The following is a 227193-nucleotide window of genomic DNA, read 5'->3' as shown; positions in this document are numbered from 1 at the left end:
GCCCGTCGAGAGCACGGTCCTGACGCCCTGGAGCGCCTGGCGGTCCCCTGCGTCGAGCGCATCGGCGGTCGCGACCACGTTCAGGATGGCGGCCGGCGAGAGGAAGACGATGTCGGCGTCCGTCTCGGCCACGGCGGCAGCTACCGCTCGAGCGGTGAGTGTCCGGGGCGCCGAGATGTCCATCTCCGGCGTCGAGGAACGGGCTCCGAGCGCCGGGCCGAGCAGCGCGAACGGCGCGAACCCGGTGACGAGCCCCGAGTCGGCGGTGATCGAGAAGTGCTCCGAGAGGACGTCGCGCAACGACGACAGCTGAGCGTGGGTGTACCTCACGCCCTTCGCCGGGCCGGTCGACCCCGAGGTGTAGAGGATCGCCGCGAGGTCGGTCGGGCCGGGTTCGCCGGGCAGCTCAGGTGTTGCACGGGCGTCGAGCAGATCCTTGAGGCTGTGCGAGACGCCGAGGGCCGTCGCGGTCGCGCCGGGGAGGCGTGCCGCGGAGATCTTCACACCCGGCCAGCCGAGCGCGCGCGCAGCGGCGAGGCCCTTGGTCTCGCCGATGACGTAGGCGGGCCACGCGCCTCGGACCGCACGGTGGAGGCCCTTGACGCCGAGACCGGCGTCGGCGACGACCACGACCGCGCCGATGCGCAGGCAGGCGTAGATCACGGCGGTGAGCGTCGCGCCGGGCGTGACGAGCAGGGACACGCGGTCGCCGCGCCGGACGCCGATGCGGTGCAAGCCGGCGGCCAATCGCGTCACGCGGTCGTCGAGCTGCTTCCAGCTGACGCGGCGGGCCGCACCCGAACCGCGCTGTTCGACGATCGCATCGCTGTCGTCGGTGCGGCGCTCGTCCAACCGCCGCCAGAGCGGTTCGAAGTCGGGCTGCTCGGTCGCAGCGGCAGCGGACTCCACAGGCGTCGCTTCGACCGGCGCGCCCTGCGGCAGCCGGTCGTCGAGCCAGGTGAGCAACGACTCGGCGACCGGGGCGTCCTCGATGACGAGGTGACCCGCGCCGGCGAAGCGGTGGACCTCGGCGTGCGGGAGGCGGTCGGCGAGGTCGTCGAGGTAGCGGTCGCTGAAGATCGGGTCTCGCGGACCCCACAGCATGAGCGCAGGGACGCGGAGCTGGGCGACGTCCTCGGCGAGGCGCTCGAGGCGCGGGAAGCTGACATGCTCCGGGGTCGCCGGGATGTCGGCGACGAACGCGCCGATGCCGCGGCGTCGCGCCGGAGCGGAGTAGGGGCTGCGGTACGCGTCGCGGACGTCGCGATCGAGCGGCGGGGACGCGAGCGACAGCGTCGTGTCGAGGAAGGCGGTCGTCTGCACCGAACCTGCGCCGAGCATGCCGCGAGCGCCGGCGAGCCGCAGTGGCGCGGGGATCGGGGTGCCCTCCGGGTGGTGCACGGCCGTGTTGAGCAGCATCGACCCGACGAGGAGCTCAGGATGCTCGGTGGCCCAGCCGAGGGAGATGACGCCGCCCCAGTCGTGACCGAGGGTGACGACGGGACCGGTGAGGCCGAGCGCGTCGGAGAAGGCTGCGAGGTCGGCGATCCGCTGTTCGAGGGTGCGGGTGACCTCGGTCCGCTCGGACCAGCCCATCTCGAGCTGGTCGACGGCGACGACGCGCCAGGCGGTACCGCCGGCCTGTGCCTGCTCGACGGACCGGGTGATGAGCGAGCGCCAGAGGTAGGACCAGGTCGGGTTGCCGTGGACGGCGAGGACGGTGCCGACCGGCTCGACACCGGCTTCGCTGAGCGCCTCGGCGGTGTCGAGGTAATGCCAGTTCCTCGTCACGCCGTCGTCCGCCAGCCGACCGGGGACGTCGATGCGACGCGAGTACCGCGCGGGGAGGCCAGGCAGACCGGCGGCGCGCACACCCATGGTCCGCAGGCCGACGTTCGCGGCGACCGTACCCGCTACCACGCGAGTTCCATGAGGCCGGTGTTCAACCCCGAGCCGACGCCCATGAGGAGGACGCGGTCGCCCTTGTTCAGGGTCGACTGCTGGTCGGCGAGGGTGATCGGGATGGAGGCCGGTCCGACGTTGCCGAGGTAGGGATAGGTGACCGGTACGCGACTGCGGTCGAGCGAGGCGGCCTTCACCATGGAGTCCGTGTGGATGGACGACACCTGGTGGGTGATGTAGCGGTCCATCTTCGACCACCGCCACGAGTCGCCTGCGGCTTCCTTCCACGCGGAGACGACGAGGTCGAGCCCGCCCTTGAGGAGTGCTCGGGCATCGGTGAACATGCCGTCGACGCTGCCGACGCAGAGGTGGTTGAACTCCGTCGCCGCGCGGGTGACGCCGCCGAGGATGCGGTGCCCCTCGGGGTGGCGGTCGGCCGGCCCGATGACGGCGGCGGCGGCCCCGGAGCCGAGGGTGAGGGACGCGAACTCGCTCATGAAGTCGTCGCGGTCGATGGTGCTGCCGCTGAGGCGCTCGATCGTGTTGGCGTGCACCTCGCTCGCGTCCTCGCCGTTGACGATGAGCGCGTACTCGATCTGCCCGGACTCGATCATCGCGGCCGCCATCGTCATGCCGGTCACGAAGCCGAGACAGGCGTTGGCGATGTCGAAGTTGATGGCCGAGCTCGGCAGGCCGAGGCCGTCGTGGATGCGGACGGCGACGGAGGGCTCGAGGTGCTGCCTCGTCACCGAGGTGTTGATCATGAGCCCGATCTGGGAGGGCGAGATGCCGGCCTCGGCGAGCGCTCGGCGACCGGCCGACACCGTGGCGTCGTCCGAGTTCTCGCCGGGTCCCCAGTGGCGTCGCTCGACGACACCGGCGACGCGTCGCAGGATGCCCTTCGGGAGGCGGGCGCGTTTCATCGCACCCGCGAGACCTTCTTCGATCTCGACCGAGGTCACCACTGCGGACGGCAGCGTGCTCGCCACCGACAACATGGCCACATTGTCGAATCGGGTAGTTGCGTTTCCGGTCACGATTCCTCCGTGCCTCTGACCAGGCAGTCTTGACCGCCAGCGTCTGACGGTACTCCTCTACCCTGAACGTGGACGAATCGTGTCCCCGTTGTTGACAGCGGGTGCCCAGCCCGACAGCGAGACTCGGGCCCGCCGGAGCACCGGTGCAGGCGGGAGCCGCGATCCTGCAATCGGCACTGCCACGCGCGCAGGTCGCCGCAGTAGCCTGTGGGGATGACCACCCGCCGCACCCTCGACCAGTCCTCCAAGCTGAAAAGCGTCCTCTATGAGATCCGGGGGAAGGCCCTCGTCGAGGCCGTGCGTCTCGAGGCCGACGGGCACCGCATCCTCAAGCTCAACACCGGCAACCCCGCCATCTTCGACTTCGAGGCACCGCACCAGATCGTCCGCGACATGATCGCCGCGCTCCCGCACTCGCACGGGTACAGCGACAGCCGCGGCATCCTCTCCGCACGCCAGGCCGTCTCCTACCGCTACGAGGAGATGGAGGGGTTCCCCCGCGTCGACCCGGAGTGGGTGTTCCTCGGCAACGGCGTCTCCGAGCTCATCACGATGACGATGCAGGCCCTGCTCGACGACGGCGACGAGGTCCTCATCCCCGCGCCCGACTACCCGCTGTGGACCGCGATGACGAGCCTCGCGGGTGGCACCCCGGTGCACTACCGCTGCGACGAGGAGGCGGACTGGGCGCCGGACATCGAGGACATCCGCTCCAAGATCACGCCGAACACCAAGGCGATCGTCGTCATCAACCCGAACAACCCCACGGGTGCGGTGTACTCCCGCGAGGTGCTGGAGCAGATCGCCGGAGTCGCACGCGAGCACGGGCTGCTGTTGCTCGCCGACGAGATCTACGATCGCATCCTGTACGACGACGCCGTCCACATCCCGATGGCGACCGTCGCCCCCGACCTCCTCTGCCTCACGTTCAACGGCCTGTCGAAGACCTATCGGGTCGCCGGCTACCGGTCCGGCTGGCTCGTCATCACGGGGCCGCGTGACCATGCGCGCGGCTTCCTCGAGGGCATCACCCTCCTGGCGTCCACGCGTCTGTGCCCCAACGTGCCGGCGCAGCACGCCGTGCAGGCGGCACTCTCCGGTGTGCAGTCGATCGACGCCCTCATCGCACCGAGCGGTCGCCTGCTCGAGCAGCGCGACGCCACCTGGGCCGGCCTCAACTCGATCCCGGGCGTCTCCTGCACCAAGCCCATGGGTGCGCTCTACGCCTTCCCGCGCCTCGACCCGGAGGTCCACGAGATCCACGACGACGAGTTGCTCGTCCACGATCTGCTCGTGGCGGAGCACATCCTGCTCGTCCAGGGCACGGGCTTCAACTGGCCGGACCCCGACCACCTGCGGGTCGTCACCCTGCCGGAGGAGCGCGTCCTCACCGACGCGATCGAGCGGCTCGGCAACTTCCTGTCGTCCTACAAGCAGTAGGCGCAGCGGGCACGCACTCGGCGTCCGGCCTGCTACACCCCGAGGTAGCGACCCGGGCGGTGGTTCAGCGCGAGGATGAGGTTCAGCAGGACCGCGCCGAGCGCCGACACGAGCACGTTGAGCGGCGGCACGGCCACGAGTGACACGAGCACCACCACGGTGTCGACGGCCATGAGGACGTAGCCCGCGCGGACACCGAACCGATCCTGGAGGATCAGCGCGACGATGTTGAACCCACCGAGACTGGCTCGGTGTCGGAACAGGATGAGGATGCCGACGCCGCAGAGCACGTTGCCGACCACGGCCGCGTAGAACGGGTCGATGTGCCCGACCGGCAGGAACAGCGGGTGCACCCCGGACAGGACGGACACGAGCACGATCGCACCGCCGCTCCGCAGCGTGAACACCCAGCCCTTGCCGCGGATCGCGAGCAGGAAGAACGGCAGGTTGATCGCGATGAACAGCACCGGGAACGGCACGGGTGCGAGGTAGCTGACGAGGAGTGACAGGCCGGCCGTCCCGCCGGTCACGGCCGAACCGGCCTTCAGGATGAAGAGGCCGAACGACACGACCGTGACGCCGACGAGCAGCCCGAGGATGTCCTCGACCACCCCGTGTCGGACCGGAGACGGTGCCGGGGCAGGTGTGGAGGGAGCCTGCTGCGCGCTCGACGTCGCGGCGCTCGGCTGCTGGGTGCTCATTCCGCCAACGATGCGTCAGCTCATCGTGTTGCGCAACACGAGTAGAGTGCAATGGTCATCGTGCTCGATTCACAGCCCGAGAGTGAGCAACATGCCTCATCCCGCGACCATCGACCACCTCGACGCGCGCATCCTGACCGCGCTCGACGACGACCCGTCCATGACGGCGCTCGCCCTCTCACGCACCCTCGGCGTCGCGAGGAACACCGTCCACGCTCGCCTGCGCCGACTCGAGACGAGCGGCGCACTTGGCGCTCCGAGTCGCCGGGTGCGACTGTCGGCGCTGGGCTACCCGCTCACCGCGTTCATCGAGATCTCCATCCGGCAGGACCTCGCGAACGAGGCCTACGCGGCCCTCGAGTCGATCCCGGAGATCGTCGAAGTGCACGCGACCACCGGCGATGCCGACCTCTTCGCGAAGGTCGTCGCGCACGACACGGAGGACCTGCACCGCATCGCCGGCGTGCTGCTCGCGGCTCCGGGCGTGGTCCGGACGAACACGAAGGTCTCGCTCATCGAGGTCATCCCCTACCGAGCGTCGACCCTCCTCGATCGCCTCGCCGAGGGGCCGTCAGCGCACTGAAGCCGTCAGCGGGCTGAACGGGCACGCGCCACGGCGGCCGTGCCCGCGGCGATCGCGACGACCGTGCCGTAGCCGAGGACCGTGGTGTGGAGCCCGATCGCCGAGGCGAGGAGACCCGCGATGACGGCCGGGACCCCGAAGGACAGGTAGGCGACGATGTACAGCGCGGCGAACAGCTCAGCGCGTTCGTCCGCCGGCGCAAGCGGGACGAGCGAGGCGATCGTGCCCATGAACGCCGTGCCGAACCCGGTTCCGGCGATCACGACGGCGACCACCGCGATCGGGAGCGACCCGAGGATCAGGGCGACGAGCAGGAGCACGGTCCCGGCGGACAGTGCGGAGGCGCCGTAGACGGCCGCGACGACGGGTCGGCGACGGTGCAGCACCGCGGCGGCGACGGCCCCCGCGGCCGGCAGCAGCCCGATGAGCAGTGCCCCGCCGAGCTGGCCGTCCACGCCGAGCTCCGTGTGCATGATGCTCGGCCCGAGGGAGAGGAACAGGCCGCCGGTCGCCCACCCGCCGAGGACGATCGGGATGCTCACGACGAACAGTCGTCGGGCGTCGACGGGGACGGCTGCGCGTGGTCGGATGGCACGGGCCCATCCGGGAGCGCGGGCGGAGGTCTCCGGCACGATCCAGATGGACGCCGCGATGAGCAGGTAGGCGACCGCCAGCGGCAGGAACGTCCAGCTCGACGGATCGGCGACCGTCTGCAGCAGGACACCCGCGAGGATCGTGCCGGAGGCGAGACCGATCATCGGTGCGATGGCGTTCAGGAGGGTCGCCGCCCGTGGCCGCTCGGGCGGGGCCAGGTCGATGATGGTCGCCGACAGCGTGGAGAGCAGCGCCCCGCTGGCAAGACCTTGGAGCACGCGCGCGAGGTACAGCAGCGCGCCGGAGTCGACGTGCCAGAGGAGCAGCATGCTCGCGGCGAGCACGACGAACCCGGCGGCGATCACCGGGCGGCGTCCGAGGTGGTCCGAGATCGAGCCGATCGTGAGGAGCGCGACGAGCAGGGCGAGCGCGTAGGCCGAGAAGGCGATGGTGACGCCGATCGGTCCGATGCCGAGTCGCTCCTGGAGCTCCGGGTAGAACGGTGAAGGAGCGCTGGCGCCGGCGAGCATGAGCGTGCTGCCGAGTCCCGCGAGGACGAAGCCGAAGCGGCGACGCGGAGTCGCCGGCACGGCGGCGGCCGCGGTGGGCATGGGTCGGGTCGAGGGTGACGGGGTCGTCGTCTGCACGGGGCGGGCATCCTTTGGTTCCAAAAATATCGAACGATTGGACGATACGCGCTTTCCACCGATTGTTCAACTATTATCGAACCGTGCCTGCACCCGCCGATCTCACGCACCCCGACCGCGAGGCGATCGAGCTGCCGGCCGTGCTCTTCGCGCTCAGCGATCCCGACCGGCTCGAGATGGTGCGGCAGCTGCGGGACGGCCCGATGGACGCCGCGAACTGCACGGCCCTCGACCCCGCGATCCCGAAGTCGACGAAGTCCCACCTCATGAAGGTGCTCCGCGAGGCCGGCGTCATCAGGAACGAGCCGAACGGTCGCCACCGCACACTCACCCTGCGGCGCGACGACCTCGACACCCGGTTCCCGGGCCTCCTCGACGCCGTCCTCGACGCCGACTGACCGGCACTCCCACCCCTCGGGTTCGCAGCCCGTGGACGGGAACTGCCAGAATTGTCGGCGCGGTGATCCACCGCACACAGGGACAGGGGGCTGGGGAACATGGGAACGCTGCGATACGGGAACGAAGCACTCGAACTCGAGGACCGGACCCTCGCCCACGTGCAGATGGTCGTCGTCTCCAAGCTCCGCAAGGGTGAGGCGTTCCTCCTCTCGTGGACCATCGACCCCGCACACGGCTCGGGCCGCTACGCGATCTGGATCGAGACCGGCGTCCCCATCGTCTTCCGGTTCACCGGTTCCCGCCCGGTCTCGCTCAACCGCGCCTGGTTGCAGGCCATGCTCGACCGCACCTACACGCCGGCGGGGCTCGAACTCATGCCGGAGACCGACTACCCGGAGCTTTCCGCCGACAACTGAGGCACAGCCACCGGTGCGGTCCCGAGTAGCACAAGCGATCCGACCGTTCAAGCATCGGCCGTCCGACACGTGCTCGATTACCATCGGATCATCGAAGGTCGGGGACTTCTGAGAGTCGGCTCGAGCGGTGCCTGGAGGGCCCGCAGCGCGCGGTCGAAATCGTCGAAGACATTCGGAGGCGGGTCACACGGATCAGACCGTGCGGCCCGCCTCGCTGTTTCACATGAGGCCAGGTGGAGCCGGCCGAGTGGCCCGCCGGCTCATCGACGGCTCGGCGCCACCGTTCAGTGCTGCGGCTGCCCCTCGGGCTCGGTGCGGTCGATCGAGTCGACGGCCTCGCGCATGCGGTCGAGGAAGTCGACGATGCCGGCCGCCATCTCGGGGTCGATCCCGGTGGTGGCCTCCATCATGCGGTGGTGCATGTGACTGAGCGTCTTGCGGACCTCGGCGTCGGCGTAGTCGGTGGTCGAGACCGTGACGCGACGGCGATCGGTCTCACTCGGCTGCCGGACGACGTGACCGGCCGCTTCCAGGCGGTCGAGCATGACCGTGACCGACGAGGTCTTGATGCCGAGGTAGGCACCCAGATCGGTCGGACTGACCGACCGGTGCTCCTGCTTGGCCCGCAACATGAAGCGCAGGGCCAACAGGTCGTTCTCACCCATGTGCATCTCGTCGCGCGTGCGACGACGCATGGCGGCCTCCGCCGCGCGGTACAGCCGCATGGCTTCGAGAATGTGGCGGCCGCGCTCGTGCTCGTCCTGCTCGTACCAGTAATGCTGCGCTTCAACGGCTTGGGCGGTCATGAAGTTCAACAGTAGTGGTTCTCGTAACGAGTTTGTCTAGCGGAGTCCGAATCGCAATGTCAAGTGGGGTTCATGCAGACGCATGAATCGCTAGATTCTCTAACAACACGACAGTTGAGCAAGGAGAAATCATGAGCACGGTGTTGGAGCGAGGCACGACGACCACGGTCGCCTGGGCTGAGCCGGACGCGACCCTCTGGGTCGCCTCGATCGACGGCGAGTACGCCGGCATGGTCGAGTTCCGGGACGGCCGCTTCGTCGCCGCCTCGAGCACCGGTAAGGACCTCGGGGTCTTCGTCTCCCTGCTCCGTGCCAAGGAGGCGGTGGAGAACGGCCCGGCGAAGACGCTCCAGTTTCCGTACGTCGCCACGGTCGCCGCGTCCGCGATCGTGTCCGCGACCGCCGTCGCCTTCACCGCGTTCGCCGTCCTCTAGCCACACCGTGAAGCGCTCGCTCGAGGTCCTCTCGGACGGCATCCTCGCCGAGCGCGCGGCCGACGGAGACGTCACCGCCTTCGAAGTCCTCGTCTTCCGGCACGGTTCCCTCATGCGTGCCTACGCCGTCCGCGTGCTGGGCAACCAGTCGGAGGCGGAGGACGTCGTACAGGACGTCCTCATCCAGGCGTGGGGTCAGCTGGACCGACTGAACGACCCGAACGCGGTGAAGTCCTGGCTGATGCGCATGGTCTCGAACCGGGCGATCGACCGCATCCGGCGCCGCCGCGAGCACAGCGAGATCGAGGATTGGAATGCACCCGCCCCGTCCCATCAATCCCCGGAACGGGTCGTCGAGGTGCGCATGCAGATGAGCGCACTCGCTTCGGTCCTGGACCGACTCCCCGCCATGCAGCGTGAGTGCTGGATGCTGAAGGAGACGGGCGGGCTGTCGTACGTCGAGATCGCCGAGTCGCTCGGGGTCCCGGCGTCGACGGTGCGCGGGCAGCTCGCGCGGGCCAGACAGACCGTCCTGCGGGAGATGGAGGTGTGGCGATGAACGACGACGACCACGAGTCCATGCTCGACGGCCTGGCAGGTGCCGACCTCGACGGGCACACCATCGACGAGCTCTCCGACTACCTCGACAGCGGCCGCGAGCCCCTCGACCCCGACATCGAAGCCTCCCCCGGCTGCCAACTCGCCCTCGACGCCCTCCTCCGGCTGCGCACCCAGACCTGGGCGCTGCTCAAGTCGGAGGCGGCGACGCACTCCGAACAGGACCGCTCCTGGATGCACGCGGTGCTCCAGAACATCTCGCTCGAGGCGCACGCCGGTCGGGACATCCCGCTCAGGCACCCGGACCCGGAGGTGCACCTGCGCATCACGGAAGGCTCCGTCCGCACCCTGATCCGTGGGGTGGGCGACAGCGTCGGCGGGGTCATCGTCGGTCGGGTCCGCCTCGACGGCGATGTGACGACCCTGGACGCGCCCATCACGGTGTCGATCACCGCCTCGGCCGCGTTCGGCAACAACCTCGGACGACTGTCGCAGCTCATCCGGGATCGCGTCGTCGCGGAACTCTCCACGCACACCGAACTCAACGTGGTCGCCGTCGACGTCACGATCATCGACATCCACACGCAGCGCGTCGCCCGGCCGGAGGACTCCTGATGGACACCGATGCCGCACTCTCGCAGCAGCTCACCGCCGTCGTCGCATCGACACCGGGGGTCACGACGGTCTACGCGACCGGGTCGCCGATCCGTGTGGTCCTGCGGACCGTCGCCGATGCGGTCGGTCCTGACGACGAGACGTCCGCGAAGGTGGCCGTCGGTCGCGAAGCAGACGGTGCGCTGACGATCGGCGTGACCATCGGCGTGACCGACGGCGCTCCGGTCCCGGCGACCCTCCGTCTCGTCGGCGATGCGATCCGCGGGGTGCTCGCGACGTCGAGGGAGGGGACGCCGATCCATGAGATCGACGTCCGCGTCTGCCGGATCGAGGACGCAGCACCGCTGGGAACGCCGCTCACCGGCTCGGCGACCACGCTGTAGACGCCGTCAGACGGGCGCCGGCTCCTGCTGCGCCGTGGGTGCCGTGCCGGTCGTCCGCGCACGGTGGCGACGTTCGATCGCCTGGCCGACATAGCTCGCCACGATGATCAACGCCGCACCGAGCACACCGAGCGGGCCGATCACCTCCCCCGCGATGAGCACGCCGACGAGGAGCGCCCAGACGGGTTCCGTCCCCATGAGGATGCTCGCGCGCGAGGCCGAGGTCCGCCGCACCGCCCACAGCTGGACGACGAAGGCGAACACGGAGCACAGGAGACCGAGGAACAGCACGTCCAGCCATCCGCGCAGGTCGAGCCGGGTGACGGCCGCGGCGAGCCCGTCACCGGCGATGAGGCTGAACGCGCCGGCGCACACGAGCATCTGGACGAAGACCACACCGAGCGTGCTGTCGGTGCGGCCTCGGGTCAGATGCGCGCTCGACGTCACGTGCACCGCGCGGACGACGGCGGCGGCGATCACGAGCGCGTCCCCCGCGGTGGGTGCGCGGAGGCCGCCGTCCGACACGAGCAGCGCGACACCGACCACGGCTGCGACCGCGGCGACGAAGTAGGACCTCGGGAGCCAGGACCGCGAGGCGACACCGTCGAGCACCGGCGTCATGACGAGCGCGAGGCTGATGAGCAGCCCGGCGTTCGTCGCCGAGGTCAGGTGCACGCCCCACGTCTCGAGGCCGATGATCGCGGCCTGCGAGCAGCCGAGTGCCGCCGCGATCAGCAGACCCCGTCCGCGCGGGAGGCGCTCCCGCCGCACGAGGCAGATGAGCCCGATGGCGATCACCGCCACCAGGAAGCGCAGGGCGACCGCGGCCGGCACACCGGTGACGGCCGCGAGGTCCTTCGCCGCGAGGAAGCTGGCGCCCCAGACCGCTGCGACCCCGACGAGCAACACGTCGACGACGAGTTCGGAGGGTGCGCGGCGGGCCATGCCGCTACTCTCAAGGAGACGGACACGATAGAACAACGGCCAGTGTCTGGATCGACGATGAAGGAATCACTTATGGATCCTGCCCGCCTCCGGCTCCTCCGCGAACTCGGCGACCGCGGGAGCGTCGCTGCGGTCGCCGCGGCCATGCACGTCAGCGCCTCGGCCGTGTCGCAACAGCTCGCTGCGCTGCAGGCCACCATGCCGGTGCCCCTCACCGAGAAGCACGGGCGTCGCCTCGTCCTCACCGAGGCCGGCGAAGCCCTCGCCATCGCCGCCGCGCGCGTGGAGGAGGCACTCGCCGAGGCCAGGGACGCCGTGGACTCCTTCCTCCAGCACGAGCAGCGCCCCGTGAGCGTCTCCGCGTTCCACAGCGCTGGGCTGGCGTTCTTCGGACCACTGCTCGCGGGCGGCCCCGTCCCCGGAGTCGATGCGACCGGTCCGGTTCCGCGGCTCCTCCTCGCCGACGCCGACGTCGCGCAGGACCGCTTCGCGGGTCTCACCGCCGACTACGACCTCGTCGTCGCCCACCGCCTCCCGCACGAGCCGGCGTGGCCGCTCGACCGCCTCGTCGTGACGCCGCTGCTCGTCGAGCCCCTGGACATCGCGATGCACGAGACGCATCCGCTGGCCGCACAATCGGAGGTACGGCCGGAGGATCTGCGGGACGAACGCTGGATCTCGACGCACGAAGGGTTCCCGCTCGCCGGCGTCCTTCACCATCTGGGCGCTCTGAGCGGACGGGCGCCGCGGATCGACCACCGCATCAACGAGTTCTCGGTCGCCGCCCAGGTCGTCCGCACCGGAGCTGCGATCGCCGTCATGCCGCGCACCACGGCGGCGCCGTTGGCCGTCGACGGCATGATCCTCCGACCGGTCGCCGGCGCGGTCCTCGTCCGGCACGTCGACGTCCTGGCCAGACCGGAGGCGATGGCGCGGTCCGCGGTCCGGTCGGTGCTCGCCAGTCTCCAGCGCGTGGCCGCCGACGCGGCACGCTGAGCTCGTATCAGCCCTCCGACGAGACGTCCACCCCCAGTCGCCCGACGTCCGGGAGGCGCAGGGTGGACGGACAACGACGAAGGAGCATCCATGCGCGCACTCACGTACCAGGGTCGCCGGTCGGTGTCGGTCGAGACCGTCCCGGACCCCGCGATCACCGCCCCCACCGATGCGATCATCCGTGTCACCTCGGCAGCCATCTGCGGCTCCGACCTCCACCTCTACGAACTGTTCGGCCCGTTCCTCGACCGCGGTGACGTCCTCGGCCACGAGACGATGGGTGTCGTCGAGGCCGTCGGCTCCGAGGTCACCCGCGTCGCGGTCGGCGACCGGGTCGTCATCCCCTTCACCATCGCGTGCGGCGAGTGCTTCATGTGTCGCAACGGGCTGCAGTCGCAGTGCGAGACGACCCAGGTGAAGGAGCACGGCAGCGGCGCCTCCCTGTACGGCTACACGAAGCTCTACGGCCAGGTGCCGGGCGGACAGGCCGAGTTCCTGCAGGTCCGGCTCGCCGACGCGAACTGCATCGTCGTCGGTCGCGACCTGCCCGACGAGTCCTACCTCTACCTGAGTGACATCCTCCCGACCGCCTGGCAGGGCGTCGACTACGCCGGGGTGCCGGACGGCGGCTCGATCACCGTGCTCGGCCTTGGCCCGGTCGGCCAGCTCGCGGCTCGCATCGCCAAGCACCGCGGTCTCGAGGTCTTCGCCGTGGACCCGGTGCCGGAGCGCCGTGCCCTCGCCGAGCGCCACGGCATCCGTGCCCTCGACCTCTCGGACGACCTGGTCGCGGAGCTCCGCGACGCCACCGGTGGACGCGGCCCGGACGGGGTCGTCGACGCCGTCGGCATGGAGGCCCACGGGTCGCCGATCGCGGCTGCGGCACAGACGGCCGTCGGCGTGCTGCCCGACGCGCTCGCGCGACCGGCCATGGAGCACGCCGGCATCGACCGGCTCGCCGCCCTGCACACCGCGCTCGAGCTCGTCCGCCGTGGCGGCGTCGTGTCCCTGAGCGGCGTCTACGCCGGTGAGGCGGACATCATGCCGATGAAGTCGATGTTCGACAAGCAGGTGTCGCTCCGGATGGGTCAGTGCAACGTCGCCCGCTGGATCCCGACGCTGCTCCCCCTCGTCGAGGACAGCACCGACCCGCTCGGCGTGCTCGACCTCGCGACCCACCGCGTGCCGCTCGCCGAGGCTCCGGCGATGTACGAGACCTTCCAGAAGAAGGAGGATGGCTGCATCAAGGTCGTCCTGAAGCCGTCGGCGTAACCGCCCACTGTACGAAACGACCCGCGCCGATCATTCGGCGCGGGTCGTTTCGTGTCAGGCGGTCAGCAGTGCGTCAGAGCCCGGTCACCAGTCCGTCGGACCGGCGCTCCCCGCCTCGTACTCCTCGAGCGGCGTCTCGCCGGCGGCCCAGGCGGTGACGACCGGGGTGACGATGCGCCAGCACTGCTCGGCGATGTCGCCGCGCACCGACAGCAGCGTGTTCTCCTGCAGGAGGCCGGCGAGCACCTGCGCGTAGGCGCTCAGGGTCGCGGCACCAGGGTCCGCCTCGAGCTCGACCCGGCGCAGGCCGTCGACGTCATCGGCCCCGGTCACGATGAGGTCGAGGTGCACCGCACCGCCCTTGAGTGACATCCGGAGGACGGTGTCGGCGTGTCCGTCGGGAGCGTCGAGCCCCGTCGGCGCGGCCGAGCGGCGGAAGTGGACGGCGACCTCGCGGCGCGGGTCGCCGATCCCCTTGCCGGAGCGCAGGACGAACGGCACCCCCTGCCAGCGCGGGGTGTCGACCTGGAGCAGGAGCTGTGCAAGCGTCTCCGTCTCACGGGAGGCGTCGACGTCGGGCTCGTCCACATAGGAGGGGAAGAGCCGGTCGCCGACCCGACCCTCGGTGTACCGGGCGCGACGGGCGGTCGACGGATCGTCCTTCCACAACCGGACGGCGCCGAGGACCTCGGCGATGCGGTCGTGGACGTCGGTCGGCGTCACCGCGTCCGGCCGCTCCATCGCGGTGAGCGCGAGGACCATCAGCAGGTGGCTCTGCAGCATGTCGCGGAGCGCGCCGGTCTGGTCGTAGAACGCCGCACGACCCTCGAGCCCCAGCTCCTCGTCGTAGAGGATCTCCACCTTCTCGATCTGTTCCGCGTTCCAGCCCGCCTCGAGGAGTCGGTTGCCGAAGCGGAGGCCGAGCATCCCGAGGACGGTCGCGTTGCCGAGGAAGTGGTCGATGCGCCACAGACGCTCCTCCGGCACGACGTCGGCGAGCGCCGCGTTGAGCGCCTGGGCGTCGGCGAGGTCGTCGCCGAAGGGCTTCTCGATGGCGATGAGGAGGTCGTCGGGCAGGTCGATCTGCGCGAGCGCCTCGGCGACCTTGCGCCCGGCGGACGGCGGGAGCGCGATGTAGAGGATCGGTGAGCCGGTGCAGGCGTCGAGCAGTGCACGCAGTTCGTCGGGGTCGGAGGCGTCGGTCGGGATGAACTCCGTCGTCGACACCAGTGCGTCGACGGTCCGGGCCCCGATCCCGGCGTCCTCGAGGCTGGCACGGACGGTCGCGCGCCACTCCTCGTTCGGCTGCGGCGTGCGGGCGGCACCGATGATCTGTAGCGAGATGTCGCGTGCGGCGTCGACGACCTCGCCGAGGCCGGGGATCAGGAGCCGCTTGGCCAGGTCGCCGTTGGCACCGAGGATCGCGATGGTGCGCTTCGTCGGTTCCAGCGACTCCGCGTCCGGGATGCCGGGTACGGTGTCGGGATCGGGCTGGGTGGTGGTGTCGGACTGGTCGCTCATGGTTCCATCCTGACCGAGCGCCGGATGATCGTCGTGGGGTTGCGCACGCCCGCACCCCGGTCACCGACCCCCACTCGGTCACCGAGCCCCACTCGGTCACCGAGCCCCACTCGGTCACCGAGCCCCACTCGGTCACCGAGCCCCACTCGGTCACCGAGCCCCACTCGGTCACTGAGCTTGTCGAAGTGCAGGGACCGGAACGCCGCCCGCGCTACGCCGAGTCGCGGACCACGAGTTCCGTCGGGAGCGTGATCGCCGCGGGCCGCTCGCCCTCGATGACCTGGAGGAGCAGTCGCACCATCTCGGCGCTGATCCGCTCGAACGGCTGACGCATCGTCGTGAGGGCGGGATCGGTGCCGACCGCGATGCTCGAGTCGTCGAAGCCGCCGACGGCGACGTCCTCCGGCACGCGTCGGCCGGCGGTACGCAGAGCGTCGATGGCGCCGGCGGCCATGCGGTCGTTGGCCACGAAGACGGCGTCGATCGTCGGATCGGCCTCGAGCAGCGCGCTCATCGCCGCTTCACCGCTCGCACGGCCGTAGTCGCCGTGCCGGACGAGCCGGTCGTCGAACGCCTCGCCGAGTTCGAGCCGGTAGCCCTCGAGTCGTGTGACGCCGCCCGGGGTGTCCTCGGGTCCGGCGATCGTCGCGATCCGCGTCCGGCCGAGCCCACGCAGGTGCGCCACCATCTCGCGGGCGCCCTCGAGGTCGTCCGCGGCCACGTACCCGAGGCGCTTCTGGAACCCGAGCGGGATGCCGCACGCGATGGCCGGGACCTTCGAGTCCACGATGTCGCTGATGAGCCGCTGTCCGCTGTGCGCCGAGACGAGCAGCACGCCGTCGACGTGACCCGCCTCGATGTAGGCGAGCGCGCGCTCCTGCTCGGCAGCGCTGCCCGCCATGATGAGCACGAGCGACAGCTGCCGTTCGGCGAGCGCCTGCGCGGCCCCCGTCAGCAGCATCGAGAAGTTCGGGTCCTCGAAGAGCAGCTGGTGGTCCTCGGTGAGGAGGAACGCGACCGATCCGGTGCGGTTCGTCGCGAGGCTCCGCGCGTGCGGGTTCACGCGGTAGCCGGTCTTCCGGATCGCCGCGTCCACCGCCGCCTTCGCGTCCTGGCTGACCCAACGCCCGCCGTTCAGCACCCGCGACACCGTGCCGCGGGAGACACCGGCGGCCTCCGCGACGTCGTCGATCGTCGGGCGCCGACGGGACGGGACGGTGGTCATCCCGTCAGCCTAGTGCTGAGGCTTCGCGCACGACGGCGGCACCTTCTGCTGCCACCGTGCGGGCCACGGCGGCTCATGCCTTCACGGCACCGGCCGCGAGGTCCACCCGCCAGAAGCGCTGCAGGATGAGGAAGATCAGGATGAGTGGCACGATGGCGAGCAGGGCACCCGTGATCACGAGGGTGTACAGCGCGGGGGCGGAGGCCCCCTGGTTGAGCAGCCCGTTGAGGCCGACGGTGATCGGGAACAGCGAGTCGTCGCCGAGCATGATGTACGGCAGCATGAAGTTGTTCCAGATGGCGACGAACTGGAACAGGAAGATCGTGACGAGTCCGGGCAGCATCATCGGCATCGCGATGCGTCCGAAGATGCGGAACTCGCCCGCGCCCTCCGTCCTGGCCGCCTCGATGACGTCGGTCGGCACCGCTGCGGCCGCGTAGATGCGGGCGAGGTAGATGCCGTACGGGCTGATGATCTGCGGCAGGAGCACACCCCAGAAGGTGTTCGTCAGCCCGACGTTCGCCAGCAGGAAGTACTGCGGGATCGCGAGGATGACCCCCGGCACGAGCACGCCCATGAGCAGGATGCTGAAGACGGTGCGCTTGCCCGGGAAGTCGAACTTGGCGAGCACGTAGCCCGAGATCGCGGAGACCCACGTGGAGGCGATCGCACCGATGCCCGCGTAGAGCGCGGTGTTCACCATCCAGCGCCAGAAGAGTCCGTCGCGGTACTGGGTCAGCTCGACGATGTTGTCGAACAGATGGGTGCTCGGCACGAGCGTGAAGGTGGAGAACAGTTCGCCGCTGCTCTTCGTGGATGCCATGAGCACCCAGAAGACGGGGAAGAGGCAGTAGATCGCGCCGAGGATGAGGATGCCCGTCGAGATGCCGCTGGGCCGGTCGGAGCGCATGGTCGTGCTGCCGGCGCGTTCGCGGCGTCGCGCACCGGCGGGTCGGTCGATTCGAAGCGTGGTCATGGTGTCAGTCCTCCTGACCGAAGGCTCGCTTCTGCACGACCCGGAGGAAGAGGAAGGAGACGATGAAGGTGGCGACGGCGATGATGATCGAGGTCGCGGCGGCCGAGTAGATGTCGTCACGGGTGAACGCGTCGCGGTAGACGAGCATGAGCGGCGACCAGCTCGTGGAGAGGCTGTTCGTGAGCGGCCGCAACGTCGTCGGCTCGGCGAACACCTGCAGGGTGGCGACCATCGAGAACAGGGCCGTCATGACGAGCGCTGGGGCGACGATCGGGATCTTGATCCGCAGTGCGATCTGGATCTCGCTCGCGCCGTCGATGCGGGCGGCCTCGTAGATCTCACTCGGCACGGCCTTCAGCGAGGTGTAGATGACGATCATGTTGAAGCCGACGCCACCCCAGAGGGCGATGTTCGCGATGCCGAAGATGATGGTCCCCGAGGACAGGATCTCCGGGGCGTCCCAGCCGAGGCTGTCGAAGATCGCGTAGAAGGGGCTCACAGCCGGGAGGTAGAGGAAGCCCCAGAGCAGCGAGCTGATCACCGCGGGCACCGCGTACGGCAGGAAGATCGAGATGCGCGAGAACGAGACCGCCCGGGTGCGACGGGAGTCGAGCAGCAGGGCGAAGAGCAGGGCGAGTCCGAGCATGCACGGGATGAGGATGAGGCCGTACAGCAGCACGCGTCCGACACTCGCCGCGAACTCCGGGTCGTTGAATGCACCGAGGTAGTTCTCGAAGCCCGCGAAGGCCGTCGTGCGAGCACCGGAGCCGAGGCCGAGCCCCGTGACCTGCTTCTTCTGGAAGCTCAGGAACAGCGTGTAGACGATGGGCGCGGCCATGAACACCAGGAACAGGATGATGCCGGGGGCGAGCATCGCGTACGGGATGAGCACCCGACTCTTCAGGTTCTTGCGCGATCGGGCCGGCGGGCGCGAGCCTGTCGGTGGATCCTGGGTGGGCCGGATCGTGTCCAGCGCGGATGGTGCAGCCATGCCGATTCCTTGGGTCGAGGGCGGGAGCGGGGCCGGCTCGATGAGCCGGCCCCGTGGGACTACTTGACCGAGAAGCCGCTCTTCTTCAGGTCGTCGATGGTGATGGACTGCATCGCGGCGACGGCGTCGGAGAACGCCTGTGCGGTCTTCGCCTCGGCCGCCTTCGCGAACTCGTCGTTGTAGGCGCTGAAGGCGACGTTGACGTTCGGGCCGTAGGTGAACGGCGCGACGGTCTCGGAGGCCTTCGACGCGATGTCGTAGAAGTCGCTCTGCTGGCTGAAGAACTCGGGCGACGTCTTGAGGGCGTCGGCGGCGACCTTCGTCGCGGCCGGGTAGACCCCGGACACGTCGGCGAGCGCGGCGACGGCCTTCGGGTCGGTGTTCAACCAGGTGGCGAATTCGACCGCGGCTTCGGCGTGCTTCGACTGAGTCGTCACCGCGGTGGACGACCCACCCCAGTTGCCGTTGGAGGGCTTCGAGGCGTCCCACTGCGGCAGCTCGGCCGCGGTCCACTTGCCGGCCGTGTCGGGGGCGTTGCCGCCGAGGACGCCGGGTGCCCAGACGGAGGAGATCCAACCGACCTGCGAACCGTCGTTCAGCCCGGCGTTCCACTCGGGCGTGTACATCGGCTTGTTGTCGATCGCGCCCTCCTCGACGAGTCCGCCCCAGTACGAGGCGACCTGCTCGGTCGGGCCGGCGTCGATGTCGACTCCCCAGCTGTCGCCGTCGATCGACCACCACGAAGCACCCGCCTGCTGCGCGAGTCCGGCGAACCAGCCGGCGTCGTTCGCGGAGAAGGTGCCGAGGTACTTCGTCGGGTCGGCCTGGTGGACGGCCCGGGCGACCTGTGCGTACTCGTCCCACGTCGTCGGCACGCTGAGGCCGAGGCTGTCGAGGATGTCGGTGCGGTAGTAGGCCATCATGGGGCCGGAGTCCTGCGGGACGGCGTAGACCGCATCGCCACCGAGCGTGACCGAGTTCCACACGCCGTCGGAGAAGTCGTCCTTGAGATCGGCTGCGCCCTGCTTCGAGATGTCGGCGAGCGCGTCGGACGCCACGAGCGTCGGGATCTTCTGGTACTCGGCCTGGATGAGGTCGGGAGCGCCACTGCCGGCCTTGATGGCCGTGAGCAGCTTGGTGATGGCGGGGTCGCCACCGTCCTGCTTCTGCACGACCACCTGGATGTCGGGGTGGTCCTCGTTCCACAGCTCCACGACCTGCTCGAGGTTGGGCGCCCAGGCCCAGTAGGTGAGTTTGACGGGGCCGGACTCCGTGCCGCCCGAGGATGCCGAGCATCCGGAGAGCAGTAGGGCCGTCGTGGCGACCGTGGCGATGCCGATGTGGCGAAGCGTGCTGCGCATTCGTCCTCCTTGTCGAAAGCTGGGGCGCTCTGGTGCGGGGCAGCGACGCTTCGATGGAGAACGTCGTTGTACCTGTGAGCGGTTACAGTTATTCACAACCGTTTCACGTTGTCAACATCGAAAATCCTGCGAGACCTGTCGCCTGAGTCTGTGATAGAACTGGGAGCGCACACAGCCAGGCGATCGAACGGATCCGCTCTCGGCCCACTGAGTCACAGGAGACGCAGCATGACCATCGAGCTCGACCCGCTCACCGCACGGGCCACCTGGATCCCCGGCACCACCGGCCTCCGCTACGGCGGCGACTACAACCCCGAACAATGGCCGCGGGAGACCTGGCTCGAGGACATCGCCCTCATGCAGGCGGCCGGTGTCGACCTCGTGAGCGTCGGGATCTTCTCCTGGGCGGTCCTCGAACCGCGCGAGGGCGAATACGACTTCAGCTTCCTCGACGACATCATCGGTCTGCTGCACGAGGCCGGCATCTCGGTCGACCTCGCGACGCCGACGACGGTGCCACCGGCCTGGTTCTGGAAGCGCCACCCCGAGGCCCATCCGGTCACCCGCGAGGGACTGCGGCTCGGCCACGGCTCACGCGGCATCGCGAGCCCCAGCTCCCCCGCCTACCGTCGCGCCGCAGCCGCGATCACCGAGCAGCTCGCCGCCCGCTACGGATCACACCCGGCCGTCGTCCTCTGGCACGTGCACAACGAGTACGGCGCACCGATCAGCGAGGACTACTCCGACGGCTCGGTGCTCGCCTTCCGGGCGTGGTTGCAGCGGCGCTACGGCTCGATCGAAGCACTCAACGCCGCCTGGGGCACCCGCTTCTGGGGGCAGGACTACGGCGATTGGGACGAGATCGACGCACCGCGCGTCTCGGCCTCCGTCGTCAACCAGACGCAGCGACTCGACTTCGCCCGCTACACCTCGGACATCCTGCTCGAGTGCTACGTCGCCGAGCGCGACATCATCAAGCGGTACGCACCGGAGACCCCGGTGACGACGAACTTCATGGCCACGAACTGTCGCTCGATCGACTACTGGGCTTGGAGCCGCGAGGTCGACATCGTCGCCAACGATTACTACCTCGTCGCGGAGCGGGAGGACAACCACATCCTGCTCGCGCTCGACTCGGACCTCACCCGCTCACTCGCCGGCGGCGACCCGTGGATCCTCATGGAGCACTCCACCTCGGCGGTGAACTGGCAGCCGCGCAACATCGCGAAGCGCGCAGGCGAACTCGCCCGCAACAGCGCCAGCCACCTGGCCCGCGGGGCCGACGCGATCCTCTACTTCCAGTTCCGCGCCTCGCGGTACGGCGCGGAGAAGTTCCACTCGGCGATGCTCCCCCATGCCGGCACGGAGAGTCGCATCTGGCGTGAGGTCATGGCGCTCGGTCACGACCTCGGCAAACTGGACGAGCTGGTGGGCTCCCGGGTGCGCAGCGAGGTCGCGATCCTCTGGGACGTGCAGTCGTTCTGGGCCCAGGACCTCGAGTGGCGCCCGTCGGTCGAGCTCGACCATCGCGAGCGCGTCGAGGCCTATTACGCCGCCCTCTGGCGGGCTGGCGTCACCGTCGACTTCGTGCACCCGCACGACGACCTGAGCGGCTACCGCCTCGTCCTCGCCCCGTCGTTGTACCTGGCGGACCGCGAGACCTCCGAGAACCTCACCGCGTATGTCGAGGGCGGCGGCGCCTTCGTCGTGTCGTACTTCTCGGGCGTCGTCGACGAGCACGACGCCGTCTGGGAGGGTGGCGCACCGGGAGCGTTCCGTCGGGTGCTGGGCCTTTCGGTCCCGGAGTTCCTGCCGTTGCACGAGGGAGAGACCGTCCAGCTGGACGACGGACGGACCGGCTCGAGCTGGAGCGACGACATCGTGCTCGAGGGAGCCGAGGCCGTGTCGGGCTACGTCACCGGCCCCGCCGCCGGTCAGCCCGCGGTGACCCGCAACCGGTTCGGCGCCGGCACCGCCTGGTACGTCTCCACGAAGCTCGACGAGGCCGGACTGTCGGAGCTGCTGTCCGAAGCCTTGGAGCAGGCAGCCGTCGACGCGCCGCCGGTACCGCCGCTCGGGCTGGAGATCGTGACCCGCTGGGGCGAGGAGGCGTCGTTCACGATCGCGATCAACCATGGCGACGAGGATGCGCAGCTCACGACGACCGGTGCGGTCGAGCTCCTGACGGGCGAGCCGGTGGTCTCGGGTGCGGTGGTCATCCCGGCGGGTGCGTTCCGCGTGATCCGGACCCCGCTCGGCGGCTGAGCGAGGAGCGGGCTCAGGCGCCCGTCGACAGGCTCGGGGACCGGATTCCCGTTCACCAATCACACCCGTCGACAAGCTCAGGGAACGGGGTCCCGGTCACTGAGCCACACACCCGGTCACTGAGCCTGTCGAAGTGCGACCCCGCTCCACATCCCGACCGCTCGTCGAATCCGTCAGAGCCTCGTCAACTGACCATCTTGAATGTCAGTGGTCCGTGGTGGACTGGAGTCATGACCGAGACCTCCACCACCTTCCCGGTGCGCGCGGTGGACGTCTTCGAAGAGCGCCTCGCGCAATTGTCCGACGAGTTCGCCGGCATCGCGCGCGAGCGTGCAGCACTCGACGCCCGGGAGGCTCGTCTCCTCGCGAGGTCGGCAGCCCTGGCCGACGCCATGGCGGACAGCCTCGTGTCGCACGACGAGACGCCCGCACAGCGGAAGGCGCTCATCCGTCGTTCCACCTGTGCGACGCTCGCCATGGCGACGCGTGCCTCCGAGCAGACCCTGCATCGAGCCACCGGCGATGCCGAACGGCTCGTCGCCGATGCCCCGGATGTCCTTCGCGCGCTGGAGGACGGTCGCATCTCGAGCCGGCACGCGCGGACCATCACCGATCAGCTCCAAGACATCCCGGTGCACGGGCGAGCCGCGTTCCTCGAAACGGTCCTCGCCATCGCGGAGCAGTCCACTGTCGCACGACTGCAGCACCAGGCCCGCACCCTCCGCGAGCGACTGCACCCGGAGTCCATCACCGTGCGGGCGGCCAGGTCGGAGGCCGACCGTCGGGTGGAGATCGAGCCTGCAGCAGACGGCATGGCGTGGGTTCATCTGTTCACCACGGCGCCCGTCGCCGTCGCGATCGGAGAACGCCTCGACGCGCTCGTCGGTGCCGCCCACCTGACGGACGACGACCGCGCCTGTCAGCAGCTGCGCGCCGACGCGCTCGGCTCGCTCTGCATCAGCGGTACCACCTCGGCCGACCAGACCGACCCCGAGGGCCGGCGCTCACCGATCGCCCGGCCGGTGGAGGTGCTCGACGACATCCAGCCCACGGTGAACCTCACCGTGCCCGTGCTCAGCCTCCTGGGGCTGAGCGAGGCCCCGGCGACCCTCGACGGCTACGGCCCGATCGACCCCGAGACCGCGTCGCGGCTCGCGGTCAACGCGCCCTCGATGACGAGGGTGCTCACGCACCCGGAGACGAGTGCGGTCGTCTCGGTCGGGCGGCAGCAGTACCGCGTGCCGGCAGATCTGCAGCGAGCGGTCCGCCTCCGCGACGTCACCTGTCGCGCGCCGGGTTGCGGGAGACGGGCTCGGGCCTGCGATCTCGACCACTCCGTCGCCTGGGCAGAGGGAGGCACCACGAGTGTCGGCAATCTGGCGTGCGTCTGCCGACATCACCACCGACTGAAGCATCTGCCCGGGTGGTCGCTCGACCATCGCCCCGATGGCGTCCTCGAGTGGACCACACCCGACGGCAGGCGACACCGCACGGAACCAGACGCGGTCCCGCCGTTCTGAGTGCCGGCCGCCGAACCGACCCCGGTCACCGAGCCGACCCCGGTCACTGAGCTTGTCGAAGTGCCCCGAACACACGTCCACGGCCAGAACACGCATCCCCGCGGGCCCTTCGACAGGCTCAGGGAACGGGTGTCTCGGTCACTGAGCTTGTCGAAGTGCCCCCGAACACACCTATACGCCCAGAACACGCATCCCCGCGGGCCCTTCGACACCTCGACAGACTCAGTGCGGCGCAGCTCAGGGAACGGGTCCCCCTGTCACCGAGCCTGTCGAGGTGCTGCGCGCCTACTTGTCGTTCTCGGCGAGCCAGGCGTAGGACTCGGCGACGCCGCCGAAGATCTCCTTGCTGTAGCCGTCGAACTCCACGACACGCGTCGCGTGCGGTGCGGCGGCGAGGATCGCCGGGATGTCGACCTGGCCCTGACCTGCGGGCTGCTGGTTCGCGAACGCCTGGGCGAGCGCGTCGGGCACGACGAGCGCGCTCTCGCTGCTCGGCAGCGCGGTGGCGATGTCACCGGAGATGATGCCGTCCTTGATGTGCAGGAACTGCACGCGGTCCCCGAGCGAACGGAGGAACGCCGGGGTGTCCGCTCCGCCGACCGTCGACCAGAAGGTGTCGATCTCGAGGACGACCTCGGGCGACAGCTGCTCGACGAAGAGCTCGAAGATCGGGCGCCCGTCGACGTGGGTCGAGAACTCCCAGTTGTGGTTGTGGTAGCCGAACTTCAGGCCGGACGCCGCCGCCTGGACGGCGAGCTCGTTGACGCGCTCGGCGAGACGTGCGGCGTCGTCGGCGGTCTGCCAGCGGTCGGTGGGGATGAACGGGTCGATGACCGTTCCGATCCCGAGCCGCGACGCCGCGTCGAACGCGACCGCCGGGTCGGCGGCGTCGATGACGGGCGCGTGGCCGGACGGGGCCGTGACGCCGGCGGCGGCGAAGGCGGTCTCGAACTCGGCCGCGCGCTCGACGAACGCGTAGGGCTCGACCTTCGTGAAGCCGATCTCGGCGATGCGGGCGACGGCGCCCTGCAGGTCCTCGGCGATGGCGTCGCGGACGGTGTACAGCTGCACGGACGGTGCGCTCATGGGTACTCCTTCGTAGCTTCGGGCGGGCACCGACGGACGCTTCCCCGCCTGTCTCACACGGCACGGAACCGCTTCTGTCGACTCGTCGACAAAAGTACCCGATGTGAGTCTACCGACTGAGACTGGACGCGCGAGTGGCCGGGCACTCATAGTCTGGAGATTCGACCGACCATCAGCGAGGGGGCACCATGGCAGACCTGGACCGGACGAGGCGGAGATCACCACGCCGTGCGATCGTCATCATCGGTGTCCTGGTCCTGGTCGCCGTCGTCGTCTATGCGCTGACCCTGAACCCGAACGTGTTCACCCTGCTCGTCGTCTGCATCGTCATCGTGGTCGCGATCGAGGCGCTGACGAGCAGACCCGACCGGCCGTAGTCCGACCCGAGGCGGGACCGCTACTTCTCGGAGCGCTTGAGCGACTTCTTGACCGCACGCTCGGCGAGGACGGTCACGTAATCCTGGACCGGACGCTCAGCGAGCGCGCTGACCTCTTCGCGCACGAGCTCACCGATCCGAGCGGAATCGACCCCCGAGTACTTCTCGCTCAACTTCGCGGTGAGCTGACGGATGATCTCTTCGTGGTCGATCTCAGTTGCCATGGACCCAGTATCGACCCACAGTTGTTGCCTGGGCTGTGAACTTCGACGTCCGTCCGCCGCTGTTCTCCGGCCGGACACCTGATCGCCGCGCTCCGTTCACCCTCCCCGTCGGGCACCCGCCGAGGATATTCTGACCGTGATGTCGATCTCCGCGTTCGCCGTTCGACGTCCGAGTGAGGCGGGCGATCGGCGCCCCTGACGACTGGAGCAGACGATGTCGAGATACATGCTCATCATGCGCAACAGCGGGTCCGTCGAGAAGCTCGAGGACATGGACTTCGAAGCGGTCATCAACGCGATGGGCGCCTACAACGAGTCGATGATCGACGCCGGCGTGATGGTCGGCGGTGACGGCCTCACCGATGCCGCGCAGGGTGCCGTCGTCGAGTTCACGACCGAGGCGCCGATCGTCACCGACGGCCCCTACGGCGAACTCCAGGAGCTCTTCAACGGGTTCTGGACCATCGAGGTCGCCACGCGCGAGGAGGCCATCGAATGGGCGAGCCGCGCTCCGCTCGGCCCCGGTAACAAGATCGAGGTGCGCCGCGTGACCGACGAGACGGACTTCGCCGACCACGCAGACAACGAGTACCTCCGGAAGGAGAAGGAGTGGCGGGCGCAGGAAGGTGTGGCGAAGCCGTCGGCCGACCCTGCCTGAGCACGACCGACGCGAGACGGACATGACCGGCGCCGGCAGGACCGGCATCGGCACGGCGGACGACGACGAGGAGGCGCGCTCGGACCTCCTGACCGCCGCGCACCTCACAGCGAACGACCGCGAGCGTGAGGTCCTGCTGCGGAAGGTCGCCGCACTACCGCAGTGAGGCTCGTCTGCTGCGGCGTCAGCGCGCGGACGGCGTCAGCGCGCGGACGGCACCTGCGCCGGACGATCGAAGCGCTGCCCCTCGGGCTTCGACGGCAGCAGCATGAGGACGAGGACGATGATGCTCCCGACCGACGGCACGAGGGTGAGGAAGTAGTACGGGCCGGGGAAACCTGCATCGTGCAGGCGCCGCCAGGCGATCGCCAGACTCGGCACGATGAGCGCCACCCAGGCGACGAGCAGCAGCACGACGCCGGCGATGAGCAGGACGCGGACGCCGAACCCCATGGGCCCAGGGTCCGCGAAGTCGTATCCGCTCCCCGACAGGTCTCGCTCCTCTGCAGCGGCCGCTGCCGCGGAGACAGCGGTCATGATCGCGCCGACGGTGATCAGCAGCGTCGGGACGAGGATCAGGAGCGTCGTCAGCAGCGAACTCCACCAGTACTCACTGAGCGATGCACGACCCGAGAAGTTCGCGTACTGCTTGAAGAACCGCTTGGTCGCCTGACGGAACGTCGCCCCATAGAGCGGCAGCGTCAGGTCGTCCGGCGAGCTGGCGCCCCGGGGCGGGGGCGCGACCCACTGCGGCTGGCCGTACGGAGCCTGGCCGTAGGGTGCCTGGCCATACGGCGGCTGGCCATACGGCGGCTGGCCAGAAGGGACCTGAGGGTTCGGAGGATACGTCATGGCTGCTTCCGGATCGCTGGTCGACGAGACACCAGTATGACGCGCTCCGCCCTCACGCCCGGGCGATCGGGATCCAGACACGCATCGTGGACGGCCCGCGCTCGGCCCAGGAATGGTACGGCGCGATGCTCGCGGTGAACGTCTCGTCAGCTCCCGTCGCGACGAAGGCGTCGCCGTACGGCCAGGCGGTGTCGGCGAGACTCCGGGTGCGCAGCTCGATCGACAACCGACCGTCCGCGTCCTCGACGGGGACGACACCCTCCCCCACCTCGATGCGGGCGATCGTCTCGTCACCGCCCGGGAGGTCCACCGACTCGACGCAGTAGACCTCGGGTCCGCGCTCGATCGCGACGCTGCCACGGATGGCGTCCACGCGAGGATCCGGCAGGGTGACCCGCGGACGGACGCTGAACGTCAGCTCCACGACGTCACCGGGGACGAAGGACCGCTCGACGTCGGCGTAACCAGGGGTGACGGCACGATCCACGGAGGCACCGTCGACGGGTCGGACGGTCACCACCGCGTCATCAGCCCACGACGGCACGCGCAGCGAGACGGTCACGGGTCCGTTCGGCGCCTCCACGATGCGCACGGTGACGACGCCTGATCGCGGATAGTCCGTCGCGAGTTCCGCACGGAAGCGCCCGCCGTGCTCGCCGTCGATGACCGTGTCGATCGTCGCCGACGCGAACTGGTGGATCTGCACGCCGTGGTCGTCGCTCGTGGCGACGAACGCCGCCAGGCTCGCGAGCGTCCGGGCCACATTCGGTGGACAGCACGACACGTCGAACCACGGCGCACGCTCGGAGGACGACGCCCGCGGCGACACCTCGTCGTCCGGACTCGACTCCCCCGGCGTGCGCTGGTGCAGGGTGTTGGCGTAGAAGAACGCGGTGCCGGCGGCCGACGGCGAGGTCGCGACGACGTTGTACAGGACGCGCTCGATGTGGTCGGCGTAGCGGACGTCGCGGTCTTCGAGCAGCAGCCGCCAACTGAACATGATCGATGCGATGCCCGCACAGGTCTCGGAGTACGCGCGGTCGGACGGCAGCTCGAAGTCCTCGCCGAACGCCTCGTCCTGGTGGTGCGATCCTTGACCGCCGGTCAGGTAGGTGCGGCGTGCGATCGTCCGGTCCCACTGGCCGCGGAGCGCGTCGAGCAGGCCGTCGTCGCCGTGCTCGACCGCGACGTCGGTGGCACCGGCCGCGAGGTAGTTCGCGCGGACCGCATGGCCACGCAACGCCTCCGCCTCGCGGATCGGCACGTCGTCCTGGAAGTACGCGCGGCCCCACTCGATGTCCTGGAGCACGCCGGTGCCGCGACGCTCGACGAACAGCGACGCGAGTTCGAGGTAGCGCGGCTCGCCCGTCACCCGTGACAGCTCTGCGAGCCCCACCTCGACCTCGGCGTGCCCGCACACGGACTGGATGCCGTCGGTGCCGAAGACCTCGCAGATGAGGTCCGCAGCCCGCGTCGCGATCCCGAGGAGCCCGTCGTCGGAGCCCGGGCTCGTCCGCTCCCGGGCGACGGCCGCCTGGAAGAGGTGGCCGAGGCAGTACAGCTCGTGCCCCCACTCGAGATCCGACCAACGCTCACCCTGACCCGGGCGACCGAAGCGGGTGTTCAAGTAGCCGTCGGCCTCCTGTGCGGCGGCGACCCGGTCGACGATCGCGCGGAACCGCGACTCGAGCGCTTCGTCACCGCCGAGCCGTCCGAGCTCCCACGCGACGGCCTCGAGGTACTTGTAGACCTCGGAGTCGGCGAACTCGCGTCCGCGGCGCCCCTTCGGAAGGGTCCCGGCGGCGGCGAGGTCGAAGTTGCGGAGCCACCCCTCCCGCTCGAGCCAGTGCTCGACGTGGGGCAGCGTCGCCGTGCCGTTGACCTGCTGGCGGTCGGCCCAGAAGCCGTCGGTGATGCGCACCTCGTCGAGGCCGAGCGGCGTGAGCGCGCCGGTGGTGGGGACGACCGGGGCTGCGACAATCACCGACGTCGTTGGCGTAGTGGGCGTGGTGCTGGTGGTGGTGCTCATGGTTACCCCTTGAAGGCGCCGGACATGAAGCCGCGCACGTAGTGACGTTGGAGGATGAGGAAGAGCAGGATGCACGGCAGCGCGAGGACGACGACGCCCGCCTCGGTCGCGCCGTAGTCGACGACGCCCTGCACCTGGCCGCGGAGGTTCGACACCGCGAGCGGCAGCGTCATCTTCGCCGAGTCGTTGATGAGGATGAGCGGCGCCATGAAGTCGTTCCACGCCGCGAGGAACGCGAACAGGCCGACGGTGATCAGGCCCGGCTTCACCGCGGGGACGAGCACCTTCCACAGCACGGTCCAGGCGTTGCAGCCGTCGACCATGGCGGCCTCGTCGAGCTCCTTCGGGATCGATTCGAACGCGATGCGCATCATGAACGTCGAGAACGGCAGTTGGAACATGGTGAGCACCAGCGCGACACCGACGAGCGAGTTCGACAGGCCGACGAGGTTCAGCAGCACGTACAGCGGGATCAGCAGCGTCGCGTACGGGACCATCAGGATCGCGATGGTGGCGAGGAACAGGGCGTTCTTGCCGCGGAACTGGAACCTTGCGAACGCGTACCCGCCGAACAGCGAGATGACGAGCGTGAGGATCACGGTCAGCAACGAGACGAACACCGAGTTGCCGATGTACTGCAGGATCCCGTCCTGGTACCCGGCGAGGGTGATGTAGTTGCCGAGCCCCCACCCCTCGGTCTGGTTCGTACCGGCGAGCGGCGACACCGAGCGGACGGCGGTCCAGACGAGCGGGTAGAGGAAGATCACGGCGAGCGCCGCGGTGAAGATCCAGAACGGCATCCGGATGGCGATACCGAAGAAGTTCGTCGGCTTCCCGTCGTGGCCGCGGCCGCGCGTGCGCCCGTGACCACGGACGTCGGGCATCGTCGAGGTGACGGTGGCCGGTTCCTTTCGGGTGATGGTCATGCTCAGTCCTCGACCTTCTTGCTGAACGCGCGGATCTGCACGATGTTGATGACGATGAGCGCGGCGAGCACGATGACCGACAGCGCGCCGGCGACGCCGAGGTTGTTCGGGCCCTGGAACGCCACGTTGTAGATGAGCTGCACGATGGTGATCGTGCTGTTGTCGGGACCGCCCTTGGTGAGGATGTAGAACTGCTCGAACGCGAGGAGTGAGCCGGTGACGCACATCACCGTCGTGAGGGCGAGGGTCGGCTTCAGCAGCGGGACGGTGATGTCGCGGAAGGTCTGCCAGCGCGACGCGCCGTCGATCCGTGCCGCCTCGTAGACCTCCTCCGGGATGCCCTGCAGGCCCACGAGCATGAGCAGCATGTAGAACCCGGCGAAGCGCCAGACGATGAGGAACACCGTCGACCAGAGCGCCGCGTCCGGGGTCCCGAGGAAGGTGAAGCCCATGGCCTTCGTGAGGTCGGCGAACGGGCCCGCGATCGGCGAGTACAGCACGTAGAAGAGGAGTGACGCCGAGGCGAGGCCGAGGGCGCTCGGGATGAGGAACGCGGTGCGGAGGAAGCCCTTCCACCGGCTGGACTCCTGCACGAGGAGCGCGAGGCCGAGGCCGAGGCCGATGAGCAGGACCGTCGCGATGGCCGTGTACTTGAGTGTGAAGACCACCGAGTCGAGGAAGAACCGGTTGTCGATCGCCTTGGGGAAGTTCTCGGGGAGGTTCCACCCCTGGTTGCCACCGAGGAGCGGCCAGTCGGAGGCCGCCATCTGGAACACGAGACCGAGCGGGACGAGGAACAGGAGGATGACGAACACGGCGGTGGGGAGCGCGAACAACCAGCCGGTGCGGGCGTGCACGGCGCGACGCTTCCTGGCACCGACCGAGTCCGTCGGGCCTCGTCTGGCGAGGGTGGTACTCATGGGTGGACCTTTCAAGACGAGTGGGTGCCGGTGCGCCGTCGCGGTGATGGATGCGGCGGCGCACCGGCGGATCGGACTACTGCGAGAGCACGTCCGTGATCGCGTCGTTGTCGGCGTCGACCGTGTCGGAGCCCTCGAGGACCGCGTTCCGCACGAGCGTCAGCCACGGGCTGGTCGGCGAGTTGAAGGCCTCCTGGAAGTTCAGCGAGTACGGGGTGTCGCCCTTCGAGGCGACCTCGTTGATCGTGACGAGGCGCGGGTCCTTGCTCGAGTACTCGTTCTCGGCGAGGTCGGAGCGGGAGACGACGTCGTTGTCCTTCGCGAGGACTCCGACCTGCGCGTCCTCGGACATCAGCCAGCTGAGGAAGTTCCACGACTGTGCGGCCTTCTTACTGTCCTTCGAGACGCCGATCCCGTCGCCACCGACGAAGGTCGAGTCGCCGCCCTTCGGTCCGGGGATGCCGGACACGCCCACATCGAACGGGGTGGAGGAGAGCAGCGTCGCCGGGTACGGCATGACGCCGACCTTGCCCTCGGTGAAGCCGGCGGTCCAGGTGGGTCCGGCCTCGTCCTTCGAGGACGGGAGCACGGCGCCCGACTTCCAGAGGTCGGCCCACGTGCTGTAGACCTCCTTGGCGCCGTCCTCGGCGAGGAGGGACTCGGTGCCCTCCTCGTTCATGACCTGCTCGCCGTCGGCCCACACACTGGGGAACCAGGTGAAGACGAGACAACCGCCGCAGTTGAGGCCGGTCGCGGTGCCGTAGGTGTCGGGCTTGTTGAGGGCCTGAACGGCCTTCGCGTCCTCGGCGAACTCGGCCAGTGTGGTCGGGCCCTGCTCGGGGTCGAGCCCGGCTTCCTTGTAGAGCTCCTTGTTCCAGAACAGCATCGAGAGGTCGAGGACGAACGGCAGGACGTGCTCCTTGCCGTCCGCGGTGCCGGCGGCGAGGTGGCCCTGGTTGATCTCGTCCTTGAAGTCGAGCCCGTCGATGTTCGCGGTGAGGTCCTGGAAGAGGCCCTGTTCGACCCAGTTCGGGACGTACACGATGTCGGCGGCGAACAGGTCGGGGAGGCTGTCGGAGCCGGCCGCCGCGCCGACCTTCGCGACGTAGTCGTCGTTCGGGACCACGGTGAGCTTCACCTGGTTCTCGTGCGAGGCGTTGTAGGCCTCGACGAGGAGCTTCGCCTGCTTCTCGAGTGGGGCGCGGGTCCAGAGCGTGAGCTCGGATCCATCGTCGACGCCCTCGGGCCCGGCGCTGGCGAGTGGGGAACTGCCACCGCCCCCGGAGGAACAGGCGGCGAGGCCGACGAGGAGGGCGCTGGCGGCCAACACCCCTCCGACCCGCTGCATCCGTCTGGTGTGCGTGCTGCGCATGGTGACTCCTCTGACTCATCGTTGAGCGGACCGGTCGGGCCCGGCGGTGCATGGGAGGTTTTCGAAACTCTCGAAACGCCTTTCGGTAAAGCTAGCCTGGGATCGGTGTAGCGTCAAGAGCGAAGTCCGGTAACGTTTCGGAAACGAAGAGGGGGAGCAATGCCAGACAGTGATGTCGGTGCTTCGGCAACCGGTACCCCCGGCCGAGCGGCGACCTTGGGCGACGTCGCCCGGATCGCAGGCGTCTCGATGGCCACCGCCTCGAAGGCCATCAACGGACGGAGCGAGGTCGCCCCGAAGACCCGACAGCGGGTGCTCGACGCCGCGAAGGAGGTCGCCTTCACCCCCAACGAACTCGCCCGGAGCCTGATCAACGGGCGCACCGGCACCGTCGGCCTCCTGACGAGCGACCTCGAGGGCCGCTTCGTCATCCCCATCCTCATGGGCGCCGAGGACGCGTTCGGCGCCGGGCAGGTGAACGTGTTCCTGTGCGACGCCCGCGGGGACGCCATCCGCGAACAGCACCACCTGAACGCGCTCCTCACCCGCCGCGTCGACGGCATCATCGTCGTGGGCCGCACGACGGACCCACGCCCCTCGCTCGGTCACAAACTACCCGTCCCGGTCGTCTACGCCTACGCGCCGTCCGACGACCCGACCGACGTGTCGATCACCCCGGACAACCGCGACGGCGGGCGCCTGGCCGTCGAGCACCTGATCGCGTGCGGCCGTTCCCGTATCGCGATGATCACGGGTGAACCGCAGTACGCGGCGGCCAGGGACCGCGTGACGGGCGTGCAGAACGCCCTCGCCGCGGCGGGCCTGGACCTCGTCGGCACGCCGATGTTCTCGGAGTGGACCGAGCACTGGGGTCGCGATGCGGCGGCGATGCTGCTGGCACAGCACCCGGAGATCGACGGCATCGTCGCCGGTTCCGATCAGATCGCCCGCGGCGTCCTCGACACCGTCCGCGACCTCGGGCGCGACGTCCCGAGCGACGTCGCCGTCGTCAGCTTCGACAACTGGGAGATCCTGGCCACCAACTCGCGGCCGGAGCTATCGTCGATCGACGCGAACCTCCAACAGCTCGGCCGACTCGCCGCCACCCGCATCTTCGAGGCGATCGAGGGCACGGACGTCGCCCAGGGTGTCGAGTACCTGCCGGGCCGCCTCGTCCTCCGCGGTTCCACGATCCCGAGGCGCTGAGGTCCGGCCTGACCCCGATACTCGCCGCGCGGGTGATGCGACAGCCGTCGGACATCGCTACGGTCGAGCCATGGACACCTCAACCGTCGTCATGATCGCGGTCCTCGCCGTCGTCGCGGTCATCGTCGTCACGATCACCGTGCAGGCCGGACGACGTGCCGGCGGGTCGAAGCATCGCGGTGGTACGACGTCGGACTCCGGCATGCCGTTCATCGTCGGCGGCGACGGTCACCACGGCGGTGGCCACCACGGCGGCTCCGACTCCGGCGGTTGGGACGGCGGCGGTGGTGGCGACTCCGGCGGCGGTGGAGACGGGGGCGGTGGGGGCGGCGGCGACTGAGGACCCGTTCACCCGCGGCAGCCTCTCTGCTCGGGTCGCTGCGATCGCGGTCTGCAGCGCGGTGGCGTTCATCCCGCGGCAGGTCGGGCTCCCGGAGAAGCAGACGCGGAGCCGGGACCGGCCCTAGCTACCCGCGAGGTCGCCGAGTCGGGCGCGCATCGCGCGGAGCACGTCGACGAGGAGCACGTCGTCCGGTCCGGCGAGCCACTGCTCGAGGGAGGCGTCGAAGAGCGCCGAACCGAGGGAGGCGGCGAGCGCCGCGTCGGCTGACGTGACACCGCTCTCCGCGAGGGCATCGCGCATCGCATCGGTGAGGACCGCCGACTTCAGCCGTTCCCGCTCACGCAGCTGCGGCTCCGACCGGATGATGGCGCGGCGGGCGGCGATGTCGTCCCGCCAACGCTGCAGCTCGCCGCCTGCCACGGTCTCGAGGCCGGACATCACGAGCGCGAGCGCGTCGAGTCCTGGTGGCGCCGCAGCGACCAGCCGTCCGACCACGGTCGGGAGCTCTCGCTCGCGGAGGAAGAGCACGTCGCGCTTGTCGGCGAAGTGGCGGAAGAACGTGCGGGTGGTGAGCCCGGCGGCTTCGGCGATCTCCGGGACGGTCGTCGCCGTGAAGCCCCGCTCGGCGAACAGCGCCATCGCAGCACTCTCGAGTCGGAGAGCCGCGTCGGGTGCCCAGCGTGCCATGCGATCAGGATAGCCGATGACACGTCGTGTCGTCAGGTGTAGTGTGATGGCACATCATGTCGTCATCACGACATCCACCCGCATGCTTCCTGGAGACCCCATGCCGACGAACACCGCAGCCTGGCTGCCAGCACCTCGCGCCGACCTCGTCGTCGGCACCGCCGCGATGCACGACCCCGGCCCGGGCGAACTCCTCATCCGGAACCGTGCGGTCGCGGTGAACCCGCTCGACGACGTCAAGCAGCAGACCGGGAATCTCATGTACCGGTGGCTGCCGGTTCCCGCCGTGCTCGGTGAGGACGTCGCGGGCGAGGTCGTCGCCGTCGGGTCGAACGTCCGTCGCTTCGCCGTGGGCGACCGCGTCGTGGCGTACGCGGTCGGCATGGAGCGCGGTCGACGCCATGACGCCGAGGGCGGGTTCCAGCAGTTCACCGTCGTGCGGGCGGATCTCGCCGCCCCGATCCCGGACGGTCTCCGAGACGAGGACGCCGTCGTCCTGCCGCTCGGGATCTCCACGGCCGCGACCGCCCTCTTCCAACGAGACCACCTCGCGCTCCCCCACCCCTCGGAGCACCCCACCCCCACCGGGACCACCGTCGTCGTCTGGGGCGGCGCGACGAGCGTGGGGAGCAACGCCATCCAGCTCGCGGTCGCCTCCGGCCACCGGGTCGCGACCACGGCCTCGCCGCACAACCACGACCGGATGCGCGAGCTCGGTGCCGACCTCGTGTTCGACTACCGCAGCCCGACCGTCGTGGCGGATCTCGTCAACGCCCTCCATGGCTCCTCGGTCGTCGGGGTCCTCGCCGTCGGGACCGGCTCCGCAGAACCAGCCGTCGCCGTCGCCGCCGCCACCGGGGCACGCCGGGTCGCGCTCGCGAGCCCGTCGGTGTCGTTCGGGTCGCTCCCCCGTCGGGCCGGCCCGAGTCTGACGTTCGTCCGCACCATGACCCGGCTCGTGGCGGCCAACGTCGCACTCCAGGTGCGTGCCCGACGGGCGGGGATCTCGGCGCGGTACGTGTGGGGTAGCTCGCTCATGACCAACGAGGTCGGGCCGATGCTGTGGGAGGACTACCTGCCTGGTGCGCTCGCCGCCGGACGACACCTCTGCGCGCCCGCTCCCGAGGTGGTCGGCGAAGGCCTCGAGGCGATCCAGCCGGCCCTCGACCGCCTCCACGGCGGCGTCTCAGCCCGCAAGCTCGTCGTGCGGTTGTGAGACGCGGGACCGTGCCGCTCGGCCCTCACACATCCCAGACCGAGCGGTAGCTCCGCTCGGCGAGGAGCCCCGACAGCTCCGCGTGCACGGTCATCGTCTTGGCGAGCCGCTCGGCACGATCCGTTGTCAGCACGCCGGCCGCCTCCCAGTCCCGCTCCGACAGGTAGGCCGTGTAGGGGTTGATGACGCACTTGAAGTCCAGCATGAGCGACTGCCCGAGCGTGGCTGTCGCCATGTAGCTGTGCGGCAGGCCGGCGGCGCAGACGAAGGTCACGACCTTGTCGAACCAGGCGGCGACCCTGCCGTCCTCGCCGGTCGCGCCGGTCGCCTCGATGAGCGATTTCACCGTCGCGGCCGGTGCCCAGTTGTAGACCGGGAAGGCGAGGACGACGCCGTCGGCAGCCGTGATCAACGCATGCAGCCGACGGAACGCAGGGCTCTCGAAGACCCGATCGTTGTCGAACGGCGGCAGTTCCATCTCGGCCAGATCGATGACGGACGAGTCATGACCTTGCTCGCGCAGCAGCTCGCTGCTCGCCGAGGCGAGGGTCCGGCTCCGACTCGCCGGATCGAGGCTGCAGGAGATCACAGGCAGGTTCAAGGAGGCCATCCCTCTACGCTAGCCCGGCAGCCCACACGTGAGCGCGGCGGGTGTGCGAGGGTGGAACATGCCCTCGCCGCAGTCACTCAGTGAAGCCGACCGCCGTCTCGTCGCCTCGTGGGCCGCCGATTGCGCCGAGCGGGTCCTGCCGCTGTTCGAAGCGGAGGCGCCGGACGACGATCGTCCACGTGACGCGATCGCCCGCGCCCGCGCGTTCGCAGCCGGCGACCTCGACACCGCCGGGGAGATCCGCCGACGCTTCGTCGCCAACCGGGCCTCGCAGGCGGTGTCCTCACCCGCCGCCAAGGCCGCCGCGTGGTCGGCCGGGCAGGCCGCGGGTGTCGCGCACATGGGAGCCCACGCGCTCGGCGCCGCCGCCTACGCGGTGAAGGCCGCCGAGCTGCATCAGGCCGGAGCCGGCGCGGCCGAGATCGCCTGGCAGCTCGACCACGTGAGTGCCCCGGTCCGGTCGGCGCTCCGCCTCCTGCCGGCACTCGGCACGGACTCCTCGGGTCCGCTCGGCACCGGGCTGCTGGTCTCGGGGGTGCTCGGCGACAACATCCGTGCCATCCAGAGCGGCTTGCGCCGACGCCCCCGCCGCCCGGATATCACGACGCTCGAGCTGGTCGGAGGCCCCGAGCCGGTCCGGGTCGAGCTGCACGACGCCGACCCGGCGTGGCCCGAACGGTACCGTGAGCACCGGCAGCGGATCATCGAGGCCCTTGGAACGAGCGCGGGCGGGACCGGTGCCGTCGTGATCGAGCACATCGGCTCGACCTCGGTGCCCGGACTCGCGGCGAAGCCGATCGTGGACATCGTGGTCGCCGTGGAGGACATCGCGGCGGAGGAGGACTACCTCGACCCCTTGCTGGCAGCCGGCTACGTGCTGCGCGTCCGTGAGCCCCGCCATCGAATGGTGCGGACGCCGGAGCGCGACGTCCACGTGCACCTCTACGAGCAGGGCGCGCCGGAGATCGACGAGTACCTCCTCCTCCGCGACCATCTGCGGTCCGACGCCGACGACCGCGCGCTGTACGAGCGCACCAAGCGGGAGCTGCTCGGGAGGCCCTGGGACGACATGAACGACTACGCCGATGCGAAGACCGAGGTCATCGTCGCGATCAAGGCGCGAGCGCGGGCAGCGCGGAGCCGCTGACTCGCCCGAATCTGTACGAATTCGGCACCGTTTCGGACCATTCCGGGCGACTCAGGGACGGGCGGTCGCACGCACCGGCGGGATGACGACCCCCGTCAGGACCGCCGCCGTCTTGACGCCGACGCAGAGACTGATGAAGACCGTCAGCGCCGCCGTGACCGCTGAGCCCTCGAGCGTCGCGAGCGACACGAGTCCCACAGTGCCCGGCACGAGCATGAGGAGGGCCGGCTGGAACGTGACGTTGGACGGCACCGCCGCCGAGTACCGCTCGACGATGCGAGCGACGACGAACACGAGCCCGGCGGTGAGCCCCGTCGCGACCGCGTTCCCCACGAGCGGGGCGAACAGGACGATGCCCGCGTAGGTCAACGCCATCACGCAGATGGTCAGCAGCGTCAGGGAGCGTCCCGAGCCGAACGCGATCCCGATCCCGGCCGCGAGCATCACGACGCCGATCCACGTGAACCACAGCGGCGGGACCGACTCCCACCCGACGAGGTCCGAGCTCCCGCGGACCACCTGACCGACGAGCGCCGTCGATTCGGGGTCGATCGACAGGCCGGTGAGCAGCGCCCCGGCCGAGATCCCGGCCGCCATGAAGGCGAGCACGATGAGCCCGTACATCAGGCGCGCCGAGCCCGTCACGATGTCGGTCGCCGTCAGTTCCAGCAGGGCGTTGGTGATGAGTGCGCCGGGGACGAGGATCGCGATCGGCGCGCAGACGGCGAACAGCGGTACGGGGCCGAGATCCATGGCCGATGCGAGCGTCCCGACGAGCGTCGTCGACACGAACGCCGTCACGAACGGGGCGATCGCGACCGCTCCCCGCCACCGCGCCAGCAGGGTGATGACGAGGCCGACGAAGGCGCCGACGAGCATCGATGCGACGATCGCCCACCATGGGCAGCGGAACAGCAGCGCGAGCCCTCCCGCGAGCAGCAGGTTCCCGACCACCCAGTGCATCGACGCATGCGGGCGCGGCGTCTCCCGGATCGACTGGATGCGGGCCGGCAGGTCACCGACCGGCCAGTGTCCGAGCTCGAGTTCGCGCATGAGCCGGTTCGCCCGCGCCGCGCCGCGGAACGACAGCTCGCCGTGGGTGTTGCCGGCCGCGAGCACCGCACCGGTGCGCACGTCGTTCACGATGATGAGCTGCGGCAGCACCGAGAAGGCCAGACCCTCGTCGCCCGATGCGACCGTGGCGCGCTCCAGGGAGTCCCGGACGTCGGTGACGGAGGTGCCGGCGTCGAGGAGGAGGCAGCCGAGCGCGCTGTAGGCGTGCGCAGCCGTCCTGCGGTGCTCATCGGTCGCGGCGTCGTCACTCATCCCGCCAACGGTACGCGAGATCCCAGGGACGCCTTGGGCCGCCGCGGACCTCAGCGGCGGTTGCGGAGCGCGACGGCTCCGGCCACACCGAAGTACAGGCCGGCGAGGATCGGGACGATGACGATCCACCAGAAATGGAAGCCGTACTCGCCGTGGGCGTTCGCGACGGCGACCGGGATGAGCGCCACCCCGAGCACGACAGCCACGATGCCGATACCGAACGCGAGTCGGGGTCTTCCCGGGGTGAACGAGGCCATGGGGACACGCTATGCCCGCGGAGCCCCTGGGCCTCGGGGGATATCCCCTGCGCTCGCGCGGCGCAAGCGCTTGTGCGGCCGCCGACACGCTGGCATCCTCGCTCACACGTCGCTCGCTCGCGGCGTGTGAGCGCCGAGGAGGCAGCATGGCAGACGTACGAGTGGGCGACCGCGTGTCGTGGGGCACCTCGCAGGGGCGGACGCAGGGGAAGGTCGTCGAGCGGAAGACCGCGGACTTCCAGTTCGACGGCCAGCACTTCACGGCGTCGAAGGACGAGCCCGCGTTCATCGTGGAGTCGGAGAAGACCGGCGCGAAGGCCGCCCACAAGGGCTCCGCGCTGCGCGTCCTGAAATCCTGAGGCCCTGACCGCGGTCGTCCGGATGTCCGGGCGTACGCGGCGCACCCCGGCTGGGCGTAGCGTTGGCGCATGACCGTCGTGATCGCCTTCCTGGCCAACGTCATCGTCGCCATCGCCAAGTCCATCGTCGCCGCGCTCACCGGGTCGGCGTCGATGCTGGCCGAGGCCGCGCACTCGTGGGCCGACGCGGGGAACGAGATCTTCCTCCTCATCGCCGACAAACGGGCCGACAAGCGACGCGACGCCGCACATCCGCTCGGCTATGGCCGTGACGCGTACATTTTCTCGCTGTTCGCCGCCTTCGGGATCTTCACCGTCGGTGCGGTCGTCTCGATCCAGCACGGCATCCAGAGCATCACCGCACCGGAGGCGATGGAGGACTACGCCCTCAGCTACCTCGTGCTGGGCGTCGCCTTCCTCCTGGAGGGTTTCTCCTTCACCCAGTCGATCCTCGAGGGCCGGCGCACGGCGAGGAAGTACGGCCGCGGCTTCTTCGACTACATCGTGAACGGCTCCAACACGACGCTCCGCTCGGTGTTCTTCGAGGACTCCGCAGCACTGCTCGGCCTCATCATCGCCGGGGCCGGCATCGGCCTCCACCAGGTGACCGGCGACCCGGTGTGGGATGCGATCGGCTCGATCGCGATCGGTGTCCTGCTCGGCGGGGTCGCGCTGCTGCTCATCAACCGCAACCGGCGCTATCTCCTCGGAGCCTCACCGAGCCCCGCGTACCGCGCACAGACCGTCACCGCGCTCCTGTCACACCCGGAGATCGAACGGGTCACGGCGCTGTACCTCGAGTTCAGCGGGCCGGAACGCCTCTTCCTCGTCGCGTCGGTCGACCTCGTCGGCGACGACCGCGAGAACGACGTCGCGCGCCAGCTCCGCCGACTCGAGGGTGACCTCGAGCAGGACGACCTCATCGGCAAGGCCGTGCTCACGCTCTCGGTGAGCGACGAGCCGTCGATCACCGTCTGAGCGCGACGCCGAGCCGAGGACTCAGGCGCCGAACAGCCGCTTCGACGCGATCGCAGCGCCCTCGACGAGCGCACCGAGCTTCGCCCACGCGACATCGGTCGCGACGAACTCGTAACTCGCGAAGGTGGAGAGCCCGCAGTCGGTGCCCGCGATGACGCGCGTCGGGTCACCGACGGCTTCGGCGACCTCCACGATGCGGTTCGCGATGACCTGCGGGTGCTCCAGGTAGTTGGTGGTCACGTCGACGACCCCCGGGATGAGGAGCGCGCCCTCGGGGAGCGGATGCTCGCGGAACGCCGGCGCCTCGTGCTGGTGCCGCGGGTTGCCGAGCGGGATGCTGAACGCACCGACCCGTGCCCGGTAGAGGTGCGGGAGGAGCACGTCGACCGGGACGTCGTCCTGGTGTGGGCCCTGCCAGTTGCCCCAGCAGACGTGGAGCCGGACCTGCTCGCGGGGGATGTTCCGGATGGCGTGGTTGAGCGCGTCGACGTGCAGATCCACGGCCACGAGGAACTCCTCGAGCGTCGCGTCACCGAACTGGATGACCCGCTCCATGGCGAGGTCCGGGGCGTCGAGCTGCAGGACGTGACCTCGGGCGACGATCGCCTCGTACTCGATCCGCAGTTGCTCGGCGAGCGCGAACACGTAGGCGCGGTCGTCGCCGTAGAAGGGGTTCGCGGCATCGAGCAGCAGCGTCGTCGACACGATACCCGGCGTGGCCGCCGAGAAGAAGGTGCCGGCAGGTGTGCGTCCCTGGTCCGCCTGCACGGCGAGCTCCCGCTCGAAGCCGTCCAGATCGGCGGTGATGCCGGCGAGCGTGGGGTCGTACACGAGCTGCCCCTGAGCCATCGGCGGATCCCACACCCGTGCGACGTCCGCACCCTCGACGATCTGCTTCGCCTGGAACGCCGCGTAATCCGGGAATCGCACGGAGTCGAGCGTCGGCTTGCGGTGTCCTGCACCGCCGAACCCCTCGATGCGTTCGAGGACGTAGGTCGAGAACCCGACGCGCGGGACCTCGCCGTCGTTGATGAGATCGAGACCGGTGGCGAGCTGTGCGGCGACCGTCGAGGCCACCGCATCCGCCGTGACCTCCTCCAGCTCGGCCACGTCGAACGGCCGCCGCTGGTCGCGCGCCACGAGCAACCGGGTCAACTCGGGCGTGCGCGGCAGGCTCCCGGCGTGCGTGGTCAGGATGCGGTCGGTCATGCGTGAGCTCCTCGGTGCGTGGCAGAGGTGGAAGTGGACGCGGCTGTCGAGAGCAGGTCCGGCCTCCCACGATGCCGTATCGATCCCGACGCCGCCAGCCTGCCCCCGCTACGCCGTCAGTGCGATGTACTGCTCCTCCAGGAATTCGAGGATGCCCTCGCTCGACCCCTCGCGTCCCAGTCCGCTCTGCTTGACGCCGCCGAACGGGGCCGCCGGGTCGCTCACGACGCCGCGGTTGATCGCCACCATGCCCGCCTCGAGGCGGCGCGCGACCGCGACCGCCTCCCGCTCCTCGCCGAACACGTAGGCCATGAGCCCGAACACGGTGTCGTTCGCCATGCGGACCGCCTCGTCGATGTCGTCGTACCGCACCACGGCGGTGACCGGTCCGAAGATCTCGGTGGTCGTGATCTCCGATCCGTGGCGGACACCGGTCACGAGCGTCGCGTCGTAGAACGCCCCGTCCTCCGAGCTGCGGCCGCCCTGGATCACGGTGGCACCATCGCGCACCGCCCCATCGACGAGCCCGGCCACCTTGTCCCGTTCGTGGACCGAGACGAGCGCGCCGAGGTCGTTGTCGTGGTCGAGTCCAGGTCCGACCCGGACCTCCGCCAGCGCCTCGGCCATCCGAGCGACGAAGGCGTCATGGACACTCGTGTGGACGTAGAACCGGTTCGCCGCCGTGCAGGCGGACCCACCGTTCCGCATCTTGGCGAGCAGCGACTCGCGGACGGTGAGCTCCAGGTCCGCCCCCGGCAGGATGACGACCGGCGCGTTGCCGCCGAGCTCCATCGATGCGCTCACGACGGTGTCGGCGCAGGCGTGCAGGAGCTCCCGCCCCACCTCCGTCGATCCCGTGAAGGACAGCTTCCGCACGGCCGGGTGCGCGAGCATCTCCGCGACGATCGGGCCGGTCGGCACGGGCGTGACGAGACTCACGACGCCGGACGGGAAGCCGACCCGGCGAAGGACGTCGACGACGAACGCGGCGGCCAGCGGCGTCTCCCGCGCAGGTTTGAGGATGACCGTGCACCCGGCGGCGAGCGCGGGCGCGAGCTTGCGCGTCGCCATGGCGGCGGGGAAGTTCCACGGGGTGATGAGGAGGGAGACGCCGATCGGCTGCCGGTCGACGACGATCCGCTTGTCGCCACTCGGGGAGAGTCGGTAGTCGCCGGGGATGCGCACGGCCTCCTCGGCGAACCACCGGAAGAACTCCTTGGCGTAGTTCGCCTCACCGATGGCGTCGCGGTAGGACTTCCCGTTCTCCCGGATCATGATCTCGGCGAGCGTCTCGACCTCCTCGGTGAGGAGCTCGTAGGCCGCTCTGAGCAGTTCACTACGCTCCCGCGGAGACGTCGCTGCCCAGGAGGTCTGTGCGCGCGCGGCGGATTCGACGGCGGCGAGGCAGTCCTCGCGGGTCGCGATGGCGAAGTCGGCGATCGTGCTGCCGTCGGCGGGGTCGACGACGGGGAAGGTCCCTCCGTCGGAACCGGGCCGCCAGGCGCCGTCGATGAAGAGTTGCGCGATCGGTTTCGTCCGCGTGGTGCTGAGGGTCGTGGCTGGTGTGGTGGTGGTCATCGTGCGTCCGTGTCTGCTCGGAGGGCTGATCGGTCGCCGGCGTGGGCGGCCTGGAGGATGGTGTCGATGAGCTCCGGGTCGGAGCCGATCGGTGAGATGTCGACAAGTCGCTTCGACTGCAGCGTCAGCTCCGCGATGCGCGGCAGCTGGTCGGCCCGAACTCCGATCTCGGCGAGGCTCGTCGGGATACCGATGCTGCGGCAGAGCTCGGCGACCCGGTCCACGGCGTCCTGCGCGGCTGCCCGCACGTCCGACTCGGTCCCACCGAGGGCGGCGCCGATGGCTGCGAGCCGCTCAGGCATGAGGGGCACGCACGCTTGGAGGACGTAGGGGATCATGAGCCCGGTACCGAGCCCGTGTGGCGTCTTGGTGATCGCACCGACCGGGTACTGCACCGCGTGCGAGAGGTGCGTGCCGGTCGGACCGAAGCACATGCCGGCGAGCAGGCTGCCGTAAGCGACCTCCGCTCGGGCCTCACGGTCCGTCCCGTCGGCGACGGCCCGGGGCAGGCTCGGCGCGATCCGTCGGATCGCCTCGAGCGCCAGGTGCCGGACGAAGAGGTTCTGCCCGGTGAAGACGGGCAGCTGAGACGCCCAGTCGAGCGGCAGGTGCGCTGCCGTGAACGATTCCAGGGCGTGCACGAGCGCGTCGATGCCGGCGTACGCGGTGACCGAGGGCGGCGCCCCGATCGTCAGCTCCGGGTCGACCACCGCCGCGACCGGGATGAGGTGATGGCTGGAGACACCGATCTTCATCTCCCGGTCCGGGTCGGAGATCACCGCGACCGGCGTCACCTCGGACCCCGTCCCGGCGGTCGTCGGTACGGCCACGATGGGGAGGATGGGTCCGGGCACGTTGTTCTCGCCGTAGTAGTCGGCGAGCACCCCGCCGTGTGCGACGAGCACGGCGACGAGTTTCGCTGCGTCGAGCGCGCTGCCCCCGCCGTAGGCCAGGACGACGTCGGGAGCGAAGGCCGCGGCGACGACACCGGCCTCGGTGAGCGAGTCGACCGGGAGTTCCGGAAGGACGTCGGTGTACACGACGACCTCGGACCCGCCGGCTCGTAGCGCGTCGACGATCGCGACGAATTCGGGTGAACCGGCGAGGAACGGGTCCACGACGGCGAACACCCGCCTCCCGTGCTCCCCGATGATGACCGGGAGCTGGTGGCGGACGCCGAAGCCGACGTGGATGCGGGGCGGCAGCCGGAGGGTTCCGGTCTCGGTCATGCGGGGGATCCTGTCTGGTCGATGGGTGCGGGTCGGGCGGGCGGGCGGTGATCGGTGTCAGGCACTGAAGCCGCCGTCGACGGGGAGGACGACGCCGCTCGTGTGACTCGCGAGGTCGCTGAGGAGCCAGGCGGCAGCTTCGCCGACCTCGGCGCCCGTCCCGGCCTTGCGGAGTGGCGTCGCGGCGATCCGCGCCTCCACCCCGCCGGGGATGGCGGCGCGGGTCTGGTCGAGCATCGTTGTCTCGGTCGGTCCGGGCGCAAGGGCGTTCACGCGGATACCGAGCGGCCCGTTGTCGTGTGCGGCCGTGCGGGTGAGGCCGATCACGGCGTGCTTCGTGGCCTGGTAGGCGCCCATGCCGGAGCTGCCGCGGAGTCCGCCGATGCTGCTGACGTTGACGATCGAGCCGACTCCGGCCTCCCGCATGACGCGGAGCTCCTCGCGCATGCACAGCCACACGCCCTTCACGTTGACGGCGAGGATGCGGTCGAAGTCCTCCTCGATCACCTCGTCCAGGCGACCAGCCTGGGTGAGCGCCGCGTTGTTGAACGCGCCGTCGAGCCTGCCGAACCGTTCCATGGTGGCGTCGACGATCCGCGCGACGTCGGCACCGACGCTGATGTCACCGGTGGTCGACGCGGCGTCGAACCCGGCGGTGATGAGGTCCTCGGTCACCGCTGCGAGCGGTCCTGCGGTCCGCGCCACGAGCATGACGGAGGCACCGTGCCGCGCGAAGACACGCGCGGCGTCGGCACCGATCCCGGCGCTCGCACCGATGACGAGGACGACCTTGCCGTCGAGGAGCGGCTGCTGCGGGGTCGTGACGGGTGCTGCGGTCATGAAGGGTCCTTCCAACGGGTGGCTTGGGAGCGGTGCACGGTGGGTGTGTCGCGGCGGGCGGCGGTCATCAGGCGTACCGCACCGTTCGGCCCGCCTGCACCGCCGCGGACGCCGCGCCTCCGAGCAGACTGGCATCGTTGCTCATCACCGTGAAGCGGTAGCCGGCGTCGACGGAGGCCCGGACGGCTGCCGCCGACGCACCGCCCGCGTTGCCGATGGGCTTCCCTGCCGCGACGGTGTCGCGGACGGCGTCGGCGATGAGCGCGGCGACGACCGGGTCCGTCTCGCTGCGGCCCTCGCTCGTGGAGAGGTCGGCGGCGCCGATGAGGAGGGCGTCGACACCGGCGACGGCTGCGATCGTGCCGGCGGCCCGTGCGGCGGCGGCGCTCTCGATCTGGGCGATCAGGACGACCTCCTCCTGCCCGAACCGCAGGTACTCCTCCCGTGAGGTCGCACCCCAGGCACCGGCCCGACTCGTACTGCCGACCCCCCTCGTGCCGAGGGGTGGAAAGCGGACGGCGGCTGCGGCGGCCTCTGCTTGCTCGACCGAGTCCACGTGCGGGAGCATGATCCCCTCCGCACCGGCGTCGAGCACCCGCTGGACGATCCCGCCGTCGAGCGACGGGATACGGACGATGGGTGAGACCCCGGCCAGCAAAGCCACCGCGATGTGCTGTGAGGCCGTCTCGATGCTCAACGGCGAATGTTCGAGGTCGATGACGGCGAAGTCGAAGCCGGCGAGCGCCACGAGCTCCATGCTCTCCATCGCAGGGAGCTTCACCCAGGTGCCGAGGGCGGGTCCGGAGGGGTCGGCGAGCGCGGCGCGGAACCGGCTCGAGCGCTTGCTCGTCATGGTCACGCGGCCGGGTAGTCGTCGGCGTTCAACACCCAGCCGGAGGCCGAGAAGTCGACCCTCGGTGGAGCGAAGATGTCGAGCAGCTGCTGGTGCTCACCGACGCCCTGCGTGGTGTGGACGGTGGGCGGCGGGATGATGCAGATCGACGGCGTACCGATCTCGGCGTGCTCGTCCTCGCGCCAGGTGGCCGAGTCGGGTCCCCAGGGGTAGCGGATGTGGTGCCGGAAGCGGCCCTTCACCCCGAAGGAGATCTGCTCGAAGTCGTCGTGGAAGTGCGGCGAGAGCTTGTGGGCGTCGCGCGGCGCGGGCTCCTCCGCGAGGAAGTTGACCATCAGGTTCGTCGTCCGGAAGATGCGGCCGAACCGTCCCTCGGCGATCGGGGTGTCGGCGAGGCGGTACACCCGCAGCGCGAAGCCGCCGACCGGGTCGGGCCACGGCACGAGTGGCGCGGCCCGTTCGTCGGGTTCGGCGTACGCGTCGGCGTTCGAGGCCTGCTGCAGGAGGTCCTCGGCGCGGGTGGAGAACAAGCGGATGACCGGGCCGTCGGCCAGGACCTCGATCTCGCTGTCGCCGGGTGGGACGACGACGAACGCCTCCTCGTCGACCGTGACGTCCGTCGCTCCCGCCGTGATCCGGAGCGCGGCGCTGTCCGAGTACAGGAGGACGGCGTACTCGTCGGGCTGCCCGGTGCGGGCGAGCCGGTCCCCGGCGCGGGCGTCGGAGTAGGCGATCACGAGGTTGGCCGCTCTGGCGATCCAGGTGCGACCGCCGGCCGGACTGGTCTCCGTGGATTCGACGTCATGGAACGCGATCCACTGCGACGGTTTCACCGGAGTGCCCGGATCGACCGCCGACGCGGACGGGGGTGTCGTCGTGGCCAGTCGTGAGCGGATGTCGTCGTTGGCATACATCGTCATGGGGGTTCCTTGCGTGAGAGGGAGGACGTCGTGAGTGTGAGGACCGGGTCAGCGGGTGACGCGGTCGAGCCCTTTGAGGTGGAGCATGCGGCGGGCGTCGGCGGGCGTCGCGATCGTCTTGCCCAGGTCTTCGACGACGGCGCGGATCTTCCGCACCTGTTGGGCGTTGCTCGTCGCGAGCTCGCCCTTGCCGATCCAGAGGCTGTCCTCGAGACCGACACGGACGTGTCCGCCGAGCCACGCGCTGTGCGTTCCGAACTGCATCTGCCCCCGCCCGGCCGCGAAGGCGGAGAAGGAGTAGTCGGCTCCGAAGAGCTTGTCCGCGATTGCGACCATGTGCGTGAGGTTCTCGTGGTCGGCCCCGATCCCGCCGAGGATGCCGAAGACGCCCTGGATGAGGAAGGGCGCCTTCGCGAGCCCCCGATCAACGAAGTGGGCGAGTGAGTACAGGTGACCGATGTCGTAGCACTCGTATTCGAAGCGGGTGCCGAGACCGTCGCCCAACTCCCGCAGGGTGTGCTCGATGCGGTCGAAGGAGTTGATGAAGGGCTGCGAGTAGGTGTTCAGCACGTACTCGCGCTCCCAGTCGTGCTTCCAATCGGTGACCTTGTCGGCGATCCCCGAGTAGACGAAGTTCATCGACCCCATGTTGAGCGAGGCGAGTTCCGGGGCGAACCGCATCGCCCCGGCCAGTCGCTGTTCCATGGTCATGGCCGACGAACCACCGGTCGTGATGTTGATGACGACGTCGGTCTCGTCGAGGATGCGTGGGACGATCTCCTCGTAGATCTCGGCCTCCCACGCGGGGCGGCCGTCGGGGTGACGGGCGTGCAGGTGGATGATCGCCGAGCCGGCCGCCACCGCCTCGAGTGCCGACGCGACGACCTGGTCGGCGCTGAGCGGCAGGTGGTCGCTCTGCGAGGGGACGTTGACCGATCCTGTGACCGCTGTACTGATGATGACCTGCTCGGCGGCGCGCATCAGTTGCTCTCCTCGAGCCCCAGCAGGAAGGCCGTGTTCCGGCAGATCATCTGGCGGATGTCGCGCTCGGCGACCCCGTGGTCGAGCAACTGCTGGATGACGTAGATGTACCCGTCCACCGGAAGAGGGTTCGTGAGCTGCCCGAGATCGGAGTCGATCACCGTCCGCTCTGGACCGACCTTCTCGATCCAATCGACCAGCCGGCTGATCGGGAAACCGGGCGCGGGGACGTCCGGGTGGTACATCGACATCTCGTGCTCGACGAAGGCGCCGTAGCCCAGCATCTCCTCCACGTCAGTGTCGGAGGCGTTCACGATGAAGTCCGGGTGGTGCAGGAGGAGCCGAGTGACGCCGTTGTCCTTCGCCGTCGCGAACAGCGCCTTCATCGACTCGGCGTCGAGGTGGCCGCCGGAGAGCATGATGCCGGCCTCGCCGACGAGCTGGGTGACGCGGACCGTCTCGGCCGAGACGTTGCCGTCCGCAGCCCAGATCGACTCCTCCCGCTCCTCGAGGTTCGAGCCCGCGGTGGGGAAGCCGTCGTCGTGACTGTGCGCTCGGATGTGCTGGCCGGCGGAGACCGTCGGCCCCCACACGGCGCGACCGCCCATCTGGATCGCGACGGCGACGGCGGAGGGGTTGACCCCGCCGACCTCCGAGTTCAGGGCGACACCGCCGTAGGCCGGCGTGGGTGCGTCCTTCAAGAGGTCCTGCATGGCGAGCAGGTCCATGACGGTGTTGTGGTGGTGCGACTTGATGAGGATCGCCCGCAGGTTGATGCGGGCCGCGTCGTAGGACGCCTCCACATGGTTGAGCCGACGAGGGAACGGGCTGGGGCCGGAGTGCACGTGCAGATCGACGGCTCCGTCCAGGACCTTCAACAGGGCGGGCGACGGGATCGGTGCGTCTTCGGTGGCGAGCATCCGAGAACCTCCTTGTGTTCGGATTGCGTACTTTCAGTTCAGATTACGCACACTGCAATCGCGGTGTCTAGTGAAAGTTGCGGAAACAGAGGGTGATCGAGCGACACGCACTGTTCATGATGCGAAAATGATGATTGCATTATGAACAGACACCTGCTGTACTGATCGACACCAGCAGCTTCGACCCTCGACGAGGAGGTGAGTGACATGAGTGACGCGATCGCGGGGATCACCCAGCCGGTCCCATTGCCCGACGCCGACCGCGGGTCCATCCAGTCGATCGAACGTGCGGCGATGGTCCTCGCGCTGTTCGACCAGCACACTCGCACCCTCTCGCCCACGCTCGTCTCCGAGCGACTCGGCTTGAACCGCACGACGGCGCACCGATACCTGCTCTCCATGCAGGCGTCGGGGTTCCTCAACGCCTCCTACGGCCCGGGCCCGCTCATCGACCAACTCTCCGGACTCGTCTCGACGCGCCAGCAGATCATGACCCTCGCCCCCTCGCTCCTCCGCCAGCTCTCCGATCGGACGGGCCTCACCGCGGTCGTGAGCTTCCTCGGCCGCTCCGGCGCCGTCGTCGGCCACGTCGAGGAGGCGAACGAGGGCACCATCGTGCTGACCGTGCGGGTCGGGACGGTGCTCGAGATCAAAGCCGCGCAGTCGCGCGTGCTCCTCGCCTTCCAGTCCGACCCTGCGGTCGTGTCCCGCCTGCACGCCGGTCTGCCGCCGGCGGAAGCACAGCGCGAGCACGCCGAGCTCGCCCTCGCGCGACGCGATCGCATCGCCTGGGCGGACCTCGGCCGGGTCGGGCTGGCCTCGGTGGCCGCGCCCGTGTTCGGCGCCGACGACGTCCAGGCGGCCATGGCCGTCCTGGGCACCACGACCATGCTCCCGTCCTCCACAGAATCCGAGGAGCGCGTGACCATGCTCCGCGAGGCTGCCGAGCAGCTGAGCGCCATGCTGAACGGATGACCACATGACGACCACCTCCCCTCCCTCCACCAGGCGACTCCCGCGCCCGGCCTGGCTCATGCTGGTGCCCGCGCTCGGCCTGCTCGCTGCGGTGCTACTGGTGCCGCTCGGGCAGAGCCTCGTGCGCAGTCTGGGCGCCCCCGACCTCACCCTCGACCACTACGCCTCCCTCTTCACCGACGGGGTGACGCTCACGGTTCTCGGCCGGACCGCGTCGACCGCGGTCATCGTCACCGTCGTCGCGTTCCTGCTCGGCTACCCCTACGCGTACTTGATGACGCGGGTCGGTCCGCGGCTGCGCGGGATCCTGCTCGTGATCGTGCTCATCCCGTTCTGGACCTCGGTCATGGCGCGCAACTACGCCTGGATCGTGCTGCTGCAGCGTGGTGGGCCGGTGCAGAGCGCCTTCGAGTTCTTCGGCCTGGGGGACGTCACCTTCCAGGGCAGCGTCGTCGGCGTCACGATCGCGATGAGCCAGGTGCTCCTCCCGTTCATGGTCCTCCCGCTGTACAGCTCACTCGGCGGCATCGACCGCAAGCTGCTCCTCGCGGCCCGAGGCCTCGGATCCTCGCCGCTCGTCGCGTTCTGGAAGATCTACTGGCCGCTCTCGCGCGGCGGCGTCGTGTCCGGCCTCATCCTCGTCTTCACCTTGAGCCTCGGCTTCTACGTCACGCCGGCCTTGCTCGGCTCCCCACAGCAGTCGCTCATCGCCCAGTTGCTCGCCCAGCGGACCACGCAGTTGCTCGATTTCGCCGGCGCCGGGGCGCTCGGCGTCCTCGTCCTCGTCGTCACCCTGACCCTCGTCGCCTGGGCCAACCGCTTCGGCGGGACCATCTCGGCCATCGGCGTCACCAGTACCGCCCGAAGCAAGGAGCAGTCATGACCGCGCTGAGCGACGTCGACGACCTCGACACCCGCAGCGTCCTCACCGCACGCGGACCGTCCGCTTCATCGGAAGCACGCCGGGCACGGCGCAAGGACCGTGGCATCGACCCGGTGCCGTGGTGGCTCATCGTCATCGGGACCCTCGTGGCGTTGTACTTCATCCTGCCGACGCTCATCGTGATCCCGTTGAGCTTCAGTGCCGCGTCGGCGTTCCAGTTCCCGCCCACGGAGTTCTCCCTCCGCTGGTACGAGAACTTCTTCACCGACCCGAAATGGCTCTCCTCGCTCGGCAACTCCCTCCTCGTGGCGATCCTGGCGGCCGCCATCGCGACGCTCGTCGGCACGGCCGCGGCGGTCGGCCTGAACCGACTGACCGGTCGGCTCGCCGGCTTCCTCCGCACGCTGCTGATGATCTCGATGGTCACGCCCGCCATCGTCGTGGCCGTCGCGGTGTACGTGTCGTTCCTCCAATGGCACCTGACGGGCAGCCTGCTCGGCTACGTCCTGGCCCACGCGGCGCTCGGCGTGCCGTTCGTCCTCGTCTCCGTCACCACGGCGCTCGGCGGGTTCGACCCGAAGTTGCTCCGGGCCTCCGCATCACTCGGCGCCTCACCCCTACGTTCGTTCACCACCGTGACGATGCCGCTCATCAGCCGCGGCGTCCTCACCGGGGCGATCTTCGCCTTCGTCACCTCCTTCGACGAGGTCGTCATCGCGCTGTTCCTCCGCTCACCCACCTTCCAAACGCTGCCTGTGCAGATGTACAACAGCGTCACCTTCGAGCTGGACCCCACCATCTCCGCGTCGTCGAGCCTCGTCGTCGTCGCGGTCACCGTCATCTTCCTGGTGCCCATGCTCATCGGCAGCCGCACCAAGAACCGTTAGGAGCCGTCGTGACCATCTCGCGATCAGACACCACCGCGCCCGCCCAGGAGACCGCCTCCCGGCAGGGCACCCAGATCCGCCTCTCGGGCGTCACCAAGGACTACGGTCTCGCCATCCCGGCGGTGGACGACATCTCGCTCACGATCCAGCCGGGTGAGTTCATGACCCTGCTCGGCCCGAGCGGATCGGGGAAGACCACGACGCTCAACCTCATCGCGGGGTTCGAGACGCTGACCGCCGGGACCATCGACCTGGACGGGACCGACGTCGGCTCCCTGCCGCCGCACAAGCGCAACCTCGGCATGCTCTTCCAGAACTACGCGCTCTTCCCGCACATGACGGTCGCCCAGAACGTCGGCTACCCGCTGCGCGAGCGCAAGCTGCCGAAGGCGGAGATCACCCGCCGTGTCGCCGAGGTGCTCGAACTCGTCCAGCTCCCAGGGCGGGACGGCAACTACCCGTCCCAGCTCTCCGGCGGACAGCAGCAACGTGTCGCCCTCGCGCGAGCGATCGTCTTCAACCCGGCGGCGCTCCTGCTCGACGAACCCCTCGGCGCCCTCGACCGCAACCTCCGGGGCGCGCTGCAGATGGAGATCCGGCGCATCCACCGCGAGGTGGGTTCCACCTTCGTCTTCGTCACGCACGACCAGGAGGAGGCGATGAACCTCTCCGACCGCATCGCCCTGTTCAACAGCGGTCGAATCGAGCAGGTCGGCTCTCCGGAGCAGCTCTACCGTGAGCCGGACACCCTCTTCACCGCGACCTTCCTGGGCGACTCGAACGTCTTCGACCTCGGCGGATCGGCGTTCGGCCCACAGGCGGGCTGGGAGGGCAACACCTGGTCCATCGATCCGACGACGGTCGCCGACCACCCCGGCGTCGGCGTCCACGGCGCGGTCGTCGTGAGGCCGGAGGACGTGCGCATCACCCAGGACGCAGCCGCCGTCCCCGTGGGGAGCAACACCGTGCAAGCGGTCGTCCGTGACCTCGAGTACATGGGTTCCTACCGTACGGCGATGCTCGATCTCGGACGATCAGGTCAGCTCGGCCGCGCCCGGATCGATGCGCTCGACTCCGCCCACGCGATCGGCGACACCGTCACCGCCTGGTGGAAGCCGGAGCGGCAGCGCATCGTCGCCGCCTGAGCCGCAACCCACGCCCCACACCAGCTGCACACCCGAACACCCACCCTGCGCCCGACTTCCGTCGGAGCGCCCATCAAGAGGAGACGACAATGGCGCCCAGCTCCACCTCCAGATCCACCAGGAACACCAAGCCCCGCACCCGCTTCGTCATCGGCGTGAGCGCCGTCGCGATCACCGCACTGCTGTCGGGCTGCGCGAGCGGCGGCGACGCCGCCCCGAGCGGCTCATCGTCAGCGGGCGACGACGCGGCCGCCACGATCACCTTCGTCGGTTACGGCGGCGGCGGACAGGACGCGCAGATCGAGGCCTGGCAGGAGCCGTACACGAAGGCGCACCCGAACGTCACCTTCGTCAACACCTCCCCGCCCGACGTCGCCCAGGTGAAGGCGCAGGTCGAGAGCGGCTCCGTCCAGTGGGACGTCATGGCGACGGCACCCTACGCGGCCCAGCAGAACTGCGGCACGCTCTTCGAGAAGCTCGATCTCAGCGATGTCGATCAGACCGACCTCGTCGAAGGCACCGTCGGCGAGTGCTACCTCGGCAACTGGATCAACGCCACCCCGATCGCCTACCGCACCGACGCCTTCCCCAAGGGCAAGGGCCCGAAGACGGTCGCGGACTTCTTCGACGCCGAGCAGTTCCCCGGCCAGCGGGGCATCGTCACGAACCTGCAGAACGGCATCCTCGAGTACCCGCTCCTCGCCGACGGGGTGAAGCCCGACGACCTCTACCCGCTCGACGTGGACCGCGCCCTCGACAAGCTCGACGAGATCCGTGACGTCACCACCTTCGCGCCGAACGTGGGTGCCCTGCAGCAGGCGGTCGAGGCGAACCAGGTGGACATGTTCCTCCTGCCCGACTCGAGGCTCGTCCCGCTGCTCCAAAGCGGGTTCGACATGACGATCGTGTGGGACGTGACCGTCGCCTCGCTGAACGCCTTCGCCATCCCGAAGGGTGCGCCGAACAAGCAGGCCGCCGTCGACTTCATCTCGAGCGTCGTCGAGCCCGAGCAGGTCGCGAAGATCTCGGAGCTGCTCGGGGTCGCCCCCGTCAACACGGCAGCGAAGCCGAAGCTGGACGAGTTCACCGAGCAGGTCGAGGTGTACGGTCCGACCAACACCGGCGAGACCGTGCTCCAGGACATCGACTGGTACACGGACAACTTCAACGACACGACGACGAAGCTGACCACCTGGCTCGCGGGGTGATCCCGTGACCCGCGCCGAGGCTCCGCCCACCCGGGGATGTTCTCCAGCTGAACTACGATTCAGTCATGGCGAACATCGAGGGAACGGGCGAGGCATCCGGATCGGACATCCAGGCGGTGGACCGGGTCGGACAGATCTGCTCCCTGTTCGGCCCTCACACCACCGAGCTGACGGCGGCGGAGGTGGCCGAGCGGTTGGGACTCAACCGCACCACCGCGTACCGCTACTGCGCATCGATGGTGTCCGCCGGAATCCTCGACCGCGGCCCGCGGCGCAGCACCTTCGTCCTCGGCGGGCTCATGCTCCAGCTCGGTATCCACGCCCTGAGCCGCCGCCGGGTCACCGAGGTCGCACCACCACACCTCGCCGAGCTGAGTGCCGCCGTCCGGATGACGGCGGTGCTCAGCCTCTGGGGAGCACGCGGGCCGGTCGTCACACTCGTCGAGGAGGACCGCACCCGCTCCGCCGTCGTGACGGTCCGGGCGGGCACCCTGCTCGATGCGACCGCCGCCCAGACCAGGGTGTTCCTGGCGCACCTGACGGACGAGCGCGCGTTCGGCTGGATGACCGAGGGGTCGACCTCGGCGCAGCGAGCCGAGCTGGAGGCGGCGGTCTACACCGCGCGTCGCTCCGGCTACTGCATCGCCTCCCAGTCCGGCGGCGTCTTCACCGCCGCAGCACCGGTGTTCGACGACTACGGCATCGCCGCGACCGTCGGACTGCTCGGTGCCGACCCCGACGCCGACCTCAGTGCCGGCTCCCCCATCATCACCGCGCTCCTGCGCACGACGACCGCGTTGAGCGACGACCTCCGCGGCAGACCGGACGGATCCACCGATGACAACTCCGAACTATGACGAGCTCACCAGAGCGACCCCGCCCGGATCCAGCTGGTCCGTCTTCGGACCGGACGACGAGCTGGGAACCGTCAACTTCCTGACGCCGGAACGCGTCGCGGCGGCCGCCGGCCTCGTCCGGACCGGTCGACGGTTCGGGCTCGACCATCCGGTCACCGCGTTCGAGCCCTACCCGACGGGTACCCGACGCCCGCTCGAGCACCACGTGTTCTCGAACAACGAGTGGCACCGAGACGACTACCTGGACTCCTTCTACCTCCAGTCGTCGTCGCAGATCGACGCACTCCGGCACATCGGCCACCCGCAGCACGGCTTCTACAACGGCCTGAGTCCGGAGGCGAACGATGCGACGTCGACCCGTCTCGGCGTGCACAACTGGGCCGACGCCGGCATCGCCGGTCGCGGGGTGCTGCTGGACATCCCGCGATACTTCGAGGCCACCGGCCGGGCCTACGACCCGTCGTCGACGATCGCGATCGACGCGCCGCTCCTCGATGCCATCGCCGAGCATCAGGGCGTGGTCTGGCGCGGCGGGGAGCTGCTCCTCCTCCGGACCGCGTGGGCCGAGCAGTACCTCGCGAAGACGCCGGTGGAGCGCCTTGCCACCCCGTGGCGACGGTCGCCGGGGCTGGCGCAGCGGACATCCGTGCTGCGCTGGCTGTGGGATCACGAGATCGCCCTGGTGGCCGCGGACAACCTCGCCGTCGAGGCGGATCCGGTCGTGGAGAGCGACTTCCGGTCGCCGGACGATCTGCCGCCCGAGCGCGGAGTCGACCACAGCGGCATGCTCCACCGACCACTCATCGCCCTGCTGGGCATGGCGCTCGGCGAGCTCTGGCGGCTGGACGAACTCGCGGCCGACTGCGCGGCCGACGGCGTCTACGAGTGCTTCGTCACCTGTAAGCCGCTCTACATCCCGGGCGGGGTGGGTTCACCGCCGAACGCGATCGCGATGAAGTGAACGGACGCGTGACGCCCGTGCACAAGCACTCAGGCGCGGGCCCTCACGCCATGCAGGGAGCCCACTCCTGGTTGGAGAGTTCCCGCTGCTCGTTCTCGGTCTGCAAGAGCCAACCGGTCTTCGTCGCGCCTCGGTACTGTCCGCTCACGAGGTCGGCGCACCAGGAGCGACCGTCGAAGGCCCACCGGACGAAACTCGCCTCACTCCCCTTGCGCAGGAGCGGGCGTTCGCGTTCTACCTGACTCATGTGTTCCATCTCGACGGTGGCTGACATATCTTCCAACCGTATCGAGGAATGCAGTCGGTGAACAGACTGCGCACGCTCCTTGCGTTTCACGGCCACTTGCCCGAAAATACCCGGTCGCGCCCGGAAGCGGCGTCCTTCGAGATGCTCGGAGAGCGAGCGCAACGATCGGTCAGCCCACGAACACGCGGAGCGCCTCGTCGCTGAGCGCCCGGTCGGCGAACACGAGGCGCACGGCATCGGGATCCGGGTTGCCCGCGTCGGGGCCACGCCAGACGACCTCCAACCCCGCGCGTTCAGCAGCCCGTCGTGATCCCTCGTTGTGCTCCAGGAGGAACGCCACCACGGGCAGATCCGGTGCCGACGCCGATGCCGCGGCTCGCGCGGCCGCGATGAGCTCCTGTGCGTATCCGCGCCCCCAGGCCGCGGGCGCCAGACGGTAGTAGAGGTTCCAGGCGAGCCCTCCCCGCAGGCTCGGGCCACCGATGCCGACCAGGGCACCCGTCGTGGTGTCGCGCGCGACCCACACGTCGAGACCGTTCGCCTCCCAGCCGGCCTGGTACCGCTCGATCAGGTCGCGGGTCTCGGCGAGCGCCGTGTGTCGGGCGGACGGCAGGTGCGTCCAGACCGCGGGGTCGGCATGGAGCTCGTGGAGCTCCGGCAGGTCGCGCTCGGTGGGGCGGGCGAGCGTCAGTCGTTCCGTCAGGGTCGGCGGCGTCGCGTCGGTCATGCCTTCCATTCTGCTCTCTGGAGCGACACGCTTCGCAGCGCGGCGTCGCCGCGTAGAGTCGTCCCCAGCGCCGACGGAGGAGGGCCATGCGACTGCACGTCGAGGAACGCGGGCACGGACCGGTCCGGATCGCCCTCATCCACGGGTTCCTGGCCGACGGGGCCGCCTGGACCGACGTCGTCGCAGCGTCCGACCCGGAGCGGTACACGTTCCTACTCGTCGACCTGCGCGGTCACGGCTCCAGCCCACGTGCCGATCGCACCCGGGGTGAGCGGTACGACATCGCCTCGCTCGCGGCCGACCTCGTCGAGACGTTGCCGACCGGCCTCGACGCGATCGTCGGCCATTCCCTCGGCGGGCGGCTCCTCATCGACATCGTCGGCCCCCTCCGCCCGGCGCACGCGATCTACCTCGATCCCGGGTTCGGCCTGAAACTGCCGGGCCGAGGCCTCGGCGCACGACTGTTCTGGAGCATCCCCGGGCTGCCGCGGCTCTTGGCCTGGCTGTACGACCGCACGGATCCCGCGACGGGTCCCGCGAACGTCGCGCTCGCCGAGGCCGCCCATGCCGCGTGGGACCGCTCGATGGTCGCGGAGGTGCTGCAGGACGTCGCAGCGAATCCGGCGACCCCGGCGGCGCCGACCGTCCCCTCGACGCTGGTGCTGTCGGACGACGCGAAGCTCGTCCTTCCGAGCAGCCACGTCCCTCGCTACGAACAGCTGGGCTGGACCGTCACGCGGTTCCCGGGGATCCGCCACGACATGGCGGCGCTCGACGGGGCACGGACCTTCGAGGTGATCCAGGCCTCGCTCTGAGCCGGCTCAGAGACCGAAACCGACCCAGCCAGCCGTCTCGGTCACTGAGCCTGTCGAAGTGCACACGGTGGACCCCGCCCTTCGACAGGCTCAGGGACCAGGTGAGTCACTCAGCGACCCGTTCAGACGGGGCTCCTGTGCAGAGTGCTGATATCTCGCACACATTCCTGCATCATGCACATTCTGCTGCGGACGGGCCGTCAGTAACGTTGCCGCCACCCGCACCGCTCCCTCCCCCACTTCTGGAGACCAGCATGGCTCGCATGGCACACGCAGACGACTTCGCCCTGTCCCGCGTCCGTCCCGACGCACAGAAGCCCTGGTTCGGCATCGCCGTCCAGCGCTTCGGACAGGTGTCGGCCCTGTCCCAGTTCCTCCTCGGCGCCACCCTCGGCTACAGCATGACCTTCGGTGAGGCGTTCCTCGCCCTGCTCCTCGGCTCGATCATCCTCGAGGTGATCATGTGCATCGTCGGCATCATCGGCCAGAAGGAGGGCCTCAACACCGCCCTCCTCGCCCGCTGGACCGGCTTCGGAGAGGTCGGCGCCTCCCTCGTCGGACTCGCGATCGGCATCAGCCTCATCGGCTGGTTCGGCATCCAGAGCGCGATCTCCGCCGAATCGCTCGACGCCCTCCTGCCCGGCTTCATGCCGGTCTGGGCCTGGAGCCTCATCTTCGGCCTCGCCGTCACCGCCATCGTCGCCTACGGGTTCAAGGGCATGCAGTGGCTCGCGAACATCACCGTCCCGCTGTTCCTCATCCTCGTCGGCTGGTCGATCATCAGCGAACTCACCCAGCACGACTTCATGGAACTCGTCACCGGCCCGGCACCCGGCCCCACCATGAGCGTCTGGGCCGGCACCGGCATCGTCGCGGGCGGCCTCATCGTCGGCGCCATCATCACCGCCGACATGACCCGCTTCAACCGGTCCCGCGCCGACGTCATCAAGCAGACCGTCGTCGGCGTCTCGCTCGGTGAGTTCGTCATCGGCCTCTCGGGCGTCCTTCTCGCCCACGCCGCCGCCTCCGGCAACGTCGTCGCGATCGTGACGTCCTCGGTCGGCCTCATCGGCCTCATCATCGTCATCACCGGGACGCTCAAGATCAACGACTGGAACCTGTACTCGTCGACGCTCGGCCTGGTCAACTTCATCTCGACCGCGTTCGGCAAGAACCTCAACCGCGTGACCACCACCATCGTGCTCGGTGTGGTCGGCTCCATCCTCGCGGCGGTCGGCATCCTCGGGCAGTTCTCCGGCTTCCTCATCATCCTCGGCGTCGCCTTCCCGCCCATCGCCGGCATCATGGTCGCCGAGTACTTCATCGTGAAGCGCTGGCGCGGCGAGCTCGACGAGACGCGCGCCTCGGGCCGCCTCCCCACGACCGCCCCGCGCATCGTCCCGGCGACCATCATCATCTGGGCCGTGTCCGCGATCACCGGCTACTTCGTCACCTGGGGCATCCCCGCCGTCCTGTCGCTCATCCTCTCGATGGTGCTGTACATCGCCGCCGGCAAGCTCGGCCTGGTCCGGGGTGTCGGCGTCGCCCACACCTCGCAGATCGAGGCGGATGTGACGACGGACAGCCCCGCCACCGCCTCGAGCTGACCCGGGGGACGTCCGTTCCACCCCGTCAGACCGTTCCACCGCACACCGCTCCACCGCACCAACAGAAAGCGAACCCCTCATATGCACATCGGTATCGATGTCGGCGGCACCAACACCGACGCCGTGCTCATGGACGGCACCACCACCCTGGCGGCCGTCAAGCACGCGACCACCCCGGACGTGACCGACGGGATCGTCCAGGCGATCGGCGAACTGCGGAGCGGCCACCACTTCGACGGTGATCAGATCACCGCGGTGATGATCGGCACGACGCACTTCATCAACGCCCTCGTGCAGGCCAAGCGGCTCGCACCCACCGCGGCCCTGCGGCTCGGGCTCCCGGCCACCCGCGCGTTGCCGCCCCTCGTGGACTGGCCGGCCGAGCTCGTCGAGGCGATCAGTGCACGCAGCTACCTCGCGCACGGCGGCTACGAGTTCGACGGACGCCCCATCTCGCCGATCGACCCCGACGAGCTGCGGGCACACGCCGAGGACATGCGTGCGAACGGCATCCGCTCCGTCGCGATCTCCTCCGTCTTCAGCCCCGTCAACCACGACCTCGAGGTCGAGGCGGCGCGGATCGTCGGCGAGGTCCTCGGCCCGGACGTCGCCATCTCGCTCTCGCACGAGATCGGGCGCATCGGTCTCCTGGAACGCGAGAACGCGACGATCATCAACGCAGCCCTGCGCGAGCTCGCCTCGGAGATCGTCGATGGGCTCACCGCCGCCGTCCGGAAGCAGGGCATCGAGGCGCCCATCTTCCTCAGCCAGAACGACGGCACGCTCATGGACGAGGACTACGTGCGCCTCTACCCGGTCGCGACCTTCGCCTCAGGCCCCACCAACTCGATGCGCGGGGCGGCACTGACGAGCGGACTCGCGACCTGCGCGGTCGTCGACATCGGCGGCACCACGGCGGACATCGGGCTGCTCATCAACGGCTTCCCTCGCGAGACGGCGAACGAGGTCAAGGTCGCCGGCATCCGCACCAACTTCCGCATGCCCGACGTCCTGTCCATCGGGATCGGCGGCGGCAGCATCGTCGACGAGGAGACCGCCGAGGTCGGGCCGGCGTCCGTCGGGTACAAGCTCATGACCGAGGCCCTCGTCTTCGGCGGCAGCACCCTCACGGCGACGGACATCGCCGTGGCCGCCGGTCGCGCGTCGATCGGCGACGCGTCGAAGGTCGCGCACCTCGACCCGGCCTTCGTGGAGCGAGTGCTCGAGCGGATCGGCGAACGCATCGCCGAGGCCGTCGACCGCATGCGCACGTCCCCAGAGCCGATCCCCGTGGTGGCGGTCGGCGGTGGGTCGATCCTGCTCTCCGACGAACTCCCCGTCTTCGGCGCCGTCCACCGGCCCGACAACTACGCCGTGGCGAATGCCATCGGTGCTTCCATCGCGCAGGTCGGGGGCGAGATCGACAAGGTCTACGCCATCGAACCCGGTCGGCGTGAGGAGGCGATCGCCGAGGTCCGTGCCGAGGCGATCGACAAGGCGATCGCGGCCGGCGCCTCCCCCGCGTCGGTCGCGATCGTCGACTTCGACGAGGTCCCGATCCCCTATCTCCCGGGGAACGCCACGCGCATCCGGGTGAAGGCCGTCGGCGACCTCGACATGGGAGGCCTCCGATGAGCTGGACCATCTCGGCCGAGCTCATCCCCGGCCTCGCCCGTGGCGCGGCCGTCCTCGGGACCGGCGGCGGCGGCGACCCGTACATCGGCGCGCTCCTCGCCGCGCAGGCGCTCCGCGAGCACGGCGACGTCACCGTCGTCACCCTCGACGAGGTCCCCGACGACGCGCTCGTCCTCACCGTCGCGATGATGGGCGCCCCGACCGTCATGGTCGAGAAGCTGCCGAGCCTCACCGAGGTCGTCGCACCGGTCCACGCCCTCAGCGCGTCCCTCGGTCGCCCGGTCACGCACATCGCGTGCGCCGAGGTCGGCGGCGTGAACTCGACCATCCCGATCGCCGCGTCCGCAGCGCTCGGACTCCCCCTCATCGACGCCGACGGGATGGGGCGGGCCTTCCCCGAGCTGCAGATGGTGCTCCCGACCCTGTACGGGATCGACGCCTCCCCGCTCGCGTTCAGCGACGAGAAGGGGAACACGGGCGTCCTCACGACCGTCGACAACAGCTGGACGGAACGCATCGCCCGCGTCGCCTGTGTCGAGATGGGCTGCTCGGTCATGATCTCCGGCTTCCCGATGTCCGGTGCGCAAGCGCGCGAGGCGCTCGTAGCCGATTCGCTGTCGCTGTGCCGCGAGATCGGCGACGGCATCGAAGCGGCCCGCGCCGAGAAGGCCGACCCCGTGGAGCGGACCGTGCGGCTGCTCGGCGGTCGCGAGCTGTTCTCCGGCAAGGTCGTCGACGTCGAGCGCGCGACCACCACCGGGTTCGCCCGCGGTCGAGCCCGCATCGACGGTGTCGACGCGAGCCTGGAACTGTCGTTCCAGAACGAGCACCTCATGGCGGCACTCGACGGCGTCACCCTCGTGACGACGCCCGACCTCATCATGGTGCTCGAGCACGATTCCGGCGAGCCCATCACCACCGAGGGACTCCGGTACGGGCAGCGCGTCCGCGTGATCTCGGCACCGAGTGACGACCGCTGGCACAGCCCCGAGGCGCTCGCGATGGTCGGGCCGGGGTACTTCGGGTACGAGGTGCCGTCGCACCGCTTCGACGGCACAGCCGAGACGCCTGCGCCTGACGCGCCGGAGGTCGCCGCATGAGCTGGACGCTGACCGCGGACGACCTGCCCGACCTCGCCCGAGGCGCCACCCTCCTCGGGACCGGCGGCGGCGGCGACCCGTACATCGGCATGATGCTCGTGAAACAGGTGCTCGGCGACCGCTCCATCACGATCCTCGACCCCGACGAGCTCGCCGACGACCTCTTCGTCATCCCCACCGCGCAGATGGGCGCTCCGACGGTCATGGTCGAGAAGATCCCGGCCGGCTTCGAACCGACCCTCGCCCTACGGACGCTCGAGGAGCACCTCGGGCGCACCGCCGACGCGACCATGCCGATCGAGTGCGGTGGCATCAACTCGATGATCCCGCTCATCGTGGCCGCCGAGACCGGGCTGCCGGTCGTCGACGCCGACGGCATGGGCCGGGCCTTCCCGGAGCTCTCCATGGAGACCTTCGCGGTCTACGGCGTGCACGGTTCGCCGCTCGCCATCGCCGGGGAACGCGGCGAACGCGTGATCATCGACACCGGCGACGACGACCGGCAGATGGAGTGGTTGGCGCGCGGCATCGCGATCCGCCTCGGCGGCGTCGCCCACATCGCCGAGTACGCGATGAGCGGGGCGGACGTGCGTCGCACCGCGGTACCGCGGACGATCTCGATGGCGCTGGCCCTCGGCCGGGCGATCCGGATCGCCCGCGAGGAGCACCGTTCGCCGTTCGCCGCCATCGCCGACACCCTGTCCACGACGCTCTACTCCCACGTCCGGGAGTTGTTCGTCGGGAAAGTGGCCGACGTCGAGCGCCGCACCACCGAGGGCTTCGCCAAGGGCACGGCCGTCATCTGGTCGGCCGACCCGTCGAGCTCCGAACGTCTCGAGATCTCGTTCCAGAACGAGAACCTCATCGCCCGATGGAACGGTGAGGTCGTCGCGATCGTGCCGGACCTCATCTGCATCGTCGACCACGAGACCGCCGAGCCGATCACCACGGAGGGCCTCCGCTACGGCCAACGCGTGCGGGTCCTCGGGATCTCGACGCCGGCACTCATGCGCACGCCGGACGCACTGCGCGCGTTCGGGCCGAGCGCGTTCGGGCTCACGGAGCCGTTCGCCCCGGTCGAGGGCGAGGCGGCGGCTGCGGAAGCCGCGGATGGGTTCGCCGCGGGTCAGGCGGTCCGAGCCTAGGCTGAGGGCATGCCGACCCTCCTCGAGCGCGATCGCCTCCCCGCCCTGGCGACGGGGTTCGCGATCCTGGGCTCGGGAGGTGGCGGCGCGACGACGATGCTCGAGCTGGCGCTCCGCGACGAGCGCGCCTGGCCGTTCGACCTCCACAGCGTCGACGACCTCGACCCGGAGACCCCGTGTCTCGCCGTCGGCTTCGTCGGTTCCACGATGCTGCTCAGCGAGCGCCTCCCCGGCACGGATCCGTTCGGGCGGCTGATCGGAGCTGCGGAACGCTGGCTCGGACACCGCATCCCGGCCATCTGTTCGTTGGAGGGTGGCGGGGTCAACGGGCTCACCCCCTTCGCGTTCGCCGCAGGGCGGACCATCGTCGACGCTGATCTGACCGGACGCGCCGTCCCCTCGCTCGACCAGATGTCGATCCTCGTGGACGAGGTCCCGGGCATCGTCGTCACCTGCGACACCGGTGCCGGCGGGGTCGCCCTCGTCGAGACCGAGCGGGCCCTCGACATCGAACGCGTCGTCCGCGCGGCGATCGTGCAGGCCGGTGGGAGCGGCGGCATGGTGTTCGCGGGCTTCACGGTCGGCGACCTCCGAGCGCACGCCATCGTCGGGAACGCCGCCCGGGCACTCGAGCTGGGCGGAGCGTTCCTCGCGCGGATCGACGGCCCGCTGACCGCCCTGGCCGAGTCGCTAAGTGGACGGCTCCTCGCGGAGGGTCGGGTCAGCAGCATCGAGCCGGACTCACGGGACCCGCACGTCCTCACCTTCGGGATCGACGGGAGCAGTGGCGCGCTGCACCGCCTCGTCGCCCGCTCCGAGACGCTCGCGTTCATGACGGACGGACGACTCGAAGCCGCCGCGCCGGACCTCATCGTCGTGGTCGACGCGGTCTCCCGGGACATCCTCGAGGTCACGGCGATCTCGATGGCGAGGCACGTCGCCGTCATCCGGGTCGACGGTCCGGACTGGTGGTCCGGCTCCCCGGAGCGACTCCGCCATGTGCTCCCGTCCGCCTACGGCCTGGACGAGCTCGACGAGGTCCGAACCGACGAGGTCCCGGCATGAGCGATCGCCTGCAGCTGGGCGCACTCCTCGCCCACCCCGACAATGGTGGCGTGCGGCTCGTCGCCGGCCCGGCCGACGCCAATTGGGCCGGCGTGGTGGTCGAGACGAACGAGGCGGCCCTCCCCGAGGACGGCGCCGGTCGACTCGCCGTGGTGACCGGCGTCCCACCCACGAGGCCGTGGCAGCAGGATGCGCTCGTCCGTCGCACCCGGGATCGTGGCTTCCTCGCCCTGGCGATCCCGGAGGCCGACGGCTTCGGCGCGGGGACGCGCGCGCTCGCCGACCGACTCGGCTTCTCGCTCCTGCACGTCGACCGACCGATGCTGCTCGCGAAGGCGTGTTGGCAGCTCGTCGAGGCCCGCGACTCCCTGACCCTCGGGTACGTCCGCAAGGTCGCGCAGTCCATCGAGTACCACGCCGAGGGCCTGGCCGACCTCCTCCGCCACCTCTCGACGAGTATCGGCCACGGGATCGCCCTCATCGACGGTGAGGGGGTCCTGCTCGAGGCCGGCGGGCGGCTGCCGTCCGAGGTGCACGCGGCGATCGACTTCGGCCCCTGGGTCGACCTGACGAAGGCCGGGCGTAGCGCGGCGGCATCGGTCCGGGTGGACAGCCCGAGTCGGGAGGGCCTCCGGGTCGCGTTCTTCGGGGACGGACTCGACGACCGACAGCTGAGTGCGCTCGCGGTCGCCGCCGAGGTCGCCATGCCCGCCGTCGCGGCGCGGATCCTCATCGACGAGGTGGCCGAGGTCAGTGACGCGTCCGTGTCGTCCGGCGTCCTGCGGGACTTCGTGGACCTCCGAGGCCGCCCCGACCCCGACGTCGAACGCCGCATGCTCGAGCGGGGCTGGCGGACGACCGGCTACCACCTCGCGTTCCGCATCGTCGGCCGGAGCCGGGTGGACGCCCTGCAACTCCTCCGCTTCGTCACCGGCGCGCTCGGTCGGATCGCCGTGGACTCCCACGCGACGACGAGCGGGCGCGGGGTGAGCGGTTGGCTGACCTTCGCCGAACCGCCGGAGCCGCCGCAGGTCGAGCGGTACATCGCCGCCCTCCGCGACCTGCACGTTGAGGCGCGGCGCTCGTTCAACGTCGCGACGGCCGTCGGGTCGCTGGCGAGCGGATCGGCGGGCTTGACGTCGTCACTCGGGGAGGCGTCCGACGCGGTGCGCATCGCCGCGAACCGGTCGACGACGGGCTGGTTCGTGCGGGTGGACGGCCTCGGCCTGGAACAGCTGCTGCTCGCGTGGACCGGCAACGACACCTTCGTCCCGGCAGCACGGTCGCTCCTCGCCCCGTTGCAGACCGGCAGCGGCGAGCTGCTGACGACGCTGTCCGCCTACCTCGACCACGAGTCCGCGGTCGCGCCGACGGCGGCCGCGCTCGGGCTGCACCGCAACACCGTCGCGACGCGGATCACCCGCGCGCAGGAGCTCCTCGGCGTCGACATGGCGGACCCGGAGGTGCGCCTCGCGCTCCACCTCGCCTGCCGCGCCGTGCGGTGAGCGTGGGCGCCGAGTCGCCCTGGTCACGTAGCCACCCTGGTCACGTAGCCACCCTGGTCGCTGAGCCACCCCGGTCACTGAGCCTGTCGAAGTGCACACGACAACCCCGCCCTTCGACAAGCTCAGGGACCGGAAACGGGAACTCAGGGACCGAAAGGGGACCTCAGCGGCTCAGACCGCCGTCGCGGTGAACTGCATCCGCGGGTTCGCGTAGAACTCCTGTGCCTCGACGAGCTGCAGCTCGCGCTGGCCCGAACGGTACGTGAGCTCGACCAGGTCGAACACACTCGACGCCGTGCGCTCGAGGGCGAGCTTCGCGTCGCGGGTCTCGCCGTAGTGCGCGGCGAACAGCGCCGCCGTGACGTCGCCGGAACCGTTCGCCTTGAACGGCAGCAGCGGCGTCTGGACGATCCACCGACCGGCGTCGTCCACGACGAGCATCTCGATCGTCTCGGGGTCGCGGTCGGGACGCTCGACGCTCGTCACCAGGACGACCGACGGACCCATCGCGCGGGCCAACTCGACCGACGCCAACGTGGACTCGAGCGAAGCGGGCTCGGTGCCCGTGAGGAAACCCAGCTCGAACTGGTTCGGCGTGATGATGTCGGCGTTCGGCACGACGCGGTCGCGCAGCAGGTCGGGGATCTCCGGGGCGACGAAGCAGCCGGACTTCGCGTTGCCCATGACCGGGTCGCACGCGTAGAGCGCCTCGGGGTTCGCCGCCTTGACCCGCTGCACCGCATCCACGATGACGTCTCCGATGCCGACGCCGCCCTGGTAGCCCGAGAGCACGACGTCGATCTGCGGGAACGCTCCGCGCTCCTCGACACCGGTGATGACCTCGCCGACCTGCTCGGGTGAGATGAGCGGCCCGCGCCACGCGCCGTACCCGGTGTGGTTCGAGAAGTTCACCGTGTTGACCGGGATCACCTCGACGCCGATGCGCTGGAGGGGGAACACGGCCGCGGAGTTGCCGACGTGCCCGTAGGCCACGGCTGACTGGATGGAGAGGATCTTCACGATGTCGCAATCACGATGGGGAGGCCGCCGCGGACACTGCGTTCGTGGCGGGCATGGACGGTGCCTGCAAGGACTCAACGATACTCTTCCGCCGCCTGCAGAACCCACGTGCCACGTCAACCCACGGACCGGATCCCCCTCGCGCCCGCCTCCGCTCCTATGCTGATCGGATGACGACACCTGAGAGCACGACCGCGCCGAGCGACACGACGGCGACCAAGATCGCCGCCGTCATCTACAACCCCGTGAAGGTCGACCTCGACGTGCTCCGCGAATCGGTCGAACGGTCCGCCGCCGATGCGGGCTGGGGCGAGTCGCTCTGGTTCGAGACGTCGGTGGAGGATGTGGGCCAGGGCGTCACCGCCGAGGCGATCGCCGCGAAGGTCGACCTCGTCATCGCGGCCGGCGGCGACGGCACGGTCCGCGCGGTCTCGGAGGCCCTGCGCGGGAGCGACATCCCCCTCGCGTTGCTGCCGTCCGGCACCGGCAACCTGCTCGCGCGCAACCTCGACCTCACCCTCAACGACCTGCCCGGCTCCGTCATCGCGGCGTTCACCGGCGAGGACAAGGCGATCGACCTCGGTGTCATCGACATCGAGCGCGCCGACCACTCACGCGACCGCCACGTGTTCGTGGTCATGGCCGGCATGGGCATCGACGCGAAGATGATCAAGAACACCGACGACGACCTCAAGGCGAAGGCCGGCTGGGCCGCCTACGTCGACGCGATCGTGAAGTCGCTGCGCGATCCGGACGAGCTGCACCTCCGGTTCCGCATCGACGACGAGCCGCAGGTGCGCGCCACCGTGCACACCGTCATCATCGGCAACTGCGGCTCGCTGCCCGCCAACATCCTGCTGCTGCCGGACGCGGTCGTCGACGACGGACTGTTCGACCTCATGTTCATGCGCCCCGGCGGGATCCTCGGCTGGATCCGGATCTGGGCGAAGGTCGCGTGGGTGAACGGTGTCCTGCGACGGACGAAGACCGGCCGGGCGTTGGCCGGCAAGAAGAAGGACGACGACGACCTCCAGTACGGCACGGCGAAGCGGTTCGTCGCCCGGATGTCGAAGCCGGAGGAGATCGAACTCGACGGCGACGGCTTCGGCAAGGCCATCGCGATCAACACCTGGATCGAGCCGGGTGCCCTCACCGTCCGCGTTCCGGCCGCGGCGGAGTAGCTCGCGCGCCCTCAGCTCACCGCTGTGCGTGGGGTGACCCGCCGGGCCCAGAGCAGCACGGGGATGAGCAGGAGGGCCAGCACGCCGCCCGCGATCGACAGCGCGCCGTAGCCGACACCCGCCATCACGACGCCGGACATGACGCCGGCTCCGGCACCGGCGAGCGCGATGAGGACGTCGAGCGTGCCCTGGGTGCGTGCCCGGTTGGCGGGCACCGTGTGGTCGACGACGAGCGCGGTACCCGCGATGAGCCCGAAGTTCCAACCGAGTCCGAGGAGGGCGAGCGCCAGGATGAGGAGGCCGAGCGAGTCCGCCGGCGCGAGTGCTCCCGTGACACCGGCGAGCAGGAGGGTCACGCCGGCGGCGATCGCCATCGGGGTGCGGCCGATCCTGTCGACCAGGACGCCGGTCACGAGCGAGGGGAGGTACATCGCGGCGATGTGGATCCCGATCACGAGCCCGACCTCGCCGAGGCCGTGGTGGTGGGCCCGCATGTGCACCGGGGTCATGGTCATCACCGCCACCATGGCGATCTGCGTGACCACCATGACCGCGGCGCCGACGTACGCGCCGACGCCGGGACGGAGACGTGCGGCGGTCGGCGGCGATGCCTGCTTCGACCCAGCCTGCTCCGCGGCGGTCTGCTCCACCTCCAGCTGCGCGAGCTCGGCATCGAGACGGCGGGCGAGGAGGAACGGGTCCGGTCTGAGCAGTACGAGCAACGCCGTCCCCGCCGCAAGGTAGGCGACCGCGGCGAGCAGGAACGGCCCGGCGAGCGACGGCAGTCCGAGGCCGGTCGCGAACGCCCCCAACGGCTCGACGAGGTTGGGCCCGGCGACGGCGCCGAGTGTCGTCGACACCATCGCGACGCTGATCGCCGAACCACGTCGGGCCGGGGTCGCGAGGTCGGTGCCGGCGTAGCGCGCCTGGAGGTTGGTGGCCGTGCCAGCGCCGTAGACGAAGAGCGACAGGAAGAGCAGCGGCACCAGGGCGGTGGTGGCGGCCACGACCACTCCGATCGCGCCGACGCCGCCCGCCGCGAATCCGAGTCCGAGCCCGATACGCCGGCCGAGCCGCTGGGTGACGCGCCCGACGAGGAAGGCGGTGAGCGCGGAGCCGAGGGTGAGGAGCGCGGCTGCGACGCCCGCGAGGCTCATGCTGCCGAGGACGTCCTGCACGAGGAGCGCCCCGACCGTCACCCCGGCGGCGAGACCGGCGCCGCCGAGGACCTGGCTGATGACGACGACCGTGAGCGTCCGCCGCTGGACGCGGGCTCGCTCGGCGGCGATGGCAGCTCTGGCGTCGGAATCCCGGGAATCGCTCTCACCGCGCTCGCCCATGCTCCGACCGTCAGCGTCGCGTGGAGATGCGACCGTAGGCGTCGACCGTCACGATGAGCGACTCGACCTTGCGGTTCACGACGCGGATGATCACGACGATGAGCCAGAGCCCGCCGGTGATGAGCGTCAGGATCAGGTTCCAGAACCAACCGATGCGCTTCTGTCGCTGCAGCACGGCCTGCTGGCCCTGCACCGACGACACCGTCCAACCGCGCGCGGCGTAGCGGGCGACTTCGGCGTTCAGGACGGCGGTGAGCTGCTCCATCGGGAGCGGTGTGGAGGAGGACATGCCTCGAATCTACCCGTCACGGGCGTCAGGCCCCCGAGCCCGACACCGCCGGTGCCTGAGCTCGTCGAAGGGCACCCCGGCTCCCCACGGCCGACCCCTGAACCCGGCATCACCGGTCCCTGGGCCCAACACCGTCGGTCCCTGCGCCGAACACCACCGGTCCCTGAGCCCAACACCGTCGGTCCCTGAGCCCAACACCACCGGTCCCTGAGCTTGTCGAAGGGCGCTCTACGATCGATGTATGCGCATCCGTCTCGCCGAACCCGCCGACCTGCCTGGCGTCCTCGCCATCCACACCGACGCCGTCGCGAACGGTGTCGCGATCTGGACCGAGGTCACACCCGACCTCGCCGAGCGCGAGGCATGGCTCGCCCGCCACCAGGACCCGGGCCGGGTCGCGCTCGTCGCCCTCGCCGACGGCCCCGACGACGCCCTCCCCGAGGGTGACGTCCTCGCCTACGGCAGTTACGGTCCGTACGCCGCGAAGGACGGGTACCGCCACACCGTCGAGAACTCCGTGTACGTGCACCCGGACGCACAGGGGCGCGGCCTCGGCAAGGCGCTCATGGTCGAGTTGCTGGAACGCGCCACGGCCGACGGCCACCACGTCATGCTCGCCCTCATCGAGGCGGAGAACACCGCATCGATCGCCCTGCACACGAAGCTCGGGTTCGAGCAGGTCGGCCTGCTGCCGGAGGTCGGGACGAAGTTCGGCCGCTGGCTCGACCTCGCCATCCTGCGCCGCACGCTCGCCTGAGCGGGATCTACGAACCCGAACGGGCGATCACGACCCGGGCGACCGCACCCGCGGCGAGTTCCGCGGTGTGCGGCTCGGACGCGCCGGTCAGGACGACCCGGACCGGTGTCTCGCCGAGGTTGCCGAGGATCACGACGGTCTCGCCGGCGGCGTCGACGGCGGCGATCGCGGTCACACCTGCCGGCGAGACGGGCGACCCGGCACCGGGCGACACCCCGCCGACCTCGACCTCGACGCGCCGTCGGCCGCTGAGCTCGGCGATCCACCCGAGGGCCCGGCCCGCGGCGGTGAGCGTGCCGTCGGCCGCGACGAGCCCACGCGGTCCGGTCGCCTCGAAGTACGACAGCGACTCGACACCGGAGACGGCCAGGGCCGCAATACCGCCGACGACCCAGGCGCCGAGCGCCTCCGCCGACTGCCGCTCGTCCGTGGCGCCGGGCACGTGCTCCGCGCCGAAGCCCGCGCGGAGTTCCGGGTCGCGGGAGTCACCCGCGCTCGCCCGGGTGGTGGCGACCGCGTTGTAGCGGGCGCCGAGCGTGACCGGCCCGACGTGCAGCGAGCGGCCGTCGGCGATCCTCACGGCGTCCGCCACGACGACGGCCTGCATCCCGAGCGACTCGACGAGCTGGTGCCCGCCGCGGTCGTGCATGAACGGCGTGATGCTGAACGCCACGGGGCCCGTCCAGCGCTCGAGGCGCGCGTGGTTGCGGTTGAGCTCCGTGAAGTGCGCGCGCGTACCGCCGACGAGCTCGGGGTGCGGCGTCGGGACCTCGGCCCACAGGGTTCGCAGGACCTCGCCGACCGCGGTCAACAGCGTGACCTCCGAGAGGTGGGTCCGGCGATGGAACGCCCCGACGCGCACGACCGGCACGGCCGCGTCGCGGAGCCGCCGCAGCACCGGCTCGGCCTCCTCGCCCGTCCCGAGCACGAGCCGGAGGTCGAGGGGCCCGCCGCCGGCCTGGCGCACGGCGCGATCGAGGATGGCCGGCCAGTCCTGGTTCGTCGGGTCGATCTCCACGAGGATCCCGGCGATCGTGTCCGGGACCACCGCACCAGCGCGTCCGCCATCGGGGTCGCTCGACACCGAGGTCGAGATCGTGGGGACGACACTGTCGCGTGGCGCGCCGATCCGCCCTTCGACAGGCTCAGGGACCGGGTCCTCTCGTTGCCCCGCGAGCTCCGTCTCGGGCACGACGGTCACGGCGAGCGGCGTCGCCAGTGGGGCGTCGGCTGGCTCGGCAGCGCCGACCCGTGCGCAGCTGACCTCGACGGACTGCTCCACGACGTCACCGACCGTCAGGGCGACGGGGAACGGCAACGACAGCGGGGTCGAGTAGGTCTTGAACGAGGCGTCGGTCCAGTTGCGCTGGTCCTCCATCTCGAAGACGTCACCGCTGAAGCGGACCGTGGTCGCGACGCGGTCGCCGGTCCAGGCGAGGGACCCGATGCGGATCGCCGGCTGATGCGGAGCGACTCGTTCCGGGAGGCGCACGGTCGTGGTGGACCCCTCCGGGTGGCCGACGACGAGCTCGGTGCCGGCGAGCGCCGGTGACTGCAGCACGATGAGACCGATGCGCGCGCGCCGGAACGCGGCGGTCACCTCGGCCCGGACGGCGACCCGGAGTGTCGACGCTCCGAGGTCGACCGACAGGGACCAGGCGACGGTCTCGCCATCGTCGCCGACCCGGCCGCGCAGGTGCAGGCCGCTCGTCGTGCGGTCGACCGCGTCGACGATGACGGGCAGCGTCTTCCAGTCCTGGTCGCGGACGACGAAGCGGATGCTGCGCAGCACGGGCTCGCCGTCGAAGGCGATGTCGTCGAGCTCCGAGCCGCGGAGCGAGGCCGACCATGGCCCTCGGCCGACGGCGAGGGCGTCGCGCTCGCGGTCGAGCAGGAGGTCGGATGCGACGCGGAAGGCGGTTCCCGAACGCGAGGTCATGATCGTCGGCTCAGAGGCTCGTCATGCCGCCGTCGACCCGGAAGGTCGCTCCGGTGGCGAAGCTCGACTCGTCGCTGGCGAGGTACACCATGATGCCCTCGACGTCCGAGGCCTGGCCGGGACGACCGAGCGGGATGCGCCCGACGATGGCGGCACGCGACTCCGGGTCGCCGGAGATCGCGGTGACGAGCGGGGTCTCCGTGTAGCCGGGGACGACGGTGTTCACGCGGATGCCCTGATCGGCGTAGGCCGCGGCGACGGTCCGCCCGAGGCCGTGGATCCCGGCCTTCGTGGAGCTGTACGCCGTGAAGTCGGCGCCCTCGCCGTTGAGACCGGTCGGGCTCCCGGTCAGGATGATCGAGCCGCCGCGGCCGAGCATGGCGCGGACGGCGTGCTTGGTCGTGAGGAAGGTGCCGGTGAGGTTGATGTCGACCGTGCGCTGCCAGACCTCGAGGTCGAGGTCGGCGATCTTCGCGTCCTGGCCGAAGAGCTGCACGCCGGCGTTCGCGACGACGACGTCCGGGGTTTTCCCGGCGGCGTCCATGACCGCGAAGGCGGCCTCGACGCTCGCTTCATCGGCGATGTCGAGTCGCACGGCGATGGCGGTCGGGAAGGGTGCCGCCGCATCGCGGGCGGCCTGGATGTCGCGGTCGGAGAAGACGACGACGGCGTCCTCCCGCGCGAACCGTTCGGCGACCGAACGTCCGATCCCCGATCCGGCACCCGTCACGAGCGCGGTCTTTCCTGCAAGTCGTCCAGTCATCGTCGCCTGTCTCTCGTGCGGTGTTGCGGGGGTGGTGTCTCGGGTGTCGCAATGGCTGTCGCGGGTGCGACATCGGGTCGTCTGCAGCCTATCCGGCACAACCGGTTGACCGCATGTGACGTTCGCAATTCAGGACGGCCGCGGCGCGCCGACCCGGATCGGGGGAGGGAGCGGGCCGACGCACCGGGCACGTCCTGAATTGCGAACAGTTGGGGAAGCGGGTTACCGCTCGATCTTGTCGAGGTGGAGCATGGCGGCGAGGTTCTTGTCGAGCTCGTCGTCCTGGAAGACCTTCTTCCAGTCGTCCTTGATGATCGCGCTGCGGCCGTAGTCCATCGCGATGAGGCACGCGTCGGAAAACGGGTTGTCGCCCTTGAGCGAGTTCGCGAGGGCGACCTGCGTGTGGCCGAGGAGGATCGCACGAGCGGCCGGCTCCGGCACGCCCATGGTGTTGACGGCCTCGTCGAGCGACTCCTTGAGGAGCGCACCGATCATGCAGGCGATCGTCTCCACGAGGGTCGGCTCGAGCTGCGCGAGCTGCTTGACCGTGACCCAGTGGACCTCACCGACGGGGGCGAAGATCGCCCGGACGACGGCCTCGACCTGCGCCTGCTTCTCAGCGTCGTCGGACTCGATCGCCGCGATGGCGTCCTGGAGGGCGGCGATGCCGCCGAAGGTGTCCGCGTACTCCTCGGGCGTGTGGCGCTCGACGAAGACGGAGGGGTGGCAGGGGTGCGTGACGGCCTGGATGACGTCGTCGCGACGGGTCAGCAGACCCGCGTACGCGGCGGCCGGGTCGAGCGTGAGGAGCACGGCGCCCGACTTCATGAGCGGGACGACGCCGGCGGACACGGCCTTCAGGGCGAGGTCCGGGACGGCGAGGATGACGACGTCGGCGTCGGTGACGGCCGCGTCGGTCTCGGTGAGCTCGCGACCGGCCTCGGTCACACGCTCCTGGCCGGCGGGCGACACCTCGCTGTAGAAGACGGTGTGGCTGGTCTTCACGAGGTTGTTGGAGACGCGCATGCCCATCTTGCCGCCCGCGCCGATGACGGCGATGGTGAGCTGGTCCGCGACGGTGGTGGTGTCGGTCATGATCTTCCTTCTCTCAGGTACTGCAGGTTGTGTGCGGTCCACGTGCGCTCGAGCTCGATCGTCTCCGTGATGGAGTCCCCGAGCGGGAGCCAGTGTTCGATGATCTGGTTGACGCCGCGCTCGTCCGGTCGGACGACGGCGGTGAGGGCTGGATAGTCGAGCAGGCCGGTGCCGAGCGGGGCACCCTCGAGGGTGAAGCCGACCCAGCCGCCCCGGCGGGTGAACGCGAAGTCCTTGACGTGGATGTTGCGGACGTACGGAGCGGTGCGCTCGATGACGTCACTCGGGTGCTCGAGCCGGGCGACGGTGTTGGCGGGGTCGAGGCAGATGCCGAGGTTCGGGTGGTCGACGGCGGTCACGAGGTCGACGAGCTCCTGCGACGACAGCTGCTCGTAGGTCTCGAGTGCGATCGTGACGCCGGCCGCCTCGAACGCCGGAAGCACCGCGCGGAGTCGATCGACGGCGTCCGCGTGGGACGGCCGGTCGTCGCCGGAGGTCGCCATGCTGCGCAGGAGCTTCGCACCCAGCACGGTGGCGATGTGGAGGAAGCGCTCGAGGTGCGCGACCGCGATCCCCTTCGTCCCGAGTTCGAGGGTGACCCCGCGCTCGCGGGCGACCTCGGCGATCCGGCGCAGTTCATCGTCGGACATCGACTCGATGCGGGCGTCGTCGCAGATCTGGAAGAGCTCGACGCCGGCGTCGGCCGTGCGCTCGATCATGCCGATGACGCTCAAGCGCTCGGGAGCGAGCTCGGAGCCCTCCCAGAAGAAGGTGTAGGTGCCGAAGCCGATCATGCTGTCCTCGGTCCCTGAGCCTGTCGAAGGGTGCCATCCTGAGCCTGTCGAAGGGTGCCATCCTGAGCCTGTCGAAGGGCCTCGTCGAGCACGGCCTCGAGCGCCGCGACGTCGTGGGCGAAGCGTCCGAGGAACACACCGTCGACGTCGTCTCCGAGCGCGGTCAGCAGACCGGGACCCGCACTGCCGCCGTAGATGACGGAGCTGCCGACCCGGTCGGCGCGCTCGGCGATCGATCGCTTCAGGATCGCGCCGACAGCTCGCACGTACTCGGCAGACGCGGGTTCAGCCGCACCGATCGCCCACACGGGCTCGTAGGCGACGATCACCGGTCCCGCCACAGCGTCGGCGAGCGCGGAGTCCAGCTGGCGCACGCACTCCGTCGCAGCCGCCTCGGGCGTCGTGCGCTCGACCTCGCCGATGCAGAGGACCGGTGAGAGTCCGTTGCGGAGGGCCGCGGTAGTCTTCTCGGCGACGACCTCGTCGGTCTCGCCGAAGAGCGAGCGGCGCTCCGCGTGGCCGACCTCGACCACGGTGACGCCGACCTCGGCGAGCTCGGGGCCGCCGACCTCACCGGTGAACGCGCCACGGTCCGCGCTCGCGAGGTCCTGCGCTCCGACCAGCACGCCCGTCCCGGCGAGGGCCGCCACCGACGGCGCGACCGCGAGGTAGCCGGGGATGACGAACAGTCGCACGCGACCATCGACCACGGCCTCGTGCCGACGGGCCAAGGCGCCCACCTGCTCGATCCACTCGAGGGTCTGCGCGTGGCCGAAGTACATCTTCAGGCTCACGCCGACCACGCGGGGCGCGGTCGTCATGGGCACGGCCGACGGGGACGGGGTGGTCATCAGCAGGAGCCCGTCGCCTCGTACTCACCGATGACGGCGACCTTCTCGGCGCTCGCGCTGGTCTCGTCGAAGCGGTAGGTCAGCCACTCGCGGACGAGGCGGCGGGCGAGCTCGATGCCGATGACGCGCTGGCCCATCGTGAGCACCTGCGCGTTGTTGCTGAGGACACCGCGCTCGACGGAGAAGCTGTCGTGTGCCGTGACGGCGCGGATGCCGGCGACCTTGTTGGCGGCGATCGCGACGCCCAGGCCGGTGCCGCAGAAGAGGAGCGCGCGGTCGGCCTGGCCGGACGCGACGAGCTCGGCAGCGGCGATCGCGACCCGCGGGTAGGCGGTGTGGCCATCGGCGTCCACGCCCACGTCGACGAGCGAGGCGACACCGTCGTGCTGCTCGAGGTCGCGCTTGACGATCTCCTTGTAGTCGAACCCGGCGTCATCCGACCCGATGACGATGCGCAGCTGATCGGTCATGCGTGTACTCCTTCGTTGGTGGTGCTGGTGGAGCCGTCCGGCGTAGTGGTGCCGGCGGCGCGCTCGAGGACGGGGACGATCGCCGTGACGATGAGGCCGAACGAGTAGGCACCGGCGTCGACGGTACCGAGACTCTTCTCGGCGTGCGGACGGGCCCGGCCCATCTTGGGCAGGAGGTCCGCGGTCTCAGCGGCAGCGGTGGAGGCAGCCGCAGCGGCGGTCGTCCAGGCCGCGATGAGGTCGGAACCGTCGGCGACGGCTGCACTCAGGGTGGTGGTGAACGGCACGAGCGCGTCGACCATCGTCTTCTGTCCGACCTCGGCCTTGCCGAACGACATGATGCCGTCGACCGCGGCCTGCACGCCGGTCGCGACGTCGGTGCGGTCGGGTGCGACCTCGTCACCGAGGGCGGTTCCGACCGAGCGGAGCGCGAGGCCCCACAGGGCGCCGGACGTGCCGCCGGCGCGGTCCGCCCAGGCGTCGCCGGCCAGGTGCAGGACGGTGTGGGCACCGGCCCCGGCATCGGCGGCGGCGTGTGCGGCGGTGACGGCGGCACGAGCACCGCGCTGCATGCCGATGCCGTGGTCGCCGTCGCCCGCGACGGCGTCGATCCGACCGAGCTCCTCGACGTTCGTGTCGATGACCTGGACGAGCGCGTCGAGGGCCTCGACCACGACCGCGGCGGCGGCCCGGGACGCGTCGGAGGCGGCGGGGATCTCGGCAGCCGTCTCGGCGACGATCTCCGAGGGGTCGAGCTGTTCGGCCGCTGCGACGACGCCCTTGCGGTAGGCGGGGGTGTCGGCGCCGGCCGCCCAGAAGCCCTCGAGCTCCTCGTCCAGCCAGAAGAGCGTGAGCGAGACGCCGGCCATGTCGAAGCTCGTGACGAGCTCGCCGACCTCGGGGTCGACGATCTCCACCCCTGCGGCCTCGAGCTGCGCGGCGACCGCACGGTAGACGACGAACAGTTCCTCGTACTTCACCGAGCCGAGGCCGTTGAGGATGACGCCGACGCGAGCGCCGGTGGCCTCGGAGACGCCCTCGGGCAGTTCCGCGAGCAGCGAGGAGACGAGCAGGGTGGCGAGTTCATCGGCCGTCGGCACGTCGGTCTCGTCGATGCCGGGCTCGCCGTGGATGCCCATGCCGACCGCCATGCGCCCCTCGGGCACGGTGAACAGCGGCTCGGTCGCGCCCGGCAGGGTGCAGCCGCTGAACGCGACGCCGAAGGACCGGGTGCGCTCGTTCGCGTGGGTGGCGACGCGGACGACCTCGTCGAGGTCGTAGCCCGCCTCGGCGGCGACGGCGGCCGACTTGAAGACGGTGAGGTCGCCCGCGATACCGCGACGCTTGTGTTTCTCGGCGAGGGGTGCGCTGGAGATGTCATCGGTGACGGCGACGCTCCGAGTGGGGATGCCCGCTGCGTTCAGCGCGTCCTGCGCCTGGGTGAAGTGGAGCACGTCGCCCGCGTAGTTGCCATAGCTGAGGAGGACGCCACCCCCGCGTTGCGCCGCCTTCGCGACCGACTCGACCTGGTGGGCGGAGGGTGAGGCGAACAGGTTGCCCATCGCCGCGCCGTGCGCGAGGCCCTGGCCGACGATGCCGCCGAACGCCGGGTAGTGGCCGGAGCCACCGCCGATGACGAGCGCGACCGTGCCCTCGGGCGTCCGGGTGCTCCGGACGACGCCGCCGGTCACGCGCCGGACCTGGTCACGGTTCGCGGCGACGAAACCGTCGATCATCTCGTCGGCGAACTCCGCCGGGTCGTTGAAGAGGCGCGTCATCGGGTCTTGCCCGTGAGGTCGTCGTGGGTGACCCGCAGCTCGCGAGAGCTCCGCTGCTTGGAGAGGATCACCATGAGCGTGGCGGAGATCATCATGAAGCCACCGACGATGAACATCGGGACGACGTACTGCGGGGTGTCGCCGACCTTGGTGAGGTCCGCGACGGCGCCGGTGATGTACGGCGCCGAGAACCCGGCGAGGTTGCCGACCGTGTTGATGAGCGCGATACCCGCGGCCGCTGCCGCACCGGTGAGGAACTGCGTGGGCAGCGTCCAGAAGTTCGGCAGCGCGGCGAAGATCGCCATGGCGGTGACCGCGATGATCGCGATGGTCAGGGCGGGCGAGTTGGCGAAGAGCGCGAGCGGGATGCTCACGGCGCCGACGATCGCGGGGATCACGATGTGCCAGGTCTTCAGGCCACGACGCGTCGCGTCACGAGACCAGAAGTACAGGGCGATGGCGGCCGGCACGTACGGGATGGCCGTGATGAGACCCTTCTGCATGACGTCGAACTCGACCCCGAACGACTCCTGGAACCCGGCGATGATCGTCGGCAGGAAGAAACCGAGTGCGTAGAGGCCGTAGATGAAGCCGAAGTAGATGAACGCGAGCATCCAGACGCGGCCGCTCTTGAAGGCGTGCTTGATGCTGACGTGGCCCTGCTTCTGCTCGGTGGTCGCCTTCTCGTGGGCGAGCGCCGCGGTGAGCCAGGTCTGCTCCTCGGGGGTGAGCCACTTGGCCTCGGACGGACGGTCCTTGAGGTAGAACCAGGCGATCACACCGATGATGATGGCCGGTGCACCGACGCCGAGGAACATGAAGCGCCAGCCCTCGAGACCGAAGAACACGCCGTGCTGACCGATGAGCCACCCGGCGAGAGGTGCGCCGATGACGGTGGTGAGCGGCTGCGCCAGGTAGAAGAGGGCGAGGATCTTGCTGCGGTGCTTGGCCGGGACCCAGAGGCTGAGGAAGAGGATCGCTCCGGGGAAGAAGCCGGCTTCGGCGACACCGAGCACGAACCGGAGGATCGCGAGCTGCTCGAAGTTGGCGACCCAGGTGAACAGGACCGCGACGATACCCCAGGTGACCATGATGCGGGCGAGCCAGCGGCGGGCACCGAACTTGTTGAGCGCGAGGTTGCTGGGCACCTCGAGCAGGATGTAGCCGATGAAGAAGACGCCGGACGCGAAGCCGAACTGGGCGGCAGAGAGCGCGAGGTCCTCGTTCATGCCGTTGGGGGCGGCGAAGCCGATAGCGGTGCGGTCCAGGTAGTTGATGAAGAACATCAGCGCCACGAACGGCACGAGACGGATCGAGACCTTCCGGATGGCTGATCGCTCGACAGCCGGGTTGGCCGCGGGGGCGGTGGTGTCCACTATGACTCCTCGGGTGGGCGGCATCGATGCCGCGGGCAGGGCGTGGTCCGGGCCGGACCGGAATGAACGATACATCAACCGGTTGACCAATTCAAGCGTCGCCGGCCCCCGAGCACCCCTGCCGGTCCCTGAGCTTGTCGAAGGGCCGCGATACAGTGAACCCATGCCTGCGTTCCCGGATCGGCCGACCGACGACATCTCGTCCAGCCTCGGACCGGTCGCCGTGGGATCCGCCGTCTCCGCCGTCGCGAAGCGCCTGCTCGACCACTTCACGAGCGGTGAGATCGCCCCGGGCACCCGCCTCCCACCGGAGCGTCAGCTCGCCGCGTCCCTCGGCATCGGGCGGTCCGCCGTCCGCGAGGCCCTGGCGGCGCTCGAGATCCTCGGCGTCGTCGACGTCCGCCCGGGCAGCGGCACCTACCTCCGCGGCAGCGTTTCCGAGCTCCTCCCCGAGACGCTCAGCTGGGGCCTCATGCTCGGCGAGCCGCGGACCCGCGAACTCATCGAGGTGCGCGGTCAGCTGGAGGTCTTCGCCGCCGGCCTCGCCGCGACACGCATGGACGACATGGCACGCAACCGGCTGCGCAACCACCTCACCGCCATGAGCGAGGCGGGCGCCAATCGCACCAAGTTCATCGAGGCCGACCTGAAGTTCCACCTGGAGCTCGCCTCGGCCACCGGGAACCGCGTGCTCTCCGACCTCCTGCAGAGCATCCGCTCGCTCCTCCGCATCTGGGTGGAGCGCGGCATCCACGAGGACGTCGACGCCCAGCGCGCCTTCGAGGAGCACGAGGCCGTCTACGAGGCGATCATGTCGGGCGACCCCGCGGCGGCCACGGCTGCGATGCAGCACCACATGGACACCGCGACCGAGCGCCTCAACCGCACCCTCACGGCGTAGCACTTCGACAGGCTCAGTGACCGGGGTTCGGGTCAGTGACCGGGGTTCGGGTCAGTGACCGGGGTTCGGGTCAGTGACCGGGTCTGGTCCCTGAGCTTGTCGAAGGGCGGTCAGGCGCGGATCGCCTCGACGACCGCGTCCACCGCGGCCTCGACCGCGCGCGTCCGCGCGTCGGCGTCCTCGCCCTCCGAGTCATGGAGGAAGGTCGTCACGCCGCGGCGAGCGCCGCAGAAGTCGACGATGCCGTGCTCGAGCTGCGTCCGCATCGCCTGCTCGTAGCCGTGGCGGTCGTAAACCCCGGCGTCGTCGCCCGCGATCGGCACGAGGTGCACGCGCAGGCGGTCGAGCTTCCGGACGATCCCGCCGTCCGCGTCGAGGCCGAACGCCCAGCCGTTGACGAAGACGCGGTCGAACCAGCCCTTGAGGAGCGCGGGCGTCGACCACCAGTACACCGGGAACACGAGCACGAGGTCGGTGGCCCGGTCGAGCCGCTCCTGCTCGGCGGCCACGTCCGGGGTGAAGTCCCCGCCGACGCGGTAGGTGTGGCGGTCCGCGAGCGTGTACCGCGGGTCGAAGCCCTCCGCAGCCAGGTCCGCGACCTCGACGCCGGCCGGGTCCGAGGTCGAGCGCAGCTCCTGCGCGAGCCGCTGGGCGAGGTGATGGGTGAGGGAGTCGGGGTCGGGATGGGTGGTCACGATGAGCGTCGGCACACTCCATCATCGCCTGCATCGAGCGAGGGATCCGCCGTTCGGCACCCTCTGCAGGATGACCGGGGTCCTTCCGGCGACTGATGCCGACGGCGCGGCGAGCGCCCTACAGTTGTCGGAATGAGCGGGTGGACATGGCAGGCGTGGGTCGGACTCGTCGGCGGCACGGTGATCTTCTTCGCCGTCCTCGGTCCTCTTCTGCTCGTGCAGCTCCGTCGCTACGGCCAGATGTCGCTCCCTCGGGTGATCGGTGCTGCGGCGGTCAGCGTCTACGCGGTGGCCCTCGTGGCGTACACGCTGCTGCCGCTGCCGGACGAGCGCGCGAACTGCAGCACGGCCCACGGGGCGCTCGAGCTGATCCCCGGGCACTCGATCGGTGACATCGCACGGGAGACCGCCGGGCTCTCGGTCCTGAGCACCCTGACGAGCCACGCGTTCCTCCAGGTCGTCCTGAACGTGATCCTGTTCATCCCGTTCGGCGCCATTGCGCGGCGGTACTGGAACCGTGGGCTCGGTGTCTCCATCCTGCTCGGGGCGCTCGTCTCCCTGCTGATCGAGTCGACGCAGTACACGGGCATCTGGGGCTTGTACGAATGCGCCTACCGGGTGGCGGACGTCGACGACGTGATCACGAACACGGCCGGGGCCGCGATCGGAGCACTCATCGCCCCGATCGTCCTCGGGTGGATGCCGAGCGCGCGGGCCCTGCGCGCCACCCGCGACCGGGCGCGACCCATCACCGTCTGGCGACGCTGGTTCGGCATGGTCCTCGACGCGTTCGCCGTGAACCTGTCGATCACGGTGCTGTCGCTCGTGTTCGTCGTCCCACGCGTCCTGCTCACAGGTGCGACCGGGACCGCCGACGACCCGACGCTGCCCGAGGTGCTCAGCATCGGCGCTGGCACGGTCGTCCTCGTGATCGTGTTGCCGGCGCTCATCGGGAGCGGTGCGTCGCTCGGGCAGCGCCTCGTCTGGCTCGCTCCGGAGTGGCCGGACGGACGCGGATCGGCGGCTCGCCGCCTCTACCGCGGGTCCGTCGTTGCCCTGCCGTACACCGCCACGACGACCGCCGCGCAGATACCCGACGCCACGAGCGGCCTCACGCAGACGATCGTCGGGATCATCGGGATCCTCAGTTTCATCATCGTCGCCGCGGCCGTCGTCTCCGTACCGTTCACCCGGCACCGCCGCGGCGTCTCGTACGTCTCCGTCGGCGCGGACCTGCGCGACGCACGGGCGACGACGCCGTAGCGCTACAGCAGGAGATCAGCGCCGCAGCCGGACGCACTCGCTCGAAGGCTCCTGCCCGGGGGCGGACCTCCTGGTGGCGCGTCGGCCGCTCGGCGCCTAGAGCTCGGTACCGAGGAGCCCCGACAGGAAGGCGTGGAGCTCGTCCGCCATGTCGACCGACTCCGGCGCGAGCAGCCACTGCACCTGCAGCCCGTCCATGAGCGCGAGGGTCATGAAGGCCGCGCTGGTGGTGGAGAAGCCGGCCCGCACGCGTCCTGTGGAGACGAGCAGCCCGAAGGTGCGCTCGAGCCGCGTGCGGGTGCCCTCGTAGCGCTCGACGAAGTAGTCGTGCGCCGGGTGATCGGGCGACGTCGCTTCCGCCGAGAGCGTGCAGTAGAGCGCGACCACGCCGGGCACGGAAGCGTTGTAGCGGGCGAGTGCGACCAAGCCCCGGAGCGTCTCGATCGGGTCGTCGCCGTCCATCGGCACGAGCGTCGCCGAGAGGTCGTCGCGGTGGGAGAGCACCGCGGCGAGCAGCGCGCTCTTGTTCGGGAAGTGATGCAGCAGTCCGGCCTCGCTCATCCCCACCTGCGTGGCCACCTCCCGGAGCGAACCCGCGCGATATCCCCCGTTGGCGAAGACGGCGAGCGCGGCGTCGAGGATCGCGACGCGCTTCATACCGGTTTTCGCATATGCACCGCGGGGCTTCCCCTGCGGCTTGTTCCCGGTCTTGACCGATGTCATCGGACGACCTCCCCCTTCGGACGGCTTCACGATAGCGCGTTCCCCGTCGAACGCCGCGGCCTGGTCGTGATCCAACTGTGACATGGTCGAAAACAAAAAGCTAGTGACCACTCGGCTTTCGTGCTAGCGTCCTCAATCACCAGCGATCCGATGAGGGATTGCTCACAGCGAATGGACAAAGATGTTCCGATGGAAGACGACCGCAGCCGTCGCGGTCACCGCTGCTGCACTCGTGCTCACCGGATGCTCCGGTAGCACCTCCGGCTCTGACAGCGGCTCCGGTGGCACCCTGATCCTGGGTGCGATCACGCCCCCCACCACGTTCGACCCGGCCGGCTCCGAATGGGGCAACCGCTCGCCCTTCTACCAGGCCGTCTTCGACACCCTGCTCGTCGCCACAGCCGACGGCGAGATCGTGCCGTCGCTCGCGACCTCCTACGAGTACAACGACGACAACACCGTCCTGACGCTCAAGATCCGCGACGACGTCACCTTCACCGACAAGTCGAAGCTCACCGCCGACGTCGTCAAGCAGAACCTCGAGCGCTTCAAGACCGGCACCTCCCCCGACGCCGGCTACTTCGCGGGTGTCGCCTCCGTCGAGGCGCCCGACGACACCACCGTGGTCATCACCCTGAGTGCACCCGACCCGGCCATGCTCAACTACCTCACCCGCGACCCCGGCCTGATCGCCAGCGCCGAGTCGTTCGACAGCCCCGACCTCGCCACCAACCCGGTCGGCTCCGGCCCGTACGTGCTCGACACGGCCGCGACCGTCACCGGCACGAGCTACAGCTACACCGCGAACCCCGACTACTGGAACAAGGACTGGCAGCACTACGACAAGCTGACCATCAACGTCCTCCAGGACGCGACCGCCGGCCTGAACGCCGTCAAGTCGGGCGAGGTCAACGGCATCAAGCTCGCGAACAACGACAACCTCGCCGAGGTCGAGGGCGCCGGCTGGACCGTCAACGCCAACGAGCTCGACTTCCAGGGCATGCTGCTCCTCGACCGCGCCGGCACGATGAACCCGGCGATCGCCGACGTCCGCGTCCGCCAGGCCATCAACTACGCGTTCGACCGCCCGGCTCTGCTCAAGGCGCTGCAGAACGACAACGGCACGGTCACGGGTCAGGTCTTCCCGGAGAACTCCCCCGCCTTCGACAAGTCGCTCGACGACCGCTACGGCTACGACCCCGAGAAGGCCAAGGAGCTGCTCGCCGAGGCGGGCTACGCCGACGGTCTGACGCTCTCGATGCCGTCCTCCACGGTGCTCGGCGCCACCACCTACACGCTGATCTCGCAGCAGCTGGCCGACGTCGGGATCACCGCCGAGTACACGGACCCGGGCAACAACTTCATCGCCGACCTCCTGGCCCCGAAGTTCCCGGTCTCCTTCATGGCGCTGGAGCAGAACCCGGACTGGCAGCTCATCCAGTTCATGATCGCCCCGAACGCCGTCTTCAACCCCTTCAAGTACGACGACCCGAAGGTCGACGAGTACATCAAGCAGATCCAGTACGGCGATGAGGCGACGCAGGGCAAGGTCGCGAAGGAACTGAACCAGTACATCGTCGAGCAGGCGTGGTTCGCCCCCTTCTACCGGGTGCAGGGCAGCTTCGCGACGGACGCGAACACGACCGTCAAGATGATCCCGACGAACGCGTACCCGTCCATCTACGACATCCAGCCGAAGTAGTCCGCTGGTCCTGAGCCTGTCGCGGGTCCGCCCTTCGACAGGCTCAGGGACCGGAACCGGAACCCGTCGCAGGCCCGCCCGTCGACAGGCTCCGGGGCCGGGACCGACCGGTCGCACGTGTCGTATCGACCCCGGCCCGCCCGAGCGTCCAGCGCTCGGGCGGGCCGGCCCCAACACCCCTCACTCACCCACTTCCTGGAGTGACCCATGCTCGGATTCATCCTCAGACGCCTGGTGTCCGGCGTCGTCCTCATCTTCGTGATCTCCGTGATCGCGTACTCCCTCCTCTACCTCGGCGGCGGCGACATCGCCCGCCGGATCCTCGGCCAGAGCGCCACCACCGAGACCGTCGCGAAGAAGGCCGCCGAACTCGGCCTCGACCGCCCGTTGCCGGTGCAGTACCTCGACTGGATCGCCTCCGCCTTCCAGGGCGACCTCGGCCGCTCGTGGTTCACCGGCCAGCTCGTGTCCTCGGGCGTCACCGGCCGCCTCGCCGTCACCCTCTCGATCGTGCTCGGCGCGACCATCATCGCCGCGATCGTGTCCGTCATCCTCGGTGTCCTCGCCGCCCGTCGCGGTGGATGGATCGACAACGTCGTCCAGTTCATCTCCGTCATCGGCTTCGCGATCCCCAGCTTCCTCATCGCTCTCGTGCTCGTCATCACCTTCGCGATCAACCTCCGCCTGTTCAAAGCCACCGGGTACATCCCGATCACCACGTCCTTCTCCGGCTGGGTCGCCTCGGTGACATTGCCGATCATCGCCCTCGCGATCGGCGCCATCGCGACGGTCTCGCAGCAGGTGCGCGGCTCCGTCGTCGACGCGATGTCGAAGGACTACGTCCGGACGCTCCGCAGCCGCGGGCTCGGTACGGGGCGCGTCATCTACAAGCACGTGCTGCGGAACGCCGGCGGCCCCGCCCTCGCCGTCCTCGCCGTGCAGTTCATCGGCCTCCTCGGCGGCGCCGTCATCATCGAGCAGATCTTCGCCCTGCCGGGCATCGGACAGCTCGCCGTGCAGGCCACGACCCAGGGCGACATCCCCATCGTCATGGGGGTCGTCATCGCGACGGCCATCATCGTCGTCGTCGTCAACCTGCTCATCGACCTCGCGCAGGCTGCGCTCAACCCGAAGGTGCGACTGTCATGACCGCCATCGAAACCCCGCTCACCGTCCCGACCCCGCAGGTCCGCGTCAACCTCCTACGTCGGCTCCTCAAGCGCCCGATCGGCGCCGCGTCCCTCGTGTTCCTCGTGCTCATCGGGGTCGTCGCGATCTTCGGACCGCTCATCGCCCCGCAGGACCCGAACCTCGCGTCCCTGCAGCAGGTCCTTGCGCCACCGAGTTCCGACCACCTCCTCGGAGCGGACAGTGCCGGGCGCGACGTGTTCTCCCGCCTGCTCGCCGCCACCCAGATCAGCGTCGCCGCAGCACTCCTCGCCCTCGTCGTCGCGATCGTCATCGGGGTCGTCGCCGGGCTGATCGCCGGGTACTACCAGGGGTGGTTCGACTCCGTGTCCTCGTGGTTCACGGGCCTCATCATGGCGCTGCCCGGCATCGTCGTCCTGCTGGCCGCCCGCGCCGTCCTCGGCCCATCGGTCTGGATCTCGATGGCGATCTTCGGCATCCTGCTCTCGCCCTCCTACTTCCGCCTCGTCTACGCGGCGGTCACAGCCGTCCGCTCGGAGCTCTACGTCGACGCCGCCCGGGTCTCGGGACTCAGCGACCCGCGCATCATCGGCAGGCACATCCTCTCGGTCGTCCGCGCACCGATCATCATCCAGTCGGCGATCATCGCGGGCATCGCCATCGCGATCCAGTCCGGCCTCGAGTTCCTCGGTCTCGGCGACCTGTCGGTGCCGACCTGGGGTTCGATGCTCAACGACGGCTTCACGAACATCTACAAGGCACCGATCCTCATGGTGTGGCCGTCGCTCGCGATCGCGCTCACCTGCATCGCGCTCACCCTGCTCGCCAACGCGATGCGTGACGAGCTCGAGCGCACCGTGTCCGTCCGCCGGCGCCGTCACAAGATCGTGACGACGTCGAAGACCGGCTCGAACACGATCGTCACCCAGTCGATCAGCACTTCCGGGATCAGCGAGGACGAGATCGTCGGTGTCCCGCCCATCCGCCACGACGACGACGCCCGCGCCGCCGTCCGTGCCGAGGAGCTCGTCCTCAGCGTCCGCGACCTCCGCGTCGGCTACGACCAGGAGGGCGGCCGAGTCACCGAGGTCGTCCACGGCGTCGACCTCGACATCCGCAAGGGCGAGGTCCACGGCCTCATCGGCGAATCCGGCTCGGGCAAGACGCAGACGGCGTGGGGCGTCCTCGGGCTCCTGCCCCGCGGCGGCCGGGTCACCGACGGGACGATCCGCTACGAGGGCACCCGGCTCGACACCCTCGGGGAGCGCGAGTACACGGCCATCCGCGGCAAGCGCATCGGCTACATCCCGCAGGAGCCGATGTCGAACCTCGACCCGGCGTTCACGATCGGCAGCCAGCTCGTCGAACCCCTGCGCGTCACCCTCGGCCTCAGCAGGAAGGAGGCGACGGACAAGGCACTCGCCCTGCTCGAGCGGGTCGGCATCCCGAACCCCAAGCGCACCTTCGCCGCATTCCCGCACGAGGTCTCGGGCGGTATGGCGCAGCGTGTGCTCATCGCCGGCGCCGTCTCGACGGACCCGGACATCATCATCGCCGACGAGCCCACCACCGCGCTCGATGTGACCGTGCAAGCCGAGGTCCTCGACCTGCTGCGCGACCTCCAGGCGGAACGCCACATGGCGATGCTCCTCGTGACGCACAACTTCGGTGTGGTCGCCGACCTCTGCGACCGCGTCTCGGTCATGCAGAACGGCCTCATCGTGGAGACCGGGCCGGTGCGCTCGATCTTCAACCACGCGCAGCACCCGTACACGCAGTCGCTGCTCGGCGCGATCCTCGACGAGGGTCCCGCCCGACCGGCACTCGCGACGAACCTGACAGGAGAGACCCGATGACGTCGTCACTGCTCGAGGTGAAGGACCTCGAAGTCGAGTACCCGGGCAAGGGGTTCCGCGCCCAGTCGTTCAAGGCGCTCAAGGGCGTGTCGATCGACATCAAGCCCGGTGAGACCGTCGGCCTCGTCGGCGAGTCCGGCTCCGGCAAGACCACGCTCGGTCGCGCCGTGCTGGGCCTCGCCCCGGTCACCGGCGGCAGCATCCGCTACTGCGACCAGGAGATCGGGCACCTGAAGCGCAAGGAGCGCCGGGCGCTGAGCTCGGAGATCCAGGTCGTGTTCCAGGACCCGTACTCCTCGCTCAACCCCTCGCTCACGATCGAGCAGATCCTCACCGAGCCGCTCACCGTCCGCGGCGTCTCCGGTGCTGACGCCCGCAAGCGCGTCGGATCCCTGCTCGACCAGGTGCAGCTGCCGACCGGCGCGGCCTCACGGCTCCCCCGCGAGTTCTCGGGCGGGCAGCGACAGCGCATCGCGATCGCCCGGGCGCTCGCCCTCGATCCGAAGCTCATCGTGTGCGACGAGCCCGTGTCGGCCCTCGACCTGTCGACGCAGGCGCGGGTCCTCGACCTCTTCATCGACATCCAGGAACAGACGGGCGTCGCCTACCTGTTCATCTCGCACGACCTCGCGGTCGTCCGGCACATCAGCCACCGCGTGGCGGTCATGTACCACGGGGAGATCGTCGAGTCCGGCGACGGCGACCAGGTGACGGCGCACCCGGCCCACCCCTACACGCAGCGCCTGTTCATGGCGGCACCGATCCCCGACCCGGACCGCCAGGAGGACCGCCGGGTGGAGCGCCGCCGCCTCATCGACGAGCAGCGTGCGGCGGAGTCCGCCGCCTGACCGTCGCTTCGACCGCCCGGTCGGCCGGGGCCAGGAACCTGGCCGGCCGGGCGCACCATCGGTCCTGAGCTTGTCGAAGGACAACCATCCGGTCCCCGAGACCCACAACCGGTCCCCGAGACCCCACAACCGGTCCCTGAGCTTGTCGAAGGGCCACCCCAGAACGGACCCACACCGCATGACCATCACCACTCCCCGGCACGCCGCCGTCACGAAGCCCGTCGACACCGCGGCGATCGACGCCCTCGTCGCCCGGCTCGACCTCGAGGAGAAGGTCGCACTCGTCTCCGGCGCCGACTTCTGGACCACGGTCCCGCTCGAGAAGATCGGCCTGCGCGCCATGGTCCTGTCCGACGGCCCGGCCGGCGTCCGCGGTCCGCTGTGGGACGAGCGCTCGCCGTCGATCAACCTCCCGTCGGCGACCGCGCTGGCATCCTCCTGGGACCCGTCGCTCGCCTACCGATACGGCGCCGTCGCGGCGGCCGAGGCCCGCCGCAAGGGTGTCGACGTCGTCCTCGGCCCGACCATCAACCTCCACCGCTCACCGCTCGGCGGGCGGCACTTCGAGGCGTTCAGCGAGGACCCGGAACTCACCGGTTCGCTCGCGGCCGCCTACGTCAGCGGCCTGCAGGACAACGGCGTCGCCGCGACCCCGAAGCACTACGTCGCCAACGACTCCGAGACCGACCGCTTCACGGTCGACGTGCACGCGAGCGAGCGCGCCCTCCGCGAGCTCTACCTCGCGCCGTTCGAGCGCACGGTGACCGAGGCCGGCACCTGGGCGATCATGAGCGCCTACAACTCCGTCGACGGCGTCACGATGAGCGAGAACGACCTGCTGGAGACGCCGCTCAACTCGGAGTGGGGCTTCGACGGCGTCGTCGTCAGCGACTGGACCGGCGTCCGCAGCCTCGGCTCGGCGCCGGCGTCGCAGGATCTCGCCATGCCCGGTCCTGCTCCCGCATGGAGCGCGGCACTCGTCGAGGCCGTCCGCGACGGACGCGTCGCCGAATCCGACGTCGACCGTAAGGTCGCCCGACTCCTCGCCCTCGCGGTCCGCGTCGGCGCACTCGGTGACGAGGCGCTGGCGCCGGCCCCGGTCGACGGGGTCGCCTTCTCCCGCGAGGCCGAGACCGAGGGCGTCGTGTTGCTCGACAACGACGGCACCCTGCCCCTCGACGCGGCCACGCTCACCCGCGTCGCCGTCATCGGGCACAATGCCCGCGACTCCCGCACCCAGGGCGGTGGCAGTGCGACGGTCCTCCCCGAGCACACCGTCAGCCCACTCGAGGGACTGCGACTCGCACTCCCCGAGGCGACGATCGACTACGCCGTCGGCGCGATCGTGCAGGAGGGTGTCGCAGAACTCCCGCTCGAGCGCCTCACCAACCCGCGCACGGGTGACCCCGGTCTCGTCGCCACGTTCCTCGACGCCGACGGTGCAGAGCTCTTCACCGAGGACCGCCGATCCACCGCGCTCGTCTGGTTCGGCGGCGACGCCCCGGTCACCACGGCGTCGCAGCTCGTCCTCACCACCACGTACACGCCCGACGCCACCGAGCAGCTGCGCCTCGGCTTCGCCACGGGGCTCCACGGCCGGCTCTTCGTCGACGGCGTCCTCCTCGTCGACGAGCAGCCCGTGGTCGTCGGGAACGATCTCGGCGCGGCGCTGCTCGCCCCGCCGTCGGCGACGGGTGCGTTCGCCGCCCAGTCCGACGTCCCGGTCCAGCTCCGCGCGGAGTTCGACCTCTCCCCGAGCGAGAACGGTCTCGGCGCGATCAGCGTCACCGTCGGTCGCGCTCCCGACGACTCCGACCCCGACGCCCTCATCGCCCAGGCGGTCGAGGCGGCCCGCGAGGCCGATGTCGCCGTCGTGGTCGTCGGCACGAACTCGAAGGTCGAGTCGGAGGGTTGGGACCGCAGTGGCCTCACACTCCCCGGCCGTCAGGACGAGCTCGTCCGGGCCGTCGCCGCCGTGAACCCACGCACCGTCGTGATCGTCAACTCCGGCGCCCCGGTCCTGCTCCCCTGGAGCGACGAGGTCGCCGCCGTGCTCCTCGGCTGGTTCGGCGGGCAGGAGATGGGCAACGCCCTGGCCGACGTGCTCCTCGGCGTCGCCGAACCCGGTGGTCGCCTGAGCACCACCTGGGCTGCAGCGCTCGACGACGTCCCGGTGCTCGACGTCACCCCGGTGGACGGCGTGCTCCGCTACGAGGAGGGCATCCACATCGGCTACCGCGCATGGCTCCGCTCGGGTGCCACGCCCGCCTACTGGTTCGGGCACGGGCTCGGGTACACGAGCTGGTCCATCGACGGTGGCGAGGTCGCGGGTGACGTCGCCTCCGGTGACGCCCGCGTCTCCGGGACCGCGACGAACACCGGTGACCGCGCCGGCAAGCACGTCGTGCAGGTGTTCGCGGAGCGACCGGACTCCTCGGTCGACCGCCCTGTGCGCTGGCTCGTCGGATCGGCCGTCGTCCGCGCGGGCGCCGGCGAATCGGTCGCCTGGGAGGTCGCCCTGCCTGCGCGGGTCTTCGCCCACTGGGCGGACGGCTGGCAGGTCGAGCCAGGTGACGTCACCCTCCGGATCGGATCGTCCGTCGTCGACCTCGTGGACGAGCACGTCGTCACCATTGCGGCAGGGACCTCCCGATGACCGCGCACGTCGCGCGGATCGGCCGTCTGCGTGCGGAGACCCGTGACGACAGTCCCGCGGTCGCGACACCGACGCCTCGGTTGAGCTGGACCGTCGAGACGTCGGGCGCCGACTGGGTGCAGGCCTGGGCCGAGCTCCGGGACGGCAGTGGTGCCACGGCGCGCGTCGAGGGCCGCGACTCCGTCCTCGTCTCCTGGCCGTTCCCGCCGCTCGCCCCGGACGAGGTGCGCACCGTCGAGGTCCGTGCCGCGTCGACCGCGGGCGAGGAGACACCCTGGAGCGAGCCGATCGACGTCGAAGCCGCGTTCCTCGCCGGCGGCGCCTGGACCGCCAGCTTCATCGGTCTCGCGGCACCCGAGCGTGCTGCGCAACCGATCCGGGTGCGCCGCGCGTTCACCGTCGACCGGCCCGTCCGTCGCGCCCGGCTGTTCTGGACCGCGCTCGGTGCCGCCGAGCCACAGCTCAACGGGGTTCCCGCCTCGGAGGACGTGCTCTCCCCCGGCTGGACCGCCTACGGCGACCGCCTCGTGCACGAGACCGTCGACGTCACCGCGCTCGTCGAGCCGGGCGAGAACGTCCTCGCCGCGACCGTCGCCGGTGCCTGGTACACCGAGCGCTACGGGTTCTTCCAGTTCGCCGAGCGGATCTACGGCGACCAGCCACGCTTCGCCGCCCAGCTGCAGCTCGACTACCTCGACGGGACGACGGAGACGCTCGTCACCGATGCGAGCTGGTCGGCGGCCGACGGTGCCGAGCTCGTCGACAGCGGCATCTACGCCGGCGAGGCGATCGACACCACCCTGGCCGAACCCGGCTGGTCGACGACGGCGTCCGACGCGTCCACCTGGGCCCCGGCCCTCGTCGACGACGCTGCGCACCCGGTGCCGGAGGCCCGCATCGCCGCGCCCGTCCGTCGCATCGAGGAGCGCGCAGTGGCGGAGGTGCTCACCTCGCCGTCGGGCGCGACCATCCTCGACTTCGGCCAGAACCTCGTCGGCCGCCTCCGGCTCACCGTCGCCGGCCCGCGGGGCACGACGCTCACGCTCCGGCACGCGGAGGTCCTCGACGAGGGCGAACTCGCCCTGCGCCCCCTCCGCAACGCCGCGGCCACCGACCACGTCACGCTCTCGGGCGACGGCGAGCAGACGATCGAGCCGCGCTTCACCTTCCACGGCTTCCGCTACGCGCAGATCGACGGCTGGCCGGGCGCGTTCGACCCGGCGTCGGTCACCGCCGTCGTCCTCCACAGCGACCTCACGCGCACGGGTTGGTTCTCCTCCTCGCACGAGCTGCTCGACCGCCTCCACGAGAACGTCGTCTGGGGCATGCGCGGCAACTTCCTGAGCATCCCGACCGACTGCCCGCAGCGCGACGAACGACTCGGCTGGACCGGTGACCTGCAGGTCTTCGCCCCGACCGCGAGCTTCCTCTACGACAGCTCCGCCTTCCTTGACTCCTGGCTGCGCGACCTCGCGCTCGAACAGGGACACCAGGACGGTGTCGTCCCGATGGTGGTCCCGGCCGCGCTGTCCGGCTTCGCCGGTGGCGGTCCGACCGCGGCCTGGGGCGACGCGGCGACCGTCGTGCCGTGGGTGCTCCACGAGCGCTACGGCGACCTCGGTGTCCTGCGCGAGCAGTACCCGTCGATGCGCTCCTGGGTGGAGGCCGTCCTCCGGGTGAGCACCGACGGTCTCTGGTCGAACACCTTCCAGCTCGGCGATTGGCTCGACCCGAGCGCGCCGCCGGACCAGCCGGCGAAGGCCAGGGTCGACTCGGACATCGTCGCGAGCGCCTATCACGCGCGGTCCCTCCGGATCCTCGCCGACACCGCCGGGCTCCTCGGGGAGACGGCGGACGCCGAGCGGTACGGCGACCTGGCAGAGCGGAGTCGGGCGGCCTTCGCCGCCGAGTACGTGACGCCCGGCGGCCGGATGATGTCCGACGCGCCGACCGCGTACGCCCTCGCCCTGCGGTTCGACCTCGTCGACGATCCCACCGTCCGACAACGCCTCGCGGACCGCCTGGCCGACCTCGTCCGCGCCGACGGCTACCGCATCGGCACCGGTTTCGTGGGGACGCCGCTCATCACCGACGCACTCGCCGACGGCGGACACCTCCGCGCGGCCGGCCGCCTCATGCTCCAGACCGAGAACCCCTCCTGGCTCTCGCCCGTCACCAAGGGCGCGACCACGATCTGGGAGCGCTGGGACAGCCTGCTCGAGGACGGCTCGGTCAACCCGGGCGAGATGACCTCGTTCAACCACTACGCGCTCGGTGCCGTCGCCGACTGGCTGCACCGCACCGTGGCCGGCCTCGCGCCCGCGGCTCCCGGCTACCGTGAACTGCGGATCGCGCCGCGGCCGATCGACGGGCTCGACCACGCCGAAGCCCGACATGTCACGCCCTACGGCGAGGCGTCGGTGGCGTGGCGACGCGATGGGTCCTCACTCCGCGTGTCGGCGGTCGTGCCGCCGAACACGACGGCGACGGTCGCGTTGCCGGGTGCCCCGGAGGAGACGGCCGGGTCCGGTCGTCACGACTGGACGGTCGAGGTCACGGACGCCGGCTCGAGTGCCGATGACGACATCACGCTCGGCCTCGACTCGCCGCTCTCCGAGATCATCGACCGACCGGCCGCGTACGACGCCCTCCTGCGCTCGGTGGGTGCCCACGATCAGGCCAAGGCCGACGACATCCGCCGCGGCACCCAGTGGAGTCGTGGTCGGACCGTCCGTCAGCTCCTCATGTTCACGCCGCCGTCGATGCTCGACGAGGTGGACGCGGCGCTGGCTGCAGCCACTCCGGCACCAGGAGTTGCGCGATAACCCCCACTCGACCGTTCCACGTGCAACACTCGCACCGCCTGCACCAGTAGCACCCGCCGCCGACCCGCTCGGCCGATCACAGGAGATCCATGTTCGACCGCAGTTCCGCCTTCGGAGACGTCATCGAGAGCCCGGCGGGTCGCACCGTCCTCGAGCAGTTCCTGCCCGGCATCGCCGCGTCGCCGATGGCCAAACAGTTCCGCAGCATCCGTCTCGGGCAGCTGTCGGCGATCGTGCCGGAACTGCAGGACGACGCGGCGAAGGATCGTCTCTGGGCGGCGCTCGCACAGGTCGACGACGGTCCCGAGGCCCGCGCACCCTACGGCGCCGCGATCGAGCCCGCTCCCGACTACGAGAGCCAGGACGTCCCGCGCGGCTCGGCGACCCTGACGGTCCCCGGCGACGTCCCGCAGTACGGCGTCGTGGAGATCCGGCTGGACGGGCCGTCGCACGGCAACCCGTTCGTCGACGTGGAACTCGGCGCGACGTTCACGAACGGTGCACGCGAGCTCACCGTCGGCGGGTTCTACGACGGCGACGGACGGTACCTGGTGCGGCTGCTCGCCGAGGAGCAGGGCGAGTGGTCGTTCACCACGAGCTCGACCGCCCGCTCGCTCGACGGCGTCGCCGGCATGTTCACCGTGTCGGCCGCGGCGACGGACAGCCACGGACCGGTGCGCGTCGACGGCTACCACTTCGCCCACGCGGACGGCACCCGCCACCGCCCGCTCGGCACGACCGCCTACGCCTGGACGCACCAGCCCGAGGAACTGCAGGAGCAGACGCTGCGCGCTCTGGAGGCCGCACCGTTCACGAAGATCCGCATGTGCGTGTTCCCGAAGTCGTACCTCTACAACGCGAACGAGCCGGAGACGTTCCCCTTCGTCGGCTCGCTCGCCGACGGGTTCGACCACCAGCGGTTCGACCCGGCGTACTGGGCGAACCTCGAGCGGCGCATCACCCAGCTCGGCGCGCTCGGCATCGAAGCGGACCTCATCCTCTTCCACGCCTACGACCGCTGGGGCTTCGCGGACCTCGGTCCGGCCGTCGACGAACGGTACCTCCGCTACGCCGTCCGCCGGCTCGCCGCGTTCGCGAACGTGTGGTGGTCCATGGCGAACGAGTACGACCTGCTCTGGGCGAAGACGAACGACGACTGGGAGCGGCTCGCGGCGGTCGTCGGCGCGGAGGACCCTCACGGCCACCTCAACTCCATCCACAACTGCCAGGGGTTCTACGACTACACCAAGCCGTGGATCACGCACTGCAGCGTGCAGCGCGTCGACGTCTACCGGACCGCGGAGAACACCGACGCCTGGCGCGAGCAGTGGGGCAAGCCGATCGTCATCGACGAGTGCGCCTACGAGGGCGACATCGACCAGGGCTGGGGCAACATCACCGGCGAGGAGATGGTGCGACGGTTCTGGGAGGGTGCGATCCGCGGCGGCTACGTCGGCCACGGCGAGACCTACCTCAACGACCGGGAGGAGCTGTTCTGGTCGAAGGGCGGGCCGCTCATCGGTTCGAGTCCCGACCGCGTCGCGTTCCTGGAGCGCATCTCGGCGGAGTCCCCGACGGGCGTCCTCGACCCGCTGCCCGGCGACTGGGACGTGCCGTGGGGCGGGGTGGCCGGCCGCTACGTCATCGGCTACTTCGGCTTCAACCGGCCGCGGTTCCGCAACGTCTTCCTCCCCGAGGGCGAGTTCCACGTCGACGTGCTCGACACCTGGAACATGACGGTCGAGACCCTCCCCGGCACCCACACCGGTACCGTCCGGGTCGACCTGCCCGGTCGCCAGTTCATGGCGGTCCGCCTCCGCCTCGTGGAGTAGGCGCCCCGACCGCGGAGCCGAGGCCCTCCCCCGGTCACCAAGCTACTTCCCCCGGTCACTGAGCCCCCCCTCCCCGGTCACTGAGCCTGTCGAAGTGCTGAGCCACACTCCCCCCGGTCACTGAGCTGTCGAAGTGCTGAGCCACCCTCCCCCGGTCACTGAGCCACACTCCCCGGTCACTGAGCCGCCATCCCCGGTCACTGAGCCTGTCGAAGTGCCGAGCAACCCGCCCCGCCACACCGTCTCCACACCGTTGACACGTTTGTTCGGACCCTTTACAGTTGTCGGGCATTGACGCAACCCCCGTTGCAACATGCGCAATCGCCCGACGACTGGAGAGCGGCCCATGGATCACGGCACCGGCACCATCCTGCTCGACGGCGTCCTCCGCGGCACCGCCCTCACCGCCCTGCTGCCCACCTGGGTGACCGGCGGTGGCGGCGACGCCGTCATCGACCGCCTCCGTGACGACGCCGTCGTCGACGAACTCGAACGGGCCTTCGCCGAGCCGCCGTTCGACGAGCGCGTCGACTGGTCCGCTGTGCGCATCGCGCAGGTGTCGCACCCCGACCTCCGCGAGCTCGTCGGCCGCAGCATCGCCGAGCTCGCCGCCGAGGCCGGTCAGTCGCCGCTCACCGTCGTCTCGGATACGCTGATCGCCGACCGCCTCACCACCCTCGTCGACCGCCCGTCCTGACCTCCACCATCCGGAACCTTTCTCAGGAGTCCTCCGGCGTGTCACCGGGTTCCCGGCGAGCCGCGCCGCGGATGTCCTGAGAACGGCCCAACAGCACTCGAGGAGAGAACCACCGATGCTTCCACTGCCCGTGTCCATCCAGCAGCACGACGGCGCCTTCACGCTGAGCGAGACGACCGGGCTCGGCGGTGACCGCCGCTTCACGGCCGCGACCCGCTGGTTGCGCGGGGTGCTGCAGACGTCGACCGGGTTCGACCTCGACGCACGGATCGACATGCGGACCGACAGCATCGCGTTCATCCACGACGACACCGTCGCGGCCGGCGGCTACCGGCTCGTGGTCGACGCGGACGGTGTGCGCATCGTCGCCGCCGACGCCTCCGGTGCGTTCTCGGGTGCGGTGACCCTGACCCAGCTCCTCCCACCGGCGGTCAACCGCCGTGCGCTCGTCCCCGGCGTCGACTGGACCGTCCCGGCGACGACCATCGACGACGCCCCGCGCTTCGGCTGGCGCGGCGTCATGCTCGACGTGGCACGGCACTTCCTCCCCACGTCCGACGTGCTGCGGTTCATCGATCTCGCCGCACGCCACAAGCTCAACGTCCTCCACTTCCACCTCACCGACGACCAAGGCTGGCGCATCCAGATCGACGCCTTCCCGAAATTGACCGAGGTCGGCGGGTGGCGGACCGAGAGCCAGCACGGTGCAGCACGGCACGCTCCCGGCGACGGCCGCCCGCACGGCGGCTTCTACACGAAGGACGACCTGCGCGAGATCGTCGCCTACGCCGCAGAGCGGTCCATCACGGTCGTCCCCGAGATCGACCTGCCCGGCCATGCGCGAGCGATCATCGCCGCCTACCCCGAGCTGGGTGTGCCGGACGTGGCGCAGGACGCGGACGAGCCGTCGGTGTGGACACGGTGGGGCATCAACGAGGCGATCCTCGACATGGGCGAGGAGACGGTCGCGTTCTTCCGCACCGTGTTCGACGAGGTCATGGAGCTGTTCCCGTCGACCTTCATCGGCGTCGGTGGCGACGAGGCGAAGAAGACCCGCTGGGCGGCGAGCGCTCGAACGCAGGCCCTCATGGCCGAGCGTGGGCTGGACACCGTCGAAGCGCTGCAGGCGTGGTTCATCCGCCAGCTCGAGGCGCACCTGTCAGCCGCGGGCCGGCGCCTGTACGGCTGGGACGAGATCCTCGAGGGCGGCGGATTGCCGAAGGACGCGACCGTCGCCTCCTGGCGCGGCGAGTTCGGTGCGGTCGCCGCCGCACGCCAGGGGTACGACGTCATCGCCTGCCCGGACGACCGCGTCTACCTCGACTACCGCGAGTCGGAGCTGCCGGGTGAGCCGATCCCGGTCGGGCCGCCACTGACGGTCTCGGAGGTGTACACCTTCGAGCCGGTGCCGGCGGAGCTGACGGAGGCGCAGGCCGAGCACATCATCGGGGTGCAGGCGAACATCTGGACGGAGCACATGGACTCCGCCCGCGTCATCGACTACCAGGCGTATCCGCGACTGTGCGCCCTCGCCGAGGTCGCCTGGGTCGGCCGCGATCGCGACCTCGCGGGCTTCGAGGCACGGCTGCAGCAGCACCTCGCCCGCCTCGACGCCCTCGGGGTCGAGTATCGCCGCGCCACTGGACCGTTCCCGTGGCAGGAGCGTCCCGACGCCGAAGGTCGGCCGTCCACCCGCGAGCAGCGGGCCGCTCTCGTCGCCGAACTCACGAAGGACATCCGCGCCTGACGCCGGCGGCGGGCCTTGAGCCTCCCGCCTGGTCCCCGAGCCCCCATCCCGGTCCCTGAGCCCCCTCCCCGGTCCCTGAGCCCCCTTCCCGGTCCCTGAGCCCCCTTCCCGGTCCCTGAGCCTGTCGAATGGCAGCCCCGCAGGACCCCCGTGGGCACGTCGACAAGCTCAGTGACCGGAACAGGTCCGACCTCGCGCATGCCGCTCCCTGAGCCTGTCGAAGGGCGGCTGACTCAGGTGACGAGCGCGTACTCGGTCCCCGAGCGCGTGCGCTCGACGAGCTGCGCGTCCACGAGGTACCGCCGAAGTACCGCGACGTCGTCGTGGAACGCGGACAACCGCTCGTTGATCTCAGCTTCGTCGACCACCTCGTACGGCTGGAGCGCTGATGCCGCGACCCGCTGTAACAGCGCCTGCCGCTCGTCGGGATTCGACGGGTACTGCACGATCCGACCGTCGACCAGGAAGCGGTCGATTCCTTCGCGCTTCGGCGGTGCGGCGGCTGCGAGCAGGTCTCGGAACACCTCGCCCGAGACGCGCCCGCCGTCGTCCAGCAGGCCCGCCCGAGACAACGTCTGGACGCTCTGCTCGGCCCGTCGCACAGCACGCTGGGTGGCGCCCAGATCGGGCTCCTGCCCGAGGGCGAGTTGTGCGTACACCGTCCGGGTGTCGTCGTTCGCGAGGGCGGCGGCCACTGCGCGCCAGTCGGTCCTCGTCCGTTCCTCGTCCGGCATGGCCCCTCCTCCTGCGGTCTACGACATCGTCCTCAACGGTACCCGCGTGGACCGGATCAGCCGGTCCCCGTCCTGTCGCCGCGAGACCGGAACGATGACGACGCTGCAGAGGTGGGTGCCCACCACCGACCATCGGCCGGCGAAGGTGCGCGGCGTGGTCGGGCCGGCCGGCGCGACGACCCGCGCATCGAACGAGCCCCGATCCGGGTGGATCACGACCTCACATGCCGTGTAGTCGACCCATCGCCCGGTGAGCGGGTACCACGCCTTGAAGACGCTCTCCTTGACGCTCCACAACACGGCGCTCCACGCGACGGTCGGGTGGCTCGAGGCGAGTCGCGCGAGCATGGACGCCTCACTCCCGCAGACGATCGTCGCCGCGACGGCGGGACGGATGGGCCGGTGCACCTCGACGTCGATCCCGATGGCGCTCGCGACGCCGACGCGACCGACGGCTGCGATGGTGAAACCGGGGCAGTGCGAGAGACTCCCGACGAAGCCGGCCGGCCAGACCGGTTGCCCGCCCTCCCCCGTCGGGATGTCCGTGGAGCGCTGGCCGAGCATCGCGAGTGCCGCCCTGGCGCAGTCGCGCGCCGAGCCGGATTCGGCGCTACGACCAGCCGAGGTCGGACGGGCCCGGAACGGCCCGGATGCGGTGCCGACGGACGCCGAGACGACGACGCCCGTCGGCACCTGCATTTGGAGCGCATCGACCACCGCGGCTGCGGATTCAGCCATCCGAGCGACGCGGGGACGCCGCGCGCGCCGTGGGATCGGAGGCGGGGATGCCGACCCGGAACCAGGCGATGAGCTGCTCGTCCCGGGCGACGTTCCAGCGTTCGTCGAGCATGGCCCGGGTCTCCGGACAATCGAGCGGCGCGCTCTGCGGGTGCGCGTACAGGCCGTGGCGCTGGAAGCCGAGCCAGAGCCGGGTGAGCAGTCGCCCCGCGGCCAGCTCATGCCGGGCCCCGGTGGGTCCGACGACACCGAGGACGGTGCCGGAGCCCTGGGTCGCGGAGGCCGACATCCTCGCCAACAACCCGGGCAGCCCGACGCCGCGAAGCGCGCGGAACACCCGCGGACTGATCAGCGTCCGCAGGCCGGCTCGTTCGACCTTCGACAGCACGAGCATCGCGTCGTTGAGGCCGTCCTCGTCGTACCGCGGATGTCTTGGTGAGAGCCTGGTCCACTGATCGAGCTCGGCGACGATCGCCCGCTCGCCGAAGAACCACCGGTTGGCGCGCACGAGGATCGGGCGCGCGTCCCGGGTCGGCATGGAGACGAGCCGGAAACCCCTGCGCTCCGCCTCCACCGCGGCTTCCTGGAGGAGGTCCGGTCCGGGCGCGCCGTCCCGCCATGGCCCTCGCCAGACGCGTCGTCCACGGACGTCCGCCGAGGAGAACCTCGTCTGGTAGCCCTCCGGGTGGCGCGAGAACCGGCCGACCTCATCGGTCTCCGCGTCACCGCCGGTTGCAGCCTCGAAGCGCAGTCCGACACCGGCGGAGGCCGCACAGATGAGGAGTGACTCGACGAACGCCCCGAACGACAACATCGTGTCGCGTCCTCGCGGATCGCTCGCGCCGAGGGTGCGAGTGCGATCCCGGCGGAGGACGAGTTCGTCGCCCTGAGGGTCCACGACCCACGGCTGCGTGTTGTGGGCGTTCGCCGCGCGAGCCGCCTCGGACACGAGCGCCGAGAGGTCGTCATCGGCCGACAGGCCGCTGAACCGCGTGTCCATTCAGTCCTCCGTGATCCCGATGCGGCGATGGATCGCCGCGAGCCACCGCGGCGCCCACCAGTTGTACCGCCCGGCGACGCGCATGAAGACCGGGACGAGCACGCCGCGGATCAGGATGGCGTCGATGAGGATCGCGATACCGGTTCCGATGCCGAGCATCTTGATGATCGACACTCCGGAGGTCGCCATGGCGAAGAACGACACCGCGAGGATCGCCGCTGCGGCCGTGATGATCGGACCGCTCGCGCCGAGTCCGCTCCGCACCGCCTCTGCGAGATCGCCCGTGGCACGGAACCGTTCCTGGATCCGAGCGAGGAGGAACACCTCGTAGTCCATCGAGAGCCCGAAGGCGATGCAGAACAGCAGGATCGGGATCGAGATGGCGATGGGCGACGGGGTGAAGCCGAGCACGTCCGACAGGTTGCCGTCCTGGAAGAGGAACACGATGACGCCCAGGATGCCGACCAGACCGACCACGTTCAGCACCAGCGCCTTGATCGGGAGCAGCACGCTCCCCGTGAACAGGAAGAGGATGATCAGCGTCATGAGCGCGATGGCCGCGGCGGCGAACGGCAGACGCGCCGAGATGGAGTCACCGATGTCGATCATCTGCGCCGCGAGGCCACCGACCAGGACGGTCGAGGCGGCTCCAGGGTCCACCGCACGGACGTCGCGGACGAGCTCCGAGCCCTCGGGCGAGTACGGGACGACGTCGGTCGCGACCTGCAGCCAGAGCGCCGAACCGTCGCGGAAGTGCTGCTCCGTCCGCGCGTCGGCCGGGGCCACGAGGCGTCCGTCGACGAAGCTGCCGAGCGACGTCGTGACGGCCTCGACGCCCGTGATCGAGGAGAGTTCGGCGGCGTACTCGTCGAGCTCGCGGGCCGTCCCCGCCCAGTCCTCGGTGACGACGGAGACGGCGTCCGCCTCGGCGATGTCGAAGTCGGACCGCATGATGTCCGCCACGACACGACTCTCGGCGCCGGCGGGGAGTACTCGTTCGTCGGGCACCCCGAACTCGGCGTGCGCGAACGGCGCGGCCATGGCGATGAGCAGCGCGATCACGGGCACCCCCGACCACGGACGGCGATACGCGTGGTCGCCCACCCGGTACCAGAACCGGCCCTCGGCCCCGGCCGGGCGGCGGGAGCGCAGTCGGCCCCAGTCGATCCGGCGACCCAGGAGGGTGAGGGCTGCGGGCAGCAGGACGACCGCGCCCACCACGGAGCAGGCAACGATGACGAGTCCCGCGATGGCGAACGAGCGCAGGAAGTACTGGTCGAACAGCATCAGCGTGGCGAGCGCTGCGGCGACGACGACGCCGCTGAACACGATGGTCCGGCCGGTCATCCGCCGAGCGATCCGCAACGCCTCCTCGTCGGTGGCTCCACCCGAGCGTTCGTCCCGATAGCGGGTGAGGAACAGCAGGCAGTAGTCGATGGCGAGTCCGAGGCCCAATGCGGTGACGAGGTTGACCGCGAACAGGGAGACCGAGGTGAGCTGTGCGACCACGTTCAGCAGGCCGAGGGATCCGAGGATCGTGACGCCCGCGACGCCGACGGGCAGCAGAGCAGCCACCACTCCGCGGAACGCGAAGAACAGCAGCACGAGGGTGATCGGGATGGCGATCGTCTCCGCGACGATGATGTCCGTCTTGACCTGCGCGTTGAGGTCGTCGTTGATCCCCGCGATGCCACCGAACCGGACCGTGGCCGACGTCACCTCGTCGGTGATCGTCCCGCGGAGCGCGGTGGTCGCGCGTTGCACGGTGTCCTCGTCTCCGGCGAGCGCCACGAGCACGACGCCGCGGTCGGTGCCGCTCCTCAGCTGCTCCGAGTCGGCGTAGGAGCCGGTGACGCTGGCGCCGTCCACGTCGTCCACAGCACCGACGATGTCGTCGAGCGCCTCCCTGCCGGCGGCGCTGTCGAGTCCGTCGGAGACGTCCACGACGAGGAGGAGTTTCGGGTCGCTGCCCGGGAACCGGTCGGCGAGCACGTCCGCTGCGGCCACGGAGTCGGACTGCGGGTCGTCGAACCCGCCCGTCTTGAGGTTGTCGAGGACGTCGGCCCCCGCGATGCCCGCCACGATCGCGAACACCAGGCCGATCAGGAGCGTGATCACCGCCCGTCGTCTGGGTGTCGTTCTGGAGTGGTTCGTCATGCGGATACCTTCATGTCGTGGTTGATGCGGTTGAGTTCGGATGCCGTGAGGTCCACGACCCGCTGGATCTGCTCGGTGGTGTGCTCCGCGGTGATGAAGAAGCGGAGCCGCGCCTGGTCGTCCGGCACGGCCGGGTACAGGATCGGGTTGACGCTGAAGCCGTGGTCGAAGAGCGCCGTCGCCAGGGCGAGTGCCCGTTCCGAGCTGCCGACGATGCACGGCACGACGGGCGAGTCGGCGCTGTCGCCGATGTCGATGCCGGCGGCCCGAGCCGTCTCGCGGAAGCGGTCGGCGTTCTGCCGCAGGCGGCTCAGGCGCTCGGGCTCGTCGCGCATGAGCCGGAGGGCGGCGAGTGACGCGGCCGCGTTCGCCGGGGTGATGCCGACGCTGTACACGAACCCGGGCACGGAGTACTTGAGGTAGTCGATCGCGGCGGCGGTGCCACCGACGTAGCCGCCGCATCCGGCGAGCGACTTCGACATCGTGCCGCACCAGAGGTCGATGTCCGAGCGGTCGACACCGAAGTGTTCGCCGACCCCGCCGCCGTTGGCGCCGACCGTTCCGATGCTGTGCGCCTCATCGACGAGCACCAGTGCGCCGTGCCGCCGCTTCAGCTCGATGAGCTGCGGGAGCGGCACGAGATCGCCGTCCATGCTGTAGACGCCCTCCACGACGATGAGGACTCGACGGAACCCGTCGCGGATCGCGACGAGGAGGTCGTCGAGCGCGCTCAGGTCGTTGTGGGGGAAGGACCGCCGGGTGGCTCCGGAGAGTTTCGCCCCCTGGATGATGCTGTCGTGCGCGAGGCTGTCGTGGACGATGAGATCCCCCGGCTCCACCAGGTGCCCGATGACGCTCACGTTCGTCGCATGGCCGCTCACCAGGGTGAGCGCCGACTCCACCTGGAGGAGGTCGGCGAGCTCCTGCTCGAGCTCGGCGTGGATCGGGCGCTCACCGGACAGGAACCGACTGGCGGACACCGAGCTGCCGTATCGGGCCACGGCGTCGGCGATCGTCTCGGCGACCACGGGGTGGCCGGTGACACCGAGGTAGTTGTAGCTCGAGAAGCTCACGAGCTGGGCGTCGCCGATCGTCGTCGTCGCGTCGATGATCCCCTCATGCAGCAGGAAGTAGGGGTTGCGGTCCGTCTGCTGCCGGCGTTCCCGCATGGCGACCGCCTCCGGGAAGCACTCGATGCGGGCGTCGGCCTCGGTCCATCGGGTCGGGCGGTCGGCCGGCGCCGGGGAAGCGGCAGCCACCGGGTTCGTCTCGACCCGCGGGAGCCGGCGCTGCGGCTCCTCGGCGAACGGGTGCAGCAGGGAGCCGACGCCGTCCAGCAGCTGCTCCACGGTGGGCCGTCCGGCGAAGCGCTCGCCGAGCTGCGCGGGGGTCGGCAACGATGGCCACTCCGTGTGCAGCTGGGTGATCAGCTCACGCATCATCAGCGAATCGAATCCGAGCTGTTCGACGAGGTGCATGTCGGGCCGGATCAGGTCCAGCGGGAACCCGCTGATGCGCGACACCATGCCGAGGATGACCGCGTCGGATTCGGCACGATGCGACCGGGAGGCTGCGAGGCCCATCCGTGCGACCACCTCCGCCTGCGGCGAGCCGGGTTCCGTCGACCAGCGGAACGGATTCGTCGACGCGGGCGCGTGACCGGCCTGCCCGGAACCCTCGATGAGGCTCAGCTGGCGGTTCATGAGGGCGAGCAGTCCGGGCAGGTGGTCGGCCCGGGCCTCGGCGGCTCGCGGCTGGATCGGCGGTCCTGCCGACGGTCGTCCGGCGAGGGGTGAGGACGGCAGGTCGTGAGGGTTGTGGTGCATGGAGTGGGGATCCTGTTCGACGGGGGAGGGTGGTCGGTGCGGCTCGGATGAGGGTTCTCGAGGTGTGCTCGTCGGGTCGGAGGCGTCCGGTCGGACGACCCAGTACGGCTCGGTCGGCAGCGGAGCGATCGGCAGCGCCACACCCGCGGTGTCCGGTGGGACGAGCGATGCCAGGTCGAGGTCGGCACCCAGCACCGTCAGCCGACCGAGCAGTCGGAGGAAGGTCGACGCGTCGTCCGGCGCCGACGCGCTGCTCGGGATGACGTGCACGTCGGGCGCATCGCCCAGGGAGCGTCGGATGGACCCGAGCAGTGCCGAACCTCCACCGATCTGGACGTAGACGCCGACGTCGGATGCGGACGCCGACTCGATCGCCTCGCGGAACCGCACCGTGGAGAAGACGTTCTCCTCGAGCTGACGACCCAGCTCCTCGCCCGTCTCGACCGTGCGGCCCGTCACGGTCGACACGAGCTGCACCTGCGGCGCGCGAGGTCGGAACCGCGACAGGTCCGCCACGAGGGCCGGCCGGATCGGCTCGAGCAGGGGCGAGTGGAAGCCGGCGGCGACGCGCAGGGGTTGAGTCGACACCCCGTGCTCGACGCACCGTTCCGCGACGGCTCGCAGGGCCTCGCCGGTTCCACTCACCACCGTCTGCCGGGGATCATTGGCGGCCGCGATCCACGCGTCGTCGATGCCGCTGAGGAGCGCTGCGACCTGCTCGGCGTCGCAGCCGAGGGCCGTCATGCCGTCGCCGGGCCGCGTCGTAGCCGACCGCATGTGGTGTCCTCGAACCGCGGCCAGCCGCACGGCGTCGGGCGCATCGAGCACGCCCGCCGTCGCCATGGCGGGCAGCTCACCGACGCTGTGCCCGAGGACGAGGTCGGGCTCCACGCCGATCTCGCGCAACAGCGCCACGGTGGCGAGCGCCGTCACCGCGAGCGCGGGTTGGCAGACCTCGGTGGACGTCAGACGGTCGATTCCGGAGGGGGTGTCGGCGTCGGCCGCGGAGAGCGCCGCGAGCACATCGACCCCGGTCTCCTCGAGCACCTGCTCGTTCAGGGTCTCGGCAGCTGCACGGAAGGCGGGGAATCGATCGAGGAGGTCCGACTGCATCCGCGGGGTCTGACTGCCCTGCCCGGGGAAGACGAAGGCGATCCGCCGAGCGGCCTCGTCGACACGGACCCCGGTGCAGACGTCCGCGGAGATCACCCCGGTGGTTCCGTGGGCGAGCTGCTCCAAGGCGGCCGACAGCCCGCAGATCAGCTCGGCGGCGGTGCGGCACACGATCGCCAGACGGGTGCTCGCGAGCGCCCGAGAGCTCAGGGTCCGTGCGAGTCCGGCGATGGACGGTGCGTCGGCGGCCTCGAGGACGGCGAGGACCGCACGAAGGTGCTCGCCGAGCAGCGTGAGGTCGGCGGCCGAGAACACGAGGAGGTGCGGGAGCGTTTCGTCGGCCGGTCCCCCGGCAGCATGCCGACGGACTCGACCTGCTCGCGTCGGCGGTGATTCGAGCACCACGTGCGCGTTGGTGCCGCCGAACCCGAACGAGCTGACGCCGATGAGGCCCAGACCGTCGTCGCCCGGGTCGATGGTGCGGGAGGCGAGCGCCAGGCGGCCGTCTCGGAGGACCTCGGTGTGCGCCTCCGAACGCAGGCGGGGCTGCCCGGGGACGACCCGATGCCTCGCCATGAGTGCCGCTTTGACGATGCCGGCGATCCCGGCCGCCGCCATCGTGTGCCCCACGAGCGCCTTCACGGCCGTGACCGTGGCGGTCCGGTGCGGCGATGCCCCGAGACGACGCAGCGCCGCCAGCGATTCCAGCTCGGTGCGGTCGCCCACCGGGGTGGCCGTGCCGTGCGCCTCGACGACGCCCAGGTCGGCGGGGTCGGCCGCGGCGTCCTCGTAGGCCCGGCGGAGCGCCGCCAGCTGTCCATCCGTCGTCGGCGTCATCGGCCCTTCGGCCCGGCCGTCGTTGGACACTCCGGAGCCGCGGATGACCGCGTAGACGTCGTCGTGGTCGTCGATGGCGGCCTCGAGCGGTTTGACGACGATCATGCCGACGCCCTCGCCGAGGAGGAATCCGTCGGCATCGCCGTCGAACGGTCGGCACACCCCGTTCCGTGACAGTGCACCGATCCGCGAGAAGGCGACCATCGCATCCGGGACGAGGCTCAGGTTGACGCCGCCGACGAGCGCCGCCGAGCACTGCCCGGATCGGATGGCGGCGACCGCCTGGTGCAGCGCGACGAGGCTGCTGGAACACGCGGCGTCGACGGCGAAGCTCGGGCCGCCGAGGTCGAGCGTGCTGCTCACCAGCGCCGGCCCCATGTTCGGCAGGCACCCGGGCATCGAGAACGCGTGGAACGGACGCACGCCGGCGACGCGCGCCGCCAGCGCCGCCCCGAGGTCCGCTGCGGCGGGCTCGGGATGAATGGAGTCGTCGCCGAGGAGCTTCGCCCGGATGCGGAGGGAGGTGAGTTCTCGATAGTCGTTCGCGGCCATCCCGACGAACACGCCGACGGACGACCGGTCGACACGACGACGTTCGAACCCGGCATCGATCCAGGCGGCTCGCGCAGCCTCGAGGAGCAGGCGATGTTGCGGGTCCATCGCGTGCGCCCGGCTGGGCGGGATGCGGAAGTGCCGCGCCGCGAACTGCTCGACGTCGTCGATGAAGGAACCCTGGTCGGAGTAGGCGTGATGCACCGCTCTGGGGTCGTGCGGCGCGAAGAAGGTGGCGTGATCCCATCTCGAGCGGGGGACGGCGGAGCCGCTGCGTCGGGCCGCCAGGATGTTGTGCCAGTACTGGTGGGCGTCTGCCGCGCCACCGAAGCGGGCGGACAGGCCGACGATGGCGAGTGGTCGAACGGGCACGACGAGAGAACCTCCGAGGGTGTTGATCGCGGATGGAACGAGGGGGCAGGTCGGCATGTCGACGACTCCGGACGGAGCGGGTCGAGGTCCCGGGGCCGCCTCGCGGTGAGGAGAGCCGGCCCGTGGGCACGCCACAGCCCGACTGTAGTCATCTGAAACATCAGTTTGGATACTCGTCCAGAATCTGTGGATAACTCGCGAGGCAGCGCAACCCCCAGCCGGAGCGGAGGGTCGGCTGGAACACTGGCGATATGACGACCATCACGCTGACCAAGGGCCTCACCGCCTACCGCGCCGACCCGCCGAAGGGCGTCGAACTCCGCGGCGGGCTCGTGCTCATCCACGAGATCTGGGGCCTCGTCCCGCACATCACCGACGTCGCCGACCGCTTCGCCGCGGAGGGGTACCTCGTCATCGCGCCCGACATCCTGAGTGGTGCCGGCGTCACGCCCGAGATCGGTGCGGAGCTGGAGAGCCTCGTCTTCAACAGTGACGAGGCGACGAGGACCGCGGCACAGCCGAAGCTGCGCGAGAAGCTCTCGGCCTCGAAGTCGCCCGAGTACGCCGAGGAGGCGCTCGGGTACCTGGGGAAGGCCGTCGACGCCCTGTTCGACGAGGAGGGGATCGACGGCCGCGTCGCCGTCGTCGGCTTCTGCTTCGGCGGCGGCTACAGCTTCGCGCTCGCCGCGGCCGACCGCCGCATCCGCGCCGCCGTCCCGTTCTACGGCTACCCGCCCGAGCCCGAGGCCGTGACGAGCATCGCCTGCCCCGTCCTCGCGTTCTACGGCGACCAGGACGAGGGCCTCATGAAGAGCCTGCCCGAGCTGACCACGACGATGGAGGACGCGCGGGTCGAGTTCACCGCGACCGTCTACCCCGACGCCGGTCACGCCTTCTTCAACGACACCAACACGATCACCTACCGCGAGGACGCGGCCGCCGACGCCTGGGTGAAGACGCTCGCGTTCCTCGACACCTCACTCGGAAACGCCTAGCCCGAGCGATCCGCGTCCATTCGCCCGTTTTTGGGCGAAGAAACGCCCGCTCGCCCAAGCATGGGCGAACGGACACAGAGCAGCACCCCGGTGGTCACCAGAGCGGCACCAAGTGCCTCGGTCACGTGTGGCAGGCGCTGCTCGAGCAGCAGGTTGAAGACCGCTCCGAACAGGGTCTCCAGTGCGATCAGCTGGCCGAGCACCACGGTCGAGACTCGCCCGGAGGCGCGGTTCCAGCACCAGGATGCGCACCACGACCCGAACGTCGCCAGCAGGACGCTCAAGACGAGGAAGCGGATCAGTTGAGCCTCGCCGACGTCCAGGAGCGAGACCTCGCCGCGCAGCACCGCCAGCGGCGGGAGGACGAACGAAGCGATAAAGGCTCCGAGGCCCAGCAGCGCGGTCCATGACGTGCTGTCAACCGATCCCGCACCGCTCCGGCGCAGGATCGCGCCGTTCATGACCACGAAGTACGACCACAACAAGCAGGCCGCAAGCGCCAGGAGGGTCGCCGGGATCATCCCAGCCCCGGCTCCGTCGACCGCTGGGCCGGCCTCGGGGCGCTGCCAGTTCAGGACGACGAGGCCGGCCGTGGAGATCATGATCGGCCAGATGAGCCGGCGCCACGGGGTCTCTCGGTGCACGAGGTTCGCGCCGACCGTGACGGCTGCGGGCATGACGCCCGTCGCCATCGACGCGAGGACCCCGCCGCCGATGTCGGCCGCGAGCGAGAAGCAGAGGTAGAACCCGAGATAGCCCACCGCGCCAAGGTGCAGTGCGACGAGGATCCTGCGAGTGCCGATCGCCGAGGCCACTCGCCTGCGCATGATCAGCACGCCGATGGACAGCAGGCCGAACACCGCGTACCTGCCGAACACGAGTGTCAGTGGACCGACCGGTTCGGCTAGCGCCGGACCGAGGAACGTCGAGCCCCAGAGCGCGGTGGCGAGCACCGCCCACGCCACTCCCGTGAGAGCGGCCGGGCCGCGAGTCACTCGCGCTCCCCGGCAGCGATGAGATCGCCCATGGTGACGACTGTGTTGACGAGGCGGTCGAGGTCCGGCGGAGCGACGGTGTGGTCGATCGCACGCATGGGTTCGATGTTACAAACGCTGGAATCTGAAATTCCAAAATCGTCGGAGGTTGTGGATACGTGCGCGATCGCGTCCGTTCGCCCGTTTTTGGGCGAAGAAGCGCCCGCTCGCCCAAGAATGGGCGAGCGGGCGTTCGTGTGAAGCGGCGGAGGCCTAGGCGCCCTTGAGGCGGGTGGCGAGGTAGGCGTACAGCTCGTCGATGGCGACGCGCTCCTGCTGCATGCTGTCGCGGTCGCGGACCGTCACGGCGTTGTCCTCGAGGGAGTCGAAGTCGACGGTCACGCAGTACGGAGTACCGATCTCGTCCTGACGACGGTAGCGGCGGCCGATCGCACCCGAGTCGTCGAAGTCGATGTTCCACGAGCCGCGCAGCTCGTCGCCGATCCGGCGGGCGAGCGGCGACAGCGCCGCATTGCGGGACAGTGGCAGCACGGCGACCTTGACGGGCGCGAGACGCGGGTCGAGGTGCAGCACGGTGCGCTTCTCGATCTTGCCCTTGGCGTTCGGCGGCAGCTCCTGCTCCTCGTACGCGTCGACGAGGAAGGCCATGAGCGCACGGGTCAGACCGAACGACGGCTCGATGACGTACGGCATGTACCGTTCGTTCTTGGCCTGGTCGAAATAGCTGAGGTCCTTGCCGGACTGCTCGGCGTGCACCTTGAGGTCGTAGTCGGTGCGGTTCGCGACACCCATGAGCTCGCCCCACTCGCTGCCGGCGAAGCCGAACTTGTACTCGATGTCCACGGTGCGCTTCGAGTAGTGCGCCAGCTTCTCCTGCGGGTGCTCGAACCAACGGATGTTGTCGGGCGTCATGCCGAGGTCGATGAACCAGGCCCAGCAGAGGTCCATCCAGGTCTGCTGCCATTCGTCGTCCGTGCCGGGCTCGACGAAGAACTCGATCTCCATCTGCTCGAACTCGCGGGTGCGGAAGATGAAGTTGCCGGGGGTGATCTCGTTGCGGAACGCCTTGCCGATCTGGCCGATGCCGAACGGCGGCTTCTTGCGGGCCGTCTGCAGCACGTTCGCGAAGTTCGTGAAGATGCCCTGCGCGGTCTCGGGACGCAGGTAGTGGAGACCAGACTCGTCGTCGACGACGCCGAGGAAGGTCTTCAGCAGGCCGGACATCTGGCGGATCTCGGTCCACTGGCCGACCTTGGAGGGGTGCTCGGGGTCGGGGATGTCGGCGAGGCCGTTCTCCGGCGGGTGGCCGTGCTCGGCCTCGTACGCCTCGAACAGGTGGTCGGCCCGGTACCGCTTGTGGGTGATGAGCGACTCGGTCAGCGGGTCGCTGAAGACCTTGACGTGACCGGACGCCTCCCAGACCGGGGTGGGCAGGATGACGGCGGAGTCGAGACCGACCATGTCGCCGCGGCCACGCACGAACGCGTTCCACCACTGGCGCTTGATGTTCTCCTTGAGCTCGACACCCAGGGGCCCGTAATCCCACGCAGACCGCGTACCGCCGTAGATGTCTCCCGACGGGAAGACGAAGCCGCGGTGCTGGGCCAGGGTGATGACGGACTCGAGATGGGACTGCTCTGCCATGGGTGTGGATCCTCCGTGCCGCTTGCCACGCGGCGGTACCTTCCGGTGCTGACGCCTGGCTGGCGCCCGCTCCCGGAACCCCTCAATCCTATGGGCGAGCCCGTGAGGACGCCCAACGGCCCTTGTCCCGCTCAGGGTGGCCGCTTAGCCTGACAACCATCGCGGTACGCAGGACGGAGCATCGATGGACTGGCTGTGGAACCTCGACGTCATCGACGGTCCACTCGTCTGGGTGCTCGACGCGCTCAGTGTCGCCGGCCTGCTGTACCTCGTCATCCGTCGGCCCGGGCTGCTGTGGTACCTGAGCGCCGCCATCGCCCTCCTGGCCGGCGCGCTCCTCGCGCTGGGGACGGTCTGGCTGCTCTTCGACGTGCTCAACCTCTTCGGCGGGCCGTTGATCCGTGCCGCGGAGCCCTGGTTGATCGGCGGCTTCGCCGGCGTCGCGCTCGCCGTCCTCACCATCTGCTGGCGCGTCTCGTGGCAGCGGCGCGTCATCGCCGTCGCCTGCATCCTCGTCTTCGGCGCGACCGCGGCGCTGGGCGTCAACGGCGCGTACGGCGTCCAGACCACCCTCGGGTCGATGTTCCACGTCCAGAACCGCAAGCCGATCACCCTCGTGACGCCGACGAGCACGCCCACCGGCGATCCGGCCCGTCCGCTGTACGAGACGTGGAAGCCGCCGGCCGACCTGCCGAAGACGGGCAGGTTCGGCCCGCTTCCCACGGGCGACCGGATCCCGAACACGAACTCCGGGTTCGACGCCCGCCCGGCGCAGGTCTACTACCCACCCGCCGCGCTCGTGAAGGATCCCCCGGCGCTCCCCTTCGTCCTCATGATGATGGGACAACCGGGAGACCCCGACGCGAAGTGGATCGGCGAGGCGCTCGACGCGATCGCCGCCGACCATCAGGGGCTCGCCCCCATCGCGCTCGTCGTGGACCAGCTCGGCGACCCTTCCGTGGATCCGCTGTGCATCGACGGGCGGTACGGGAAGGTGGAGACCTACGTCACGCAGGATGTCCTCCCCTGGGCGAAAGCGAACCTGCACATCCTCGAATCGCCGAAGGATTGGACGGTCGCCGGATACTCGGCCGGCGGCAGCTGTGCGATCTATTACGGAGCCAAGTACCCGCAGACCTTCGGCAACGTCGTCAGTGTCTCGGGTGAGGAGTATCCGGGCGCCAGCGTCCCTGCGGACAGTCTGCGCACGATGTTCGACGGCGACCAGAACGCGTACGACGCGATCAAACCGGCGACCATCATGGCGAAGACGAGATACGCCGACACGGAGGCGTTCTTCTCCGCCGGGACGGCGGACGCGGTGTACACCGACATGATGGGGCGCGCCGCAGCCACCGCGACGGCCGCCGGCTGGAAGGTCCAGACCTTCGCGATACCGGGCGGCGACCACGGGGTCAGCTCACTCACGGGCGGGCTGGACCAGACGCTCCGCGCGCTCTACCCGCGGATCGGCCTCCAACGACCGTGACCGGGACTGGGCCAGGGACAAGGCTCCTCGACCCGGCCTCCACTCCGTCGTGGGCTGTGGAGAACTCCGGCGGCGGTCTGAACCGATTGGTTATGGTCGATGCCCATGACCACCCAGCTCCCGCCGATGCCGCAGCCCCTCCTCGTCCAGATCGGCAACATCAGGGTCACTGACGACGTGATCATGACACCCGCCGGCACGTGGCCACTCGCGGACGTCAATGTGACGTCGAGCGATCAGACCTCGACGACCACCCACACCCCGGCGTGGGCCATCGTGCTGGTCGTCGTGTTGATCTGGTTCTTCTTCCTCAGCCTGCTGTTCCTCTTCGCGAAGGAGAGGCGTGTCTCGGGGTTCGTCTCCGTGAACGTCCAGGCCGGCCCGTACACCTACACCGAGCAGGTCCCGATCTCGACCGACTTCGCCCGACACGACACCATGAACCGCGTCGGCTACACCCAATCGCTGATCGGGCAGGCACGGCACCGGGCGATCGCGAACCGGGCGGCGGAGTCCTCCCGGCGCCCTGAGGTGCGGTGACCGGTCGCTCGAGGGCCGCTCACGCGACGAGACGACTCAATCGGGCGGCGGCGCGAGGGACGCGCCCTCGAGGAAGGCGCCCATGACGAGTTCGTGACGCAGTTCACCGAGGGTGCCGTCGAGCCGGCCGACGAGGGTCTCGACGCCCATCCGGCCAAGCTGGGCGGCGGGCAGCAATGTGACGGCGAGCGCCGGGTCGGCCGCTTCCGACACCTCTCGGGTGGAGGCGACGAGGACGACGGACACGTCGTCGGGGACCGAGACGCCGCGCCTGCCGAGCTCGCTCACGAAACCGAGGGCCGCCCGATCGTTGAGTACGAGGACGGCCGTGACCTCGGGCGCCTTCGCCTGGAGGGTCGCCGCGATCTCGCGACCACCGGCTGGATCGGGAGTGCACTGGAGCGTCCGAGCGCGGAGTCCACGAGCCGCGCACACGGCGTGGAACGTCTCCTGCACGCGGACCACCGGGCCGTAGCCGTCGAGGTCGGCCCGCTCGACCTCCTCGAGCAGGGCGAACTCCCGATGACCGAGGGCCTGCAGACGATCGATGGACAACTCGACCATCCCCTCGAAGTCGACGTCGACGTAGTCGAGACCGGAGGGGTCGCGGGTCCGGCCGATGAGCGTCAGTGGCGTCCCAGCCGCGAGCAGACGGTCGACCCGATGGTCGTCGAGCCGCACCTCCATGAGGATGACGCCGTCGATGAGGCCATCGGAGGTGAACTCGCGAAGCGCGTCGGGTTCGCTCGGCTCCGGCCAGAGGACGACGGTGTACCCGAGCTCGGCCGCAGCCTCCGCAGCACCGGTGAAGAAGCGGGCCGCGTTGTCGGACAGTCGATGCTGCAACACCGGGAACAGCAGTGCGATGATGCGGGTCCGACGGCTCGCGAGCGCGCGGGCGACCGCGTTCCGGCGGAAGTCCAGCTCGACCATCGCCGACTCCACCCGCAGTCGAGTGGCCGGGGACACCGGCTTCGAATCGTTGACGACGAACGACACCGTGGCGACCGAGACCCCTGCGAGTCGCGCGACGTCACGCATCGTTGCCATGGATCCCCGTTCAGGTGCGGTGCTGTCCGGTCAGTCTCTCACGGATCACGATTCGGTAAACCGGTTAAATTACTTCTTGACGACTCCGGCGGCACGGTGCATGCTGGTTCCCGAAGCGCGCAGTAAACCGGTTAACTTTCCGGCCTGCGCGATCCGACCTCGACCGGCGAAGGAGCCGTGCTGATGCCTGTACCGACGACCACGGACGACAACCGGTCCGAGCAGCCACTGCGCGTCGCGATCGTCGGGTACAGCTTCATGGGCACCATCCACGCGCAGGCCTGGACCACCGCTCCCCGCTTCTTCGACCTCGGCCGCGGGGTCGACCTCGTCGCCGTCAGCGGTCGCGATGCCGACGCCGCCCGCGCGTTCGCCGACCGGTTCGGGATCGCTGACGTCGAGACCGACTGGCGAGCGCTCCTCACCCGTGGCGACATCGACGTGATCGACATCTGCACCCCGGGCCACCTCCACGCTGAGATCGCGATCGCCGCGCTCGACGCCGGTATCCACGTCCTCTGCGAGAAGCCGCTCGCGAACACGCTGGAGGAGGCCGAGCGGATGAACGCCGCGGCCGAACGGGCGGCTGCGCGCGGCGTGCGCGCGATGGTCGGCTTCAGCTACCGACGCACCCCCGCGCTCGCCTATGCACGACAGCTCGTCGCCGACGGTCGCCTCGGGACGATCCGTCACATCCGGGCCCAGTACCTGCAGGACTGGATCGCGGATCCCACCTTCCCGCTCGTCTGGCGACTCGACGCCGACCAGGCCGGCTCCGGTGCGCTCGGTGACCTCGGCGCCCACATCATCGATCTCGCACGGTTCGTCACCGGACAGGAACTGAACGGCGTGAGCGCCCTGACCTCGACCTTCGTCACCGAGCGGCCGCTCCCCACCTCGTCGAGCGGCCTCAGCGCCACCACGGAGGGCGATCCTGAGGATGGCGAGGTGTCGGAACCCCTCACCGGGCGGGTGACCGTCGACGACGCGGTCGTGTTCATCGCCCGCACCGACGGCGGCGCCCTGGCGACCTTCGAGGCCACCCGCTTCGCCGCCGGTCGCAAGAACGCGATGCGGCTCGAGGTCGACGGCTCCGACGGATCGCTCGTCTTCGACTTCGAGCGCATGAACGAGCTGCAGTTCCACGACCACACCCTCCCGGCCGAGGAGGCGGGCTTCCGGCGCATCCTCGTCACCGAACCCGGTCACCCGTATGCGGACGCCTGGTGGCCGGCCGGCCACGGCCTCGGCTACGAGCACACCTTCGTCCACGAGGTCGCCGACCTCGCCCGCGACCTCGCCGCGGGCCGGGCGCCCGAACCGGGCTTCGCCGACGGCCTCCGGGGGCAGCGCGTGCTCGCCGCGGTCTCGGCGAGCGCCGACGCAGGTGCCACCTGGATCCCACTCGACCACTGACCGAACCACCCACCGCACCACGATCACCACCGCATCACGATCACCACTCACCAGGCAAAGGAGCCATGACATGAGATCCACGACCACCCGCGACACCCGGCCACGCATCATCCGTCGGCCGCACGTGCTCGGATCGCTCGCGATCCTCGCGATCACCCCGTTCGCCCTCACCGCGTGCAGCGGTGGCGGTGGCGCGGCGGCTGGAGGCGACGCCGGCACCCTCACGATCCTCGACTACTACAACAACGAACCCGACAAGACCCTCGTGGGCGACGCCCTCGACCGGTGCGCGGACGACGTCGGCGTGAAGATCAAGCGCGAAACCGTCCCCGGCAAGGACCTCATCCAGAAGGTGCTCCAGCAGTCGTCGTCGAAGACGCTGCCCGACGTCCTCATGCTCGACAACCCGGACGTCCAGGAGATCGCCGCGACCGGCGGACTCTCGCCACTCAGCGACTACGGCGTCGACACCTCGGGCTTCGCGAAGGGCATCCTCGACGCGGCGAGCTACGAGGGGGAGGTCTACGGCCTGGCACCGACGGTCAACACCCTCGGCCTCTTCTACAACGAGGACCTCCTCGCGGCGAAGGGCATCACCCCGCCGACCACGTGGGACGAACTCAAGACGGCCGCGGCGGCACTGACCGAGGGCGACACCTACGGGCTGGCCTTCAGCTCCATCGCCACCTACGAGGGCAGCTGGCAGTTCCTGCCGTTCATGTGGACCAACGGCGGCGACGAGGCCGACCTCACGACGCCCGCCGTCGCCGAGGCGCTCCAGCTGCAGGTCGACCTCGTGAACTCGGGGTCGGCGTCGAAGAGCGTCATCAACTGGTCACAGGCCGACGTGAACGACCAGTTCATGGCCGGTAAGGCCGCGATGATGATCAACGGTCCGTGGCAGATCCCGGCCCTCAGCGCCGACACGAACCTCAAGTACGGCAGCGTGCAGGTTCCGGTCAACAAGGCCGGCCAGACGCCCGTCGCCCCGCTCGGCGGCGAGGTCTGGACCGTCCCCGTGACCGGCGACAAGGACAAGCAGGCGAAGGCGGCGAAGTTCGTCGAGTGCATCTCGAGCGACGAGAACCAGCTGGCCCTCGCGGAGGCCCGCTTCACCGTCCCGACGAAGACGGCCCTGGCCGAGCAGTACGTCGCGAAGGTCCCCGAGATGGCCGCGTTCACCGAGCAGGTCGCCAACGCCCGCTCGCGCACCGGCGAGCTCGGCGAGGAGTGGCCCGAGGCCGCGACCGAGATCTACACCGCCATCCAGCTCGCCCTGACCGGGCAGGCGACGCCTGAAGAGGCGTTCAAGCAGGCGGCCGCGGGCTGATCCCGATGAGCAGTGGCATCGCCGGAGCATCGCTCCAGGACCGGAAGACCGACCAGCGGTCCAGCGGCACCGACGGGGGCGCGCCGACCAAGCGCACCCCCGCCGGGGCCGGCCGCCGGAGCCGACGCTTCCGCCGGGAAGACCTGATCAAGCTCGGCTTCGTCCTCCCCGCAGCGCTCTACATCGTCCTCTTCTTCGGCTATCCGGTCGTCAAGAACGTCACGATGAGCTTCCAGGAGTACACGACGAAGACGTTCTTCACGGGCGAGGCGCCGTGGGTCGGGTTCGCGAACTACGTGACCGTGTTCAGTTCCCAACTGTTCACACCGGCGCTGCTCAACACGGCGTTGTTCACGGCGGGGTCGATCGCCGGGCAGTTCGTGATCGGGCTCGCGCTCGCCGTCTTCTTCAAGCGACGCTTCCCCCTGAGCTCGTTCCTCCGCGCGATGCTGCTGCTCCCCTGGCTCCTCCCCCTGATCGTGTCGAGCGCCACCTGGCGGTCGATCCTCGACCAGGACAGCGGCGTCCTGAACGCCGCCCTCGGCTCCATCGGCCTGTCGGGCGTCCCCTGGCTGACGAGCCCGTCGGTGGCCCTGTTCGCGGTCGTCCTCGTCAACATCTGGATCGGCATCCCGTTCAACGTCACGATCCTCTACGGCGGCCTCCAGGACATCCCCGACGAGCTCTACGAGGCGGGAGCGCTCGATGGCGCGACCGGTTGGAAGGCGTTCCGCCACATCACCTGGCCGAACCTCCGCCCCGTGGTCAGCGTCGTGCTCGTGCTCGGCGTCGTCTACACGATCAAGGTGCTCGACATCATCCTCGGCCTCACGAACGGCGGGCCGGCGAACGCCACCCAGACCCTCGCGGTGCGGTCGTATCAGGAGTCGTTCGTGAACTTCGAGTTCGGTGTCGGTGCGGCCTTCAGCAACATCCTCATCGTCATCTCGCTCCTCTTCGCCATCGTCTACCTGCGCGTGAACCGACGCGCGGTCGACGAGTAAGGACACGGACCCTCATGACCACGACCAGCATCGTGACCGGCGGCCGGCAGACGCGCCGCTTCGCCCCGGTCGGCCCGCGTCGCCACCGCGGCGACCGGCGCCACCTCGGTTACACCGTCCTCGGCATCCTCATCCTCGCGATCATGCTCTTCCCCGTCTACTGGATGGTGAACGCGTCCCTGCAACCCTCCGGTAACACGCTCACCGGCGACTTCTTCCCGGTCAACCCGAGCTTCGCCGGGTACGAGAAGGCGATCGCCGACCAGGGCGGGCACCTCGTCACGAGCCTCGTCATCTCGCTCGGAACCGTCGTCCTCAGCCTGGCGATCGCGGCCCCGGCGGCCTACGCCCTCGCGCAGTTCCGGTTCCGGTGGATCAGCATCGCCCTCCTCGTGATCCTGATCGCCCAGATGATCCCGGGCATCGTGATCGCGAACGCCCTCTACTCGGCGTACAACGACCTCGGCCTGCTCAACTCGATCCCCGGGCTGATCCTCGCCGACGCCTCGCACGCCATCCCGTTCGCGATCCTCATCCTGCGGGCGTCGATGCAGACCATCCCGCCGTCGATCGTCGAGGCGGCACGGGTCGACGGCGCCGGGCACGTGCGGGCCTTCGTCTCGATCGTCCTCCCGGTGAGCCGCAACGTGCTCATCACCGCCGGTCTGTTCGCCTTCCTCTTCTCCTGGAGCGACTTCCTGTTCGCCCTGACGCTGACGACGACGGAGGACGTCCGGCCAGTGACGCTCGGCATCTACCAGTACCTCGGCTCGCAGGTCTCGAACTGGAGCGCGGTGATGGCGACCGCCGTCCTCTCGTCCCTGCCCGCGATCCTGCTGCTCGTCATCGCCCAGCGGTTCATCGCCGCGGGCGCCACGGGCGGTGCCGTGAAATGACCGACGACCACTCCGACACCCTCTCCGACCACGCAACGCATCCTCGAAGGAGCACCACCATGTCCGACAGCAGCACCCCCATCCGCGTCCTCGTCTGGGGCGAGAACCGCCACGAGCAGATCGAGGAGAAGGTCCGCGCCATCTACCCGGACGGCATGCACACGACCATCAAGGAGGGCATCGAAGAGCACCTCGGCGCCGACGCCGTGGTCACCACGACCACGCTCGACGAACCGGAGCACGGGCTCACCGAGGAGGTGCTCGCCGCGACCGACGTGCTCGTCTGGTGGGGCCACGCGGCTCACGGCGAGGTCGCCGACGAGGTCGTCGAGCGCGTGCACCAGCACGTACTCGCCGGTATGGGTCTGCTCGTGCTGCACTCCGGCCACTGGTCGAAGATCTTCGGCAAGCTCATGGGCACCTCGTGCACGCTCCGGTGGCGGTCGGAGGAGGACCGCGAGATCGTCTGGACCGTCGACCCCACCCACCCGATCGCCCAGGGGATCCCGCACCCGTTCATCATCCCGGCGCAGGAGATGTACGGCGAGTTCTTCGACGTCCCCGCGCCCGACGAGCTCGTCTTCCTGTCGACCTTCACCGGTGGCGAGGTCTTCCGTTCCGGCATGACCTACAAGCGCGGCTTCGGCAAGATCTTCTTCTTCTCCCCCGGCGACCAGGACTACCCCGTCTACCACCACGAGCACGTCCGTCGCGTCCTCGCGAACGGCGTCCGGTGGGCGCAGACGCTGCGTCCGGAACGCGCGGTGCCGGTCCTGCTGCGGTACGAGACCGAGGACTTCTACAACGGCCGCGGATACGAAGGGGCGCTCGCGCGATGAGTGCTCCTGTCGACGGTGGCTTCGCGACGCTCGCGGACGCCATCAGGCCGGTTCGGCTCGTGCTCGTCGGTGCGGGCGGGATGGGACGGGCGTGGTTGCGGACGATCCTCGCGAACCCGGACACGGAACTCGTCGGCGTCGTCGACCTCGACACGGCCCTCGCGGGGTCGGCGGTGACCGAGGCGGGGCTCCGGCTGGGCCCCGAGGGTGTCGTCGTCGGCACCAGCGTGTCGGTCGTCGCCGAGGCGACGGCGGCGGACGCGGTCGTCAACGTCACCGTGCCCGCCGCGCACCACCCGGTCAACACCGAGGCGCTCTTCGCCGGGTTGCCGGTGCTCTGCGAGAAGCCGATCGCACCGACGGTGGCGCAGGCCCTCTCATTGGCGGCGACGGCCGAGGCCAGTGGGCAACTGCTCATGACCAGCCAGTCGCGTCGCTACTACGCGTCGATCGCCGCCTTCCGGGAGCAGGTCGCCACGCTCGGTCGGCTCGGGTCCGCGACGACGGAGTTCTTCAAGGCACCGCACTTCGGCGGCTTCCGCGAGGAGATGGCGCACGTGCTGCTCGTCGACATGGCGATCCATGCCTTCGACGCCGCCCGCTACGTCCTCGGTCTCGACCCGATCGCCGTGTACTGCGAGGAGTACAACCCGGGGTGGAGCTGGTTCTCCGCCGACGCCGCCGCGACCGCCGTCTTCGAGTTCGCCGGAGGCGTCCGGTACACCTACAGCGGCAGCTGGTGCGCGGACGGCATGGAGACCTCGTGGAACGGCAGTTGGCGAGTGAACGGCGAGCACGGCGCGGCCGTCTGGGACGGCGACTCCGCTCCGCAGCGGCAGCTCGCACCGCAGGGCGGCTCACCGTCGGCGGTCGAGACCGCTGAGCTCGAGCCGGACGTGCCGGAGGAGATCGCGGGCTCGCTCGTCGAGTTCGTCGACGCCCTGCGCACGGGGCGTGTCCCCTCGGGTGAGGTGCACGCCAACGTGCTGAGCCTCGCGATGGTGGAGGCCGCCGTGCGGTCCGCCGAGTCCGGCGAGCGCGTGGTCATCGCGGACGTGCTCGCCCAGGCGCACGCGCAGGCGATCGAGACCGAGCCGCGCGCCGACGTCCGGGGCGCGCTCGTCGCCTCCCGCTGAGGTGAGGCGGATCGTCGCCCGCGCACCCCGCGAGCGACGATCCGCTCACCAGGTCCCGTCGAGGAGGTTGCGGGTCACGACCAGATTGAGCACCCGCCAGAGGCCGGAGTGGCCCGGGGTCCGGCCCGGCCGGTTCGGCCACCCCTCGAAACGTGCCACACGGACGAAGCCGACCTCGTGCCACTGCGGGTCCGTCTTGCGGAAGCGGTCCGGCTGCCAGACGACCGGACGCTCCGGCAGATTGCCCGAGGCCGGCTCGCGCTTCGCTCGCAGCGTCGCCAGGGTCTCCGGCCCGGGGACCTGCTCGCCCACCCAGTCGAGCACGTCGAGCTCGGGTGAGTCACCGTATCGGGACCGATGGATGCCGGCGACCCGGAACAGGGCGGTCCGTCCGTTCGGCGCCGTGAACGCGAGGACGTCGCCCGGCGTCAGGTCGTCCTCCACATGGCGCCACGATCGGCGGAGGCGCTTCGGTGCGGGCTGCGGGCCGAGGAGCTGCTCGCGGAGACGCTCGAGGGCCGCGGTCCGCCTGGCGACCTCCCCCGGGCCCGCTTCGGCCCACAGCTCGAGGTCGGCACCGCGATCGATCGCCGCGAGCGCCCGCGTCCGCACCTCGGGATCGAGCCGGCCGACCTCACTCTGCGCGGCCGCGAGCGGGATCCACAGCTCACCGTCCTCGCGCTCCACCAGATGGGCGAACGACGCGATGGTCCGTCGCGTCGCCTCGTCGTCCGGCACCCGGTCCTGCACGTACTCGCGGTACTCGGTGCGGATGTCCGAGGCCGTGTCGTTCGAGAAGATCGCCGTTCCCCATGCACCCATCCCGGCATCCTGCCAGACCCCTCGCGTCAGCGGCCAGGTGAGGCCCATACGATGGATCCAGCCCGATTCCGAGACGAAGGACGCTGCATGCCATCCCGCCCCACCAAGCTGATCCCGCCGACCTTCTCCCGCACCCCCTCACTCGACGCCGAGGCGGTCGAACTGAGCGTCGCGATCGAACTCCCCGAGGGCGTGGAGGCGATCGGCCTGGCCGTCGCCCCCGCAGCCGACGGCGCCGGCGACGACATCCCCACCGCGCTCGGACTCGACCGCGCGGCACTGGCCCGCGCCGGCTTCACCGGCGAGATCGGCCAGACGCTCGTCATCCCCAGCCAGGACGCCCCGACGTACATCGCGGTCGGCGTCGGTGCACCCGAGAAGCGCACCCCGGCAGCCCTCCGCGACATCGCTGCTGCCTTCGCCCGTGCGGCATCCTCCTTCGCGAGCATCGGCCTCGACGTGGCGCGGTCGTTCGACCTCGACCCGGCCTCCGCGGGGCAGCTCGTCGTCGAGGGCGCGCTCCTCGCCCGGTACCGCTACACCGAGTTGAAGCGGGAGACGAAGCGCACCCCGCTCGTCGCGCTCCACCTCGTCGCCGGTGCTGAAGACCTGCCGGAGACCGCGACCGGCGCACACCGTGGCGAGGTTCTCGCCCGATCGGCGAACCTCGCGCGCGACCTCGCGAACACGCCTCCCGGACACCTCACGGCGACCGACCTCGCCGAGGTGGCCGAGACGCTCGGTGCCGCCAACGGGCTCGACGTCGAGGTCTTCGACAAGGACGCGCTCATCGAGCTCGGTCTCGGCGGCCTGCTCGGCGTCAACGCCGGTAGCGTCGAGGAACCGCGCATGATCAAGCTGCGGTACACGCCGAAGGACGACGACGGCTCGCCGATCGAGGCCGCAGGACACCTCGCACTCGTCGGCAAGGGCATCATGTACGACTCGGGCGGCATCTCGCTCAAGCCGTCCGACCCGTCCCACGCCGCGATGAAGATGGACATGGCGGGCGCCGGAGCGATCCTGTCCGCCATGACGGCGCTGGAGGAGTTGCACTGCACGAGCAGCGTCACGGCGTTCCTCATGTGCACGGACAACATGCCCTCGGGCTCGGCCACGATGCTCGGCGACGTGCTGACGTTCCGCAACGGAACCACCGTGGAGATCAAGAACACCGACGCGGAGGGTCGCCTCGTCCTCGCCGACGGCCTGAGCCTCGCCGTCGAGGAGGAGCCCGACGCGATCGTCGACATCGCGACGCTGACCGGTGCCGCGATCATGGCGCTCGGCACGAAGACGGCGGCCGTGCACGGCACCGACCAGGGCATCGTCGACCAGACGCTCGCCTCGTCGAAGGCCACCGACGAGCAGCTCTGGCAGCTGCCGCTCGAACGCAGCTACCGCAAGCAGCTCGACTCGGACGTCGCGGACCTCGCCAACATCGGCGGCCGGTTCGCCGGTTCGACGCTCGCCGCACTGTTCCTCGCGGAGTTCGTCGGCGACATCCCGTGGGCGCACCTCGACATCGCCGGCACCATGCTCGTGGAGTCGGACGAGTCCTGGCGGTCGAAGGGTGCGACCGGGTACGGCACGCGCCTCCTCATCGACCTGGCGCTCAACTTCCGCGCCTGACCCCGGACGCGGCGTCGATGCCCGGTCCCCTGAGCCGCAGCCCGGTCCCTGAGCCTGTCGAAGGGCGGCGACCGGACCGTCTTTCCCCGCGAGCACTTCGACAGGCTCAGTGACCGGATCAGCTCATCCGCAGCCCGGTCACTGAGCCGCAACCCGGTCCCTGAGCCGCAACCCGGTCCCCGAGCCGCAACCCGGTCCCTGAGCCTGTCGAAGGGTGGAAGGCCACCGGGCACAACCTCCGTTGCCGTTCCGGCAAGAAACGGCCGTTCGCGGCCGGTGTCACGGCAGGCTGATGCCATGACCTCCGAGCACGAGCCCGCCATCACCGATCCCGCCGCCTTCTGGGAGCACCGCTACAGCAGCCGCGGCCAGGTGTGGAGCGGCAAGCCGAACGCCGCGCTCGAGCGCGAGGTGGACGCGTTGGCGCCCGGCACCGCGCTCGAACTCGGCAGTGGAGAGGGCGCGGACGCCGTCTGGCTCGCCCGGCATGGCTGGTCCGTGACCGCCGTCGACATCTCTCCGAGCGCGCTCGCCCTCGGAGCGTCGACCGCGAGCGAGGCGGGGGTCGTCGACCGCATCACCTGGGTGCAGGCCGACCTCGTCGAGTGGGAACCGTCGGCGACGTTCGATCTCGTCACCGCGACGTTCCTGCACTCCCCCGTCGAGTTCCCCCGCGAGGCGGTCCTCCGTCGCGCGGCATCGGCGGTCGCTCCCGGCGGCACCCTCCTCGTCGTCGGCCACGCCGGTCCGCCGCCCTGGGCGACCGAGCACATCGCGCACGCGCACTTCCCGACGCCCGACGAGGTCCACGCCTCGCTGGAGCTGGAGGCGACCGACTGGGAGGTCGTCACCGCTGGCCTCGTCGCGCGCGCCGCGATCGGGCCCGATGGCGAGCCCGCCGAGCTCGACGACAGCGTCCTCGTCCTCCGTCGCCGTCCCTGACTCAGGAGCGTCTCGGCGTGTCGCCTCGCCCGGCCGGCGTGTCACGCCGACACGCCACCCTTCTCCTGAGTTGGGCACAACGCAACATCCGGTCGACACTCGGAGTCACCCGTCCCCGCGTAGGCCTGGCCGGTTCACAACTCAGGACGGCCCCGGCGGGTCACATCGGCCACCCGGCGTGTCCGGCGGGACGCGCCGCACCGGTCCTGAGTTGTGAACCCCCGCCGTACCCAACTCAGGAGTCGGCCGGAGTGTCGCAAGCACTCCCGCTCGACACGCCGCAGGACTCCTGAGAACGGTCAGGACACACCGCGGTTGTCCTGCGCTGTGGACACCGCACCGCCTTCCGTCCCCAACTCAGGAGTCGTCCGGCGTGTCGGCGTGGTTGCAGGTCGCCACGCCGCAGGACTCCTGAGAACGGAACGGGAGGGACAACGCAGAACGCCCGCCGCACTCCTGGAGTGCGGCGGGCGTTCGGCGTTACGTGGTGCGACTAGTCGGTGCCGGAGTCGAACGCGGCGCCCTCGGAAGCGAGGTCGGTCGCGCGCTCGAGGGCATCCGCGGTCGGGTCGAGGAGTTCGCCGCCGAGGATCTCCTGCGCCTCACCCTGTTCGAGCTTGCCGACGAGGTCCGCGGTCGCGCCGCCGACGATGCCGGCCGCTGCGTACTGCTCGAGCCGCGAGCGCGAGTCCGCGATGTCGAGGTTGCGCATGGTGAGCTGACCGATGCGGTCGTCGGGACCGAACGCTGCGTCGCCGACGCGCTCCATCGAGAGCTTGTCGGGGTGGTAGCTGAGGCCCGGGCCCGAGGTGTCGAGGATCGTGTAGTCGTCGCCGCGGCGCAGACGGATCGAGACCTCGCCGGAGACGGCGGAGCCGACCCAGCGCTGGATGGACTCACGGAGCATGAGCGACTGCGGGTCGAGCCAGCGGCCCTCGTACATGAGGCGGCCGAGTCGGCGACCCTCGTTGTGGTAGTTGGCGACCGTGTCCTCGTTGTGGATCGCGTTGAGCAGACGCTCGTACGCGATGTGGAGGAGCGCCATACCGGGGGCCTCGTAGATGCCGCGGCTCTTCGCCTCGATGATGCGGTTCTCGATCTGGTCGCTCATGCCGAGGCCATGACGACCACCGATGGCGTTGGCCTCGAGGATCAGCGCGACCGCGTCGGCGTACTCGACGCCGTTGAGCGCGACCGGGCGACCGGCCTCGAAGGTGACGGTGACGACCTCGGAGGCGATCGCGACGTCTTCACGCCAGAACGGTACGCCCATGATCGGCTCGACGAGTTCCATGCCGGAGCTGAGCTCCTCGAGGCGCTTGGCCTCGTGGGTGGCGCCCCAGATGTTGGCGTCGGTGCTGTACGCCTTCTCGGTCGAGTCGCGGTACGGGAAGTCGCGGGCGACGAGCCACTCGCTCATCTCCTTACGGCCTCCGAGCTCGCCCACGAAGTCGACGTCGAGCCACGGCTTGTAGATGCGCAGGCGGGGGTTGGCGAGGAGACCGTAGCGGTAGAACCGCTCGATGTCGTTGCCCTTGTAGGTGGAGCCGTCGCCCCAGATGTCGACGCCGTCCTCCTTCATCGCACGGACGAGCATGGTGCCCGTCACGGCGCGACCGAGCGGCGTCGTGTTGAAGTACGTCTTGCCGGCGTTGCGGATGTGGAACGCACCGCACTGGAGGGCGACGAGGCCTTCCTCGACGAGCGCCGACTTCGCGTCGACGAGGCGCGCGATCTCGGCGCCGTACTCCTTGGCGCGGTCGGGGACGGCGCCGATGTTCGGTTCGTCCGCCTGGCCGATGTCGGCGGTGTAGGTGCACGGGACGGCACCCTTCTCGCGCATCCAGGCTACGGCGACGGAGGTGTCGAGACCTCCGGAGAAGGCGATGCCGACGCGCTCGCCGACGGGGAGGCTGCTCAAGACTTTAGACACGCCTGCGATTCTACGGGTTCACGCGCCACGGTGTTCATTCGCCCATTCTTGGGCGACGGAAGGCCCATTCGCCCAGGAATGGGCGAATGAACCGGAGCGGAGCACGTCGCCGCCGGTACCGCCTCGCCCGAGCCGGGGGACGGCGGGGGCTGTGGCGATATCGACGGCGACGCTGCTGTGAACCGGACGGATCGGACCAGGTCCACTCAGGCGCTGTTCGGGTCTCGCGCCATGAGCTTCGCGAGTGCATCGGGATGACGATTCGTCGACTCCAGAGTGATTCTCGCAGCGCCTGTCGGCCATCCGCATGTCCCACTACTGGGGTCATCGGCAGGGGTCGACAGGCTCCGCGAGACGCGGCACTACCAGATGGTGACGCGCTCCTCGGGGGCGAGCCATGCGGCGTCGGACTCGGTGACGCCGAACGCCTCGTAGAAGGCGTCGATGTTCCGGACGATCTGGTTGCAGCGGAACTCGTTCGGAGAGTGCGGGTCGATCGACAGCAGTCGGATGACCTCCGCGTCGCGTCCCTTCTGCTGCCAGGCCTGCGCCCAGGAGAGGAAGAACCGCTCCGCGCCGGTGAGGCCGTCGATGACCGGCGGCTCGGCGCCTTCGAGCGACAGCAGGTACGCCTTCCAGGCGATGCCGAGCCCGCCGAGGTCGCCGATGTTCTCGCCGATCGTCAGGGCACCGTTGACGTGGTGGTCGGGCACCTGGGCGGGCGCCAGCGCGTTGTACTGCTCGATGAGCGACGCGGTGCGCTCCTCGAACGCCGCGCGGTCGGCCTCGGTCCACCAGTCGGTGAGTCGGCCGTCGCCGTCGAACTTCGACCCCTGGTCGTCGAAGCCGTGCCCGATCTCGTGGCCGATGACCGCGCCGATGGCCCCGTAGTTCGCGGCGGCGTCGCGGCCGGCGTCGAAGAACGGGTACTGGAGGATGGCGGCCGGGAACACGATCTCGTTGAAACCGGGGTTGTAGTAGGCGTTGATCGTCTGCGGCGTCATGAACCACTCGTCGCGGTCCAGTGGCTTACCGATCTTGCCGAGCTCGCGGTCCATCTCGAACCGGCTGGCGCGACGGACGTTGCCGAGCAGGTCGTCGGCTTCGAGCTCCAGCGCCGAGTAGTCGCGCCACTTCACGGGGAAACCGATCTTGGGCGTGAACTTGTCGAGCTTCTCCAGCGCGCGCGTGCGGGTCTCGGGGCTCATCCACTCGAGGTTCTCGATGCTGTCGCGGTACGCCTCGACGAGGAAGCCGACGAGGACGTCCATCTCGTCCTTCGACGTGGCGCCGAAGTGTCGGTCGACGTAGATCCGCCCGACGGCCTCGCCGAGCATGCCCTCGACGAGCGAGACGCCGCGCTTCCAGCGCTCGCGCTGCTGCGGCGTGCCGGTGAGGGTCTTGCCGTAGAAGTCGAAGTTGGCGCGACCGAACTCCTCGGAGAGGTACGGAGCGGCACCGTGGACGACCTTCCAGGCCAGCCAGTCCTTCCAGGACTCGAGCTGCTCCGCGACGAGGAGCTCGCCGAGGCCCTCGAGGAAGCTCGGCTCGCGGACGACGATCTCGGCGAACACCGCGTCGGCGGCGCCGATCGCGTCGCGCCAGACGGCGAGGTCCGGGCCGTCGAGGTCGGCACCCGCGGCGAGCGCCGCCGCTTCGTCCCACGAGTACAGGTTGTACGTCTTCTCGCTGTCGCGGGTGGCGACGTTGTCCCAGTGCTTGGACGCGATCGCCGTCTCGAGGGCGAACACGCGGTCGGCGCGTGCGGCAGCGTCGTCGATGCCGGCGAGCTCGAACATCGTCTGGAGGTGTGCGCGGTAGGCGTCGCGGATCTCGGCGAAGGTGTCTTCACGGAAGTAGGACTCGTCGGGCAGCGTGATGCCGCCCTGTTCGGCGAAGACGAGGTAGCGCTCGGGGTTGCCCGGGTCGTTGTCGACGAAGAGCTGCAGGAAGCCGCCGACCCCTTCCGCCTCGAACTCGCCGGACAGACGGAGGAAGGACTCGATGGAGTCGACCGCTCCGACGCGGGCGAGCTGGTCGGCGAGCGGGGTCGCTCCGAGGGCGTTGGCGCGGTCGACGTCCATGAAGCTCGCGTACAGGGCGCCGATCTTCACGCCCTCCTCGCCGTCGGGGTTCGTCTGCGACTCCTCGATGATGTCGCGGACGGCGTTCTCGGCGTCTTCCGCCAGCTGGTGGAACGATCCCCAGCGAGCTTTGTCGTCGGGGATCTCGGTGCGGTCCATCCACTTGCCGTTCACGTGGCGGAAGAGGTCGTCCTGCGGCCGCACGGCCGGGTCGAGTTCGGAGCGGTCGATGCCGGAGGCGAGCTGCGCGTCAGTCATGCGGATCAGCCTAGCGACGGCACCTGACCACGGCTCGGGTGTTCTCTCAGAGCGGGCGTACCGCTCTGGACGGAGTCCTGTGGAGGAGCGTCCCGAGCGCTTCGGAGAACGAGGGACTACCGTTGACCCACCCGGCCGGAAGGAGCCCGCGTGGACTGGTTGGCCGACTTCCCGCCCGGCGTCCTGCTCCTCGTCGTCTTCCTGGTCGTCGCGGTCGAAAGCCTCGGCGTGCCGTTGCCGGGAGAGACCGTGCTCATCGGGGCGACCCTCCTCGCCGCGTCGAGCGGCCTGAATCCGGTGTTCGTCGCCGCTGCGGCCGCCGGTGGTGCGATCCTCGGCGACTCGATCGGGTACTGGATCGGCAAGCGATACGGTCGGCGGCTCCTGTCGGTGCTGAACCGCAGGTTCCCGAAGCACGTGGGGCCGAAGCGGCTGGGCGCCGCGGTGCACCTCATGCGGCGGTGGGGGCCGTGGGCGGTGTTCGTCGGACGGTTCATCGCGGTCCTCCGCATCTTCTCCGGGCCGCTGGCCGGTATGTTCCGCATGACGTACCCGCACTTCCTCGTCGCCAATGCGGCGGGTGGCATCGCCTGGGCCTCACTCGTGGTGACGGTCGTCACCATCCTGGGGAGCGCTGCGACCGAGTTCCTGCACCGCTTCTCCTGGGCGGCGCTCGCGTTGGCCGGCGCCGCGGCCGTCGTGATCGCGGTGGTCGTCGTGTTCCGGATCCGTCGTCGGGCTGCCCAGCCGGCCGCCGATCGCGCGCCCGTGTCGATGACCGAGGCGGAGCTCGACGAACTGCTGTCGCCATCCGGCCCGGCCTCGGCCACGACCGACGCCGGAGACCGCGTGGACACGCCGCCCACCCGGGCCGCCGGCTCGGCCCCCGCCCGCACCGATCTGCGCGTCGCGATCGCCGTCGTCCTGACGCCGCTGCGCTGGGCCCTGCGGACGACCCCCGCGACCACCGCCTTTGTCACCGTCTTCGTCGCCCTCGGCGTCGTGACCGGTGGCCTGTGGCGCCCGATCGACCAGGCCGCCTGGTACCCGGCGTTCGCGTACGGGGTGCCGAGCCTCGAAGCCGGGCGCTGGTGGACGGTCCTGACGGGCATGTTCATGACCGCCGACCCGCTCGCCTACCTCATCGCGATCGTCGGCGCGGCCGTCTTCGGCGGGTGGGTGGAAGTCCGATTCGGCACGCTGCGGGCGTCGGCGATCTTCGTGGCCGGCCATCTCGTCGGTATCCTCGGAGCCCTCGGCGCGGCCCTGGCGCTGGCTCGGCTCGACTGGCCGTGGGCGCAGTCCCTCGTGACGACGCTCGACGTCGGTCCGAGCTGCGGCGTCCTGGCCTGCGTCGCCACCGCGACCGCGTTCATGCGTTCCCCCTACCGGCTGCGCTGGCGGCTGCTGCTCCTGTCGTGGGTGTCGATAGCGCTCCTCTACATCGGGAAGATCGACGACCTCGAGCACTTCATCACGACCGTCGTCTTCGTGATCGTGGCCCGCCTCCTCCTCGGCGAGCACCGGTCGACCCCGCGACCCACCATGCGCGACTGGCGACTCTTCGCGGTCGCCGGGTTGCTCGTGATCGGTGCGGTGCAGCTGCTCGTCACGCTGGTGCCGCTCGACGGGCCGCTCGGCTCGACCACCCTGACGCAGGGCTCCATCCTCGACGTCGGGGTCGACACCGTCGCGATCCTGGTGATCGCGAACTGGCTCCGCCGTGGTCATCGCTGGGCCTGGTGGGCGGCGATGGTGCTCACCGTCGGCAACCTGCTGGTCACCCTCGCCCTCATCGCCCTCGCCTGGCTGGCCCAGGTGCCGGTCGTGGCGTCGACCATCTGGATCTCCGCGAGCGTCCTGTGGGTGGGACAGGCGGTGGTCCTCGGACTGTCGCGCCACGCGTTCCGGGTCGCGGCGAACCAGACCAGGCGACGCCTGCCGGGGGCGATCGGTCCTGGTGCGCGGCGAGCACGCGCCCGGGCGGCGCAGCTGCTGCGCGAACACGGCGGCGGACCGCTGGCGGCCTCGGCGCTCCGCCCCGAGAACCGGGTGTTCGTCACGGCCGACGGCGGACACGCGGTCGCCTACCAGCAGCACGCCGGCGTCGCGCTGGCCCTCGGCGAGCCGATCGGCGACCCCGGCGGTGCAGCAGCAGCGGTGTCGGCGTTCGCGACGGCGGCCGAGCAGGAGGGGCTCACCCCGGCGGTCTTCGCCACTCGCGACGCGCGCATCGTGCCCGAGGGGTGGCGGGTGTCGCCGCTCGGTCGAGACCTCGTGCTCGACCTCGGCGAGGCGGATGCATCAGAACCCGCTGGTCCGGACGATGCGACGGAAGCCATCGGCGCGGATTCGACGACCCCGATCCTGCTGCCCGCTCGCGAACTGCCGTGGGAGCTCCGCAGCCAGATCCGCGCGCTGTCCTCGGTGTGGGTGTCCGACCGGCACGTGCCCGAGCTCGGTCTCACGGTGGGTTCGAGCATCGACGCCCCCGATGGCGACGACCAGGAGCCGGCTGCCGCGGTCCGGGTCTCCGTCGTGACCGACGCCGCAGGCGCCGTGCTCGCGGCGGCGTCCTGGTTGCCGATCCCCGGGGCCGGAGGCATCGTGCACGGGTGGGCGCTCGACGCGGTCCGTCGTGCTCTGCCGGACGACGACGTCGACACGGCTACGCCTGCGGGTACAGCGTCGGGGGAACGCACCGGCCGAGCCGTCGAGCGGGCCCTGACCGACGCCTGCCGACGATTCTCGTCCGAAGGTGCGTCCATGGTCTCGTTCGCTGCTTCCGGGCTGGCACAGGACGGCACCGAGCCCGACGGCGTCGCCGTTCGCACGATGGCCGGCATCGCCCACCGGGTCGACCCGCTCGTCGGCTTCACCGAGATCGCCGACGTCGCCGAGCGCCTGGGCGCCACCGCCGTGCCGCTGCTCCTCGCCTGTCGCGAGGACGCCGACCAACCGCGGGTCGCCTACGCCGCTGCCGCGGGATTCCTCACCGGCATCCGCCTCCGCGACCTCCCTGGCCTGAGCGGATCGCTGCTCGCGCGGTAGGCCGTCGACTCGTCCCGTCTCGGACGGCGAAGCGGCGTGTCACCACCCGCAGCTAGGCTCGGCGGGTGACCACGGGACAGGACAGGCGACGGCTGCGGCCCGTCGACCGCGACATCCTGCGGCTCGCGGTCCCGGCGCTCGGGGCACTGATGGCGGAGCCGCTGTTCCTGCTCGCCGACTCCGCGATGATCGGTCACCTCGGCGTCGTACCGCTCGCCGGCCTCGGGGTCGCGAGCGCGGTCCTGCAGACGGTCATCGGGCTCATGGTGTTCCTCGCCTATGCGACGACACCGGCGGTCGCCCGTCGGCTCGGACACGGCGACGAACGCGGCGCGGTGTCGCTCGGGGTGGACGGCCTCTGGTTGTCACTCGGGCTCGGCGTCGTGATCGGTGCGGCCGGTTGGTTCCTCTCCCCCACGCTCGTCGGGCTGTTCGGTGCGACCGACGCCGTCGCCCAGCAGGCCGACACCTACCTCGGCATCTCGATGCTCGGCATCCCCGCCATGCTGCTCGTCTTCGGTGCGACCGGGCTCCTCCGCGGCCTGCAGGACACCACCACCCCCCTCGTGGTCGCCGGCGCCGGGTTCGCCGCGAACATCGGCCTCAACTTCCTCTTCATCTACGGCCTCGGACTCGGCATCGCGGGATCCGCCATCGGCACCGTCATCGCGCAGTGGGGCATGGTCGTCGCCTACCTCGTCGTCGTCCTGCGCCACGTGCGGCGGACGGGAGCGCGCCTCCGCCCGCACCGCGCCGGCCTCGGTGGAGCGGCCCGTTCCGGCGGGTGGTTGTTCCTCCGCACCGTCAGCCTCCGCGCCGCGATGCTCATCGCCGTGTTCGTCGCGACCGACCTCGGCACCGACGAACTCGCCGGGTTCCAGCTCGTCATGACCCTCTTCGCCACCCTCGCGTTCGCGCTCGACGCCCTCGCGATCGCCGCGCAAGCGCTCGTCGGCAAGGGACTCGGGGCCGGCGACATGGCAGGGGTGCGCGCCGTCCTCATCCGCTGTCTGCAGTGGGGCGTCGGCTCGGGGATCGTGCTCGGCTTGGTCATCGCCCTCGCGAGCCCGGTCATCGGCCTGCTCTTCACGAGCGACCCCGACCTCGCGGCGCTCATCGTGCCCGCGATCATCGTGCTCGCCGTCACCACTCCGCTCGGCGGCGTCGTCTTCGTCCTCGACGGCGTCCTCATCGGCGCCGGAGACGCGAGGTACCTCGCGATCACCGGGCTGCTCAACACGCTCGTCTTCCTGCCGTTCGCGCTCGCGGTCCTCGCCTGGGCACCCGGCGGGCAGACGGGACTCACCTGCTTGGCGCTCGCCTTCTTCGTCGGCTATCTCGGTGCGCGGGCGACGACGCTCGGCCTCCGTGCCCGGACGACCACCTGGATGCGCACCGGCGCCTGAACGACGATTGGGGAGTTGTCCCCATTGAGGCCGCAACGCCGGCACGCCAGTCTGGAGGCGACATCGATCCACACCGTTCAGGGGGAACCACCATGCCACTCCACTTCGCTCACCACCGCCTCCGCGTGTCCGCCGTGACCGCGGTCGCCGTCCTCGGACTGTTCGGGCTCTCCGCCTGCAGCGGTGGGGAACCGTCCGACTCCAAGCCCGCGTCGACCTCCTCGGCGAGCAGTGAGCCGGAGACGGAGGCCACCGAGGAGGCGCCCGCTGCGAGCGGCGCGAAGTGCACGGAGGAGCAGGTCAACACCCTCAGCGCGGCGAGCGGCGTGTCCGTCCCGGCAGCCGGTATCGCTGCTGCGAAGGCCTCCTTCACACCCGCCACCGTCGTGGGCGATCTGCCGGTCGTGTGCATGTTGAGCTTCGAAGCCGGCGCGGCTTCCGGCAGCTACGCCGTCCTCTCCGGCGGTGCCGCATCACTCACCGCGGCCGCTGCCAACGCCACCGCCGCGGGCGGCGAGGTCACCGAAGCCGGCGGTACCTTCACCACCTCGATCGACGGGCAGACCGTCGTCGGCGTGCCGTTCACGACGCTCACGAAGGAGACCGCGGGCTTCGAGAACGTGGAGGATCTGGTCGTCATCGCTGCGACCGCGCTGGCCGGATAGCGATTCCGCCCTGCCAGGCCGACGCCCGCCCACCCGCGCAAGGGTGGGCGGGCGTTCCCGTCGGCGCGGCTCAACTGGGCCAGGAAGAACAGCACTCGACCCGGGTACCGCGGTGCGGCCACGCCGGCGCCCGTCCATGCCCGTATCAACCGATCGGTGGATACGAGGATCAGCCCCTCCACCGCTACCGGCGCGCGTCGCAGCGGACGAGCATGGTCACCATGAGCACACGACCGATCATCGAGGTCCGCGAGCTGCGCAAGCAGTACGGCGATTTCACCGCCGTCGACGGGGTCTCCTTCGACATCCACACGGGCGAGACCTTCGCCCTACTCGGCCCGAACGGTGCCGGGAAGAGCACCACGATCGAGATCCTCGAGGGCTACCGGCACCGGACGGGCGGCGAGGCGTGCGTCCTCGGTGTCGACCCGGCGAAGGGCGGTCTCGACTGGAAGGCCCGCCTCGGCATCGTCCTGCAGTCGAGCGCCGAGGCCGCCAACGTCACGGTCCGGGAGCAGCTCACACAGTTCGCCCGGTACTACGCGGATCCGCGGGATGTGGACGAGGTCATCGAGGCGGTCGGGCTCACGAGCAAGGCGGGCACGCGCATCGGCAAGCTCTCGGGCGGTCAGCGTCGCCGGGTCGACGTGGCCCTCGGGGTGGTCGGCCGCCCGGCCCTCCTCTTCCTCGACGAGCCGACGACCGGGTTCGACCCCGAGGCGCGTCGGCAGTTCTGGGACCTCATCCGCTCGCTCAAACGCGACGGCACGACCATCCTCCTCACCACCCACTACCTCGACGAAGCCGCCCAGCTCGCCGACCGCGTCGCCGTCATCGCGGCGGGTCGACTCGTGGAGATCGGCGCGGTCGACGAGATCGGCGGCGCCGCGGCCCGGATCCCAGTGGTGCGCTGGCGCGACGAGCACGGCCTCCGCGAGGAACGGACCGGTACTCCGGCTGCCCGCGTCGCCGCCCTCACCGCTGCCGCAGGTGGAGAACCGCGTGACCTGGAGGTCATCCGTCCGAGCCTCGAGGACATCTACCTCGGGCTCGTCCACGCGGCCGACGGCGCTGCGTCGTCGACCACCCCATCAGCAGCACCGTCACCGGCCACGCAGGTCACCACGACAGGAGTCGGCGCATGACCGCCATCGACCGCACCACGACCCCCCTCGTCCCGGCACTCCCCCGAGGACGCACCCTCCGACTCGGAGCGAGCCGGATCGGCTACGAGACCCGCATCTACTTCCGCTCCGGCGACCAGGTGTTCTTCACCTTCCTCTTCCCCGTCGTGATGCTCGCGATCTTCTCGACAGCCTTCAGCGCGATGGGGAACGTGGGCGAGGCACCCGACGGCACCGGCGGGGTCAGTCAGGCCGCCTTCTACCTGCCCGGCATGATCGCCGCCGGCATCCTCCTCTCGGGCGTCCAGAACCTCGCGACCGACATCGCGACGGAGAAAAGCGACGGCACGCTCAAGCGTCTCGGCGGCAGCCCGCTCCCGGTCATCTCCTACTTCCTCGGGAAGATGGGGCAGGTCCTCGTCACCTCGGTGCTCCAGATCGCACTGCTGCTCCTCGTCGCGCGGTTCCTGTTCGACGTCACCCTGCCGACCGAGCCCGAGCGGTGGCTCACCTTCGCCTGGGTCTACCTGCTCGGCATCGCCACGTCGGCGGTCCTCGGTATCGCCCTGTCGGCGCTCCCCCGCACGGGCAAGAGCGCGACGGCCGTCATCATCCCGATCGTGCTCGTGCTGCAGTTCATCTCCGGCGTCTACCTCTCGTTCACGATGCTCCCCGAGTGGCTGCAGAACGTCGCGAGTGTCTTCCCGCTCAAGTGGATCGCGCAGGGCATGCGCTCCGTCTTCCTGCCGGAGGGGTTCGCCTCGCAGGAGCCGTCCGGTGGCTGGGACCTCCCGATGGTCGCGCTCGTCCTCGTCGTCTGGGCGATCGTCGGCCTCGTCCTCACCCGACTCACCTTCCGCTGGGTCCGCCGCTCCTAGCCCGCGAACTGTCAGTTCCGGTGGGTGTACGCCACCGGAACCAGCAGGAAGTGACAGTTCGCGGGCAGGATGGGAGGGTTGGGACATGGACGGACGACGGTGGTGGGATGTCGCGTTCGGCGCGGGGTGCGTGATCGTCGGCGCGCTCGTGAGCGTCAGCGCGGCCGGGGCACAGGAACGGGTCGTCGGCGTCTGGATCGTGCTGGCGGCGCTCTGCCTCGTCTATTACACGGTCGGGCGACGCACCCTGGAGCGACCGCAGGGCGGGCTCTGGTTCGCGATCACCCTCATCGCGCTCACCGCCGTCGGGACGGCGTTCTCCCCGAACGTCCTGACCCTGCAGTGCCTCGTGTTCCCGCTGCTGTGGGTGCTGACACCGAACACCCGGAACGCGATCATCCTCAACATCGCGAGCGCCGCGACCCTCGCCGTCGGCTTCATCGTCGGGCTGGGCGCCACCCCCGACGTGATCCTGCAGGGGCTCGCGATCCAGAGCGTCTCACTCGTCTTCGCGCTGTCCCTCGGTCTCTGGATCACCCGGATCGCCGAGCTCGGCGACGAGAAGGCACGACTCCTGGTCAGTCTGCAGGCGGCCCAGGCCGAAACGGAACGGGCGAGCCGGGAAGCCGGAGCGGCCGCCGAACGGGAACGCATGGCGCGCGACATCCACGACACGATCGCGCAGAGCCTCACGAGCGTGGTGCTGCTCGCTCAACGGGCCCGCTCCGAGGTCGGCGCGACCGTCGCAGGCACGCCGGACGCCTCCCCGCTGGACGGTCGCCCGGTCGCCGCCCTCGACAGCATCGACCTCATCGAGAGCACAGCGCGCGACGCCCTCCGCGAGGCGAGGTCCCTCGTGGCCACGACGGCGGCGATGCCCGCTGCCGACACGACCCTCGGCGACAGCCTCCGACGCTTGGGCGAGCGGTTCGCCCGCGAGACCGGCGTGGCCGTCGACATCGACGCCCCGTCCGAACGGTTCGAGCGGGCACCCGAGGTCGTGCTGCTCCGGAGCGCCCAGGAGGGGCTCGCGAACATCCGGAAGCACGCCGCCGCCAACCGCGTCGAGCTGGTGCTCAGCGTCGACGACGGCTGGGCCGAACTGCGCATCACCGACGACGGGGGCGGGATCGCGGACCCGGAACGCGCGCTCCTCGGGACCAGCCCGGGCGCGGGCTTCGGGCTGCACGGCATGCACGACCGGGTGACGCTGCTCGGTGGGACGGTGGAACTCACGAGTGCCGCCGGAGCGGGGACGACGGTTCGGGTGCGAGTGCCGGTGACGATCGAAGCGGGCCCTTCGACAAGCCCAGGGACCGGGATTCCGACAAGCTCAGGGACCAGACAGGACACACGATGACACGGATCAGGATCGTCGTCGCGGACGACCACCCCATCGTGCGATCGGGCATCGTCGCACTGCTCGGGCGCGCGGACGACCTCGAGGTCGTGGCCGAGGTGGCGGACGGCGCTGCGGCGGTCGCGGCGGCCGAGGAGCACCGGCCGGACCTCGTGCTCATGGACCTGCGCATGCCGGTCCTCGGCGGCGCGGAGGCGACAGCACGCATCGTGCAGCGCGTGCCAGGCGTCCGGGTGCTCGTCCTCACGACCTACGAGACCGACGACGACATCCTCGGCGCGATCGAGGCCGGAGCCGGAGGCTACCTGTTGAAGGCGGCGCCAGAGCAGGAGATCCTGGCCGGCATCCGTTCAGTGGTCGCCGGTCAGACGGTGCTCGCGCCCACGATCGCGGCGACGCTCGTCGGCCGCATGCAGGGTGGGGCACCGACCCGCCCGCAGCTCAGCGCCCGCGAGCTCGAGGTCCTCGCGCTCGTCGCCGCCGGAAACAGCAACCGCGCGATCGCGGCAGCGCTCTTCATCTCGGAGTCGACGGTGAAGACGCACCTGCTGCACGTCTTCGAGAAGCTCGAGGTGGCCGACCGGACCCGGGCCGTCACCCGTGCCCAGGAGCTCCGCCTGCTCTGAGCCGCACCGCACCGGCGCGGGCCACGGGGCGGGTCGGACGACTTCGACCTCGACCAGCTCGCGCTGCAAGGCCGACCGACGAAGGCCTCCGGCTCCGCGGCTCAGCTCGGCCAGTAGTAGGAGAACGCCCACTGCTTGTCGTAGGAACGCTGGTGGCATCCCGTGTAAATGCGAGCTCCGAGGCCCCGGTACTTGGCGGACATGGCCGAGCAGTCGGCCTTCACCGACCCGGTGATCTGGTACCAGACCTGCGGCGCGGCGCTCGCCGGCGCCGTTGCACCACCCACCACCAGTGCCGCGCCGAGGCCTACCGCGGCCAGGAACCTCGCCTTTCGTCTGCGCATCAGATCCCCCGATCCTCCTTGCGGCGACCCCCTGTCGCCGCAGTGCAGCCACGCTAGCGCGCGGACACCACAGCCATCAACCACCGATTTCGCGAGCGGCGGGTGCGATCGATTCGCACCCGCCGTTCGCGACCGATCGTCGGACTAGACCTGACCCCGGGGCTTCGGGGCGTCGGGTTGCGCCGCCGCGTAGGCGGACTGGCCGGTCGCTCCGGGTTCGCCCGCGGGGATCGGGACGAGATAGGCCGCGGTGCCGTACGCCGTCAGCTGCGTCCACGCCCCGCCGATGTCGGTGGTCTCGAGGCGCATGGCGAGGACCGCGTTGGCGCCGCGCTGTTCGGCGTCGGCGACCAAGCGCCGCATGACCTCTTGACGGGACTCGAACAGCAGCGCGGTCATCCCCGGGACTTCTCCGCCGCCGAGCGCGGAGAAGCCGATCGACATGGAGGAGCCCCAGTCGCGAGCGCGCACCGTGAGGCCGATGACCTCGCCGAGGACCGCGTCGATGCGGTGACCGGCGACGGTGTCCGTCGTCACGACGATCACGCGGTCGCCGCCGTTCCGAAGAGCCGCGACAGGGCGGCGAGCGAGAGGGCGGCGATGCCGGTGTCGAGCGTCGGGTGGATGAGCGGGGCGAACTTCGAGGAGTGGTTGCCCGGGAGGTCCTGCTCCATGCGCCCCGACGCGTAGGCTGCGGCGAAGGCCTGCGGGTCGGCGCCGCCGAGGATCCAGTAGACGATTGGCGCGTCTGCGGCCGTCGCCAGCATGCCGACGTCCTCGCTGCCCGTGACGAGACCGGGGTCGACGACGCGGTTGGCACCGAACGCGTCGGCGAACACCGCCGTCACCGCACCGGTCGCCGCGGGATCGTTCACGAGCACCGGGAAGGCCTCGGTGTGTTCGATCACCGGTTCCCGCTCGGCGCCCGACGCCGCGGCCTCGGCGCGGATGATGCGCTCCATGGAGCCGACGACGCGGTCGCGCACGTGCGGCTCGTAGCTGCGGATGTTCACGCCGATCTGTGCCGTGTCGGGGATGATGTTGTTCTTCGTGCCGGCGTGCATCGTGCCGACGGTGAGCACGGCAGTGTCGGTCCCGGCAACCTCGCGGGAAACGATGCTCTGGAGCCTGACGACCGCCGAGGCCGCCATGACGATGGGGTCGATCGTCGACTGCGGGCGGGACCCGTGACCGCCGCGGCCGTGGAAGGTGACGCGGTAGGCGTCGGTCGCGGCGAACGACGGCCCGGCGTGCGTGCCGACGACACCGGCCGGCAGCGGACCGACGTGCTGGCCGAACACGATGTCGGGCTTCGGGACGCGTGCGTAGAGGTCGTCGTCGACCATCGCCTGCGCACCGCCGCCGGCCTCCTCGGCCGGCTGGAACAGGACGACGAGCGTCCCGGACCAGGTGTCGCGCCGTGCGGCGAGCAGTTCGGCGGCGCCCAGCAGGCAGGTGACGTGGACGTCGTGGCCGCAGGCGTGCATGACCGGGACGTCGTTGCCCTCCGGGTCGACCCCGCGTGCGACGCTGGCGTAGTCGAGGCCGGTCTCCTCCAAGACGGGCAGGCCGTCCATGTCGGCCCGCAGCAAGACCGTCGGACCCTCGCCGTTCTCCAGGACGCCGACGACGCCGGTGCCGCCGATCCCCGTCGCGACCCCGTACCCGAGGCCGGTGATGCGGTCCGCGACGAGGGCGGCGGTCCGGTGCTCCGCGAAGGAGAGCTCCGGATTGGCGTGGAGATCCTTGTAGACCGGGGCGAGAGACGCGGCGAGCGCCGCCGCCTCCTGCTGGACGAGTGCTGCGGTGGCGATGGGCTGGTCGGTCATGGGTCTCCTTCGAGCGTCGTCTCCACCCTACGGGGCGGGTCCGCCGTGCGGCAGGATCTGTCGAAACCCCGGCGAGACCTCAGCGCTGTGGAGCGGGGACCCGTGCCGTCGTCGCTCCGCGGTGGAACCGGACGCTGAACTGCTCGCACTCCGGATCGCGGCCGTCGAGCATGGCGATGATCGCACGGCCCGCGGCCGAACCCTTCTCGCGGGAGGGCTGCCACACCGTCGTGAGGTCGTAGTCGAGCCCCTCGACCCGGATGCCGTCGAACCCGACCACGCTGAGCTCCGTGGGGACGGCGATGCCCAGCTCCTCGGCTGCGCGGATGACACCGGCGGCCAGGAGGTCGCTCTGCGCGGCGATCGCCGTCGGCCGTTCATCCGCGGGCACGTCGAGGATCGAGTGTCCGGCGACCCGGCCCTCTTCGAGCGATGACCCCGTGGTGACGAACCCCTGCGCGTCGGGGAAGACGTCGCGGAGGCCCTGCAGGCGCTCGATCGCCGGGACCGTCGTGGCGGATCGCTCCCACTCGGGCGTGAGCGGGCCGCGGCGTTCGGTCGGATCGAGGTTGAGGGTGACGACGGCGACGCGCTCGTGGCCGAGGTCGGCGAGGTGCTGGGCCTCCGCACGCACGCCGCCGCGGTTGTCGACGGCGATGTCGGGCACGCCGAGGGCTGCGAGGCCCTCGATCGACACGATCGGCATCCCCCGTCGACTGAGGATCGCGACCGAGCTGTCGAGGTTGGGGCTGCAGCCGATGAGGACGACGCCGTCCATCGGCGCGTTGCTCAACTGCAGGGTGCCCTCCTGCGCGTCGTTCAGCAGGAGGAGTCCTGCGCCGACCGCACCGAGCTCGTCGGCGAGTCCGTCGAGGGTCTGGACCATCACGGGGTCGCGGAAGGAGTGCCCGATCCGGCCTGCGACGACGGCTCCCACGATGCCGCTGCGTCCCTGACGGAGGGAGCGGGCCCGGGGGTCGGGTCCGGCGTAGTCGAGGTCGGCGGCAGCCTGCAGCACGCGCTGCTTGGTCGCTTCGGACACGGGTCCGGCGCCGCTGAACGCGAGCGAGGCGGTCGATGGTGACACCCCCGCGCGCTCGGCGACATCGGCGAGCGTCGGTCGCGAGGGGCGTGTTTCCTGGTCCACGGTCTGCTAGCTTAGTCGACGGAATCGAATCGATTCGATAGCCTCCCGATCCACGGGCTTCACCACCCGTTCCACACGGCGCCCAGGCGCACCAGCACCGAACCCGAGGACCACGTGTCAGAGCCGACCAACCCGCACACCGCCCCCGTCGCCCTGCGACCACGCCGCGAACTGCTCGCCTGGCGGAACGCGATCTTCGTGGTCTTCGCCCTCAGCGGCCTCAGCATCGCGACGTGGGTGGCCCGCATCCCCGCCATCCGCGACAACCTCGGACTCACCACCGGCACCGTCGGGCTGCTCATCCTGGGCATGTCGATCGGATCGGTCGTCGGGCTCGTCGCCTCCCAGCACCTCCTCGCACGACTCGGACCGCGGCGAGGCATGCAGCTGGTGCTCGGGGTCGTCGCGACCGGACTCCTCCTCATCGGCGTCGGCGCGAGCCTCGTACCGCTCGCTGGGATCGTGCTGGTCGGGCTCATCGTCTTCGGCTTCGGAAACGGAGCCCTCGACGTGATGATGAACGTCGAGGGAGCCGCAGCCGAACAGGAACTCGGCAAGACGGTGATGCCGCTGATGCACGCGTGCTTCAGCTTCGGCACGGTCGCCGGAGCGGGGCTCGGCGCTCTGGCCTCGGCGATCGGCCTCGAGGTGTTCTGGCACGCGCTCATCATGGCGGTCGCCATCACCGTCGCGACCGTCGTCGCCGTACGCTTCGTCCCGGTCCAGCAGGACGTGGCCGCCGAGGCCGACGACGCACCGAAGACGCCGTGGCAGGAGCGTCTCCGCGAGAGCCTCTCGGTCTGGGCGGACGGCCGGCTCATCCTCATCGGCGTCATCATCCTCGGTATGGCGTTCGCCGAGGGCAGTGCCAACGACTGGCTCGCTTTGGCCGTCGTCGACGGCCACGGGCAGAGCAACACGACCGGCGCGCTCGTCTACGGGGTCTTCGTCACCGCGATGACCGTCGGTCGCATCGTCGGCGGGCCCCTCATCGACCGGTTCGGACGGGTGCCGGTGCTCCGGGTGTCGGCTGGAGCCGCGATCGCCGGGCTCGTCCTGTTCATCCTCACGCCGGTGACCGGACTGATGATCCTCGGCACCGTGCTCTGGGGACTCGGCGCCTCGCTCGGGTTCCCGGTGGGCATGTCAGCCGCGGCCGACGACTCCAAGCGCGCTGCGGCACGGGTGAGTGCCGTCGCGATGATCGGCTACTGCGCGTTCCTCGTCGGTCCGCCGCTCATCGGCATCCTCGGCGACGCCATCGGCCTGCTGAACGCCCTGTTCGTCGTGCTCGTACTCATCGTGTTCGCCGGCCTTGCCTCTCCGGCCGCCCGCGAGAGCAGCCGCCGCAAGCGCTGAGCCCCGTTCGTTCGCACATATTCGGGCGATTCAGGGTTCCGTCGCCCGAACATGGGCGAATGGACGTGCTGCGGTGTCGCGGTAGGCTCGTCGTCGTGCGTTTGGTGATTGCGGAGTGCTCGGTCGACTATGCCGGACGGTTGTCGGCTCACTTGCCGCTCGCCAAGCGGCTCCTCATGGTGAAGAACGACGGCAGCCTGCTCGTCCACTCCGACGGCGGCTCCTACAAGCCGCTGAACTGGATGAGCCCGCCCTGCGTGCTCACGACGGTCGAGCCCGACGAGACGCAGGCCGCGGCCGGGATCACCGAGCTGTGGAAGGTCACGCACAAGAAGACCGGCGACGCCCTCATCGTGTCGATCCACGAGGTCCACCACGACAGCGCGCACGAACTCGGCGTCGATCCGGGCCTCCAGAAGGACGGCGTCGAAGCGCACCTGCAGAAGCTCCTCGCGGAGCAGATCGAGCTCCTCGGCGACGGCTACCGACTCATCCGCCGCGAGTACATGACCGCGATCGGCCCGGTCGACATCCTCGCCACCGACGCGACCGGGGCGTCCGTGGCGGTCGAGCTGAAGCGCCGCGGCGACATCGACGGCGTCGAGCAGCTCACCCGCTACCTCGAACTCATGAACCGCGACCCGCTCCTCGCTCCCGTGCAGGGCGTGTTCGCCGCACAGGAGATCAAGCCGCAGGCGCGCACCCTCGCCCAGGACCGCGGGATCCGCTGCGTCGTCCTCGACTACGACGCGATGCGCGGCCTCGACGACAGCGACTCCCGCCTCTTCTGAGGTCGACTGCTGCGTTCGGTCAGCGCGGTGCGCCCGCGCGAGCGCGCCCGAACCGGCGTGAGCGCGCCCCAGGCGCGTGAGCGCGCCCCTCCGGAGACCCGCGCTCAGCGCGCAGCACCGCGGTGACGCCAGCACACCGCGCTGACGTCACCACAGCACCGGGCTAGACGAACAGCCAGATGAGGGCGACCATCCCGAAGCCGACGACCGAGAGGATCGTCTCGAGCACGGTCCAGGTCGCGAGCGTCTGCTTCACCGACATGTTGAAGTACTTCGCGATGATCCAGAACCCACCGTCGTTGACGTGCGAGAGCGTGATCGAACCCGCGGCGATCGCGATGCCGATGAGCGCCAGCTGCGGCTGCGAGTAGTCACCCGCGAGCACGACCGGCTGCAGGATCCCCGCCGTGATCACGATGGCCGCGGTCGCCGAGCCCTGCGCGATGCGGAGGCCGGAACTGATGAGGTACGCGGACACGATGATCGGCAGGCCGAGCGAACCGAGCACCTCGGCCAACGCCGCGCCCACCCCCGTCGCCGAGATGACGGCGCCGAAGAACGCACCCGCACCGACGACGAGCAGGATCATGCCGATCGGTCGGAGCGACTGGCCGGAGAGCTCACCCAGTTCGGCGAGCGTCATGCCGCGCCGCACCCCGAGCACGTAGTACGCGAGGCAGACGGCGATCGTGAGCGCGACCGCCGGGTTGCCGATGAGCGTCAACGCTTCGAGGACGGGTCCGTTCGGCAAGGCGAGGGCACCGAAGGTGGCGGCGAGGATCAGCAGGATCGGCGTGATGATGATGAGACCGACGCTCCAGAGCGAGACGTCCTTGCGCTCGGGGGCGTCGTCCTCGGGCTCCAGGACGTACTCCTCGGGAACCGAGACCATGACGCGCTTCCCGATCCAGAGCGGCCAGGCGATACCCGACGCGATGAAGGCGGGGATGCCGCAGAGGAAGCCCATGAGGATGAGCCAGCCGAGCCCGACCTCGAAGGTACCGGCGAGCGCCGTCGGGCCCGGGTGCGGCGGCAGGAACGCGTGCGTCATCGAGAGGCCGGCGAGCATCGGGAGCGCGTAGAGCACGAGCGACTTCCCGCCGCGACGCGCGGTGATGTAGACGAGGGGCGCGAGGACGAAGATGCCGACGTCGAAGAACACGGGGATGCCGAAGATGAGACCGGTGAGCCCCATCGCGATCGGAGCACCGCGTTCCCCGAAGCGACCGAGCAGCTTCCGGATGAGGACGTCAGCACCACCGGAGCGCTCCAGGATCGCGCCGAGCACGGTGCCGAGACCGATGATGATCGTGATGTGCCCGAGGATCCCGCCGAAGCCGGTCTCGAGGAGCGACGCCCCCGGCTTGATCTGCTCGTCGTCGAAGGGGTCCGGCACGGCCACGCCGACGATCTGGTAGATGCTCGTCCCGGTCGCGAGAGCCAGGCCGATGCCGACGATGAAGAGCGAGATGAACGGTTCGAGCTTGACCCGGATGATGAGGAACAGCAGCACCGCGATGGCGACGGCACACAGGATGAGCAGGCCGGGCGTGGTCTGCTGCAACCAGCCGATGGGGTCGCTCGGTGCTGGAGCGGCGGCCGCGACGCTGCGCGCGAGGGCGTTGATGGGCATGGGAGACCTTCTGGATCGGTGGGAGGCGGGGGAAGCGGTCAGGCCGGGCGGCGGATCGAGCGGCCGGGGACGGCGTCGGTGCGTCGACCGTCGGCGATGACGGCGGCACCGTTCACGAACACCCACGGGATGCCGGCGGCCTGCTGCCGGGGCTCGGCGAACGTCGCGCGGTCGGCGATGGTCGTTGGGTCGAACAGGACGAGGTCGGCCGCGGCTCCGACGCGGAGCACGCCGCGGTCGCTGAGGCCGAGGCGCGCAGCCGGCCGCGAGGTGAGGTGGGCGACGGCGTCTTCCAGCCCGAGCACCCCCTCCTCGCGGACGTAGTGGCCGAGGTAGCGCGGGAAGGTGCCCCAGGCGCGCGGGTGTGGCTTCGCGCCGATCAGGATCCCGTCGCTCCCGCCCGTGTGGGCCGGGTGCACCATCATCGTGCGCACGTTGGCCTCGTCGCCGACGTGCTGGAGGATGCCGGTCGCGAGCCGGTCGGTTTCGAGCAGCGCGAAGAACAGGGCCGTCGGGTCACCCGACCATGCGTGTCCCGCTTCCTCGGCGGCGATGTCGGCGACGGTCCGTCCGACGAAGCCGGCAAGCTCGGGGTTCGCGACGCCGGAGATCTCGATCGTGGCCCAGTCGGTGACGACACCGTGACAGCCGTCGGTGCCGAGCACCTCGAGCTCGTATCGGATCCGCGCCCGGACGTCGTCGTCGCCCAGACGCTCGATCGTCGCGTCCGGCCCGCCGACCGCCGCCCAGCTCGGCAGCAACGCCGACAGGGTCGTCGAACCCGGCAGGTACGGATAGGTGTCGAGCGTGATGTCGACGCCGTCCGCGATTGCGGCGTCGATGAGGGCCACGAGTTCGGCGGCCCGGCCTGCGTTGACGCCGAAGTTCATCGTCGCGTGCGTGAGGTGCAGCGCACAGCCGGAACGACGACTGATGTCGATCATCTCCGCGTACGCCTCGAGTGCGCCCTTGCCGTACGAGCGCTGATGCGGTGCGTAGAAGCCGCCGTGCTCCGCGACGGTGCGGCACAGCGCGACGAGTTCCTCGGTGTCGGCGAACATGCCGGGCACGTAGGTGAGGCCGGAGGACATCCCGACCGCGCCCTCCCGCATGCCGGCGGCGACGAGCTCCTGCATCCGAGCGATCTCGTCGGCGGTCGCAGCCCGGTTCTCGGTGCCGACCACGAGCATCCGGACGGAGCCCTGCGGCACCAGATAGGCGACGTTCAGCGCGGCCCCGTGGTCGACGCGGTCGAGGTACTCGCCGACGGTCCGCCAGGCGAAGTCGACGTCGTCGGGTTGCCCGTTCCAGCCGGCGATCTGCTGCCGGACGATCGACATCGTGCGGTCGTCCGTCGGGGCGTAGGAGAGCCCGTCCTGTCCGAGGACCTCCGTGGTGACGCCCTGCGAGACCTTGGCGAGGTGCTCGTGGTCGCGGAGGACCGCGAGGTCGGAGTGTGCGTGCATGTCGATGAAGCCGGGCGACGCGACGAGGCCGTCAGCGTCGATGATCAGGGCGTCAGCGGGTGCGTCGGCCTCGGCGGACGCCCCGATCGCGATGATGCGGCCCCCGTCGATGAGCAGCGACCCGTGCACGCTCGGTCCGCCGGTGCCGCGACGATGCGAGCGCCGCGGATGACCACCGCGCGCGCTCCGTCCGTCGGTCGCGACGTCACGGCAGGAGTGCCGCCGCGGTGAAGGCGGTCGCACGCCCGGTGACCCCGGCCCAATCGGCCGCGGCGACGTCGGCCGCACCGACCACGCTCGAACCTGCGGTCACGGCGGCTGCGCCGGCCTGGATGTACTCGCGGGCGTTGCCGGCGTGCAGTCCGCCCGACGGCACGAGCCGGAGACCCGGGAACGGACCCTTGAGGTCTTTGAGGAAGCCGGACCCCATGGCGGCGGCCGGGAAGATCTTCACCGCGTGGGAACCGAGGGACGCGGCGCGCATGACCTCGCTCGGCGTCATCGCACCGAGCAGGAACGGGATGCCGGCGGCGGTGGCGACCTCGGCCACCTCCTCGCTCAGACCGGGCGTGACCAGGAACTGCGCTCCGCTGTCGACGGCGCGCTGTGCGGTGTCGCGGTCCACGACCGTCCCCGCGCCGATCACGGCCCCGTGGTCGCCGATCGCGTCGGCCGCGGCACGGATCAGGGCTTCGACGCCCGGCGTCGTGAAGGTGAACTCCACACTGCGGATCCCGCCCGCGGCGAGCGCCCGGCAGAGTTCGACCGGGTCGGGGATGACGGGCACGCGGACGACGGCGATGGCGCGGTCGGCGTACAGGGCGTCGAGGGCGTGCGGCGCGGTGGGAGGGGTCTCGAGCGTCATGCGGGGCTCCTGTTCGGTTCGGCTCAGCCGAAGGTGGTGGTGACGGCGTCGACGGCGCTCGGTTCGGCGAGACGGACGTCGTCGATGACCACGAGGGCACGCCACTTGTCGAAGGTGGTGCACGGGTGGGAGAGGCCCAGGCGGATGACGTCACCGACCTCGACGTCGCTGCCGGGCGGCAGGGAGACGAAGGTGTGCTGGTCGTTCATGGCGGTGGTCGTCGCGCCCGGGAGCGGTTCGACGGTGGCGGATCCGGCGCGGCGGACGCCCTGCACCTCGGGGAGCCCTTCGTCGAAGGGGAAGTCGCGCTTCCCGCCGTCGACGAGCGCGAGGCCGGGCTCGGGGCGGGAGACGATCGTCGCCCAGCCGTGGATCGCGGAGCGGAAGTCGCCGGTGCCCTCGTGGCGGCCCAGCGGGGTGATCCCCCGGTAGAAGCCGTCGTCGTGGGTGACATACGCGCCGGAGCGCAGCAGCACGTCGACGGCGCGTCCGCGAGCACCGTCGAGGTCGCGCAGTTCCGCGAGGACCTCGGCGACCACGTCGAAGTAGGCACTGCCCCCGGCGGTCACGATGAGGGTCTCGACGCGATCGTCGTAGCGGCCGTCGGCGAGGAGCCCGGTGTGCAGCTCGGCGAGGGAGGTCAGGTAATCACGCACGATCTGCAGCGAACCGTCGTCGCCGTGGTGCGCGAGGGCCCCCTCGTAGCCGCTGACGCCGGCGAGCGCGAGCTCGGGCGAGGCGACGACGGCCTCGGCGATCTCGAGCGCGGTGGCGTGGTCCCGGGCTCCGGTGCGGCCACCCGGCGCTCCGAGTTCCACGAGCACGTGGAGCGGGCGACGCAGTGGCTGCTCGGCGAGCACGCGCGACATGATCTGCACGGCGCGGACGGAGTCGGCCCACACGACGATCTCGGCGTCGCCGCGGTCGAGGGCCCGCCCGACGGCGCGCAGGTGTTCGGGCTGTACGAGGGCGTTGGCCAGCATGATGTGCGGAATCGACCAGTCGAGCGCGACGGAGAGCTGCCACGGGGTCGCGACGGTGATGCCCCAGGCACCCGCGTCGAGCTGACGCTGCCATAGGGCCCGGTTCATCGTGGTCTTGCCGTGCGGCGCGAGGCCCACCCCGGCGCGGTCGCACCACTGGCGCATGGTCTCGACGTTGTCGGTGACCGCCGAGCGGTCGAGCGTGACGAGCGGCGTGGTGAAGTCGGCGAGCGCCGGTCGACCGGCGAGGAACGTGGCGGCGTCGGTCCCGACGGACGCCGGTGGGAAGCCCTTGAGGCTGCCGTCGAGCACGCCCAGCGCACCGGCATCGAAGTCGTCCGTCATGGTCTCCTCGTTTCGCGATCGAGCGCTGCACCCACCGACACCGTGAGCGTCAGGCGTTGCGCATCTTGCAACGCACATTGCACTCAGCGCTACGTCTGTTCTAGCATTGCATCCACAGGCCGTCAACCGGACCCGGCCGAGACGCGAGGGGAACCGTGATGACGACGTCACCGTCCACCGTGAGCACGATCGGCGAAGCGATGGTCGTCCTCCTGCCCGAGGGGCAGCTCCCGGTCGCCGAAGCCCGCGAATACCGGACGGGCGTCGGCGGTGCCGAGTTCAACGTCGCCTCCAGCCTCGCGCGCCTGGGCGTCCCCACCCACTGGATCTCTCGCCTCGGCGACGACGGGTTCGGTGACTACATCCTCGAGACGGCCCGGCACGACGGTGTCCTCACCGACGCCGTCGAGCGTGACGACCACCGGCCCACCGGCCTCTACGTCAAGGAGACGGTCGTGAGCGCCGACGGCGACCGTCGGCCGCGGATGCATTACTACCGCAGCGAGTCCGCCGCGTCGCAGCTCGGCGCCGACACCCTTCGACACGAAGCGACCCGGGCGGCCATCACCGCCTCGGCCATCGTGCACACCTCCGGCATCACCCCGGCGCTGTCCGACTCGACCGCGCTGCTCGTGGGCGAGCTGGGCGACGCGCTCCCCCGAGACACCGTCCTGAGCGTCGACCTCAACTTCCGGCCGCGACTCTGGGAGCGTCGCTCGACCGCCCCGCTGCATCGCCTGCTCGACCAGGCGTCCGTCCTGTTCCTCGGCGTCGACGAAGCGGAGTTGTTCTTCGGCCACACGGACGCCACCCGCCTCTTCGCCGAGCTGCCGACCCTGCGGCGCATCGTGCTCAAGGACGAGGAGAACGCCGCGACCACCCTCCACCGCGGGTCCGAGGCGGGTGTCGACGTGCGGTCGTTGTCGGTCGACGTCGTCGAGACCGTCGGTGCGGGCGACGCGTTCGCCGCCGGCTACCTCGCCGGGCTGGCCTCGGGTCGCTCCGACACCGCCTGCACGCGGCTCGGCCACGCGGTAGCGGCGTCGACGCTCGTCTGCCACGGCGACCGCCCCGAGCTCGTGCCGGACGCCCAGGGTGTCAGCACCATCGTCGAGGCGACCGATGAGGAATGGGCGTCGTGGCGCATCACCGCGGAGCACCCACTGCCGTGGACCACCGTCGGCGCACACGGGATGATCGACGCATGAGCCAGTCCCTGTCCCGCGCGCTCGACCTCCTCCGCGAGATCGTCTCGGGCACCAACTCCCTCGACGCGCTCGCGGCGACGGCCGGTGTGCACAAGACCACGGTGCTGCGCCTGCTCAACACGCTCGAGGAGCACGGCTTCGTCACGCGCGACGCGTCGTTCCGGTACCACCTCGGGCGCGCGATGTTCGAGCTGACCCAGACCGCGCTCGACGAGCAGGACGTCCGCGGCGTCGCCGCTCCGCACATCCGGGCGCTGGGGGCGGCCACGGGCCAGACGGTGCACCTCGCCGCCTACGAGGGCGGCTCCGTCTTCTACATCGACAAGGTCGAGTCCCGTCAGCCCCTCCGCATGTATTCGCGCGTCGGCCTGCCGGCCTCCCTGTACGCGACCGGCGTCGCGAAGGTCCTCCTCGGCGGACTCGACGAGGCGGAGCGTCGACGCGTCGTCACGGGCATCGTGTTCGAGCGGTACACCGACAAGACCATCACCGACGCCGACGCCCTGCTCGCCGAGATCGAGCGTTCGACCGAACGCGGATGGGCCGAGGACCACGAGGAGCACGAGAGCTTCATGAACTGCGTGGCCGCTCCGGTCTTCGGGCCCGACGGCCGGGTCACCGCGGCGGTATCGATCTCGGTCCCGACGATGGTCCTCCCCCACAGCGGCGTCCGAGCCCTCCTGCCGCAGCTCCTCGCCACCACGACCGCGATCTCCGCCGAACTCGGCTACGCACCGCCGACGCCCGCAGAGGCACCCACCACGTCCTGACCTCCCACCCGTCCCGTCCCTGAGCCCCGCCACTGCCGCCCCTGAGCCCCACCAACCCCGGTCCCTGAGCCCCACCATCCGGTCCCTGAGCTTGTCGAAGGGCCGCCAACCGAAGGACACACCCCATGACCGAACGCACCGCCATCTCCACCACCGACGCCCCGGCTCCCGCGCACACCTTCTCCCAGGGCGTCCGCAAGGGCAACTTCGTCCAGGTCTCCGGCCAGGGCCCCGTCGACCCCGCGACGAACGAGTACCTGTTCCCGGGCGACGTCGCCGCGCAGACCACCCGTACCCTGCAGAACGTCGAGGCCATCCTCGCGGCCGGCGGCGCGACCTTCGACGACGTCATGATGCTGCGCGTCTACCTCACCAAGCGCGAGGACTTCGCGATCATGAACGACGCCTACGGCGAGTTCGTCGGCTCGCGCGTCAAGGGTGGCGTCCTGCCCTCCCGCACCACGGTCTTCACGGGCCTCCCCCGCGAGGAGATGCTCGTCGAGATCGACGCCATCGCGATCGTCGACTGAGGCACGTTCGGTCGCCCATTCCTGGGCGACCGAGTGTCCGTTCGCCCATTTTCGGGCGAACGGATACGTCTCGCCGGAGGCTGGTAGCGTGGTGCGCGATAGCGCCTAGGGTTCCGGAGCGACAGCTCGACTGGTCCGAGCGGCGCCACGGTCGGCGGTCAGCCGACGACCGTCATCTGACAGGACAAAAGCCCGGAGGACCCTGATCGTCGCGCCCGCGAGGATCGGAAGGGTCTCTCGTGTCTCTGCTCGCCGTCACCATCGTCCTCGCCGCCGCGGTCTGCCATGCGGCGTGGAACATCGTCGCCCACGGCGTCAGCCGGATCGGCATGCCCTTCCTCTGGTGGGGGGCCGTGTCGAGCACCGTGCTGTGGGCGATCGTCGTCCCCTTCACCGGCGGGCTCGTTACGGACGACCTCACCGGCTTCGCCATCGGCGTCGTGGTCTCCGCCGTGCTGCACTACGTCTACATGCTCGTGCTGCAACGCGGCTACGCCAGCGGACGCCTCTCCACCGTCTACGCCACGGCGCGCGGCACCGGCCCGACGATCAGCGTGATCATCGCCATCCTCATCCTCGGTGAACGCCCGTCACTGCTCGCGCTCCTCGGTGTCGCGGCGATCGTGGTCGGTGTCGTCGCGATCGGGTTCGTCGATCGTGGGAGCGACCCGTCGCCGGTCGCCGTCGACGTACGCGCCACGCGACGACGCATCGATCCGGCAGTCGCCTTCGGACTCCTGACCGGGGTCGCGATCGCGGCCTACACGATCTGGGACGCGCACGCCGTCCGCACGTGGGGCGCCTCGCCCGTCGCGTACATGGTCGGCTGCACCGCGGTCGAGGTCGTGCTGTTCTCCGGTTCGCTCGGCCGCCGGGCGCGCGAGCTGCCGGCGGTCCTGCGCGCCCACTGGCCACGCATCCTCGCCTTCGGGGTGCTCTCGCCGATGTCGTACATCCTCGTGCTCGTCGCCATCACCATGGCACCGGTCGCGCTCGTCGCACCGATGCGCGAGGTGAGCGTCATCCTCGTCAGCCTGTTCGGTGCACTCGTGCTCCGCGAAGGCCGCCCCGTGCGCCGGATCGCCGCGGCGACCGTCGTCGTGATCGGCGTCGCCCTCCTCGCGGGCTGACCCGGCTCCGAGGCCTTCGCGAGCGCGCCCCTGCGACGTGAGCGCGGGCCTCCGGAGGGGCGCACTCACGCCACAGGGGCGCGGTCGGGTGAGCGCACCGCGCTGGCCGCCGGGTCACCAGTCGTGGACGGTGCCGTCGGCGAGCCGGTTGTAGGGCAGGTAGGCGCGCTGATACGGATACTTGTCCGCCTCGTCCACGTTCAACTCGACACCCAGCCCGGGCTGGTCTCCCGGGTGCAGCATGCCGTTGTCCCAGGTGTAGGACTGCTGGAACACGGCGTCGGTCTTGGCGCCGTGCTTCATGTACTCCTGGATGCCGAAGTTGTGGATCGACAAGCCCAGGTGCATCGCGGCGGCCATGCCGACCGGGGAGATGTCCGTCGGCCCGTGCATGCCCGACTTGATCTGGTACTGCGCCGCATAGTCCAACGTCTTCTTCAGATGCGAGATCCCACCCATGTGCGTCACCGCACCACGCACATAATCGATGAGCTGCTCGCGGATGATCTGCTGGTAGTCCCACACCGTGTTGAAGATCTCCCCGATCGCCAACGGCGTCGTCGTGTGCTGCCGCACCAGGCGCAACGCCTCCGGGTTCTCCGCCGGCGTGCAGTCCTCGAGCCAGAACAGGTCGAACGGCTCCAGGCTCTTCCCGAGCTTCGCGGCCTGGATCGGCGTCATCCGGTGATGCCCGTCATGCAACAACGGCAACTCCGGACCGAACTCGTTCCGCACCGCCTCGAACACCGTCGGCAGATGCCGCAGATACGACCTCGTGTCCCAATCCTCCTCGTTCGGCAGCCCGCCACGCTGCGCCGGCTCGTGGTCGTACCGGACACCCGTGTTGCCCTCGAACGTCGCGTTCGACGCGATCCCGTAGATCGACTGCAACCCCGGCACCGCCGTCTGGATCCGGATGGCCTGATACCCCTGCGCCTGATGCTCGCGCACACTGTCGAACAACTCCTCGTTGCTCTTCCCCGACGCATGCCCGTAGGCGAGCAGCCCCGTCCGCGACGCACCGCCCAGCAACTGGTACACCGGCATGCCCGCAGCCTTGCCCTTGATGTCCCACAACGCCATATCGACCGCCGCGACCGCAGCCATCGTCACCGGACCCCGACGCCAATACGCCGACCGATACAGGAACTGCCACGTGTCCTCGATCCGCGACGCATCCCGCCCCAGCAACAACGGCACCACGTGCTCGGACAGATACGCCACCACCGCCAACTCGCGCCCGTTCAACGTCGCGTCCCCCAGGCCCGTCAGACCGTCATCCGTCGTCAGCTTCAACGTCACGAAGTTCCGATCGGGACTCGTGACGATGACCTCAGCCTTGTCGATGTTCATGGGTACTACTCCTTCGTGCGTTGCGGCCGATGTGGCCGGGGTGGTTCCGACGGTTTGCGGGTCGGCTGCAGCGGCGGGGTCAGGGGTTCCGTGGGCGTCCGGTCAGCTCGTCGACCAGGTGCTCCAGCTCGATGACGAGCGTGGATCCGTCCTCCGGCTCCGAGCCGAGGAGACGGGGGTCGATCAGGCGCACGAGCGCCGCGGTCCGCTCCCGACCCTGGAACCGGAGCGCCTCAGCGACGGCGGCACCGTTCGCGTCACCCGGCCGGTCGTCGCTCTGGACGGCCGCCACCCACGCGGCGATCACGCGCAGGGACCCGGTTCCCGGCCGACCGGCGGCCCGTTCCGCCAAAAGGGTCGACACGATCCGCACCCGCAGTTTCGTGACCCCCTCGAGCGCGATCTGCTGCAGTCGGTGCTCGATGCGCGCATTGTCGAAGCGCTCCAGGAGCGCGGAGCGATACGCCGTCAGCCCGAGGTCGTCCGGCAGATGGCGCTCCGTCTCGTCCCAGTACTCCTCGACCCAGGCCCGGCACCGCTCGTCACCGACCGCCTCGGCGACCGTCGCATGACCGCGCAGCGGGCCCGCGTAGGCGAGGAGGCTGTGGGCGCCGTTGAGCAGTCGTAGTTTGCGTTGCTCGTAAGGCTCGAGGTCGTGGACGAACCGGGCGCCCGCGGACTCCCACGCCGGCCGCCCGACGGGGAACTCGCCGCTCAGCACCCAGTCGGTGAAGGGCTCGGTGACGACGGGAGCGGCATCGGCGAATCCGGTGAGCGTCGCCGCCGTCGCTTCGTCGGCGGCCGTGGGACGCGGCGTGATGCGGTCGACCGAGGACGAGACGAACGAGACCTCGTCGGCGATCCACCGAGCGGTCTCCGGGCTGACCCGGTCGGCGAGGGCGAGCATCGCGCGACGGACCAGCGCGCCGCCGTCGGCGATGTTGTCGCACGGCAGGATCGCGATCGGACCGGCCCCGGCACGACGACGGGCTTCGAGGCCGAGAAGCAGTCTGCCGAGCGTCGTCGTCGGTCGCGCGGCGCGGAGGTCCCCCTGTTCGGCGAAGGCCTCGGACAGCAGGGCGACGTCCTGCTCGACCGCCGGATCCGATGCGTCCGGCTTCCCCTCGGCATCGAGCCGGTACCCGGCCTCGGTGACCGTGAGCGTGACGATGGCGGTGGTCTCGGCGGCGAGGAGGTCGTGGAGCCGTGCGACGTCGCCACCGTCCCGCGCCTCGACGATCGAACCGACGATCGTCGCCGAGTCGCCGTCCGCCGATCGCTCGACGACCGTGTAGAGGCAGTCCTGGGCGTCCAGATCGATTGCGGCCTGCGGACTCCGGCCGGTGAAGGCGGCGATGCCCCACTCGTGATCGGGGTCGGCGAGCTGGGTGTACCAGGCCTGATGAGCACGGTGGAAGGCGCCGAGTCCGAGGTGGACGATCCGGACCGGTGCCGACGGGAACTCGGGCAGTCGCGCGCGGGACAGACGCGGGACCGCCTGCTCCCCCTGGGCTCCGGCAGCGCTGTCCGCGGTCGTCACGGTGCTCACAGTTTGAACACCCGTCGCGGCTGGTCGACGACGAGGTCGAGGATGATGCGTTCGGCCGTCGCCTCGTCGATGCGCCCCTCCCGCACGAGCCGCGCGAGGAACGACGCGTCGAGGCGCCTGGACATGTCGTGTCGGGCGGGGATCGAGAGGAAGGCCCGGGTGTCGTCGATGAAGCCCGATCCGCGTGAGAACCCGGCCGTCTCCGTCACGGCGGACCGGAAGCGCAGGACGGCGTCGGGTGCGTCGAGGAACCACCACGGTGCGCCGACGAAGACACTCGGGTAGAACCCGGCGAGCGGTGCGATCTCCCGCGAGTAGCTCGTCTCGTCGACGCTGAAGAGGACGAGGTGGAACCCCGGAGCCGTGCCGAACCGCTCCAGCAGCGGACGCAGGGGACGGACGTAGTCGGTGCGGACCGGGAGGTCGTGGCCGCTGTCGGGCCCGAAGCGGGCGAGGGTCGGCGCGTGATGATTGCGGTGGACACCGGGGTGCACCGTCATGACGAGGCCGTCCTCGACGCTCATCCGGGCGCTTTCGAACAGCATGTGCGCAGCGAACCGCTCGAGGTCCGCGGCGTCGGCGGTCCCCGACAGCGCGCGGTCGAACAGCGCCGCGGCGTCCGCCTCCTCGAGTTCGATCGTGAGCGGCTGCAGGACACCGTGGTCGGCCGACACCGCCCCGTGCTCGATGAAGTGGCGACGGCGCCCGACGAGCGCCTCGAGATAGCCGCGGTAGCTGGACTCCGGTGTCCCGTTCCAGGCGGCGAGTGCCGCGACCCGCTCCACCCACCCGGCCTTCGTCGGATCGAGGTACGCGTCGGGCCGGAAGGTCGGCAGGACGCGCCCGCTGAAGGTGGGGTCCGCCGCGAGGGCGGCATGTGCGGCGAGGTCGTCCATCGGGTCGTCGGTGGTCGCGAGCACCTCGATGCGGAAGCGGTCGAACAGCGCGCGCGGACGGAACGCCGGCGCTTGGAGCGCCTCCTGGATCGTGTCGAAGAGCCGGTCGGCGTTCGCTCCGTCCGGCTGCTCCGTGACACCGAACTGCTCACCGAGGATCGAACTCAGCCAGTACCCGGAGGCGGTGCCGGCGTACAGGTGCCAGTGCTCGCAGAAGCGTCGCCAGGCGTCCCGCGGCGCGGCGACGGAACCACCCTCCGCGAGGTCGGGCACGCCGACGTCCGCGAGGGAGAACCCGGCGGCGTGCAGCAGGCGGGTGACGTAGTGGTCGTGCCGGAGGAACAGCTCGGTGGCGTTCGCGAACGGGGTGTCCTCGACGAGGATCACCGGATCCACGTGTCCGTGCGGCGAGACGATCGGCAGGGCCTCGACCGAGCGGTAGAGCGCCCTGGCGACGTCGCGGCTCCCCGGGTCGGCGGGGAGGAGGCGGTCTGGATCGTTCTGCAGCGTCGTTGGCACGCCTCCATTGAAACCGGGAGTCCCCCGTCTGTCAACCGATTGCCATGTCCTTCTGGCAATCGCTTGCCAGATCGACGACCGTCTGCGAGACTGATCCCGCTTCCGCCCGGAACCGTCGTGGTCCAGCACCACTGAAACGCTTCAGCGACGCGAGGAGCAGACCCCGCTATCAAAGGAGATTGCAGTGGCAAACAGCGTTCGTATCGGAATCGCGACCGCGGGAATCCTCGCCCTCGCGCTGACGGCGTGCTCGGGACCGGGCGACGACGACTCGGCCGACGGCCCGGTGACGCTCGAGTTCTGGGCCTGGGGCTCGAACATCGACAAGCGCGTCGAGGTGTGGAACCAGGCCAACCCCGACATCGAGGTCAACATCTCGCAACCCGCGAGCGGAGCGGACATGCCCGTCCGCGTCCTGAGCGCGGTGCGAGCCGGCGACGGCCCCGACATCGCGCAGGCGGAGTACACGCAGCTGCCGACCTACGTGTCGGCCGGCGTCCTCGCCCCACTCGACAGCGCGAAGCAGGACCTCGAGGAGGCCTACTCCCCCACGGTGCTCGAGAGCGTGTCCTTCGACGACACGGTCTACGGCGTCCCGCAGGATCTCGGGCCGGCGCTCTTCGTCTACCGGAACGACCTCTTCGCGCAGTACGGCCTCACCCCGGCCGCGAGCTGGGAGGACTTCCGCGCCCTCGCCGAGCAGGTCCGCACCCTCGACGGTGACCGCTACCTCTTCAATTTCAGCTCGATCGACGCCGACCAGTTCATGGGACTCGCCCTGCAGAACGGCGCCCAGTGGTGGGACTACGCCGAGGAGCAATGGGGTGTCGACATCGACAGCGCCGAGACGCGGGAGGTCCTGGACTTCTGGCAGGGCATGGTCGAGGACGACCTCGTGAGCACCTACCAGACCGGCAGCCCCGAGCAGATCGAGGCGACCGCGAGTGGCCGGGTGCTCGGCACGATCGCCGGCGCCTGGGCTCCCGGTCCACTGCTCAACCAGTACCCCGACACCGTCGGGCTCTGGTCGGCCGCGCAGATCCCGCAGTGGGACGCCGCCGATCCGCGGGTCTTCGCCCGCGGCGGTTCGGCCAACGTCATCCTCAAGGAGAGCCCGCACTACGACCAGGCGCTCGAGTTCATCACCTGGCTGAACGCGTCCGATGAGGGCGCCGAGGGGCTCGTCGAGGTCAACAAGTTCACCGGGGCCCTCCACGGCCAGGAGATCGACCGCACGCCGCCGGAGCTCATGCCCGAGGACACGACCTACTGGCCGAGCGCCACGGAAGCGGCGTCGAAGCTCGTCACCGTGCAGTGGGGACCGAACACGCAGGTGGCCTTCACCGCCATCACCGACGAGCTCGGCAACGCCATCGAGGGGACGAGCCCGTGGGCCGATGTGCTCCCGAAGGTGCAGGACATCGTCGAGAAGGACCTGGCGGGCTGATGACCGCGCCGACCATCGAGCGGGGCCGCGGTCGGACGGAGGACGATCCGACCGCGGTCCCCACCAGACGGCGCGTCTCGCTGACCCGCCCGCACCACGTGTTCGCGTGGGTGCTCATCGCCCCCGCGGTCGTCCTGTTCGTCTTCGTGTTCGTCATCCCGATCGTGTACTCCGGCGGCCTCAGTCTCATGGGCACCGCGGCGGGTGCGAGCGCCTACGGCGTGCGCGAGGAGGTCTTCGTCGGCCTCGGCAACTACACGAAGGTGCTCCAGGACCCCACGTTCTGGACGAGCCTCGGCAACCTCGCCGTGTACGCGCTCTTCCTCGTGCCGATCATGATGCTCACGGCGATGCTGTTCGCACTGCTGCTCGACCTCCCGAGAGCCCGCCTCCGCGCGTTCAGCCGCATGGCGATCTTCCTGCCGTACGGCGTGCCGAGCGTCATCGCGGCGCTCATGTGGGGCTTCCTGTACGTGCCCGAGATCAGCCCGATCTACCAGCTCGCCGAGACCTTCGGCCTGCAGTTCCCGACGCTGCTGCGCGGCGACCTCGTCATGACGGCGATCATCAACGTCGTGCTGTGGGGCGGGATCGGCTTCAACACGATCATCCTGTACACCTCGCTGCAGTCGCTGCCGAAGGAGCAGATCGACGCCGCCCGCATCGACGGCTGCAACGAACCGCGCATCGCCTGGTACATCAAGCTGCCGCACATCGTGCCCGCCACGATCCTCACCGGGCTCTTCTCGATCATCGGCGCCCTCCAGGTGTACAGCGAGCCGCAGATGCTCTCGAGCCTCACCCCGGCCATCAGCTCGACCTACTTCCCACTGATGCGGGTGTACCGGGACGCCTTCGCCCACGACGACCTCAACTCGGCGTCGGCGGCATCCATCATCCTCGCCCTCGCCACGGTGCTGCTGTCGCTCCTGGTGCTCGGCGGGCAACGCCTCGCAGCTCGGAGGAACGCATGACCACCACCGCACGCACCGCGGAACGCGCGGAGGAGGACCGTCGCGCTCGCGAGACCGTCGTCCGCGCCGATCGCGGCCGCATCGGCAAGCCGAAGGAATCCGTCAGCCTCGTCCACAAGCTCGGCGGAATCCTCCCGACGGTCGTGCTCCTGATCGCCGTCCTCTACTTCCTGCTCCCGATGGTGTGGGTCGTGTTCGCCGCCACGAAGAGCACCGGCGAGCTGTTCTCCACGAGCGCGTTCACCTTCGGGTCGAGCCTCATCGACAACATGACCGACCTGTTCGCGTACGAGAACGGCTCCTTCGCGCGCTGGTTGGGCAACAGCTTCATCTATTCGATCGGCGGCGCACTCCTGTCGACCGCCGTCTCGGCCGCCGCCGGCTACGCGCTCGCGCTCTACCGGTTCCCGGGTAAGAAGGCCGTGATGGTCGGACTGCTCGCGGGTGTGCTGCTCCCGACGATCACGCTGGCGATCCCGCAGTACATGCTCTTCGCACAGCTGAACCTCACGAACACCTACTGGGCGGTGCTCATCCCGATCTCGATCACCCCGTTCGGGATCTACCTCTCCTACGTGTTCGCGCGGGGCTCGGTGCCGCAGGAACTCCTCGAGGCGGCTCGGGTGGACGGGTCGAACGAGGGGCGCACCTTCGTCTCGATCGGCCTGCCGCTCTTGTTCCCCGGTCTCGTGACCGTGTTCCTGTTGCAGTTCATCGGCGCCTGGAACAACTTCCTGCTGCCGTACATCATGCAGTCGAAGTCGGAGCTGTCGCCCATCACGGTCGCCATGTTCCTCATGCTCAACCGTGGCGGTAGCGAACCGGTGCTCTACTCGGTCGCCATCGCCGGGGCGCTCATCGCTGTCATCCCCGTGGTGATCTTCGTGCTCGTCCTCCAGCGGTTCTGGCGCCTCGACCTCATCTCGGGGAGCCTGAAGTAGCGATGACCATCCCACCGACGACGGAACGGAACCACATGTCCGACTCGAACCCGACCGCCCAGCGGTACCCGCTCACCGGGTACGGCGTGATCGTCCCCTCCGAACGCATCCCCGGTGCGTTCGCGTCCGGAGCCGACTACGCCGAACCGACCATCGTCGGCAACCTCGTCGTCGCCGACGGAGACGGGTGGACGCGCCATCCCGACTACGACGCGAGCGTCCGACGCGGGTCGTTCGCCATCCTGTTCCCCGGCGACCTGTCGCTCGCCGACCCCGACTTCCCGGCGGAACGCGTCACGGCGTACCTCGACGCCGTCATGCCGATCATCGGTTCGGTCTCGGAGCCCGGCGCGAAGATCGTGTTCGGGAGCGGGACGGCGCGCACCATGCCCGCCGCGGTGGACGTCACGGCCGCCCGCGCGAGGTTCGCAGAAGTCGTCGTCGAGACGCGCGACACGGCGGAGCGGAACGGACTGCAGATCGTCCTCGAACCACTGAACCGGGACGAGACGAACCTGCTCAACTCGCTCGAGGAGACGGTCGCCTTCCTCGACGAGTTCGAGATCGACCGCGTGCCCGTCGTCGCCGACCTCTTCCACATCATGCTGGAGGAGGAGCCGCTCGCCGTCGTCAAGGCCCTCGGCGCCCGCATCGGACACGCCCACATCGCCGACGCCGGACGACGGCCGCCCGGCCAGGGCGACTGGCCGCTCACCGAGTTCATCACGGCCCTGCGCTACGGCGGCTACGACGGCCCCGTCACCGTCGAGTGCCTCTTCGAGGACTTCGAACCGGAGCTCGAAGCCGCCCTCGCGCACCTCCGCCAGCTCGCCTGAGCCGGCACGGACACCGACCCACCCCACGCACAGAACTGGAGCGAACCCCCGCATGTCCCGACCGCACCGCATCGCCATCGCCGGCGCCGGCATCATCTCGAAGCAGCACGGCATCGTCATCGACCAGCTTCGCGACGAATTGGAACTCGTCGCCGTCGCCGACCCGGAGCTCGCGAAGGCGGAGGCCCTCGTCGCCGAGCGCGGCGGACGGGCGTTCACGACCCTCGCGGAGGCGCTGGCGCAGACCGACCCCGACATCGTCGTCGTCTGCACCCCCACCGGCCTGCACGCCGACCTCGCCATCGAGGCGCTCGAGGCCGGCAAGCACGTCATCATCGAGAAGCCGGCCGACGTCACCGTCTCGCGGACGGACGACATCATCGCCGCGCAGGAGCGCGCCGGTACCGTCGTGACCGTCATCTCCCAGCACCGCTTCGACCCCTCGACGGAGATCGTCCTCGCCGCAGCCGAACGCGGAGACCTCGGGCGCATCACCTCGGGCATCGCCTCGGTCGACTGGTGGCGCGGGCAGAGCTACTACGACTCCGGCGACTGGCGCGGCACCTGGGCGCTCGACGGCGGCGGCGCGCTCATGAACCAGGGCGTGCACACGGTCGACCTGCTGGTCGCCCTCCTCGGACGTCCCGTCGAGGTCTTCGGGTACACCGCGCTCCTCGCCCACGAGCGCATCGAGACCGAGGACGTCGCGGTCGGTGTCGTCCGCTTCGCATCCGGTGCGCTCGGTGTCATCCACGGCTCGACGGCCGTCTACCCGGGCCTCGTCGCGCGGCTGCAGGTCCACGGCGACCGCGGCTCCGCGGTCATCGAGAACGACCAGCTGACCTACTTCCACTCCACTCCCGCCGGAACGGAGCGCGCCGAGGCCTTCTTCGGCTCGCAGGGCAAGGACACGAACCAGGCGGCGCAGTTCGCCGACGAGACGCAGGCGGGCTCGAGCGTCGCCGGACAGATGTCGGACGCGCACCTGCACCAGTACCGGAACGTCCTCGCCGCGATCCGCGGGGAGGAGCCGCTCCGCGTGACGCTGGCCGAGAACCGCCAGGCGATCTCGATCATCACCGGTCTCTACGAGTCCGCACGCACGGGCCAACCGGTCCGCCTCGACGCCGTTGCGGCGGTGGCCCGATGAGCGCGCAGCGGACGAACCGGGTGGCGGCGAACCCCATCCCGTACTGGAGTGCGCGAGGCAAGACCCGCGAGGTGTTCGAGGAGGCCTTCGCCGACTTCCAGCGCATCGGGTTCACCGCGGTGAAGGCCGACATCCCCGAAGGCATGACCGCGGACGAGTACCGCACGTGGATCGGCGGCTACGGCCTCGCACCGTCGCTCAGCCTGTTCAGCAGCGCGTTCGACGAGACGATCATCCTCGCCGAGGTCCTCGAGGCGGCGAAGGCGTTCGGGGCGGCCCAGGCCTCCCTCGGACTCGACCGGACGATGATCTCCTCGATGGCGATCCCGGCGCGCATGGCCACGCCGGCGATCGGCGCCGACTTCTCCCAGGGGCGGCTCGACCTGGCCATCGAGAACGCCGGCCGGACCTGCGAGGTCCTGCTCGCCGAGGGGATCCGCCCCCTGCACCACTCGCACGTCGGTGGCGTCTTCGAGACCGAGCACGAGATCCGCAGTCTGCTCGACACCCTCGGACCGGACCTCATCGGGTTCGGGCCTGACACCGGACATCTCCGCTGGGCGGGAGCGGACCCGGTCGCCATGATCTCCGACTACCGCGACCGCCTCGGCGGCATCCACATCAAGGACGTCTACGCCGATCACCTCGACGGCGCAGCGGACGGTGCGCTGAGCTACCACGAGACGTCGCAGACGAAGCGGCTGTGGGCGGAACCCGGGCTCGGTGTGCTCGACTTCGACGCGATCGTCGCGGCGATGCCCGCGGACTACGACGGCGACTACATGATCGAGGTCGACTTCCCGAGCGTCGAGAGCGTCTACGAGTCCCACCGCTTGTCGTACGAATGGGCCGGCCACGCACTCGATGTCGCGACCCGCTGACCAGACAGGCCTGAGCCCGTACGCCGAGGCCGCGGCAGTACGATGGCTCAGGTCGCCGAGGGCGGCGATCGAGAGGAGCGGGCCCCATGAGCACCTCTGACGCATCCGCGGAGACGATCGCTCCCGAGCCCGGAATGCCCGAACCCACGGCGGGGGCCGCGAAGACGAAACGTGCCGCGACGATCTACGACATCGCGCAGCTCGCCGGCGTCAACCCGTCGACCGTGTCGCGGGCGCTGAGCCGCCCTGGCCGCATCAACGAGAAGACGGCGCAGAAGATCCACGACGCCGCGAAGCAGCTCAACTACGTGGCGAACCCCGCCGCCCGGGCGCTCCCCACCGGGCGCACCGGCACGCTCGGCCTCATCGTCGCCGACATCACGAACCCGATGTTCTTCGACGTCGTCCGCGGTGCGGAGCGTGAGGCCGCCGAGCGCAACTACACGCTCGTGCTCGCGGAGTTCAAGGAGTCGGCGGAGATGGAGCTGCTGACCGCCAGGCGGCTCATGCCGTCGGTCGACGGTCTCATCCTCGCGACCTCGAGGCTCCTGCCCGACGACGTGCGCGCGCTGGGCCAGGAGAAGCCCGTCGTCGTGATCAACCGTCAGGTCGACGACGTCGACAGCATCGTCGCCGACGTCGACCCGGGCCTCACCGCGGCGATCGACCACCTCGCGGAGCTCGGTCACCGGAGGCTCGCGTTCGTCTCCGGCCCCGGCCGGTCCTGGATGTCGCGGCATCGCTGGAGCCGGACGAGGGAGCTGTGCGCCGAACGCGGCATCGAGACGGTGCGAGTGCCGTCGACGCAGCCAGACATGGCGGCGGGCAGGGCGGCGGCCACGGCCGTGCTCGAGACGGGTGCCACCGCGGTCCTCGCGTACAACGACCTCCTGGCCATCGGCATCATGCTGGAGCTGCGCTCGCGTGGCGTCGAGATGCCCGCCCAACTGAGCCTCATCGGCTTCGACGACATCTTCGGTTCGGACTTCACGACACCGGCGCTCACCTCGATCCGGAGCCCGCACATCGCCTCCGGCTCCTACGCCGTGCAGACCCTCTTCGCGCACCTCGGGGGCACCGACGTCCCGACCATCACCGACCTCGCGACCACGCTCATCATGCGCGAGTCGACCGCCCCGCCGCCGGCCACGGACTGAGCGGCTGGCGAGGACCCACAGCCCTTCGACAGGCTCAGGGACCGGGACGGTCCCTCGCCCAGGGATCGACCGCGGGGTACGCTCGGTCCGATGATCGAGCTGAGCCCGCACCGGACGGAGTGGGCGGCGGCGTTCCGACACGAGGCGACACAGCTCTCGGACGTCCTCCATGGACGCGTCGACGCGATCGAGCACATCGGGAGCACCGCCGTCCCCGGTCTCGTCGCCAAGCCGATCATCGACCTCGCTGCGAGAGCGACGGCAGCCGTCGACCCGTTCGCCCTCGGACCACTCCTGGCCGGGCTCGGGTACGAGCCGAACGCCGCCGGACCGAGGACGCATGCCGTGTACGTCCGCTCGGACGGAGTCCATCGCACGCACATCCTCCACGTGTTCGACTCAGACGCGTGGGAGTACTGCAACCAGCGGCTGTTCCGGGACAAGCTGCTGCACGACGCATCCGCTCGGCGCCGCTACCAGGAGCTCAAGCTGGAGCTCGCCAGGACCGACGACGGCCGCGCCTACACGGCGGCGAAGTTGCCGCTCATCGAGGAGCTGCTGAACGAGGAACGCACAGCACGCGGCCTGCCGCCGACCGCGGCCTGGGACAAGTGACCACGCCGGCGCCCGCTCGCAGCGACTCAGGACGTCGACGCGACGAAGGCACGGATCGCCGAGGCGACCGCGCGCGGGGCCGTGTGCTGCACGACGTGCCGGTGGCCGGGCACGACCGCCATCGAACCGTGTGACGCCCGATCACGAAGCAACCGACTCCATCCCGTACCGGCGATCGGGTCGTTCCCGCCGCGCACGACGAGCACGGGAGCGGTGACCTCGACGATGCGGTCCTCGATGGGGAAGTCGACCATCCGTCGCACCTGCCGCAGGAACCACGACAGCCCTGCGCGGAGGTAGTCGACGAAGACCCGTCGGTTCACGCTCATGGTCTCACCGACCGTGTCCCACGCGAGTGCCAGCGCCTGCGCCACCATCGATCGATGATCGCGGTCCGTCACCGGACCGATGATGACGACGGCACGCGCCAGATCGGGGCGCTGAGCGGCCAGTTCGACGACCCACTGCGCGCCCATGGAATGACCGACGAGGACGAACGGCGCGGTCCCGAGCGTGTCCAGCGCGTGCCCGAGTGCCGTCGCCATCTCTCCGACCTCGACCGTGCGGACGGGCCTCGCCTGACCACCGAACCCGGGGAGGTCGACGGAGACGGTGTCACTGTCGCGGGCGAGGTCGTCGTGCAGCCGGGCGAAGTACCGGTGCGAGGTGCCGACACCGTGGACGAGGACGAAGCGGGCCGCGCCGGGGTCGCGATCGGCGGTCGTGGAGATGATCCGGAAGGAGAGGTCGTCGAGCACGAGCTGCGCGTCGCGTCGCGTAGCCCCTACTGCCATGGGGAACCGCAGTGTCGTCCAGTCGTCATCCGGACACCGTACCGGGTGCCCGCGCCGGACAGGCCTCGTTGGTGGGAGCACTCAGCTTCGGGGTGCCGCCCTTCGACAGGCTCAGGGACCGGGGGATGCCGCTCAGGGACCGGGGACGCCCCTCCGAGACCGGGATTCCGCTCAGCGGGCGCTCGACGCAAGGGTGACACTCGGGTACTCGCCGAAGCGGCTCGTGTACGACGCCGCGAACCGCCCGAGGTGAGTGAACCCCCACCGTCTGGCGACCTCGGCGACCGTGGCCAGGCCCGGTTCCGCATCCCGCAACTCCTGTCGCACGCGATCCAGGCGGATCGAGCGCAGGTAGTCCGTGGCGGTGACGTCGTACTCACGGCGGAACGCCGCCTGCAGGCTACGCAGGCTGAGCCCGGCGGCCTCCGCGATCTCCGCGGTCGCGATGGGTCGGTGGGCGTTCGCGACCATGAACTCGACGGCGGCGCGGGCCTTGCTGCTCGGAGGAACCGCCAGATCGGTCCGTGGCTGCAGAGCGAGATGCGGGAAGACCTCGAGCAACGTGACGGCGGCCGCTCGGTTCGCCTCGGCGCGCAGCACCGCGGAACTCCCGTCGTCGTAGATCACGCGCGCGACGGTCGCCACCGTCTCGGTCCAACGCCGCAGGGCGTCGCCCGACGGGCGGAACGTCGTGTCGAACCGGATCGGACCCACCGACCCCTCGGTGTCCGCCGCGACGCCTTCCACGTACGCGCCGCCGAAGTGCATCATGTTGAGCCGATAGTCGATGAGATCGAACTGCGCGGGCCGGTCATTCGCGAACATCGAGGGCACGCCAGGGTGGAGCTTCATCGGCGAGCCGAGCAGGTCCATCACGCCCTCGCCACGCGTGAGCCAGGTCACCACGTACTCGCCCTGGGTGAAGGAAGCGCCCGTGATCCGGCCCTCGACCTGCGACGCGCGCAGCGCGAGGTCGGCGTCGCCGATGGACGTGAAGCGGTATCCGAAGTCGGTGGCCGTCGGCTCGACGGTGATCCCGCCGATCTGGTACGCCTCGCGGTACAGCTCGCGCGCGTCGTCGACGTCGCCGCCCGCGGCCTCGAACCGCTCCGCGGGCCCAGCATTCACGCTCATCCTGCCCAGAATCTCACGAGTCCGTGGTAGCTCCATCTTTGGAGGATCGGCGTTCGTTTATCGGATAGGGCCGGGTCTCCGGCGAGCGCCAAGCATCACCCGATGTACGAGGTGTCGGACCGGGCCTCCCCTGCCACGACGGCCGTCAGGTCGACCTCGCGGCCGTCGAGCCGGAAGGTGAACCGACCGGTCTGCTCGACCGTGGGGGTCTCCGTGAGGTACTGCCGGAGTTCGGCTCGCTCGCTCTCGTGCAGCCACACCACCGGATCGGAGGTCGACTTGAACTCGAGGATGGCCGCCACGTCCTGGAGCATGCGTCGCTCGTCCGGGTCGAGGAGGTTGCGGGCGCTGCGGAAGTAGACGGCGTCGGGGTCGACCTCGTAGACGTCCTTCAGCCAGACGCGGTTGACGGAGTCGACGATCGAGTTCCATGCGCCGACGCCCGACGGGTCGCCGACCCGTTCGGCGTTGTCCCAGAACGGACCGACATCCGGCCCCACGCGCGCGCCGTCGAACACCCCGATGGACGGGATCATCGGGACGCCGCAGCCGAGCAGGTACACGTCGTCGCCGACGGTCTCCCTGATGAACGAGATCGCGTCCCGGTAGGCGGTCTCGCGGTGGACGTCCTGATGCCGCCGACCGGCGACGGCCCCCGCGTACATGAAGTCGAGCTTGAGGTAGCTGAAGCCCCACCCGGTGACGCGCTCGAAGACCTCGCGGAGGTGGTCCTGCACCTCCCGCTGCGTGGTGTCGAGCGAGTAGTAGTGGGAGTTCCAGTTGTAGCCGGTCGCCAGCGGGCGGCCGGCGTCGTCCTGCACGAGGAGGTCGGGGCGCTCCCGCGCGATCGTGGAATCGGGAAGCGCGATCATGGGGGCGAGCCAGAGCCCCGGGCGGAACCCGGCTTCGGCGATGCGACCGGCGGTCGCCTGCATGCCGGACGGGAAGTCCGGACCGGCCGTCCAGTCGCCCACGATCGGCTCCCAGCCGTCGTCGAGCTGGAACACGTCGAAGGGGTACCCGGTGAGGTCGGCCACGGTGCGGGCGACCAGCTCCTCGTCGATGCCCTCGTAGTAGGAGTACCAACTGCTCCAGACGCGACCGGCGCGCTGCGAGCGCCGCCCGAGTCGTTCTGACAGGATCGCCGCATAGTCGGCGAAGGCCTGCTGCTCCGGCCCGAACGTGACGAACCACTCGGCTTCGTCGGTCTCGCTCCGCGCCCAGATCGTGTTGCGGTCGGCACCGACCCTGGGGTTGCCGAGCCCGAGGGTCCCGATGAGCAGCACGGTGCCGTCCGGTCCAGCGATGGCTCCGACACCGCTGCCGGAGTGGAGGTGCGGGGTCTCGTTGACCGCATCGTCGGCGGTGAGCAGCCGGTCGGGGTTGTTCTTGATGCCGATGGTCTCGCCGTCCGTGGTGGTCCAGCCGCTCGGGCTCCACGAGTTCCAGCCGTGCCGGTAGAACCCGGTGTCGCCGAAGGGGTGGAGGATCGCGACCGGACCGGCGGGCACGACGAAGCCGGTGCTCGTGGCGGTCGGTTCGCCGGCGAGGTTCGCGGGGACGCGGAGGTCACCGAAGGTGAAGGTGTGCAGCATGGCCGGCTTTCTGTCTGGATGGGCGCTCTCGGGATCGACGCGGGATTCACGCCTGCCACCGCGGGGCTGCCGCGGGTAGAGTCGAGGAGGCGGAGTTAATACTGCAACGTGCCGTGAAAAGTCGCAAGGGGGGAATGGCGGATGCCTCGAGAGGCGATGGTGGAGCCCTCCGGCGGATCGATGGGCAGTCGATCGTTGCTCCGGAGGATGAACTCGCTCGGTGTGCTGCGCGCCCTGCTCCCGGAGCCACTCACCCTGCGGGAGTTGGCGAACGCGTCCGGGCTGTCTCGGACGGCCATCGACGCGATCGTGACGGACCTCGTCGAGATGGGCTGGCTCGAATCCGTCCAACGCGCCTCGGCGTCCCGGATCGGCCGACCGGCCACCGCCTTCAGCGTGCGGGCGGGACTCGGCCACCTCCTGTCGCTCGACATCGGCGCGAACCACATCCACGCCGTCGTGACGGACCTCGCCGGTGCCGTCCTGGGCGAGCGCACGGCTCGCCTGCCTGAGGACACGGGCGCCACCGAGCGCATCACCCTGGCGCTGGCGACCGGCGACGCGGTGCTCAGCACCCTCGGCCTCACCCGCGGGTCGGTGTGGATCGTCGCCGTGGGCTCCCCGGGCGCGATCGGCCGGGACGGCGAGGTACTGCACTTCGGCGGAACGGGGCTGCCGGACTGGGTCGGACTGAACCTGCGCGAGCGGTTCGAGCAGGAGTTCGACGGAGCCGTCCTGGTGGAGGGCGACGTCGCGCTCGGCGCCCGCGCGGAACTGACCGTCGGCGCAGCACAGGGCCACCGCGACGTCGTCTACCTGCTCTGCGGCGTGCGCACCAGCGCGGCCTCCATCGTCGACGGGAAGGTGCATCGCGGCGTGCACGGTGCGGCAGGGATCGTCGGCGAGATGCCCGAACTCCGGTGGTCCCGCTTGAACGAGCGGTACGGCGAGTCGGTCCTCGGCTCTCCACGGCCGTCCCGCGAAGCGATCTTCGAGGCTGCTCGCGCCGGTGATCGGATCGCCCTGACGGCGATGGAGGAGTTCGCGGACGACCTGGCCACCGGCGCGGCGGCCATGGTCCTCGCACTCGATCCGGAACTCCTCGTGGTCGGAGGCGGCAGCGCTCCGGGCGCGGACGTCTTCCTGCCGCGCTTCATCCGCACCCTCGGCGGTATCTGCCCGCTGCCACCGGACGTGGTCGTCTCCTCGCTCGGTTCGGAGGCGGTGGCGATGGGTGGCGTCAGCCTGGCGTCCCAGCACCTCGACACCGTCCTGCAGACGGCCGTCCGAGACGTGGAGCGGTTCCCCGACCCGGCGGGAGCGCAGCTGCTCGTCAAGCGGGACGCAGCGTCCTGAGCCGTCGCTGATCCACGACCGATCGTGGCTCAGCGACCGCCGGACTGCGCGGCGAGGACCGGCGACCGTCGCTCGGGGATCGCCGCGTCGTAGACGTCCTGGATCACATCGAACGCCTTCCGCGCTTCTGCGGGGTGGAGCCAGAAGGCGCCCGGCTCGTCGAGCCCCGCGTAGAAGTCCTGGATCAGCCGTTCATGGGAGACGCCCCAGTAGGCACGCGCTCCGCTGGCCGTCACGCGCTCGACCGTGGTCTCGACGCGCCCGTCGGCGAAGCGGGCGGTGAGTTCGGCGCCGAGGCTCAGCCTGCCCCGCTCGCAGACGACGTCGATCGTCACGGGCAGGTTCGCGACCCCGGCGACCGTCGCGTAGACCGTGCTCGTCGCGCCTCCCGCGTGCACGATGCGGAGCTCGGCCGTGTCCTCGACCTCGATCACCTCGGCGAGCGCGCGGGTGGCGATCGATCCCGTCGCCTCGACCGGATCGCCGACCAACCACTGCACGAGGTCGATCGTGTGGATCGCCTGGTTCATGAGGAGTCCGCCGCCGCCGGTCGCCCAGCGACCACGCCAAGGGCGATCCTCGTAGTAGGCCGCCGTCCGATGCCACGGCACGACCGCCGAGGCGCCGAGCACTGCGCCGAGCTCACCCGAGTCGAGGAGTTCCTTGGCGCGTTCCGCCGGCTGGTTGTAGCGGTTCTGGAAGCACACCGCGATCTTCGCGCGACTGTGCTCCGCCGCGGCCAGGAGCCGTTCGGCCTCCTCGCGCGTGTGGGCAAGGGGCTTCTCGAGGATGACGCTGATCCCGCGCTCGAGCGCTCGGATCGCCTGGTCGGCGTGCAAGTGGTGCGGGGTGCAGATGTGCACGACGTCGGGTCGCGCCTCGTCGAACAGCCGATCGAGGTCGGTGAAGCCCGGGACACCCGTCGTGGCCATCGCCGCATCGAGCCGGCCGGTGTCGACGTCGCACACCGCCACGAGCTGCGCGCCGGAGACCGTTCCGATCGCCGCGAGGTGGAGGGCAGCGATGTCACCGCACCCGATCACGGCGACGCGGCGGAGGACGGGGGCTGGCCCGCGGCTCATCGCAGCTCGATCCCCAGCTCGTCGGTGAGCCTCCGGAAGGCCCGGGCGGCGACGCCGAACGAGGCGGGACCGGAGAAGCCGCCGAGCGCGTGGGTGTCGGCGAGGTGCGGCTCGAGCGAGGCGAACCCGGTGTAGCCGTCATCGCGCAACGCCGTGAGCGTCTCACGCAGTTGCCCGTCACCATCGCCGGACGGCACGACCTGGCCGCTCGCGGCGACCGCGTCCTTGACCTGCAGGTAGTCGAGGTAGGGGCGCAGCATCGCGTAGCCGTCGTCGAACGGAGCGACACCCACCTGGACGAAGTTCGCGTTGTCCCAGGCGAGACGGAGTGCCGGTGATCCGACCGATTCGACGAGGTCGAGGATGCGCTCCGGGACGTCGCCGTAGATGTCCTTCTCGTTCTCGTGCAGGAGCGAGACCCCCTCACGCTCGGCGAGGTCGGCGAGCAGGCGCATGCGGACCAGGACGTCGTCGCGGGTGGCCTCCACCGGGACGCCCTCGCCGCGGAAGAAGGAGAAGATGCGGATGTTCGGGGTCCCGAGGGCGTGTGCAGCGGCGATCGCTCGCGCGAGGCGGGCGACCTCCAGCTCGGCGTCGAGGGCCACGTCGACCTTGCCGATCGGTGAGCCGATGGCGGACACACCCATGCCCGACCGCTCCAGCTGCGCACCGAGTCGCGCGAGCTGGTCGGCGTCGAGGTCGATGATGTTGACGCCCCATGCGCTCCGGACCTCGATGTGCGATGCACCGAGCGCCTCGAGCACGGCGATCTGCGTCGTCGGGTCGGCGTCGATCTCGTCGCCGAAACCCGACAGGGTCCAGCTCACCGGGTGTTGTGCATTCACGTGCGCTTCCGCCTTCGCGTTCGTTCTCGTCATCGGGAACCAGACAGTCGGGCTGCCGGTCCTGCCAGCCTACGGCTCTGGCAACCGGTTGACAACCCTGCCTGTGGGGCGGCCAGCGCGGTGCGCTGACGCGAGCGCGGGGCACGCACTCGAGCGCGCCCCTTCGGAGACCCGCGTTCGTGCGCCAGCACCGCGCTCGGGCCGCGACGCACACACTCACGCCCGGACCACCGCGCTCACGCCGCCATGCCCGCGCTCACGTCAGCGCACCGCGCTGGGCATCGACTCCGGCCGGAGGGGTCGCCCTAGGATGGAGCGTGTGACCGATCTCTACCTCGCCAGTACGACCGTGTCCTTCCACCGCAGCTGGTCCTGCGTGCTGTTCGACCTCGACGGCACGATCGTGGACTCGGCTCCCGGCATCATCTCCCGCATGAAGGCGACCCTGGCGAACGTCGGTGCCCCCGTCCCGTCCGACGAATCCCTACTGCGCTGGGTCGGGCCGCCGCTGCTCGACTCCTTCCGCGACTTCGCGGGCATGGACCCGCTGCAGTCGCAGCTCGCCCTCACCGAGTACCGCCGCCAGGTCGCCATCGAGGGCGCCGAAGTCGGCACCGCGGTGTTCCCAGGCGTCGCCGGGTTGCTCGCGCGCATCTCCGAGGCCGGGATCCCGATCGGGCTCGCGACCTCGAAGCCCGAGTCACAGGCGAACACGATCCTCGACCACTTCGGCCTGAGCCGGTTCTTCACCGTCGTCACGGGCGCCTCCGAGGACGAGGTGCGCAGCAGCAAGGCCGACGTCGTCGGCGAGGCCCTCCGGCGTCTCACCGCCGCCGGCGTCGACACGTCCCGCACCGTGCTCGTCGGCGACCGCCTCCACGACATCGAGGGCGCAGCGGCGCACGGGATTCCGACGATCCTCGTCGAGTGGGGCTACGGCTCGCCGGCGGAGGCCACCGGCGCCCTCGCCGTCGTCCACTCGATCGACGCGCTGTCGAACCTCATCACCGGCTGAGCCAGGCCGGAACGACTTGGTGACCCCAGGAGGGTCTGGCTTCACCGACACCCGCTCACTAGGGTGATGACCATCCTGAGGAGGTCGACATGGCGGTGTTCACACGCGGTTTCGGAGGACGGGCACGGGAGCAGGACGATCGACTCCCGCCCGGGCAGTTCCTCACCGAGGACTTCCCCGTCCTGTCCGCCGGGCCCACGCCGCGGATCGACACCGATGAGTGGGAGTTCCAGATCCGGACGGAGACGGGCGAGATCCACCGCTGGGACTGGACGGCCATGCAGGCGCTCCAGCAGGACGACATCACCCGCGACATCCACTGCGTGACCCGCTGGACGAAGCTCGGCACGAGCTGGCAGGGCGTCTCCCTCGACACGCTCTTCGCCGAGGTCGAGAGCGGCTACGACTTCGTGATGGCCCACTCCTACGGCGGCTACACGACCAACGTCCCACTCGACGACCTCCTGGACGGCAAGGCCTGGATCGCCACCGGCTTCGACGGCGAGCCGCTCGCCGCGGAGCACGGCGGGCCGGCGAGGCTCCTCATCCCGCACCTCTACTTCTGGAAGAGCGCGAAGTGGATCCGCGGCCTCGTCATGCAACAGGACGACGAACCGGGGTTCTGGGAGCAGAACGGCTATCACGCCTACGGTGACCCCTGGCTCGAACAGCGGTACTCGTGAGGCGCACAGGCCATGTCGACGTCTGGAAGGCGGCAACCGTGGTCGCGGCGACGCAGCTGACCCCGTCGGGGCGGAGCCTCATCCTCGACGCCCCCGGCTGGGGCGGGAACCTCGCCGGGCAGCACGCCGACGTCCGCCTCACCGCACCCGACGGCTACCAGGCGGTCCGCTCCTATTCGATCGCCTCGGCGGACGCCGGTGACCGCATCGAGATCGCCGTCGACCGGGTCCCCGACGGCGAGGTCTCACCGTTCCTCGTCGACGCGATCGAGGTCGGCGACCAGGTCGAGGTGCGGGGGCCATTGGGCGGCTGGTTCGTCTGGCGGCCCGAGGACACGGAGCCGGTCCTCCTGATCGGCGGCGGTTCGGGCATCGTGCCGCTCATGGCGATGGTGCGAGCGCACGAGGCGGCCGGGAGCACGGCGCCGTTCCGACTCGTCTACTCCGTCCGCTCACCGCAGGACGCCTTCTTCGCCGACGAGCTCGCCACTGCGACCGGGGTCGAGGTCACCTGGATCTACACCCGGCGAGCGCCCGACGGCTGGGCTCGTCCCGCCGGCCGCCTCGTCGCGGCCGACCTCCAGGCACTCGAGGCCGCCGGCGACGAGGCCCCGTCGGTGTTCGTCTGCGGACCGACCGGCTTCGTCGAGTCCGTCGCCGACACCCTGGTCGCGATCGGCCATGATCCCGCCCGCATCAAGACCGAGCGGTTCGGAGGCGCGTGATGACCTCGCATCTGGACGGGAACGTCCTCGCCGGCACCCTGTCGGAACTGACCGGCACCGACCCGAGCGACACGATGTCACAGTGCCTCGGGTGCCGCGACGTCTCGCCCCTCGCCGCGGAGCTGGTGTTCGGCACCCCGGACGCGTGGGTGGTGCGCTGTCGACACTGCGACGACGTCCTGCTCGTCGTCCTCCACCACGAGGAGACCACGCGCGTCACCCTCGACGGCGTCCGCTGGTGGACAGACCTCGCCTGACGACGTCCCGCCCGGTACCGATTCGTGTTACAGTACCGGCATGGAACCAGATAGCAAGCTCGCGGCACTCCGCCGAGGCATGCTCGAACCCCTCGTGCTCGCTTCGGTCGAGCATCAGCGACGCTATGCGGGCGAGATAGCGACGGCGCTCCGCGAAGCCGGCTTCCCCGTCCAGGAAGCCACGCTGTATCCGCTCCTGAACAAGCTCCGACGCGAAGAGCTCCTGGCGCACGACTGGCAGGAGTCCACGTCCGGCCCGCCTCGCAAGTACCTCTCCCTGACCGAAGCCGGACGAGTGCAGCTCCGGAACTTCCGCACCTATTGGTCCTCCCTCACCGACATGATCACGACGATCGGACACTGACATGGAACAGATCCACCACATGAGCCTGAGTGGACATGCGGAGACGATCCCGCTGACGGCCGCCGCACACGCCCACCTGGTCCGCTACCTGTCGAACACCCGCGCCGCACTCGGCACCGACCCCGATGCGGACGAGACCGTACGCGACCTCGAGACGGCGCTCGGAGACCGCCTGCGATCGATGGCGACGACCCCTGGCGCCGCGATCGACGACGAACAGCTCGCGAGGATCCTCGCGGAGACGGGCTCCGTCGAGCAGGAAGCACCGCCGACCCGAATCCTCGCTTATCCCGCTCGCGGTCGATTCTTCTGTCGCATCGGGGAAGGGAGCTGGTTCGGCGGCCTGTGCGCCGGCATCGCCGCGTACGGCGACTTCCGCGTGGACTGGGTCCGCACCGTCGCCCTCTTCCTCCTCCTCTTCACAGGCGGGACCGCCGGTCTCGTCTACCTGGCACTCCTCCTCATCCTGCCGAAGGTCGACACGGTCGCCGAGTATCGGCGCAAATGTTCGGAGCCGGTGCCGAGTCGATGAGGCTGCTCTGACAGGCGGTCTGTAAAAGCTATTGACATTAGCTAAAAGGCAATGCACGCTAGCTTCATGAACACGAACCCGGCATCGACAGGGCCCGCCACCCGCCACCTCGACCGCCCCGAGGGCAAGATCGCCTACGAGCTCCAGGGCGACGGCCCGCTCGTCGTCCTCGTCCCGGGAATGGGCGAGCTCCGCTCCTCCTACCGCTTCCTCGCCCCCGCACTCGTCCAGGCCGGCTACCGCGTCGCCTCCACCGACCTCCGTGGTCACGGCGACAGCGACACGACGTTCTCGTCCTACGGCGACGTCGCGACCGCCTCGGACGTCCACGCCCTCATCCGCGAACTGGGCACCCCGGCCGTCATCGTCGGCAACTCCCTCGCTGCCGGCGCGGGCGTGATCGTCGCCGCCGAGCACCCCGACGATGTGTCCGGTCTCGTGCTCGTCGGGCCCTTCGTCCGCAACCCGAAGGCGAGCGGGTTCATGCTCGCCTTGTTCCGCGCCATGATGGCTCCGCTGTGGGTCGCACGGGTCTGGAAGGCCTACCTCCCCACGTTGAACGCGGGCCGGAAGCCGGTCGACTTCGACGACCACCTCGCCGCCGTCTTCGCGAGCCTGCATCGCCCCGCCTACGGCAAGGCCTTCTCGCAGACGACGAGACAGACCGACCACGCCCCGGCCGAGGCTGCGCTCCCCGGCGTGAGCGCTCCGACGCTCGTGATCATGGGCACCGAGGACCCCGACTTCCCCGACCCCGCGGCAGAGGCCCGCTGGATCGGCGACACCCTGCAGGCGGAGGTCGTCCTCGTCGAGGACGCCGGCCACTACCCGCAGGCCCAACAGCCCGAGGTCACCTCACAGGCCGTCCTCGGCTTCCTTCAGTCGGCGCTGCACCGTGCCTAGGGCGGGACTCAGCCGCACGCGCGTGGTGGACGAAGCGGCTGAACTCGCCGACGAAGTGGGGCTCGAGGGGCTGACCCTCGCCGCCCTCGCCGAACGGCTCGGCGTCCGGCAGCCCTCGCTCTACAAACACCTCGACTCGCTCGCCGGACTCCGCCGGAGCATCTCCCTCCAGGCGAAGGGCGAACTCGGCGACGTCCTACGGCGCGCGGCCGTCGGCCGTTCGGGCGCGGACGCGATCACGGTGATGGCCGGGGCCTACCGGGAGTGGGCCCTGAAGCACCCGGCACGCTATACGGCCGCGCAGTGGATCGCCGGGCCGGAGGACGAGGAGGACACGGCGGCATCGCTCGGCGCCATCCAGGTCATCAGCGACGTCCTCACAGCCTATGAACTTCGCGGCGACGACGCCATCGACGCGATCCGCGCGTTCCGGTCCACCCTTCATGGCTTCGTCTCGCTCGAGGCGGCCGGCTCCTTCGGCCTCGATCGAGACCTCGACCGCAGCTTCGACCGCCTCGTCCGTGGCTTCGTGATCACACTGACCGACTGGGCCGAGACGGACCGTGGCGTGTCCGACGGTCGATAGCTCCGCAACGGCTTCCGCCACGAGGAACGCGCCGGTACATTGCGGTCATGTCATGTCGCATCAGTGAACTCGTCCTGGACTGCCGCGATCCGGAAGCGCTCGCCCGCTTCTGGTGCGAGGTCCTCGACTTCGTCGTGCTCGACCGAGACGAGGACGGGGTGGAGATCGGAGCCCGGGACGGCTTCGGTGGATCGCAGCCGACGATCATCCTCAGCCGCAGCGACGCTTCGCCGCAGCCGAAGTCGAAGCTCCACATCGACGTCAGCCCGACCGACGGCGACCAGGACGCCGAGCTCGAGCGACTGCTGGCCCTCGGTGCACGCCCGACGGACATCGGGCAGACGGGCGACGAGTCGTGGCACGTGCTCGCCGATCCCGAGGGCAACGCCTTCTGCCTCTTGCGCACGCCGGTCAAGCCGGTCTGAGGGTCGTCGGGCACGGTGCCGGTGGGATAATCGGCGCATGTCCTCGACCGCGCGGTACGCCAGGCAGCTCGCCCTCCCCGGGTTCGGACCAGCGGCGCAGCAGCGCCTCGCAGACGCACGGGTACTGATCGTCGGCGCAGGTGGCCTCGGCAGCATCGTCATCCCGGCGCTGGCCGCTGCCGGTGTCGGTTCCGGCGAAGGCGCGATCCACCTCGTGGACGACGACACGGTCGAGCTCAGCAATCTCCATCGCCAGACCGTCCACCGCACCGCGGACGTCGGCCGTCCGAAGGTCGACTCCGCCGCCGACCGTGCCCTCGCCGTCAACACCGACGCGACGATCCTCAGACACCGCCTCCGCCTCGGACCCGGCGAGATCATGGGCCTCCTGGCCGACGCGGAGATCGACCTCGTCATCGACGGCAGCGACAACTTCGAGACCCGGTATCTGGTCGACGACGCCGCGACGCTCGCCGACGTCCCGCTCGTCTGGGGTGCGGTCTCGCAGTACGGCGGGCAGGCCGGGCTCAGCTGGTCGTCCCGCGGCCCGCGCTACCGCGACCTCTTCCCCCACCCGCCGACGGACGGTTCGGTGCTCTCCTGCGAGGCCGGCGGCGTCCTGCCCACCACGGTCGGGGTCATCGGGTCCATCATGGCGACCGAGGCGATCAAGGTGCTCACCGGGGTCGGGACCCTCTCGCTCGGCCGTGTGACGATGTTCGACGGACTGAGCGGCGGGTTCCGCGAACTCCGGTACGAGCGAGACCCCGCGGGCGCCCGGCAGGTGTCGCTGGACGAGCACCTGCACCGGACGCCGGGAGGGGATGCGGCGAGCGCCGCAGCGGCAGCACCCCATGAGCCGCGACACGCCGGACGCACGATCACCGCACCACAGCTGGCGGCGAGCGACGACGAGGCCGTCCTGCTCGACGTCCGGGAGCCGTGGGAGGCGGAGATCGCCCGGTTGCCCGGTTCGACGCTGATGCCGCTCGGCTCGCTCCCCGAGACACTCCACGGGCTCGACCCCGGGACGCCCGTGGTCGTCTACTGCCACCACGGCATCCGGTCCGAGTCAGCGCTCCGTCTGCTCCTCGAGCGCGGCTACACGGCCGTCCATCTCGAGGGCGGCATCGACGCGTGGTCGCGCCTCGTGGACCCGACCGTCCCCCGCTACTGACCGCGGCTCCGAACACCCCGTGCAGCCCCACCGACCGACCTCTCCGACGGGAACCACCATGACGACGCCACCGCCCACGAGTCGGAAGACCGTCGAGCAGCACGCCTCCGACGTCGCAGCCCTCCTCGACGACGTGACCGACACCGGCGCCGAGCACGTGCCGATCGACGAGGCCGCAGCTCGGGTGACGGCCGTGGCGGTGCCGTCACCGGTCGACCTGCCGCTGTTCCGCAACTCGCAGATGGACGGTTTCGCGGTTCGGGCGGCAGACCTCTCGGGTGATGAGACGCGACTGCGAGTGGTGGGCGAGATCGCCGCGCGCCCGATCGACCCGGCGCCGCTCGAGCCGGGGACCTCGGTGCGCATCATGACGGGCGCGGTCGTTCCGCCGGGTGCGGACGTCGTCGTGCCCGTCGAGGAGAGCGAGGTCGAGACGGATTCCCACGGTGTCGAGACCGTCGTCCTCGGTCGTCCGCGCAACGGCGGTGAGCGCCCGGTGGGACTGTTCGTCCGGGAGCGCGGGAGCGACGTCCGCGCCGGTGAGGAACTGCTGCCGGCCGGCGTCCGCCTCGCTTCACGACACCTCGCCGTGTTGGCTGCGGCCGGCATCACGACCGTCGAGGTGCGTCGGCGGGTGCGGGTCGCGATCGTCACGACCGGTGCCGAACTCGTCGAACCCGGCGAGACGCCGACGCTCGGCCAGACCTTCGACTCCAACGGGACCGCGCTGGCGGCCGCCGTCGTCGCAGCCGGGGCCGAGGTCGCCGCTCGTGCGCGCGTCGTCGACGACGCCGACGTCCTGCTCGCGCTGCTCGACGACCTCCACGGCGAGGTCGATCTCATCCTCACCTCCGGCGGGATCTCCATGGGAGAACATGAGGTCGTCCGTGACGTCCTCGGGCCGCTGGGGGGCTGGATCGGCTCGGTCGCGATGCAGCCAGGCGGTCCGCAGGCGCTCGGTGCCCACCGGGGTGTCCCGATCATCGCGTTCCCCGGCAACCCGGTGAGCACCCAGCTCTCGTTCGAGGTCTTCGTCGCTCCGGTCCTCCGCCGGGTCGCCGGGCTGCCGCAGGCGTCGCGTGTGCCGGCCGAACTCGCGGTGGCCGTGCGTTCGGTGCCCGGCAAGCGTCAGTTCCTCCGCGGACGCCGACGAGACGACGGCCGGGTCGAACCGGTCGCAGGTCCCGGCTCCCACCTCGTGGCCGGACTCGCGGCGTCCGACGTGCTGATCGTGATCCCGGAGGACACCCTCGAGCTCGACGCCGGTGACGCTGTGGAAGCATGGGCACTATGACCGGGCTCACACATCTCGACGACGACGGCCGCGCACGCATGGTCGATGTCGGCGACAAGGCCACGACGAAGCGGGTCGCGACGGCGACGGCGACGTTCACCACCCGACCGGACGTGATCGCGCTCGTCCAGGCGGACGGTCTGCCGAAGGCGGACGTCATCGCGACCGCGCGCATCGCGGGGATCGCGGGGGCCAAGCGGACGAGCGAGCTCATCCCGCTGTGCCACCAGCTCGCGCTGTCGTCGGTGAGCCTCGACTTCGCCTTCACCGAGGACTCGATCGTCATCACCGCGACGGCGAAGACCACCGGCCAGACCGGGGTCGAGATGGAGGCCCTGACGGCCGCGTCGATCGCCGGCCTGACGCTGCACGACATGGTCAAGGCCGTCGACCCGGCCTCGGTCCTCGGCGACATCCGGCTGCTCGAGAAGTCCGGCGGCAAGCGCGGGAACTGGACGCCGGAAGCGTCGGAGCCGATCGAAGCACCTGTGGCGCGGACGGTCCGTCCGCGAACCGCGGCCGTCATCGTCGCGTCGACCGCCGGCGCGGCCGGCACGCGCGAGGACCTCACGGGGCCCCGCATCTCCGCCTGGTTGTCCGAGCACGACTTTGCGGTGGATGCGGTGACGGTCGTGTCCGACGCCGACGTGCACCTCGCGATCGCGGCAGCCCTGGACGCCGCGCCCGCGGTGCTCATCACGACGGGCGGCACCGGCCTCTCGCCGAGCGATCGCACCCCGGAGGCGACGCAGCCCCACCTCGACCGCGAACTGCCCGGCATCTCGGAGGCGATCCGCACGCTCGGGTCGACCAAGACCCCGACCGCGGCGCTCAGTCGCGGGCTCGCGGGGGTCTCCGGCGGCACCGTCGTGGTGAACCTGCCGGGGTCCACCGGCGGCGTCAAGGACGGACTCGCGATCCTAGACGGCCTGCTCGACCACCTCCTCGCCCAGATCGCCGGAGGTGGCGCGCATGAGTGAGTCGACGGTTCCCGAGGTCCTCGCCCTCATCTCGGAGTCGCCCCTCGACGCCCACGCGATCGAGGACTTCGTCGCGGCGCCCGCCAACGGTGCACTCGTGGCCTTCCGAGGGATCGTGCGCGACCACGACCACGGCGAGGCGGTCGACGCCCTCGACTACCGCGCCCACCCCGACGCCCAACGGTTCCTCGAGGACTGCTGCCGGACGGTCGCCGCGGAGACCGGCCTCCGGGTCGCCGCCGCCCACCGCGTCGGGTCGCTCGTCGTCGGCGACCTGGCCCTCGTGGCCGCCGTCGCCGCTGCGCACCGGGCCGAGGCGTTCGCCGCCTGCGAGCGTCTGGTCGAGGAGATCAAGCGCACCGTCCCCATCTGGAAGCGCCAGTACCTGGCCGACGGCGAGACGGAGTGGGTCGGTCTGTGAACGACCGGCCCGACGATGGCCAGATGAAGACGCCGATCCGAACCCCATCAGCGCTGGGTTGGTCGTGGACGAGCTACGAGCAGACGACCACCGTCATGCGGCTGTTCCGGAAGGACCTTCACGAGACGCGACAGGTCCCGGTGGTCGAATGGCTGATCGACGGTGAGCCGTTGACCGAGCGTCTGCGGTTCCCGAACGGCACACCCTATGAAGACCTGACGCTCATGCACGATGCGCCGCACTTCCCTCCTTCGGCGGTCGCGAGCCTCAGAGCGCTCCTCCTCCTCGCCGGCCCAGAGCAGGAGCCCGTCGGTTTCTCGGACGGTCGGGTCGGCATCTTGTACTGCCCTTGCGGTGACCTGTACTGCGGCGCGGTCTCAGCGGACATCGTGACCTCCGAGGACACGGTGGAATGGCGGGACATCGCCCACCAGGACGGCACCACCGAACAGCTCGGCGTCTCCGAGATCCCGGCGTTCACCGTGACCTTCGAGCGATCCGCCTACGAGTCGACGATCAACACACTCCTCGCGGAATGGGCGGCCCGAGTAGACGATCAGAGTGGCAGCACGTCGTAGGTGATGCGCACGAGCCCGTCCTCGGGCGTCGCGTGGGTGCCGCGGAGCCGCAGACGGACGTCGGCGTCGAGGTCGCCGAAGAGGCGGGCGCCCGAGCCGATGAGCACCGGTGCGACGGACACGGTGATCTCGTCGACGAGGCCCGCACCGAGGAACGCCTGGATGGTCCTGCCTCCGTCGACGTAGACGCGGCCGGCCCCGGCCTCGTCGAGCAGGGCGGTCGCTTCGTCGAGCGACCCGGCGACCGTGATGCGGTCGTCCCCGGCCTCGAGCGTGGTGCTCAGCACGACGACCCGCTTGCCCTCGAAGGGCCACTCGCCGAAGCCGAGCACAGTGTCGTAGGTGGTACGTCCCATCACGAGGGTGTCGATCGTCGGGAAGAACGAATCCCAGTCGAGCGCCGGGTGCCTCCCCGGCGCATCCGCGGCATGCTCCCGCGGCTCGAGCTCCGTGAGCCAGCCGAGGTCGCCGTCGGGCCCCGCGATGAACCCGTCGAGGCTCACCCCGATGAAGACGCAGCCGTGCCAGGAACGTTCACGAGTCATGAGCACGATCCTGCCTCCGACCTCCGACATCGACTCCGTACGGAAGATTGCCGTACAATGACGGCATGGCATCTCCACTGAAAGACAAGCGCATCGAGGTCCGCGTCACCAGCGCACAGAAGGACGCGATCGCCGCCGCCGCCGCGATCGAAGGTCGGTCCATCACCGATTTCACCACGTCCGCCGCTACGGAACGGGCGGCTGATGTCATCCGCCGTGAGCGCGACATCCGCGTGGACGCGGCCGCATTCGAACAGTTCGAAGCGATCCTGGAACGCCCAGCGCGTTCGATCGACGGACTCCGCGACCTCCTGAACCGACCCACGATCTTCGTTGACTGACTTCCGGACTCCACGGCCGCTCGCTACTGGAGACGTCCTCTCCGACTTCCGCTGCGGCGTCGACGTCCTCGACAGCTGGCTCCGCGGATACGCACGGAACAACGACCGCAGCGGTGGGTCGAAGACGATGGTCTCGGTGACGACCGTGGGTCGCGTCGCGGGTTACTACTGCCTCTCGGCGAGTTCGCTCGTTCGAGAAGATGCGCCGCAGCGGCTCGCGCACCGGGCACTCGATCCGATTCCCGTCGTCCTGATCGGCCGGCTCGCCATCGATCAGGAGTTCACCGGCCTCGGCCTGGGAACCGCCCTCCTGCAGCATGCCGTCCTTCAAGCGATCAGCGCGGCGGAGATCATCGGGATGCGAGCGATCCTGGTCCACGCCCTGACCGACGACGTCATCCCGTTCTACGAGCGATTCGGCTTCGAACGATTTCCCGGTTCGAGTCGCGCCCTGTACCTGTTGGTCTCCGACGCACGCGCGACCCTGGTCGGCTGAGTGCACGTCGATCGCCGCCCGCACACCTGCGGGGGCGCGTCAACCACTCCGCATCACGGCAGCGAGCGACGTAGGGTGATCTGATGCCCGAAAACGCCCCCGAAGCATCCGACCCGTTCGTCCGCGTCCGGGGAGCCAACGAGAACAACCTCCGCAACGTGGACGTCGATGTGCCGCGAGATGCGATCGTCGCCTTCACCGGGGTCTCCGGCTCGGGCAAGTCGTCGCTCGCGTTCGGCACCATCTTCACCGAGGCGCAGCGACGATACCTCGAGTCCGTCGCCCCATACGCCAGGCGATTGATCCAGCAGGGTCACGACCCGCACGTCGACTCGATCTCCGGCCTGCCACCGGCGGTCGCCCTGCAGCAACGACGCGGCGCCCCCAGCTCGCGCTCCAGCGTCGGCACGGTGACGACCCTCTCGAACTCACTCCGCATGCTCTTCTCGCGCGCCGGCACGTTCCCGGAGGGGTTCACGACCCGACTCGACTCCGACGCCTTCTCGCCCAACACCGCCGTCGGCGCCTGCCCGGAGTGCCACGGCATCGGCGTCGCTCACACGGTCACCGAGGACTCCCTCGTGCCCGACCCGTCGCTGAGCATCCGCGAGGGAGCGATCGCCGCCTGGCCGGGAGCCTGGCAGGCGAAGAACCTCCGCGACATCACCATCGCCCTCGGATACGACGTGGACCGCCCCTGGCGGGAGCTCGACCAGGAGGACCGCGACTGGATCCTCTTCACCGAGGAGCAGCCGGTCGTGCAGATCACGCCGCAACGAGACCGCGTCGCCAAGCCGTACAACGGGATGTTCTGGAGCGCCAAGCAGTACGTCTTCCACACCCTCTCCGACTCGAAGAGCCAGATGATGCGGAACAAGGTGCTGCAGTTCGTGCGCTCGGGTTCGTGCCCGCTCTGCCACGGCACGGGACTCCGCCGCGAGGCGCTCGCGGTCACCTTCGCCGGCCGCACGATCGCCGAGCTCAACGCCCTGCCGATGACGGAGCTCGCCGAGGTCATCCGCCCCACCACTGAGCTGAAGGACGCGGCGCCCGCACTCCCGACCACGCTCTCCGGCGAGCGCACCGACGTCGCCGTCGCCATCACGACCGATCTCCTCGCGCGCATCCGCGTGCTCACCGACCTCGGACTCGGCTACCTCGGGCTCGGGCGCGTGACGACGACGCTCTCCCCCGGCGAGATGCAACGGCTCCGGCTCGCGACCCAGCTGCGCTCCGGGCTCTTCGGCGTGGTCTACGTCCTCGACGAACCGTCAGCGGGTCTGCACCCGGCCGATGCGGAGCCCCTCCTCGAGGTGCTGGAGCAGCTGAAGCGCTCGGGCAACTCGGTCTACGTCGTCGAGCACAACATGGACGTCGTCCGGAACGCGGACTGGATCGTCGACGTCGGCCCCGGTGCAGGCGAGGGTGGCGGCGACGTGCTCTACAGCGGGGCCGTCGAGGGTCTCGCCGAGGTCCAGGCCTCGGCGACCCGCCCGTTCCTCTTCCCCGAACAGCACGGTCCGGCTCCCGAGCGACGAGCACTCCGTGAGACGCGCGATTGGCTCGAGGTCGAGGGCATCACGCTCCACAACCTCGCCGGCGTCGACGCCTCGATCCCCCTCGGGACCTTCGTCGCCGTCACCGGTGTCTCGGGTTCCGGTAAATCGACCCTCGTGAGCCGCGTCCTCCGCGACGTCGTGCGCGACCACCTGCGGGCAGCCGGCCGGACGACGGACGACACCGCAGACGATGACGACGAGGTGCCCACCGAGACCGATGCGACCGAGGGTTCCGGCCTGGCGGAGGCGACGGTGCCGGACGGACACGCCGACACGCTCACCGTGCGTCGGGTGCGAGGCCTCGAGCATGTGGACCGCCTCGTCCGGGTCGACCAGAAGCCCATCGGTCGAACCCCGCGGTCGAACCTCGCGACCTACACCGGGCTGTTCGACGCCGTCCGCACCGCGTTCGCCGCCACGGACCTCGCCCGCGAGCGCGGGTACACGGCCGGCCGGTTCTCGTTCAACGTCGCGGGAGGTCGCTGCGAGACCTGCCTCGGTGAGGGCTTCGTGTCGGTCGAACTGCTGTTCCTCCCCGGCAGCTACGGGAAGTGCCCGACGTGCAACGGCGCCCGGTACAACGCCGAGACCCTCGAGGTCACCTACGACGGGAAGTCGATCGCAGACGTCCTCGCACTCACCGTCGAGCAGGCGGCCGAGTTCCTCGCGGCCGTCCCGGCGGCAGCACGCAGCCTCCGCACTTTGCTCGAAGTCGGCCTGGGATACCTGCGGCTCGGCCAGCCGGCCACCGAACTGTCGGGTGGCGAGGCGCAGCGTATCAAGCTCGCGACGGAACTCCAGCGGGTGCGACGCGGTCACACCCTCTACCTCCTCGACGAGCCGACGACCGGCCTCCACCCGGCCGACGTCCGTCGTCTCCTGGCGCAGTTGAACGCGCTCGTCGACTCCGGCGACACCGTCGTCGTGGTCGAGCACGAGATGGACGTCGTCGCGGCGGCCGACTGGGTGATCGACCTCGGACCGTCCGGTGGTGACGCTGGTGGACGCATCGTGGCCGCGGGCACCCCGGATGCCGTCGCCGCAGACCCCGACAGCCGCACCGCGCCCTACCTGGCGAAGCGACTGGCACTGCTCGGTGCGGCACCCGCGGCATCGGCGGCCGACGCCGCGGGGTGAACCCGTCTCCGGGGCCGAGCACCTATCGTGGAGGGCGTGTCCGTCCACGATCCGCGCCGTGACCTCCGCTCCCGTCGCATCGCCGTCATCGTCTGCGCACTCGCCGCGGCGGCCATGCTGGTGTTCGCCCCCCTCGAGGAACTCGTCTGGGCACCCACCGCGATGACGGACGGCGCGTACGACCTCGAGACGATCTACGGCGTCTTCACCCCGAACGCGCTGGCGATGGGACTGGTCAGCGTCGCCGTCGCGTTCCTCCTCGGACTCGCGGCCATCACGGCGTTCGTCCACCTCGGCTGGCGCGGCCGGCTCGGGTCGCACTGGGTCCACGTGGCGACGCTCGGATCGATGCTCGTCTGGCTCGGACTCCCAGCCATGTTCTTCGCCGGTTTCGGCATCGGGCACACCGTGTCCGACGAACTGCCGCCCTACGTCGGCCGGTCCTCGGCGGCCGGCGAGCTGCTGCAGGCGTTCGCGCTCGTCGCGTTCGTGGCGACCGTGCTGGGGGCGATCGTCTCGCTCGTCCTCATGTTCCGCTCGGCGGCGGTCGAGCGACGCGTTTGGCAGGCTGCCCGCCGATCGGGCTGAGCCCACCCCACCGTCGCTGTACGTCGTCAGCTCAGGACCCGACACCCTCGGCAAGGGGAATCCCCCGATCAGACCTGATCGGGGGGACGAAGTCGGCCCATCGACCGTGTACTGTGCGAACCGTGGTGCACTCCGAAACAGCGGTCCGGTCCGTGACGTACGTGAGCCGGGCGACGAGCCCGCTGACCCAGGCGTCCCTCGAAGCGCTGCTCGTCGAGTGTCGCGGCAACAACGAGCGTTCCGGCCTGACCGGCATGCTCGCCGTGCGCGGCGACGACTTCTTCCAGGTGGTCGAAGGACCCGACGACGCCATCTCAGCGCTCATGGACGGCCTCTCCCGTGACGCGCGCCACACGGACATGCGCGTCCTCCATGAGGAGACCGTGCCCTTCCGCCAGTTCCCGGACTGGCGGATGCGCTGCGAGCGCCTCGACGACTACCCGGTCGACGAGATTCCGGGATTCCACGCGATCGGCGGCGGCGACAATCCCGCGGGGTCGCGGACGCGAGGCGTCCTGGACCTGGTCCGATGGTTGCAGCTTCGCGCTACTCGGGCACTCTCCGAGCGCAACCCGTCGGCGGCTTCGTAGACCACGCACGCACGCACGATGTCATCCGCGCGGCGCATTCGCGACCTAGCCGCCGGCGAAGGGCGGGAGGACGTCGACCCGCGCGCCGAGCGGACGGGCGTCGTCACGACTGACGACGCCGTCGACCAGGAACGAGCCCGACGCGAGGACCTTCGCCATCGGGTCGCCGTAGCGGTCGAGCAGCACCGACTTGAGCTCGCCCACCGTCGCGACCGCGGGGAGGGACTCCTCGGGCACGCCTGCCGCCTCTTCGGCTGCGGCGAAGTAGCGCACGAGCACCTGCATCAGCGTCGTCTCAGCCACCGATCGCTCCCATGCTCCGCTCCGGACGGACGAAGTCGGGCGACGCGATCCGGTGTCCGGCCTGCTTGTGCCACATCGCCGCGCGCCAGCGGTCGGCGATCTCGACGTCCTCGACGCCCGAACGCAGCATGCCCCGGAGGTCGGTCTCGTCGTCGCCGAAGAGGCAGGAGCGGATCGTCCCCTCGGCCGTGAGCCGGGTTCGGTCGCAGTCGTCGCAGAACGAGCGCGTGACCGACGCGATGATGCCGACCGTCGCCGGGCCGCCGTCGACGAGCCACTCCTCCGCGGGAGCCGAGGGATCCTCGCGGTGCGGAGCGGTGAGGGTGAATCGGGAGCCGAGGACGTCGAGCAACTCGGCCGCGTCGACCATGTTCTCCCGCACCCACGCCTCGTCGGCGTCAAGCGGCATCTGCTCGATGAAGCGGAGACGGCAACCGTTCTCAATCGCCCAAGAGAGCAGGGCGACCGCGCCGTCCAGTGTGTCGCGCATGAGGACGGCGTTGATCTTCAACGGCGTCAGCCCGGCGCGCTTGGCGGCATCGATGCCGGCCAGGACGGCGGGCAGGCGGTCGCGGCGCGTGAGCCGCGCGAAGTGGTCGCGGTCGACGGTGTCGAGGGAGATGTTCACGCGGGTGAGCCCGGCTGCCACGAGCTCGTCGACACGCTTGTCGAGTCCGATGCCGTTCGTGGTCATGGAGATCGACGCATCGCCGGCGACAGCCGAGCTGCGGGCGATGATCTCCGCGAGGTCGGGACGCATGAGCGGCTCGCCGCCCGTGAACCGGATGTCGTGCACGCCGAGGTCGCGGACGGCGATCTCGACGAGTCGACCGATCTCGGTCGGTGTGAGGAGGTCGTCGCGGGCGATCGCCGGGAGCCCCTGCTCGGGCATGCAGTACGTGCAGCGCAGGGAGCACTTCTCCGTGATCGACACCCGGAGGTCGCGCGCCACGCGACCGAACCGGTCGATGAGGCCGTCGACGTCGGGGCGCCCTGCAGCGTCCGGGATGTGCCTGAGCGGCGACCCGATGCGTGGGATTCCGAGCCCGACTGTGGTCATCCCCCCAGGGTACGGGGACGGACGGCCGTCTTGCCCCTCTAGGGCCTCTTCGGGGAGGAACGCACAGCGGGCGCGCGTAGCATGACGGACATGGAGCCCCGCCGCCGCACCCTGCTCGCCGGTGCGTCCGGCGTCGTCGCAGCCGTCGCGACCCTCGGCTCGGCCGAGGCCGTCGCGGCGTTCGTCGCCCCCGCGAGCTCGCCCCTGCTCTCCGTGGGTTCCCTCGTGATCGACCTCGTGCCCGGCTGGGTCAAGGACCTCGTCATCGCCCTGTTCGGCACCAACGACAAGCTCGTGCTGCTCATCATGCTCGGCGTGCTGGTCGCGGCCCTCGCCGTCGGGATCGGTGTCCTCGAGGAGCGTCGGCCGGCGGTCGGGAGCATCGCGCTCGCGCTCGTCGGCGTCGTCGCGGTCGTCGCAGCGATCACCCGTGCCGACGCGGGCCTCGACTGGGCCTTCCCGAGCGTCGTCGGCACGGCGGTCGGCATCCTGGTGCTGCGATTGCTCGTGACCCGCCTCCGCACCTGGGACGATGCGACGGTCGCGGACGAGGCCCGGCCGGTCGTCGGGGCCTCCCGAGCCGAACTCCCCCGACGCTCCTTCCTCGTCCTGCTCGGCGGCACCGCGGTCGGTGCCCTCGTCATCGGGGTCGGCGCACGCGTCGCCTCGGCCGGAGCGGTCGCCGTGGAGAGCATCCGGAAGGCGCTCAAGCTCCCGACGGCCGCCGTGGCCGCGCCGCCGGTCCCGGCCGGAGCCGAACTCGGCATCGACGGGCTCACGCCGGTCGTGTCGGCGAACGACTCCTTCTACCGGATCGACACCGCCCTCCAGGTGCCGAACATCGACCCCTCGACCTGGAGCCTCAAGATCACCGGCATGGTCGAGCAGGAGGTCGAGATCGGGTTCGAGGAACTCCTCGCCCTCCCGCTGCAGGAGTCGATCATCACGCTGACCTGCGTCTCGAACCCCGTCGGCGGCGACCTCATCGGCAACGCGCTCTGGCTCGGGTACCCGATCCGCGAGCTGCTGGCGCGCGCGAAACCCAAGGCCGGTGCCGACATGGTCCTGTCGCGGAGCATCGACGGCTTCACCGCCGGGACCCCGCTCGAGGTCCTGCAGGACGAGGACCGCGACAGCCTGCTGGCCGTCGGGATGAACGGGCAACCGCTCCCGCTGCAGCACGGCTTCCCGGTGCGCATGGTCGTCCCGGGCCTGTACGGGTACGTCTCCGCCACCAAGTGGGTCGTGGAGCTGGAGGTGACCCGCTACGCGGACGCCCGGGCCTATTGGACCGACCGCGGCTGGTCGGAGCGCGGGCCCATCAAGACGGAGTCACGCATCGACGTGCCGCGTGACGGTGGACGTGTCGCGGCGGGGAACGTCGCGATCGCCGGCGTCGCCTGGGCGCAGCACACGGGCGTCAACCGCGTCCAGGTCCGGATCGACGACGGCGACTGGCTCGACACGACGCTCGCGACCGCCATCTCCGACGACACCTGGGTGCAGTGGGTCCTCCAGTGGGACGCCCCGGCCGGTGACCACACCATCGCCGTCCGCGCGACCGACGCCGCGGGCAAGACGCAGAGCGAGACCCCCGTCGACGTCGTCCCCGACGGCGCGGAGGGCTGGCACACCATCAGCGTGGGCGTCGGCTGACCACGTCGCCCGCACGATTCGGGTTCTGGACGACAGGTATATTAGCCTGGGCCGACGCGCGACGCGTGCGCCGACATGATCATCACGATTCCGAACCGGGACACCACCGTGTCACCGGCTCGGAGTATCGTCACTCGGGCACGTCCTTCATGGTCTCCGTCGGTCCGCGCCGCCGCCGGAGGCACTGGTCTCGCGCCAGCCCAGTTCCGCCCCCTCCGTCCGCACGGCCGCTCCGCCGCGGACATGAACCACAAAGGACCTCACGTGGCCCTCCTCGCCCTCGCCCTCCGACACGCCAAGCCGTACGCGGCCTGGGTCGTCGCGGTGTTCGTGCTGCAGCTCATCTCGACGATCGCGGCCCTCTACCTCCCCAGCCTGAACGCCCAGATCATCGACCAGGGCGTCTCCCGTGGCGACACGGACTTCATCTGGTCCACCGGCATGACCATGCTGCTCGTCTGCCTCGTCCAGGTGGCCGCAGCCATCGGCGGGGTCTACTTCGGCGCCCGCACCGCCATGGCCATCGGCCGCGACCTGCGCCGGGAGTTCTACCGGAAGGTCGACTCGCTCGGCGCACTCGAGATCGGCGGCTTCGGCAGCGCGACGCTCATCACCCGCGGCACGAACGACGTCCAGCAGGTCCAGATGCTCGTCCTCATGACCCTCAACTTCATGGTGTCCGCGCCCATCATGTGCGTCGGCGGCATCATCATGGCGCTCCGCGAGGACGCGGGGCTGTCCTGGCTGGTCTGGGTCTCCGTGCCGGTGCTGTTCATCATCGTCGGGTTCCTGGTCTACCTCCTCATGCCGCTGTTCCGCCAGATGCAGGACCGCATCGACGGCATCAACAGTGTGCTGCGCGAGCAGATCATCGGCATCCGCGTCGTCCGGGCGTTCGTCCGCGAGCCGTTCGAGTCGGAGCGGTACAACCGTGCCAACGAGGCGCTCACGCGCGTGTCGATCAAGGTCGGCAACATCTTCGTCCTCATGTTCCCGGTCATCATGATGATCCTGCACCTGGCGACGGCTGCCGTGCTCTGGTTCGGTGGCCAGCGGGTCGACGCCGGCCAGATGCAGGTCGGTTCCCTCACCGCGTTCCTCCAGTACCTGCTCCAGATCCTCACCTCGGTGATGATGGGCGTCTTCATGGTCATGATGATCCCTCGCGCGGTCGTGTGCGCCGAGCGCATCCAGAGCGTCCTCGACACCGAGCCGAGCCTCACCGTGCCGACGAGCACCGACATCCGCGTGCCGACGGTCGGACGGGTCGAGTTCACCGGCGTCACCTTCGGCTACCCCGGCGCGGAGCGACCGGTCCTGTCGGACGTCACGTTCACGGCGGAGCCGGGCAAGACCACCGCGATCGTCGGCTCGACCGGCTCAGGCAAGACGACGCTCCTCTCGCTCATCCCGCGCCTCTATGACCCGCAGCAGGGTCACGTCACCATCGACGGCGTCCCCGTCTCGCAGCTCACCAGGCAGCAGATCGCCGGGGTCGTCGGGATCGTGCCGCAGAAGCCGTACCTGTTCTCGGGCACGATCGCGTCGAACCTCCGATTCGGACGACCCGACGCCACCGACGACGAGCTGTGGAGCGCCCTCGACGTCGCGCAGGCGGAAGACTTCGTCCGCGCGAAGCCGAAGATGCTGAACGACGGCGTCGCCCAGGGCGGCACGAACGTCTCCGGCGGCCAGCGTCAACGTCTGTGCATCGCCAGGGCCCTCGTCGCGAAGCCCCTGGTCTACCTCTTCGACGACTCGTTCTCGGCCCTCGACGTCGCCACCGACGCCCGACTCCGGGCAGCCCTCGGCGACAGCACCGCCGACGCGACCGTCATCATCGTCGCGCAACGCATCGCGACGATCCGCGAGGCCGACCACATCATCGTCATGAACGACGGCGGCATCGTCGGCCGCGGCACCCACGACGAACTCCTGGACTCCAACGAGACGTATCGCGAGATCGTCCAATCGCAGCTCGCTGTGGAAGGGGTGGCGTGACCATGGCCCGTTCACCACGTGACAAGCGCTCCTCCGGCACCTCGAAGGACACCGCTCAGGCTCCCGAGCTGAACGCGGTCGAGGAGGAGGCGCTCGCACCGGAGTTCACCCCGGGTGAGTCCGACGGCGACATGTTCGGCGGCACCCCGTCGAAGAAGGCCGAGCAGTTCTGGCCCTCCGCGAAGCGACTCGTCGGACTCCTCGCCCCCGAGAAGGTCAAGATGAGCATCGTCGTCGGGCTCGTCGTGCTCTCGGTCGTGCTCACGGTCATCGCCCCGAAGATCCTCGGTCTCGCGATGGACGCGATCTTCAACGGCGTGATGGGGTCGCAGCTCCCGGCCGGCGCGACGCTCGACCAGGTCGTCGACCAGGCACGCGCATCCGGCAACGACCAGTACGCCGACATGCTCGAGAAATCGGACATCACCCCGGGGCAGGGGATCGACTTCACCCTGCTGGGCCGTCTGATCATCATCGTGCTCGGCATGTACATCGTCGCGTCGATCCTCAACTGGGCCCAGGGGTACATCCTCAACGGGCTCGTCATGCGCGTGGTCTACAACCTCCGTCGGGACATCGAGCGCAAGCTCAACCGCCTTCCGCTGAGCTACTTCGACACCCGTCAGCGCGGAGACCTCATGTCGCGTGTCACGAACGACGTCGACAACATCCAGACCGCCCTCCAACAGGCGTTCTCGCAACTCGTGCAGTCGGCCCTCACGGTGCTCGGCATCACGGCGATGATGTTCATCGTGTCGTGGCAGCTCGCACTCATCGCGCTGATCGCACTGCCGCTGTCCGCGCTGATCGCCGGAGTCATCGGCTCGCGGTCACAGAAGCTCTTCACCGCGCAGTGGAAGAACACCGGCTCGCTCAACGGGCACATCGAGGAGTCGTTCTCAGGCCTCGAGCTCGTGCGGGTCTTCGGCCGCGACAAGGAGATGCTCGCCGAGTTCGACGAGCGCAACGAGAAGCTCTACCGGGCGGCGTTCGGCGCGCAGTTCGTGTCCGGCATGATCATGCCGGCGATGACCTTCGTCTCCTACCTGTCCTACGTGCTCATCGCCGTCGTGGGCGGCCTCCGGGTCGCCTCCGGCCAGATGACCCTCGGCGACGCGACCGCGTTCATCCAGTACTCGCGTGAGTTCTCGCAGCCGCTCAGCCAGATCGCCGGCATGGCGAACCAGCTGCAGTCGGGCGTCGCGTCCGCCGAGCGCACCTTCGAGCTGCTCGACGCCGAGGAACAGGACCCGGAGACCGCGGACGCACACCTGCCCGAGCACACCGACGGCCACGTCGAGTTCGACGGCGTCTCCTTCAGCTACGACCCCGAGAAGCCGCTCATCGAGGACCTCTCCTTCTCCGCGCAGCCGGGTCAGACCGTCGCGATCGTCGGGCCGACCGGGGCCGGGAAGACGACCCTCGTGAACCTCGTCATGCGGTTCTACGAGCTCACGGGCGGTCGCATCCTGCTCGACGGCGTCGACATCACCGCCCTGACGCGCGCCGAGCTGCGGTCGCAGGTCGGGATGGTGCTGCAGGACGCCTGGCTGTTCGATGGGACGATCCGCGAGAACATCCGGTACGGGCGACTCGACGCGAGCGACGCGGAGGTCGTCGAGGCCGCCGAGGCGACGATGGTCGACCGCTTCGTGCGCCAGCTGCCCGACGGCTACGACACCGTCCTCGACGCGGACGGCGGCAGCGTCTCGGCCGGTGAACGCCAGCTCATCACGATCGCCCGTGCGTTCATCGCGAAGCCGAAGCTGCTCATCCTCGACGAGGCGACGTCCTCCGTCGACACACGGACGGAGCTGCTCGTGCAGCACGCGATGGCGGCACTGCGCTCCGACCGGACCTCCTTCGTCATCGCCCACCGCTTGTCGACCATCCGCGACGCGGACACGATCCTCGTGATGGAGAACGGGCGGATCGTCGAGCAGGGCTCGCACGCGCAGCTCCTCGAGGTCGACGGCGCGTACGCCGAGCTCTACCGCACGCAGTTCCGCGGCGGCGAGGAGCAGTCGGCGATCGACGAGGCGGCCGTCGCCAGCGGGTCCGACACGGCACACGCCCCGCGCAGCTGAGTCGGCTCCCACACCGCGTCAGGCGGGCCCCGATCATCGGGGCCCGCCTGACGCGCGTTCAGCTGAGGGTGGCCGACCGCCAGGTGCCCTGATCGTTCACCCACAGCCTTCCGTTCCCGACGAGGATGTCGCCGGACTGGCCACCGTACGGCCGCGCGAGACCCATGTGCCGGGTGGAGAGGTAGCTCGTGTTCGGCTGCGCGTTCGCGTGTGCCGTGTTGTTCGACTCCCAACGGTTGCCGTGGACCACGGATGGACCGGTCGTGCCGAAGGTGTCGAGGCCGTACTCGCAGTCGCGTCCGGTGTTGCCGATGATCGTCGCGCCACCGGTGCAGTTGTTCACGGCGACCGCGACTCTGACGCGGTCGATGCGGTTCCCCATGACCACGATCGAGCCGGCACCCTGGTGGAGCACCCCGAACCCGTTGGAGGTCGCGGCCCCGGTGATGGAGTTGTCGGAGACCACCGCGTCGTGGGCGAGGTACGACACGACACCGCCCACCGAGCCCGATGCGAGCGTGACGGCGACGCGGTTGCCCGAGACGACAGGCTGTCCGGTCCGATCGAGCGCGATCCCGATCGGACAGGTGCCGCCTCCGATCCGGACCACGTTGTCGGTGATGAGCGCGTCGACGGCGCCGATGACGGTGGTCGAACCGCCCGGCGGTGCCGCCGCCTGGGCCATGATGCCCGCAGCAGCGACGCCGCGGATCTCGATGACGTTCCCGGAGACCACGGTTCCCTGCGCATCGCGGTAGATCATCACCGGGCAGCGCTTGGGCCCCCAGGCGGACCCCTGGTCGTCGTCGGCCGTCCGCGTCCAGCGCACCGTGTTCGCGACCAGGGCGACCGATCGGGTGTCGATGACGGCGAGTCCCCACCAGGTGGCGTCGGACACGGTGTTACCGGTCACGACGGTGTGGGCCATCCCCTCCACGGCTATGGACCGGCGGAACGGCCCGGTGACGACGTTGCCCTCGATCGTGACCATCGAGTCGGCCCAGGAACCGGGGTCGACCGCGTAGTCGGGCAGGTTCTCGGCGTGGATGCCGACCCGTGCGTCGGTTCCGGGGGCGGCCGAGACGATGTTGCCGACGACCGCCGAACGCGCACCCCAGACCGTGATGCCGTCGCCACGATCCTCGCCCGCGGATGAGGCGGAGCCTCGCCCTCCGCCCGAGCCGAGGATGTTCAGGACATGGCACCCCGAGATGACGACGCCCTCGAACTCACCTGACGGTTGCACGGCGATGCCGTTCTGGAACCCGTCGACGGTGACGCCGTCGATCAGGACGTCGCTCGCCCAGATGCTGATCGCGGTGTTGCGCTCACCCGTGCTCGATGCGGTCGGGCCCGCGTAGCTGACCCGGACGCCGGTCACCGAGCTGCCCGACACGATGAGCTTCAGCGCCGGGGCCGCCTCGACACCTCCGACGAACCGGAGCTCGCCGCGCCCGCGGAGGTGCAGGCGACGGTCGATCCTGATCGTCGCGTCCACGGCGATGACGTCGCCGCCGCGGACGACCACGGTGCCACCGGCCGGGACGGCCGCGAACCAGGCGAGGACCGCGGCGGTGCTGACGGAGGCACCGGTCGGGTCGATCCCGGGACCTTCGAGGACGAGCTCGACGGGCGGGACGGCCTGGGTGTCCGCGTTCCCGGTCGGTGCCGACGGTGCGGGATCGGGTTCGGGTGGCGACGACGGGGCCTCACGGTCGGGATCGGGTTCGGGCTCGACGGCCGTCGGTTCGGGTTCCGGGACCGGTCCGGGTTCGGCTCCGGTCCTCCGCCACCGAGCTGTTCCGGCGCTTCGTGATGTCCTGTCCACAGTCCACACAGTACAGAACCATGAGGTACAGAAGCATCCTAGAGTGGAGATCCGGCGTGACCACCGCCGTCCGATCATCCTGGAGCACCATGCCGTCACCGGAGAACCACGCGACCGGAAACCCCCGACGCGACCGCCGACCGGCACCCCGCGTCGACCACACCGCCTTCGCCGGTGCCCGCGCCGTCGCCGCCTGGTGGGTGGTGTTCTCACACTCCGCGGACTGGCTGTTCTCCGTGCTCCCCGAGCTCTCGTGGCTCGCGCCGATGGCCCACACCGGACTCGCCGTCGACGTGTTCTTCGTCTTGAGCGGGTACACGATCGCCCGGGCCTACCTGCATCGACGCTGGACCTGGCCCACCTACGGTCGCTACCTCCGGAACCGCTTCGCGCGGATATACCCGGCACACGTGACCGTGCTCCTCGCCTTCGTGCTGCTCTGCGTCGGCGGGGCGATGGTCGGTGTCCCAACGGACGACGGGGCGTTCCCGCCCATCGGCCTCCTCGCCGAACTCACCCTCACCCGCGCATGGTTCGGCGACGCACTCTGGTGGAACCCACCCGCCTGGTCGCTGTCGGCCCAATTCCTCACGTTCATCCTGTTCCCGGTGTTCGCCCTCGCCCTCCGCGACCGGATGCGCGGCCCGGTCCCGGTGATCGCCCTCTCGGTCGGGCTCGTCTCCACGACGACGATCGCCGCCGCCATCGCCCCGTCGGCCATGAACGGCATGGCGACCCCGGCCGTCCGGGTGCTGTGCTGCTTCGCGCTCGGCATCTGTCTGGCGGAGTGGACGGCAGCCCTCCCGGTCACCCGACGAGCGGCGTGGGTCGCCGCAGGAGGCGCCAGCGGCCTGGTGGCGGCGGCGATCGCACTCGAACCCGGAGCACCACGAGCCTGGGCCGCGATCACCTTCGCGGCGATCATCGTCGGAGGGCTGGCGGTCGCGAGCCCGCGCTCCACCGCGGTGCTGCGCAGTCGCCCCGCGCGCATCCTGGGGCAGCTCTCGTTCTCCACGTACCTCGTGCACGTCTTCGTGCTCATCCTGCTGGCGAAGGCGATCCCGCCGAACGCCGTCGACGGCATGCCGTTCCTCCTCCGGGCTCCGATCAGCCTGGTCTGGTTCGGCTCGATCCTCGCCGCGTCCTGGCTGCTCCACACGCTCGTGGAGGTGCCGTGGCATCGCAGACTCGCAGCACCGCGGACGAGCCGGGCCGTCCATGCGGACGGATCGGCCACCGGCGCTTAGGCGTTCGTGCCCGCCAGCGGACGCCGCGCCGCCCGGACGCCCCGCGCGATGCGCTCGGGGAGCCGCAACGCGGCGCTGACGAAGGCGAGGACCGCCACGGTGAGCGACACCCACAGTACGGACCAGGCCGCATCGGTGGGTGGGCCCAGCAGGAGCGACGCCGCCGCGTCCCCGACGCCGCCGGGGATCGCGACCGACACCGCGAGGACGAGGGCGAGTCGGGCAGCGCCGAGCAGGAGGAGCGTCAGGCCCGCTGCGAGGAGGACACCGATCGCCGCTCCGGCGACGGTCCGGCTCGGGTTGCGGCGGCCCAGCCAGAGCAGGATCACCCCGAGTGCGATGAGCCCGATCGCGAGCCAGGGCGACCAACCAGCCGCCGTCTCGATCACCTGGATCCCACCGAGTACCGGCGCGACCTGCGACGCCGGGACGACGTCGACCACGCGGTCGACGTCCGGGATGGCGGCCGCGAAGCCGAATCCCGCGTCGACCAGCCACGAGCGGGTCGCGGAGACGATCGGCCCCAACTGCACACCCAAGCCCTGCTCGGCCGAGACGTCGATGACCGCCCCCTGGGAACCGGAGACGCCGGCGACGAGCTGCTCATGCGTGACCCGGAGGGCTTCGGTCCAGGCGGTCGCGAACGCGGGCGAAGCCGCGAACTCGGCGACGTTCCGGCGCAGGACCTCGCGCAGCGCATCCGCGGTGTCGCCACCGATCGCACCCAGCACGTCCGAGATCGCCGGCGGGAGCGAGAGGGTCGCCGCGAGGTCGGCCGGCACCGCAGCCGCCGCGTCGAGGTCGACCTGACTCTCCAGCGCGGCGAGCGCCTGGTCCCCCACGAAGGCTTGGACGGCCGGGTCCGTGGCCAGTGGGGCGAGGGTGTCGACGAACGCGTCGGTGTCGCGGAGCATCGTGTCCGCCCACGTGCTCACGAGGGCGACCGGGATCAACAGGGCGCCGATCACGATCGCGACTGTGCCGAAGAACCCCCACGCGCCCGCTCCGCGTCGAACCGGCTGCTCGACGGCCTCCGCACGGAGCGCGTCGAAGGTGACGAAGTCGTTGCGGGCGTCGGACGACGGGTGATCGGTCACGCGCCCGAGTCTACGAGTGGGCGCCGCCCGGGCGCCTGGATTCCCGAGACCGAGCGATCGCCTCGACCGCCGCCACCGTCGACACGGTCACCCGTTCCGGCAACGCGTCGAGCCGGAACCACCGGAGACCGCCGTGCTTCTCCGGCTCTCGGAGTTCAGGCTCGCCCGCGGTGTCCTCCGCGAGGTACACCGGCGAGATCCAGTGCTGGTGCAGCGCCTGCTCGAAATGGTCGACGACGCACAACAGCTCGATCGAGCCGAGCTCGAGCCCGGTCTCCTCCCGAGCCTCACGGCGGACGGCATCCTCGAGGCGCTCCATCCAGTCGACCTTTCCGCCGGGGATGCCCCAGGAACCGGCCTCGGGCTCGCGGAGGCGCTCGAGCAGGAGGATCCGACCCTCGCGGACGATCGCGACCCCGCATCCGGAGCGCGGGTGCGGCAGAGGCTCTCCAGCGGGTGGAAGCGTGGTGGACGACACGTGCTCACGCTACTCGACGCCGCACCGGCCCGGCCGTGAACGATCACGGTACGCTTGCTCCCGGCACCACGACGATTCGATGATGAAAGCGCAGACCATGCCCTACGAAGCAGCCGAAACCCGTTACGACGACATGACCTACCGCCGAGTGGGCCGCAGCGGACTGCGCCTCCCCGCGCTGTCCCTCGGTCTCTGGCACAACTTCGGCGAAGGCCGCAGCATCGAGGTCCAGCGGGCCATCGTGCGCCGCGCCTTCGACCTCGGGATCACCCACTTCGACCTCGCCAACAACTACGGCCCGCCCGCGGGTTCCGCCGAGACCGCCTTCGGCCGCATCTTCGCCGAGGACCTCGCCGCCCACCGTGACGAGATCATCATCACCTCGAAGGCCGGCTACTACATGTGGCAGGGCCCCTACGGCGAGTGGGGCTCGCGCAAGACCATGCTGTCGTCGCTCGACCAGAGCCTCGGCCGTATCGGTGTCGAGTACGTCGACGTCTTCTACTCGCACCGCCCCGACCCGGAGACCCCGATCGAGGAGACGATGGGTGCGCTCGCGACGGCGGTCAAGCAGGGCAAGGCGCTGTACGCCGGCATCTCGAACTACTCCCCCGAGCAGACCATCGCCGCGGTGGCCGCGCTGCGTGAGCACGGTGTCCCGCTGCTCGTGCACCAGCCCCGCTACTCGATGTTCTCCCGCGAGGTCGAGGACGGCCTGCTCGACACCCTCGACGACCTCGGTCTCGGTGCCGTCGTGTTCAGCCCCCTCGCGCAGGGCATGCTGACCGACCGCTACCTCGGCGGCACGGTCCCGTCGGACTCGCGTGCGGCGACGAGCCACTTCCTCAACGAGGAGTCGATCACGGACACCTACCTCGAGCGCGCCCGCGGCCTGCAGGCGATCGCCGAAGAACGCGGCCAGACGCTGGCGCAGCTGGCGCTCTCGTGGGTACTGCGTCGCGACACGGTCACGTCCGCGATCATCGGCGCCAGCTCGGTCGAGCAGCTCGAGGGCAACTACGCGGCGATCCACCGGTTGGACTTCGACGACGCCGAGCTCGCGCGCATCGACGAGTTCGCCGTCCACGGCACCCTGCGCTAGCCACCGCTCCCTTCGGCCGATCCCCCGCTCTGTCCCCGACTCAGGAAAGCTCCGGCGCGTCGCCCCCGCACCCACCCGACCCGCCGAGGTTCTCCTGAGACAGGTCCACAACTCAGGAGGATGCCGGCGTGTGATACAGAACGCCCCGGTGTGTCGGGATGACACGCCGGGGCGTTCCTGCGTTGCGAACCGCGCGGAGTCGGATCAGATGAGCTCGTCCGAGAGGTGGTTCGGCGTGCCGAAGCGGTGCGCCGTGATCGAGACCGCCTGCTCCTGGAGGAACGGCAGCAGCTCGATGCGGCCGGCCTCGGTGACGTCGCCCGCGTAGATCGCGACGTCGGGGCTGCCGGAGGTCGCGTGGGCGACACCCTCGGTCGTCCCGCCGATGATCCGGACGCGCGCGCCGGCCTTCGTCCCGACGAGTGAGGCGGCGGTCACGTACCAGCGGTCCTCGCTCTCGACGGTGATCCCACCGGCGATGGCCTCGACGGCCGGGACGAGCTTCGGCGGCAGCGCGACGGCGGACGACACGTGCACGGTCGCGCCCGCGGTCGCACCGGCGGCGACGACGCGGAGGAGTTCCGCGACCGAACCACCGTCCACAAGACGCACGTGGACCTCACGAGGCACGTACCGGAACACGTTGCGCTCGGCGGTCAGCTTCGAGACGTCCTTCGCGACCCCGAACTCGTCCGCCCACGCGGCAGCGTCGCTCGCGACAGACCGACGCAGGAACGCGAACTCGTCGGCGGTGAGCACCGCGTCAGCGGCACGCAGCAACGAGGCGACAGCGGGCTTCGGGCCACGGCGCTCCGCCGACCGACCGACGGTGCGCTCAGCCGTGCTCTCGGCGCTGGTCCACGAGCCGAGACCGATGAGGTAGTTCGGTCCGCCGGCCTTCGTCCCCGCACCGACGGCCGACTTCTTCCAACCGCCGAACGGCTGACGCTGCACGATCGCGCCGGTGATGCCGCGGTTCACGTACAGGTTGCCCGCCTGGATGCCGTCGAGCCACAGGCGCAGCTCGGCCGGGTTCAGGGAGTGCAGCCCGGCGGTGAGGCCGTAGTCGATCTCGTTCTGGATCGCGATGGCCTCCTCGAGGGTCTCGGCCGTCATGATCCCGAGGATCGGGCCGAAGTACTCGGTGAGGTGGTACTCGGAGCCGCGCGCGACGCCCGCACGGACGCCTGGGCTCCACAGCTTGCCGCTGTCGTCGAGCTGCTTCGGCTCGACGAGCCACGACTCACCGGTGCCGAGCGTCGTCAGGCCGCCGAGCAGCTTGCCCTTCGCCGACTCGATGATCGGGCCCATCTGCGTGCTCGGGTCGACCGGGTAGCCGACCTTGAGCGACGTGACGGCGTCGACGAGCTGGTGACGGAAGCGGCGCGAGGAGGCGACCGAACCGACCAGGATCACGAGCGACGCGGCCGAGCACTTCTGGCCGGCGTGACCGAAGGCCGACGCGACGACGTCCTTCACCGCGAGGTCGAGGTCGGCGCTCGGCGTGACGATGATCGCGTTCTTCCCCGACGTCTCGGCGAGGAGCGGCAACTCGGGGCGGAAGGAGCGGAACAGCTCCGCGGTCTCGTAGCCACCGGTGAGGATGACGCGCTCCACCGCCGGGTGGGCGATCAGGCGCTCACCGAGCGAGTTGTCGGCCAGCTGGGCGAAGCGGAGCACCTCGCGCGGCACACCGGCCTCCCACAGCGCCTCGATCATGACGGCACCGCTGCGGCGAGCCTGACGGGCGGGCTTGATGATGACGGGCGATCCGGCGGCGAGCGCCGCGAGGGTCGAGCCGGCGGGGATGGCGACGGGGAAGTTCCACGGCGGGGTGACGACGGTGAGCTTCGCGGGGGTGAAGGTCGCGCCGTCCACGTGATCGAGCTCGCGGGCGCGCTCGGCGTAGTAGTGGGCGAAGTCGATCGCCTCCGACACCTCGGGGTCGGACTGGTCGAGGGTCTTGCCGGTCTCGGACGCCATGACCTCCATGAGGTCGGCGCGACGCTGCTCGAGGACGTCGCCGGCGCGGTGCAGGATGACCGCACGCTCGGCGCCGGAGAGCGACCCCCACGAGGCGCCCGCTGCGGTCGCCCCGTCGATGACGGCGTCGAGGGCTTCGACGCTGTCGAGGATGGACGCGGCGACGGTGTCGTTCCCGAGCCGCGACTCGGCGACGCGGGTGAGGATGTCGCGTCCCCAGACGCGGTTCGCGGGGAGCGACGGGTCGGTGTCGGGGGTGTTCTCGAACGCGTCCACCGGCGAGGCCTCTGCGGGCTTCGTGCGGTCCTGCTGCCGGTTCGGCGCGGGGACGGTGGTGTCAAGCTCCGCAAGCGACGCGAGGAATCGCTGCTGCTCACGGGCGAAGAGGGTCTCGTTCTCACTCAGCTCGAACACGGCGGACATGAAGTTGTCCTGGCTCGCGCCCTCCTCCAGGCGGCGGATGAGGTACGCGATGGCGACGTCGAACTCCTGCGGGTGCACGACCGGCGTGTAGAGCAGGAGCTCGCCGACGTCGCGCTTCACGGCCTCGGCCTGACCCTGGGCCATGCCGAGCAGCATCTCGAACTCGACGCCGCGCTCGACGCCACGCTGCTTGGCGAGCAGCCAGGCGAAGGCGATGTCGAAGAGGTTGTGGCCGGCGACGCCGATGCGCACGTTGTCGATGCGGTCGGGGTGCAGGGCGTACTCGACGACGCGCTTGTAGTTGGTGTCGGAGTCCTGCTTGGTGGACCAGGTGGCGAGCGGCCAGTCGTGGAGGGAGGACTCGACCTGTTCCATGGGGAGGTTGGCGCCCTTGACGATGCGCACCTTGATGCCGGCTCCGCCCGCGGCACGACGACCGGCCGACCACTCCTGGAGACGGATCATCGCGGAGAGCGCGTCGGGGAGGTAGGCCTGCAGGACGATGCCGGCCTCGAGGTCGTGGAACTGCGGGAGGTCGAGGAGCTTGGTGAAGACCGCGATGGTGAGGTCGAGGTCCTTGTACTCCTCCATGTCGAGGTTGATGAACTTCGCAGGTGTCGCCTTGGCGGCACGCTCGAACAGCGGGGTGAGGCTGGTGACGACGTGCTCGACGGCTTCGTCGAACGCCCAGACCGAGTGGGGGCTGACGGTCGACGACACCTTGATCGACACGTAGTCGACGTCGGGGCGCGCGAGCAGCTTGTGGGTGCCCTCGAGACGACGTGCCGCCTCACCCGTGCCGAGGACGGCCTCGCCGAGCAGGTTGACGTTGAGCCGCGTGCCGGGCGTCTTGATCTTCGCGATCGCGGGGCCGAGCTTCTTGTCGGTGGCGTCGACGACGAGGTGGCCGACCATGTTCCGGAGCACCTTGCGGGAGATCGGGATGACGACGCCGGGCAGGATCGGGGCGAACGCACCACCGCAGCGGACGGCGGCCTTCAAGTACCAGGGGAGGAATGCGGGCACCTTCGGGGCGATCGTCTGCAGGGTGCGGGCCGCGACGCGGAGGTCCTCCGGACGCACGACGCCGTCGACGAAGCCGACCGTGAACTCGAGGCCGGTCGGGTCCTTCAATACACCGGCGAGCTGCTGCGCGGAGGCGTCGGCGGGGATCGTCGAGGCCGTCTGGAGCCAGCGGCGGACGAGGGCGATGGCCTCGGTGGCGAGGGCATCACGGTCGAGCTGCTGCGTCGATGCAAGAGTGTCGGTCATGGTGCCAGTATCGGCGTCGGGACCAATAAGATACAGCGAGGGTTTTCGAACGATATCCATCGGTTGAGCCGATGGTTTTGGAGGGCACCGTGCTGGACGTCCGACGGCTCCGCCTGCTGCGCGAACTCAAGATCCGCGGGACGATCGCCGAGGTCGCCTCCGCCCTCAACTTCAGCCCCTCTTCGGTGTCGCAACAGCTTTCGGTCCTCGAGCAGGAGACCGGCGTCGAGCTCCTGCGGAAGGTCGGTCGACGGGTGCAGCTCACCCCACAGGCCGAGATCCTCGTGGGGCACACGGACGCGCTCCTCGACACGCTCGAGCGCGCCGAGGCCGACCTCGGGGCGTCCCTCACGACCGTGTCGGGCACCATCCGCGTCGCGGTCTTCCAGTCGGCGGCGCTCGCGCTCATGCCGGCGGCCCTGAGCGCCATGCGGCGCGACCACCCGGACGTCCGCGTGGAGATGGTGCAACACGAGCCGGAGACCGCCCTGGCCGAGACCTGGGCGCGCGACTTCGACGTCGTCGTCGCGGAGCAGTACCCCGCCCACGCCGCCCCGCGGCACCCCGGGCTCGACCGCCGTCAGCTCGCCACCGACCCGATCCGACTCGCGTGCCCGCCGGTCGCGAACGAGATCCACCCGGTGCTGCGCATCGAGGATGCGGCCGACCTCCCCTGGGTGATGGAGCCGCACGGAGCGGCGTCACGCCACTTCGCCGAGCAGTTGTGCCGCCGCGCGGGGTTCGAGCCCGACGTCCGTTACCAGACCGCCGACCTGCAGGCGCAGATCCGGTTGATCGAGTCCGGCAACGCGGTCGCCCTCATCCCCGACCTCCAGTGGGCGGGCCAGCCGGCCAGCTGTCGCCTCGTCGACCTGCCCGACCTCCCGCGACGCACCATCTTCACCTCAGCGCGCGAGGCCGGCGTCACCCGCCCGGCGATCGTCGCCTTCCGCGCCGCCCTCGAGGCCGCTGCGGCCTGACGGCCACCGAGGGACCCCGTCGAGAGGCTCGGGGACCGAACGCAAGGGGGGTGCGCCTCCCAGCCGCCGGTGCTTGGCTGGACTTTCCGCATTCCTCCGAAGGAGCACCCGCATGACCGACACCACCACACGCCCCGCAACCGCCGCCGGCACCTTCTCGCTCGGCGGCGACCTCACCGTCAACCGACTCGGCTACGGCACGATGCAGCTGACCGGCGAGGGTGTCTGGGGCGAGCCCGACGACCGCGACGGCGCCATCCGCCTGATCAAGCGCGCCGCCGAGCTCGGCGTGAACTTCTTCGACAGCGCCGACGCCTACGGCCCAGACGTCACCGACACCCTCCTCCGCGAAGCGCTGCACCCCTACGACGACATCGTGATCGCGACGAAGGTCGGACAGACGCGACAGGGTCCCGGCGAGTGGACGCCAACCGGCGTGCCCGCCTACCTCCGCCAGCAGGTCGAGCTCGGCCTCCGTCGTCTCGCCGTCGACCGCATCGACCTCCTGCAGTTGCACCGGATCGACCCGACCGTGCCGTTCGAGGACCAGATCGGCGAACTGCGCAAGCTGCAGGACGAGGGCAAGATCCGACACATCGGCCTCAGCCAGGTCAGCGTCGCCGAGGTCGAGGCGGCCCAGCAGATCGCTCCGATCGCGTCGGTGCAGAACCTCTACAACCTCACCGACCGCTCCTCGGAGGACCTCCTCGACTGGTCGACCGAGCACGGCGTCGCCTTCATCCCGTGGTTCCCGCTGGCGACCGGCGCCCTCAGCAAGGAGGACGGCCCGCTCACACAGCTCGCCGAGCGACACGACGCGACCCCGTCGCAGCTCGCGCTGGCCTGGCTGCTCAAGCGCTCGCCCGTCATGCTCCCGATCCCGGGGACGTCGAGCATCGAGCACCTCGAGGACAACCTGCAGGGCGCGACGATCGAGCTCACCGACGACGAGTTCGAGGAGCTGTCCGCCGTCTCGGAGTAGTACTCGCCCTTCGACAGGCTCAGGGACCGGACCGCCGGTCACTGAGCCTGTCGAAGTGCGGCTCGGCGCAGGGACCGACCGCCCGCCTCAGCGGAGGCGCTTCGACAGCTCGTGCGCCTGCTCCAGCAGCAGGCCACCGAGGAACGCCTGGCGCTCAGGCCGGAACCGGGACTCGATCCCGGTGAGACTGAGCGCCCAGGCGGGCTTCCCCGCCGCATCGAAGACCGCCGCACCCATGCCCCAGCTGCCTTCGAGGATGAGCGCCGGGTTCACCGCGTACCCGCGCTCGCGCGTCTCGCGGATCCGCTCGCGCACGCGATCAGCGGTGTGGGCCTCGCCCCACCGCTCGTCGAGGTCGGCGCGACCCAGGTAGTCGTCGATCTCCCCGTCGCTGGAGAACGCGAGGATCGCCAGTCCTGCCGACGCGACCCCCAGCGGGAAGCGGACCCCCTCCGTCAGGACGAACGACCGCACTGGGAAACTCCCCTCCTCGCGCAACAGACACACGGTCTCGAAGCCACGGCGCACCGACAGGAAGGCGCTTTCCCCGCTCTCGTGCGCGAGGATCCGCACGCTCTCCCGGGCGAGCTCCGCGACGTCGTACCGCTCCGCCGCGAGCGATCCGAGGAGGAACAGCTCCGGACCGAGGTGCCACCGGGCGGCGCGGACGTCGTGGTCGAGGAAGCCCTCGGCAGCGAGCGAGGCGAGCAGGCGGTGCGCCGTCGGCCGTGTGAGCCCGGCGGCCGCGGCCACCGCCGAAGACGACGCCCCGCCGGGATGCTCCGACACGATCTTGAGGATCCGACTCACGCGCGAGACGACCTGGGCGCCGCGCATCCCCTCAGCCACGTCGCACCATCAGCTTGTCCACATGGTGAGCCTACGCCGTAGCCGGGACCACGTCATGAGCGAATCAGCGATCAGGGCCGATGCCACCTTTGACACCGCAGGACGGCTGTGACTGACTACTGGAGAGACGATCGGCTGGAACCACCATGTGGTCAAGCCGGCACGCCATCCACAAGGGAGTGACATGACGAAACACTGGTCGAGCGCCGCCGAGGCGCTGCACGAGGTCGTCCGGGACGGAGCGACCATCGCGGTCGGCGGGTTCGGCCTGAGCGGCAACCCGACCGACCTCATCGAGGCCCTCCGGGACACCGGTGCCACCGACCTCACGATCGTCTCCAACAACATGGGCGTCGACGGAAAGGGCCTCGGCATCCTCCTCGAGAACCGACAGGTGCGGAAGGTCGTCGCGTCGTACGTGGGCGAGAACAAGCTCTTCGCCAAGCAGTTCCTCGACGGCGAGCTCGAGGTCGAGTTCACGCCGCAGGGCACGCTCGCCGAGCGGCTGCGCGCGGGCGGCGCCGGTATCGCCGGGTTCTACACGAAGACCGGCGTCGGCACCCCGGTCGCCGAGGGCAAGCCGACGGAGGTGTTCGACGGGGAGACCTACGTCCTCGAGCGCGGCATCGTCGCCGACGTGGCCCTCGTCCACGCGTTCCGCGCCGATAGCGAGGGCAACCTCGTCTTCCGGCACACCGCGCGGAACTTCAACCCGATCGTCGCGACCGCCGGCCGGCTGACGATCGCCGAGGCCGAGGAGGTCGTCGAGGACGGCTACCTCGACCCGGACACCGTCGTCACCCCCGGCATCTTCGTCCAGCGCCTCGTCACGGCGACGCCGCGGGTGAAGGACATCGAACAGCGCACCGTCCGCCCCGCGGCCGCCACCACGACACCGGCAGGAGCCTGATCATCATGTGGACGAGAGACGACATGGCCGCGATCGCGGCGACCGAACTCCGCGACGGCGAGTACGTGAACCTCGGCATCGGCATCCCGACGCTCGTCGCGAACCACGTCCCGCCGGGGGTCCACGTCACGCTCCAGAGCGAGAACGGCCTGCTCGGCATGGGTCCGTTCCCGATCGAGGGCGAGGAGGACGCCGACCTCATCAACGCCGGGAAGCAGACGGTCACGCTCCTGGAGGGCGGGAGCTACTTCGACTCGGCGACCTCGTTCGGCATGATCCGCGGCGGCCACGTGCAACTGGCCATCCTCGGTGCGCTCCAGGTCTCGGGTGCCGGCGACCTCGCGAACTGGACGATCCCGGGCAAGCTCGTCAAGGGCATGGGCGGCGCGATGGACCTCGTCGCCGGGACACCGCGGGTGGTGGTCGTCACCGAGCACGTCGCGAAGGACGGCAGCCCGAAGATCGTCGAGCGGTGCGATCTCCCGCTCACCGGCGTCGGTGTCGTCGACCGCATCATCAGCGACCGCGCCGTCTTCGATATCGTCGAGGGGGCGCTCGTCCTGCGGGCCTTCGCGCCTGACACGAGCGTCGCCGAGCTGCGCACCCTGACGGGCGCGGAGTTCTCCGTCGAACTCGACCCCACCACCACCGGCGAGGTGCCGACCGCACCCGCCACGCCTCAGGAGGCACACGCATGAGCACCGTCATCGTCGGGTACGCCCGCACCCCGTTCGTGAAGTTCAACGGGGCGTTCGCTTCCGTACCCGCCACCGAGCTCGGCGCCCACGCCATCCGCGCAGCCCTGTCCCGGGCGGGGGTCGACGCCGCCGACGTCCAGCAGGTCATCGCCGGCCAGGTGTTGCAGGGCGCCGCCGGCCAGAACCCCGCCCGGCAGTCCGCCGTCGGGGCCGACATCCCCTTCACCGTCCCCGCCATCACCGTCAACGCCGTGTGCCTCTCCGGCATGGAGGCGATCGTCACCGGCACGCGTCTCATCGACGCCGGCGAGGTCGACGTCGTCGTCGCGCTGGGCCAGGAGTCGATGAGCCTCGCCCCGCACGCCTGGTCGGGCTCGCGCGCCGGCAAGCGCTATGGCGCCATCGAGCTCGTCGACACCCTCGACCACGACGGCCTGACCGATGCGTTCGAGCACCGGTCGATGGGTTCGTCCACCGAGGAGCGCAACGGCCCGCTCGGCATCGCACGCCCGGAGCAGGACGCCTGGGCGGCCGGGTCGCACCAGCGGCTCGCAGCAGCTGCGGACGCCCAGGCCGAGGAGATCGAACCCTTCTCCGTGCCGGGTCGCAAGGGTCCGACCGTCGTGAGCACCGACGACGGACTGCGCGCCGACACCACGGCCGAGTCGCTGGCCGGGCTGCGTCCCGCGTTCGGCGGCGAGGGGACGATCACCGCGGGCAACTCCTCCCAGATCACCGACGGAGCGGCTGCAGTCGTGCTCATGAGCGAGCAAGCCGCTGCGGCACGGGGACTCACCCCGATCGCACGCGTCGTCGCGCACGCGCTCGTCGCCGGACCCGACGTCAGCCTGCACGCCCAGCCGTCGAACGCGATCGTCGCAGCCCTCGCGAAGACCTCCCACACGACGGGCGACCTCGCAGCGGTCGAGATCAACGAGGCGTTCGCCGCCGTGTCGGTCCACTCCACGAACGAGCTCGGCGTGGATCCCGCGATCGTGAACGCGAACGGCGGCGCGATCGCCCTCGGTCACCCGATCGGCGCTTCCGGTACGCGGATCGTCGGCCACCTCGCCCGTCGTCTCGCCGCCGCCGGCCCCGGTTCGATCGGCGCCGCCGGTATCTGCGGTGGTGGCGGCCAGGGCTCCGCGATCATCCTCGAGGCCGTCTGATCCGTGAGATGAGGCATCTGGTCGCTCCCGGGGTACCCCCGCGACAGACTGCCTCACCTCAGACGGGCTCGCCGGTGACGGTGTAGCGGAGGTGGACGACGCCGGCCTCGAAGCGACGCTCGTCGACGAGTTCCAGGCGTCGCCGGAGGTTGGCCGGCAGCGCACGCAAGCCGCCACCGACGATCACCGGTGAGAGGAACAGCTGCACCTCGTCGACGAGCCCCGCTGCCATCGCCTCGGCTGCGAGGTGCGGGCCGCCGACGCTGAGGTCGCGGTCCGATTCCGCCTTCCACCGGCGAACGGCCTCCGGGTCGAACGATCGCTCGAGCGTGGTCCGTGCCGTCGAGACCGCATCGAGCGACGTGGAGTACACGACCTTGTCGGCCGCGAGCCACAGAGCCGCGAAGTCGGCGATCTCGCGAGGCTCGTCCGGCAGCTCGTCCGCCGTCTCCCAGAACGTCATGATCTCGTACATGCGTCGGCCGAACAGGTAGGTGCCGATCGGCCGGGAGAGCTCGTTCACGAAGGCGTGCACCTCGGCATCCGGGGCGCTCCAGTCGAAACGTCCCTCCTCATCGGCGAGGTAGCCGTCGAGCGAGCTGATCGCCGAATAGATGAGCCTGCCCATGTGTCCTCCGTCGCCGGTGCCGGTACGCGAGAGGCTAGGCCGCAGAGGCGACCGCCCACAAGGGGTGGCTCCGGCACCGACGGTCAGGCGGGCGGGATCACGAGCGTCACGAAGGAGTCGGCCGGCAGGGTCGGCGTGATGACGTCGTCGCCCACCACGATCTGGACGGGGAGCGGCTCGCCGAGGTCGTTCTGCATCACGAGCACGACGCCGCCGTCCGGGTTGCGGAAGGCGAGCAGGTTCTCGTGCCCGGTCCAGCTCATCGTTGCGAGCCGCTGCGCTCCCGGCTGCAGGAAGTGCCCCAGGTGCCGCATGAGGAAGTACTCGTGCGTGTAGCGGAAGGTCCGGGTCTCGGGGTGCACGACGACGAGCGAGTTCTGCGCCCAGCCCCAGCGGCTGACCCCTCCCTCGGTGAGCGCGAGGTTCCAGTACGTGTAGGCCTGCGCGCCGTGCGTGAAGAAGTGGCGCATGAGCCCCCAGGTGTGCCGCACGAAGCGCCAGTCGTTCCGGCCGTCGCCGCACTCCTGCTCGGTCTGGTACAGCGCGAGGTCCGGGTGGGCGTGATGCACCGCGGCGATCGCGCCCTTGCCGGCCCATTGGAATCCGACTCCGGCGACCCAGGGACCGGCCGCCGGATCCCGGAGCACGGTCTCGATCTGCGCGTCGTGCGGCCGCTCCTGCGTGCCGAGGAAGACCCGCACTCCGAGACGGTCCATCTCCGGCCCGAGGACGGCGATGAACCGAGCGAGCCCCTCGGCCGTCCACACACAGCTCGGGAACACCTGCGCCGAGTTGAACTCGTTCTGCGGCATGACCATCTTGACCCGGATGCCCTCCTCGCCGTAGGCCTCGACGAAGCGGGCGAAGTACCGGGCGTAGGTCTCGAGGTAGCGGTCCTCGAGGATGAAGAGATCCGTCCCCTCGGAGCCCAGCTGGTCGTCACGGATGCCGTTGTCGACGCCTGACTCCGCCCAGGGTCGCGCGGCCGCGTAGTGCCCGTTCGTCTTCATCCAGGTGGGCGGGCTCCACGGCGACGCCCAGAGGCGCAGGTCGCCCTGGTAGCGCTGTGCCGCCTGGATGAAGGGGACGAGCGTCGCGCGGTCGTGGTCGATGCTGAAGTGCTCGAGGTCGAAGTCGCCGTCGACCTCGTCGTAGGAGTACCAGTCGGTGGAGAAGTCGTTGGCGCCGACGGGCATGCGGCAGAGCGAGAGGTTGAGCCCCGCGCCCGGCGTGAAGAGGTCGGACAGGATGCCCTCTCGGTCCTCCTCGGACAGGAGCCCGAGCGCGGTCCAGCCGAGTTCGTTGAAACACCCGCCGATGCCGTCGACGGTCTGTTGCGGGTTCGTCACGTCGACCATGACGTTCGGCATACCCGCGAGTCGACCGAACCCGAGGGCCTCCTGCTCCTGCCAGGGGGCGTCCTGGGTGGTCACGACCCAGGCGACCGACCGCGCCGATGCCGTGGTGCCTCCGCTGGCGACGGGGCTGCTACTGGCGGGACTGCTGCTCGTCATCGAGTGCCTTTCGACGGGGGTCCTCCGTGGACCGCGACCGGTGCTCCCACCAGTATGTTGCAGAACCCGCGAAAACCGAAGACCGGTCGCCATTCACGATCGGGCGCGTCGTGCAGCAGGGCTCACCCGCCCGGCGCACCCGGGGCATCCCCCTGGGCTACCGTTCACAGGCGGACGTACACTCGATGGATGGCCGATTCCACGACGGTCCGGGAGCCGCAACCCGGAGCAGACCTCCCCGACGCCCGCGGGCGCACCGGTCTGCACCGGACCGGCCTCGACCTCACCGGCAACCCGCGCGTCCAGGTGACCGACGTGGAACTGGTCGCCGCCGCCTGGCACGTCCTCCGCCGGACGACCCTGCGAGTCCAGGACCGCTCAGGCGCATGGTCGACGCAGCAGCGCGAGACCTACGACCGCGGCAACGGCGCGACCATCCTGCTCTACCACGGTGAGTCCCGGAAAGTACTGCTCACCAGGCAGTTCCGCTACCCGGCCTACGTCAACGGACACCCGACCGGCGAGCTCATCGAGACCGCCGCAGGCCTGCTCGACGACGACGATCCCGAGACGGCGGTCGCCCGCGAGGCCCGCGAGGAGACCGGGTTCGCGGTCGAGGCCGTCCAGCACGTGTTCGACGCCTTCATGAGCCCCGGCTCCGTGACCGAACGCCTGCACTTCTATGCTGCCGAGTACGACCCCGCTGCGCGTCGCGGCGATTGGGGCGGGCTCGCCGAGGAGGGCGAGGAGATCGAGCTCCTCGAACTCGACATCGACGACGCGATCGCACGCATCGGCGACGACATCATCGACGCGAAGACCATCATGCTGCTGCAGTGGGCGAGGCTCTCCGGCCCGTTCGCGACGGCACCGACGCCCGTGCCGCCTGCACCACCCGCACGCTAGTACCGCCGAGACTCCCGGGCCCCGAGCTCGCCAGAACCCCGTGCCACCCGTCTCCGGGTGGCCGATCGGCGAACCCGAACACCGGTCGGCCCCCGGTCCCCTGCCCGTCAGACCGAGCGGATGACGTCCGTGAGCACCGCGCAGCCGAAGTCGAGCGCGTCGAGCGGCACACGTTCGTCGACACCGTGGAACATCCCGGGGAAGTCGAAGTCCGCCGGCAACCTGAGCGGGATGAACCCGTACCCCGTGATGCCGAGTCGGCTGAGCGCCTTCGCGTCGGTGCCGCCGGGGATGAGGTGCGGGAGCACGGTCGCACCGGGATCGTGCCGCTCGATGACCGCTTCGATCACCGAGACGAGCTCACCGTCGTTCGGCGACTCCATCGCGATGAGCTCCAGCTGGACCTCGACGTCGACCCCCTCGCCCGCCGCCTCCCGGATGCGCGCGATGACCTCGTCCCGTTGGCCGGGCAGGAACCGGGCGTCGACCGTCGCGGTCGCGGACTCGGGGATCACGTTCTCCTTGTACCCGCCGGTGATCATGGTGACGTTCGCCACGTTCTGCAGGCCGGCGCGCAGCCGCGACGCGCTTGGACCGACGAGCGCGGCGAGTTCGAACGGCGACAGCTCGGAGGACGCTCCGGTCAGTTCGCGCAGTCGCTGGAACAGGTGCGTCGTGGTCTCGGTGAACGACACCGGCCAGTCGAGCGCGCCGATCCGGCCGACGGCGGCGGCGAGCTTCACGATCGCCGAATCCTGGCTCGCGAGCGAGGCGTGACCGGCGGCACCGTGGGCGGTCAGGCGCAACCAGAGCACGCCCTTCTCACCGGTGTTGAGCAGGTACGCGCGGGTGTCGGCCCGTTCGCCGAGGGTGACGCTGTACCCGCCGCCCTCGCTGATCGCGTCGCGGACGCCGGCGAACTGCCCCGGGTGGTGCTCCACCATCCACTGCGAGCCGAGGACGCACCCGGCCTCCTCGTCGGCGAAGAACGCCAAGACGACGTCGCGCTCGGGCTGCTCCCCAGCCGTCACCATGCGCCGGACCGACGCGACGATCATCGCCACCATGTTCTTCATGTCGACGGCGCCGCGGCCCCACAGCATGCCGTCGGCGATCTCGCCGCCGAACGGGTCGACCGTCCACGCGGCCGCGTCGACCGGGACGACGTCGAGGTGCCCGTGCAGCAGCAGACCGGGCAGCGTGCGGTCACGACCCGGCCATCGCGCGACGAGGTTCGTCCTGCCGGGCTCTGCCTCGAAGCGCTCGCACACGATCCCGACCTCACCGAGCAGGCGTTCGACGAGGTCCGCCGCGCGGGACTCGCCGACGGCACGCCCGCCGCCGTAGTTCGAGGTGTCGATCCGGATGAGGTCGCGCGTGATGGAGACGACCTCCGAGAGACCGACCGGGTCGCTCACGCGTTCGCCCACGCTCATTCGGCGGTCCGCGGGACCACGGTGAACCGGCGGTTGGCGAGCGAAGGCACCCGCGCCCGCACGGTGTCGAGTCGCGCCGGATCGAGCTCGGCGAACACCACACCGGGTGCCTCGCCGGCGGCGGCGATGACGACGCCGGCGGGGTCGACGATGATCGAGTTGCCGGTGGCGAGCGGGCCGGTCTGGTTGGCACTCACGACGTAGGCGGTGTTCTCGATGGCCCGGGCGCGGACGAGGGTGGTCCAGGCGTCCTCCTTGCCCGGGCCGACGATCCACATCGCGGGCAGCAGGATGACGTTGGCGCCGGCGTCGATGAGGCGCCGCGCGCTCTCCGGGAAGCGGAGATCGTAGCAGGTGAAGGCGCCGATGCGGAGGTCGCCGAGCTCGAGGACGAACGGTTCGGTGAGCTCGCCGGCCGAGATGCCGTCGCTCTCGGCGTAGCCGAAGGCGTCGTAGAGGTGCACCTTCCGGTACCTCGCGGTGATGTTGCCCTCAGCGTCGATCGCCACGAGCGTGTTGTAAGGCAACCCACCGGGGTTCTCCTCGATGGTGCCGACGACCGTCGGGAGGGAGCGCGCTGCGGCTGCGGCGGCGACGCCCGTGATGAAGGGGCCGTCGAGTGGCTGGGCGATCGCGGCGAGCGCGCTCGGCGGCTCCGACGTCGCGTAGCTGCTCATCTCCGGCAGCACGAGCAGTTCGGCGCCGCCCGCTGCGGCCTCACCGAGCAGGGCGACCACGCTGGCGAGGTTCTCGTCGATGTCCGTTCCGGCGGAGAACTGCCCGGATGCGATGCGCATGTGAAACCTCGTTCCGTGGGAAGGGCCGTGACCGTCAGCGCGCGGCCGTCCAGCCACCCTATGCCGAGAGTGGGGGCGTGCGCCGCCGGAGCCGGAGCCGGCCCTGGGTCACGAGGATGCCGAGCACGACGATCACGCCGCCCACCGGCTCGTTCCAGTGCAGGACCTCACCGAGCACGAGGATGCCGAGGACGACACCGACGAGGGGTGTGAGGTAGGTGACGGTGGACGCCGCCGTCGGACCCCAGGAGTCGACGATCGTCGTCATCCAGATGTAGGCGACGCCGGTACCGAGTGCTCCCAGGGCGAGCATGCTGAGGACGACCGGGGCGTCGAGCGATACCGGCTGCATCGCGATGAACGGCGAGAGCACGAGCATGATGACGGCGGCGAGCGAGATCTCCACGGCCGAGATGACCACCGCGTCGTAGCCGTGGGTGCCGAGGACGAACTTCCGGAGGTAGACGAAGGCGATGCCGTAGCAGAGGGTCGCGCCGAGGCAGGCGAGCTGAGCCGGGATGGACTCGAGGATCGCCGGGTCGGCCAGGACGCGCCAGGGACCGACGACGATCGCGACGCCGAGGGCTCCGACGAAGATACCGAACACCTGCAGGCCGTTCAGCCGCTCCTTCGGGAGGAACACCGCGCCGACGGCGAGCGTCATGATCGGTGTGGTCGCGTTGAGGATGCTCGACAGGCCGGACGGCAGGAACTGTCCCGCCCAGGAGAACAGGAGGAACGGGGCGACGCAGAGGAAGACGGAGACGACGGCGAGGTGCGCCCAGAGCCGACGCTCCCGCGGCCAGCGGCGTCGGGTGACGAGCATGATGATGCAGAGCGTGACGGCGCCGAGCACGACGCGGGACAGTGCGACCTGCGTCGGAGCGAGTCCGGTGAGGCCCGTCTTCATGAAGAGGAAGCTGGCGCCCCAGATGAGCGCAGCGCCGAGATAGGCGCCCAGCACCCTGCGGGAGCCTGGTGCGACGAGCGCGGTGACACGGGTGTTCGGTGCTGCGGTGCTCATCGTGCTCCCTCGGGTCGGACGACTCAGCTTGGCATCACCCGCCGACGCGCGTGCACCGTTCTGCGACCCGGACGTCCTTGTTTCAGGACTCCTCCGGCACGCCGCCCTGCTCCCCGGGCGACGCGCCGGAGTTCTCCTGAGAACGGTCCGGTCGATCAGACGGTGGACGGGACGGGCTCCAACCGGTGGATCGCTTCCACGAGCGGCGCGAGCTCCGGGAGCGACTCCGCGATGGTGAGCGACTCCTCCAGGGCGCGATCGTGCACCGGTCGGGCCTCCTCGAGCAGCGCCTTCCCGGCCGCCGTGAGCTCGGTGTAGACCCCGCGGCGGTCGTCGGCGCACAGCACACGGGTGAGGAGCGCGCGATCCTCGAGGCGGTTGACGAGCCGGGTGGTGGCGCTCGGCGACAAGGCCGTCGCGCGGGCGAGCTGCTGCATGCGCATGTGCCAGCCGTCCTGGCGCCCCAGGGCGTCGAGCACGGTGTACTCGACCACCGAGAGCCGGGCCTCGGCCTGCAGCGCACGTTCCAGATCGGACTCGATCGATCCGTACAGGGCGGCGAGCGTCCGCCACCCCTGCGCGCGGATCTCAACAGCGTCGTCGGCGATGCCCATCGGGACTCCTCGGTTCGAACATGGATCAATTGATTGCAGACGCACATAGTTGCTTGCGCTATTACCTAGCGCGTGCAACGATATCTATCACGCGTCTGCAACTATCAGCGTACGCGTCCCACCCTCCGGCCACCAGCACTCCCCCACGACCCCCAGGAATCGCAGGAATCGTCATGCCACTCGGTCTCATCGCCCTCGCCCTCGGCGGCTTCGGCATCGGCCTCACGGAATTCGTCATCATGGGGCTGCTGCCCGAGGTGGCGGCCGACTTCAGCGTCTCGGAGGCCGCAGCCGGCTGGCTCATCTCCGGCTACGCCCTGGCCGTCGTCGTCGGGGCGCTCGCCCTCACCGCGGCGGTCACCCGGCTGCCGAAGAAGCCCGTCCTGCTGGCCCTGATGGTGCTCTTCATCGCCGGCAACCTCGTCTCCGCACTCGCCGGCGACTACCAGGTCATGCTCGCGGGCCGCATCCTCGCCGCCCTCAGCCACGGAGCGTTCTTCGGTATCGGCTCGGTGCTGGCGGCGGCGATGGTCCCCGCACACAGACAGGCCGGCGCGATCGCGATCATGTTCACCGGCCTCACCGCGGCGAACGTGCTCGGCGTCCCCTTCGGCACACTGCTCGGCCAGCACTTCGGCTGGCGCTCGACCTTCTGGGCCATCACGGTGATCGGGGTCATCGCCTTCATCGGCATCCTGACCCTCGTGCCGAAGCCGAAGCGCGACGGGGCCCCGGCATCACTGCTCGCCGAGCTGCGCGCATTCCGCTCCGGACAGGTCTGGCTCTCGATCGCCGTCACGGTCCTCGGCTACGGCGGCATGTTCGGCGCCTTCACTTACATCGCGTACACACTCACGGAGGTCAGCGGCTTCGCCTCGATCACGGTGCCGTGGCTGCTCATCCTCTTCGGCGTCGGACTCCTGGTCGGCAACATCGTCGGCGGCAAGGCGGCGGATCGGAACATCGACCGGACGCTCATCGTCGTGATCGCGGTGCTGACCGTCATCCTGGTCATCTTCGCCGCGACCGCGCAGTCGCCCGTAGCCACCGTGATCGCCCTCGTCCTCATGGGTGGCTTCGGATTCGCGACCGTGCCCGGCCTGCAGATGCGGGTGATGCGGTACGCGTCGGCTGCGCCCACGCTCGCCTCGGGAGCGAACATCGCCGCGTTCAACCTCGGCAACGCGCTCGGCGCCTGGCTCGGCGGCGTCACGATCACCGCGGGTCTCGGCTACACCTCGCCGATCTGGGCCGGTGCAGCCATGACGCTGCTCGGGCTGATCGTCATCACCGGTGCGTCGAGCGCCGCGAAACGCGCCCGCCGTCGTCCACGACTCCTGCAGGATGAGCCCGCCGACGCCGCCCGCCAGGAGATCCCGCACCCCGCGTGATCCGCGCACGACTCCAGCAGGAGTTGTGGACAAATTACTTCGATGTTTCAGCCGACCAGCGACGGTGGCATCGCTCGAGGGACGCCCGATTACACTGGCGTCAGGAGGACGACGCTATGACTTTGGACACTGCACAGGACCGACGGCAGCGCGCGATCGAAGACGCTCGCCGATCCTCAGAGCTCGAGGGATCACAGAGCACCCCCGCGACGCGGGCTGACCAGGATGCCTACGTCCGAGGCGAGATCGACATCGCGCAGCTCGGCCAACGGGTGCGTTCGCGCTACGGTCTCGATTGACCATCGAGCGTCCCTGGGAGCTGGGGGATGCAGCATCTCGTTGGCTCGGTTACTTTCAGGGGCCTGACTCAGAAGTCCTCCGAAACACGCTCGGGATCGTCGACGCGGAACAGCTCCAAGCCGCCGAGGACGACCTCGTCGAGTATCGCCTCGCCGAACTCCGTGCCGATCTGACGCTCGTGAAACGGACCTACGACCTCAGCCACGTGCAAGCACTGCATCGTCAGCTTTTCCAAGACGTCTACGAATGGGCAGGTGAACTTCGCACCGTCGGACTGGCGCGAGATGGTGGCGAGTCCTTCATGCCTCCGGCGGAGATCGGCCGCCCCGTAGCCCACGCGGCTCAACGGATAGCGGATTCGGACCTCCTCCGCGGAGTCACGGACCATCACGTCGCCGCCGAAGTCGCCTATCTCTACGACTACATGAACTTCGCGCATCCGTTTCGTGAAGGGAACGGCCGAACGCAGCGCGAGTTCTTCGCGCAGCTGCTCGCTGAGTCGGGGCGCGGTCTCAAGTGGGGTCGGGTCGAGCGCGACGACTTGCACGCGGCCTGTCATGCGGCGAGAAACGACGGCGACGACTCGAAGCTCGTTGCGATCTTCACGCGGATTCTCACCCGCGAACCGATCTCCTGAGCCGACGGGCTGCGGGAGCGGGAGCGCCACACCGTCGACTACCGTGGGCGGATGAGCCGAACGCCTCGCCCCAGTGACACCATGATCGCGGTCGCCGAGCACTGGGCGGCCGAGCGACCGGCGATGCAGCCCGGCAGCCCGACCATCACGATGCTCGGGGCGGGCACGGCGAACGAGGTCGCAGCGGTCGAACTCGACGGCGGCGAGCGCGTCATCGTCAAGCTGTCCCCCGCCGACGCCGACGGGCTCACCTACGAGCGCTCACTCATGGCGACCGAGGCGCTCGCGCTGCGCATCCTCGGGCGTGCGGAGGTGCCGCAGCCGGAGATCGTCTTCGAGGCGACGCTCGACGGACGCGACGCGCTCGTCATGACCGAGCTCACCGGCCGGCCGGCGAACAGCACCGAGACCGTCCCCCTCGCCCGCGACGTCCTCGGCCGCACGCTCGCCCGTCTGCACGAGGCGGGTCGCACGCCGTTCCACGTGGAACCAGGCGACGTCGACATCCCGGCGGAGGCCGCGTCCACCGATCCATCGACCGGGCTCGCCGAGGGGAAGCGGTTCGGCTACCCCGTACGCCCGGAGCTCCAGGCGGCGAGCGCAGCCGACGCCTACCGACTCGTCGTGGAGGCCGTCCTCGCCGACGCCCTGCGGTTCGACGTCGACCTCCCGGTCGCGGCGGACGAGATCCGACGCCTGATCGACACCGCACTTCCGGCCTTCGACAGCGTGAGGGAGCCGACACTGGTCCACTTCGACCTCTGGGAGGGCAACCTCCTCGTCATGCCCGAGCACGGGGCGGAGGCCGCCCAACTGACCGGCGTCATCGACCATGAACGCGCGCACTGGGCCGACCCGACCGCCGACCTCGTCTCCCTGGCGCTCTTCACCGACGTGCCGGAGACGGTCGCCGCCGACTCGGAACTCCTCCGCGCCTACCGTGAGGTAGCCGGCCGCGAGCTCCTCCCCGACGAGGACGCCCGGACCCGCGCGCGCCTGTGGTCGCTGTACCTCGCACTCGTCATGGTGGTGGAGGGCGTTCCGCGCGGCTACGAGGGTGACTGGTTCGACGAGCACGACGCGTCGGTGCGCACGTGGATCCGCGACATCGCCGCATCGCTCGCCTGAGCCGCCTGCCACCCGCGGTCCCTGGTCAGCCCTGCCTCAGTCCCTGAACCTGCCGAAAGGCGCCGGCCAGCCCCGATCCCTGAGCCTGTCGAAGGGCACCCCGTGGACACTTCGACAAGCTCAGTGACCGAAACCCGAGCCCAGCGACCAGGACCCACCGATCCGGACGCCCAGTCCCTGAGCGTGACCTCCCCCGGTCCCTGAGCCTGTCGAAGGACACCCCGTGGACACTTCGACAAGCTCAGTGACCGGAACGGGTGCGCTCAGTGACCGGAACGGGGTGCGCTCAGTGACCGGAAGGGGGTGCACTCAGTGACCGGAACGGGTGCGCTCAGTGACCGGAAGGGGGTGCACTCAGTGACCGGGAGGGGGTGCGCTCAGTGAGCGGAACGGGTGCGCTCAGTGACCGGAAGGGGGTGCACTCAGTGACCGGGAGGGGGTGCGCTCAGTGAGCGGAACGGGTGCACTCGGTGAGCGCGCGTTGCGCGCGTCCGGATCGACGCCGCTAGACTGGTCGGCTCGCCAGGCGGTGGGCGGCCCGGCGCGAACCAGCGCGGGCCCGTTCGGGAGCGATGGGCTCCCTGGGGAGTGCGCACCATGGGCTACATCGACGTCAGTGACCTCAGCTACACGCTGAGCGACGGACGGACCCTGCTGGACGAGGTCTCGTTCCGCGTCGGCGAAGGGGCGATCGCCGCGCTCATCGGAGCGAACGGCGCCGGCAAGACGACGCTTCTGCGGATCATCCGCGGCGAACTCCAGCCCGACTCCGGGGTCGTCTCCATCGACGGCGGCCTCGGCGTGATGGATCAGTTCGTCGGTCGCGGCGACGACGACCGGACGGTCCGTGACCTCCTCGTCCAGGTCGCGCCTCCGCGGATCCGCGCGGCGGCCGAGGCGGTCGACCGCGCCGAGCTGGCCCTCATGGAGGACGACGTCGAGGCGACGCAGATGGCCTACGCGACGACGCTCGCCGAGTACGCCGACGCCGGCGGGTACGACCAGGAGGTGCTCTGGGACAGCTGCTGCGAGGCGGCGCTCGGGGTGCCCTACGATCGCGCGCAGTGGCGGACGCTCGGAACCCTGTCCGGCGGCGAGCAGAAGCGGCTCGTCCTGGAGGCCCTGTTCCGCGGCCCCGAGCAGGTCCTCCTCCTCGACGAGCCCGACAACTCCCTCGACGTCCCGACGAAGCGCTGGCTCGAGGGGATGCTCGCCGAGACCCGGAAGACCGTCCTCCTCGTCTCGCACGACCGCGAGCTCCTGGCACAGGCGGCGACCCGCATCATCACCCTCGAGGTCGGCGCGGCCGGCAGCACGACGTGGACCCACGGCGCCAGCTTCCGCAGCTACCACGAGGCCCGCGACGCCCGCCTCGACCGACTCGACGAACTCCGGCGGCGTTGGGACGAGGACCGCATGAAGCTGCGCGCACTCGTGCTGCGTCTGCGCGAGCAGGCCAAGTTCAACGACTCCATGGCCTCCCGCTACCGCGCCGCGCAGACCCGACTCGCCAAGTTCGAGGAGGCCGGTCCGCCTGAGGAGCGGCCGAAGGACCAGCAGGTCACGATGCGCCTCCGCGGCGCACGCACGGGCCGTCGCGCGATCGTCTGCACGGGGCTGGAACTGACCGGCCTCATGCAGCCGTTCGACGCGGAGATCTGGTTCGGCGAGCGCATCGGCGTCCTCGGTTCGAACGGTTCGGGCAAGTCGCACTTCCTCCGGCTGCTCGCCGGTGGTGGGACGGATCCCGATCCGGGCGCTGGGCATCTCGCCGCAGCGGGCGACGCGCTCGTCCCCGTCGAGCACGACGGCGACGCCAAGCTCGGCGCGCGCGTGCAGCCGGGGTGGTTCGCACAGTCGCACCGGCACCCGGAACTCGTCGGCCGGACCTTGCTCGACATCCTGCACCGCGGCGACGAGCACCGATCGGGTCTCCCCCGCGAGGCCGCCAGCCGCGTGCTCGACCGCTACGGGCTGGCGGGTGCGGCCGAGCAGTCGTTCGAGTCGCTCTCCGGTGGACAGCAAGCACGCCTGCAGATCCTCCTGCTCGAACTCTCCGGTGCCACGCTGCTGCTGCTCGACGAGCCGACCGACAACCTCGACCTCGTCTCGGCGGAGGCGCTCGAGCAGGGCCTGGCGGGTTTCGAGGGCACCGTGATCGCGGTCACCCACGACCGTTGGTTCGCGCGCGGCTTCGACCGCTTCCTCGTGTTCGGCTCCGACGGCCGGGTGCAGGCCTCCGACGAGCCCGTCTGGGAGGAGACCCGCGTCGACCGCGCACGGTAGCAGGTACCTGTTCAGGTACCGACGAGCTATCATCGATCCATGCCGGCACTCAACGTGACCTTCACCGACGCGGAACTCGAGCAGCTCCGCGCATCCGCCTCAGGCACGGAGACCTCCCTGAAAGTGTTCGTCCACGATGCTGCATTGGCTGCGGCGAACGACCGGAAGCGGATGATCGCCCAACTCGCGCAGGAGGTCGCAGCGACCTCCGCCGAGCTCAATGCGCGCCTCGCGTGACCGCGTACTTCCTTGACCGCGAGGATGTCCTCACGGCCAGCGCCGCCGCGCTCGGCCACCAGCCTGCCGTCCGCGATTTCGGACTTCTCGACGCTGCAGTCGCCCGGCCGCAGAGCACCGTTTTCGGACTCGACGCCTACCCGGACATCTTCCTGAAAGCGGCAGCCCTACTGCACTCCATCGCTCGCAATCATGCTTTCGTCGACGGAAACAAGCGCACGGCTTGGGCGTCTGCGTGGGTGTTCCTCGGTGTGAACGGCATCCGGCTCAGCCACGGTTTCGACGTGGATGCAGCGGAGGCGTTCATGAACAGCGTCGCCACGGGTGACGCGGAGCTCGCATTCGTCGCATCCGTGCTGCGCAGTTTCACCGCGCGGGAGGAGGACTGAGGCGACACCCCCTGCATGAGTCGCCGCCTTGGTCAACCCACCGTCATCCTCAGGACCGTTCCCTACGCTGGCATCAACAACCCGAGCTCGGAGGTGATGGTCATGCAGTACAGCATCGCCATCGGGCGTGCCACCTACGACATCGAACCGGGTGTCGACATCCCTGCGCTCATGTCCGAGATCGAGTCCGCCGTCCAGGTCGGCGGTCGCTTCGTCCGCGTCCCGCTCGCCTCCGACCGGAACCTCGACGTCCTCGTCAGCCCCGGCCTGCACGTCAGCGTGGAGTCCTTCGCGAACCGGGCGTTGGAGATCGTCCCGACGCTCGAGACGGAGAGTCTCTCCGGTCTCGACGAATACGACGAGTTCGGCGAGTTCTGACCCGACCGGTCTCGACGGCTATGAGCCGAGCGTCGTGCTCGGGTACTCGCCGAAGCGGTTGGTGTAGGAAGCGGAGAAGCGCCCGAGATGGGCGAAACCCCATCGCTTGGCGATCTCTGCGACCGTGGTCAGCCCCGGGTCGGCCTGACGAAGTTCCTCCTGCACCCGATCGAGCCGGACGCGCCTGAGGTAGTCGATCGCGGTGATGTCGTGCTCCTTGCGGAAGGCACTCTGGAGACTGCGCTGGCTCATGCCGACCGCTTCGGCCACGTCCTCCGTTCGGATCGGCAGATGCGCGTTGGCGATCATGAACTCGACGGCCGCACGAGTCTTCCCGGCCCTCGGTACCCCGATCTCGACCGGCGCATGGAGCGCCGTGTGCGGAAAGGTCTCCAAGAGCGCGACCGCTGCCGCGCGGTTCGCCTCGGACCGCAGGAGCGCTGGACTCGCGTCGTCGTAGATGACCCGGGCGACGGACGTCACCGAGGCGGCCCAACGACGGAGCTGTTCTCCGGACGGGCGGGCCGTCGTGTCGAAGAGGATCGGGCCGCTCGTGCCCTCCACCTCGCCGGCCACCCGCTCGAGGAACGTCCCGTCGAAGTGCATCAGGTTCTGCCGGTAGTCCGTGAAGTCGAACTCGGCGAGCCGGTTGTTCGCGAACATCGCCGGCTGCCCGTGCACGAGTCGAACCGGATCACCGGCGAGATCGGTGGCGCCACTGCCGCCGGTCAACCACGAGACGATGTACTCGCCCTGCGTCAGGACCGTGCCCGTGACGTGGCCGTCGAACTGGGTGCCGCGCAGGGTCAGCTCGTCGTCGCCGATGGCGGTGTATCGAAAGGTGAAGTCGGATGCCGTGGGCTCGATGACCATCGAGCCGGCGTTGTAGGCACCGGCGAACAGGTCGCGGGCCTCATCGACGTCGCGACCTGCGACCTCGGACCGCTCGACGGGTCCCGTGTGTTCGCTCATCGTTCATAGAATCTCACGACGATCCTGAACTGTCACCCTAGACGGGGCGTCCGGACGCGGAGCAGTCCACTCGATGTCAGGCGGTCCCTTGCAGGAAGCCGTGCTCCGCGCCGAGGACGTCGGTCATCGCCGACGACGTCATGTGGGCGAAGCGGGGTAGCACCGTCGTCTCGTGGACGGCGGTCGGACGTTCGGACCACACGGTCACGACGATGAGTCCACCCTCGTCGCGAAGCGACCACGCGACGACGTGCCGGGTGAGGACACGGACGGTGTCGCCGTCGACGTCCAGGGCGATCGCCGAGCGACTGAGCGAGAGACCGCCGCCCGCCTCGGCGCTGACGTGCGAGGTCTCGAAGACGATGTCGGTCCGGTCGAGCAGCCGGCCCGTGGTGCGCGCGTCATCGAGGGCGAGGAAGTCGGGCGCACTGGAAGACCAGGTCGTCACGGTCCCACCCCCAACTGGTGTTTCGCAGATGCCCGACTGCCGGAGCTCGTCGTGGCGTTGATCGATCCGCCGGAGCGGATCCTTGGACCTAGGCCGCCGACTCGACGCGCTTCACGCCGCTGGCAGCGGGCTCCGGAACGACCCGCATGCCCTTGGCACTGTTGGCCTGCTCGAGAAGCGCGGCCAGCCATTCCCGGTTGAGTTCAGGGGCACGGCTGCCGTAGAAGGAGAACTGGAGGGGGATCATCGGGTTCAGCCAGAGCGACTGGCGTCCGGTACCGCGGCCGGGCACGGCATCGAGGTGGAACGCGAAGCTCTCGTTGCGGCGGAACTTCGTGAAGATGACCGTCTGCAGGTGAGCGAGCAGTCGGTCTTCGATCTCGTGCGGGGTCGGAGGGGTTCCGTAGAGGAGGTTGCCCATGGTCGCGCCATCCGTTCAGTCATGGTCCGAGGAGATTCCCGGCGCCAGGAATAACGCTAGACGGTCTAGCATTCCGGTGCTCAGAACTATCCGAAATGCGCCGACACCCGTCGTCGAGGTCCTCAACGACGGTGTGGATCAGCTCCCGAAGGCCCAGGCTTCGCGGTCGCCGCGCAGTCTGGCCGCGAGCGCCGTCGCCTGTTCGTCCGTCAGCGAGGCGACGTAGTCGAGGATGCCGCGCGCCCGACCGAGGCGCCCCAGTGCGCGCGGGTCGCTCTGCGGACGACCGTCGTCGGACTCGGGGTCGGCCGGGAGCCAGTCGGGGTTGTCCGCCCGCAGGCGGAAGTAGCCGTCCGTGGCGAGTTCGACGAAGTCGAGCAGTTTCTGCGGCGCGCGCGGGCCGTCGCGCGGGTCGTCGAGCCAGCTGTCCAGTTCGGTGACGAGCACGTCGAGCACTCGCGACTGGCCGCGCTGATAGGTGGCGAAGTCCGGCCGGTCGATGACGAACCGGGTGTGGACGAACTTCAACACGGTGACGTCGTGCCACGCCTCGGGCAGGAGTGACACATGACCGGATCGCACGTTCGGCTCCTCCACGACGAGGACGGAACGCTGGAGGCGGCCGATCCAGGACGACACGAAGGATTCGATGGCGCGCTCGGTGCGGCTGGAACCGTCGAAGGGGACCGCGAGGAGTCCTTCGACGAGCTCGGTCGCGACCCGCTGGACCGACGCCCGGAAGTGCTCGTCGCTGGCGATCCACGGGTCGCGCGAGACGATCCGCCGGCGCAACAGTTCGAGCGAGTGGCCGGGTGCGCGGTTCCAGAGTTCCTCGGCGTCGAGCGCGGCGAGGGTGTGCTGGTCGCGGAGGAAGGTGCGGAACTCGACCGCCACCGCCGCCTGCTGCAGGACGCCGGCCCGGTAGAAGTCGTCGAGGTCGTGCAGGGAGTAGGCGATGTCGTCGGCGACGTCCATCACGGAGCACTCGACGGTCTGCTGCCAGGGGGCGATCGCGGTGAACGCACTGCGTGCGTCGAGCATGTCGTCGAGATCGAGGGTGTACGCGGAGAACTTCGGCGGCGCGGTCTCCCAGCGGCTTGCGGTGGACCCGCGCGGCATCCTCGTCGGGTCGGTGGGGTCGAGGTCGGGACGGTGGATGGCGCGACCCCAGGGGTACTTGAGCACGGCGGCGCGGGAGGCCGCCGTGAGGTTGAGGCCCTCCTTCACCGTCTCGCACACGTCGAGCGCGGAGAGGATGCGGAACGACTGCGCGTTGCCCTCGAAGCCTTCCGCGAGGCCGAGTCGCTCTCGGGCCAGGCGGTCGAGGACCTGCTCGCCGAGGTGGCCGAACGGCGGGTGGCCGAGGTCGTGAGCTGAGGCCGCTGCCTGCACGACGACCGGGTCGCAACCGCCGAGCCGCTCGACGATGGCGTTCTGCTCGGGATCGGTCGTGGTGAGCTGCATGGCGATGGCGCGGGCGACCGCGGTCACCTTGATCGAGTGCGTGAGCCGGTTGTGGACGACCTGGCCGACACCGGAGGGCGAGACGACCTGCGTCACGGCGGACAACCGCGCGAAGTACGGGGAGAACCGGATGCGCTCGAGGTCGACCCGGTACTCGGGGTACTCCTCGCCGGTCGCGAACCGGTCCACCGGCTCGGGGATGAGTCGCCGTCGCCGCTGGTCGTCGTCCATCCCCTCACTGTATTGGGCGGCGGGTGGGAGACTGCAGGGATGCATCCGATCGATCGACTCCGAGCCGAGGTCGCCGCGCACGAGTCGAACGCCTGGGCCCGCGAACTCGGCTGGGAACCGCTCTTCCTCGCCTCCCCCGAGGCACGGGTCCTCATCATCAGTCAAGCGCCTGGTCGCTTGGCGCAGGAGTCGGGCATCCCGTGGAACGACCCGAGCGGCGTCCTCCTCCGCTCATGGATGGGTGTGACGCCCGAGGAGTTCTACGACCCGGCGAACGTCGCGATCATCCCGATGGACTTCTACTTCCCGGGCAAGGGGACGAGCGGCGACCTGCCGCCTCGCCGGGACTTCGCACCGCGCTGGCATCCGCCCCTGCTCGAGCGGCTGACGGAGGTGCGCTTGACGATCCTCATCGGCGCCTACGCCCAGCGCGCCTACCTCGGACCGCGGGGCGGTCGCACCCTGACGGAGAACGTCCGTGCCGCGGAGACCCACCTTCCGCTCTTCCCGATCGTGCATCCGTCGCCGCTCGCGCGTGGCTGGCGCACGAAGAACCCCTGGTTCCAGGAGGAAACGGTCCCGCTGCTGGCCGCACAGGTGCGGGCGGCGCTCACGGCGTGACGAATAGGCTGATGAGGACGACGGGCCCCTGGCGCCTGATCGACCGATGAAAGGCACGCGTTGAGCGACGAACCGAGCACCGGCGACGGACTGCGGCCGCCGGCCGAACCGCTATCGGGGCCGAGCCCAGCCACCGGGCCTGCCGTGGCGGACGCCGGATCGGTGGCTGGCGTCGAAGCCGGAGCAGCCGACCAGGAGGGTCCGGTCAGCGGGCGAGCGGCCGGGATCGGCATCACGCTGCTCCTGTTCGCGCTGCTGATCGTGAGCTGGTTCGTCCAACTCTCGTTCGCCCTGCAGGGCGAGTTCGGGCCGCCCGAGGACCGGCTGAGCGGTGGCGGCATGCTCGGTGGCTTCATCCTCGGCACCGCGATCGCGATCGCTCCGCCGATCGTCACGCTCATCCTGCAGGCGAGGGTCCACAAGCGGACCCCTCGTCACTCGATCATCGCCGTCATCGGCGCAGTCGTCGTGCTCATCATCGCCGTACCGATCAACGCCATCGTGGTCGGCCTCCAAGCGGTGAGCGTCATCAGCGGAAACTAGGAGCCCTCCTCCGCCGACGCTCCGAGCTCGTGCGCGAGGCCGCATCCGGCGGTGGCTCCATGGCGTGTATCGCGGCGGCGAAGGACCGCACTGAGAGGATTGACGCTGTGCGATGCGTCTTGATTGCTGATCATGAGATTCCCGAGCGCCCGCCGTTGACGGTGAGGACCGGAGACGTCGTTCAGGTCGGGGACCGGGACACAGAGTGGCCCGCGTTCGTGTTCGTGACGGCATCACACGGAACGGGTTGGGTGCCCGCCCGCCATCTCGACGTCGACGGGTCGGTGGGTGTCGTCCGCGCCGGATACGACACCACCGAGCTGCCCGCAGTCACCGGCGACACCGTCGACGTCGTCGAGGATGATCCGGAAAGCGGCTGGTCCTGGTGTCGGAACGCCGACGGTCGCGAGGGGTGGATTCCCCACCGCGTGCTCACGGTGGGGTGATCGAGATGCTTGACTCTGACACCGTGTGAGGAGGGAGAACTGAGACATGTTGTCCATCGGAGCGTTCGCGCAGATCGGCCAGGTGACCCATCGG

The 227193-nt window shown here is 70.0% G+C and carries 213 protein-coding genes (2 of these 213 only partly in view); 123 read left to right on the top strand and 90 right to left on the bottom strand.

Features of this window, described 5'->3' with window-relative positions; all coding sequences use genetic code 11:
* Together HOW07_RS09445 and HOW07_RS09440 are read right to left on the bottom strand one after the other, a co-directional pair.
* Positions 1–1920 carry the 5' portion of an alpha/beta fold hydrolase gene (locus HOW07_RS09445; RefSeq protein ID WP_371743629.1) on the bottom strand. The gene continues 759 nt to the left of window position 1, outside the view, so 1920 of the gene's 2679 nt are visible here — the first part of the coding sequence; the start codon lies at positions 1918–1920; its stop codon lies beyond the left edge, outside the window.
* Complete coding sequence (locus HOW07_RS09440) at positions 1914–2900, bottom strand: 3-oxoacyl-ACP synthase III (protein WP_064295813.1); 987 nt, start codon at positions 2898–2900, stop codon at positions 1914–1916. The genes HOW07_RS09445 and HOW07_RS09440 overlap by 7 nt, the downstream gene beginning before the upstream one ends.
* A gap of 252 nt (positions 2901–3152) precedes the next feature.
* Here HOW07_RS09440 and HOW07_RS09435 point away from each other — a divergent pair, with 252 nt between their 5' ends.
* Entirely contained in the window at positions 3153–4379 is a 1227-nt protein-coding gene (locus tag HOW07_RS09435) for a pyridoxal phosphate-dependent aminotransferase (protein ID WP_064295812.1), read from the top strand.
* Positions 4380–4411: 32 nt separating this feature from the next.
* Here HOW07_RS09435 and HOW07_RS09430 read toward each other — a convergent pair whose 3' ends face one another.
* Entirely contained in the window at positions 4412–5080 is a 669-nt protein-coding gene (locus tag HOW07_RS09430; RefSeq protein ID WP_175116756.1) for a YitT family protein, read from the bottom strand.
* Between the two features lie 91 nt (positions 5081–5171).
* Between HOW07_RS09430 and HOW07_RS09425 the strand changes: the two genes are divergently transcribed.
* Entirely contained in the window at positions 5172–5663 is a 492-nt protein-coding gene (locus HOW07_RS09425; RefSeq protein WP_121293135.1) for an Lrp/AsnC family transcriptional regulator, read from the top strand.
* Between the two features lie 5 nt (positions 5664–5668).
* Here the strand turns inward: HOW07_RS09425 and HOW07_RS09420 are convergent, their stop codons facing one another.
* The gene (locus HOW07_RS09420; protein ID WP_217485244.1) at positions 5669–6904 is read right to left on the bottom strand and encodes an MFS transporter; all 1236 of its coding nucleotides are present in this window, start codon (positions 6902–6904) and stop codon (positions 5669–5671) included.
* A gap of 83 nt (positions 6905–6987) precedes the next feature.
* On the opposite strand from HOW07_RS09420, the gene HOW07_RS09415 reads away from it, so the two are divergent.
* Both HOW07_RS09415 and HOW07_RS09410 read left to right on the top strand, forming a co-directional pair.
* Complete coding sequence (locus HOW07_RS09415; RefSeq protein WP_079000723.1) at positions 6988–7302, top strand: helix-turn-helix transcriptional regulator; 315 nt, start codon at positions 6988–6990, stop codon at positions 7300–7302.
* Between the two features lie 99 nt (positions 7303–7401).
* Complete coding sequence (locus HOW07_RS09410) at positions 7402–7719, top strand: hypothetical protein (protein ID WP_121293133.1); 318 nt, start codon at positions 7402–7404, stop codon at positions 7717–7719.
* A 284-nt stretch (positions 7720–8003) separates the two neighbouring features.
* Here HOW07_RS09410 and HOW07_RS09405 read toward each other — a convergent pair whose 3' ends face one another.
* Positions 8004–8525, bottom strand: a complete 522-nt coding sequence (locus HOW07_RS09405; RefSeq protein WP_175116755.1) for a MarR family winged helix-turn-helix transcriptional regulator — start codon at positions 8523–8525, stop codon at positions 8004–8006.
* A 131-nt stretch (positions 8526–8656) separates the two neighbouring features.
* Here HOW07_RS09405 and HOW07_RS19395 point away from each other — a divergent pair, with 131 nt between their 5' ends.
* Genes HOW07_RS19395 through HOW07_RS09385 form a run of 4 tightly spaced genes read left to right on the top strand, consistent with a single transcriptional unit; the run spans position 8657 to position 10515 of the window.
* Complete coding sequence (locus HOW07_RS19395) at positions 8657–8959, top strand: hypothetical protein (RefSeq protein ID WP_071261404.1); 303 nt, start codon at positions 8657–8659, stop codon at positions 8957–8959.
* Between the two features lie 7 nt (positions 8960–8966).
* Positions 8967–9518 (top strand): RNA polymerase sigma factor, encoded by a 552-nt coding sequence (locus tag HOW07_RS09395; protein WP_064295806.1) that lies wholly within the window; start codon positions 8967–8969, stop codon positions 9516–9518.
* On the top strand, positions 9515–10132 hold the full coding sequence (locus HOW07_RS09390) for a hypothetical protein (RefSeq protein ID WP_121293288.1): 618 nt from the start codon (positions 9515–9517) through the stop codon (positions 10130–10132). Before HOW07_RS09395 ends, HOW07_RS09390 begins: the two co-directional genes overlap by 4 nt.
* Complete coding sequence (locus HOW07_RS09385; RefSeq protein ID WP_175116754.1) at positions 10132–10515, top strand: hypothetical protein; 384 nt, start codon at positions 10132–10134, stop codon at positions 10513–10515. The genes HOW07_RS09390 and HOW07_RS09385 overlap by 1 nt, the downstream gene beginning before the upstream one ends.
* 6 nt (positions 10516–10521) lie before the next feature.
* On the opposite strand, the gene HOW07_RS09380 is transcribed toward HOW07_RS09385, so the two are convergent.
* Complete coding sequence (locus tag HOW07_RS09380) at positions 10522–11460, bottom strand: DMT family transporter (protein ID WP_175116753.1); 939 nt, start codon at positions 11458–11460, stop codon at positions 10522–10524.
* 72 nt (positions 11461–11532) lie between these two features.
* Here HOW07_RS09380 and HOW07_RS09375 point away from each other — a divergent pair, with 72 nt between their 5' ends.
* Positions 11533–12456 (top strand): LysR family transcriptional regulator, encoded by a 924-nt coding sequence (locus tag HOW07_RS09375; RefSeq protein WP_175116752.1) that lies wholly within the window; start codon positions 11533–11535, stop codon positions 12454–12456.
* A 90-nt stretch (positions 12457–12546) separates the two neighbouring features.
* The gene (locus HOW07_RS09370) at positions 12547–13728 is read left to right on the top strand and encodes an alcohol dehydrogenase catalytic domain-containing protein (protein WP_175116751.1); all 1182 of its coding nucleotides are present in this window, start codon (positions 12547–12549) and stop codon (positions 13726–13728) included.
* A gap of 84 nt (positions 13729–13812) precedes the next feature.
* On the opposite strand, the gene HOW07_RS09365 is transcribed toward HOW07_RS09370, so the two are convergent.
* The 5 genes from HOW07_RS09365 to HOW07_RS09345 form a co-directional block, all read right to left on the bottom strand.
* Positions 13813–15249 (bottom strand): glucose-6-phosphate dehydrogenase, encoded by a 1437-nt coding sequence (locus tag HOW07_RS09365; RefSeq protein ID WP_079000708.1) that lies wholly within the window; start codon positions 15247–15249, stop codon positions 13813–13815.
* A 211-nt stretch (positions 15250–15460) separates the two neighbouring features.
* Positions 15461–16474 (bottom strand): LacI family DNA-binding transcriptional regulator, encoded by a 1014-nt coding sequence (locus tag HOW07_RS09360; RefSeq protein WP_175116750.1) that lies wholly within the window; start codon positions 16472–16474, stop codon positions 15461–15463.
* Between the two features lie 73 nt (positions 16475–16547).
* On the bottom strand, positions 16548–17450 hold the full coding sequence (locus HOW07_RS09355) for a carbohydrate ABC transporter permease (RefSeq protein ID WP_158596641.1): 903 nt from the start codon (positions 17448–17450) through the stop codon (positions 16548–16550).
* Between the two features lie 4 nt (positions 17451–17454).
* The gene (locus HOW07_RS09350) at positions 17455–18441 is read right to left on the bottom strand and encodes a carbohydrate ABC transporter permease (protein WP_079000704.1); all 987 of its coding nucleotides are present in this window, start codon (positions 18439–18441) and stop codon (positions 17455–17457) included.
* A 59-nt stretch (positions 18442–18500) separates the two neighbouring features.
* A complete protein-coding gene (locus HOW07_RS09345) occupies positions 18501–19802 on the bottom strand; it encodes an ABC transporter substrate-binding protein (RefSeq protein WP_064295800.1) in 1302 nt (433 codons plus the stop codon).
* Positions 19803–20030: 228 nt separating this feature from the next.
* Between HOW07_RS09345 and HOW07_RS09340 the strand changes: the two genes are divergently transcribed.
* Both HOW07_RS09340 and HOW07_RS09335 read left to right on the top strand, forming a co-directional pair.
* Positions 20031–22067, top strand: a complete 2037-nt coding sequence (locus HOW07_RS09340; protein ID WP_175116749.1) for a beta-galactosidase — start codon at positions 20031–20033, stop codon at positions 22065–22067.
* A 230-nt stretch (positions 22068–22297) separates the two neighbouring features.
* Positions 22298–23587 carry an HNH endonuclease signature motif containing protein gene (locus HOW07_RS09335; protein WP_175116748.1) on the top strand — a complete coding sequence of 430 codons (1290 nt, stop codon included), beginning with the start codon at positions 22298–22300 and terminating at the stop codon, positions 23585–23587.
* Positions 23588–23872: 285 nt separating this feature from the next.
* On the opposite strand, the gene HOW07_RS09330 is transcribed toward HOW07_RS09335, so the two are convergent.
* Complete coding sequence (locus tag HOW07_RS09330; RefSeq protein WP_079704551.1) at positions 23873–24673, bottom strand: sugar phosphate isomerase/epimerase; 801 nt, start codon at positions 24671–24673, stop codon at positions 23873–23875.
* Between the two features lie 188 nt (positions 24674–24861).
* On the opposite strand from HOW07_RS09330, the gene HOW07_RS09325 reads away from it, so the two are divergent.
* Positions 24862–25050, top strand: coding sequence for a hypothetical protein (locus HOW07_RS09325; protein ID WP_121293111.1), 189 nt, complete (start codon positions 24862–24864; stop codon positions 25048–25050).
* Positions 25051–25070: 20 nt separating this feature from the next.
* On the opposite strand, the gene HOW07_RS09320 is transcribed toward HOW07_RS09325, so the two are convergent.
* Positions 25071–25274 carry a three-helix bundle dimerization domain-containing protein gene (locus HOW07_RS09320; RefSeq protein ID WP_064295795.1) on the bottom strand — a complete coding sequence of 68 codons (204 nt, stop codon included), beginning with the start codon at positions 25272–25274 and terminating at the stop codon, positions 25071–25073.
* A 214-nt stretch (positions 25275–25488) separates the two neighbouring features.
* On the opposite strand from HOW07_RS09320, the gene HOW07_RS09315 reads away from it, so the two are divergent.
* The gene (locus HOW07_RS09315) at positions 25489–25932 is read left to right on the top strand and encodes a YciI family protein (RefSeq protein WP_175116747.1); all 444 of its coding nucleotides are present in this window, start codon (positions 25489–25491) and stop codon (positions 25930–25932) included.
* Positions 25933–25954: 22 nt separating this feature from the next.
* Positions 25955–26098, top strand: coding sequence for a hypothetical protein (locus HOW07_RS09310; protein WP_175116746.1), 144 nt, complete (start codon positions 25955–25957; stop codon positions 26096–26098).
* A gap of 35 nt (positions 26099–26133) precedes the next feature.
* Here the strand turns inward: HOW07_RS09310 and HOW07_RS09305 are convergent, their stop codons facing one another.
* The 5 genes from HOW07_RS09305 to HOW07_RS09285 all read right to left on the bottom strand — a co-directional run bounded on the left by HOW07_RS09305 (position 26134) and on the right by HOW07_RS09285 (position 32031).
* Entirely contained in the window at positions 26134–26784 is a 651-nt protein-coding gene (locus HOW07_RS09305; RefSeq protein ID WP_175116745.1) for a DUF805 domain-containing protein, read from the bottom strand.
* A gap of 52 nt (positions 26785–26836) precedes the next feature.
* The gene (locus HOW07_RS09300) at positions 26837–28813 is read right to left on the bottom strand and encodes a glycoside hydrolase family 127 protein (protein WP_175116744.1); all 1977 of its coding nucleotides are present in this window, start codon (positions 28811–28813) and stop codon (positions 26837–26839) included.
* A 2-nt stretch (positions 28814–28815) separates the two neighbouring features.
* The gene (locus HOW07_RS09295) at positions 28816–29739 is read right to left on the bottom strand and encodes a carbohydrate ABC transporter permease (protein ID WP_371743628.1); all 924 of its coding nucleotides are present in this window, start codon (positions 29737–29739) and stop codon (positions 28816–28818) included.
* Between the two features lie 2 nt (positions 29740–29741).
* A complete protein-coding gene (locus HOW07_RS09290; protein ID WP_064295793.1) occupies positions 29742–30659 on the bottom strand; it encodes a carbohydrate ABC transporter permease in 918 nt (305 codons plus the stop codon).
* A gap of 76 nt (positions 30660–30735) precedes the next feature.
* Complete coding sequence (locus HOW07_RS09285) at positions 30736–32031, bottom strand: sugar ABC transporter substrate-binding protein (protein ID WP_079000688.1); 1296 nt, start codon at positions 32029–32031, stop codon at positions 30736–30738.
* A 159-nt stretch (positions 32032–32190) separates the two neighbouring features.
* Between HOW07_RS09285 and HOW07_RS09280 the strand changes: the two genes are divergently transcribed.
* Both HOW07_RS09280 and HOW07_RS09275 read left to right on the top strand, forming a co-directional pair.
* Positions 32191–33237, top strand: a complete 1047-nt coding sequence (locus HOW07_RS09280) for a LacI family DNA-binding transcriptional regulator (protein WP_175116743.1) — start codon at positions 32191–32193, stop codon at positions 33235–33237.
* A 70-nt stretch (positions 33238–33307) separates the two neighbouring features.
* A complete protein-coding gene (locus tag HOW07_RS09275) occupies positions 33308–33577 on the top strand; it encodes a hypothetical protein (protein WP_175116742.1) in 270 nt (89 codons plus the stop codon).
* 123 nt (positions 33578–33700) lie between these two features.
* Here HOW07_RS09275 and HOW07_RS09270 read toward each other — a convergent pair whose 3' ends face one another.
* On the bottom strand, positions 33701–34267 hold the full coding sequence (locus HOW07_RS09270; RefSeq protein WP_175116741.1) for a TetR family transcriptional regulator: 567 nt from the start codon (positions 34265–34267) through the stop codon (positions 33701–33703).
* Between the two features lie 100 nt (positions 34268–34367).
* Between HOW07_RS09270 and HOW07_RS09265 the strand changes: the two genes are divergently transcribed.
* On the top strand, positions 34368–35483 hold the full coding sequence (locus tag HOW07_RS09265) for a zinc-binding alcohol dehydrogenase family protein (RefSeq protein WP_175116740.1): 1116 nt from the start codon (positions 34368–34370) through the stop codon (positions 35481–35483).
* 25 nt (positions 35484–35508) lie between these two features.
* Here HOW07_RS09265 and HOW07_RS09260 read toward each other — a convergent pair whose 3' ends face one another.
* The gene (locus HOW07_RS09260) at positions 35509–36093 is read right to left on the bottom strand and encodes an NADPH-dependent FMN reductase (protein WP_175116739.1); all 585 of its coding nucleotides are present in this window, start codon (positions 36091–36093) and stop codon (positions 35509–35511) included.
* A gap of 58 nt (positions 36094–36151) precedes the next feature.
* Here HOW07_RS09260 and HOW07_RS19820 point away from each other — a divergent pair, with 58 nt between their 5' ends.
* Positions 36152–37240: a GrpB family protein gene (locus HOW07_RS19820; protein ID WP_371743627.1), complete on the top strand. Its 1089-nt coding sequence runs from the start codon at positions 36152–36154 to the stop codon at positions 37238–37240.
* Positions 37241–37291: 51 nt separating this feature from the next.
* Here HOW07_RS19820 and HOW07_RS09250 read toward each other — a convergent pair whose 3' ends face one another.
* Both HOW07_RS09250 and HOW07_RS09245 read right to left on the bottom strand, forming a co-directional pair.
* The gene (locus HOW07_RS09250) at positions 37292–38566 is read right to left on the bottom strand and encodes a threonine/serine exporter family protein (protein ID WP_079000677.1); all 1275 of its coding nucleotides are present in this window, start codon (positions 38564–38566) and stop codon (positions 37292–37294) included.
* Positions 38567–38616: 50 nt separating this feature from the next.
* A complete protein-coding gene (locus HOW07_RS09245; RefSeq protein WP_175116738.1) occupies positions 38617–38823 on the bottom strand; it encodes a hypothetical protein in 207 nt (68 codons plus the stop codon).
* Positions 38824–38969: 146 nt separating this feature from the next.
* Between HOW07_RS09245 and HOW07_RS09240 the strand changes: the two genes are divergently transcribed.
* The gene (locus tag HOW07_RS09240) at positions 38970–39182 is read left to right on the top strand and encodes a DUF2945 domain-containing protein (protein ID WP_064295385.1); all 213 of its coding nucleotides are present in this window, start codon (positions 38970–38972) and stop codon (positions 39180–39182) included.
* 69 nt (positions 39183–39251) lie between these two features.
* Positions 39252–40160 carry a cation diffusion facilitator family transporter gene (locus HOW07_RS09235; protein ID WP_175116737.1) on the top strand — a complete coding sequence of 303 codons (909 nt, stop codon included), beginning with the start codon at positions 39252–39254 and terminating at the stop codon, positions 40158–40160.
* A 21-nt stretch (positions 40161–40181) separates the two neighbouring features.
* Here the strand turns inward: HOW07_RS09235 and HOW07_RS09230 are convergent, their stop codons facing one another.
* The 8 genes from HOW07_RS09230 to HOW07_RS09195 all read right to left on the bottom strand — a co-directional run bounded on the left by HOW07_RS09230 (position 40182) and on the right by HOW07_RS09195 (position 48690).
* Positions 40182–41369, bottom strand: a complete 1188-nt coding sequence (locus HOW07_RS09230) for a cobalamin-independent methionine synthase II family protein (protein ID WP_175116736.1) — start codon at positions 41367–41369, stop codon at positions 40182–40184.
* A 108-nt stretch (positions 41370–41477) separates the two neighbouring features.
* Positions 41478–42947 (bottom strand): NAD-dependent succinate-semialdehyde dehydrogenase, encoded by a 1470-nt coding sequence (locus tag HOW07_RS09225; protein WP_175116735.1) that lies wholly within the window; start codon positions 42945–42947, stop codon positions 41478–41480.
* Positions 42944–44176, bottom strand: coding sequence for an iron-containing alcohol dehydrogenase (locus HOW07_RS09220; RefSeq protein ID WP_175116734.1), 1233 nt, complete (start codon positions 44174–44176; stop codon positions 42944–42946). Before HOW07_RS09220 ends, HOW07_RS09225 begins: the two co-directional genes overlap by 4 nt.
* Positions 44177–44233: 57 nt before the next feature.
* Positions 44234–45016 (bottom strand): SDR family NAD(P)-dependent oxidoreductase, encoded by a 783-nt coding sequence (locus HOW07_RS09215; RefSeq protein ID WP_175116733.1) that lies wholly within the window; start codon positions 45014–45016, stop codon positions 44234–44236.
* A 67-nt stretch (positions 45017–45083) separates the two neighbouring features.
* Entirely contained in the window at positions 45084–45869 is a 786-nt protein-coding gene (locus HOW07_RS09210; protein WP_175116732.1) for an HpcH/HpaI aldolase/citrate lyase family protein, read from the bottom strand.
* Positions 45870–45871: 2 nt separating this feature from the next.
* Positions 45872–46789 (bottom strand): hypothetical protein, encoded by a 918-nt coding sequence (locus HOW07_RS09205; protein ID WP_217485243.1) that lies wholly within the window; start codon positions 46787–46789, stop codon positions 45872–45874.
* A 48-nt stretch (positions 46790–46837) separates the two neighbouring features.
* The gene (locus HOW07_RS09200) at positions 46838–47770 is read right to left on the bottom strand and encodes a 3-keto-5-aminohexanoate cleavage protein (protein WP_175116731.1); all 933 of its coding nucleotides are present in this window, start codon (positions 47768–47770) and stop codon (positions 46838–46840) included.
* Complete coding sequence (locus HOW07_RS09195) at positions 47770–48690, bottom strand: DUF6282 family protein (protein ID WP_175116730.1); 921 nt, start codon at positions 48688–48690, stop codon at positions 47770–47772. Before HOW07_RS09195 ends, HOW07_RS09200 begins: the two co-directional genes overlap by 1 nt.
* Positions 48691–48897: 207 nt before the next feature.
* Here HOW07_RS09195 and HOW07_RS09190 point away from each other — a divergent pair, with 207 nt between their 5' ends.
* The 7 genes from HOW07_RS09190 to HOW07_RS09160 all read left to right on the top strand — a co-directional run bounded on the left by HOW07_RS09190 (position 48898) and on the right by HOW07_RS09160 (position 55606).
* Positions 48898–49665, top strand: a complete 768-nt coding sequence (locus HOW07_RS09190) for an IclR family transcriptional regulator (RefSeq protein WP_175116729.1) — start codon at positions 48898–48900, stop codon at positions 49663–49665.
* A gap of 4 nt (positions 49666–49669) precedes the next feature.
* Positions 49670–50548, top strand: coding sequence for an ABC transporter permease (locus HOW07_RS09185; protein ID WP_175116728.1), 879 nt, complete (start codon positions 49670–49672; stop codon positions 50546–50548).
* Positions 50545–51435, top strand: a complete 891-nt coding sequence (locus tag HOW07_RS09180; protein WP_175116727.1) for an ABC transporter permease — start codon at positions 50545–50547, stop codon at positions 51433–51435. The genes HOW07_RS09185 and HOW07_RS09180 overlap by 4 nt, the downstream gene beginning before the upstream one ends.
* An 8-nt stretch (positions 51436–51443) precedes the next feature.
* The gene (locus HOW07_RS19815) at positions 51444–52580 is read left to right on the top strand and encodes an ABC transporter ATP-binding protein (protein WP_217485242.1); all 1137 of its coding nucleotides are present in this window, start codon (positions 51444–51446) and stop codon (positions 52578–52580) included.
* A gap of 89 nt (positions 52581–52669) precedes the next feature.
* Positions 52670–53788, top strand: coding sequence for an extracellular solute-binding protein (locus HOW07_RS09170; protein WP_083397327.1), 1119 nt, complete (start codon positions 52670–52672; stop codon positions 53786–53788).
* A gap of 65 nt (positions 53789–53853) precedes the next feature.
* A complete protein-coding gene (locus HOW07_RS09165; RefSeq protein WP_175116726.1) occupies positions 53854–54645 on the top strand; it encodes an IclR family transcriptional regulator in 792 nt (263 codons plus the stop codon).
* The gene (locus HOW07_RS09160) at positions 54626–55606 is read left to right on the top strand and encodes a cyclase family protein (RefSeq protein WP_175116725.1); all 981 of its coding nucleotides are present in this window, start codon (positions 54626–54628) and stop codon (positions 55604–55606) included. Before HOW07_RS09165 ends, HOW07_RS09160 begins: the two co-directional genes overlap by 20 nt.
* A 43-nt stretch (positions 55607–55649) precedes the next feature.
* Here HOW07_RS09160 and HOW07_RS09155 read toward each other — a convergent pair whose 3' ends face one another.
* Together HOW07_RS09155 and HOW07_RS09150 are read right to left on the bottom strand one after the other, a co-directional pair.
* Positions 55650–55853 carry a hypothetical protein gene (locus tag HOW07_RS09155; protein WP_124768057.1) on the bottom strand — a complete coding sequence of 68 codons (204 nt, stop codon included), beginning with the start codon at positions 55851–55853 and terminating at the stop codon, positions 55650–55652.
* A 169-nt stretch (positions 55854–56022) separates the two neighbouring features.
* Positions 56023–56580 carry a GNAT family N-acetyltransferase gene (locus HOW07_RS09150; protein ID WP_079000670.1) on the bottom strand — a complete coding sequence of 186 codons (558 nt, stop codon included), beginning with the start codon at positions 56578–56580 and terminating at the stop codon, positions 56023–56025.
* An 86-nt stretch (positions 56581–56666) separates the two neighbouring features.
* Between HOW07_RS09150 and HOW07_RS09145 the strand changes: the two genes are divergently transcribed.
* The 7 genes from HOW07_RS09145 to HOW07_RS09115 all read left to right on the top strand — a co-directional run bounded on the left by HOW07_RS09145 (position 56667) and on the right by HOW07_RS09115 (position 65452).
* Positions 56667–57395 (top strand): alpha/beta hydrolase, encoded by a 729-nt coding sequence (locus HOW07_RS09145; RefSeq protein ID WP_175116724.1) that lies wholly within the window; start codon positions 56667–56669, stop codon positions 57393–57395.
* A gap of 254 nt (positions 57396–57649) precedes the next feature.
* On the top strand, positions 57650–59002 hold the full coding sequence (locus HOW07_RS09140) for a cytosine permease (RefSeq protein WP_079000664.1): 1353 nt from the start codon (positions 57650–57652) through the stop codon (positions 59000–59002).
* 81 nt (positions 59003–59083) lie between these two features.
* Positions 59084–60637 (top strand): hydantoinase/oxoprolinase N-terminal domain-containing protein, encoded by a 1554-nt coding sequence (locus tag HOW07_RS09135; RefSeq protein WP_175116723.1) that lies wholly within the window; start codon positions 59084–59086, stop codon positions 60635–60637.
* Entirely contained in the window at positions 60634–61737 is a 1104-nt protein-coding gene (locus tag HOW07_RS09130) for a DUF917 domain-containing protein (protein ID WP_175116722.1), read from the top strand. Before HOW07_RS09135 ends, HOW07_RS09130 begins: the two co-directional genes overlap by 4 nt.
* Positions 61734–62882, top strand: coding sequence for a DUF917 domain-containing protein (locus HOW07_RS09125; protein ID WP_175116721.1), 1149 nt, complete (start codon positions 61734–61736; stop codon positions 62880–62882). The genes HOW07_RS09130 and HOW07_RS09125 overlap by 4 nt, the downstream gene beginning before the upstream one ends.
* Positions 62883–62891: 9 nt before the next feature.
* On the top strand, positions 62892–63947 hold the full coding sequence (locus tag HOW07_RS09120; RefSeq protein WP_175116720.1) for a DUF917 domain-containing protein: 1056 nt from the start codon (positions 62892–62894) through the stop codon (positions 63945–63947).
* Complete coding sequence (locus tag HOW07_RS09115; protein WP_175116719.1) at positions 63944–65452, top strand: CdaR family transcriptional regulator; 1509 nt, start codon at positions 63944–63946, stop codon at positions 65450–65452. Before HOW07_RS09120 ends, HOW07_RS09115 begins: the two co-directional genes overlap by 4 nt.
* Before the next feature lie 171 nt (positions 65453–65623).
* Here HOW07_RS09115 and pdxY read toward each other — a convergent pair whose 3' ends face one another.
* Positions 65624–66472, bottom strand: a complete 849-nt coding sequence (pdxY, locus tag HOW07_RS09110; RefSeq protein WP_079000654.1) for a pyridoxal kinase PdxY — start codon at positions 66470–66472, stop codon at positions 65624–65626.
* A gap of 170 nt (positions 66473–66642) precedes the next feature.
* On the opposite strand from pdxY, the gene HOW07_RS09105 reads away from it, so the two are divergent.
* Complete coding sequence (locus HOW07_RS09105) at positions 66643–67653, top strand: diacylglycerol kinase family protein (protein ID WP_064295398.1); 1011 nt, start codon at positions 66643–66645, stop codon at positions 67651–67653.
* A gap of 11 nt (positions 67654–67664) precedes the next feature.
* Here the strand turns inward: HOW07_RS09105 and HOW07_RS09100 are convergent, their stop codons facing one another.
* Both HOW07_RS09100 and HOW07_RS09095 read right to left on the bottom strand, forming a co-directional pair.
* On the bottom strand, positions 67665–68993 hold the full coding sequence (locus tag HOW07_RS09100) for an MFS transporter (RefSeq protein WP_175116718.1): 1329 nt from the start codon (positions 68991–68993) through the stop codon (positions 67665–67667).
* 10 nt (positions 68994–69003) lie between these two features.
* A complete protein-coding gene (locus tag HOW07_RS09095) occupies positions 69004–69282 on the bottom strand; it encodes a hypothetical protein (RefSeq protein WP_138945899.1) in 279 nt (92 codons plus the stop codon).
* Between the two features lie 241 nt (positions 69283–69523).
* Here HOW07_RS09095 and HOW07_RS09090 point away from each other — a divergent pair, with 241 nt between their 5' ends.
* A complete protein-coding gene (locus HOW07_RS09090) occupies positions 69524–70039 on the top strand; it encodes a GNAT family N-acetyltransferase (RefSeq protein WP_175116717.1) in 516 nt (171 codons plus the stop codon).
* Between the two features lie 7 nt (positions 70040–70046).
* Here HOW07_RS09090 and HOW07_RS09085 read toward each other — a convergent pair whose 3' ends face one another.
* The 8 genes from HOW07_RS09085 to HOW07_RS09050 form a co-directional block, all read right to left on the bottom strand.
* On the bottom strand, positions 70047–71978 hold the full coding sequence (locus HOW07_RS09085; RefSeq protein WP_175116716.1) for a hypothetical protein: 1932 nt from the start codon (positions 71976–71978) through the stop codon (positions 70047–70049).
* Positions 71979–71988: 10 nt separating this feature from the next.
* The gene (locus tag HOW07_RS09080; RefSeq protein WP_121293071.1) at positions 71989–72741 is read right to left on the bottom strand and encodes an SDR family NAD(P)-dependent oxidoreductase; all 753 of its coding nucleotides are present in this window, start codon (positions 72739–72741) and stop codon (positions 71989–71991) included.
* Between the two features lie 222 nt (positions 72742–72963).
* The gene (locus HOW07_RS09075; RefSeq protein WP_079704514.1) at positions 72964–73836 is read right to left on the bottom strand and encodes a phosphogluconate dehydrogenase C-terminal domain-containing protein; all 873 of its coding nucleotides are present in this window, start codon (positions 73834–73836) and stop codon (positions 72964–72966) included.
* Positions 73833–74630 carry a sugar phosphate isomerase/epimerase gene (locus HOW07_RS09070; protein WP_121293067.1) on the bottom strand — a complete coding sequence of 266 codons (798 nt, stop codon included), beginning with the start codon at positions 74628–74630 and terminating at the stop codon, positions 73833–73835. The genes HOW07_RS09075 and HOW07_RS09070 overlap by 4 nt, the downstream gene beginning before the upstream one ends.
* Positions 74627–75481: a triose-phosphate isomerase family protein gene (locus HOW07_RS09065; protein WP_175116715.1), complete on the bottom strand. Its 855-nt coding sequence runs from the start codon at positions 75479–75481 to the stop codon at positions 74627–74629. The genes HOW07_RS09070 and HOW07_RS09065 overlap by 4 nt, the downstream gene beginning before the upstream one ends.
* Positions 75481–75951 carry a ribose-5-phosphate isomerase gene (locus HOW07_RS09060; RefSeq protein WP_064295405.1) on the bottom strand — a complete coding sequence of 157 codons (471 nt, stop codon included), beginning with the start codon at positions 75949–75951 and terminating at the stop codon, positions 75481–75483. The genes HOW07_RS09065 and HOW07_RS09060 overlap by 1 nt, the downstream gene beginning before the upstream one ends.
* On the bottom strand, positions 75948–77729 hold the full coding sequence (locus HOW07_RS09055; RefSeq protein ID WP_175116714.1) for a dihydroxyacetone kinase family protein: 1782 nt from the start codon (positions 77727–77729) through the stop codon (positions 75948–75950). The genes HOW07_RS09060 and HOW07_RS09055 overlap by 4 nt, the downstream gene beginning before the upstream one ends.
* A complete protein-coding gene (locus HOW07_RS09050) occupies positions 77726–79129 on the bottom strand; it encodes an MFS transporter (protein WP_121293280.1) in 1404 nt (467 codons plus the stop codon). Before HOW07_RS09050 ends, HOW07_RS09055 begins: the two co-directional genes overlap by 4 nt.
* A gap of 139 nt (positions 79130–79268) precedes the next feature.
* On the opposite strand from HOW07_RS09050, the gene HOW07_RS09045 reads away from it, so the two are divergent.
* Entirely contained in the window at positions 79269–80006 is a 738-nt protein-coding gene (locus tag HOW07_RS09045; RefSeq protein WP_064295407.1) for a FadR/GntR family transcriptional regulator, read from the top strand.
* A gap of 110 nt (positions 80007–80116) precedes the next feature.
* Here the strand turns inward: HOW07_RS09045 and HOW07_RS09040 are convergent, their stop codons facing one another.
* Entirely contained in the window at positions 80117–80716 is a 600-nt protein-coding gene (locus HOW07_RS09040; protein ID WP_079000636.1) for an NAD(P)H-dependent oxidoreductase, read from the bottom strand.
* 117 nt (positions 80717–80833) lie between these two features.
* On the opposite strand from HOW07_RS09040, the gene HOW07_RS09035 reads away from it, so the two are divergent.
* Positions 80834–81964: a VanZ family protein gene (locus HOW07_RS09035; protein WP_175116713.1), complete on the top strand. Its 1131-nt coding sequence runs from the start codon at positions 80834–80836 to the stop codon at positions 81962–81964.
* Between the two features lie 96 nt (positions 81965–82060).
* Here HOW07_RS09035 and HOW07_RS09030 read toward each other — a convergent pair whose 3' ends face one another.
* A complete protein-coding gene (locus HOW07_RS09030; RefSeq protein ID WP_254628270.1) occupies positions 82061–82621 on the bottom strand; it encodes a TetR/AcrR family transcriptional regulator in 561 nt (186 codons plus the stop codon).
* A gap of 247 nt (positions 82622–82868) precedes the next feature.
* Between HOW07_RS09030 and HOW07_RS09025 the strand changes: the two genes are divergently transcribed.
* From HOW07_RS09025 to HOW07_RS08985, 9 genes are all read left to right on the top strand, one after another.
* Positions 82869–84389, top strand: coding sequence for an ABC transporter substrate-binding protein (locus tag HOW07_RS09025; RefSeq protein ID WP_071261458.1), 1521 nt, complete (start codon positions 82869–82871; stop codon positions 84387–84389).
* 207 nt (positions 84390–84596) lie between these two features.
* The gene (locus HOW07_RS09020; RefSeq protein ID WP_064295411.1) at positions 84597–85538 is read left to right on the top strand and encodes an ABC transporter permease; all 942 of its coding nucleotides are present in this window, start codon (positions 84597–84599) and stop codon (positions 85536–85538) included.
* Positions 85535–87394, top strand: coding sequence for a dipeptide/oligopeptide/nickel ABC transporter permease/ATP-binding protein (locus HOW07_RS09015; RefSeq protein ID WP_175116711.1), 1860 nt, complete (start codon positions 85535–85537; stop codon positions 87392–87394). The genes HOW07_RS09020 and HOW07_RS09015 overlap by 4 nt, the downstream gene beginning before the upstream one ends.
* On the top strand, positions 87391–88242 hold the full coding sequence (locus tag HOW07_RS09010; protein ID WP_175116710.1) for an ATP-binding cassette domain-containing protein: 852 nt from the start codon (positions 87391–87393) through the stop codon (positions 88240–88242). The genes HOW07_RS09015 and HOW07_RS09010 overlap by 4 nt, the downstream gene beginning before the upstream one ends.
* Positions 88243–88420: 178 nt before the next feature.
* On the top strand, positions 88421–90898 hold the full coding sequence (locus HOW07_RS09005; RefSeq protein ID WP_175116709.1) for a beta-glucosidase: 2478 nt from the start codon (positions 88421–88423) through the stop codon (positions 90896–90898).
* Positions 90895–93723 carry a family 78 glycoside hydrolase catalytic domain gene (locus HOW07_RS09000; RefSeq protein WP_175116708.1) on the top strand — a complete coding sequence of 943 codons (2829 nt, stop codon included), beginning with the start codon at positions 90895–90897 and terminating at the stop codon, positions 93721–93723. Before HOW07_RS09005 ends, HOW07_RS09000 begins: the two co-directional genes overlap by 4 nt.
* Before the next feature lie 89 nt (positions 93724–93812).
* On the top strand, positions 93813–95555 hold the full coding sequence (locus HOW07_RS08995) for a DUF5605 domain-containing protein (RefSeq protein WP_175116707.1): 1743 nt from the start codon (positions 93813–93815) through the stop codon (positions 95553–95555).
* A gap of 346 nt (positions 95556–95901) precedes the next feature.
* Positions 95902–96252, top strand: a complete 351-nt coding sequence (locus HOW07_RS08990; protein ID WP_071261463.1) for a hypothetical protein — start codon at positions 95902–95904, stop codon at positions 96250–96252.
* Between the two features lie 115 nt (positions 96253–96367).
* The gene (locus HOW07_RS08985; RefSeq protein ID WP_175116706.1) at positions 96368–97999 is read left to right on the top strand and encodes a beta-N-acetylhexosaminidase; all 1632 of its coding nucleotides are present in this window, start codon (positions 96368–96370) and stop codon (positions 97997–97999) included.
* A gap of 233 nt (positions 98000–98232) precedes the next feature.
* Here the strand turns inward: HOW07_RS08985 and HOW07_RS08980 are convergent, their stop codons facing one another.
* Genes HOW07_RS08980 through HOW07_RS08960 form a run of 5 tightly spaced genes read right to left on the bottom strand, consistent with a single transcriptional unit; the run spans position 98233 to position 107328 of the window.
* Positions 98233–98733, bottom strand: coding sequence for a DUF2087 domain-containing protein (locus HOW07_RS08980; RefSeq protein WP_175116705.1), 501 nt, complete (start codon positions 98731–98733; stop codon positions 98233–98235).
* Between the two features lie 18 nt (positions 98734–98751).
* A complete protein-coding gene (locus tag HOW07_RS08975; RefSeq protein ID WP_175116704.1) occupies positions 98752–99471 on the bottom strand; it encodes a 4'-phosphopantetheinyl transferase in 720 nt (239 codons plus the stop codon).
* On the bottom strand, positions 99464–100471 hold the full coding sequence (locus HOW07_RS08970; protein ID WP_175116703.1) for a hypothetical protein: 1008 nt from the start codon (positions 100469–100471) through the stop codon (positions 99464–99466). The genes HOW07_RS08975 and HOW07_RS08970 overlap by 8 nt, the downstream gene beginning before the upstream one ends.
* The gene (locus HOW07_RS08965) at positions 100472–102628 is read right to left on the bottom strand and encodes an MMPL family transporter (protein ID WP_175116702.1); all 2157 of its coding nucleotides are present in this window, start codon (positions 102626–102628) and stop codon (positions 100472–100474) included.
* Entirely contained in the window at positions 102625–107328 is a 4704-nt protein-coding gene (locus HOW07_RS08960; protein WP_175116701.1) for a type I polyketide synthase, read from the bottom strand. Before HOW07_RS08960 ends, HOW07_RS08965 begins: the two co-directional genes overlap by 4 nt.
* Positions 107329–107579: 251 nt before the next feature.
* Between HOW07_RS08960 and HOW07_RS08955 the strand changes: the two genes are divergently transcribed.
* Entirely contained in the window at positions 107580–108323 is a 744-nt protein-coding gene (locus tag HOW07_RS08955; protein ID WP_071261472.1) for a dienelactone hydrolase family protein, read from the top strand.
* On the opposite strand, the gene HOW07_RS19810 is transcribed toward HOW07_RS08955, so the two are convergent.
* Both HOW07_RS19810 and HOW07_RS08945 read right to left on the bottom strand, forming a co-directional pair.
* Positions 108320–109318, bottom strand: a complete 999-nt coding sequence (locus HOW07_RS19810; RefSeq protein ID WP_121293036.1) for a DMT family transporter — start codon at positions 109316–109318, stop codon at positions 108320–108322. The genes HOW07_RS08955 and HOW07_RS19810 overlap by 4 nt on opposite strands.
* Before the next feature lie 252 nt (positions 109319–109570).
* Complete coding sequence (locus tag HOW07_RS08945; protein ID WP_175116700.1) at positions 109571–110962, bottom strand: glycine--tRNA ligase; 1392 nt, start codon at positions 110960–110962, stop codon at positions 109571–109573.
* 184 nt (positions 110963–111146) lie between these two features.
* On the opposite strand from HOW07_RS08945, the gene HOW07_RS08940 reads away from it, so the two are divergent.
* Both HOW07_RS08940 and HOW07_RS08935 read left to right on the top strand, forming a co-directional pair.
* A complete protein-coding gene (locus HOW07_RS08940; protein ID WP_175116699.1) occupies positions 111147–112451 on the top strand; it encodes an esterase family protein in 1305 nt (434 codons plus the stop codon).
* A 105-nt stretch (positions 112452–112556) separates the two neighbouring features.
* Positions 112557–112991 carry a hypothetical protein gene (locus HOW07_RS08935; protein WP_121293032.1) on the top strand — a complete coding sequence of 145 codons (435 nt, stop codon included), beginning with the start codon at positions 112557–112559 and terminating at the stop codon, positions 112989–112991.
* Between the two features lie 36 nt (positions 112992–113027).
* Here HOW07_RS08935 and HOW07_RS08930 read toward each other — a convergent pair whose 3' ends face one another.
* Positions 113028–114041: a LacI family DNA-binding transcriptional regulator gene (locus HOW07_RS08930; protein ID WP_254628268.1), complete on the bottom strand. Its 1014-nt coding sequence runs from the start codon at positions 114039–114041 to the stop codon at positions 113028–113030.
* A gap of 183 nt (positions 114042–114224) precedes the next feature.
* Here HOW07_RS08930 and HOW07_RS08925 point away from each other — a divergent pair, with 183 nt between their 5' ends.
* The 6 genes from HOW07_RS08925 to HOW07_RS08900 all read left to right on the top strand — a co-directional run bounded on the left by HOW07_RS08925 (position 114225) and on the right by HOW07_RS08900 (position 120662).
* Positions 114225–115457 carry a Gfo/Idh/MocA family protein gene (locus HOW07_RS08925; protein ID WP_175116698.1) on the top strand — a complete coding sequence of 411 codons (1233 nt, stop codon included), beginning with the start codon at positions 114225–114227 and terminating at the stop codon, positions 115455–115457.
* Between the two features lie 70 nt (positions 115458–115527).
* On the top strand, positions 115528–116787 hold the full coding sequence (locus HOW07_RS08920; protein WP_082916064.1) for an ABC transporter substrate-binding protein: 1260 nt from the start codon (positions 115528–115530) through the stop codon (positions 116785–116787).
* A gap of 5 nt (positions 116788–116792) precedes the next feature.
* Positions 116793–117791 (top strand): carbohydrate ABC transporter permease, encoded by a 999-nt coding sequence (locus HOW07_RS08915; protein WP_175116697.1) that lies wholly within the window; start codon positions 116793–116795, stop codon positions 117789–117791.
* A 14-nt stretch (positions 117792–117805) separates the two neighbouring features.
* On the top strand, positions 117806–118687 hold the full coding sequence (locus HOW07_RS08910) for a carbohydrate ABC transporter permease (RefSeq protein WP_082916066.1): 882 nt from the start codon (positions 117806–117808) through the stop codon (positions 118685–118687).
* Between the two features lie 59 nt (positions 118688–118746).
* The gene (locus HOW07_RS08905) at positions 118747–119526 is read left to right on the top strand and encodes a ThuA domain-containing protein (RefSeq protein ID WP_064295429.1); all 780 of its coding nucleotides are present in this window, start codon (positions 118747–118749) and stop codon (positions 119524–119526) included.
* A complete protein-coding gene (locus HOW07_RS08900; RefSeq protein ID WP_175116696.1) occupies positions 119523–120662 on the top strand; it encodes a Gfo/Idh/MocA family protein in 1140 nt (379 codons plus the stop codon). Before HOW07_RS08905 ends, HOW07_RS08900 begins: the two co-directional genes overlap by 4 nt.
* A 45-nt stretch (positions 120663–120707) precedes the next feature.
* Here HOW07_RS08900 and HOW07_RS08895 read toward each other — a convergent pair whose 3' ends face one another.
* A complete protein-coding gene (locus HOW07_RS08895; protein ID WP_175116695.1) occupies positions 120708–121484 on the bottom strand; it encodes a hypothetical protein in 777 nt (258 codons plus the stop codon).
* 87 nt (positions 121485–121571) lie between these two features.
* On the opposite strand from HOW07_RS08895, the gene HOW07_RS08890 reads away from it, so the two are divergent.
* On the top strand, positions 121572–123116 hold the full coding sequence (locus tag HOW07_RS08890) for a leucyl aminopeptidase (protein ID WP_121293019.1): 1545 nt from the start codon (positions 121572–121574) through the stop codon (positions 123114–123116).
* 297 nt (positions 123117–123413) lie between these two features.
* Positions 123414–124058: a cyclopropane-fatty-acyl-phospholipid synthase family protein gene (locus HOW07_RS08885; RefSeq protein WP_121293017.1), complete on the top strand. Its 645-nt coding sequence runs from the start codon at positions 123414–123416 to the stop codon at positions 124056–124058.
* A 493-nt stretch (positions 124059–124551) separates the two neighbouring features.
* On the opposite strand, the gene argG is transcribed toward HOW07_RS08885, so the two are convergent.
* Together argG and HOW07_RS08875 are read right to left on the bottom strand one after the other, a co-directional pair.
* Positions 124552–125991, bottom strand: a complete 1440-nt coding sequence (gene argG, locus HOW07_RS08880; RefSeq protein ID WP_121293015.1) for an argininosuccinate synthase — start codon at positions 125989–125991, stop codon at positions 124552–124554.
* Between the two features lie 362 nt (positions 125992–126353).
* A complete protein-coding gene (locus HOW07_RS08875; protein WP_175116694.1) occupies positions 126354–128333 on the bottom strand; it encodes a M13 family metallopeptidase in 1980 nt (659 codons plus the stop codon).
* A 150-nt stretch (positions 128334–128483) separates the two neighbouring features.
* Here HOW07_RS08875 and HOW07_RS08870 point away from each other — a divergent pair, with 150 nt between their 5' ends.
* The 7 genes from HOW07_RS08870 to HOW07_RS08840 all read left to right on the top strand — a co-directional run bounded on the left by HOW07_RS08870 (position 128484) and on the right by HOW07_RS08840 (position 137443).
* Positions 128484–131384: a VTT domain-containing protein gene (locus tag HOW07_RS08870; protein WP_175116693.1), complete on the top strand. Its 2901-nt coding sequence runs from the start codon at positions 128484–128486 to the stop codon at positions 131382–131384.
* 65 nt (positions 131385–131449) lie between these two features.
* Positions 131450–132790, top strand: a complete 1341-nt coding sequence (locus HOW07_RS08865) for an MATE family efflux transporter (RefSeq protein WP_371743625.1) — start codon at positions 131450–131452, stop codon at positions 132788–132790.
* A 92-nt stretch (positions 132791–132882) separates the two neighbouring features.
* The gene (locus tag HOW07_RS08860; protein ID WP_121293007.1) at positions 132883–133455 is read left to right on the top strand and encodes a hypothetical protein; all 573 of its coding nucleotides are present in this window, start codon (positions 132883–132885) and stop codon (positions 133453–133455) included.
* A 221-nt stretch (positions 133456–133676) separates the two neighbouring features.
* On the top strand, positions 133677–134600 hold the full coding sequence (locus HOW07_RS08855) for an ABC transporter ATP-binding protein (RefSeq protein ID WP_175116692.1): 924 nt from the start codon (positions 133677–133679) through the stop codon (positions 134598–134600).
* Complete coding sequence (locus tag HOW07_RS08850; RefSeq protein ID WP_121293006.1) at positions 134597–135457, top strand: ABC transporter permease; 861 nt, start codon at positions 134597–134599, stop codon at positions 135455–135457. The genes HOW07_RS08855 and HOW07_RS08850 overlap by 4 nt, the downstream gene beginning before the upstream one ends.
* An 85-nt stretch (positions 135458–135542) precedes the next feature.
* Positions 135543–136817: a sensor histidine kinase gene (locus tag HOW07_RS08845; protein WP_175116691.1), complete on the top strand. Its 1275-nt coding sequence runs from the start codon at positions 135543–135545 to the stop codon at positions 136815–136817.
* Positions 136814–137443 (top strand): response regulator transcription factor, encoded by a 630-nt coding sequence (locus HOW07_RS08840; protein ID WP_071261495.1) that lies wholly within the window; start codon positions 136814–136816, stop codon positions 137441–137443. Before HOW07_RS08845 ends, HOW07_RS08840 begins: the two co-directional genes overlap by 4 nt.
* Positions 137444–137544: 101 nt before the next feature.
* On the opposite strand, the gene HOW07_RS08835 is transcribed toward HOW07_RS08840, so the two are convergent.
* From HOW07_RS08835 to HOW07_RS19805, 4 genes are all read right to left on the bottom strand, one after another.
* Positions 137545–137787 (bottom strand): hypothetical protein, encoded by a 243-nt coding sequence (locus HOW07_RS08835; protein WP_175116690.1) that lies wholly within the window; start codon positions 137785–137787, stop codon positions 137545–137547.
* A 144-nt stretch (positions 137788–137931) separates the two neighbouring features.
* Complete coding sequence (locus tag HOW07_RS08830) at positions 137932–138324, bottom strand: YbjQ family protein (RefSeq protein ID WP_314138173.1); 393 nt, start codon at positions 138322–138324, stop codon at positions 137932–137934.
* 5 nt (positions 138325–138329) lie between these two features.
* The gene (locus HOW07_RS08825; RefSeq protein WP_175116689.1) at positions 138330–139616 is read right to left on the bottom strand and encodes an amidohydrolase; all 1287 of its coding nucleotides are present in this window, start codon (positions 139614–139616) and stop codon (positions 138330–138332) included.
* Between the two features lie 79 nt (positions 139617–139695).
* The gene (locus HOW07_RS19805; RefSeq protein WP_175116688.1) at positions 139696–140763 is read right to left on the bottom strand and encodes a LacI family DNA-binding transcriptional regulator; all 1068 of its coding nucleotides are present in this window, start codon (positions 140761–140763) and stop codon (positions 139696–139698) included.
* A 114-nt stretch (positions 140764–140877) separates the two neighbouring features.
* On the opposite strand from HOW07_RS19805, the gene HOW07_RS08815 reads away from it, so the two are divergent.
* Both HOW07_RS08815 and nucS read left to right on the top strand, forming a co-directional pair.
* Positions 140878–142122, top strand: coding sequence for an MFS transporter (locus HOW07_RS08815; RefSeq protein ID WP_371743624.1), 1245 nt, complete (start codon positions 140878–140880; stop codon positions 142120–142122).
* A 95-nt stretch (positions 142123–142217) separates the two neighbouring features.
* Positions 142218–142913, top strand: coding sequence for an endonuclease NucS (gene nucS / locus HOW07_RS08810; RefSeq protein ID WP_064294112.1), 696 nt, complete (start codon positions 142218–142220; stop codon positions 142911–142913).
* A gap of 163 nt (positions 142914–143076) precedes the next feature.
* Here nucS and HOW07_RS08805 read toward each other — a convergent pair whose 3' ends face one another.
* The 4 genes from HOW07_RS08805 to HOW07_RS08790 all read right to left on the bottom strand — a co-directional run bounded on the left by HOW07_RS08805 (position 143077) and on the right by HOW07_RS08790 (position 148205).
* On the bottom strand, positions 143077–144546 hold the full coding sequence (locus HOW07_RS08805) for a GntP family permease (protein WP_079000560.1): 1470 nt from the start codon (positions 144544–144546) through the stop codon (positions 143077–143079).
* 38 nt (positions 144547–144584) lie between these two features.
* Positions 144585–146141 carry an amidohydrolase family protein gene (locus HOW07_RS08800; RefSeq protein WP_371743623.1) on the bottom strand — a complete coding sequence of 519 codons (1557 nt, stop codon included), beginning with the start codon at positions 146139–146141 and terminating at the stop codon, positions 144585–144587.
* A 76-nt stretch (positions 146142–146217) separates the two neighbouring features.
* Complete coding sequence (locus tag HOW07_RS08795) at positions 146218–146877, bottom strand: bifunctional 4-hydroxy-2-oxoglutarate aldolase/2-dehydro-3-deoxy-phosphogluconate aldolase (RefSeq protein WP_175116687.1); 660 nt, start codon at positions 146875–146877, stop codon at positions 146218–146220.
* A 23-nt stretch (positions 146878–146900) separates the two neighbouring features.
* Positions 146901–148205 carry an amino acid deaminase gene (locus tag HOW07_RS08790; RefSeq protein WP_175116686.1) on the bottom strand — a complete coding sequence of 435 codons (1305 nt, stop codon included), beginning with the start codon at positions 148203–148205 and terminating at the stop codon, positions 146901–146903.
* Between the two features lie 158 nt (positions 148206–148363).
* On the opposite strand from HOW07_RS08790, the gene HOW07_RS08785 reads away from it, so the two are divergent.
* From HOW07_RS08785 to HOW07_RS08770, 4 genes are all read left to right on the top strand, one after another.
* Positions 148364–149413, top strand: coding sequence for a sugar kinase (locus HOW07_RS08785; protein ID WP_175116685.1), 1050 nt, complete (start codon positions 148364–148366; stop codon positions 149411–149413).
* Positions 149410–150183: an IclR family transcriptional regulator gene (locus HOW07_RS08780; RefSeq protein ID WP_175116684.1), complete on the top strand. Its 774-nt coding sequence runs from the start codon at positions 149410–149412 to the stop codon at positions 150181–150183. Before HOW07_RS08785 ends, HOW07_RS08780 begins: the two co-directional genes overlap by 4 nt.
* Positions 150184–150308: 125 nt before the next feature.
* The gene (locus HOW07_RS08775) at positions 150309–150713 is read left to right on the top strand and encodes a RidA family protein (RefSeq protein WP_064293914.1); all 405 of its coding nucleotides are present in this window, start codon (positions 150309–150311) and stop codon (positions 150711–150713) included.
* 239 nt (positions 150714–150952) lie between these two features.
* Complete coding sequence (locus tag HOW07_RS08770) at positions 150953–151843, top strand: EamA family transporter (protein ID WP_175116683.1); 891 nt, start codon at positions 150953–150955, stop codon at positions 151841–151843.
* A 114-nt stretch (positions 151844–151957) separates the two neighbouring features.
* On the opposite strand, the gene manD is transcribed toward HOW07_RS08770, so the two are convergent.
* From manD to uxaC, 3 genes are all read right to left on the bottom strand, one after another.
* Positions 151958–153196, bottom strand: a complete 1239-nt coding sequence (gene manD / locus HOW07_RS08765) for a D-mannonate dehydratase ManD (protein ID WP_175116682.1) — start codon at positions 153194–153196, stop codon at positions 151958–151960.
* 79 nt (positions 153197–153275) lie between these two features.
* Entirely contained in the window at positions 153276–154736 is a 1461-nt protein-coding gene (locus HOW07_RS08760; protein ID WP_175116681.1) for a mannitol dehydrogenase family protein, read from the bottom strand.
* 5 nt (positions 154737–154741) lie between these two features.
* The gene (gene uxaC / locus HOW07_RS08755; protein ID WP_175116680.1) at positions 154742–156160 is read right to left on the bottom strand and encodes a glucuronate isomerase; all 1419 of its coding nucleotides are present in this window, start codon (positions 156158–156160) and stop codon (positions 154742–154744) included.
* Positions 156161–156344: 184 nt separating this feature from the next.
* On the opposite strand from uxaC, the gene HOW07_RS08750 reads away from it, so the two are divergent.
* The 8 genes from HOW07_RS08750 (at position 156345) to HOW07_RS08715 (ending at position 164161) form a co-directional block, all read left to right on the top strand.
* Entirely contained in the window at positions 156345–157607 is a 1263-nt protein-coding gene (locus tag HOW07_RS08750) for a sugar ABC transporter substrate-binding protein (RefSeq protein ID WP_175116679.1), read from the top strand.
* On the top strand, positions 157607–158581 hold the full coding sequence (locus tag HOW07_RS08745) for a carbohydrate ABC transporter permease (protein ID WP_121292979.1): 975 nt from the start codon (positions 157607–157609) through the stop codon (positions 158579–158581). The genes HOW07_RS08750 and HOW07_RS08745 overlap by 1 nt, the downstream gene beginning before the upstream one ends.
* On the top strand, positions 158578–159522 hold the full coding sequence (locus tag HOW07_RS08740) for a carbohydrate ABC transporter permease (protein WP_175116678.1): 945 nt from the start codon (positions 158578–158580) through the stop codon (positions 159520–159522). Before HOW07_RS08745 ends, HOW07_RS08740 begins: the two co-directional genes overlap by 4 nt.
* A 2-nt stretch (positions 159523–159524) precedes the next feature.
* Positions 159525–160358, top strand: coding sequence for a sugar phosphate isomerase/epimerase (locus tag HOW07_RS08735; protein ID WP_175116677.1), 834 nt, complete (start codon positions 159525–159527; stop codon positions 160356–160358).
* A 52-nt stretch (positions 160359–160410) separates the two neighbouring features.
* On the top strand, positions 160411–161508 hold the full coding sequence (locus HOW07_RS08730) for a Gfo/Idh/MocA family protein (RefSeq protein WP_071261881.1): 1098 nt from the start codon (positions 160411–160413) through the stop codon (positions 161506–161508).
* A complete protein-coding gene (locus HOW07_RS08725; RefSeq protein ID WP_175116676.1) occupies positions 161505–162389 on the top strand; it encodes a sugar phosphate isomerase/epimerase in 885 nt (294 codons plus the stop codon). The genes HOW07_RS08730 and HOW07_RS08725 overlap by 4 nt, the downstream gene beginning before the upstream one ends.
* An 86-nt stretch (positions 162390–162475) precedes the next feature.
* Positions 162476–163546: a LacI family DNA-binding transcriptional regulator gene (locus HOW07_RS08720; RefSeq protein ID WP_254628266.1), complete on the top strand. Its 1071-nt coding sequence runs from the start codon at positions 162476–162478 to the stop codon at positions 163544–163546.
* Between the two features lie 90 nt (positions 163547–163636).
* Complete coding sequence (locus HOW07_RS08715) at positions 163637–164161, top strand: GrpB family protein (protein ID WP_175116675.1); 525 nt, start codon at positions 163637–163639, stop codon at positions 164159–164161.
* Positions 164162–164187: 26 nt separating this feature from the next.
* On the opposite strand, the gene HOW07_RS08710 is transcribed toward HOW07_RS08715, so the two are convergent.
* The 3 genes from HOW07_RS08710 to HOW07_RS08700 form a co-directional block, all read right to left on the bottom strand.
* On the bottom strand, positions 164188–164955 hold the full coding sequence (locus tag HOW07_RS08710; protein WP_175116674.1) for an alpha/beta fold hydrolase: 768 nt from the start codon (positions 164953–164955) through the stop codon (positions 164188–164190).
* A 171-nt stretch (positions 164956–165126) separates the two neighbouring features.
* Complete coding sequence (locus tag HOW07_RS08705) at positions 165127–166089, bottom strand: helix-turn-helix domain-containing protein (RefSeq protein ID WP_175116673.1); 963 nt, start codon at positions 166087–166089, stop codon at positions 165127–165129.
* Positions 166090–166184: 95 nt separating this feature from the next.
* Complete coding sequence (locus HOW07_RS08700; RefSeq protein ID WP_071261887.1) at positions 166185–167684, bottom strand: glycoside hydrolase family 36 protein; 1500 nt, start codon at positions 167682–167684, stop codon at positions 166185–166187.
* A gap of 207 nt (positions 167685–167891) precedes the next feature.
* Here HOW07_RS08700 and HOW07_RS08695 point away from each other — a divergent pair, with 207 nt between their 5' ends.
* Positions 167892–169040, top strand: coding sequence for an ROK family transcriptional regulator (locus HOW07_RS08695; protein WP_254628265.1), 1149 nt, complete (start codon positions 167892–167894; stop codon positions 169038–169040).
* A gap of 29 nt (positions 169041–169069) precedes the next feature.
* Here the strand turns inward: HOW07_RS08695 and HOW07_RS08690 are convergent, their stop codons facing one another.
* Both HOW07_RS08690 and HOW07_RS08685 read right to left on the bottom strand, forming a co-directional pair.
* Entirely contained in the window at positions 169070–170122 is a 1053-nt protein-coding gene (locus tag HOW07_RS08690; protein WP_175116672.1) for a Gfo/Idh/MocA family protein, read from the bottom strand.
* Positions 170119–171000, bottom strand: a complete 882-nt coding sequence (locus tag HOW07_RS08685) for a sugar phosphate isomerase/epimerase (protein ID WP_175116671.1) — start codon at positions 170998–171000, stop codon at positions 170119–170121. The genes HOW07_RS08690 and HOW07_RS08685 overlap by 4 nt, the downstream gene beginning before the upstream one ends.
* A gap of 286 nt (positions 171001–171286) precedes the next feature.
* Between HOW07_RS08685 and HOW07_RS08680 the strand changes: the two genes are divergently transcribed.
* From HOW07_RS08680 to HOW07_RS08615, 14 genes are all read left to right on the top strand, one after another.
* The gene (locus tag HOW07_RS08680; protein WP_371743622.1) at positions 171287–171982 is read left to right on the top strand and encodes an HAD hydrolase-like protein; all 696 of its coding nucleotides are present in this window, start codon (positions 171287–171289) and stop codon (positions 171980–171982) included.
* Positions 171983–172071: 89 nt separating this feature from the next.
* Positions 172072–172665: a sulfite oxidase-like oxidoreductase gene (locus tag HOW07_RS08675; RefSeq protein ID WP_175116669.1), complete on the top strand. Its 594-nt coding sequence runs from the start codon at positions 172072–172074 to the stop codon at positions 172663–172665.
* A complete protein-coding gene (locus HOW07_RS08670) occupies positions 172662–173390 on the top strand; it encodes a ferredoxin reductase (RefSeq protein ID WP_199687212.1) in 729 nt (242 codons plus the stop codon). The genes HOW07_RS08675 and HOW07_RS08670 overlap by 4 nt, the downstream gene beginning before the upstream one ends.
* The gene (locus HOW07_RS08665; protein ID WP_064293931.1) at positions 173390–173647 is read left to right on the top strand and encodes a DUF6510 family protein; all 258 of its coding nucleotides are present in this window, start codon (positions 173390–173392) and stop codon (positions 173645–173647) included. Before HOW07_RS08670 ends, HOW07_RS08665 begins: the two co-directional genes overlap by 1 nt.
* 40 nt (positions 173648–173687) lie before the next feature.
* Positions 173688–174011 (top strand): PadR family transcriptional regulator, encoded by a 324-nt coding sequence (locus tag HOW07_RS08660; protein ID WP_071261893.1) that lies wholly within the window; start codon positions 173688–173690, stop codon positions 174009–174011.
* A gap of 1 nt (position 174012) precedes the next feature.
* Positions 174013–174543: a PspC domain-containing protein gene (locus HOW07_RS08655; RefSeq protein ID WP_199687210.1), complete on the top strand. Its 531-nt coding sequence runs from the start codon at positions 174013–174015 to the stop codon at positions 174541–174543.
* Positions 174544–174609: 66 nt separating this feature from the next.
* Positions 174610–175446, top strand: a complete 837-nt coding sequence (locus HOW07_RS08650; RefSeq protein WP_175116668.1) for an alpha/beta fold hydrolase — start codon at positions 174610–174612, stop codon at positions 175444–175446.
* 22 nt (positions 175447–175468) lie between these two features.
* On the top strand, positions 175469–176032 hold the full coding sequence (locus tag HOW07_RS19800; protein WP_217485239.1) for a TetR-like C-terminal domain-containing protein: 564 nt from the start codon (positions 175469–175471) through the stop codon (positions 176030–176032).
* 47 nt (positions 176033–176079) lie between these two features.
* A complete protein-coding gene (locus tag HOW07_RS08640; protein ID WP_175116667.1) occupies positions 176080–176457 on the top strand; it encodes a VOC family protein in 378 nt (125 codons plus the stop codon).
* Positions 176458–176494: 37 nt separating this feature from the next.
* Complete coding sequence (locus tag HOW07_RS08635) at positions 176495–177634, top strand: ThiF family adenylyltransferase (RefSeq protein WP_175116666.1); 1140 nt, start codon at positions 176495–176497, stop codon at positions 177632–177634.
* Between the two features lie 58 nt (positions 177635–177692).
* Positions 177693–178928, top strand: a complete 1236-nt coding sequence (glp, locus tag HOW07_RS08630) for a gephyrin-like molybdotransferase Glp (protein WP_175116665.1) — start codon at positions 177693–177695, stop codon at positions 178926–178928.
* A complete protein-coding gene (moaCB, locus tag HOW07_RS08625; protein ID WP_175116664.1) occupies positions 178925–179908 on the top strand; it encodes a bifunctional molybdenum cofactor biosynthesis protein MoaC/MoaB in 984 nt (327 codons plus the stop codon). Before glp ends, moaCB begins: the two co-directional genes overlap by 4 nt.
* A complete protein-coding gene (locus tag HOW07_RS08620) occupies positions 179901–180329 on the top strand; it encodes a molybdenum cofactor biosynthesis protein MoaE (RefSeq protein ID WP_064293939.1) in 429 nt (142 codons plus the stop codon). Before moaCB ends, HOW07_RS08620 begins: the two co-directional genes overlap by 8 nt.
* A gap of 23 nt (positions 180330–180352) precedes the next feature.
* Positions 180353–180907 carry a hypothetical protein gene (locus tag HOW07_RS08615; RefSeq protein WP_175116663.1) on the top strand — a complete coding sequence of 185 codons (555 nt, stop codon included), beginning with the start codon at positions 180353–180355 and terminating at the stop codon, positions 180905–180907.
* On the opposite strand, the gene HOW07_RS08610 is transcribed toward HOW07_RS08615, so the two are convergent.
* Positions 180886–181452: a dihydrofolate reductase family protein gene (locus HOW07_RS08610; protein WP_175116662.1), complete on the bottom strand. Its 567-nt coding sequence runs from the start codon at positions 181450–181452 to the stop codon at positions 180886–180888. The two genes, HOW07_RS08615 and HOW07_RS08610, sit on opposite strands and share 22 nt — an antisense overlap.
* A 65-nt stretch (positions 181453–181517) precedes the next feature.
* Between HOW07_RS08610 and HOW07_RS08605 the strand changes: the two genes are divergently transcribed.
* The 5 genes from HOW07_RS08605 to HOW07_RS08585 all read left to right on the top strand — a co-directional run bounded on the left by HOW07_RS08605 (position 181518) and on the right by HOW07_RS08585 (position 186163).
* Positions 181518–181793 carry a DUF1778 domain-containing protein gene (locus HOW07_RS08605; RefSeq protein WP_064293940.1) on the top strand — a complete coding sequence of 92 codons (276 nt, stop codon included), beginning with the start codon at positions 181518–181520 and terminating at the stop codon, positions 181791–181793.
* A complete protein-coding gene (locus HOW07_RS08600) occupies positions 181786–182289 on the top strand; it encodes a GNAT family N-acetyltransferase (protein ID WP_175116661.1) in 504 nt (167 codons plus the stop codon). Before HOW07_RS08605 ends, HOW07_RS08600 begins: the two co-directional genes overlap by 8 nt.
* 83 nt (positions 182290–182372) lie before the next feature.
* Entirely contained in the window at positions 182373–184985 is a 2613-nt protein-coding gene (locus HOW07_RS08595; protein WP_175116660.1) for an excinuclease ABC subunit UvrA, read from the top strand.
* 36 nt (positions 184986–185021) lie between these two features.
* Positions 185022–185573, top strand: coding sequence for a hypothetical protein (locus HOW07_RS08590; protein WP_175116659.1), 552 nt, complete (start codon positions 185022–185024; stop codon positions 185571–185573).
* A 122-nt stretch (positions 185574–185695) separates the two neighbouring features.
* Entirely contained in the window at positions 185696–186163 is a 468-nt protein-coding gene (locus tag HOW07_RS08585; protein WP_175116658.1) for a BLUF domain-containing protein, read from the top strand.
* A gap of 45 nt (positions 186164–186208) precedes the next feature.
* Here the strand turns inward: HOW07_RS08585 and HOW07_RS08580 are convergent, their stop codons facing one another.
* Both HOW07_RS08580 and moaA read right to left on the bottom strand, forming a co-directional pair.
* Positions 186209–186451 carry a MoaD/ThiS family protein gene (locus tag HOW07_RS08580; protein ID WP_121293258.1) on the bottom strand — a complete coding sequence of 81 codons (243 nt, stop codon included), beginning with the start codon at positions 186449–186451 and terminating at the stop codon, positions 186209–186211.
* A 7-nt stretch (positions 186452–186458) separates the two neighbouring features.
* Positions 186459–187526 (bottom strand): GTP 3',8-cyclase MoaA, encoded by a 1068-nt coding sequence (gene moaA / locus HOW07_RS08575; RefSeq protein ID WP_079000497.1) that lies wholly within the window; start codon positions 187524–187526, stop codon positions 186459–186461.
* A gap of 90 nt (positions 187527–187616) precedes the next feature.
* On the opposite strand from moaA, the gene HOW07_RS08570 reads away from it, so the two are divergent.
* The 3 genes from HOW07_RS08570 to HOW07_RS08560 all read left to right on the top strand — a co-directional run bounded on the left by HOW07_RS08570 (position 187617) and on the right by HOW07_RS08560 (position 193270).
* A complete protein-coding gene (locus HOW07_RS08570) occupies positions 187617–189182 on the top strand; it encodes a molybdopterin-dependent oxidoreductase (RefSeq protein ID WP_175116657.1) in 1566 nt (521 codons plus the stop codon).
* A 264-nt stretch (positions 189183–189446) separates the two neighbouring features.
* Complete coding sequence (locus tag HOW07_RS08565) at positions 189447–191183, top strand: ABC transporter ATP-binding protein (RefSeq protein ID WP_175116656.1); 1737 nt, start codon at positions 189447–189449, stop codon at positions 191181–191183.
* A 2-nt stretch (positions 191184–191185) separates the two neighbouring features.
* Entirely contained in the window at positions 191186–193270 is a 2085-nt protein-coding gene (locus tag HOW07_RS08560; protein ID WP_369808439.1) for an ABC transporter ATP-binding protein, read from the top strand.
* A gap of 58 nt (positions 193271–193328) precedes the next feature.
* On the opposite strand, the gene HOW07_RS08555 is transcribed toward HOW07_RS08560, so the two are convergent.
* The gene (locus tag HOW07_RS08555; RefSeq protein WP_175116655.1) at positions 193329–195098 is read right to left on the bottom strand and encodes a right-handed parallel beta-helix repeat-containing protein; all 1770 of its coding nucleotides are present in this window, start codon (positions 195096–195098) and stop codon (positions 193329–193331) included.
* 56 nt (positions 195099–195154) lie between these two features.
* On the opposite strand from HOW07_RS08555, the gene HOW07_RS08550 reads away from it, so the two are divergent.
* The gene (locus HOW07_RS08550; RefSeq protein ID WP_175116654.1) at positions 195155–196345 is read left to right on the top strand and encodes an acyltransferase; all 1191 of its coding nucleotides are present in this window, start codon (positions 195155–195157) and stop codon (positions 196343–196345) included.
* Here the strand turns inward: HOW07_RS08550 and HOW07_RS08545 are convergent.
* Positions 196342–197442 (bottom strand): hypothetical protein, encoded by a 1101-nt coding sequence (locus HOW07_RS08545; protein WP_175116653.1) that lies wholly within the window; start codon positions 197440–197442, stop codon positions 196342–196344. The two genes, HOW07_RS08550 and HOW07_RS08545, sit on opposite strands and share 4 nt — an antisense overlap.
* 10 nt (positions 197443–197452) lie before the next feature.
* Positions 197453–197920 (bottom strand): NUDIX domain-containing protein, encoded by a 468-nt coding sequence (locus tag HOW07_RS08540; RefSeq protein WP_217485237.1) that lies wholly within the window; start codon positions 197918–197920, stop codon positions 197453–197455.
* 97 nt (positions 197921–198017) lie between these two features.
* On the opposite strand from HOW07_RS08540, the gene HOW07_RS08535 reads away from it, so the two are divergent.
* Positions 198018–199022, top strand: coding sequence for an aldo/keto reductase (locus HOW07_RS08535; RefSeq protein ID WP_175117160.1), 1005 nt, complete (start codon positions 198018–198020; stop codon positions 199020–199022).
* Between the two features lie 204 nt (positions 199023–199226).
* Here the strand turns inward: HOW07_RS08535 and HOW07_RS08530 are convergent, their stop codons facing one another.
* Positions 199227–202700 (bottom strand): bifunctional proline dehydrogenase/L-glutamate gamma-semialdehyde dehydrogenase, encoded by a 3474-nt coding sequence (locus HOW07_RS08530; protein WP_175116652.1) that lies wholly within the window; start codon positions 202698–202700, stop codon positions 199227–199229.
* Between the two features lie 89 nt (positions 202701–202789).
* On the opposite strand from HOW07_RS08530, the gene HOW07_RS08525 reads away from it, so the two are divergent.
* Positions 202790–203680, top strand: a complete 891-nt coding sequence (locus HOW07_RS08525) for a LysR family transcriptional regulator (RefSeq protein WP_121293249.1) — start codon at positions 202790–202792, stop codon at positions 203678–203680.
* A 112-nt stretch (positions 203681–203792) separates the two neighbouring features.
* Positions 203793–204662, top strand: a complete 870-nt coding sequence (locus HOW07_RS08520; protein WP_079000486.1) for an aldo/keto reductase — start codon at positions 203793–203795, stop codon at positions 204660–204662.
* 87 nt (positions 204663–204749) lie between these two features.
* On the opposite strand, the gene HOW07_RS08515 is transcribed toward HOW07_RS08520, so the two are convergent.
* A complete protein-coding gene (locus HOW07_RS08515) occupies positions 204750–205499 on the bottom strand; it encodes an IclR family transcriptional regulator (protein ID WP_175116651.1) in 750 nt (249 codons plus the stop codon).
* Between the two features lie 196 nt (positions 205500–205695).
* Here HOW07_RS08515 and HOW07_RS08510 point away from each other — a divergent pair, with 196 nt between their 5' ends.
* Genes HOW07_RS08510 through HOW07_RS08500 form a run of 3 tightly spaced genes read left to right on the top strand, consistent with a single transcriptional unit; the run spans position 205696 to position 208288 of the window.
* The gene (locus HOW07_RS08510; RefSeq protein ID WP_175116650.1) at positions 205696–206421 is read left to right on the top strand and encodes a CoA transferase subunit A; all 726 of its coding nucleotides are present in this window, start codon (positions 205696–205698) and stop codon (positions 206419–206421) included.
* Between the two features lie 5 nt (positions 206422–206426).
* Positions 206427–207119, top strand: a complete 693-nt coding sequence (locus HOW07_RS08505) for a 3-oxoacid CoA-transferase subunit B (protein WP_175116649.1) — start codon at positions 206427–206429, stop codon at positions 207117–207119.
* Positions 207116–208288, top strand: a complete 1173-nt coding sequence (locus HOW07_RS08500; RefSeq protein WP_175116648.1) for an acetyl-CoA C-acyltransferase — start codon at positions 207116–207118, stop codon at positions 208286–208288. Before HOW07_RS08505 ends, HOW07_RS08500 begins: the two co-directional genes overlap by 4 nt.
* Positions 208289–208346: 58 nt before the next feature.
* On the opposite strand, the gene HOW07_RS08495 is transcribed toward HOW07_RS08500, so the two are convergent.
* Together HOW07_RS08495 and HOW07_RS08490 are read right to left on the bottom strand one after the other, a co-directional pair.
* Positions 208347–208916 (bottom strand): dihydrofolate reductase family protein, encoded by a 570-nt coding sequence (locus tag HOW07_RS08495; protein ID WP_079000480.1) that lies wholly within the window; start codon positions 208914–208916, stop codon positions 208347–208349.
* Between the two features lie 83 nt (positions 208917–208999).
* Complete coding sequence (locus tag HOW07_RS08490; protein ID WP_175116647.1) at positions 209000–210430, bottom strand: glycoside hydrolase family 30 beta sandwich domain-containing protein; 1431 nt, start codon at positions 210428–210430, stop codon at positions 209000–209002.
* A gap of 189 nt (positions 210431–210619) precedes the next feature.
* On the opposite strand from HOW07_RS08490, the gene HOW07_RS08485 reads away from it, so the two are divergent.
* Entirely contained in the window at positions 210620–211336 is a 717-nt protein-coding gene (locus HOW07_RS08485) for an NUDIX domain-containing protein (protein ID WP_175116646.1), read from the top strand.
* Positions 211337–211443: 107 nt separating this feature from the next.
* Here HOW07_RS08485 and HOW07_RS08480 read toward each other — a convergent pair whose 3' ends face one another.
* From HOW07_RS08480 to HOW07_RS08465, 4 genes are all read right to left on the bottom strand, one after another.
* A complete protein-coding gene (locus HOW07_RS08480) occupies positions 211444–212772 on the bottom strand; it encodes a M20/M25/M40 family metallo-hydrolase (protein ID WP_175116645.1) in 1329 nt (442 codons plus the stop codon).
* Positions 212769–213569, bottom strand: a complete 801-nt coding sequence (locus HOW07_RS08475; protein ID WP_175116644.1) for a carbon-nitrogen hydrolase family protein — start codon at positions 213567–213569, stop codon at positions 212769–212771. Before HOW07_RS08475 ends, HOW07_RS08480 begins: the two co-directional genes overlap by 4 nt.
* A gap of 58 nt (positions 213570–213627) precedes the next feature.
* Entirely contained in the window at positions 213628–214593 is a 966-nt protein-coding gene (locus HOW07_RS08470) for a DMT family transporter (protein WP_175116643.1), read from the bottom strand.
* A gap of 155 nt (positions 214594–214748) precedes the next feature.
* Entirely contained in the window at positions 214749–215207 is a 459-nt protein-coding gene (locus tag HOW07_RS08465) for a MarR family winged helix-turn-helix transcriptional regulator (protein ID WP_175116642.1), read from the bottom strand.
* Positions 215208–215380: 173 nt separating this feature from the next.
* On the opposite strand from HOW07_RS08465, the gene HOW07_RS08460 reads away from it, so the two are divergent.
* From HOW07_RS08460 to HOW07_RS08425, 8 genes are all read left to right on the top strand, one after another.
* The gene (locus HOW07_RS08460; protein WP_175116641.1) at positions 215381–216598 is read left to right on the top strand and encodes an MFS transporter; all 1218 of its coding nucleotides are present in this window, start codon (positions 215381–215383) and stop codon (positions 216596–216598) included.
* A gap of 116 nt (positions 216599–216714) precedes the next feature.
* Positions 216715–216897 (top strand): hypothetical protein, encoded by a 183-nt coding sequence (locus tag HOW07_RS08455; protein ID WP_159876653.1) that lies wholly within the window; start codon positions 216715–216717, stop codon positions 216895–216897.
* The gene (locus tag HOW07_RS08450) at positions 216894–217535 is read left to right on the top strand and encodes a Fic family protein (protein ID WP_217485235.1); all 642 of its coding nucleotides are present in this window, start codon (positions 216894–216896) and stop codon (positions 217533–217535) included. Before HOW07_RS08455 ends, HOW07_RS08450 begins: the two co-directional genes overlap by 4 nt.
* 51 nt (positions 217536–217586) lie before the next feature.
* A complete protein-coding gene (locus tag HOW07_RS08445; protein ID WP_175116640.1) occupies positions 217587–218663 on the top strand; it encodes a phosphotransferase family protein in 1077 nt (358 codons plus the stop codon).
* 597 nt (positions 218664–219260) lie between these two features.
* A complete protein-coding gene (locus HOW07_RS08440; RefSeq protein ID WP_121292896.1) occupies positions 219261–220949 on the top strand; it encodes an ABC-F family ATP-binding cassette domain-containing protein in 1689 nt (562 codons plus the stop codon).
* Positions 220950–220988: 39 nt separating this feature from the next.
* Positions 220989–221186 carry an antitoxin Phd gene (locus tag HOW07_RS08435; protein WP_071261931.1) on the top strand — a complete coding sequence of 66 codons (198 nt, stop codon included), beginning with the start codon at positions 220989–220991 and terminating at the stop codon, positions 221184–221186.
* Positions 221183–221575, top strand: coding sequence for a type II toxin-antitoxin system death-on-curing family toxin (locus HOW07_RS08430; protein ID WP_121292894.1), 393 nt, complete (start codon positions 221183–221185; stop codon positions 221573–221575). The genes HOW07_RS08435 and HOW07_RS08430 overlap by 4 nt, the downstream gene beginning before the upstream one ends.
* A gap of 102 nt (positions 221576–221677) precedes the next feature.
* Positions 221678–221953, top strand: a complete 276-nt coding sequence (locus HOW07_RS08425; RefSeq protein ID WP_139205466.1) for a hypothetical protein — start codon at positions 221678–221680, stop codon at positions 221951–221953.
* 18 nt (positions 221954–221971) lie between these two features.
* Here the strand turns inward: HOW07_RS08425 and HOW07_RS08420 are convergent, their stop codons facing one another.
* From HOW07_RS08420 to HOW07_RS08405, 4 genes are all read right to left on the bottom strand, one after another.
* Complete coding sequence (locus HOW07_RS08420) at positions 221972–222925, bottom strand: helix-turn-helix transcriptional regulator (protein ID WP_121292892.1); 954 nt, start codon at positions 222923–222925, stop codon at positions 221972–221974.
* A 76-nt stretch (positions 222926–223001) separates the two neighbouring features.
* Complete coding sequence (locus HOW07_RS08415; protein ID WP_121292890.1) at positions 223002–223373, bottom strand: hypothetical protein; 372 nt, start codon at positions 223371–223373, stop codon at positions 223002–223004.
* Positions 223374–223461: 88 nt separating this feature from the next.
* Positions 223462–223794, bottom strand: coding sequence for a hypothetical protein (locus HOW07_RS08410; RefSeq protein WP_064293971.1), 333 nt, complete (start codon positions 223792–223794; stop codon positions 223462–223464).
* Positions 223795–223932: 138 nt separating this feature from the next.
* The gene (locus HOW07_RS08405; protein WP_175116639.1) at positions 223933–225489 is read right to left on the bottom strand and encodes a deoxyguanosinetriphosphate triphosphohydrolase family protein; all 1557 of its coding nucleotides are present in this window, start codon (positions 225487–225489) and stop codon (positions 223933–223935) included.
* A gap of 39 nt (positions 225490–225528) precedes the next feature.
* Between HOW07_RS08405 and HOW07_RS08400 the strand changes: the two genes are divergently transcribed.
* The 4 genes from HOW07_RS08400 to HOW07_RS08385 all read left to right on the top strand — a co-directional run.
* Entirely contained in the window at positions 225529–226110 is a 582-nt protein-coding gene (locus tag HOW07_RS08400) for a uracil-DNA glycosylase family protein (RefSeq protein ID WP_175116638.1), read from the top strand.
* Positions 226111–226272: 162 nt separating this feature from the next.
* Positions 226273–226653, top strand: a complete 381-nt coding sequence (locus HOW07_RS08395) for a hypothetical protein (RefSeq protein WP_175116637.1) — start codon at positions 226273–226275, stop codon at positions 226651–226653.
* Between the two features lie 29 nt (positions 226654–226682).
* The gene (locus HOW07_RS08390) at positions 226683–227099 is read left to right on the top strand and encodes an SH3 domain-containing protein (RefSeq protein WP_371743620.1); all 417 of its coding nucleotides are present in this window, start codon (positions 226683–226685) and stop codon (positions 227097–227099) included.
* Positions 227100–227145: 46 nt separating this feature from the next.
* A protein-coding gene (locus HOW07_RS08385; protein ID WP_175116636.1) for a MerR family transcriptional regulator crosses the window boundary here: on the top strand, positions 227146–227193 show its 5' end (the start). It continues 780 nt past the right edge of the window; 48 of the gene's 828 nt are visible here — the first part of the coding sequence; its start codon is at positions 227146–227148; its stop codon lies off the right edge, out of view.

The sequence above is a fragment of the Plantibacter sp. MCCC 1A11337 genome (assembly GCF_013349365.1).
Lineage (GTDB): Bacteria > Actinomycetota > Actinomycetes > Actinomycetales > Microbacteriaceae > Plantibacter > Plantibacter flavus_A.
The sequence above is the reverse complement of the archived record's forward strand: the minus strand, read 5'-3'. Positions and strand labels throughout refer to the sequence as shown.

What these genes read in the sequence shown, in the direction of transcription:
- HOW07_RS09240 (WP_064295385.1), top strand. Translation starts at nt 38,970, where the DNA reads ATGGCAGACGTACGAGTGGGCGACCGCGTGTCGTGGGGCACCTCGCAG.
- HOW07_RS09165 (WP_175116726.1), top strand. Translation starts at nt 53,854, where the DNA reads ATGGCGAACATCGAGGGAACGGGCGAGGCATCCGGATCGGACATCCAG.
- HOW07_RS08930 (WP_254628268.1), bottom strand. Translation starts at nt 114,041, where the DNA reads ATGGCAACGATGCGTGACGTCGCGCGACTCGCAGGGGTCTCGGTCGCC.
- HOW07_RS08655 (WP_199687210.1), top strand. Translation starts at nt 174,013, where the DNA reads ATGGAACAGATCCACCACATGAGCCTGAGTGGACATGCGGAGACGATC.
- HOW07_RS08790 (WP_175116686.1), bottom strand. Translation starts at nt 148,205, where the DNA reads ATGACGGACGACTTCGATGCCGGTGCGCTGGGCGTGCTCGACGGCAGC.
- HOW07_RS08495 (WP_079000480.1), bottom strand. Translation starts at nt 208,916, where the DNA reads ATGGGCAGGCTCATCTATTCGGCGATCAGCTCGCTCGACGGCTACCTC.
- HOW07_RS08420 (WP_121292892.1), bottom strand. Translation starts at nt 222,925, where the DNA reads ATGAGCGAACACACGGGACCCGTCGAGCGGTCCGAGGTCGCAGGTCGC.
- HOW07_RS08935 (WP_121293032.1), top strand. Translation starts at nt 112,557, where the DNA reads ATGACCACCCAGCTCCCGCCGATGCCGCAGCCCCTCCTCGTCCAGATC.
- HOW07_RS08405 (WP_175116639.1), bottom strand. Translation starts at nt 225,489, where the DNA reads ATGGACGACGACCAGCGGCGACGGCGACTCATCCCCGAGCCGGTGGAC.
- HOW07_RS08400 (WP_175116638.1), top strand. Translation starts at nt 225,529, where the DNA reads ATGCATCCGATCGATCGACTCCGAGCCGAGGTCGCCGCGCACGAGTCG.
- HOW07_RS08985 (WP_175116706.1), top strand. Translation starts at nt 96,368, where the DNA reads ATGCTTCCACTGCCCGTGTCCATCCAGCAGCACGACGGCGCCTTCACG.
- HOW07_RS08855 (WP_175116692.1), top strand. Translation starts at nt 133,677, where the DNA reads ATGAGCACACGACCGATCATCGAGGTCCGCGAGCTGCGCAAGCAGTAC.
- HOW07_RS09300 (WP_175116744.1), bottom strand. Translation starts at nt 28,813, where the DNA reads ATGAGCACCACCACCAGCACCACGCCCACTACGCCAACGACGTCGGTG.
- HOW07_RS09120 (WP_175116720.1), top strand. Translation starts at nt 62,892, where the DNA reads ATGCCGACCCTCCTCGAGCGCGATCGCCTCCCCGCCCTGGCGACGGGG.
- HOW07_RS08705 (WP_175116673.1), bottom strand. Translation starts at nt 166,089, where the DNA reads ATGAGCGTGAATGCTGGGCCCGCGGAGCGGTTCGAGGCCGCGGGCGGC.
- HOW07_RS08650 (WP_175116668.1), top strand. Translation starts at nt 174,610, where the DNA reads ATGAACACGAACCCGGCATCGACAGGGCCCGCCACCCGCCACCTCGAC.
- HOW07_RS08850 (WP_121293006.1), top strand. Translation starts at nt 134,597, where the DNA reads ATGACCGCCATCGACCGCACCACGACCCCCCTCGTCCCGGCACTCCCC.
- HOW07_RS09070 (WP_121293067.1), bottom strand. Translation starts at nt 74,630, where the DNA reads ATGATCGGCTTCGGCACCTACACCTTCTTCTGGGAGGGCTCCGAGCTC.
- HOW07_RS08945 (WP_175116700.1), bottom strand. Translation starts at nt 110,962, where the DNA reads ATGGCAGAGCAGTCCCATCTCGAGTCCGTCATCACCCTGGCCCAGCAC.
- HOW07_RS08920 (WP_082916064.1), top strand. Translation starts at nt 115,528, where the DNA reads ATGAGATCCACGACCACCCGCGACACCCGGCCACGCATCATCCGTCGG.
- HOW07_RS08515 (WP_175116651.1), bottom strand. Translation starts at nt 205,499, where the DNA reads ATGCGCGGCGCCCAGGTCGTCTCGCGCGTGAGTCGGATCCTCAAGATC.
- moaCB (WP_175116664.1), top strand. Translation starts at nt 178,925, where the DNA reads ATGACCGGGCTCACACATCTCGACGACGACGGCCGCGCACGCATGGTC.
- HOW07_RS08840 (WP_071261495.1), top strand. Translation starts at nt 136,814, where the DNA reads ATGACACGGATCAGGATCGTCGTCGCGGACGACCACCCCATCGTGCGA.
- HOW07_RS09075 (WP_079704514.1), bottom strand. Translation starts at nt 73,836, where the DNA reads ATGACCGACACCACCACCGTCGCGGACCAGCTCACCATCGCCGTCATC.
- HOW07_RS09270 (WP_175116741.1), bottom strand. Translation starts at nt 34,267, where the DNA reads ATGGCACGCTGGGCACCCGACGCGGCTCTCCGACTCGAGAGTGCTGCG.
- HOW07_RS08465 (WP_175116642.1), bottom strand. Translation starts at nt 215,207, where the DNA reads ATGGGCATCGCCGACGACGCTGTTGAGATCCGCGCGCAGGGGTGGCGG.
- HOW07_RS09105 (WP_064295398.1), top strand. Translation starts at nt 66,643, where the DNA reads ATGACGACACCTGAGAGCACGACCGCGCCGAGCGACACGACGGCGACC.
- HOW07_RS09035 (WP_175116713.1), top strand. Translation starts at nt 80,834, where the DNA reads ATGAGCGGGTGGACATGGCAGGCGTGGGTCGGACTCGTCGGCGGCACG.
- HOW07_RS09160 (WP_175116725.1), top strand. Translation starts at nt 54,626, where the DNA reads ATGACAACTCCGAACTATGACGAGCTCACCAGAGCGACCCCGCCCGGA.
- HOW07_RS08635 (WP_175116666.1), top strand. Translation starts at nt 176,495, where the DNA reads ATGTCCTCGACCGCGCGGTACGCCAGGCAGCTCGCCCTCCCCGGGTTC.
- HOW07_RS09050 (WP_121293280.1), bottom strand. Translation starts at nt 79,129, where the DNA reads ATGCCGCCCACCCGAGGAGTCATAGTGGACACCACCGCCCCCGCGGCC.
- HOW07_RS09325 (WP_121293111.1), top strand. Translation starts at nt 24,862, where the DNA reads ATGGCAGACCTGGACCGGACGAGGCGGAGATCACCACGCCGTGCGATC.
- HOW07_RS08510 (WP_175116650.1), top strand. Translation starts at nt 205,696, where the DNA reads ATGACGAAACACTGGTCGAGCGCCGCCGAGGCGCTGCACGAGGTCGTC.
- HOW07_RS09310 (WP_175116746.1), top strand. Translation starts at nt 25,955, where the DNA reads ATGACCGGCGCCGGCAGGACCGGCATCGGCACGGCGGACGACGACGAG.
- HOW07_RS08470 (WP_175116643.1), bottom strand. Translation starts at nt 214,593, where the DNA reads ATGAGCACCGCAGCACCGAACACCCGTGTCACCGCGCTCGTCGCACCA.
- HOW07_RS09125 (WP_175116721.1), top strand. Translation starts at nt 61,734, where the DNA reads ATGAGCTGGACGCTGACCGCGGACGACCTGCCCGACCTCGCCCGAGGC.
- HOW07_RS09280 (WP_175116743.1), top strand. Translation starts at nt 32,191, where the DNA reads ATGCCAGACAGTGATGTCGGTGCTTCGGCAACCGGTACCCCCGGCCGA.
- HOW07_RS08660 (WP_071261893.1), top strand. Translation starts at nt 173,688, where the DNA reads ATGGAACCAGATAGCAAGCTCGCGGCACTCCGCCGAGGCATGCTCGAA.
- HOW07_RS08605 (WP_064293940.1), top strand. Translation starts at nt 181,518, where the DNA reads ATGGCATCTCCACTGAAAGACAAGCGCATCGAGGTCCGCGTCACCAGC.
- HOW07_RS09355 (WP_158596641.1), bottom strand. Translation starts at nt 17,450, where the DNA reads ATGACCACGCTTCGAATCGACCGACCCGCCGGTGCGCGACGCCGCGAA.
- HOW07_RS19395 (WP_071261404.1), top strand. Translation starts at nt 8,657, where the DNA reads ATGAGCACGGTGTTGGAGCGAGGCACGACGACCACGGTCGCCTGGGCT.
- HOW07_RS08970 (WP_175116703.1), bottom strand. Translation starts at nt 100,471, where the DNA reads ATGGACACGCGGTTCAGCGGCCTGTCGGCCGATGACGACCTCTCGGCG.
- HOW07_RS08845 (WP_175116691.1), top strand. Translation starts at nt 135,543, where the DNA reads ATGGACGGACGACGGTGGTGGGATGTCGCGTTCGGCGCGGGGTGCGTG.
- HOW07_RS09005 (WP_175116709.1), top strand. Translation starts at nt 88,421, where the DNA reads ATGACCATCACCACTCCCCGGCACGCCGCCGTCACGAAGCCCGTCGAC.
- HOW07_RS09285 (WP_079000688.1), bottom strand. Translation starts at nt 32,031, where the DNA reads ATGCGCAGCACGCACACCAGACGGATGCAGCGGGTCGGAGGGGTGTTG.
- HOW07_RS08915 (WP_175116697.1), top strand. Translation starts at nt 116,793, where the DNA reads ATGAGCAGTGGCATCGCCGGAGCATCGCTCCAGGACCGGAAGACCGAC.
- HOW07_RS08910 (WP_082916066.1), top strand. Translation starts at nt 117,806, where the DNA reads ATGACCACGACCAGCATCGTGACCGGCGGCCGGCAGACGCGCCGCTTC.
- HOW07_RS09390 (WP_121293288.1), top strand. Translation starts at nt 9,515, where the DNA reads ATGAACGACGACGACCACGAGTCCATGCTCGACGGCCTGGCAGGTGCC.
- HOW07_RS09015 (WP_175116711.1), top strand. Translation starts at nt 85,535, where the DNA reads ATGACCGCCATCGAAACCCCGCTCACCGTCCCGACCCCGCAGGTCCGC.
- HOW07_RS08885 (WP_121293017.1), top strand. Translation starts at nt 123,414, where the DNA reads ATGACCTCCGAGCACGAGCCCGCCATCACCGATCCCGCCGCCTTCTGG.
- HOW07_RS09210 (WP_175116732.1), bottom strand. Translation starts at nt 45,869, where the DNA reads ATGACGAGCAAGCGCTCGAGCCGGTTCCGCGCCGCGCTCGCCGACCCC.
- HOW07_RS09045 (WP_064295407.1), top strand. Translation starts at nt 79,269, where the DNA reads ATGCCTGCGTTCCCGGATCGGCCGACCGACGACATCTCGTCCAGCCTC.
- HOW07_RS08980 (WP_175116705.1), bottom strand. Translation starts at nt 98,733, where the DNA reads ATGCCGGACGAGGAACGGACGAGGACCGACTGGCGCGCAGTGGCCGCC.
- HOW07_RS08695 (WP_254628265.1), top strand. Translation starts at nt 167,892, where the DNA reads ATGAACTCGCTCGGTGTGCTGCGCGCCCTGCTCCCGGAGCCACTCACC.
- HOW07_RS08410 (WP_064293971.1), bottom strand. Translation starts at nt 223,794, where the DNA reads ATGGGCAACCTCCTCTACGGAACCCCTCCGACCCCGCACGAGATCGAA.
- HOW07_RS08560 (WP_369808439.1), top strand. Translation starts at nt 191,186, where the DNA reads ATGGCCCGTTCACCACGTGACAAGCGCTCCTCCGGCACCTCGAAGGAC.
- HOW07_RS09220 (WP_175116734.1), bottom strand. Translation starts at nt 44,176, where the DNA reads ATGACCGAGACCGGAACCCTCCGGCTGCCGCCCCGCATCCACGTCGGC.
- HOW07_RS08440 (WP_121292896.1), top strand. Translation starts at nt 219,261, where the DNA reads ATGGGCTACATCGACGTCAGTGACCTCAGCTACACGCTGAGCGACGGA.
- HOW07_RS08860 (WP_121293007.1), top strand. Translation starts at nt 132,883, where the DNA reads ATGCCACTCCACTTCGCTCACCACCGCCTCCGCGTGTCCGCCGTGACC.
- HOW07_RS08665 (WP_064293931.1), top strand. Translation starts at nt 173,390, where the DNA reads ATGACCTCGCATCTGGACGGGAACGTCCTCGCCGGCACCCTGTCGGAA.
- HOW07_RS08890 (WP_121293019.1), top strand. Translation starts at nt 121,572, where the DNA reads ATGCCATCCCGCCCCACCAAGCTGATCCCGCCGACCTTCTCCCGCACC.
- HOW07_RS09180 (WP_175116727.1), top strand. Translation starts at nt 50,545, where the DNA reads ATGACCGCGCTGAGCGACGTCGACGACCTCGACACCCGCAGCGTCCTC.
- HOW07_RS08490 (WP_175116647.1), bottom strand. Translation starts at nt 210,430, where the DNA reads ATGACGAGCAGCAGTCCCGCCAGTAGCAGCCCCGTCGCCAGCGGAGGC.
- HOW07_RS09245 (WP_175116738.1), bottom strand. Translation starts at nt 38,823, where the DNA reads ATGGCCTCGTTCACCCCGGGAAGACCCCGACTCGCGTTCGGTATCGGC.
- HOW07_RS08995 (WP_175116707.1), top strand. Translation starts at nt 93,813, where the DNA reads ATGTTCGACCGCAGTTCCGCCTTCGGAGACGTCATCGAGAGCCCGGCG.
- HOW07_RS08595 (WP_175116660.1), top strand. Translation starts at nt 182,373, where the DNA reads ATGCCCGAAAACGCCCCCGAAGCATCCGACCCGTTCGTCCGCGTCCGG.
- HOW07_RS08895 (WP_175116695.1), bottom strand. Translation starts at nt 121,484, where the DNA reads ATGGGTGCATGGGGAACGGCGATCTTCTCGAACGACACGGCCTCGGAC.
- HOW07_RS08730 (WP_071261881.1), top strand. Translation starts at nt 160,411, where the DNA reads ATGTCCCGACCGCACCGCATCGCCATCGCCGGCGCCGGCATCATCTCG.
- glp (WP_175116665.1), top strand. Translation starts at nt 177,693, where the DNA reads ATGACGACGCCACCGCCCACGAGTCGGAAGACCGTCGAGCAGCACGCC.
- HOW07_RS09185 (WP_175116728.1), top strand. Translation starts at nt 49,670, where the DNA reads ATGACGACCACCTCCCCTCCCTCCACCAGGCGACTCCCGCGCCCGGCC.
- HOW07_RS08710 (WP_175116674.1), bottom strand. Translation starts at nt 164,955, where the DNA reads ATGGCAGTAGGGGCTACGCGACGCGACGCGCAGCTCGTGCTCGACGAC.
- HOW07_RS09190 (WP_175116729.1), top strand. Translation starts at nt 48,898, where the DNA reads ATGAGTGACGCGATCGCGGGGATCACCCAGCCGGTCCCATTGCCCGAC.
- HOW07_RS08875 (WP_175116694.1), bottom strand. Translation starts at nt 128,333, where the DNA reads ATGACTGACGCGCAGCTCGCCTCCGGCATCGACCGCTCCGAACTCGAC.
- HOW07_RS09135 (WP_175116723.1), top strand. Translation starts at nt 59,084, where the DNA reads ATGCACATCGGTATCGATGTCGGCGGCACCAACACCGACGCCGTGCTC.
- HOW07_RS09010 (WP_175116710.1), top strand. Translation starts at nt 87,391, where the DNA reads ATGACGTCGTCACTGCTCGAGGTGAAGGACCTCGAAGTCGAGTACCCG.
- HOW07_RS09405 (WP_175116755.1), bottom strand. Translation starts at nt 8,525, where the DNA reads ATGACCGCCCAAGCCGTTGAAGCGCAGCATTACTGGTACGAGCAGGAC.
- HOW07_RS08715 (WP_175116675.1), top strand. Translation starts at nt 163,637, where the DNA reads ATGATCGAGCTGAGCCCGCACCGGACGGAGTGGGCGGCGGCGTTCCGA.
- HOW07_RS09435 (WP_064295812.1), top strand. Translation starts at nt 3,153, where the DNA reads ATGACCACCCGCCGCACCCTCGACCAGTCCTCCAAGCTGAAAAGCGTC.
- HOW07_RS08735 (WP_175116677.1), top strand. Translation starts at nt 159,525, where the DNA reads ATGACCATCCCACCGACGACGGAACGGAACCACATGTCCGACTCGAAC.
- HOW07_RS08805 (WP_079000560.1), bottom strand. Translation starts at nt 144,546, where the DNA reads ATGCCCATCAACGCCCTCGCGCGCAGCGTCGCGGCCGCCGCTCCAGCA.
- HOW07_RS09215 (WP_175116733.1), bottom strand. Translation starts at nt 45,016, where the DNA reads ATGACCGCAGCACCCGTCACGACCCCGCAGCAGCCGCTCCTCGACGGC.
- HOW07_RS08445 (WP_175116640.1), top strand. Translation starts at nt 217,587, where the DNA reads ATGAGCCGAACGCCTCGCCCCAGTGACACCATGATCGCGGTCGCCGAG.
- HOW07_RS08925 (WP_175116698.1), top strand. Translation starts at nt 114,225, where the DNA reads ATGCCTGTACCGACGACCACGGACGACAACCGGTCCGAGCAGCCACTG.
- HOW07_RS09330 (WP_079704551.1), bottom strand. Translation starts at nt 24,673, where the DNA reads ATGAGCGCACCGTCCGTGCAGCTGTACACCGTCCGCGACGCCATCGCC.
- HOW07_RS09020 (WP_064295411.1), top strand. Translation starts at nt 84,597, where the DNA reads ATGCTCGGATTCATCCTCAGACGCCTGGTGTCCGGCGTCGTCCTCATC.
- HOW07_RS09065 (WP_175116715.1), bottom strand. Translation starts at nt 75,481, where the DNA reads ATGACCACCCCGTCCCCGTCGGCCGTGCCCATGACGACCGCGCCCCGC.
- HOW07_RS08825 (WP_175116689.1), bottom strand. Translation starts at nt 139,616, where the DNA reads ATGACCGACCAGCCCATCGCCACCGCAGCACTCGTCCAGCAGGAGGCG.
- HOW07_RS08570 (WP_175116657.1), top strand. Translation starts at nt 187,617, where the DNA reads ATGGAGCCCCGCCGCCGCACCCTGCTCGCCGGTGCGTCCGGCGTCGTC.
- HOW07_RS08780 (WP_175116684.1), top strand. Translation starts at nt 149,410, where the DNA reads ATGAGCCAGTCCCTGTCCCGCGCGCTCGACCTCCTCCGCGAGATCGTC.
- HOW07_RS08990 (WP_071261463.1), top strand. Translation starts at nt 95,902, where the DNA reads ATGGATCACGGCACCGGCACCATCCTGCTCGACGGCGTCCTCCGCGGC.
- HOW07_RS09320 (WP_064295795.1), bottom strand. Translation starts at nt 25,274, where the DNA reads ATGGCAACTGAGATCGACCACGAAGAGATCATCCGTCAGCTCACCGCG.
- HOW07_RS08535 (WP_175117160.1), top strand. Translation starts at nt 198,018, where the DNA reads ATGCCCTACGAAGCAGCCGAAACCCGTTACGACGACATGACCTACCGC.
- HOW07_RS08500 (WP_175116648.1), top strand. Translation starts at nt 207,116, where the DNA reads ATGAGCACCGTCATCGTCGGGTACGCCCGCACCCCGTTCGTGAAGTTC.
- HOW07_RS08480 (WP_175116645.1), bottom strand. Translation starts at nt 212,772, where the DNA reads ATGAGCGTGGGCGAACGCGTGAGCGACCCGGTCGGTCTCTCGGAGGTC.
- HOW07_RS09250 (WP_079000677.1), bottom strand. Translation starts at nt 38,566, where the DNA reads ATGAGTGACGACGCCGCGACCGATGAGCACCGCAGGACGGCTGCGCAC.
- HOW07_RS09235 (WP_175116737.1), top strand. Translation starts at nt 39,252, where the DNA reads ATGACCGTCGTGATCGCCTTCCTGGCCAACGTCATCGTCGCCATCGCC.
- HOW07_RS08530 (WP_175116652.1), bottom strand. Translation starts at nt 202,700, where the DNA reads ATGACCGACACTCTTGCATCGACGCAGCAGCTCGACCGTGATGCCCTC.
- HOW07_RS09030 (WP_254628270.1), bottom strand. Translation starts at nt 82,621, where the DNA reads ATGAAGCGCGTCGCGATCCTCGACGCCGCGCTCGCCGTCTTCGCCAAC.
- moaA (WP_079000497.1), bottom strand. Translation starts at nt 187,526, where the DNA reads ATGACCACAGTCGGGCTCGGAATCCCACGCATCGGGTCGCCGCTCAGG.
- HOW07_RS09170 (WP_083397327.1), top strand. Translation starts at nt 52,670, where the DNA reads ATGGCGCCCAGCTCCACCTCCAGATCCACCAGGAACACCAAGCCCCGC.
- HOW07_RS09430 (WP_175116756.1), bottom strand. Translation starts at nt 5,080, where the DNA reads ATGAGCACCCAGCAGCCGAGCGCCGCGACGTCGAGCGCGCAGCAGGCT.
- HOW07_RS08685 (WP_175116671.1), bottom strand. Translation starts at nt 171,000, where the DNA reads ATGACGAGAACGAACGCGAAGGCGGAAGCGCACGTGAATGCACAACAC.
- HOW07_RS09365 (WP_079000708.1), bottom strand. Translation starts at nt 15,249, where the DNA reads ATGAGCGACCAGTCCGACACCACCACCCAGCCCGATCCCGACACCGTA.
- HOW07_RS09315 (WP_175116747.1), top strand. Translation starts at nt 25,489, where the DNA reads ATGTCGAGATACATGCTCATCATGCGCAACAGCGGGTCCGTCGAGAAG.
- HOW07_RS09370 (WP_175116751.1), top strand. Translation starts at nt 12,547, where the DNA reads ATGCGCGCACTCACGTACCAGGGTCGCCGGTCGGTGTCGGTCGAGACC.
- HOW07_RS09100 (WP_175116718.1), bottom strand. Translation starts at nt 68,993, where the DNA reads ATGGGCGAGCGCGGTGAGAGCGATTCCCGGGATTCCGACGCCAGAGCT.
- HOW07_RS09230 (WP_175116736.1), bottom strand. Translation starts at nt 41,369, where the DNA reads ATGACCGACCGCATCCTGACCACGCACGCCGGGAGCCTGCCGCGCACG.
- HOW07_RS09225 (WP_175116735.1), bottom strand. Translation starts at nt 42,947, where the DNA reads ATGACCACCACCACACCAGCCACGACCCTCAGCACCACGCGGACGAAA.
- HOW07_RS08520 (WP_079000486.1), top strand. Translation starts at nt 203,793, where the DNA reads ATGACCGACACCACCACACGCCCCGCAACCGCCGCCGGCACCTTCTCG.
- HOW07_RS09425 (WP_121293135.1), top strand. Translation starts at nt 5,172, where the DNA reads ATGCCTCATCCCGCGACCATCGACCACCTCGACGCGCGCATCCTGACC.
- HOW07_RS08615 (WP_175116663.1), top strand. Translation starts at nt 180,353, where the DNA reads ATGAAGACGCCGATCCGAACCCCATCAGCGCTGGGTTGGTCGTGGACG.
- manD (WP_175116682.1), bottom strand. Translation starts at nt 153,196, where the DNA reads ATGAACATCGACAAGGCTGAGGTCATCGTCACGAGTCCCGATCGGAAC.
- HOW07_RS09440 (WP_064295813.1), bottom strand. Translation starts at nt 2,900, where the DNA reads ATGTTGTCGGTGGCGAGCACGCTGCCGTCCGCAGTGGTGACCTCGGTC.
- HOW07_RS08835 (WP_175116690.1), bottom strand. Translation starts at nt 137,787, where the DNA reads ATGCGCAGACGAAAGGCGAGGTTCCTGGCCGCGGTAGGCCTCGGCGCG.
- HOW07_RS09385 (WP_175116754.1), top strand. Translation starts at nt 10,132, where the DNA reads ATGGACACCGATGCCGCACTCTCGCAGCAGCTCACCGCCGTCGTCGCA.
- HOW07_RS08955 (WP_071261472.1), top strand. Translation starts at nt 107,580, where the DNA reads ATGACGACCATCACGCTGACCAAGGGCCTCACCGCCTACCGCGCCGAC.
- HOW07_RS09305 (WP_175116745.1), bottom strand. Translation starts at nt 26,784, where the DNA reads ATGACGTATCCTCCGAACCCTCAGGTCCCTTCTGGCCAGCCGCCGTAT.
- HOW07_RS08700 (WP_071261887.1), bottom strand. Translation starts at nt 167,684, where the DNA reads ATGCTGCACACCTTCACCTTCGGTGACCTCCGCGTCCCCGCGAACCTC.
- HOW07_RS09205 (WP_217485243.1), bottom strand. Translation starts at nt 46,789, where the DNA reads ATGACGATGTATGCCAACGACGACATCCGCTCACGACTGGCCACGACG.
- HOW07_RS09155 (WP_124768057.1), bottom strand. Translation starts at nt 55,853, where the DNA reads ATGAGTCAGGTAGAACGCGAACGCCCGCTCCTGCGCAAGGGGAGTGAG.
- HOW07_RS08975 (WP_175116704.1), bottom strand. Translation starts at nt 99,471, where the DNA reads ATGGCTGAATCCGCAGCCGCGGTGGTCGATGCGCTCCAAATGCAGGTG.
- HOW07_RS08505 (WP_175116649.1), top strand. Translation starts at nt 206,427, where the DNA reads ATGTGGACGAGAGACGACATGGCCGCGATCGCGGCGACCGAACTCCGC.
- HOW07_RS09140 (WP_079000664.1), top strand. Translation starts at nt 57,650, where the DNA reads ATGGCTCGCATGGCACACGCAGACGACTTCGCCCTGTCCCGCGTCCGT.
- HOW07_RS09090 (WP_175116717.1), top strand. Translation starts at nt 69,524, where the DNA reads ATGCGCATCCGTCTCGCCGAACCCGCCGACCTGCCTGGCGTCCTCGCC.
- HOW07_RS09000 (WP_175116708.1), top strand. Translation starts at nt 90,895, where the DNA reads ATGACCGCGCACGTCGCGCGGATCGGCCGTCTGCGTGCGGAGACCCGT.
- HOW07_RS09345 (WP_064295800.1), bottom strand. Translation starts at nt 19,802, where the DNA reads ATGCGCAGCACGCTTCGCCACATCGGCATCGCCACGGTCGCCACGACG.
- HOW07_RS08610 (WP_175116662.1), bottom strand. Translation starts at nt 181,452, where the DNA reads ATGACTCGTGAACGTTCCTGGCACGGCTGCGTCTTCATCGGGGTGAGC.
- HOW07_RS08620 (WP_064293939.1), top strand. Translation starts at nt 179,901, where the DNA reads ATGAGTGAGTCGACGGTTCCCGAGGTCCTCGCCCTCATCTCGGAGTCG.
- HOW07_RS08900 (WP_175116696.1), top strand. Translation starts at nt 119,523, where the DNA reads ATGAGTGCTCCTGTCGACGGTGGCTTCGCGACGCTCGCGGACGCCATC.
- HOW07_RS08455 (WP_159876653.1), top strand. Translation starts at nt 216,715, where the DNA reads ATGACTTTGGACACTGCACAGGACCGACGGCAGCGCGCGATCGAAGAC.
- HOW07_RS08720 (WP_254628266.1), top strand. Translation starts at nt 162,476, where the DNA reads ATGAGCACCTCTGACGCATCCGCGGAGACGATCGCTCCCGAGCCCGGA.
- HOW07_RS08675 (WP_175116669.1), top strand. Translation starts at nt 172,072, where the DNA reads ATGGCGGTGTTCACACGCGGTTTCGGAGGACGGGCACGGGAGCAGGAC.
- HOW07_RS09025 (WP_071261458.1), top strand. Translation starts at nt 82,869, where the DNA reads ATGTTCCGATGGAAGACGACCGCAGCCGTCGCGGTCACCGCTGCTGCA.
- HOW07_RS09055 (WP_175116714.1), bottom strand. Translation starts at nt 77,729, where the DNA reads ATGACGCGCCTCTTCAACGACCCGGCGGAGTTCGCCGACGAGATGATC.
- HOW07_RS08425 (WP_139205466.1), top strand. Translation starts at nt 221,678, where the DNA reads ATGCAGTACAGCATCGCCATCGGGCGTGCCACCTACGACATCGAACCG.
- HOW07_RS19820 (WP_371743627.1), top strand. Translation starts at nt 36,152, where the DNA reads ATGCCCTCGCCGCAGTCACTCAGTGAAGCCGACCGCCGTCTCGTCGCC.
- HOW07_RS09350 (WP_079000704.1), bottom strand. Translation starts at nt 18,441, where the DNA reads ATGGCTGCACCATCCGCGCTGGACACGATCCGGCCCACCCAGGATCCA.
- HOW07_RS08775 (WP_064293914.1), top strand. Translation starts at nt 150,309, where the DNA reads ATGACCGAACGCACCGCCATCTCCACCACCGACGCCCCGGCTCCCGCG.
- HOW07_RS08795 (WP_175116687.1), bottom strand. Translation starts at nt 146,877, where the DNA reads ATGACGCTCGAGACCCCTCCCACCGCGCCGCACGCCCTCGACGCCCTG.
- HOW07_RS09265 (WP_175116740.1), top strand. Translation starts at nt 34,368, where the DNA reads ATGCCGACGAACACCGCAGCCTGGCTGCCAGCACCTCGCGCCGACCTC.
- HOW07_RS08740 (WP_175116678.1), top strand. Translation starts at nt 158,578, where the DNA reads ATGACCACCACCGCACGCACCGCGGAACGCGCGGAGGAGGACCGTCGC.
- HOW07_RS09150 (WP_079000670.1), bottom strand. Translation starts at nt 56,580, where the DNA reads ATGACCGACGCGACGCCGCCGACCCTGACGGAACGACTGACGCTCGCC.
- HOW07_RS08640 (WP_175116667.1), top strand. Translation starts at nt 176,080, where the DNA reads ATGTCATGTCGCATCAGTGAACTCGTCCTGGACTGCCGCGATCCGGAA.
- HOW07_RS08745 (WP_121292979.1), top strand. Translation starts at nt 157,607, where the DNA reads ATGACCGCGCCGACCATCGAGCGGGGCCGCGGTCGGACGGAGGACGAT.
- HOW07_RS08475 (WP_175116644.1), bottom strand. Translation starts at nt 213,569, where the DNA reads ATGCGCATCGCATCCGGGCAGTTCTCCGCCGGAACGGACATCGACGAG.
- HOW07_RS09375 (WP_175116752.1), top strand. Translation starts at nt 11,533, where the DNA reads ATGGATCCTGCCCGCCTCCGGCTCCTCCGCGAACTCGGCGACCGCGGG.
- HOW07_RS09410 (WP_121293133.1), top strand. Translation starts at nt 7,402, where the DNA reads ATGGGAACGCTGCGATACGGGAACGAAGCACTCGAACTCGAGGACCGG.
- HOW07_RS08460 (WP_175116641.1), top strand. Translation starts at nt 215,381, where the DNA reads ATGCCACTCGGTCTCATCGCCCTCGCCCTCGGCGGCTTCGGCATCGGC.
- HOW07_RS09260 (WP_175116739.1), bottom strand. Translation starts at nt 36,093, where the DNA reads ATGGCCTCCTTGAACCTGCCTGTGATCTCCTGCAGCCTCGATCCGGCG.
- HOW07_RS09145 (WP_175116724.1), top strand. Translation starts at nt 56,667, where the DNA reads ATGCGACTGCACGTCGAGGAACGCGGGCACGGACCGGTCCGGATCGCC.
- HOW07_RS08965 (WP_175116702.1), bottom strand. Translation starts at nt 102,628, where the DNA reads ATGACGAACCACTCCAGAACGACACCCAGACGACGGGCGGTGATCACG.
- HOW07_RS09380 (WP_175116753.1), bottom strand. Translation starts at nt 11,460, where the DNA reads ATGGCCCGCCGCGCACCCTCCGAACTCGTCGTCGACGTGTTGCTCGTC.
- HOW07_RS08725 (WP_175116676.1), top strand. Translation starts at nt 161,505, where the DNA reads ATGAGCGCGCAGCGGACGAACCGGGTGGCGGCGAACCCCATCCCGTAC.
- HOW07_RS08905 (WP_064295429.1), top strand. Translation starts at nt 118,747, where the DNA reads ATGTCCGACAGCAGCACCCCCATCCGCGTCCTCGTCTGGGGCGAGAAC.
- HOW07_RS09130 (WP_175116722.1), top strand. Translation starts at nt 60,634, where the DNA reads ATGAGCTGGACCATCTCGGCCGAGCTCATCCCCGGCCTCGCCCGTGGC.
- HOW07_RS09200 (WP_175116731.1), bottom strand. Translation starts at nt 47,770, where the DNA reads ATGCGCGCCGCCGAGCAGGTCATCATCAGTACAGCGGTCACAGGATCG.
- HOW07_RS08785 (WP_175116685.1), top strand. Translation starts at nt 148,364, where the DNA reads ATGACGACGTCACCGTCCACCGTGAGCACGATCGGCGAAGCGATGGTC.
- HOW07_RS08690 (WP_175116672.1), bottom strand. Translation starts at nt 170,122, where the DNA reads ATGAGCCGCGGGCCAGCCCCCGTCCTCCGCCGCGTCGCCGTGATCGGG.
- HOW07_RS09340 (WP_175116749.1), top strand. Translation starts at nt 20,031, where the DNA reads ATGACCATCGAGCTCGACCCGCTCACCGCACGGGCCACCTGGATCCCC.
- HOW07_RS09115 (WP_175116719.1), top strand. Translation starts at nt 63,944, where the DNA reads ATGAGCGATCGCCTGCAGCTGGGCGCACTCCTCGCCCACCCCGACAAT.
- HOW07_RS09195 (WP_175116730.1), bottom strand. Translation starts at nt 48,690, where the DNA reads ATGCTCGCCACCGAAGACGCACCGATCCCGTCGCCCGCCCTGTTGAAG.
- HOW07_RS09290 (WP_064295793.1), bottom strand. Translation starts at nt 30,659, where the DNA reads ATGAGTACCACCCTCGCCAGACGAGGCCCGACGGACTCGGTCGGTGCC.
- HOW07_RS09060 (WP_064295405.1), bottom strand. Translation starts at nt 75,951, where the DNA reads ATGACCGATCAGCTGCGCATCGTCATCGGGTCGGATGACGCCGGGTTC.
- HOW07_RS09085 (WP_175116716.1), bottom strand. Translation starts at nt 71,978, where the DNA reads ATGACCTCGCGTTCGGGAACCGCCTTCCGCGTCGCATCCGACCTCCTG.
- HOW07_RS09335 (WP_175116748.1), top strand. Translation starts at nt 22,298, where the DNA reads ATGACCGAGACCTCCACCACCTTCCCGGTGCGCGCGGTGGACGTCTTC.
- HOW07_RS08435 (WP_071261931.1), top strand. Translation starts at nt 220,989, where the DNA reads ATGCCGGCACTCAACGTGACCTTCACCGACGCGGAACTCGAGCAGCTC.
- HOW07_RS08940 (WP_175116699.1), top strand. Translation starts at nt 111,147, where the DNA reads ATGGACTGGCTGTGGAACCTCGACGTCATCGACGGTCCACTCGTCTGG.
- HOW07_RS09095 (WP_138945899.1), bottom strand. Translation starts at nt 69,282, where the DNA reads ATGTCCTCCTCCACACCGCTCCCGATGGAGCAGCTCACCGCCGTCCTG.
- HOW07_RS09295 (WP_371743628.1), bottom strand. Translation starts at nt 29,739, where the DNA reads ATGACCATCACCCGAAAGGAACCGGCCACCGTCACCTCGACGATGCCC.
- HOW07_RS08485 (WP_175116646.1), top strand. Translation starts at nt 210,620, where the DNA reads ATGGCCGATTCCACGACGGTCCGGGAGCCGCAACCCGGAGCAGACCTC.
- HOW07_RS09080 (WP_121293071.1), bottom strand. Translation starts at nt 72,741, where the DNA reads ATGACTGGACGACTTGCAGGAAAGACCGCGCTCGTGACGGGTGCCGGA.
- HOW07_RS09360 (WP_175116750.1), bottom strand. Translation starts at nt 16,474, where the DNA reads ATGACCACCGTCCCGTCCCGTCGGCGCCCGACGATCGACGACGTCGCG.
- HOW07_RS09275 (WP_175116742.1), top strand. Translation starts at nt 33,308, where the DNA reads ATGGACACCTCAACCGTCGTCATGATCGCGGTCCTCGCCGTCGTCGCG.